Origin of the sequence: Acinetobacter guillouiae, assembly GCF_002370525.2 — a bacterium.
Lineage (GTDB): Bacteria > Pseudomonadota > Gammaproteobacteria > Pseudomonadales > Moraxellaceae > Acinetobacter > Acinetobacter guillouiae.
The window spans coordinates 807,401-1,038,086 of the sequence record NZ_AP014630.1 but is presented as its reverse complement, the minus strand read 5'-3'; the positions used below and the strand labels follow the sequence as shown (position 1 = coordinate 1,038,086).

Sequence of the window (230,686 nt, the reverse complement as noted above, 5' to 3'; positions counted from 1 at the left end):
TCAAAATTATTTCTCATTCAAAACTTAAGTACTTCAAAGTATTCATTTTATTATATTAGGGAAAAATTAAAATGAAATTAAAACATTTATCAATCGCGATAATTGCTGCAAGTTTGCCAATGACTGGTGTTTTTGCCGCAGCAATGGATCGCTCAGGCCAATCTATTTCGGCATTCCTTCAACCTAATAATTATTTTGAAGCTGGTATTTCAGTTTTAGACCCAACTGTTGAAGGTCGAGAAGCGGGAGATACGCCTAAACCATATCGTGAAATCAATGATATGGGAGATGATTATTACTTTCCATCAGCAGCGATTAAATTACAACTAACAGATCAAGTTTCATTTGGTCTTTTATATGACAAACCATTTGGTGCAGATGCTGCATATTCTGGTGAAAATGCTTTCGTTTCATCTGATCACGATACTGTATTACCTCAAGATCGGTTAACTGCACTGCGCAACAGTACGATTGACTCCACATTTAATGCAATGACTGCACAACAACGCGTTGGTGGATTCCTGCAAGCTCAAGGTGTTGACTTAACCACGGCAAATGGTCAACAGGCACTTCGAGACTCATTGACTAGATATGGTACTGACGCTACATATAAAGCAGGTATTGATGCTGCAGTAAAAAATGTTGTTACAGGCAGAATTGATCAAGGTATTGCAGGAGCGAATAGTACACTCGGTAAGGGCAACACCAAAGTTAAAGTAGATACCCAAAATATTTCAATGATTTTTGGTTTTCAACCCATTGCTAACTTAAACTTCTATGGTGGTGGTGTTTACCAAACCATTAAAGGGAATGTTAGTCTGCGTGGTCAAGCATATAGCTTATATAATGGCTATGATGCAAATATCAAAGAAACTGGCGGCGTGGGTTGGTTAGCGGGTGCTGCATATCAGATTCCAGATATTGCATTAAAAGCATCGGTAACTTATCGTTCTGAAATTGATCATGATGTGAATATTAATGAATCGATTCCTACACTTGGTGCATTAGCATTACTTGGTGATACTGGTACTGCTGCGGCAAAAGCAATTGCTGCTGCCAACGGTAAAACGACAATTACAACGCCACAGTCTGTTAACATCGATTTACAAACAGGGATCATGGCAAATACCATTGCTTTTGCAAACCTACGTTGGGTAAATTGGAAAGACTTCTCAATCCAACCGTTAAAATTTGGTAAAGTTTCTCAAGCAATCGGTGGTCTAGTTAACCGTCCAAATGGTTTTAACTTAGTTGAATATTCTGATGATCAATATACAGTGACGGCGGGTGTTGGTCGTAAAATCAATGACCTATGGTCAGGAACTATTGCAGTAGGCTGGGACTCTGGTGCGGGTAACCCTGTTTCAACTTTAGGCCCTACAGAAGGTTATTGGAATGTGGGCTTAGGTGTTCAATATAGCCCTACGCCTGCAACGTTCATCGCTGGTGGTGTTAAATACTTCTGGTTAGGTGATGCAAAAGCACAAACAGGTGCTCAATCAGGTGGCGATACTTATGTTGCAGAGTTTAAAGATAACAATGCAATCGCTTATGGTTTAAAAATTGGTTATAGATTCTAAGAGTCTATACCGATAAAAAAATCCCACTTAAAGTGGGATTTTTTTATGATGACAATTTCAAACATTAAAAATCATAAAAAGAAACTTCGCCCGTTTCCAAAGAATATTCAGCACCAACAACTTTTAATTTACCTTTGGCAATTAAGTTTTCTAATACGGCTGAACCATGGCGTAATTGATTAACTGAAGCAAAAACATTTGATTTTACTGCATGCATTGATAGCTTTTCTAAGTCATCTTTCAACTCAGTTTGCATTAAAATTTCAACTGAAGGACGAACACGGTTTACAATTGACATAAGATTTGCAGAAGGTGGTGTATTCGGGTTCTTCAACGCTTCAATCGTTGAATGAATCGCACCACAATGGCTATGCCCTAAAACGACAACCAAGGGACAGCCAAAACTATCTGCGGCAAATTCCACACTGCCCACTTGCGACGGCGCAACAATATTACCTGCAACACGAATCACAAATAAATCACCGAAACCTTGGTCAAAAACCATTTCTGCTGGAACACGAGAGTCTGAACAACCTAAAATAATGGCAAATGGCTCTTGGCTGTCCATCATTTCAGATCGTTGCTGATGCGTCAAAAATTTAGTCAGATTGGTTTCACCATGTGCAAAACGTTCATTACCCTGTTTTAATCGTTCTAAAGCTTCTTGAGCAGTTAGCATGTCCTTTGTTCCATTGTGTGGAGAGTGTGATTATTTTAATGCCGCAAAATGTGAAAGTCACTGACTAAAAATAAACTCTGTTACAATTTTTGTTATGGAGCGGTTAAGGGCCTAATTTTTAAAAATACATAGATATAATTCACAGTTTAATTAAAATTATTTAACTAAAATACAAAATAATCTCTATATTAGTTGAGTTGAACACTGAAACTATGGCAAAAAACTTACAAATAAGACTTTCTCGGCAAATGTTGAAAAAATTATGATCATGAATAATATTTTTACTTTATATAATGCCTAGTCTTTTACTCGGAACCCTATGCATGTCTGAACTGGCCCATAAAAAAATTCTTCATTTTTTAAACAGCATATTGTTAAGTTTGACTGCGATCGGTGTATTGTTTTTAGGTAGTCACAACAATGCAACTGCTGCCACACCAGAATATGTGGATTATTTAAAAATTGTACAAGAAGAACGTGCTTGGGCAGGATTAACGTCTAAAACATTGCGTGTGGGTGATGTTATTTGGTCTTATAGTGAAGGTGGTTCTAAAGATAAGCCAACTGTTTTACTGATTCATGGTTTAGCCAGCAGCCGTGATACATGGAATGATATCGCGCAGTCATTGACCCCATATTACCATGTGATTATTCCAGACTTGCCTTCAGCAGGAAGCACCCAGGTTCCAGCCAATTTTGATTTATCTGTACCCAATGTAACTGAACAACTTAGACGCTTTATCGAAGCTGCACATATCCAAGATAATTTAAATATTGCAGGGCATTCATTGGGTGGAACCATCGCAATGTTTTATGCCTCACAGTATCCATTTGATACGAAAAGCTTATTTCTGATGAGTACTGGGGGTATTTTTAAATCAACAAATACCAATTATTTAAGAAATCCGATCTATCTCAAACAATTATTAATCACACAAAAAGGTGATTTAGATTTTGTGATGAAAAAGGTGATGTTTAATCCGCCTTTTACTGCCCGTGTGATTAAAGATGAACAAGAAAAATTATTCATTGCAAAATCTCAAGACACAGCCAAAATCATCAATCAAATTGACGCACTCAATCGACTTTATACCCCTTCAACTTTTACCACGATGTTAAAAAACATTGAAGCACCCACCCTGATCCTTTGGGGTGAACAAGATCAGATTGTAAATGCGGATGTTGCAAATGAATTAAAATCGGTATTAAAACGCCCTGAAACACCAATTATTCTACAACGTGTTGGGCACATGCCATTACTTGAAGCACCTGAACGAGTTGCGGATTACTATTTAAGCTTTTTAAACAAAGTACAACCTTTGCAAAACCCATTGTCTGATCAAACACATGGACAAATTGAGTTCAAAAAATGAAAAATCAACTTATTGAACAATTGATCGAAGCCCAACTTGGCTTTTTAGATCAAGAATTTTCACAGGCTGATACGATTAAAATTGAGTTTACTGAATTTTATCACTGGTTTAGAAAACAGCCGTTAAAACAAATTTGGTCTTTTGCACAAATTCATGATTTATTGTCAAAGCAAATTTTAGCAACACCTGCGAACAACTTTCTCATTGAGCAAATTGCTGAACATATTCGTTTTGCTTTAATTCATCCAAGTAATGATGAAACGTTAATTGAAGATATTATTCCAGTCACCACGATTGATAAAATCGCCCAATATGTCGCAAGTAAATCGGGTCATCGTCAAGCTTTGATCAAACGTGTTGTCAATAATCCAGCCTTTTCAAGCATGTTAACCCAATTGATCCATCACTCTATTCAAGACTATATTGATAATTCAGTCATGAATAAAAAAGTCCCCGGTGTGGGCCGTTTTATGAAAATGGGAAAATCAGTTTTAGAATCGGTTACCGACACGAATTTAGATGATACAGTTAAGCATTATCTGCAAAAAAATATTATTAAAATTAGTCAATTGAGTGAACAAGTCATTAACCAACAGTTTGATGACAATAAGCTTTATCATTTTCAAGCCAATTTATGGCATAAAATTAAAAAAATACCGATTGCTGTGTTGCGTAATTATGTTGAAATTAACGACCTACCTAAAACTGTAGCTATGGGTCATGAAATATGGGAACATATTCGCCAAACAGATTATTTAAACAAACAAGTACATGATGGTGTACTGACTTGGTATGTGCGTAATGAAGAACGCCCTTTTGATTTAATTTTAAGTGATATCAATATTGATGAAGCATTGATTCAAAATGAATTACAACAGTTACTTGAACCTGTTATTCAACAAATGGTTGCTTCTCAACACTTAAAAAACCGTGCACGGATTTATCTGGAAAAATTTTATTATTCAGATGACACTTTAAAGATTCTCAATATTGAAAAAGGCGCATAAAGCGCCTTTTTCATGACTAAACAGATTTAATGCAATTTAATTGAGCTTTAGAACTTATAAATTAAGCCCAAATTGTAACGGCGGCCATCCAGTACATAATTATAAGTCGCAGTATCTATGCTTTTATCAAATAAGTTATAAATACCAGCATTGAACTGTAACACATTGGAAGGTTTATAGTTTAGACCAACATCAATCATTGCATACGCTGGTCTACCTTCCCCCATCGATGTACGACTTAAATAGTCAGAAGTTTTACTTCTTACATTTAAACGGCTCCACATCCCAACTTGATCATTTGTTTGCCAATCTAAAGTAGTATTAAACATATGTTTCGGCATTTCATTTAATGGCTTACCTTTAAATGCTCCACTCTTCTGTTCAGTATCCGTAAATGTATAGTTTGTTGCCCAACGAACATCTGGCGTGATTGCCCAACCCAGAGTTGTCTCTATACCACGCATATTTGCTTTATCGACATTGATACGTTGACTGACAAAATCGAATTGTTGACCTAACCAAGGGCAATTATTACTTCCCGCAGCTCCTGGACAGGTACGAATTTCGGTAATTTTATCTTTAAATTCACTATTAAATACGGTAAAACCAGCATCTAAATTGTCATTATTATCCCAGTTAATCGATGCTTCATAATTGATACTTGTTTCTGGTTTTAAATCTGGATTACCGACAATCATACCATTTGACTGGCCACCACCTGTTGCCTGTCCCCACCCTGCAACAGTGGCACGTAATGCTGGAGTTTTATAACCTGTTGATACCCCACCTTTAACAATCCAGTTATCATTCAAGGTCCAAACGCCATAGACTTTCGGGCTAAAATGATCACCAAATTTTTCATCTTTGTCATAGCGTAATGAAGCCGTTACCGTGAATGGCTCTACAATATTCCACGCATCCTCAGCAAATAATGCCCAGCTATAGCGATCTAAATTGGTTAATTTTGAGCCACCAACAACTAACTGATTGCCAAAATCCTCAAGCTCTTCTTTTAAATAACTTCCGCCGAAGCTCAAAGCATGAGAACCCAGATTGATTTGGTTTAAAGTATTAAACGTTGTATTGATTGCTTCCATACTACGTGATGGATTTTCATTTTCCTCACGTTGAATATAAGAATGTGTCTTTAAATCGCCAATTTCACCACGATGAGTCAAACTATATTCGGTACGATAATAATCTGTATATGAGTCTGTTGGGAGCTTACCATTTCGCCCTGGTACATTGGCGATTGTTTTACCTACCGTCTGATCACGGTTTTGAATGGATCGCTGATATTCTAAATCAATGGTATGTTCAGAACTTGGCGTCAAGCTCAGTGTTGCGCCACCTGCACGTATACGTTGCTTATTATAGCCACCAATAATGTCATCTTCATTGCGTTGTGAGAATGTTCCATTCGCCTTTAAGCCAAGTAAATTACGGATTAAAGGACCAGAAACATATAGGTTTGCTTGATGGATATCCCCAGAATCTCTATTTTCTTGTAGTGTCGTATCCAATTTAACCGAGCTTGTCCAAGTATCTGCAACTTTTTTAGTAATAATATTAATCACACCGCCCATGGCATCTGAACCATATAAGCCTGACATCGGACCACGGATCACTTCAATGCGCTCAATACTTTCAATACTTGGCATCCAACCTTGCTCAATACCCGAGTTATCACTATTTGGTCGAACTGAACGTGTATTCACCTTCTTGCCATCAATCAAAAAAACTGTATAAGCACTTCCCATACCACGGATACTAATATCACTTGAACTTCCACCACCTGTGACGACGACCCCAGGAACATCTTTAAGTGCATCCGTTATATCTCTATATGCTTTTTTATTAATGTCTTCTTGCGTTAAAACTGAAATAGATGCTGCTGCTTGTTTCACCTCTTGCTCAAAGCCACTTGCAGTGACAACAATCGTCTCTAATTTGGTTGACTCTGTAGACTGTGGATTGGTTTTATTCGAGTTTTCTGGTGATTCTGCGGCATAGGCAGTTCCCATCATAACGGTGATAATGGAGAGAGATAACGCAGATTGGATGATACGGTTAGTTGACATAAGGTATTCCAAAGAGGCTAAGAATGAATAGACAATGAAGATTTAGATACAATGTGTAATAAAAACACCACAGCATTATAAACAATATTAAGAATTATTCTCATTTTTATTAACCATTCGTTTAATATTTATTCAATTTTAAGTATATCTTTAAGTTTTTATTCTATTTTTTAAGATTCATTTAAGTTTATTAAGATTTAAAATATGAATTTACGTTTAGCTATACGATATCCATAAAAAAAACCTCCGAAATTCGGAGGTTTTAAAGAACAGTCAAATATCTACATTGATATACAGATTATTTGAAGTAAGCACCTTCTGCTTGACTATGGTCAGTCTGATCGACCACGCGTCCGAGTTCAGGAATATGCTCTTTAAGTGTAGTTTCTACACCTTGTTTTAACGTTACATCAATTGCAGAACAGCCTTGACAGCCACCACCGAATTTTAATACTGCAGTTAAACCATGTTCTTCATCTTCGACCACTTCTACCAGTGCACAGTTTCCGCCATGCCCTGCTAATCCAGGGTTGATCTCTGCCTGAAGAATATAAGTAATTCGTTCTTCCATAGACGCATCTGGACCAACACGTGGTACTTTCGAGTTAGGTGCACGGAAAGTAAGCTGTCCACCAAAACGGTCTTTGTTGTAATCAATTACAGCATCTTTCAAATATGGAATCGACGGTGTATCAATAAATGCTGGAAAATCAGGATAATCTTGTTTGTAATCTGTTGGAGCAATTTCATCAGGTGCACTGTATGCCATACAACATTCAGCACGTGGAGTACCTGGATTTTCAACAAATACACGAACGCCAATTCCTGGAGTATTTTGCTTCTCCAAAAGATCTTTTAAATACTCTTGCGCATTGGGAGTAATCAATAAATTTGGAATTTCTTCTGTAACCGCAGTATTGGTGTTCTCAGTCGACATAACTCTATCCTCAAGCTGAAGTCGGTATTTTAACTGAAGATGAGGCTGAATGAGTGAAAATCAACTAAAATTGTCGGAATTAACTTAAAAAGATGTAAAAAATATAATCTACGCAAATTTCAACATAAAATATTCGCATAATAAATGAATATAAATCATACACAAATTGATATTTACTGCATTTTAGCTTATCAACAAATCGCGCTTTAAAACCCACAAAATGATACCAATGAAACTTTTTATAAATGAAATACTAAGCATAATTTAAGACATTTTTAGCACTGATTTATTCAATTTATACGACCAATTTATCTAAATTTTGTCAGAAAATGCCACCCAAATATTGAATATGGCATGGATAATGTATACATCTGTATATTAATGATGAAATAAAACGAGATATTTTGCATGTCCAGTTCAATTGACGGTTTACAGTTTCCAGTTCATCCAAAGACTCAAAAAAGTAGCAGCTCGCAAGTCGGTAAAGAAATCATTGCGGAAGCACTTTCCTTGGTTGATCATCTCAGCGCACAGCAAGCTTTAGATGAAAAAAACTGGCGTAAAAATTATCCAGTTTATTTTAAGGCATTGGTCGAACATGGGATTCGTTCAAGTCATAACGCTATCACTATTGCCAAACAAGGCTTGCACAAAGCCCAACACAGCTTTGATTTCTTTAGAGATGGGCAACGCTATTCTTTAAAAGATATTGGTACAGTTCCAGTACTAGACAAGATTCAAAGTGTTAGTTTTAAAGGTCATTCAAATGATGACGTTGAATGGTTTGTACCCTATCACGGGCAAAAACTACAAGGCGAAGCGCTATATCAGCAAATTCAAAAGTGGCAAGATACTGGCATTATTGAAGCCAGCCATGCAGATGCGCTCAGAGAAGTGATTGCTCATCCCGAATGGTTTGATTTATCGGATCGTACCTTAGTTTTATTTGGCGCAGCTTCAGAGGCAGGCCCATTAACATGGTTATCGAAATGGAAAGCCAATATTGTTGCCGTTGATCTACCCAATGAACGCGTCTGGGAGAGAATTCTTAAAATCATTGAAAATGGCAATGCCACACTGTATGCACCTAGTTTTCAAAAAATCCTCAACACCCATGATATTGACGAATTAAAAAGCAAACTTGGTGCAAATTTACTGACCCAAATTCCAGAAATTACACAATGGCTTTGTGATAATCCACACAAGTTAGATTTGGCCTCAATTGCTTATTTGGATGGTGAAAAACATGTGCGTGTGTCGATGGCAATGGACACGATTATGAGCCATGTCAGTGAACACAAGAATGATTCATCACTGATGTATATGTGTACGCCTACAGATGTTTATGCAGTACCTGAAGAAGTGATTGAAGGTTCAAACAAAAAGTTCAAACATAGATCAAAATTTGAAGCTGTACTCAGCAAAGGGATTGCAACCCTTTCCTTAAAGCAATTCTTTAAGCACCATGATCAACAATTGATTCGCTCTGACAATGGTAAATTCTATGGGATTGCTGATTGTCTGGTGGTTGAACAAGGCCCTAATTATGCATTGGCAAAACGTATCCAACAGTGGCGTGCAACTTTAGCACGACATCAAGGGCAACATGTCAGTATCAATATTGCACCATCCACGACGACACATTCGGTCACCAAGAATCCATTGCTTAAAGCTGCGTTTAACGGTGCAAGTTTATTTGATGTAGAAGCATTCCGCCCTGAAACCACCAATTCAATTATGGCAGCGCTTTGGATTCATGACTTAAGAAATCCGAAGTCTGTTGCAAATCCAGAAACTGAGATGGGTCATCCATTAGAATTAATGATGGAAGGCGCAAATCATGGTGGTTTATGGCGTGTCGCCTATCTTGCTCGCACAGCCTTACCTTTTGCTGCAATTTATGGATATGCCAGTGATAAATTGCCGATGCAAAAGCTTTTAACCAAGTTTAAAAAGTAATTCTTCAGGTTTAAATCTCTTTAAATTAAATGCCCAGTGATAAATTTAGCTGGGCATTTAAGTGTACGAGCACATTTTTAAATCTTATTAAATTCATAATAAAAAGCATAGGCATTCCCCCATGGTGCCAAATAACATACACAATGCAGCGATCCTTTAATGCCTTAAATATGCTATACCAATGTAAACGGTTCAGTCATTCTAAAATGATTGACAGTTTTCTAACGATCGTTTAAAAACTTATAAAACAACCAATGAGAGAACAACAAATGTCAAATCTACAAGGAAAAGTCAGTCGTGAAATTCGTGGTCATATTTTTTTAATTGGCTTAGATCGTGCAGATAAACGCAATGCTTTTGATAGTCATATGATTCACGACCTATCACTGGCTTTAACTGAATATGAAAATAATCCAGAACTACGCTGTGCGGTGGTCTTTGCACATGGCGATCATTTTACCGCAGGATTGGACTTGGTTGAGTTACAACCAAAATTAGCCGATGGTGTTTTTAATTTTAGCGATGATATTGTGAATCCTTGGGGAACTGTTGGGCGTCAAAGAACTAAACCATTGGTAACCGCAGTACAAGGCTATTGTTATACCGCTGGTATTGAATTGATGTTGAATTCTGACATCGTTGTTGCCAATGAAAATACTCAATTTACCCAAATTGAAGTACAGCGCGGTATCTTACCGTTTGGTGGTGCAACAGTACGTTTCGTCCAAGCTGCTGGCTGGGTAAAAGCGATGAAATATGTGTTAACTGGTGATTTATTTTATGCACAAACAGCCTATGAAATGAACTTAGTCACCGAGGTTGTTGAGGATAACCAACAGATAACACGTGCCATAGAGCTGGCTGAACGTATTGCCAATGCTGCACCACTTGCCGTCCAAGCGGCACTGCATTCTGCACATCAAGCCTTTTTACAAAGTCCTGAAGTCGCATTTGCAAACCTACAAAATCTACTTAGCCCTTTACTTGCCTCAGAAGATGCGAAAGAAGGTGTAAGAGCAATGATTGAACGTCGAGCACCACAGTTTAAAGGCAAGTAAACCAATCATAGTGATATACGGCGATAATCAAATAACTGTGGGAACAATCATGCAAAATTTAAAGTACTCAACTGAAGTCCAACACTTGAATGGCAATAGTTTTACCAGCCAAGCCATCAGCTTTAAGGCACTGGATGGTTATGTATTGGCTGGCGTACTTTACACGCCAGTCGATACAATCAAAGCAACTATAGTTGTTTCCAGTGCAACAGGTGTCCCACAAGCATTTTATCGCCGCTTCTCTGAATATGCAGCACAATTGGGTTATCAGGTACTCACTTTTGATTATCGTGGCGTGGCCAAATCTGCGCCACGGCAATTAAAAGGTTTTAAAATGTCATATCTGGATTGGGGAACATTAGATTTAGCAGGTGCAATTGACTACAGTTTTAAACAAGATACGCCCCTATTTTTAGTTGGACATTCTTACGGCGGACAAGCCTTAGGGTTAACACCGAATCACGACAAAGTAAGTGCAATGTATTGTTTTGGCACAGGTGCTGGCTGGCATGGCTATATGCCATTGAAAGAAAAAATTAAAGTTCAGGTGATTTGGAACATTATCTTTCCACCTATGGTGGCGATTACAGGCTACTTACCTTGGAGAAAACTCAATATGGGTGCAGATTTACCTAAAGGGGTTTACCAACAATGGCGTAGATGGTGCAAAAATCCCACTTACTTTTTTGCAGATCCTGAACAACAAAATTTGCATGAACAATATGCCCAAATTAAAACGCCGATTTATGCAGTAGCCGCTTTAGATGATGATTGGGCATTGCCAAATTCTCGTTATGCTTTTATGCAACATTATAAAAATGCGCCCATGCACTTTATCAACATATCCGCAGACGAGTTTGGTTTAAAACAGATTGGACATATGGGCTATTTTCGTCAAGGTTCGGAGCCAATTTGGGATAAAATGTTAAATACTTTCGAAACATTCATCCACGATTAATTTTAACTCCATAAGCAGCAAGGTCATCTATGCGCCCACAAAAACTTAGGCCTGAACATATGTTAAATACCTGTGCTTTACAATTTAAAGCACATGGTTATGCTGGAACAAGTATGGAGATGTTGGCAAAAGCATGTGGACTCAGTAAAGCATCGTTTTATTATTATTATCCCAACAAACAAGCCTTACTGATGCAGATCTTAGCGCACACTCATCTTTATTTAAATCAATCGTTGTTTAAACTCGAAGATTTTGCTGTCGTGGATGCAAGTCAACAATTTCAAATCATCCATGATAAAGCTGTTCATTTTTTTAGTTATGAAATAAAAGGCTGTTTAGTGGGGATACTGTCCTTAGAGGCAAGCCATATTTCTTTAGAAGTCTTGGAAAAAATCCGTGAAATTTTCCAAGATTGGCAAAATGCCTTGTATCAATTATTTCAACAAAAAATGGATCAAGCCGATGCACAAATTTTGGCAAAAATAAGTGTGGCCGATTATGAGGGTGCGATTTTAATGTATCGACTAAATAATGATCTGTTCTATTTAAATCAAGTCAAAGCGCGAATTTCTCAACAACTCTCCCTATAATACTCGACTGATTTGCAACTTCTTGGTGAAAATTAAATGATAAAAAAGATCAAATATAGTTTTTTAGCTTTGCTTTTTATGAGCCTATTCAATACAGCTTATGCACAATGCAATCAACAAGATCAACGACAAGCTTATCAATGTATGCAGCAGCAATTAAAAACAGATAAAGCGAAAATGAATAAGCTATATCAACGCATTTATCTGCAATACGATGATAACAACAAGTTATTACTAGAAGAATCACAAAAAGCTTGGCTCAATTATCGTGATGCTCAATGTAATGAACTCATGGGAAGTCTTACTTATGGTGCTTTGGGATTGGCATCAGGATTTGCACATTTAGATTGTGAAATCAATTCCACAACATTTCGACTAAAAGAATTAAGCAGTCTAATAGAAAATCAATAACGATCTTTAAATTCGGCTTTATGTTCTATGCCGTGATGATCAACATGCGCATAGAACACCCCATAACGTCCGACATAGTATTCAAGTGATTGTTCATGATAGCTCCAAAAAATAGACCATTCGCCAAAATCAAAAGAACCGATCTGACTTTGTGTATTCATCGGCATTTTACTGAGTACTTCATGCTGAATATGCCCTGCTTGAGAAAAATCTTTGGTCTGTAAAGCTTGTTCAAAAAACAATTGCGCCGCTGCATCAAATAACCGTTGGTCTTCATCAGTGATCGGCTTGGCGGGGCTATGTTGCTCCTCAAGTACGGTCGGCTGCTCTACTTGAACTGTAGAATTTAATGGTGCTGTTGCTAGTGCTGAACTCGCCTTTAGTCGCTCTTCTGCAATCATCTGTTTAATCAGCTTGGTTTTTTCGGGCAGTTCATGCTCTTCTTGAGGATTTTGAACCAATTGAGATAACGCTTGTCGTTGTTCTTCAAACGCTGCATTAATTTTTTGTTTAGCAACCCACCGCCATAACACATATAACGTGATCAGAAATAATAGGACAATGATAAATTTCAACATAGCGTAATCTCAAGCATATAATACGCCCCAGTTCAGACTCATGAGCTAAGTTTAAAGCTGAGTATTTTGATTGTTTTTTTAATAGTTTACCCAGTAAATTGTATAACTATCTCACTAGAGATACCCAGCTTAAACGTAACAATTGTTTTCTTTATATAGATCAACCAGATCTCTTATTTTAATTTTGTAATTCTTTTAGATCACCTGAAGCAAATACGATCCCTTTGCCTGGCACCTTTTTGAGTATTACGGGTTTTCCTATATTTTTATATATCGGTTGATCATCTTTAAGCACTTTTAAAGCAATTTTTTGAATAAAAATCTGATCATTTTTACGATACAGCTTTACCCCACCTTCATCTGAGGCCATATAATGAACTTTCACATGATAGATATTTTGTAGATCTGGCATCCACACAATCACTAAATCACCGCCACGTTCATACATATTGTCAAACACAATCGTATCTGCATCCACTTGCTCAGATTTAACACCAACATAACCACTTGCATCCGCCAGTTGATCGACTAAATATAATGATTTTTTAGCACCCAACTGTATCCCATACGCTGAAAAATATTGCTCTCGATCTTGCTTTTTACGGATACAGGAATAGGTTTTTAATACGACTTTTGTCGAGCGTAATTGATAAGTTTGAGGTAAAAATATGTCTTCATCATCTTGATAACATTGTTTTGAAAGCTGCATTTGAATGTTCAATTGTTGAAATTCTTGTGCATATATAGATGACGTGATCACGACACTACAAATGAATAATAACTGTTTGATATATTGTATTTTCATTTCAATTTTCTATATTTTAGGATAAGTCGTTATCTGTTGTATATCATTTAAAAACAAATGATCAGTTTTATCTGAATTATAGCAATATTTAAAATAAAACACGCTATATAACGCATATAGCATGTTTTATTTTAAAGTAATTATTGCAATGTTTTAAACTGCGCTAAGCGTTGTTGCTGCTGTAATTGTTGTTCAAATTCAATTCTCCCCTTCGCTACATAGTTTTGTAAACCCGTCTGATCAATAAATGCTTTTTTATCACCCGCATTCAATTTGGCTAATTTCTGCTTCATATGGAAACGATCCGCTTTATTGGCAAGAAAAATATCTGCATGGATTGCATCCAAAGTTTTAAATGTGTGACGTATGTCTGAAACTAGATTTGGATAATTGTTATTGTTTAACAAATAATAACCGCCCGTAAATAAACTGTCGGCATAGATGACTTTATAATTTTTAAAGTGATAACGGATATCTGTTGTCCAAGAGGTTGCACCTGGTAAATGGCCTGGCGTCGCATGTGCTGTAAAAATTTGACGACCGAGCTTTAACTGTTGCCCATCTTTGATGATGATATCTACAGCTACAGATGGAAAAGGCAATTGCTTACCTAAAGCGAAATCAGTCACGCCGCCATTTTCTAGCATTTCGGCATTGGCAGCACTTGCGACCAATTGAGCACCACTCCATTGTTTTAACTTGGCAAAACCACCAGCTTGATCTAAACGGGCATGACTATTAAGTAGATATTTTACATCTGTGATTTTAAAACCCAATTTTTCAATATTGGCTTTAATCTGTGCCGCCGATTGATCAATCCCACTATCAATTAAAACCAAACCATCACCCGTATCAAACAGCACCGAAGATAAATTTTCAGTACCGACATAATAGACATGATTAAAAATTTTAAAGGGCTCAATGGGTGTATTCCACGATTCAAACAAACTCATTGGCGGTGCATCGGTCAATGCTTGCTGAGCATTTAATGGGGCTGCTTGAGTAAATTGAACGCTCATTGTGATCAATGAAATAACAATGGATTTGAACAGATGCATATAAGCGATCCATGCTAAAAATGAGTCGCCCATACTTGATTAAATCACGATATTTATCAATTTTTTAATGTCTAAAAAACAACTCAATACATCTTAAATTGTAAACAATATTTGCAAATTGTATTCGGGCCTTAAAGTACTAATTTAAAACCTTGTCGGCAATTTTATTACTGACCTTAATAGCCAACTGATCGACATAATCACTATAAAAATTCGCAGCAATCAAAGTGACTGCAATCGCAGTTAACCCTGAGCAGATTACAGCGAGAGAATAACTCCAATGCCAACTTAAAAATAAGTTAAATAGCGGAATACAGATTAAATACAGCATCATTAAATGTAATAGATAAATAGAAAAAGATAACTTTCCTAACCAGACTAAAATCGGGTGATCTAAGCCTTTAGAAAGTAATGGGCTCATCAAAACGCTATAAACAATTAAAATCCCAGCGATGAAATTACTATAATCATAAGTATTCTCCCCTAAAATATGATGAACCCAGCTATAGGCTGCACTGGTATTATGTGCACCCGCCAAATATAGGCCAATCAATAGCATAGGAATAGCTACAACATTTGAGAGTGGTTTGGCATACAGATAAATATAGATACCAATAATAAAACTGGAAATCCCAAAACTAAAGCCTTGCCCTCGCCAAAGAAATGCAAGACAAGGAATTAAAAGGGAGCCTAGCCAAAAAGCAATATGTTTATAATGATACAAATAGAGTAGAAAAAATAATGCAAATGAGCCCATAAGCTCAATCGTCATCGTCCATAACACCCAGTTTATATCACTTTCTGAGAATAAAAATGCGCCTATAGTTCCTTCATATAGTGCATGTTTAAAACTAAAATCTTGTATCGCAAATGCATGTAACCAAGCCCCCACATGACTACTATCAATATGGATGACTTTAAGGACCAACCAAATGATGACACATGAAGTCAGCGCTGGAATCATTAAACGCGGATAGCGTTTAATCATCATATTGTTAATTTTTGCATGAAATTGTTGAGGGCTTTTTAAAATCGCATAACTGAGCACAAAGCCACTTAAAACAAAAAATACAAAAACAGCTGCATCACCTGAGTAGAGAAAACCAAAAGGCAAATGATGTATGGCATACACCCAAGCCAAATCTGTTTTCTCATTAGGATCAAAATGATGTAAAAATGGAAAAAAACTCATTACAAGATGAGAAAATACGACAGCTAAACAAGCTAAACCTCGAATACTTTCTGCCGAGTTTATTTTTGCGGACATCTATGTTTCCCTGTGAAAACAAAAGCCCCAACCTGTGGGACTTTTGCTGACTAAGCCATTAGTCAATATATGTGATGCGACCATCAGCATCATGATGAACTGTAGCGATTTTTTGCTGACGAGAATGTATAAGATCATCCACATTCAGGTTGAAATGCTCGGCATATTCTTGTGTAGATTTAGCTTCTGCTTCCTTTTTGGTCTTCGCTGGAACAAAGTTACTCCATAACCACAAAGAAATCGCACAAGCAATCAACGCAAATAATCCGCTTTCTAAGGCTTTTGCAAAAGCATTAAAGAAATAATGTACCAGTTGTGGTTTCTCAAGTGAAAGATATCCCACTAAGATGACAATAGGTCTCCAAAGCAGTAACCAAAATGCCCACAGCATAGCCGTCATTGTCGTGGAGAAATAACGACGATGCCACGGTAACTGCTTACGTACATCAATAATTAAAGAGTTTGTTTTCATATTCGTATCTCAAAACTTATTCTGACTAAAATGTTAGTCATCATGTCGCATACCACGATCTGGGCTAACCCAACGCGCCCTTTTACTTTCTCCACGTAAAAGAACTTTTGGGAATGCAACAATACTTGCCGTTACTGTAATCAACCAAAATACAAAGGGATACCAAATCATCCAATAGTAGTTTTTCACTAAACTCGATTCGTAACGACTATCCATCCACTTACTGATTGCGAACTGCAATAAACAAGTTGTACCAAGTAAAATACCTGTTCCCATCGGTAATAATGGAGAACTCATTGCAGGGAATCCTGCATACGGTAGCAGCAAATGCAAAATCCAGAAAATCACCATAATCAGCATTAAATATGACCAGACTAAGGTGAGGATCAGCTCAATAATCAAAGGCCATAGAAAATTCAGCTTCGGTTTAAATAATACATCAAAATTCTTAATTAAAACTTGAGCGCCACCCATAGCCCAACGTAAGCGTTGTTTCCATAGACCATCAAAGGTTTCAGGCATTAAAATCCAAACCAAGGCATTCGGTTCAAACTTTACTTCCCAACCCGCGCGATGCAATTTCCAAGTAATATCGATATCTTCTGTCAACATATTTGGTGACCAATAGCCCACCTCATGTACAGCACTTTTACGAAATGCAGTAATCACACCAGAAACTGTAAATAAACGACCAAAAGTACGTTGTGCACGTTTAATCATACCGACAATTGAAGAAAATTCGCCAACTTGAATCCGTCCAAGCAAAGTCGAACGGGTACGAATACGCGGATTTCCTGTCACAGCTGCAACGGTAGGATTATTGAGAAAATGACGAATCATCCACTGTGCAGCATATGGATCAAGTAACGCATCACCGTCAATACCAATTAAAAACTCAGCATCGGTAAGCAAACTACCCGCTTGTAAAGCCATGGCTTTACCTTGGTTTTCAGCCAAATGTACAACGCGAAGCTTGTCATACTTCAATGCCAACGCATTTAAGATTTCTGCAGTATTGTCAGAACTCCCATCATTAATCGCAATGACTTCAAAGTTTGGATAATTCAACTTCAATGCATGACTAATGGTCTCATCCGCATTGTCTTGTTCGTTAAAACACGGCACAAGCACAGCAACTAAAGGATATTCTTCCAATGTTGGCGGTTGAGTATATGGCGGCTCTTTACGTTCTTTCCAATAGAAAATTAAAGCGCCTATCATCCATAGATACGACATAAATAATGGATAATAGAAGATAAAGTTTAATACGGATTGCCACAGGTGTTGAAATGCACTCATATCAGACCTTAAGGAACCAATCGTTGTGGTTTAGAATCAAATACTTTACGCATTTCAGCAGTATTTGGATGATCTTCTATTGGATCATCTGGGTAGTAACCCACATGCATCACACCTTGTTGATACAAAGACTGAATTGTTTGAGCAATTTCCGAGGTTGGAATCTTTTGATTATTACGCCAGTTCACTGCTTGTAATTCAAAAATCGTCTTTTTAATCCCATTGGGTTGTTTCTTCACGTTTTGCACTAAATCTTTATAAAACTTAGTTGCATCTGGTGCCTGTTCCATATACGGCATTGCCATAATTGCAGTAAAGTCATAATTTTTAATCGATTGTTCTAAAGACTGGGCATACCAGTTTTCCGAATATGCTGAAAGTGCAACTTGAGCATATAAGTTACGTGCAGTCAGTAAGAATGGTTGGTAATAACGTGCTTTTTGCGCCAAATCCATTGCAAAATTATCAATGGTCTTGGTTTTAAAATCAGTCCATTTTTGCAATTTTGCATCATCATTACGAATTTCTTCTAAATCGGCTGGTAAACCAATTTTTTGATAGGCTTTAATCGCTTCTGGACTAGCATCTTCATAATCTGAAAGTGTTGCATCATCATGGAACAAGATGCCATCAAACGTCGTCGATTTTGCTAAATCCTGATATAGGCCTTCAATTACTTTACGTGCTTCTGGTGAATATGGGCTTAAACGATGATATCCCATATTTAAATGATCGCTGTCTTTGGCTTGCTGAGTCACCACCACATCTTTAGATGCAGGATTTGAAGCAGGTAAGTCCCAAGCCAACAAAGGCATCCATGCATATAAACGACTCACATGGGTACGCGTTTGAATCTGCCATGCAACACGGTTAAACAAATCTGCACGCATTGGCAGATAACGATTTGGGAAATACACCATATCGGCTGACCCATTCGCATCTGGATCAGCGAACGCCTGTAAGAATACCGTGGTGACATTCATTTCACGAATACGGTCTAACAGATGACCTAAGTTTTTCTCTTGCTGCGCTTCATCTGGATCATAGATATAGTCTAAATCCACATGCATGACTTTTTGTGGGCGGTTATTGTCAGTAAAGTTCATCTGACGGCTTTGAATTTCTTGAGCCAAAGAATCCGTGGTCATATTGCCTTCGACAAGAATACGGTTCAAATGACCTAAGGATTTTTCAATATGGTCTGGACCATCATCTAAGCTAATGGTAATGGGCATACCGACTTTTTTAGCCAAAGCAACCGCTTCCATATTATAACGACCATATGGCCACACCATCACGCGTGGTGCTTTTAAACCATGTGATTGCAATAATTTATTATTTTTTTTCAAATCACTAAAAATACGATCTGCATAGGCTTTGTCAGATTCATAGGTTTTACTTTTTGGATCGTATTCACGTGTGACAGCAGCAGGCTCAGAGTTGCCCTGAGGATTGCCTAAAATACCACGATGTAAATTATAACTGTGGCTACCAATTTCTACATAGCCACTCTTTTGCATGGTTTTAAGTTCATCCCATGTTAAAAGTTTTTTACGTGCTAATTTTTCATCACCAAATTGAACCATTTCATTGGCTTTAGGTTCTAACCATGAGCCAACGACAGCGAGTACAACAGGAATTTTACGTTGTTTAATGACCGGATATGCATATTGATAAAAAGATTGATAACCATCATCTACAGTCAACAATACAGGTTTAGTGGGTAGTTTATATTTACCTTCGTTGGCTTTAATAATTTGGTCTACATTGACAAAATTATAGCCATTTTTTTGTAGCCAATCTAAATGCAGCTCAAACTGTTTCGTGGTCACAGCATAGTCTGGAATCACTGCATCATGGTTCGGCGTAATTTCATGATAACCAATAATCGTCAGCGTATTTAAATCAATTTTAGGTAATTCATGCTCGATTGGAGTTTCAGTAGCAACTTGGTCTACTTCTGCCATTGCACTATTATAAAAGGACGAAAACAATAGTGTTACGCATATCATCGCTGAAGGAGAAAAGTAACGGCTTAGCATATATTTAAATACTCGATCATCATTGTTTTAAATCTGAATCCGTCCGTAGTACATCAATATTGAAATACTAAAATCCTTTTTCAAGACGAATTGAGCCAGAGGTTTTACAACGATGATTTAAAAGAATAAAACTGAAACGAACCTTAAAAAATAACTCTGAGCAGAATTATTTATTTGTGACATTTAAACACTTTTAAGACAAAAGTATTGTAGATGATTGTTAAGTATTGAGCAAATAATAAACAAAAAAATAAAACGATTGTGTTTAAAATCACACTATTAGCCAAATAATACGCGCATAAAGTCGGATTCGAATGATATTTTTATCTGAGTACAATATATAGAAATCAAGAAGACTCTCTCAACATCACTAACATAAGACAGTGGAGTCAATAGATGATTCATTAGACATAAAAAATAGAGATCATTTGATCTCTATTTTTGCGTCCATGTTGAGGGCTAAATTAGCTCAGACATTTCGCAGATTTAATCACGTGTTTTGACATCAAAAAGTTCAATTTCAAAAATCAGATTAGAGTTTGCTGGAATAATTTTGCCCATTTTACGCTCGCCATACGCCAAGTGTGCAGGAACGATCAATTTACGTTTACCGCCCACTTTCATCCCCATAATGCCTTGATCCCAGCCCTTGATTACACGCCCTGTTCCAATCACTGTTTCAAAGTAATTGCCACGATCAATTGAAGAATCGAATTTGGTTCCATCTTCCAACCAGCCAGTATAATGAGTTGTAATCAAAGCACCTTTTACTGCTTCTTTACCTTCACCAACTTTTAAGTCGATAATTTCTAATTCATTTGACATACATTATTCCTATTCATCATTCGGGTTTGTGCAAAGCTTTACTCATCACTGTCTTTTGTTCAGTACGATATTCAGCATAACTTTTACAAAAACTTTGATAATCTTGCTCAACTTGTTGGGCGTAATTATACGTGTATTTCAACAATTGCGTTTTCCAAAGTTCTGCTTGTTCTGCAAAATTGATTAATTCATCTGCTGTTGAAGAACCTTTACGCCCTGCCGAACGCAATTGAGCATAAGCAATTAATCGGGCCATGTTATAGCAGGCATCGGTAAATTTTTTAGGTTTATCTACACACTGTTTAAAATCAATTTTATCTTGTTCGGGTTGTAATGCTTTGACAATATACGCTTGTCCTTGAAAGTCTAGCCGTGATAACTGAGCCGGGATTTGGTACTGCATGAGTGTTTGGATGAATTGAATGCGTTGCGCTTGATCATCCCATTCTGGTTGCTCTATTTTTAGAAATGGAGACAAGCTTAGAGAGGAAGCTTGGGCCTGTTTCATATCGAATAACGTATAGGTTTTATTTTCACGATCATAAACTAAAAATACATAGCGATTTAAACCGATACTTCCTGTTCCCGCAATGCGTACTGCGACATCTAATACTTGAAAATTTGATTGATTTTTCGTATTGAGTTTTTGTAAATTCTCAGAAAATGTTTTTATCAGCGCCGTATATAAGCTTTTTGATTCTATTTTAAAATATTTTTTCTGATCAATCACCAAATAGCGTCGATCACTTGTTTTATCTAAAGAACAACGCGCTTCAATAAATGCCACAGGATCACGTTCAGAAACGGTTGCAATATATTTCTTTAAAATACCATCGACGGTTTCTTTTTCTACTGCATAAGCTTTCCCTATACGAAGTGCATTTAAATACTCATCTAGCAGTTGTGCTGCAATCGTTTTTAAATCATCGTCGCCGATATTCAGCTCTTTGCCAGCTAAAAATATACTACAAATAAAACGCGACACATCCCACGTTGGATGGGCCAAAATCGCCTCGTCAAAATCATTTAAATCAAAATAAACCACCTGATGTCGACTACGATAACTGCCAAAATTTTCGACATGCAAATCACCACAAATCCAAGTGATGGTTTGATCTTTCCATGTTTGTTGGCTTGCCAAATCTTCATAATATAAATGACATGAACCACGGAAAAAACGGAAAGCACTACTCGCCATTAACTTATATTTAATTGCTAGAAATCGCTCATCTCGCGACTGATTAAAATGGATAACACGTTCATAAGGATCTCGCATCGGTTTACTCCAATACTTTATACAATTGCTTAGATTAAATCGCTAAGCTGAAAATTTGATGAATAAAAGATTGAATAAATCAACCACACTTTTTTCTTGTTTTAGAAACTTAACTCTTTAATCTCTTGATCTAAAAGCAAATAGTTTGTGAGTTTTTTATGATTTTGTGCAGATCCAATTAACACCCAGCGCCCAACAATTTGTTTTTCAGTTTTATTTTGTACGCCACGTAAAATTTTCATATTGTATTGCTTAAACAATTCTTCATATTTATCTAAGGTCTCTTGCTGATAATCACATAAAATCCTGTAATTACGCGCTTGATGAATTGCTTCAATTTTTTCTTGAAAATAGACGAGAAATACTAAAACAACCAGTACCAGTAGCGTTCCAACAAATGCTAAATATTCATAACCTGCACCAGCGGCCATACCTAATGCAGCTACCATCCAAATTGTTGTTGCGGTGGTAATCCCTGAAATTCGGTTATCATCTTTAAAAATAACCCCAGCACCTAAAAACCCCAAACCCGTCAGAATATTTGCTGCCAAACGATCAGGATTTTGTACTCCAATTTTAATTGAAAGTATGGTGAATAAGCAGGATGCTAAACTCACCATAATCATGGTACGTAACCCTGCGGACTTACTGCGATACTCACGCTCTGCACCAATAATCGCACCAATCGCCAAAGCCATCAGTAAATGGTAGATGTCATTATTCATTGATTTTCTACATAACTATTTTTATCCCTCTAGGTATACGAAATTTGAGCAAAAAAAAGCAAGCGATTCGCTTGCTTTTCTTGTCAATTTTTATTGAGCAACAATGATTACTGTAACTGAGTCCATTCAATCACAACTTGAGCATCATCACCAATCAAGGTCCACTCACCATCCATAACATTTAATTGCAATTGCATGGTGCGTTGACATAAAGCTTGAATTGCAGTTGTCGTCGCCTCAGACAATTGCCATACCTGAACATTTGACAAGGTTTTGAGTTTAGAACTTCTTTTATACCATTCTGCAACGGCTGAACCATAGGCGATGACAGCCACTTCTTTACAACGCGCTGCCGCTTTTTTAACTTTGTCTTCGTCAGGCAAACCAACTTCAATCCATTTAATCAACTGTCCGGTTAAATCCTTTTCCCATAAAGCAGGTTCATCAGTTTCAAATAAATCTTTGGTAAATTCCAAACGTTCATCTGCAAAACGAGCATATGCCAATACACGCACCATTAAGCGTTCAATCGTTTCAGACGGATGCAATGCCATCGTGAATTGATAATCACCATATTGATGCACATCCATATTGGCAATATTGAGATCAGCCTTATAAATTGTTGCTTTTAATGCCATGAAAGTTCCAAAAAGTTCTTAAATATGGCGCACAGTCTATAAGATTTTCAAAAGGATTACTGCGTTTTTTCCGCCTGATCAATTCGACAATTCAACAAAGCCGTTTCTAAACTTTCCCAATCACGATTGTGCTGGCTAATGAGTTCAATCCGATTATCCAAGCTTTCTTCACCCGATTTATAATTCAAATTTTCGGGATTAAAATTAAATGTCATCCAACCTTGATTGGTATTGAATATCCCTTTGATCCGCAACCAGTCTTTTTGCTCACACAAGACATCTAACAAGTCATAAAAATCGAATTGCCAACGCTTTGAAAATTTCCAACCTGCAACAGTATATCCATTAGACGTTTCAACATAGTGATAAGGCAATTGTTTAACCACAGGCAGTACTTCATCGGGGTTAAATTGCTTTTGCACTTGAATCAGCGGTACAACTTTTCTCTCAACCCCTTGATGGGATAGATCCAGCTGTTGAATATCAAGATTGCCCTGCTCTGCCAATACCCAAGTTTGAATATAAGCAAAGTAATCATTTTTAAACTGGTTTAATACCTCATGATCAGACGCAGACATACTATCTGCATGTGAAACCACAACAATTTGTGCAGCTTTTAACTGATCTTGATAAAGCTCTTGATTCACCCATTCAGAATCATGTAAGCGACTCCCATCAATTACTGTCACCAATGCACGCATATCAATTTGCGCTTGCCATTGTGGTTCAGTCAATTGTGCCAAAAGTTGAGCGGGATGACCTAAGCCTGTGGGTTCTATAAATAGTCGATCGGGTTGTTTATCATAAATCAATCGAGACAAGGCAATTTGCATAGGCAATTGCCCTGCACAGCATAAACAACCACCGAGTAATTCTTTTACTTCATAGCCTGAGTCTTGTGGTAACAATTGCTGATCTACACCAATCTGTCCAAACTCATTCATCAGAACCGCCCACGTTTCATTTTCTGGCTTCTGTTGAAGCAACTGCTGTAATAAGGTGGTCTTTCCAGCCCCTAAAAAACCAGAAATAATATGAGTTTTGACTGTTTTTTGGCTTAAAATCTTCAAAGGATCGACTCAGCAGATTAAATGAAAGAAATTGATGGTTATCGCGACGCTTCTTATTATTACTGAAAATGTGCCAATAGTTTCAGGTTTTAAATCTATTTTTTAAATTAAAATTACAAAAACAATCCAAAACTCCAATACACCATTCATAAAGATTGCATCGTGAATGTTAATTGTAAGTAACAGTGTGGTGTATTTTTTAATCAACTTTTCATATTTACATACATTTTTACCTATTGGTAAAAGTCAATGAGTCACAAAAAAGCAACATAATACAATGATTTGTTTTAAACATGTAAACCTGTCTGTTACGCTTTGTTGCTTAGGTTGCCCATTTTTTCATCTGCACTTAGCATGACACTACTCCCTGTGATCAGCAACGCATTTAACAACTGACGCTCTCACAGGTCTTTATACGATCAATTCAATGAATTAAGGATGCCAAAATGAAACTCGTTAAAACACTTTTAGCTACTACACTTGCTTTCACTGCTTTCTCAACTTTTGCTGCTACTGATACAGCTGCAACTGAAGCTGAACAAGTTGTTGTATCAACTCAAGAACAACCAGCTGCAGCTGAAGATACTCAAGCTGCTGGTCAACCTACAGCTCAACCTGCGACTGAAAGCGCTGCTGAAGCTCCAGCGACTTCTGCTCCTCAAGCAGGTCAATAAGATTTAATACTCCTCCCGAGTTAGCAATTGGGTTGTCTGAAAAGACGATCTGAATAAAAAGACTAGATCATGCTGCGATTTAGTCTTTTTATTTTTTCTAGAACCATTAAAAATTTTTAAAATAGCTTGTGAGATGTATATCTCAATAAAAAATATTCAGCAATTTTTAGCTTATTCATCATACTGATTAAAATGTTCATGTTCTAAATAAGCACTCGAAAAACGACCAATAAATTTTCCAGTTTTTTGTAGATCACTTTTCGGTTTCCAAAAACCATTTTCAATAACCCAATCATACACAGAAATATCAAGCGGATATTGCGTCAAAATACACTTAAGCTGATGATCATAAATGTATTTTTCAGCAGCTACTTTATCTGTAAAACAACCGATAATATTCAAATTGTCACTATTCTGAATCATCCAGATAAATTTAAAATCCATTTTTTAAACCATATTCATCCTTGAACAAACTCCGCTAAACTGCCTGAATCCAAGCGACACCTTTTACGGTATCACGCTGTTGAATCAACTGAATAAACGGCTTAAATTCGTCTAGATATGGCACAATTTTAAAAGAGATGGCGAAGATCAGCCAGTATGCTAAAAACAAATCTGCCGCAGAAATTTGATGCCCCAGCAAATAAGGATTTGCTTGCTTTAGCCCAATTTTAATAAAGTTATATATTGTTTCTTCTGTACCAAAGCCTAGACTTCTTCTTCGTTCCTGAATTTGTTCTGTTGAAATACCTAGGCTTTTAATATCCATAAACTCAGTCAAAGGTCCGTGGCAAAAGAATAACCATTTTAAATATTCTCCACGCTTGGGATCACTCAATGTGGGTGCGAAACCTTTCTCAATATATTTGTCTGCTAAATATGCAAAGATTGCAGGCGTCTCAGAAATGACCGAACCTTGATCCTCTAAAAAAGGAATCTTAGCCATCGGATTCAATGCCAAATATTCAGGCTGATTCAAGTCTTTATAATCCACTTGAATAATTTCGACTTGATCTTCGATATCTAATTCTTTTAATAAAGGCAAAATGGTATTTCCACGAGAATGAGCATTGGTATAAAGTTTCATTGTTTTTAAATCCATTTTTATCGTGCTTTGAGTATAATCAAAATATCGCTAAGAATGATTAATTTATATGCAAAAGCAAAGTGCTTCCTTTCTAAAAAAATAAATTCCATCCTTTCATAAAGGCTCTAAACTACGGAAAAGATTAAATGTAGTTTACCCACAATATCACGATTGATCCAAACCAATAATTTAGAATATTTTTTATATAAATTGTACTTTTAAAAAAATTTAAAATCATCATAACAACATTATTTTTCTGATCTTTAACCTTTAAGATAGCTCGTACATACGCCAATTATGGCCCTCTGAGTGCTTTTCTAATTCGAATTATTGAATAATTCAGCTATACTATTTTGCACTTAAATCAGTTTGTAAAATTGATAAATTTATAACTAAAACCTGACATATCAAGACTAACGAGGAATCTAAAATGTTAAAAAAACTGATCGGTTTAGGCGTCATCAGCACCCTACTTGTTGCATGTAGCAAACCGTTACCGACAGATAAGCAAAACTACTCAGGCACGTGGCAAAGTGAGGATGGCAGTGTAAATTTGATGATTACACCTGAAGGCCGCGTTGAATATAGCAATAAACAACCTAATTCAAGTTCATCTGTATCTGCCCCAATTTCTAAATTTGAAGGCAATAACTTTAGTGCTGGCATTGGACCACTTTCAACTGAGTTTAAAGTTTCTCAAGCACCGCAACAAACTGCCAATGGGACATGGAGCATGACTGTAGATGGACGTGTTCTTAACAAAGTCAATTAAAAGTAATGCTCTGTCTTTATCAAATTTTTATCGTTTGAATTTATGTTTAAGCGTCTATACCTTAAGCTTAGTGCTGTCAAAAAGGTCGTATCACGCTGACTACATTTCATTTAAATTTTGAGACTATCTAATATTAATATCTAAAACGCCCCCTCATTGGCAACGAGGGGGCAATGCAATTAATTAACCATTTGAAGCTTTTTTATAAATACTGCAAGAAGGATGATGATTTTCTTGTAAACGTGCCACTTTACGTTGTTCAGCCGCTTCAAAACGACAGCGTTTCCAATCATTATCCAGATTTAAAGCTGGAATTTGCTGAGGCTTACCATTTTCATCTACAGCCACCATGGTGAAATAGCAACTGTTGGTATGGCGTACTGTACGTTTTTGGATATTTTGTGCTTCAACACGAATCCCGATTTCCATGGAAGTACGACCAACATGGTTGACACTGGCAAGGAAGCTGACCATTTCACCCACATGAATTGGCTCTTTGAAATTCACTTTATCGACTGAAAGTGTCACAACATAGCTACCTGAATAACGACTTGCACATGCATAAGCGACTTGATCAAGCAACTTAAGGATGGTTCCACCGTGTACATTACCTGAAAAGTTGGCCATATCTGGGGTCATCAAAACGGACATGGTTAATTCTGACTGGTCATCTGTAGCTGGGATCATTTGATCTAATGGAGACATCGTATTCTAGACTCTATTTTGGCAGGAGATTTAAGTCTATTATTATATATCTTTTCAGCTAAAAAACATGTTTAATTCGGCAATTGACCATTCTCTCAATTTATGATTATGACTATAGTCATTTATTTGAGGTATATCTTATTGGTTTATCAATCATTTTCTATTTTTTACAATATTCGCGCTGCAATCTTGCCATATCTAAGTCTTTGCTGATCCGATAATTGGTGTTGAATTTGATAACAATGATCAATGTTTACAGGGATGATACCAAGAATAATATGGGATAGTGTCACAATTTTTACTTTTTACCCATAACAAATTTAATCATCATAGATTTAAATAAACAGATGACCGTAATAACACATCATCCTTATTCAAATAATCATACAGTGATAAAAGTATAATATTTTTAAATGGATCTATTACGATTGATCTTAGTTTTGAACTTGATATTGCTGCTGAGCAGTTTCAAGACTTTTCTTACTGGCAATAACCACATCTAGATCATGCATACGTTGATTGGCAGCATCGATTCCGGCTTGCATGGTATCCTGACGGCCTTTTACATCAAAAATATGCGCTTTTTCGCGTAAATCTGGCTGAATCACAATATCTGCATTTTTTAATTCTTCTGCTGCTAATCGATTTTGCATGATATTGATATTTTGGTTAAACAGCCCCCAGACATTCGTGGTTTCAGTATTAACAGGTTGTGCCAATATATCCACTGCAATCACGATATCTGCACCTAATTCTTTGGCGATATTCACGGGTACGGGGCTAACCAAGCCACCATCTACATATTCTTTACCTTTAATTTTTGTGGGAATAAACATACTTGGAATAGATACAGAAGCTCTTACAGCTTGCCCAGTATTGCCATAATTAAAAATTGTTTTTTCACCATTTTGTAATTCTGTAGCAACCACATACATCGGGATCTTCATCTTTTCCAAAGGCATTTGATCGATTTGCTTATTGACATAATCCTCAACTTTTTGCCCGTCAAAAAAACCTTTCATCCCAATTTTAAAATCGCGTACATCACCCACTTTCATATTGAGTGCAATTTGACGTAATTGTTCAGGCGATTTCCCACTGGCATAAATTGAACCAACGATACTTCCCGCACTTGTTCCAACAATAAAATCAGGCTTAATACCATGTTGTTCCAGCACTTCGATTACACCAATGTGGGCATAACCACGCGCGCCCCCACTGCCTAAAACCAAAGCAATCACAGGCTTTTTCTTTGACAATTGTTTGTATTGATAAAAAGTATTGTCCAATCGTGAAGTGGCTTCTAAAACCTGTTGGGTTGCTAAGCTACTGGCTTGAGATTTTTTTTCGGGTGAATGTGCGCATGCAGTTAGCAATAAACCACAAAACAAAGCAGCTAAGGTTTTATTTAACAATGACATATACTCTCAGATCATGACACAATCTAAATTCGCATGTATCTAAGCATAATTTGCAATCATTTGCTGTTGTATTTATTTATTCTGTCATGATTTTCGATTAGATTATAAAAATCAGTGTCTAAAATAATCCTAAAAATATGCCCACACTTTTTGAAATTTTTTGGATTTTTTTAAAATTAGGCTGTAGCAGCTTTGGTGGTCCAGCCGCACATTTAGTGTACTTTAAACAGGCTTTTGTAGAGAAAAAGCATTGGTTAAATGAGCAGCAATATGCTCAACTGCTTGCACTTACCCAACTACTCCCAGGCCCAAGTAGTAGTCAAATGGGTATGGCTATCGGCTATTTACAACATCGACATTTAGGTGCAATTGTGGCTTGGATTGGGTTTACCCTTCCTTCAGCCTTGCTAATGTTTGGCTTAGCACGATTCATTCATCAGCATTCAGCTTTTAATTTAGCCTTATTTTCAACAATCCACTCGATCATCTTGGCAATTATTGTCTTTGCTTTTTTACAGATGTTTAAAAACTATTGTAAAACCAAACTACATTTTGCCTTAATGCTTGTTAGTACTGGGTTGCTCCTGCTGTTTTCCAATGCTTGGATACAACTTGTGATTATTCTCGGTACTGGTTGTTTAGCCGTTTTAATGACGCGATTTGCATATATTCAAAAGGATTCAAATAATCTTGCTATCGAAAAACAACATATAAATTTTAATACATTACCAACCGCTCATCGTCTTCACTCAATCTGGTTGATTGGCTTTATTTTAATCTTTTTCGCCTTGTGCTTGGCAATGCTTTTTTCCAACAAGCTGTTCTTTCAAGCTAGTTTTAGTTTTTATAAAACAGGCGCTTTGGTCTTTGGTGGTGGCCATGTGGTTCTTCCTATGCTGCACCAAGACCTTGTCAATACAGGGCTAATCAGTAAACAAGATTTTGAATTAGGCTACACACTTGCGCAATTTATGCCAGGACCACTGTTTAGCTTTGCCAGTTATCTTGGTGCATATTTGCCCCTTACAGCTTTTCCCATTGTTAATGCGGCCATAACAACACTGTTGATCTTTCTACCTTCTTTTTTCTTTGTTTTTTTAGCTTTGCCTTACTGGTCTAAGCAACTTGAAAACCGTTATATTGAAAATTCTGTAATGCTCATCAATGCCGCAGTTGTTGGATTTATCCTGTCTGTGATCGTCCCCATGCTACAAAAAACCATGGGCAGTCCATTAGATATCCTCACAGCCTGTTTAATGCTATTGAGTTTAAAACTTAAAATTTCAATTTTTATCAGTATTCCTAGTCTTTTATTTATTCATTATGCCTTGCTGAATTTCATTTAAAAAGCCAGTGATATCACTGGCTTTTTAAATCTAAAGATTAAGCGATAAATTTTAGAATTAATTGAATCACTGTTGCATTAATTAAGTCGACAAAAAAAGCACCACAAAGCGGAACAATCAAAAATGCTTTATGTGAAGGACCGTACATATTGGTAATGGCCTGCATATTTGCAACAGCTGTTGGTGTTGCACCCATACCAAAACCACAATGCCCTGCAGCCAATACCGCTGCATCGTAATTTTTCCCCATTACACGGAATGTCACGAAAGCAGCATATAAAGCCATCGTTAATGTTTGTGCACTCAGAATAATCACCAATGGCCCGGCTAAATCTGCTAACTGCCAAAGTTTTAATGAAAGTAAAGCCATCGCTAGATAAAGTGACAGTGCTGCATTACCAAACACATCGATCGCACGATCAAACATTTTAACTCTTAAAATGCCTTCAAGCACATTTCGAAGAATAACACCGCCAGCGAGCGCCCAAACAAATGTTGGCAGCTCAAACCATTGTCCTTTACTGTAACCTGTCATAAATTCAGCAAAAGCCAAACATGCTGCAAAAAGTCCCAATGTAGTAATCGCATTATCTGCAGTAATCAAACGGACTTGATGTGGATATTCAAATGGAACATATTCACCAAGATCGGAAACGGCTTGCTGATTGGTCTCATCCACTTCTTTTTGGGTCTTTGGATTAGATAACTGATAACGGTTAATCAGTAGCTTGGCCAATGGACCACCGATGATTCCACCAATAATTAAACCAAAGGTTGCACTTGCCATACCCAATGCTAATGCACCTTGAATACCATGCTGGGTTTCTAAAATCTCACCCCAAGCACCTGCTGTACCATGTCCACCTGTGAGGGTAATTGAACCCGCAATCAAACCAATCAGCGGGTCTAGACCCATGGCCGTTGCCAACCCAATCCCAACAAAGTCTTGTACGACAATAAATGAGGCAACACAAATTAAAAAAACGACTAAACCAAAACCGCCTTCTTTTAATTTTGCAAAGTTTGCACTTAAACCAATCGAAGCGAAAAATACCAACATGAAACTGGTTTGCAATTCACTACTTGTGGTAATGCTATAGCCCCAGAAATTATGAATGAGTAAAGATAAAATTGCGGCAACAAGTCCCCCAGCAACAGGTTCTGGAATATTATATTTACGGAGAAAATCAATCTTATTGACCAGGAAACGACCCAATAACAATACGATGACCGCTGCAATCAACGTATAGAAGGCATTAAAAGAAAATTCCATAAGTAATTGTCCATTCTTTGGCTAGATTTTTTGTTGTATAGATATAGAAATGCTATTCCATAGTAGCAGACTTAAAATCACTCAGATTTAGTGATTACCTAATTGCCTGATATATACAACAAAAAATTAAAATAAAACGCAGATTTTCAACATTGAAAATCAAAAAGGCTTATCGCGATAAATACATTAGCGATTAGATATAAACAGAATTGCAATGCTGCAAAAATTTAGAAAAGAAAATGGTCATGATGTTACTCCTATTATTGATAAAAGATCATTTCATCAAACAATGAGAAATACAGTCCTCATAAGTCATTCGCTTTACAAGAACAGGCCAAAACAGGTCATTTATCTATACGATAATATGAACATAGAAAAAAAGTGGGTTAATTATGCATTTTTTTAAGCAAATGTCTTATGTTTTTACAATATTATTCATTATTTGAAATGATATTGATTTGATGATTATTTTTGACATGAATACTCAAGCATTAAAAAACCGAGGATCATTCCTCGGCCTTTTGGATCAATAAATTTCTAAGTTGGAATTAGAAATTGTATTTCGCCATTAAACCTACACGGTTATCTTTATAAGATTGACCCGCGAAAGTTTCACGCTTACCGTTGATATACTCGATACCTAAATCAATCGGTTTCGCTGGAGAATAGATCACGTTTAACCAAGCTTGTTGAATTTTTTCATTTGCAGTTTGGTTTGCTTTGGCAAAATCTGTACCGTTGTCAGCAAACAATGCACCATACGCTAAAGTTGAACGTAAGTTAGGTAAGATTTTATATGTCCCACCCACTTGAAGCGCAGTGAATTCATTCTGTTCAATATCACCATTTACCACAGAATATGCATTGTTACTTCCGTATAAGTAGTTGCTATTACCAACCACATAAGATGCATCAGCAAAAAGTTTTAAAGGATCAGCAACTTTAAAGTCTGTACCAACTGCAACACCCCAACCAGTCTTATCTTTGCCAACATTGTTATCTTTATAGTTTTCCACTAAAACACGTGCAGATGCATTACCGTTGCCATCAGCATATGATTGTGTAATTTTACCTGTTAACACAGGAAGACTATATTTAACTGCTGTACCTGTAACTCCAGTACTATTACCCTCTTCAGCAGCAACTAATAATTTTGTAGTCGGTGCCAAATTGTATGCATAACGTACTTGTGGAATACGTGTAGTACCGCCACCTGCGTTAGTTGCAAAGTCAATCATTTCTGGCGCATGGCTAGATAGGAAGTTAGATGTTGTTTGACCAAATAACCAGTTGTTATAGGTTAAATAAGCATGACGAATACGAAGGTTTTCATTTACACCATTACCAGCAAAGTCAACTTCAACTTTACCACCAACTTTAGCATCGCCTACTGGTGTATTAAAATCTAAACCGATACGTGTTGTTTTTGCTGTAGCACGGAGTTTATCTTTCGCTTCGCCATTGGTTGAACTGATTTTGTTGAAGTCGTCATCACCGCCTTCAATGATATAGTTCGCATCACCACGAACAAAACCATAAATATTGATATCTGCACCAGACTTAGACTTTAAGCCAACTGAAGAAGAAGATGGCGCTGCTTGAACTTTAGATTCAACTAATCTTACTTGCTGCTGTTGCTGTTGAAGAAGTGCTTTTAATTCTTGAACTTCATTGCGTAATTGTTGAATCTCTTGACTGTCAGTAGCAGCTTGAGCTGTATTTACCATCAAAGCTGTTACTGTTAATGCTAAACTTTTGACGATCAATGACTTACGATTTGTGAATAGACTCATGAAATACTCCTAGCCTTATTTATGATGTGCATCCGTACAATTTGATCTTTTAACCCCAATACTTTGCTAAAAAATCAATTTTTCTTGTTTTCTTCAGTAGTTTCTCAAACACCACATAAAAAAAACTTTGCACATATATGCTTGCTATTAAATTATGAAAGCGTTGAAACTAAGTTAAAACCCAAAAGTAACAATTTGTGTATAATTCTTACACCTTTGTAATCTAGCGTAACTCAACCCCTTTATTAAATCAGTTTTATCGAATAATACTTTAATTTCAATTCTTTTTTCAGATTAGTATTTCTATAATCATTATATAATCTAGGGCTTAGCTAAAGTTTCAAAAAATGAATATTACGCCTCTACGACTATCGTATATAGTCTATTTGATGAAAAATTAGACCAATAAAGGACTTTTATGTTTTTAGAACAGGTTCAAGTGATAGATCAAGCAATTACAAGCCGTCATTCAGTACGTGCATTTTTGGATAAACCTATCGATTTATCTATTATTAAAGATATTTTAAAAGTTGCTTGTCGTGCGCCATCAGGAGCAAATACCCAACCCTGGAAAGTATATGTCGTCACTGGTAACAAACGGCAAGAAATGATTGACCGTGTATGTGCTGCTCAAATCGAATTATTTACCCGACCAGAACTTGCCGAACAGCATACTGCGAGCTTTTCATACTACCCAACCACTTGGATTTCTCCATTTATTGATCGTCGTCGTGAAAATGGTTGGGGGCTGTATGGACTTTTGGCGATTCAAAAAAGCGAAAAAGAAAAAATGGCGGCACAACATTTAAGAAATTATCAGCTTTTTGATGCACCTGTTGTACTGTATTTTACTGTAAATAAAATCATGGGAACTGGCGCTAAAATGGACATTTCCATGATGGTGCAAAACGTCATGATTGCAGCAAAAGCACGAGGTATAGACAGTTGTCCTCAAGCTGCATGGAATCATTTTCATCGTATTGTCTTAGAGGTACTCAATGCGCCTGATGATGAGGAGTTAGTCTGTGCGGTTGTATTGGGCTATGCCGATCCAGATCATATTGTAAATACATTTATTACCCCGCGTGAACCTGTTGAAAGCTTTACCGTGTTCTTGGATTAGAACGAATTTATTTAACTGCCTTCAATAATTTAAGTCATTTTAAAATATTTTTATTCGGCTTCTTTCAAAAGCCCTTTTTAAAACTGAGTTCAACATAAAAGTTCCTCATTCTAACCTTCTCGAAAGGTGGAGAAGGAACTTTCAATACCAATATGATTTAATCCACAGGAGCATTTTTTGATTTTTAAAAGATCTATTGTTCTGTATCAGTTGGACATGAATATTTCAACGAATGAATCATCCCCCCTGCCTTATTAAAGTACATGTTTTCTTATAGTAAGGGCTTTTTATCGTAGCTGTCTTTTATATAGCTATCGTCTTTTAGCGATCCCCTGCTGTTTCTTACATAATAAATGTCTAGGGATTAAAACTGTTAAATCTCGAATAATAGACAGCATTAAAAAAATCAGCACGCTCTCACGCACTAAATATTACAAAATAAAACAATAACTTAAATAAAAGTCCAATCAAAAAACATCTAAGACTCAGGTTTGTAATCTTTTGTAAAGTAATATTGAGAATTAAATAGGCTTTATGACACTATATATGTATTGGCAATAAGCCACCTTATAGGTATAAGCAACATGTCTATCCAAGTCAAAGATTCAAACAACAATATTATCCCTATTCAAAATATCCAGTTTGCGGGTGGTGAACGACATGTTCAAATTTCAGCAGATACATTAAAAACATTGAAAGGGCAAATTCAGATTCAAGCCAAAATCAGTAACACGCAAGATTTGATGGATTACTTGTTAATTGAAAATGTATTACTCAATCAAGGTTTAGAAATTGATTTGGAAATCCCCTATTTTCCATACGCACGCCAAGATCGAATCTGTGCGATGGGACAGGCATTCTCATTAGAACTGATGACAAAATTATTAAATATCAATACTGAGCAATTTCCACAACAACGTAAATCAATCAAAGTTTGGGATGCACATAGTTGTGTTACTGAAAAACTTTTAAATGAAAACACCCATTTTTTTGAGATTGAGAATGTTCAACCAAGTGAAATCATTCTACAAAATTCAAAGTTACAAGACATTTTAATTGCTCAAGACACCGTTTTAATCTGTCCAGATGCAGGTGCAAAACAACGGACCAAAACGATTGCCAAAGTCATCAATAGCTTAAGAGATCACGAAATCGAAATGGTCTACTGTGAAAAAAAACGTGATGCCATCACAGGAAAAATTCAGAATGCTCAAGTCAATGCAACTGATTTAACGGGCAAAACAGCTGTGATCACGGACGATATTTGTGATGGTGGTGCAACTTTTATTGGTATTGCACAAGAGTTAAAAAAATTAAATTGCCAACATGTGATTTTGTATGTGACTCACGGGATCTTTAGTAAAGGTATGCACGTATTTGAAGGCTTGGTTGACCAAATTTTTACCACGACGAGCTTTCCACAAACTGAACACCCAAATCTAAACGTCATTTCATTTAGTCGTTTCAATTCATTTTAATTATTTTGGAGAATAAGAATGAGCTTAAAAATCAATCCACTGAATGCAATTGACTTTTATAAAGCAGATCACAGACGCCAGTACCCTGTTGGCACAGAATATGTTTATGCCAATTTCACGCCACGTTCTTCTCGTTTAGCAAAAATGTTGCCTGACTTCGACGATAAAATCGTGTTCTTTGGCTTACAAGGCTTTATCAAACACTTTTTGATTGAGACTTGGAATGAAGGTTTTTTCCAACAAGATAAAGCAAAAGTCATTGCTAGATATAAACGTAGAATGGATAACGCATTGGGTGACGGCGCAGTACCAGTCGATCATATCGAAGCTTTATATGACTTAGGCTATTTACCAATCCGAATCAAGGCGCTAGAAGAAGGCAGCCGTGTCAATATCAAAGTACCTGTACTCACTATTGTAAATACCCTGCCTGAGTTCTTTTGGTTAACCAATTACTTAGAAACAGTACTCAGTGCTGAATTATGGAAAAGCTGTACGACAGCAACGATTGCATTTGAATACAAACGCTTACTGACGGCATATGCGATTAAAACAGGTGCACCTTTAGACTTCGTTGCTGTACAAGGCCATGATTTTAGTAGTCGCGGCATGAGTGGGATTTATGATGCCACACAAAATGGTGTAGGACATTTAACCAGTTTTATCGGTACAGACGCAGTTTCAGCAATTGATTATGCAGAAGAATATTACGATGCAGACGGCATTGTAGGTGTTTCGGTTCCAGCAACTGAACATAGTGTGATGTGTATGGGCAGTGAAGACAATGAAATTGAAACTTTTAGACGTTTAATCACTGAGCTTTATCCATCAGGTGTGGTCAGTATCGTATCGGATACTTGGGATTTTTGGCGAGTGATTACAGAATTTACTGTGGAATTAAAAGACGAAATTCTAGCTCGTCAGCCAAATGCTTTAGGTTTGGCGAAATTGGTTTTTCGTCCTGACTCTGGTGATCCTGTAAAAATCATTTGCGGTGACCCTGAAGCTGAAATGGGCAGTCCAGCTTATAAAGGCGCTGTGCAATGTTTATGGGAAATCTTTAGCGGAACCGAAACAGATCAAGGCTATAAAGTTTTAAATGAGCGTGTTGGTTTGATTTATGGTGACTCGATTACTTTGGAACGTGCTTTAAATATTGTTCAAGGGCTGGAAGCGAAGGGCTTTGCTTCAAATAATCTGGTCTTTGGCATCGGTAGTTATACTTATAACTATTTAACGCGTGACACATTTGGTTTTGCAGTTAAAGCCACTTGGGGACAAGTCAACGGTGTTCCACGTGAATTGTTTAAAGATCCGATCACTGATTCTGGTATAAAGAAATCTGCTAAAGGTTTACTTCGTGTAGAAAAAACTGAAGACGGATTTGTGTTATTTGATCAGCAAACCATGGAACAAGAGCAACAAGGTGAGTTAAAAACGGTGTTTGAAAATGGGCAATTGATTCGAGCGTGTCGTTTGAATGAAATTCGGGAACGCTTGGCAAATCAGTTATAACAACCATTTGCAGAAACCTTGCTTTTTATCGCAAGGTTTCTGCGCTTAGACTGCACCATTGCCAATCTCATTCTTGCTAAACATATTTTCTACTTGGCGAATCTCTTCCACCCTGCAATAATCCAACACAATCCGTTACTTTAATAAAATTAAGCGAGCCTTACAGTGACCTTTAACTCTGAACAGGAATTTCTCTCTAACTATAATAAAAAGGACTATGAATCTCCATTACTTACAGTGGATATGGCAATTTTTTCTGTTGATGCAGGTCAGCTACAGGTTTTATTGATTAAACGCTCTAATTTCCCACAAAAAGATAAATGGGCACTCCCAGGTGGTTTTGTCGATTTGTCTAAAGATCAAGATTTGATGGTAACAGCACATCGTAAATTGGTTGAAAAAACTGGACTTCAATCACCGCATTTGGAACAAGTTGCGACGGTTGGCAATGCAACACGTGATCCTCGTGGATGGGCTGTAACAGCTTTATATTTTGCCCTGATTGATTTCAAAGCGTTTCAACAGATTGCCTCTGAACAAAATGAATATAGCGAGTGGGTTTCAATTGCTGAGGCAAAAAAATTAGACTTGGCTTTTGATCATTTAGAGCTTTTAGATATAGCTGTTGACCGTTTAAGTAGTAAAGCACGTTATACAGCCTTACCCGTCAGTTTGATGCCTAAACTGTTTACTTTGACTGAGTTACAGCAGATTTATGAAATTATTTTGGGACAAAGCTTAGAAAAGAAGTCATTTAGACGGCGTATGATTGAAGCTGGCGCAGTTGAGGAAACAGATCAATCTAAGATTGCGGGCAAACGCCCTGCTCAATTATATAAATTTGCACTACAAAGTTATGATTTCCATTTTCCTCGAATTTTAGAGTACCCGAGGGAAACCACTTAAGCGCTTTGTATTATTTGGATAACAGCAAACAATGAAAACTTTAGAACAATTAATCAATATTGAAGATTCAGGCTGGATATTGGTACAAGAATGGATGACTCAAGCCACCAATCATATTGAAGTTTTACCCAAGAACAAATTAAGAGCTGAACAAGAGTTACTGAACATTCAAGTCACAACACATTCACCTATGGGTTCAATTATTTATGAAACAGGTGGAATACTGATTGATCATGGATGGTTGAGAATTTTAGCTTCAGGACATCCAAAATTAGATCGTGGTATTACTGAATGGAATCATCATAAAACGTTTCATCAATCTGATCAGGAGCTAACCTATCTACTGATTGCTGATGATGTTTTAGGGGGTTACTTTGCTATCAATAATGGAAAATTAGGTGAAGCAATTGGAAAGATTTACTATTTTGCCCCAGATACATTGGTATGGGAAAATCTTGATGTGAGCTATTCAGAATTTTTGACTTGGGCATTCAATGGAGATATTGCTCAGTTTTATCAAGTATTCCGTTGGCAAAACTGGCAGACAGATCTTCAAAGTCTCAATGGCAACCAAGTCTTTAGTTTTATGCCCATGTTATTTACCAAAGAAGGTAAGGATATCGAACAAGTGGATAAAAAAATTATTCCTATTTCTGAGAGTTATGATTTTCATTTTGCACCGACTTTAAAATAACTGAGAGCAGCAAATCCGTGAGCAATCATCTAAAGTTAATCCGAGCTTTTCCTAAAGCGCTATTAGATGATGTTTTAGTAATATCAAAATACTTAGAAAGTAAAAAAATAAAAATTCATGAAAGCTCTCAATGCGAAGTGTTGATTCATCACGAACATATCGTTGTACCATCAAGAATCTATATAACTCAGTTACAATGTATTGAGTTTCATAATTTTTCTTTAACACAACGTCAAATTCTATGGTGTATTCTTACTCGCCATCACAATGGTTTTGTTCGGCAAAGAGCGCTCGAAAGACTCATTAAAACTGACCTTACAAGTTTTATGATCCCTTTCATTTTTCAGTTATTGGGTGAATATGTTCAAGAAATTTTAGAGGCCATTGAACCGATTCTAGATGCAAATAATCAAGGACTTTTTGCAGCATTTATGCTGCAAAATCCAAAATATGACCAAACGACTCAAAGTAGAATTGTCAGTTATTGGAATGAGTATTATCGGATTAAATATCCAAATTTTAACGATTTTATTGGTTATAAAATTTTAAATAAGCTTAAAAGCTTTGTCTTAACTTATCGACATCACTAAATCACTTCACATCGACTTCTAATTGCCGTTTCGATTTCATTTATTGATTTCCAAAAATAACGACATAAGTCCCTATTTGTATTTTTTCCTCTAAACAACAAACCAGTTTTTCTAAAAAACTCATCACTTTGCTCTCGTTAAAATGCAGATCTTTAATTTTTAAGATAATGTCTTGTATGGCATTTTGATCAAAATAGTTATCTGAACAAGGATCAAAACTACACTCAAATTCATTTCTCAGTGGGCTAAACAACGGAAATAAAGATCTAAATATTTTAATGACATAAGCAAAATCATCTTGCGGAATAAAATAAGTTCTGTTGCCTTTATTTTGTATCCTCTCTAAGTTTTCATCTTCTGCCCAAATAAAGAAACCCACTTTATCAACATATTTTGGATTTTCATCTATGCTCAATTTGATTGTGCGTTGATTAAATTCATTAATTTTTTGAATGATTTTTTCAAGATTGGGATGATATCTAGGGTCATCATAATATTCTTGTGCAAGCTCCGCCTCACAATCTGTTGCTGCACAAATTTTTTCAATATTCTGCTGATGATAAACTTGTATGCAATGTTCTATCTCATCATATTGTTTTAATAAAGCGCAAGCATCTGCGATTGAAATGGTAATTTTTGCGCGTAATTCATGTAATTTTTCTTTATCCATAACACATCACTTTTAATTGCCTCATTCTTTCATTTTCAATATTTATACATCACAACTTTACAAATTCTATTATCTTAATCAAAACATTTAAAATTGGACAATAACAATGAATGCACTAAGCTACTTTGAAATTCAGTCTTCAAACCCTGAACGTGAAGTTAAATTTTATCATGAAGTTTTCGGTTGGAAATTTAGCAAAGTTGAAGGTCTACCCATTCAATATTTTCAAATTGAAACAGCCAACATACATGGTGGCTTATTGGAGCGTCCAGCTCAAATACCCCCTACCCATTGCGGAACCAATGCTTTTACCTGTTCCTTTGAAGTTGAAGATTTTGATATAACTGCTGAAAAGATTTTAGCTTTGGGTGGGCAAGTAGCAATGGAGAAATTTGCTATTCCCAATAAATGTTGGCAAGGTTATTTTTTAGATGCAGATCATAATACCTTTGGACTTGTCCAAGTTGATCCCAATGCAAAATAAGCTTGATTGATTGAAAATCTAAATGAATGTTTGAGCAAAACCTGTCTATATTGGGCTGCATGAAACAGTTGAGATTAAAAGATAGCGAATATTTTTTAAGAATTTTTATAAAAAATACAGATCATATTAAGTGATTAAGGCCTTACAGCTGATTTAAGCATTCAATTTGTGCTACCTTAATTTTAAATTCTGTAAGGCTTATCCAACTAATGACTGTACGCTTTCTTCATACTTCAGACTGGCATCTGGGACAATTCTTCTATAACCATTCTCGCCAGTATGAACATGAGCAATTTTTAGCGTGGTTATTAGTTCAAATCAAAGAAAAGCAGCCCCATGCCCTATTGATTGCGGGTGATATATTCGATGTCATCAATCCTGCATCTGCTGCGCAAAAACAACTCTATCAATTCCTAGCCAATGCACATAAGCTTGCCCCACATATGCAAACCTTAATGATTGCAGGTAATCATGATTCAGGTTATCGCATTGAACAGGTTGAGCCCTTACTCGAAAAATATCATGCCAAAACCGTTGGTGTGATTCATAAAAACGAGCTGGGTCAAATTGATTTAGAGCGTTTACTGATTCCAATTTATGATGAACAAAAAAATATTATTGCTTGGTGCCTAAGCTTACCGTTTCTGCGCCCAGCTGAAATTACAGGCTTTAATGAACAAACCAATAACAGTCAAAATGCCATTGCCTATTTACATCAACAGGTGATTTCTGAAGCACGAAAAAGAAAGACAGATAATCAAGCACTCATTCTAATGTCACATGCCCATATGCAAGGTGGAGAAACCTCTGATTCTGAACGGCCTATTATCATTGGCAATGAGGAAGCACTGTCTACCACATTGTTTGAAGATAGCATTGATTATGTTGCGCTCGGACATTTACATAAACCACAAAAAGTTGGTCAGGAACATATCCGTTATAGTGGTTCACCTATTCCCTTATCCTTTAGTGAAATCAACTATAAACACCAAATTGTAGAGGTTAATATTGACCCGCTTAAAACAGATGAGTCACGGGTTTCATTTGAAAGTGTATTTATTCCCCGTAGTGTACAACTGCATAAAATTAAAGGGGCATTGAACGAAGTTTTAGCCAAATTAAAGGCCTTAGCAAGCGGTGAAATTGAAAATATTGAGCAGCGTGAATATGTCGATATTGAATACCATACCGATGTTCCACCTCCGCCCAATTTGCGCCAACAATTTGAAGATGCCTTACCCAAAAGCCGTTACCGCTTAGTACGCATCTCAAGACAATACTTCGCATCAGAAAAAAATAGCGATGAAATTACACCAATCAATTTAGAACCACCAACACCAGAAAAACTATTTCAACAACTTTGGGAAAAAAATGGCTATACCAATGATGATGCGGTCTTGAAAGACTTTTTAAGCTTATTACACGAAGCCGAAAAAACGCTTGAAAATGAACATGACGCATAGGAGTTTGCCTTGAAAATTTTATCTATACGACTCAAAAATCTCGCGTCTCTTTCTGGTGAACATTTTATAGATTTTGAATCTGAACCTTTAGCTTCAGCAGGTTTAGTTGCGATTGTTGGAAAAACAGGGGCAGGCAAATCAACCATTTTGGATGCCATGTGCCTTGCTCTGTTTAATAAAATCCCACGTTTAAAAGACAGTGATGGTAAATTACAGGATGTTGATGGCTCTGAACTTTTAACCAACTCCCCACTGACTGTACTACGCCGCGGTACCGCACACGGCTTTGCTGAGTTATGTTTTGTGGCACAAGATCAGAAGCATTATTTGGCGCGCTGGGAACTTAAACGTTCCCGTGAAAAAGCAGATGGAAAACTACAAAGTGTCCAACGCTATTTAAAATGCTTAACCGATGGAACAGTAATAGCAGATAAAGCTAAAGCAGTTGAATCAGCGATTTATAAAATTACCCAACTGAGTTTTGAGCAATTTACCCGTGCAGTTCTTTTGGCGCAGTCCGAAGTTACAGCCTTCTTAAAAGCACGTGACAATGAACGTGGTGAATTACTTGAGTATTTAACCAATTCATCCATTTTTGGAAAAGTCGGCCAATTGGCCTATGAAAAAACCAAATTGGTGGCATCAAAACGTAAGGAATTGGAAAATCTTCTCGGTCATATTGAACTCCTCTCTGAGGAAGATGCCGCTGAATTACACATACAATTCCAACACATCAATCAAGACTATAAAAAACTTGAAGATGAAAAATCGCAACTTGAAAAACAGCAGCAATGGTTTGAGCGTAAACAAAAACTGAATGATGAAATTGTCGTTAAGCAACAGTTGCTTGATACACAGTTACAGACGCAACAAGGCTTAATCCCTGAGCGTGAACGTTTAAATCGTTTAGAAATATTCTCAGAGATTCGCTCTAGTATTTTTCAAAAGCAACAACTGATAAAAACCGAACAGCAGCTCGCACCACAAATTCAAAAACAACAACAGCTTTTTGATACATTACAAGTTCAATTTGACACTGAACAGACCCGTTTTCTCCAAACTGAAAGTGCTTTAACTGTTCAGCAAAATTTTGAAAATACCCATCGTGAGTCTTTGAGTGAAGTACGAAAATGTATTCAGGAGCGGGATTTTATTGGAGTCGAGTTTAAGAAAATTCAGACCAGATTAAATGATTTAGAATCGTCTAAAACCCCACTACTCAATCAACAACAACAACTTGAACATCATATTCAGCAGATTACAGAAAAACGAAATCTTTTAAATCAGCAACTTGCACACACTCAACAGTTTTCAAGTTTGGATAAAGGCTTAACTGCACATGTGCAACAGTTAACTCAATTTATTCAGCACTATCAATCTATTGAAAATCAATTAGGGAATGTATCTCAGGCTGAAACGAAACTAATCGAGCAAAAAACACAATTACAAGACTCAATTCATCAATTTGGAACTGCGGAGCAACTTGAAACTCAGCTTGAACAAACGCGCCAACAACGTGAATTTAAACTGAGCCAACTCAACCAATTGGCGACGTTACAGCAAAAATTAGCCCAGTTTTTTGAATTAAAGATTGAATCTCAGCAGCTTAATGATCGATTGAAACGTTGCTCAGTGCAATTTCAACAACTTGAAAAAACCACAATACAGGCTGAACAAGATTTCCAAACGGCGAAACAAGCCCGCTTAAAACTGCAAGAGGTTTTACAACAACAACGCTTATTACATGCTGAAAATGTAGAACATTTAAGAGCTGAACTAATAGATGGTCAAGCTTGTGTTGTTTGTGGAAGCACAACTCATCCCTATCACCTTGATGATTCTGCTGTATCTAAAGTACTGTTTGAGCTACAACAGCAACAGGAACAACAAGCCACGCTCAAAGAACAAGAAACCTTTAACCTTTGGCAAGCGGCTCAACAAGACTTGACCAAATTGAGTGTCGAACAGCAACAGCTTAAGACCACTCTTCAAAATGTGACTGAAAAAATAACCGTCATACAACAGCTGTGTATTGAACAAGGTCAATCAGCCCAAATCCCGCTGAACTTAACTCAGACACAATCTGAAATTAAGCAACAATTGGAGCAACTTACCCAGCAATATCAGTTTGATATTCAACAATTGGAAGCACAATCTAAGCAATGGATTCAAAGCATCAAAATTCAGCAACAATTAACTCAAAGCATTCAACACACTGAACATTTATTGCAAAATGCCAAGAACCTACACAATCAGGTCCAACATATTGTCAGTTGCTTAGCTGATCGTGAAAAAAATGCATGGCAACAGTACAGTATCACCACAGCACAACATATCTTGAGCCAATTAAATACGCGTACACAACAGCTTGAACAGCTTGAGTCATTGTCGAAACAGCATGATCAATATCTACAGCAACTCAATACTGCTCAACTCAATATAGCGAATGCAGCCAAACAAATTTCTGAAACTGCCCATAGCTTGAACGAGATAAAACTGAAAGGACAACAAAACACAGAATTGGCGAATCGATTGATTCAAAACATGACAGGATTAACCGAAGTTAAACCGAATGAATGGTTAACGCAGTATGACCATGAATATCAGAAAATTCAGACGCTTTACCAACAACAGAAGCAAAGCTTTAATCAATTACGCAATCAATTTGAGCAAGAAAAAAGTCAGCTCGAACAACTCAACGCCCAGCAACAACACAATCAGAATAACCTCATTCAAGTGAATCAGGATATTCAGCAATGGCTCTCTCAGCATCCAGCTTTTCAGCCTGATGATTTAGAGCACTTGGCTCAAATCACGGCGGTACAAGAACAACAGATCCGCCAACAACTGCAACATGCTGAACGAATGTTAAATGAAGCCAACTCAGCACTTAACACCATACAAGAGCAATTAACCGAACATAAGCTTCATCAACCCGAAATTGATTTTGAACAGTTACAACAATTGATTTTGGATAATGCGAATACGCTAAAAACCCAATTTGAAATCCGCGATCAGTTAAAACTTAAACTTGAATTACATCAACAAAATGTTGCTAAGCAAAAGCAATTTGCTGATCAGATTCAACAAGTACAACAGGAAGAACATCGTTGGGGTAAAATTTCAGGCTTGATGGGAGATGCGACCGGTAAGAAATTCCGTGATTATGCACAACAGTATAATCTGGATATTTTACTCGAACACGCCAACCAACAATTGGCGATGTTGTCTCAACGTTATACCTTAAAGCGGTTAGATAACTCACTTAGTCTTGCCATCATTGACCATGATATGGACGGTGAAACCCGTTCTGTTGCCTCACTTTCAGGGGGTGAGTCATTCTTGACTGCCCTTGCCTTGTCTTTGGCAATTGCCAATATGGCATCAGGTTCAATGAAAATTGAATCTCTCTTTATCGATGAAGGTTTTGGAACATTGGATGCATCTTCTTTACATATGGTCATGAATGCATTAGATCAATTGCAGAATCAAGGGCGTAAAGTTGTATTGATTTCACATATACAGGAAATGCATGAACGTATTCCTGTTCAAATTCAGGTACGTCCTTTAGGGGCGGGTGCAAGTATGATTGAAGTGGTGAGTTAAAATAAATGAGGAGGAGCTCCTCCTCTAAAACCTAAATTCAACGCATTTATTTATGTTCTAAATACGCTTGCTTAGCTTGATCACAAATTTCTTTTTTATCACTTAAGCCTTGTGTAGCTTCTGCTAAAGTTTCATCAAATGTCGTATCAAACTGCTTATAGTCACGATCATATTGAGCCTTATATTTTTGATTATTTTTCATAGCAGTGATCGAGCTTTGTATCGCGACACACATAGGATAAAGCTCAGATTTGTCCTGTATTTGAGTTACGCGTTCAGTTATTTCTTCAATTTTACCAAGGATCGTATCAAAGTTTTCTTGAAATTTGGCATAACTGGGCTGAGGCGTAATAAGGGTTTTATATTGATCTTCAATAGGATTTGCAAATACTTGCATAGATACCATGCCCATTAAGATTACAGTGCATATTTTTAGTAATTTCATTGTATTAAAACTCTTTATAGTTTTCATTTAATTTCATTAAGTTTAAAAATAATAGGCATTCTTTATTTTAAGAATGCCTATTCTCATTATAAATGAATAAATTAACGATCTGCGGGAAATGCATTTGGTGGAGGTGCATATTTATTCATGGGCTTAGCCTCATCTTCTGGTGCTTCCAACTCATATAAAACTGTACCAATTACACCCGCGTTCTGAATGGAACCATTCTCTGAGTTCGCAGCATACGCATCTTTAGGCTTACTAAAAGTAAAGGAAGCAACAGCAGATTCACTCTTACGGAAACCTTCAATTTTCAAAGAATCATGTGCATGTAAGACATAACCGGAATTGCTTCGAGACGCCTCACTACCATCAATAACATCTACACCATCAACACTGGCAACCACTTCAAAGGTTCTCGCTGTGTTATTTTCATACTGAAGTTGATAGCTTTGCCCTTCACGCCCTGACAAATAGTAGCTTTGTCCAACACGATACATTGGAATTCGGTTTCCACGATCATCTACAACAGAAAAACTCACTTTTCCTGCGGCAATAGAAATTGAATTGACTGTTTTACCTTTATAGTTCTTATCTGCATATTGCACGATAGTTTCAGCAAGAGGTGAATCAGATTTACGCTTTAACTGCACTTCAGTCACATGGGAATCAATTTCATCACCCCACTTTGTGCCTAACTTTTCGTCAGCTGCAACTTGATTGTTGGCTGCTTCAGCGGCTGCATCTGCACTGGTCGCTTCGGTTTGAGATTGTGATGCGCTTTCATCTGATTTTTTCGAACATGCAGCTAGAAAAATACACAACAAAAGGCAGAGAAATATATTTATATTTTTCATTATAAAACCTATTTTAAAGTTTATAAGTTACGTAGATTATTATCAAAGTCATAATATCGTAGCTGTTTTGACTGCGCTATTTTTAAATTATTGCAATTATGTAACATTATAACATCTCAAAAAACAAGAGGGATAATGTGATCCCTCTCACTTCTTAATATTTTTAATTAATCCGCAGGAAAGGCATTTGGTGCAGGCGCATAAGTATCCTTAGATTTTTTGGGTAGATCGTATTTAGGGGCTTTTAACTCATACACCACTGTACCAATCACCCCAGTATTTTGAATAGAACCACTGGCAGAGTTGGCAGCATAAGCATCATTTGGCTTACTAAAAATAAATGAAGCTACAGATGAATTACTCTTTCTAAAACCTTCAATCGCAAATGAGCTATATGGTCTTAACACATAACCACTATTTGAACGTGAAGCTTTACTTCCATTGAGAACATCTAAACCATCGACACTTGCAACAACTTCAAAGGTTTGGCTACTGGTATTGGCATAACGCAATTGATAGCTTTGTTCATCACGGGCAGAAAGATAATAACGCTCGCCATCGCGATACAGTGGTAAAATTCGCCCACGATCATCCACAACAGAAAAGCTAATTTTTCCAGCGGCTAAAGAAATGCTGTTAATACTGCGTCCTGAAAATTGCTTACTGGCATAACGAATTTGAGTTTCATCAATAGGATGACTACTCAAACGTTTTAAATCAACTTGAGTTACATATGAACTTACGTCATCTCCCCATTTCGTTCCCAAACGCTCTTCTGACTTTACTCGATTTTGGTTGGAAATAGACGTTGGTGCAGCTTTAGCTGTTGCTGAGGTAGGTGATGGTGCAGATTCGATTTCTTGTGAAGTAGCATCCTGCGTTGAAGAATATTTTGCAGTACTACAAGCGCTGATTAAAGCACAAAGACATAACCATAATAATAGTTTGGATTTATACATATTCTATTTCCAGTTTTTAAATTTTATTCAAATCAGTATAGTCAAATTGACAATCATATTACATCTAGAATTGTTGAGTATATTTTAAAAAATTTAACTGAATAGTTTGCCTTAAAGTAAATTCCAAATGCTTAAACGGATATTCAACAGCTTCATTTTACCTGTACATAGAATTGTTTTTTATAGTGATTTATCTTAGCCAATGTGAAAAATATACTTATTTCTTAAAAGGATAAATATCAACACAAATCAAAAACTGTATGTAGAAATACAGTTTTTGATTTCATACCAGCAACTACTCAGCGTGTACAGGTCTTAGAGTTAAAATCTGTTCACTACGTCCGAATGGCCCATAAATATCATGTAAGACGGAACTGGTTAAACCAATACCATCTTCACCATACTGTTGTACGGTTTCTAAACCTAACCATTGACCTTGAGGCAAACGATATAAATGAATTTGTAAATCTAGATTTGGGAAGCCCCAATTAAAAGGGGGTGTTTGTCTCGCCACGACACCATTTGCAGTATCGACCATTCCCATTAACTTCACAAATGCCGATGTCGGTTGACCTTCAACCATATCCAAAGTATTGCTAAGCCATACAATACCAGCTCCCTGTCGACGTTGCTCAGTCCTTGCTTCAATCGAATGAATATATCCACCAGGCCACTGACGTATTTCATGCCAAATCGGTAACTGTTCAGGCGTTCCAATAGATTGATCCTCTAAACCTGCAACACTTTGACTATTGCTGGTCATCATGCGCCAAGTTCTCGCCACAATACTTATTTTACCTTGTGTGACCATTTCGGATTCAATCAGTTCAATGGTCTTGCCAGCTCGAATTACTTTTGTCCGAATATAAAATTCGCCACCCGCAATTAATCCAAGAATATCTAAACTTATGCGACCAATTCGAACATCATTTCGAGGTGAAAAATGCTCTAATTCAGCACAAATAACCCCTGTCGCTGGTGCCATATGTTGCTCATGCGCATTCCAAGCCCCTTGAGCATGATGTGTCGATTGATAATGTGCAGTCACTACACCCTGTTTATCAGTATGACGCTGAATCAATTGATAATATGCAGACATAAACTTCCCTATCACTCTTAAAAATCATTCGCTATACATATAATCCCGCATTATTTTTGTACTCGACTTAAGTAAAGAAGTCTAATACTAATAGGAAAAATGACCCTTAGCGTTCAATATTTTACACAGGATTGAACGCTTAGATTTAAAGTGAGATATTGAAAAGAGTAACATATTGAAAAGTCAGTGTTTGAAAGCCGAGATTTAACCAATGAGTAAAACGACGCCAGAGAAAATCAGACAATAAATACCAAAGAAATGCCAACGACCATGTTCAAGCCAACTCGATAGCCATTTTAAAGCAACAAGACCTGCAATAAAGCTAAACAGCATCCCAAACATACTGGGTAAAAGCAGTTGAGCTAAATGGATATTTTGAAAATTCTCGGCATGTAGCAATCGATAAAGCTCTTTTACAATCACCGCTGGGGTTAACACCACTGCCAAGGCAAAACTAAACTCTTCCGCTTTTTGGCGAGCAACACCTAAAAATAATCCTGTTGAAATTGTTGCACCTGAACGTGAAAAACCACGAAATGGCAAGCATAAAGCCTGAACAGCGCCAATCCATGCCGCACTTTTCACCGTCACATCACCAACCTGTCCACGATCTAATCGAGAGGATAAAATAATCAATACACCAGCAGAAGCTAAAGCAGCAGCCATTAATTTTGAGTTGCTAAACAATTGCTCGATTTCAAAGTGGCTTGCCCCAGCAAAAAAAACATGTTTGATCATCGATTGCAGTACCAATCCGAGTACGCCCGTGATGCCTGTTGCAACAATCACAAACCATGCTTGTTTTTTAAAGCGATCCCATGACGAAAAATAGGTTGTGCGCCAAGACTTCCAAAAATACACAATGACCGCAAACATGGTTCCTGTATGTAGCATCACCAATAAAAACGTCATATCAGGCGCTGATGGGTCAAAACCCATCAATTTTTCAGCCACAATCACATGCGCTGAACTGGATACAGGCAGCAGTTCTGCAAACCCTTGTATGATGGCAAGAATAAGTACATGAAAAATAGTCATCAACAATCTCAATGGATTAGAATTATTGATGTCTTATACGTTTACAGCATTAAATCTAAATTAAATTAAACTTAAACCCAGCGAAAATTAACTCAGCCTTCTCGCCGATTTCGCTACAACCTTTAACGCTGATTTGAATAATCTCGTGCACCAAACAAAGCTGTCCCAATACGTACCATGGTTGACCCTGCGGCAATGGCTTCCACCATATCTCCAGACATCCCCATGCTTAACGTATCCCAATCTTCAGCATGCGCATGATGAACTTTAACCTGATTAAACAATTGCTTTGCATCACTAAATGCTTGCGGATGATCAGGTGCAGGAATCACCATTAAACCACGCAACTTTAAATTCTTTAATTGACTGATTTGTTTCACCAGATCTGCAACTTCATCAGGCTGACAACCGTCTTTACTGTCTTGTGCATCAATATTGACTTGCAAGCAAATATTTAATGGCGTTTGAGTCGCTTCTCGTTGATTTGAGAGACGCTCTGCAATGATAAAACGATCAACACCATGCACCCACGCAAACTTTTCAGCAAGATGCTTGGTTTTATTGCGCTGCACATGACCAATAAAATGCCATTCGATCTCTAAATCTGTTAAATCTTCAATTTTTTCGAGCGCTTCTTGTAAATAATTCTCGCCAAAAGCACGCTGACCCGTAGCATACATTTCTTTTAATAACGTACTTGGATGTGTTTTGGAAACTGCCAACAACTGTACCTGACTCACATCTCGATTTGCAGCCAAACAAGCCTGCTGAATTTGCGCGAGTACATGATTTCGAGCTTGATTTAGATCATTCATTGACAAGGTTCTCATTTCATAAAAATTTCAGCTTCCAAGCAATGAAATTGTTGGTTATGCTGAGTGAAAGGCCTTATTATTCTACAAAATAATTAAGCAAATAGGTTTTTATTCGGGGACATTATGGATATTACAGAATTATTGGCGTTTTCCGTCAAAAACGGTGCATCTGACTTACACCTTTCAGCAGGTATGCCACCGATGATTCGTGTCGATGGTGAGGTCCGTCGTATCAATTTACCAGCATTGGAACATAAAGAAGTTCACAGACTGGTTTATGACATCATGAATGATAAACAACGTCGTGATTTTGAAGAACAATTAGAAACTGACTTCTCATTTGAAGTTCCAGGTATTGCCCGTTTCCGTGTCAACGCATTCAATCAAAACCGTGGTGCGGGTGCTGTATTTCGTACCATTCCTTCTAAAGTATTGACCATGGAAGATTTAGGTTTAGGACAAATCTTTAAAGATCTTTGTGAATTACCCCGTGGTTTGATCCTTGTAACAGGTCCAACAGGTTCCGGTAAATCAACCACATTGGCCTCTATGATTGACTTTATTAATGACAGTCGCTATGACCATATTTTAACGGTCGAAGATCCAATCGAATTTGTACACCAATCTAAAAAGTGTCTCATCAACCAGCGTGAAGTGCATCGTGATACACATGGCTTTAATGAAGCACTGCGTTCTGCGTTACGTGAAGACCCTGACATTATCTTGGTTGGTGAGATGCGTGACCTTGAAACCATTCGCCTTGCTTTAACAGCAGCAGAAACAGGTCACTTGGTTTTCGGTACACTACACACCACATCAGCGGCAAAAACCATTGACCGTGTGATTGACGTATTCCCTGCTGAAGAAAAAGACATGGTCCGTGCCATGTTATCAGAATCATTACAAGCGGTTATTTCACAAACCCTACTGAAAAAGAATGGTGGCGGACGAGTTGCAGCACACGAAATCATGATCGGTATTCCTGCAATTCGTAACTTAATCCGTGAAAACAAAGTTGCACAGATGTATTCAGCAATTCAGACCGGTGCAAACTATGGTATGACCACATTGGATCAGAGTTTAAAAACGCTGGTCGCCAAAGGTGTTATTAGTCCTCAAGTTGCAAGAAATGTAGCAAAACAACCAGAATCATTCTTATAAAATGGATTATTGAGGTTTAAAAAAGATGGACTTTAATGACTTGCTCAATATGATGATTGAGCAAAAAGCATCAGACTTATTTATTACCGCCGATGTTGAACCATCAATGAAAATTAATGGTCAAATTGTTCCTGTGGTAAAAACCAAGTTAAACGGCGAAATTATTATGCAATTGCTTAACTCTATTATGAGTGAAAAGCAGCGTAAAGAATTTGCTGAGACGCGTGAATGTAACTTTGCCATTACCAATCGCGATAAAACTGCGCGTTTCCGTGTCAGCGCTTTTCAACAACGTGATATGCCTGGAATGGTTTTGCGTCGTATTGAAACTCAAATTCCGACTATGGATGAGCTTAAATTACCGCCTATTCTTAAAGATCTCGCAATGACCAAACGTGGGATCATCATCTTTGTTGGTGCAACAGGGACAGGTAAATCAACCTCGCTTGCATCCATCATTGGTTATCGCAATCAAAATTCTAAAGGTCATATCATCACCATTGAAGACCCAATTGAATTTGTACACGAACATGCAGGATGTATTATTACCCAACGTGAAGTGGGAATTGATACAGATTCTTTTGAAATTGCGCTTAAGAATACTTTGCGTCAAGCACCAGATGTGATCTTGATTGGTGAGATCCGTTCTCGTGAAACCATGGACTATGCCATTGCCTTTGCTGAAACAGGTCACTTAGTATTTGCCACACTACATGCCAACAATGCCAACCAAGCAATCGACCGGATTATTCACTTCTTTGAGTCTGACCGTCATAGCCAATTGTTTATGGATTTATCGCTTAACCTCAAAGCCATGGTTGCACAGCAATTGATTCCAACACCAGACGGTAATTCTCGTCGTGCTGCAATTGAAATTCTCATCAACTCACCCTTAGTTTCAGATTTAATCCGTAAAGGTGATGTACATGAAATTAAGGATTTGATGAAGCGCTCTCGTGAATTGGGTATGCAGACATTTGACCAAGCTTTATTTGACCTCTATAAAGCGGGACAAATTACCTATAAAGACGCACTTAAACATGCCGACTCTCCAAATGATTTACGTCTACAAATCAAATTGGATGAAGAAGGTGGTGCACAACTACTCAATTCAAATAGCAAACTCACCTTTGATGGACAGTAGTTCAAAAGTAAAAATGAGCTGATATAAAAAGAGGGGGCTTGGTTAAGCCCCCTCTTCATTTGTTGTATTTATGTGATTCTAGCGCTTACGATAAGCTTCCTGACATGCAGGTTCATCACAATAACCGTACAGATTCAAAGAATGTCCAGTCAATTGAAAGCCGTGTTTCTCAGCTACCGAATGTTGCTCATGCTCGATGGTTTCATTAGTAAATTCAACGACTTTGTTACAATTTTGGCAAACCAAATGATCATGATGATCTTCTTGCATAATTTCAAAAACAGAATGATTGTTTTCGAAATGATGGCGCTGAATGATTCCAGCAGCTTCAAATTGTGTTAACACACGATATACGGTCGCTAGACCGACATCTTCACCTTGTTCGAGTAATGTTTTATAAATGTCTTCCGCGCTCAAGTGGTGTTGTCTTGAATTTTCTAATAATTCCAAAATCTTGATTCGTGGTAGGGTAACTTTAAGTCCAGCTTTGCGTAAATCTTGATTTGAAATAGGCATATAAAAAGGTCTCTCAACAAATTTTAAGTTGGAATATGCAACAGAGTTGAGATGCAGTATGATCTATCCTTGGATCAATTGCATCATAATTAATTTGGGATAGTGTAGCAAAATGCAAAAAATCATGCTGACGTTATTCGTCGCTTCTTTACTTGGTGGTTGTTCTGTATTTGGAGTATACAAAGTCGATATTCCTCAGGGAACACCGTTAACCCAAGCTCAAGCTTCAAAAATTCAAGTCGGTATGACCTACCAACAAGTACAATTCTTGTTGGGTAGCCCAACAGTCTCAGATCCATTGAATCCAGGACGATGGGATTACATTTACAACTATATCCCAGGAACTTACGCGAAAAAAGCGAAAATTCCCGCAGCACATGGCCAACATTTAAAGGTTTATTTTGATCAATCAGGTGTCGTAAACAAAATTGAAGGTTTAGAAACCATTCCTGAGTCTCAACCTGGTTTACCTGCTTCTAAAGAAGCAATATTGAATGCGCCCCCACTATAGACACTTTGCGATAAAAAGAAACCCCTCAATGAGGGGTTTTTCATATGCATTCAATTGTTTAAAGCGATTATTGTAAATAACGCCTTATTTAAATAACAATTGTTGATAGCGATTGCCACGGCAGTAACGTCCGACAGGATTTGCTTTTGCGCGATTGCGACGAATATCTTTTGGATTAATCGTTAAAGCTCTATAAATTTCAACACGATCACCTGCTTGTAGCAAATGCGATTGCGCTTTTATTTTCACTCCAAAAATACCAAAACTAAAATTTTCAGGCAATTCTACTTGTTGCGCCAATCCACTTTGCGCAATAGCATCAGCAATCGTCATGCCTTGAGAAAATTGTAACTCAATGTGAAATTGTTGCTTTTCGGCAGCATATGCCACCCAAATCTTTGCCACGCGATTCACCTTGACCCTTAAATTAACTGTCCAATATAGGATACCAATGCCAACACAATACTCAAAGGTAAAACAATTCGTACCGCAATACGCCAAATATTATAAAACGCTTCTGAACTAAAATTGATTGCTTTACGCAGATGGCTGATTTTCATGATCCAACCCACAAAGATCGAATAAATCAAGCAAATGACCAAGCCCCAAATCATCAGCAATGGATTAAACAGCACTGCAATGTTTGGAATTGCCCAAATGAATAATGCCACCAACAACACTACAAATTGAATAAGTATTGCGACTTGGCGTTGAGCTAACTGTTCTTTGCCGAGTTGTAATAATAACGCGGCTGAAATGACTGTAGTAAATAATAAAGTATAGGCAGGGATTTGTGCTGAAGCTGCAAAAAAACCAAAGGCAATCACAGCAACCAGTTGCGCAATCCAAATCGGTAAAGCTGTTTTAGATGCCTCATTATTCTGTTGGACATTCAACAAGCTGGTTTGCCAATACAAGCCTAAACCGAGACCTGTGGCCACAAGGGCTAAAATCGTTGCATTGCCCCACTCTTTAAACTCTACAGGAGTAACATGCCAAGCGGATAAGTGTGTACCGAAAACCTGTGCAAGGATTAAAGAAAGCAGTACGCCTAGCGTGATCAAACCCACTAAAATTTGACGAGGCGCAAAAGACAAAGCAAAAGCCACTACAGCGGCACCTGCAAATAACAAATGACCTTCTATCGGTAAATTCGCAATCTGCACAGTACTTTGGCTGATATTCGATAAAATCCCGCCCGCTAAGAATGGAATAAAGATAACAGCCAGCCAACCCACAATACGCCACGATTGAGATGCGTCAGCATCACGAGTTAAGCTAGACAAGGCATTGAGTGCAGTTGTTTTAGAACGCTTTGCTAAAGCAACTTCTAAATAAGTAATCGGCAATGCCAACACCAGCATTGACACTAACCACAATATCCAAAAATCAATTTGCCGATCAATTTGAATATCCAGACTTGGAGCTAAGCCTGCGATAATTATAAATGATAAACAAAATGCCATGAGCGGCGATAACCATCGTGACATAGAATAATCCTGCATGAGGTGTTTCGTAAAAAGTTCTGCTATTTTGCCTTTGTCGATGCTGAAAATCAAAGCTTAAAAGAAAAAAGCAAATCACCCCTCGATGATTTGCTGCGCTAGATCTTGTTATAATCTTTGTTATTTCTTTTTATCCCCTCTGAATTTTTTTAGTTAGAGAGCTGGTGATTCCCATAATTTCACAATCATAAAATGCCTGTAAATTATGAAAAAAATCTTGCAAACCAATTTTTGCCTTTTTTCTTTTCGTTTTCTTTAATGATCCCCATCATATTTAATTTTACAGCCCCCACATAATCTGCATCATCATGTTGAATATGATTAATTAACCATTTAGACAACACCTCATGCAATTCTTTTTCTATAGAATGCCCTTCTTCAAAACTGGTACGATAACTTTCGATACGTTTAATAAATAAGTCATGTACACGTTTATGAGGAACACGGTATTTATAACCCGCTTCTTCTTGTAAGCTTTCTTCAAAGGTGAAATGGGATTGTGTATAGTCAATAATATTATCAAGAATTTGCTTAATACGAGCGCGATCCGTTGCCATACCGATTTCATCAATTTCATTGATGTAATCCAAAATCCGTTTATGTTGATCGTCGATCACATCGATACCCGTATTATATTCTGGAATCCATCTCATCTTCATACGATCACCTTAAAATAATGTCTTGACCTTCAGCAACCATATTAACGGCTATCTCTCTAAATAAAAATGAACTGTATTAGTCGGGATTCATTAAAAAAACTATGAAATAAATTAAGTTATTGTTTATACTTGAATATTATTTTAATCCGCACTAAAAGAGTAAGATATTTTTTAACCAATTATTAAGTTTAAATAATTTTATAGATGGTCTATATTTATTATTTAGCATGAATAAATGATTATGCGTGTGTAATCCAGAAATTTAAAACAACCACCTCAAATGATATTTTTATTTGCTCTTTTCCATACGATTACTCGTGATAAAAATACTCAATCATTTTTGCAAAATAAAAAAAATATTCTTTTGTGATTTTGTTATATTTTTAAATACTTTCTTTATTCAAGTGAAAATTATTTTATATGTGCTATTTTTATCCCAATTATTTCATGATCCACTTTTAAAAGAGCTGAAATATAAATTTTATCACGGCAATTTTATATAATAGACTTCTTTCATAAGTCCTTTTTAAAACCATAAATCGACATAAAATCGCCCTCATCCTAGCCTTATCCCAAAGTGAGAAAGAACTTTCAATCCCAATATGATTCACGCCACATCATCATTTTTTGATTTATGAAAGATCTTTAATATTTAAACAATTATAACGATATTATTACTCATTTTTTTCAATAGAATATAATTACACATTATTATTTCATTATCTTCTCTTTGCTTTAACAACATCAAAATATTCCGTTAAGTCTCAAAGATGACCATCCTATACAATTGAATATGGGACTTTGATCATTCAAAATAATGCGATTTACAATAAATAATCCGAAGTAATTTTTACAGGATATCGTGAAAAAGACTGCAAACGAATGATAAGGAAATTGCTATCAATCTAAGATAATTCTTGCATCTATAGTTGGTGCAAAAGCACCTATAAAAACCTGAATGGGCTAGATAAATTGAATTATTTTTTATTTTTACAATGATTTATGTTTTAAAAAAACATGGAGTTAGCGAATAACGACTTCCCCCAATCTCATATGAATTCATTCAGATCAAACTAATATTGATCTGCCTTGGTGACTCTAACCAAACTTGGATCAGCAGCCTCACGAGCAAGTCTTTCGACATGTGTTGTTGCTGTTTTTATCACTTGACCATCTTTAAATAAAATCATCTCACCAGGCTGGTATGCAGTCCAAACTTCATTTTGAGTTAATGGCTCTGTGGTAATCACGGCAACACGATCTTCTTTTGTTGTAAATTGACTAAAATCAATATCAACATCAATATCGACTAAGCGTGCATATGTAAATGGATACTCACGTACAATCCAATGCAGCTTCGTTGTCGCATAACTAAACAATGCTTGTCCATTGGAGAGGCAAAAATTAAAAGTGCCATATTCTGCAATTTTAGGTGAAATTTCTTCAAGCAAGGCAAATACATCATTTAAACTCGGTTCAAAATAACCAAATCTTAAAACCAGCTGTTCAAGCAAATAACAAAATGCCAGCTCACTGTCGGTACTGCCTACAGGGGTAAAACGCCCTGACAAATGTGGATGGAAGTTATGTAAATCACCATTGTGCGCAAAAATCCACTGTCTGCCCCATAACTCACGAATAAAGGGATGGGAATTTTCTAAAGTGATTTTACCTTGAGTTGCTTTACGAATATGTGCAATAACATTCCGCGATTTGATTGGATAGTTACGTACCAGTTCAGCAATCGGTGATAAGACTGCAGATTGATTGTCGACAAATAAACGACATGCTTTATCTTCAAAAAAGGCAATACCAAACCCATCAGAATGATCAGAGGTTATTCCTGCGCGTTGAGAAAACCCACGAAACGAAAAGGTAATATCAGTGGGAGCGGCGCAGTTCATTCCAAGCAATTGGCACATAGTGTATTCATACAACATTTTATTTATAAGAATATTGTGCATGACTACGCATCTGCTTGCAAATCTCAATAACTGAAAATAACTGCAAACAGATGCATATTAGACCAATGACTTAACATAGATCAGCAGAATAATTGGGTACTTATTCGCGGATCAAACTCTAAGTCCCCTTATTTTTCGGACACTCAGCGATTAACCATTTTGTTTAAAACAAAATTTTTGGCAATTTCATTGACATCTAAAAAGACAAAATAATCTAAACAATTAAATGCTTCATCGTGATATGCCTGTTTCGATAAACGCGCATTCATTTTCAGATAGACATCAAACAACTTTGGAATTCGTTCGTCTTGTGGAAAGCTATACTCTGGATGACTTGGTTCAAAAGCGAGATTTGCCTTTATATCAATCGACTGTTTGGCAGTCATTTTCTTCAAATGCTGATGTGTATAGTAAGCACGTGCCTTATTGTCTTCCAAACGAATGCTGACACATCCCATTAAGTGTTTTGCCTTCATTTTCCACAGTACTGTCGGAACCAAATTTAACCACAACATCGACAATGCGCGTCCATTACGATAACGCGGATGTACACAAGTACGGCCTATTTCCACAATATTAGATAGATGTGAAAGTTGAGAAACATCAAATTCTTGTGCGCTATAACTACGTGCAAGCTCATGCCCCTGAATCAACTTCAGACGTGTATAGGCAACAATCTCATTGCTCCATTTATCACGTAATACCGCATGCTCACAATCAAGGTCATATAAATCTTGATCTAATCCATTTTCAAATGTAATGCCAAACTGATCTGCGAATTGTACTGCACGAAATTTTTGTACTTCTTTGAGTTGTTTCAGGTCTTCAACCCATTCAAATTTATATTGTGATTGTGCTTTTTTAGGTTTTGGTAAGGGTAAATTTAAGTTCTGGAAGTTCTGACGATACTGATTTAATTTTGCGAACATATTTTCGACTCCTTGAGCTTTTACTTACACTAGGCAATCCCGATGACACTTATATGACGAAAAAATGACCGTTTAAAAACACGCTATGAATGGTGAATTTGAAATAAAATCGGCAAAATAAAAAAGCCAATGTTTTCACACTGGCATTTTAAAAAAAATAATCTATAGATTAAAAATTATTTCTGAGGCTTGGCACGGTTGGTAATTAAGGTTCCTACACCATGATCGGTAAAGATTTCTAAGAGTGTTGCATGAGGTACCCGCCCATCTACAATGTGCGCACTCACAACCCCACCTTTAACCGCATCTAAGGCACAACCCACTTTAGGAATCATGCCCCCGTAAATCACCCCAGTTTCAATGAGACGATCGACTTCTTGAGTACTAAGACCAGTCAGGAGGTTTTTATTTTCATCTAAAACACCTGATATATTGGTCAATAGAATCAATTTTTCCGCACCTAAAGCTTCTGCCACTTTACCTGCAACCAAATCTGCATTGATATTATAAGTTTGACCATCTTCATCTACACCTAAAGGCGCAATCACAGGAATAAAATCACTTTGGGTAAACATTTCTAAAACGTCAGTTTTAACCCCAGTCACTTCCCCAACTAGACCTAAGTCAATTTGCGTGACTGTACCATCAGCAAGTGTCTTTTCCATCAAGAGCTTTTGAGCACGCAATAAATTACCGTCTTTACCCGTTAAACCAATGGCACGTCCACCATGCTGATTAATCAGATTAACGATAGATTTATTAACGCTGCCGCCTAAAACCATCTCAACCACTTCCATGGTTGCAGCATCTGTTACCCGCATTCCATCAATACGATCAGACTCACGGCCCAACTGTTTAAGCAATGAATCTACTTGTGGACCACCACCATGTACGACAATCGGATTTAAACCTACAGTTTTGAGTAAAACGATATCGCGAGCAAATGAGCTTTCCAACTCTGGATCAGTCATTGCATTGCCACCATATTTTACAACGAGTGTTTTACCTGAAAATCGTTGAATATATGGCAAAGCCTCTGTCAATATTTGCGCTTTGTCGATGCCAGTATGCTGATGTGGCATTCGCCTCTCCTTAGTGAGCTGTAGGAATTAGACTGATGAATATGGATGATGCAAGAAATCAGTGTGCCTGTAGAATATCTTGGGCGATCATAGGATAACGATCACTGAGCATAGACGCAAATGTCTGACGAATTTCATTTAAACAATTTGGACAATCTGCATCAAAACGTACGGTAAAATATTCACCTGTATTTGATGCCCGAATAATGCCAAAACCATGCTCAAAATCAAGGCGAACACCATCAATTTTACTCAGCTCAGCACCAAATTGTTGACTGAGCTGTTCGATCTCATTCAAAACAATTTTCGGATCAGTTCGATGGGTACTGATATAAGTATCTTCAGTATAAAAACGGTCAGGATAACAGGCTAAGATTTCAGACAATGTTGCTTGAGGAAAACAACATAAGTATTCCATCACACGTAAAGCCGCATATAGACCATCGTCATAACCAAGTCCACGCCCATCATTAAATACATAATGACCGGCGTACTCACCACCAAAGACAGCTTGGCCTTTTGATTGCGACATGTATTTGCGTAAAAAACTACTGCCAGTCCGAATCATCTTGGCTTGACCGCCCAAACGTTCAACCACTTGACGTACCATAGATGAACATTTCACATCAAATACAATTTCATGCAGTGGGTGATCTTTTAAACACATTTGGGCAAACAATGCTAAAAGCCGATCCGCTGAAATAATATGGGCATTTTCATCCAATAGAACCACACGATCGCCATCACCATCTAAAGCAATACCAATGTCTGCCTGATGATTAAGTACATTTTGTCGTAATAATTCTAAATGTGTGGCTTGTGAAGGATCTGGTGCATGGTCGGGGAAGTTTCCATCAGCATTACAGCGTAATGCAATCACCTCACAACCCAATTTTTTTAAAACAAGATTGGCACAATAGCCTGCTGAACCATTTAAACCATCAATCACGACTTTGAGTGGTTGGGTTAACTGAATATCTTTTAATAACGCAGACTGATAGGACAGACAAAATTCAGATTTAATTTGATGAGTCGCGGTTTGAATCACAGATTCTGCATCAATCCATGGCAACTGTTCACTTTGCAGATAATTTTTTGCTTGAATGCCTATGTTTTGAATCATTTCAGGAGACGGTGGCTCAAACTGCATAATCCATTTAATACCATTGTCGGTTTTTGGATTATGACTGGCTGTGACCATGATGCCATTGCCCTGCGTATTTCTTGCGGCAAAGTACAATTGTGGTGTAGCACAACAACCTATTTCAGTGACTTCAATGTCTTTATTTTGAAATACCTGTTTGATAATTTGAGCATACGCAGGACTGCTTAATCGAGCATCGTATCCCAAGGTAATTTTTGATTGACCCTTTTCAATCAGTTGATCAACTAAAGCATATGCGATTGCCTGAATCAATTCAGGTGGCATCATTTCAACTTTTCCACGAATATCATAAGCGCGGAAAATCTGAAAAGGAAAATCATTCATCTTTTTCATAAGCAAAACTTCTATTTGCTTAACCCTTTATTTCGTCAGCTTTATCGCTCTAATGATAAGCAAGCAATTCATTTATATGAAAATATTTATATCGGGTCAAATGCAATATACTAAAAAACTCTTGATAATATATTCAATTTTATATACAGCGTTATACATACTTTTTGTTACAATTCAATATAACATTAAAAAAGCCTGATAAATCAGGCTTTAAAAATGATGAGAAAAACTTAGTTCTTCCCAGTGTGACCAAAACCACCAGCACCACGTTCAGTCGCTTCAAATTCACTTACAATATCAAATTGCGCTTGAACTACAGGCACTAAAACATACTGTGCTAAACGCTCACCTGGTTCCAAAGTAAAGGTGGTTTGACCACGATTCCAAACAGAAACCATCAATTCGCCTTGATAATCTGAATCAATTAAGCCAACCAAGTTGCCCAATACGATCCCATGCTTATGGCCCAAGCCCGAACGTGGTAAAACCAGACCAGCAAAATTAGTATCTTCAATATAAATGGCCATACCTGTTTTAATCAACACAGTTTGACCAGGTTCAATTTGAATCGCTTCTTCTACACATGCACGTAAGTCCAAACCCGCTGAACCTGTTGTTGCATATGTTGGCATTGGCCATTCTTGACCTAAACGTTGATCAAGTACTTTTACTTGAACTTTCATATTGAAATCCTTGATTAAATAAAGCTGTTAAAGGTTCTTCTATGTCTTTCGATCTGTTTAAAAGCAAATCGAAAGAAAAATAAAAGAACTGATTTAAAAAATTAACGTTTTAATAACGCTTTTAAGTTTTGTAAATATTGCTGTGCCTGTTGTTTAGGATCAACATTTTCAGCTAATTTTTTCTTACGCCCTAACCAATCCAACTCATCTTGAGGTAATTCATCTAAGAAGCGGCTTGGGGTCATTTGTTTCATTTGCCCACCATTTTTACGCTGCTCAGCCAAAGTTAAGGTTAAACCTTGTTGTGCACGGGTAATACCCACATACATTAAACGGCGTTCTTCTTCGATTGTTTCAGCGGCAATGGAGTTCTTATGTGGCAGAAGCTCTTCTTCTAAGCCCATAATATAAACAAATGGAAATTCCAGACCTTTAGATGCATGTAATGTCAGTAGGTTAACTTTATCGGTGTCTTCATCTTCCTGCTGTTGCTCAAGCATATCCAGCAACACCATTTTACGAATCACACTTTCAATGTTCTTTTCATCTACATCTTCAGCACGGTTGATTAAGCTTTGAATACTGGTATAGAGCATCTCCACATTATCAATCTTGGTTTTTTCTTGTGCAGGCGTTGCAGCAGTTTCACGTAAATAATCGATATAGCCAGCATCATTCATCATTTGACGAATTTTAGGAACAGGTTCATCGTCATCTAACAATTCACGAGTGAAATCATTGATAAAGCCAGCAAACTCAGCCAATTGTGTGGTGGCCTTTTTCGGCATTACCATAGTTAAGCGTTGATCACTTGCCGCAGCCAACAGTGATAAATGATTTTCTTGGGCAAAAAGACCTAACTTTTCAAGTGTTACAGGGCCAATTGCACGTTTAGGCGTATTGATAATACGAAGAAAAGCACTGTCATCTTCAGGGTTGATGATGATACGTAAGTAGCTCATCACATCTTTAATTTCTGCACGACCAAAGAAAGATTGACCACCAGAGAGCTTGTATGGAATCTGCATTTGACGTAGCTGAGTTTCCAATACACGTGCTTGGAAATTTCCGCGATACAACACCGCATAATCTTTCCAGTTTTTGCCATTCATCAATTTATGCGTAAGTAGATCTTTTACTACACGTTCAGATTCATCATCATCATTACGACACGTAATGATTCGAATGACCTCACCATGACCTTTATCACTCCACAACTTTTTATCGAAGATATGTGGGTTATTTTCAATGACATGGTTCGCGGCTTTTAAAATACGACTGGTAGAGCGGTAGTTTTGCTCCAGCTTGATCACTTTTAAATTACGAAAATCTTCTTTGAGCAATGCCATATTTTCAGGCTTTGCACCACGCCACGCATAAATGGATTGGTCATCATCGCCTACAGCGGTGAACTGCCCCATCACACCGACCAATAATTTTACCAAAATATATTGCGCGGTATTGGTATCTTGATACTCATCCACAAGTAGATAGCGAACCCGGTTTTGCCAGCGATCACGAACTTCAGCATTGTCTTGTAAGAGGCGTGTTGGCATCACGATCAGATCATCAAAATCTACGGCATTATAAGCCCGTAAATTTCGTTCATATAATTGATATAAATGGGCAAACTGCACATCTTCTGGTGTTTCACAAGTCGTATGTGCTTGCTCAGGCACAATCAAATCATTTTTCCAATCTGAAATCTTTTTCATGGCTTTAGCAATCAATTCTTTGCTTTCAGCGCCCGATAAATTATCACGATGCATCAAGTCCATAAGGATACGCTTACAGTCATCAGCATCAAGGATTGAGAAATTATTTTTCAGTGGGGTATTTTTCAACTCAATTCTTAATAAATTTAAACCAAAGGTGTGGAAGGTTGAAACTGAAAGCCCTTTCCCTTCTTCTTTACCCAACAACTTACCCACACGTTCTTTCATTTCACGTGCAGCTTTATTGGTAAAGGTCATTGCGGTAATCCGATGCGCAGGAATCCCACACTGCTGGACCAAATACGCAATTTTTCTTGTAATTACTGAGGTTTTACCTGAACCCGCCCCTGCAAGTACTAACAAGGGTCCTTGAGTATATTTCATGGCTTCAAGTTGCTTGTCATTCAGTTGACTTGCTTTCGACATTGTTCATCCTCTAAAAACTTCGAGCTCGATTATAGTCATCTAAAGTAGAGTTGCAAAATGCTTAATTTGAATTTTTCCAATATAAAAACCAGATAAAAATAATTTCAGTTAAATTCTGCTTTAGTTTCAAACCTTATTATTTCAATACTCTATTTTGTTATGAGTTGTTGTTATTCAGTTGGCTAGTGATCAAGTGGCGAAAGCATAACCAAAAGCCATCATAACACCTAGAAAATAGCAGCAAGAAGAGAGACCGTTATAGCATCAACGCTGGTTTTAATGATAAAAAATCTGAACCGCAACCTTAAACAGATTGATGCGGTTTAAATAAAAATTTGGAGCATAAAAAAAGGAATCATAGCGAACCATGACTCCTTTTCAATGCTTTCAACTCAATGCCTTCAACTAAAAAATACGTTACTCTTGTTACGATTTCTTAGTTTGTCAGATATTAGTTTGCTGCATAAATGCTGATTTCTACACGACGGTTCTGTTCACGACCCGCTGCAGTTGAATTATCTGCGATTGGGTTTTGTGAGCCATAACCTTGGGTATCAATACGGCTTTGCACGCCTTTACCTTTAAGGTAGTTTGCAACTGAGTATGCACGGTTTTGAGACAATGGAATATTGATTGAGTCATTACCCGTATTATCTGTATAACCCGTAACAAGAATTACACTCTTGTTATCTTCCATTAAAGTTTGAGCAACTTTATTTAAAGTGCCGTAGAAGTTCGGCTTAATTGTTGATTTGTTGGTATCAAACGTGATGCTACCAGGCATAATTAACGCAACAGAACCATCTGGATTACGGTTAACTTCTACACCAGTACCCTGCATTTGTTGGCGTAATTTCTTTTCTTTATTGTCTAAATAAAGACCAGTACCCGCACCTAAAAGCGCACCAATTGCTGCTGCACGATTGTTTTGTGCAGATGAGTTTGCATTACCACGAGACAAACCATAGCCCGCTGCTGCACCGATCAAACCACCAATAGCAGATTTGTCGTACTCCATACCGCCGATATTATTACCAGTTGATTGACAGCCAGAAAGTACTAAAGCCCCTGCTGTAAGTGTTGTAATTAATAGTGCACGCATTGCATGCCTCCAAGTTGTGTTTTTTGTTAGCTTAATTTTGGTATAAAAAACAAAGCACCACTATAGGCGTTTTGTTAACAATCACGTATTTTTTTACATTTTGTAATATTTACAACAAAATTTACAAAAGTGATCATCATAATTTATACATAGTCATTAAATGTGTCTTTTTTAATTGCATTGTAACGACTATATTTAGAGTCTGTGGACAATTCGTCTATGTTTACAACGATGTATATTTTTGAGCGAATACGAGGCAGCAAACCCGAAATCTAGTTATGCTAAATCAAGACTAACATGATTTTTCAAGGCCGCAACGTGATAGTAAAAAATATCCTAGTCGCTTGAACTGGCACTCACAATAAATCATTAGGACTGTTCTATGTCATCTCAACAGCAGAAGCAACCTATTTTAAAAAAAATTACGAAAGGTTTAACCGTTGGCTCAGTGATTACTGGTAGTACTTTTTTTCACGGCCCGCCTGTTTTAGCTTTAGGCTTGACCAAATTATTTAAAAAGTCAAAAAAGGTGGATGAAACCAATATCAACATCACCAATAGTTGGTTAAGCGTCAATAATTGGTTGATTGATCATGTTCTTCCAGAAACACAATGGGACATTAGCGTTGATGAAAACTTGGATTTAAATATGCAAGGTCGTTATTTGATGACCTGTAATCATCAAAGTTGGGTCGATACCACCGTAAACCAATATTTTGGCTTAACACGCATGCCACTCACCCGTTTTTTCACCAAATGGGAACTGATCTTTATACCGTTTGTCGGGCAAGCCTTTAAAATTCTGGGCTTTCCAATGATGAAACGCCATACAAAAGAGCAGATTGCAAAAAATCCTGAACTGAAAACACGTGATATGGAAGAAGCACGTAAAGCCTGTGAACAGTTATTAAGCCAGCCTTTTACGCTACTCAACTATCTTGAAGGGACACGCTTTACCCCAGAAAAACATGCTCAACAACAATCACCTTTTACCAATTTACTTAAACCTAAGGCTGGTGGACTCGCACTCGCTTTAAGTATCTTAGGTGATAAGATTGACGCACTGGTGGATATGACCATTGTGTATCCAGATGGTGCACCCGGTTATGGCGAGTTTTGGTTAGGCGAAGTGCCTCGAATTGCAGTCAATATGCGTAAAATTGAGATTCCTGAATGGGTACTGGGCGGCAATTATGAAGATGATGCAGAATATCGCGAACGCTTTCAAAACTGGGTTGATGATTTATGGACTGAAAAAGATCAACTGATTAGCACCATAAAACAAAAATATAACCACTAACTTTCAATTGAAGAAAAAACCACAGAATAGGATGGATATGACAGAGCAAGTTCCACCACTCGAAAATAGTACAGAAACGAAAAACGATATGTCACGAGGATGGTGGATCGCTTTTGGTTATGACATCTTTATGATGTTTATTATCATGTTTAACTTATTCTGTTTATGTGCCAATGCTTTTTTAATGAGTAATTTTGGTGACTGGCTTTTCAATGAAATTCATTTACCGCAAGTTTTACAGTATTACAAAACAGATCTGCACCCATGGGTGATTAAAACCGAAAGCTGGTTTATTACCTTTTTGATTGTTGAATTGGGCATTCGCTGGCTCATCGCAATCATCAACAAACACCATGCGCGTTGGTTTTTCTTTCCATTTATTCATTGGTATGAAATTTTAGCGATTATTCCTTATTTACGTTTTTTACGTTTAATTCGGGTCGGTATTATTGCTTATCATTTTCATGAGTTAGGTTATAAGGTCATTCCCGACAACATTCTAAAACGTGTGCTGTTTTATTATCGAGTGGTAATGGAAGAATTGTCTGACCGCGTGGTTATTACAGTCATTGACGGAATCAAACATGAATTAGATACAAGTTCCAGTCATAAGAAAATCATTCATGATTTGATTGACCATCATAGAGAGCGTTTTGCACAAACCTTAGCGGAAGTCTTACAAGAGTCTTTAGCCACTGAATTAAAAGCACAAAGTCATGTGATTAGCCATAATGTTGGACAGATTGTACGTCAAGCCATTGAAGACACTCCGCAATTGACTCAATTATTGCGCATGATCCCAATTGCAGGCAGTATGATTGAAAATCAGATTCAAAATATTGGGCAACAGTTAGGTGAGAATATTACCCAAGGATTGGTGGAACCTTTCACTGAAGGCAATTTATACAATCCAAACGCGACCTATCAACTAATTTCAACCAAATTAAGCCAGTTAAATATTGAAAATCAGAAGCTTGAAGAACTAGTTGAATCTGTAGTCTATGAAAGTTTAGAATCGTTAAGGAAACAAGTGAAAGTAAAACAATGGCAGCTTGAATTAGAAAAAAATGATCAAGTAAAAGATGAGTGATTCAAAGAATAAGCAATTCATTGAAAATATTTGTATCTTTGCTAGAGAAATCATTCAATATGTTCTAGCATTTGCCCTATTTCACAATTTTTGACGCTTAGATAGAAAAATTTAGGTCACACGCCTTTTAAGGAATAATTATGGCTGATATACGGATTACAGGCAGAATGGTTAATTTTACCCGATTAACCTTCGATACTAATGATCATGATGCCATCCGCCAGCAATTAACTTCAATGATGAGTGAAACCTCTTATCAAGGGGCTTTGGTCATTATTGATACTACAGTTGAACAAGAGCTTATTGCCCTGATTCAACTCATTATCAGTCTAGATTTACAGCCTATGGCTGTGATTGATGGTTTATTGGGTGATCAAGCACGTGCAATTCAATTCCCAGTCTTGCCTGCCGATCGTCCATTGCAACGGATTAAACCGACGAAAGAACAAGTGGTTGAAACTCCAGTAAAAGCACCCGCTGTAGCAACACCAAATGCAAGCGTAGATGCGCCTAAAACATTGAGTCATGTAACCTCATATCATGATGAAATTTTAAGAACTGGACAATGTCTGGTTCAAGATCATGGGGACATCATACTGAATGCTGGTATTAACAGTGGTTCGGAAGTGATTGCTTCAGGAAATATACATATCTATGGCAGTGTTCGTGGTAGAGTCATTGCAGGTGCAGGTGGTAACACCATTGCAAGAATTTTTTGTCATTCACTAGAAGCCGAATTGGTTTCTATTGCAGGAACATATTGTGTGGCAGATGACATTCCTCAAGATGTCATTAAAAAGGCTGTACATATTTACTTGAATGACCAGCAAGAGCTAGTGTTTGAAGCTTTGCAATTTTAAGGTATAAATTAACACCATATAAAACTCGTTTAATCGGGTAAAATGACCATAACAGGAGTGGATTCGGTGGCCAAAATTGTTGTCGTTACATCAGGCAAAGGTGGCGTAGGTAAAACTACGACGAGTGCATCTTTTGCAACAGGATTAGCCCTACGTGGTCATAAAACTGTTGTGATTGATTTCGATGTGGGTTTGCGTAATTTAGATTTGATCATGGGCTGTGAACGCCGCGTGGTGTATGATTTTGTTAATGTCATTAATAACGAAGCACGCTTACAACAAGCATTGATTCGTGATAAAGATATTGAAAATCTATATATTTTACCTGCATCACAAACCCGCGATAAAGATGCGTTGAGCGATGATGGTGTTGCTCGTGTAATCGATGAGCTTTCGCAAGAGTTCGATTATATTATTTGTGACTCACCTGCGGGGATTGAGCGTGGCGCGATTTTAGCCATGTATCATGCAGATGAAGCAATTATTGTAACAAACCCAGAAATCTCTTCTGTTCGAGATTCAGACCGTATTATTGGTATGCTCGACAGCAAGACGAAAAAAGTAGAAAACAACGAAGGGCGTGTTCGTAAGCATTTATGTATTACGCGTTTTAACCCTGAACGTGCCGATAAACAAGAAATGTTGACCATTGACGATATCTCAAAAGATATCTTACGTGTACCAACTTTAGGCGTCATTCCAGAGTGCCCTAGCGTACTTCAGGCATCGAATGAAGGTAAACCCGTCATTCTTTACCAAGAAGCATCTGCTGGGCAAGCATATGATGATTTAGTTGCGCGTTTCTTGGGTGAGGAACGTCCTTATCGACATATTACAGTGAAACCTAAGGGTTGGTTAGCACGGTTATTTGGAGCGTAGAAATGGCAGGATTTTGGAGTAAACTTTTTAGCAATGATGACAAACCATCTAGCGCCCAAACTGCTAAAGATCGCTTAAAAGTTATTGTTGCTTCTGAAAACGGTTTGGGCAAACGTTTAAGCCAAGACAAGATTGACCAAATGAAGAAAGAAATCATGCAAGTGGTTAATCGTTATGTCCGTGGTGTGGATGAACAGCATATTCAAATGCAAGTTCGTTCTGAAGCCAACATTGAAATGTTGGAAATGAATATCAATTTACCTGAAGAACGATAATTTCATTATTGATTAGTCAAGTGAATTGATTCAGGGCAAAATATAGGGCAGAGTCAAAAAGCATTGCTTTTACTCATGCAATATATTTTGCCCTTTTTATTTTAGATTTTTTTCAGCTAAATATTGTATTTATCCTTATTAAACAAAAGCTCAATAAGGTTTATATAATGCTGCAAATCAATCATTTGATTTAGAATTATTTTATTTTGAGGAGATGCTGTTATGGCACTTTCACAGCCAGCAACGTTCAATGAAGAATGGTCAGACGAGCGTGTATTTGCCTACTTAGATCAACTTCCTCCTGAAGGTACCAATACAGATTTTCATGTACTTTATCATGCATTTAAACATATGCGCCCGTTTGACTATGAGCGTTTGTTGACCAAGTTTGTTGCTGATGGTCGAGACATCAATGCAACCAATCCTGAAGGTCAACGTATTCATGATGTGATCGCAGAATATCCGCGTCAAAAAGAAGGTTTCTTAGACGTATTGGCTAAGTTTGCTTAACGACTAAAATACGCGAATAACACAATACAACTCAATATTGTTAATCAATAAATGCCTGATGAATTTCATTGGGCATTTTTATTTTATATAGCCCTCTTTTTCTCAATGTATATCTCAAGGCTCTCTAACGTAGAGTCATCACTATTGAATACAATGATTTAAATACTTATACATATCAACATGAATAAACTTTTCTAAAATCCGCTATTTGATACAGTCTTTAACGATGTTTTAACATCATCGATCTCGATTTAATTCAAACAACAATATGCTGTGTAAACTAAATCCTACAGTTAACTTATCATCTGCCATAAAAAAACCCAGCTTACGCTGGGTTTTTCGAATCAAATCAGTGCTTAGTGAGCAGCGAATTGGTTCATTGTGTTTTTAGCATCGTCATGCGCTTTAAGTGCATTGTCACCAGAGAAGATTTCTTTGTGATCATCACCGATGTCAGAACCCGCCATTGCTTGGTGTTTAACACAAGCAATACCACCACGGATTTCTTTACGTTGTACGCCAGCAACATAAGCCAACATACCTTCAGTACCGAAGTAACCTTGTGCAAGCTCATGAGTAGAAAGCGCAGCAGTATGGTAAGTCGGAAGTGTAATCAAGTGATGGAATACACCAGCTTCACGAGAAGCATCTGCTTGGAATGTACGGATTTTCGAGTCAGCATCAGCAGCCAATTCAGAAGCATCGTACTCAGCGCTCATTAATTTAGCACGGTCATAAGCAGAAACGTCTTTACCTTCAGCAACCCAACGATCGTAAGCTTGTTGACGGAAGTTTAAAGTCCAGTTGAATGATGGGCTGTTGTTATAAACAAGCTTCGCATTTGGAACTGTTTCACGTACACGGTTAACCATGTGTGCAATTTCTTCAACGTTTGGAGTCGCAGTTTCGATCCAAAGAAGATCTGCACCGTTTTGTAAGCTAGACACACAGTCAAGTACAACACGGTCAATTTGAGTACCTTCACGGAACTGATACAAGCCAGAAGCTAAACGCTTAGGACGGTGTAATTTACCATCACGTTTAATCAAGATTTCATCTTCTTGAGCATCAGCAATATCAATTTCAGTTGTGTCTAAGTAGCTGATATATTGAGAAGCAATATCACCTGGCTCTTTAACCACTGGGATTTTTTGAGTCAAGTCAGCGCCTTCAGAGTCAGTACGCGCAACGATGATACCGTCATCAAGACCCATTTCTAAGAATGCGTAACGTAATGCATGGATTTTAGAGATAAAGTCTTCATGTGGAACTGTTACTTTACCAGCTTGGTGACCACATTGTTTAGCATCAGATACTTGGTTTTCGATTTGTAGTGCACAAGCACCAGCTTCAATCATCTTACGTGCAAGTAAATAAGTCGCTTCTTCGTTACCGAAACCAGCATCGATGTCCGCAATAATTGGCACAACGTGAGTTTGGAAACCGTCGATTTGAGCAGTGATTTCAGCAGCTTTAGCAGTATCACCAGCTTCGTTTGCTTTTTTAAGTGCACGGAATAAATCGTTAAGTTCTTTCGCATCAGCTTGACGTAAGAATGTATAGATTTCAGCGATTAAAGCAGGTACAGAAGTTTTTTCGTGCATAGATTGGTCAGGAAGTGGACCGAATTCTGAACGAAGAGCAGCAACCATCCAACCAGAAAGGTAGATATAACGTTTGCTTGTAGTACCGAAATATTTTTTGTTTGCAATCATTTTTTGTTGTGCAATGAAACCATGCCAGCAACCTAAAGATTGAGTGTATTTGCTAGAGTCAGCATCATATTCAGCCATATCACGACGCATGATCGCAGCTGTATATTTAGCGATATCTAAACCAGTTTTGAATTGGTTTTGCATTTGCATACGCGCAGCATCTTCTGGGCTAATATCGCGCCATGTGCTTCCGAATTTTGCTTTTAATTCACGGATTGCATCAATCGCTGTTTGGTATGTAGTCATGATATGTTCCTGTAATAATATTAGGATTTCATCAATCGAAGAGCTAAATCCACTCGGTATTTGTTTGTACAGATTTAGAACACTTCGTTGTTATGGTCTTAGCTTAGATTGACTCCTCAAATTAATCCAATATTCTGAGTTAATTTTCAGTATTTATTTAAAAAATATGTAGATCAAAGTCGTATTATAATTATATAAGAAATCTCTAAACCTTTAATTTATAAAATCTTATACAAAATCCACTCATCTATTTTTTGCTTAAATAGCAGACAATTTGCTGATTTTATCGCTATTAGACTTAAGTCTGAGCTTGTAACAAAAAAACCAGAACTGGATTTTTTTGATATAAAAATACCCTGAATGATCAATAATCACACAAAGTATAATCGCCGAATTCAGCCATTGAGAAATAATGCTGTTGCTCAAAAATCTGCTGGTCTTGAGGTATAATGAGGAGATTAGGATTTATTCAAGCATGCATCTCAATTTAAAACCAAGACAATAAATCTTGATCCTTCTATAACAATAAATCGCCTGCTGTTTTTTTATCTACTTTTTACACAAAAGCATTTCCTTATGGCATAATCCCCTGTGATTTCTAAATTTTATTTTCGGTATTTTTTTTATGAATCTGGAGCGGGTCGATCTCAACCTCTTAATTTACCTTGACGTTCTTTTACGTGAAAAAAATGTGACTCGTGCTGCTGAACAGCTTGGTGTTACCCAACCCGCAATGAGTAATATTTTACGTCGTCTTCGTAATTTATTTAATGACCCTCTTTTAATTCGTTCTTCTGAAGGTATGACACCAACAGAACGTGCTTTAGAATTACAACCCCGCATCCGTGACGCACTGTCTGATTTATCGATGATTTTGGAACCTCGTACTGAGTTCCGACCTTATACTTCAAACCGTGTATTCCGTATTATGACCTCTGATTATGCCGAAGCGACACTTGTTCCTCGTCTAGTCAAAGCCTTGCGCTCAGAAGCACCGAATGTTGTACTCGACTTTTTAACACCAAGTGACGTGTCATATCGTGACATGGAACAAGGTAAAGTTGATTTAGCCATTAACCGTTTTAATGAAATCCCACAAAGCTTTCACCAAGTTTTAGTATGGCGTGACAGTTTCTCTTGCCTACTCAATAACAAACATCCTGCCTCGAGTAATTTAAATCTTAAAAGTTATTTAGATGCGCAACATATCTGGGTATCAAAAACAGGTATGGGGGTCGGTTTTGGTGTGAATCCTGAGAAACAAGCAGGATTGGGTTGGATTGATCAAGCTTTAGAGCGAATTGGTCAAAAGCGTAAAATTTCAGTCTTTACTCGTCATTATCAAATGCCAGCATTGTTGGCTTCAAATGTCGATTTGATTGCAACATTACCAACCCGTATCGCCCGTTTACAAGCCAAAAGCCAAAATTTACTCATTAAAGATCCGCCTTTTTATATTCCAGAATTTGAATTAAAAATGGCATGGTGCCCGTTACTTCATCATCATCCTGCACATCGTTGGTTACGCCAATTGATTCTTTATGTTGCACGTCAAATGATTGAAGAAGAAAATCGTGAATTTATGCAAAATAATTCGCATTTTTCTCAATATTAATAGGAATTTTCTTAAATTCTTATCATTTCAAGCTTATACTAATTCCAGATCGGTAGTGTGTTACTCACTACCACCCCCTTTTATGTGTTAAAAATATCTCATAATAATGATGATCCATAGGTGGATTCGTGAGCCTGTTCCAGAATATCCTAATCATCGCTGTCCTCATCGCAGGAGCTGGTTTTTTATCTTTAACTGAAATCGCCCTTGCAGGTGCGCGTAAAGTTAAACTCAAAATTCTTGCCGAATCTGGCGATGAGCGAGCACAAAAAGTCCTCGACTTACAGCAAAACTCTGCCGATTTCTTTGCCGCATCCCAAATTGGTTTAAATGCTGTTGCTATTCTTGGCGGTATTTTAGGTGAAGGTGCCTTTCGCCCTTATTTTCTTGAATTTGTCTCGCGTTTCTATATCGGAAATTGGACGGAAACCATTAGCTTTGTCCTCTCATTTACTTTAGTCACTTCACTGTTTATTCTTTTTGCCGATTTAATGCCAAAACGTATGGCAATGATTGCACCGGAAAAAATTGCGGTTTCAGTCATTAATCCCATCCAAATCTTTATCGTGGTCTGTAAACCCTTAGCGTGGTTTATCAATGCGGTGGCTAATTTGTTGTTCCGCTTGTTTAAAGTCAATACAACACGTGAAGACAACATTACCTTTGATGATATTTCAGCGGTGATGGATGCTGGTGCTCAGGCAGGTGTTTTACAAAAGCAAGAACATCATTTTATTGAAAATGTATTTGAACTTGAAGAACGTAATGTTCCATCTAGTATGACCCCACGTGAAAACGTGGTGTTTTTTACGTTAAAAGAACCAGAAGAAAGTATCCGCCAAAAACTGGCTGAATACCCTTATTCAAAGTTCCTGGTTTGTAATGAAACCATTGACCAAGTGATTGGCTATGTAGATGCCAAAGATATTTTGGTACGTATTCTGAATAACCAGAAAATTAATCAGCTACACGAATCAACTATTCGTACAGTATTAACCATTCCTGACTCATTGACCCTTTCTGAACTTCTTGATCGCTTCCGCTCAAGCAAAGAAAAATTTGCGGTAGTATTTAATGAATATGCACTTGTGGTTGGTGTTATTACCCTGTCAGATATCATGATCACAGTGATGGGCGACTGGGTTACACCAATGGATGAAGAGCTACAAATCATTAAACGAGATAACAACTCATGGTTGATCGATGGGAGTACTCCAATTGAAGACATGAAGCATGCCTTAGCCATTGATGAAATGCCAGATGAAGAAAACTATGAAACACTGGCAGGTTTTATGATGTATCAGTTAAGAAAAATTCCCAAACCAGCTGACACGGTGATTTTTGGTGGTTATAAATTTGAAGTGGTCGATGTAGATCATTTTAAAATTGACCAGCTACTTGTCACTCGATTACTTGAAAAAGCAGAACCATCAGCCTCAGAAAATTCTTCACAGTAAGTTTCTTTAGCGTATTTAAAGCTTAGCAATTACCTTGCTAAGCTTTTTTTATGCAAAGCAGTACTTCAATATTAAAACTTCCAGAGCGTCTTTGATTAGATTATGCGCTTTTGATTTATAAATTTTAAAAATATGAAAATTAACATGAACTCAATTCCTAAAAACCAAAAATATAATAAACATATAAATCAACAATATATAATTTATAACCATTTTGGTGCAAAAATAATATTCATTTTTAAATATCTGTTTTGAATACTCTATTTATTTAAAAAATAGTACTGAATTCAGTATTTCTACAAGGATATTTTAATTTAATCAAATAACTATTAGCATGCTTCTGCTTAAAAAACTAAAAGACTTCTGTTAAAAAAGTCTCATTCAAGGATCGAACTATGCTAACCGTATTAGGTTTGGGCATGATTTTGTGCTTTATGTACTTAATCATGTCTAGACGAATGACTGCGCTTGCAGCACTCACACTTATTCCAATTTTATTTGCATTAATCGCTTACGGTCTTAGCTTCTATTTCGACAGCCTTGGGCATTTAGAAATCAAACAGCTCGGTGAAATGATGCTTGATGGTGTGAAAAAACTTGCACCAACAGGCGTAATGCTACTTTTTGCAATTCTCTATTTTGCCATCATGATTGACACGGGATTATTTGATCCTTCTGTAAAGTTCATCTTAAAGCTGGTCAAAGGTGATCCCCTTAAAGTCGTTATTGGTACCATTACCCTGACACTCATCGTATCTCTTGATGGTGATGGTTCAACCACCTACATGATTTGTGTGGCAGCAATGCTCCCACTCTATAAAAAATTAGGTATGAGCCCGCTGATTATGGCGTGTTTAATGATGCTGGCAAGTGGGATCATGAACCTTACCCCTTGGGGTGGACCAACGGCACGTGCTGCAAGTGCGCTGCATGTAGAGGCCAGTGAAATCTTTGTGCCTATGGTTTTACCAATGCTGGTTGCTATTCTTTGGCTCTATTTTGTCGGTTTTATGTATGGCCGTATGGAACGTAAACGCTTAGGTATTATTGAACTTGATGTTAGTCATGGTGATGACATTCAAATTTCAACGAACCCGGAAGCAAATCGTGCACACTTAAGATGGTTCAATGGCTTATTAACCGTTGTACTGATGATCTGTTTGGTGAAAGGTGTGTTGCCTTTACCGATCTTATTTATGATCGCGCTTTGTATTGCATTGGTGGTGAACTATAAAGATGTCGATATGCAAAAATCTTTGGTTGCCCATCATGCAGGCAGTGCCCTAAACGTTGTAGGTATTATTTTTGCCGCAGGGATTTTTACTGGGATTCTTTCAGGGACAGGTATGGTTGATGCGATGTCGAAAGAATTGGTGGCGATTATTCCACAAAGTATGGGGCCTTTCTTAGCACCAATTACTGCTGTGATTAGTATGCCTTTGACCTTCTTTATGTCGAATGATGCTTTCTATTATGGGGTGTTACCGATCCTTTCAGAAGCAGCAAGTCATTATGGTATTACACCTGTAGAAATGGCACGTGCTTCAATTGTCGGCCAACCTGTGCACTTACTGTCACCATTGGTTCCTTCTACCTATTTGTTATGTGGATTGGCTGGTATCGAATTTGGACAGCATCAGAAGTTCACCATTAAATGGGCGATTCTGACCTGTTTGGTAATGCTGGTTGCAGCCATGCTGCTCGGTGTATTCCCACTCTATTCAACACTTCACTAATAGACAAAAGCCGATATTTATATCGGCTTTTTTTCATTTTAAATAGATTATTTTCATCATCATCTATTTAAAATAATGATTTATTTACAATCAAATCCAATTAAGGATGAATCAAGACATCGAGCAACGCTTGATAATGAATTGAAATGTCATCTTCTAAAATTTTATAGGCACTATCGAACTGCACCATTGGCCAGCCTTCTTTCCAGAAAGGAAAAATATTATGCAGGTCACGCGTCACGGTGGCATCTTCACGAATAATCGCTTGAGCAACTTGCGATAGCACTTGAGCAGTTTCTGCACCATCAATGGCTAAATAATCGATACCTTTAGCTTTTAAAATACGAACACGATCTTTCTTATAACGAATTTTCTTGGCTTGCGCTTCATTTAAATTTAAAGCCAAAGTCACTGCTTCAACAAGTTTGTCTTCAAAGCTTTGATGTAAAGCAACCAATGCCTGTTTATGTGCTTCTTGACGCCCTGCTTTTCCACCATCACGAATGATTTTTTGTGCTTCAACATTCAGTTCATCCGATTTCATCGACTGAAGAATGTCTAAAATTTCAATATCACTTAATGAAGCAGAAGAATCTGTCATGGGAGTCCTAAAACAAAAATAAATAGAAACTCTATTTTCGCACAATTTTAAAATTAAGTCAGAGATAATGTTACTCTACTGCGATGTATCTCGACCTGATCAAATAATAATAAAGGATGATAATTTAATGTCTGTTTTAGCCCTACTCGCTTGTACCAGTTTTTATTCCACCTTGTATCTCATCTATTTTTATTTTGCTCAACAACCACGACCTCTTTTCCTTATATTGGTAGTGAGTTTACTCATATTTGCTTACCTAATTACCCCTGCGGCTGATCAAAAGGGACGACAACCATTTAACCGCACCTTGAATCATGAAAATTGGCTGATTTTGCCGCTTTACACATGCCGGCAATTATTTATCTTGCCTATACGCTTACTACTGTCCAAATTTTTTGATTAAGACCATTCGATAAAATCCTATCAATAAGCATAAACTGACAATTTTTTGCTTTCTTAATTGAGATTTTTTTGCTATTGATTTGATATGCCAATAAAAAGTGAAACCTTATGAAAGCTGTTGCTTATAAAAAACCATTCGCAATTTCAGAAGCCAATGTTTTTTCCGAAATCGAAATCGAACAGCCAGTTGCAACAGGTCATGACTTACTGATTGAGGTCAAAGCCATTTCAATCAATCCAGTCGATATCAAAATGCGACAGCGTACTTCGCCAGACAATGATACTTGGAAAATTTTGGGTCATGATGCGGTTGGGATCGTGAAAGCAATCGGAGAAAAAGTTCAAAATTTTAAAGTGGGTGATGAAGTTTTTTATGCGGGTTCAAACCAAAGACAAGGTTCTTATGCTGAATTTCAATTGGTCGATGAACGTATCGTTGGACTAAAACCTAAATCATTGAGTGATGCAGAAGCCGCAGCCTTACCTTTAACGTCGCTCACCGCATATGAAATGTTATTTGACCGTTTAAAAATCCAAGACACCAAAGTTGAAAAACCTGTGATTTTAGTCATTGGCGCTGCAGGCGGTGTAGGATCTATTACGGTTCAATTGTTAAAAGTACTGACTGAATTTACTGTTATTGCCACAGCTTCCCGCCCTGAATCTAAAGCATGGCTGACTGAAATTGGCGCAGATTATATTGTGGATCATAGCCAACCATTAGAACAGCAAATCCTAGACTTGAATATTGGGCTACCTCATTATATTTTTTCAATTAATGGTACAGGGCGATATACACAAGCCATTGCCAATTTGATTGCACCCCAAGGTCATTTTGGTTTAATTGATGATCCTGAAAACTTTATCATTAACCCGTTTAAAGTTAAGTCTGTTTCTGTTCATTGGGAATCGATGTTTACCCGCTCTACATTCCAAACCAAAGATCTCAGCCGACAAGGTGATATTTTAAATAAAGTTTCAAAATTAGTAGATGATCAAAGAATCAAAACTACTTTGGGACAAAACCTCGGTCAAATCAATGTTGAGCATATAACCCAAGCTCATACACTGATTGAGTCAGGTAAAAGCATTGGTAAGATCGTATTAGCAGGCTTTTAATCGCTGGTTTTTAATGGCGACTTCAATCTGTATGAGTTAGATTGAAGTCGCCTTACACATTCATAAACAATGGCAAATGTTTAAAGCTTTGTATAACAACGCGATCTTAAATCACTTCCACTACAACTTTACCAATATGCTCACCTGTATCCATACATGCATGTGCAGCTTGGATCTGATCAAACTTAAATGTTTTATAAATCATGGGTAAGCATTCACCTTTTGCCCACAATGGAACCACATGTTCCATCAAACCTTTGGCAATTTCAGCTTTTTCAGCAGTTGTACGCGCACGCATAGTTGAACCAGTAATAGTGAGGCGTTTCATCATAATCTGCCCCAATTTTACCTCTTTGGCCTTTGCACCACCCAAAAATGCGATATAAACCAAACGCCCATCTCTACGAAGTAGGTTTAGATTTTGATCTAGATAAGGCGCCCCAACCATATCAAGAATAATATCGACACCCTCATTTTGGGTCTTTTCATGAATGACCTGTTCAAAGTCTTGAGTTTTATAATTAATCGCATCGGTCAAATGATGAATGGCTTGAATCTTCTCATTAGAACCTACAGTTGCAAAGCTTTTCAAACCGAATGATTGCGCTAACATTAATGCGGTTGTACCAATACCACTTGAGCCACCATGTACCAATAGTGTTTCACCTGCTTTGGCATGCGCCATTTGAAAAACATTGGCCCATACGGTAAAGAAGGTTTCAGGTATTGCTGCAGCTTGAACAAAACTTACAGCTTCTGGAATATTAATGGTTTGAGATTCTGGCACGACACAATATTCTGCATAACCACCGCCGTTGGTCAGTCCACAAACCTTATCTCCCACTGTGAATAAAGTGACTTTTTCTCCTACTGCAATCACCTCTCCAGCAACTTCCAAACCAGGGACAGGTGTCACCCCTTTTGGCATAGGATATAAGCCTTGACGCTGTAAAATATCGGGCCGATTAATCCCAAATGCATGGACTTTAACCAAAACTTCATCTGCTTTGGGTTGAGGAATTTCTACCGTTTCATAAGCCAGTTTTTCTATACCACCTGGTTCTGTAATAATGACCTGTTGCATGTTATTTGTAGACATACTTTCTTTCCTATTCCATTCATTGCTTTTCATGTTTTCTGTATTTGAACATAAACCAGTGCACGTGCAAATATTTCGCCACCAATGTCTACAAAATAGCGTGGGTATCCTTACAAAAATATAATTTTCAATTATTTATACAAATGGCTTCAAACAGATAAAGACATAAGAACAAAGATCAAAAACAAACGATGTTGCTGATTTTACAGATAACCATGCGCTCGCTTATGGTTTAAAAATAGGTTATCGCTTTTAACTCATTATATTTTTTGCAAGTAAGCATTTAATTCTTAACGATTTACATGCTTTTTTATTGCCATTTTTAAGCATCAAAAATCATATTGATCATTTTTTGTTTGCTAATTTAATTTTACCCTGATAATATTCAAACACAAATTAGTTTTACCCAGATAAAAATATCTAAAGGTTTTAAAATGAATACTGAAAACACCTACACCGCCTTTATTGGCAATGACCGTTTAATCACTGATTCTTTGTTAAACGTGGCATTAACCATTAAGACTCAACAAAACACCTCCACACCTGTGTTGATTTTTAATGATCAAACGGGCCAAGCCATTGATGTTAATACCATAGGCTCTACAGCCGATATTCAACAACGTTATGCTGAACCTGAAGCGGTTAAAAAAGTTGGACGTCCTAAATTAGGGGTGATTTCTCGTGAAATCACTTTGCAGCAAAAACATTGGGATTGGTTAGATCAACAAAGCTCTAGTGCATCTGCTGTAATTCGAAAATTGATTGACCAAGAGTTAAATAACCCCGATTCAGCAAGTAATAAAATGTTGGCAAAACAGGCAACTGATCGTTTTATGTCAGCAATGTCAGGCAATATGCCAAACTATGAGGAAGCCACTCGTGCTTTATATCAAGGTAATCAAGCGTTGTTTTTAGAATTGATTCACGACTATCCAAAAGATTTACGGGCGTATTTGATTTTAAAAACGCAACATGCTTTTTAACTACAATATTCGTAACTATATAAAAATAAAATGCGCTAAGCCTTTGGGATTAGCGCATTTTTTATAATGATCGGCACACGATTGATCATTAAATTATTTTTGTTGTTCGGACTCATCACAAGCTTGTTTTAAACGTTGCATTGCCATCGGATCCATAGGTGCCGTCATCATTGCATGATAGTTTCGGCATTCTTTGGTCGGCTCCTGTATTTTCGATTGGTTTGAGACACAGGCTGTCAATACACTTGCAATACCAATTAGGAAAAATGTTTTCATTACATGACCTATAATTAAATCTTAACCTGAATTAAAACTAAATTTTATTGCTTGTACTGTTGCAAGTCTGTTTTGATCGGATTCCATAAATGTTAATTCTTCTTATTTTAAAACTTACACAGCCGTACTGTTTATTGAAGTTCTAAATATATTTAGCCGAGCGCTGCAAAAAGTATTACTGGACTTTTGCTTAGAATAGTAATTTAAAAATCTTTTTATTTATAACAAGATACACATTCTAAGTCTTAAATAACACAAAATTAAAAAATGCTTTAATCTATATGATATTGATTAGTTTTATCTTGTATATATTAAATTTTTTGCATAAAAAACCCACTCTGCAGTGGGCTTGTTTCAATCAATCCAATCTGTTAAAGACGAACCAATTCCACAATTTTTTCAGCCAATTCTTCAACTGCTTCTTGAGCAAATGCTACATCAGCACCCTGTTCAACATCCGTTACTACCACAACACCAGTTTGACGAAGCAATGCAACTTGATCGCTTGATAAACCTGCTTTTGCAAACGCAACAACACCTTGTTGAATCAATAAGCTTTCAAGAGATTGTGCATGTTCAAGTGCTAGAGCAGATACAGCAACCACAGCTGGTTTTTGACCTAAACGTGCAGCACGCGCTTCAGCAGTGACAGGTTCATTGTGTGCAGTCCATTCAACTGCAGCTTCAACCATACCCGCACCAACAGTCACATTACTTAAACGGTCAATAAAGATAAAAGAACCTGTATAACGACTGTCATGATAACGGTCAAATACCACTGGTGCATCAAACTCAATCGTTACATCTGCAATCGCATTTAAATCAAGCTGTTCAACTTGCATTTTTTCCAATGTGTTGACATTGGTACGATAGTTAATCTTTGCAACCTTAGCCGGAATGGTTTGTGTACCAAACTTCACATTATAAAGTTTGCCCAACACTAAAGGTTGATCAGTCATCCATACGACTGTTGCACGAGCAGAACGTGAAATGAGCGGTTGCTCACCTGCTTTGACCAAGACATTACCACGCGAAATATCAATTTCATCATTCAAGGTCAAAGTCACTGCTTGACCAGCAATTGCATGTGCTAAATTGCCATCAAAAGTGACTATTTCTTTCACTGTTGATTTCTTACCAGACGGTAAAGCCACAATTTCATCGCCAACTTTCACTTCACCTAAAGCAATCGTACCGCAGAAACCACGGAAATCGAGGTTAGGACGGTTCACATATTGCACAGGGAAGCGGAATTCATGTTTGCTTACATCATGTGTAATTTCAACAGTTTCCAATGTTTCCATCAAGGTTTTACCTTGATACCACGGCGTATTTTCGGATTTATTTACAACGTTATCGCCATTCAATGCAGAAATTGGCGAGAAGATGATATTGGCAGGTTTACGCTCACCCAATTGATTAACAAAATTATTGTACTCAACTTGAATTTCATTGAAACGCGCTTCAGAGAATTCAACTAAGTCCATTTTGTTAATCGCAACTACGATATTACGAATACCCAATAGGCTCGCAATAAAGGTATGACGACGAGTCTGTGTTTGTACGCCATAACGAGCATCAATTAAGATGATTGCAAGATCTGCGGTAGATGCGCCTGTGGCCATGTTACGGGTATATTGCTCATGCCCTGGGGTATCGGCAATGATAAACTTACGCTTTTCAGTAGAAAAATAACGATAAGCCACATCAATGGTAATACCTTGCTCACGTTCAGCTTGTAAACCGTCGACAAGCAAGGCCAAATCAGGTGCATCACCTGTTGTACCCACTTTTTTAGAATCACGGGTTACTGCTTGTAATTGATCTTCATAAATCAATTTTGAATCGTAAAGTAAACGACCAATTAACGTTGATTTACCATCATCAACATTACCGCAAGTCAAAAATCTTAACAGGTCTTTATTTTCGTGCTGTTTTAAATATGCCAAGATATCTTGGCTAATTAATTCTGATTGATGAGACATTGCTCAAAGCTCCACAATATTTTGAAATCGGTTGCTATATCTTTAAATCCTCCTAAGTCCTCCATTTTCTTGCTGGAGTTCCCCCCTCTTTTATAAAGAGGGGTTAGGGGGAGATTCATATAAAAAATACTTAGAAATAGCCTTCTTGCTTTTTCTTTTCCATCGAACCTGCTTCATCATGGTCAATCATACGACCTTGACGTTCAGAGCTTGTGGCTAAAAGCATTTCTTGGATAATTTCAGGCAGTGTTGTTGCTGTTGATTCAACAGCACCTGTCAACGGGTAACAGCCCAAAGTACGGAAACGTACCGATTTCATTTGTGGAACTTCACCTTCTTTTAAACGCATACGTTCATCATCTACCATGATCAACGTACCACTACGTTCAACAACTGGACGTTCAGCTGCTAAATACAAAGGTACCAAAGGAATACTTTCTTGGTAGATATATTGCCAAATGTCTAACTCAGTCCAGTTTGACAATGGAAATACACGGATACTCTCGCCTTTATTGACTTTACCGTTATAAAGATTCCAAAGCTCTGGACGTTGGTTTTTAGGATCCCAACGATGTTTAGCATCACGGAAAGAATAAACACGTTCTTTTGCACGTGACTTTTCTTCATCACGGCGTGCGCCACCAAATGCAGCATCAAACTGATATTTATCCAATGCCTGTTTTAAGCCTTGGGTTTTCATAATATCGGTATATTTTGAGCTACCATAATCAAATGGGTTTACGCCTGCATCTTTACCTTCTTTGTTTTGATGCACGATCAGATCAAAACCGTGTTCTTTTGCCATGTTGTCACGGAATTTAATCATGTCCTTAAACTTCCAACCTGTGTCGACATGCAACAGTGGGAAAGGAAGTTTAGCAGGATAAAATGCTTTTAAAGCAAGATGCAGCATGACAGCTGAGTCTTTCCCGATTGAGTAAAGCATCACTGGATTTTCAAACTCAGCAGCAACTTCACGGATGATATGAATACTCTCAGCTTCAAGCTGTTTTAGATGAGTAAGTCTTTCCTCAGATATAGGCATTGACAGCACCAGCTCACAAAAACGTGTACTTATTACACATATTAAAATTTATATTCATTATAGTGATTTACACCTCAACCCTTTTGCTTGTTTTTTTATATTCATATATAAAAACATCATAAGCAACAACAAGAGATCGGCATGACCACACAAATTATTGCGCTAGAACAGATTGATTTTGAGCAATGGCTTCCACTTTGGCGCGGCTATTTAACATTTTATAAATCACAACTCAGTGACGAACAAATAAGATTATCATGGAAGCGAATCACAAATCCTGAACAAGCTGATATGTTTGGTTTTGCCATCAAAGTAAATGGTCAGGTGGTTGGCTTTGTACATTTGATTGCACATATGAGCATGTGGACAGATTTACCCTATTGTTATCTACAAGATTTATTTGTGGATGAAGCTTTTAGGAATCGAGGTTTAGCACGACAATTAATTGAGCATTGTTATCAGGTCTGCGCAACAAAGTTTGACCGTGTTTATTGGCTCACTCAAGAATCCAATATTAGCGCCCAACACCTTTATGATCGTATTGCGAGTAAAACAGGATTTATCCAATATAAAAAAGCATTAGCATAAAAAAGCTCACCTTTTTCAAGTCAGCCTTTAAAAAAATTGAAGATCTGCATATCAAATAGCTCAACCAACAATTTAAAACTAAAAATCGCTTCTAGAATTTAAAGAAGCGATTTTAGCTTAGTCCCAACTTATCAAACTGTATATGCTTAAAATTAGATATATACAGCCCGACAACTCAGGGCTTAATGGCCGAATAATGCTTTATCTAAAGGAATTTCAATTCCTACAGAAGCACCTGCATCATTGCCATGTACATCAGAATCACTCACCCAGCCATTAATTTTTAATGGCATAGTCGGTTTAATATAATGTGTCCAAGTTAAATCTAATGCTTTAATTTTGTCTTTTTCTGGGAAGGCTAAGTTGATTTGCTTATCACCAAAGAGAGCAGCAGATTGGTTGACTTTGGCATAGATTGCACGACCAGATAAACGATTCATCACATCAAAGCGAATATCACCACCGACAGAAATCATTTCACCATCACCACCCATTGCATGCCCCAATGGGAAACCTTGTTGGTAATAACCATCTTTATAAACATGATGACTATAAGAAACACCTAATGGATCACCATTTGTTTCTGTATTCGCCCATTCAACATAAAGCTGGTACGGCAAATTTTTAAAACTTGAGGAATAGTCAGCACCAGCTAAATACATTTTTTTAGAGGGTAGTAAACCCGCTTCATCTTCCCCAATATATTGCCCATAAAAACTCATCGGAACATTCAGCAAAGATTGAAGATTTAAACGCGCATCAAATCCAGCAAGCTGGTTGGATGGATTACCCACCCCCGTACAGGTGCTATCTGCACACTCATTGTCTTTTCCAATAAAAGCATTCCAATAAGCTTTTGCACTTCCTGGTTGACCTTCCCCATCAATTTGGAAAGCACGTGATGCACCAATTTCTAAATAAGGTAAAGGTTGTGCAGTTAAGCGCAATCCCATTAAACGTGCATCAGGTACAGCCGTATAATCATTTAACTGTCCAGCAAATGCTTGATATTGCCAAGGACCAATCCAAGATAACCATTTAGATTCAAAAGCCTTTTGTTCAGCACGTTGTACAGTAAAACCATAAACTGGACGGCTGGCATCACCACGAATCAAACTACCATCATGTCCTGGCCCCCAATATGTTGGGATTTGACCCGCAATAACCCACTGATTCCATAGTTTTCCTGCAATGTATGAACCTTCCACATTGACATCTTGGCCGTTATCAATTTGCGGATCTTTTTCACCATTAACACGAAGCTTTGCATCCCAGTTTTCACCGCCTGCATTAAATTCTAATGAACCCACATACTGTGCTTTTGCACTATCCCCAAAAGCTTGAGGAATATTTTTTTGATCAGTTTCAGCAAACAAACCTAATTTTGCGGTTTGATTATCTGCTTTTAGTGCATTTTGAATTGAATCAATAACTTTTTGTTGGGTATTGTTTAAAACTTTTGCTTGAGATAAGGCACGTTGAATTTCATCCCCACTCATTGGCCAAGTCGATGTACTGATTTGAATCACACCTTGCTGATTTAACCAGTTCAAATCTGTGCGAAGATCTTCATTATTTAATACGATTCCCTGTGCAAATACAGGTAAAGACATTCCAAGTAATACAGCAGCACAAAGTGATTTTCTTAAATACATGCTCATTTTTCTCAAGTTTGATTTACAACCACACCTTAATTTTTTTATAAGTTTTTTTCAATGGTGAAATTGTGTTATTCATATTTTAAAATTCCATTATCCAAATAAAAAAAAGTGCACCAAAGTGCACTCATTTTCTTTTAAATTCAGATAATAACGATCATTCAGCTTTTAACATAATCGCCATCTCTAGCTTTTAAATTAAAATACTTTTAAAAATAGCCAGAATAAACCACCTGATAAACAAATCGTTGCAGGTAAGGTAAAAATCCATGCAGAAAGAATCGTTTTGACTGTTGCAAAATTCAATCCAGTTTTATTGGCAACCATGGTTCCCGCAACCGCACTGTTGAGTACATGAGTCGTTGAAACGGGTAAACCAAAACCATCTGCAGCAGCGATTGTCGACATTGCCACAAGTTCAGCAGACATCCCTTGACCATAGGTCATATGATGTTTACCAATACGCTCGCCCACAGTAACCACAATACGTTTCCAACCCACCATTGTTCCTAAACCCAGTGCCAATGCCACAGCAACTTTTACCCAGTTTGGAATATATTGAAGGAAAGAATCTAAGTTTTTGCGATATTCTTTTACCACTTTGCCTTGAGCTTCATCCATTTTTGGAAGTTGATCCGCTTTATCTAAGCGTTTAAAAGCCGTGGTGCTTAAGTACATATCATTGCGTAATGAAGATACTTCAGCTTCTGGGATATCTTTGAGATCACCAAATTTACCAACACGCTCGCCTAAATGATCAGTCAAACTGGCCAACGCAGGAACAACTTCGGGATTCATTTCTTTGGTTTGGATAAATTTAGTAATGGTTACACGCGCTTGTTCATCTGGAATATCAGCATGCTGTGCATAAATTGCCGTTGCAGTTTGACCAGACAATTGTGAGAATGACTGTAAATGCTGTTGGTCTAATCCTCTATTCAACGAATAAGCCAAAGGCACAATACCAATCAAAATCAGCATGATTAAACCCATACCTTTTTGCCCGTCATTTGAACCATGTGCAAAGCTTACACCGGTACAGGTGAAAATCAGAATCGCACGAATCAAAGGTGGTGGTGGTTTATTGCCTTCAGGGGGTTGGAACAACTCAAGTTGTTTTTTAAATATTTTTTTAACAATCAAAAAGACAATTGCTGCAAATGCAAAACCAATCAAAGGAGAAAACAGTAATGCTTTACCCACTTTAAGCACTTGATCCATGTCTACACCACTTGCACCCGTTGAAGCGTGCAAAATGTAGTTCATGATGCCTACACCCAAAATTGAGCCAATCAAAGTGTGAGAGCTTGATGCCGGAATACCTAAGAACCAAGTGCCTAAATTCCACAGAATCGCCGCAATCAGCATGGCAAAAACCATAGCAAAACCAGCGCCACTGCCTACATTCATGATCAGTTCAACAGGAAGTAAGGCAATAATTCCATACGCAACTGCGCCACTGGCAACCATTACCCCAAGGAAGTTACAAAAGCCTGCCCACATCACGGCTACAGGTGCAGGCAATGCATTGGTATAGATCACGGTTGCTACAGCATTGGCTGTATCATGAAAACCATTTACAAACTCAAAACCCAAAGCGATAAATAACGCTGTCGCTAAAAGAATCACTGAATAAAGGCTTAACGGTGGAACATGTGCTAAATCTGCACTAACTTGCACCCCAATATAAATCAAGGTAGCAATGATAATCGTCAGAAACACCGGCATAAAAAATTTCGGTGTAGGTACATGTACATTCGTCGATTTAGCAGCTTGAGACGATTGTGCAGAATCTGAGACGGGAGGTAAATTCGAATTCATGCAGAAAGTTAGCGAATATTAGAATGCGCTTATTGTTCAATTAAATTGTGACAATTATATGACAAATAGAGGTCATATGAAGTGAAATTTATAATTATTTCACCTCAGTATTTCGCTACATAAGCGACAAAATTAATATTTTTATTATTTATAATTAGTATCTTACACTGATAAATTCAATATAACTTAAGCAAAATATTATATTTCAGACTGAAATAATATTTGTAATATTTCAGACCAATTTAAGTTATTCATCATTTGGCATTACCATTTTTCATGAAATTTATGACAAATTGATGAAAAAACAAACATGCTTTTAACTTTATTTTTAAATATTTTCCAATAAATCCCGTTTACTGAATCTATGCAAGTTTAACGCCAACAATTTTCCTTTCACTAAAGTACTCTGCCTGATCAAAAAATCGTCTTGAATTGCATGTGTTAGACAAATAATGTGTGAAAAAATAAAGAGATCATCCAAGTAATTTTTCACACACTTTTTAACAGCTTGCTCTAACAGATTAAGCAATCATTCACTTTTCAATTTCTAGTTTGAATAAAAAACTCAGCGTTCTGTAAACACTGAGTTTTTGACTTAAGATCATCTCGAAAGCTAATTCTGAATGTAAATTGAATACTTGTGTCTAATTAAAATTATTTCCACTGATAGCCCATAGATACTGCACCACCAATATTGCTACGACTGTCGGCAGAAGCACCCATTTTCCAGACGATCTTATTACTGTCAGTAATCGCACTCACCCCGATTGCCACTGCAGTTTCACCTCGGTAACCCGAGACACCCGCACTAACCATACTCATACCCGCTTCAGTGGGTTGTGGTAAGTTACCTACCGCCATCGCACCTGCGATACCTGCATAAGTATCGTTACGCAAGTCATCCATGTTTTTATTGGTGTCATAGAAAGCTTGTTCCAGATTACTTACCCGAGTATCTATAGCACCCAAGGCATCCCCTACATTATGGAAAGTTCCCCCAGCGACATTATAGGTAGGTGCGCCAATCGAACCATCTTTGTTCAGTGTTGAACCACCACCTAAATGTTGCGCCACACTGCTATTGGTTTGGTGTAATTGTGAACCGTTAATGGCATCCGTAGAGCTTGAGGTAATTTCACCATTTGCTAAACCACTGACTTTATTTGTTGTCCCATCAATCGTGACTTTACCCACATTGACCTTATTCGCTGTCACTTGCTTTGCTGTGACTTGATTCGCAGTAACAGAATTTAACTGAATATCCTCTGCTAAAGCCACTTGATAGTTATTTGAACCATCTACATTGGTACTACTGTTTACAACAGTGTTCTTACCTGCAGACACGCTGGTTTTAGCACCGGCAACCTGTCCATGTATTGAAGCAATTGCATCATGCACATTGTCTTTACCTGTATTTCCAATATTACTGGTTTTGATCGTTCCATCTGGATTAACTTTTGCATTTCCGCCCAATGCATTTGCGACGCTTTCAGCGGTGTCATGTAATTGACTACCATTAATGGCCTGATCAGAATCGGCACTCACCTTACCGTCAGCCAAACCACTGATGGTATTGTTTTGTGAATCAGCCTTAATATTACCCACCGTGACCGAATCAAAACTGACATCATCTTTGGTTGCAACTTGATAATCAGTTGAGCCATCAGCCTTAGTGGTTTTGGTTACTTCAGTATTTTTACCTGCACTTACAGTTTCTGTAGAACCCTTAGCTTCATTAGCTTTAGACATTGCAGCCTTTAATTGTGCAACATTGACCGCGTCGGTATCTGCAGTACCCGCTGCTACACCAGTAATTTGACGAGTGATCCCCCTTGAGACATCTCCCACAGAAAATGCAGCTGCACTACTTCGCCATGTACTCCCTGTATTGCTAGAACCAAAACCTGTCAATGGATCAAAGCCTGCGATACCCGCCGCAGTATTAGCAACTGAGCCTTTACCAAGAGCAACACTACCTTCCAGCTCGGCACGTGTATCCGTTCCAATCGCAACAGCATCTTTACTCTTGGCAGATGAATTAAGGCCAAGCGCAGTAGCGCCATCTCCTTTTGCACTCGCACCAACGCCTACCGCTACAGCAAGTGCTCCACTTGCACCATCATTGTTATAATTACCCGCTTTGTTACCAGCATCATTGATACTCACATAATGAGTCGTATCCCCTGCACCAGCATAAAGTTTTTCAACCGCTTGGTTTGTGGCATGTAATTGTGAACCGTTAATAGCATCTGTACTGCTTGCACTAATTTCACCTGCAGCTACATTGATGATTTGTCTTTCACCACCGACTTTACCGACACTGACGACACCATTGACTGTTGATCCTACACCAGCAAAGGCATAATCCTCGCCATTAATGCTGACTTTATCTACTACAGTTGCTACACGATCTGTGGATGCGTTACCTAAGACCACACTGTTGGCTTGGGTCGTTGTGACATTATTGCCAAGGACTTGAGTATTATCTTGAGCAACGTTATTACTCGCACCAATCGCTGTAGAGTTTTTACCAGCTACATTATTCAAAAAGCCCACTGCGGTAGAAAAATCGGCTTTTGCAGATGCACCTTCACCAATAGCAACTGAAGATTTACCACCCGCTAAAGCACGACCTACAGCTAAAGCATTTTTCCCAGTTGCACCATCATTGTTATAATTGAGACCTTGAATACCCTCATCATTAACACTGAAATAATGAGTAGAAGCCGCAGCCTGAGCTGCTTTAAGTTGTGATAGGTTTACTGCATCAGTATCTTGGCTTGCCGCTGCAACATTGCTAATACGGCGTTCTTTTCCAACCGTCCCCACTGATACTTCACCACCCGCCGCATTGGCTGCAACAATTGTAGTACCTAGTGGGACATAAGCAACTTCACTGTTTACATCACGGATCGCCTCACTATTTGCACCCAAAGCAACACTGTTACTAACAGCAGCCTTAGCCCCACTGCCTAGACTGGTCGCATCATCTACATTGCTTAGCCCTTGACCCGCTGCTCGACCCAAAGCAACATTACGGTTGCCTGTAACGTTTTCACCAGCCGAATCACCGAGAGCAATATTACTGTCACCCTTGACGTTTTTACCCGCAGAATGACCTTCAGCCGTATTCTTATTACCTACAACTTCCTGACCTGCATAAGGCCCCACTGCACTATTCATATCCCCCTTAGAATATAGACCTGTCATATAGCCTAAAAAATTGTTGTAACTACCTTTTCCGCTACCACCTGTTGCATACCCCACTGAAGTATTATAGCTTCCTGTAATACTTCGGCCTGAGTGTATACCCATGGCTGTGTTCCCCTCACCAATGACATTAGTACCTGACTGCACCCCAAAAGCTGAATTGTTACGCCCTTTGACATTACTACCTGCTTCTTGGCCAGTCGCAGTATTTGCAGTACCAATCACGTTGATACCCGACATTTTACCAAAAGCAGTGTTACCACTTCCCTCCACATTACCACCAGCAGAGTCACCCACAGCAAGGTTACTATCACCAACAACGTTTACACCCGCATTCACCCCCAATCCAGTGTTGTTATTTCCCGTGACATCACGACCTGCATCATCACCTAAAGCTGTATTTTTTTGACCTTTGGTATTTTTCCCACTATTCGATCCAACACTAGTATTCCAGCCACCATCATTGTTGATACCTGCATTTAGACCAATGGCAATCGCGTTCTCACCAGTTGCACTGGCTCCTACGCCTACTGCTACAGCATTTTTACCTGTTGCACCATCATTATTATAATTACCCGCTTTTGTACCACCATCATTGACACTGACATAATGAGTTGTATCTCCTGCACCAGCATAAAGTTTTTCAACTGCTTGGTTTGTCGCATACAACTGTGAACCGTTGACAGCATCTGTACTGCTTGCACTAATTTCACCTGCAGCAACGTTGATAATTTGACGTTCACTACCCACTTTACCCACACTGACGACGCCATTGGCAGCAGAACCCACACCTGCAAAGGCATAATCCTCGCCATTAATCGTCACTTTATCTATAGTAGTTGCAGCACGGTCAGTCGATTCATTCCCCAAGACAACACTGTTGGCTTGAGTTGTTGTAACATTATTACCGAGGACTTGAGTATTCTCTTGAGCAACCGTGTTTTTATTGCCTAATACAGTCGTATTTTTGGCATTATTCAGTGTATTTTCGTTCCCGAGAACATTATTTTTCTCACCACCACTAACCGTATTTCTAAAACCCGCAGTCAAGGACTTCATACTGTCTGTAATTTTATTAAATGCACCAACAGCTGAACTATATTCACTTGCACTTGAAATCTCGTTGGCGACACCCATACCTAAAGCACGACGACCTTGGATTGTATTATTGGCACCTAAAACTGTAGCTCGCTCTCCTTCTGCGATATTCCAAACACCAAATGCAGAAGACCATTGACCTTTAGTTTTATTTTCCGCACCGACTGCAATAGAACGATACCCCTCGGCATTGTTATAACTGCCTACTGCAACACCAGAGAAATCTTTTACAGTATTGTTAGCACCTAAAGCTAAAGCTTCATTACCTGTAACATTATTATTGTGCCCAATTGCAGTACTAGAATTTGCGCTATTACTTAGGGAATTATTGTTACCAATCGCAATACTATTTGCAGCATCGCTGGTGACATTACCAATGGCAATCGCATTCTCACCAGCCGCCTTAGCTCCGATGCCCACAGCTAAAGCATTTTTACCTGTTGCTCCATCATTATTATAATTCCCGCCTTGGGTACCTCCATCGTTGACACTAAAATAATGGGTAGTTGTTGCAGCCTGAACTGCTTTAAGTTGTGATAAGTTTACTGCATCAGTATCTTGGCTCGCCGCTGCAACATTGCTAATACGGCGTTCTTTTCCAACCGTCCCCACTGATACTTCACCACCCGTTGCATTGGCTGCGACAATCGTTCTACCTAACGGTACATAAGCATCTTCACTGTTTACATCACGAACCGCTTCACTATTCGCACCTAAAGCAACACTGTTACTAACAGCTGCCTTTGCCCCACTTCCTAGACTGGTTGCATCATCTACATTGCTTAGTCCTTGACCCGCTGCCCGCCCCAAGGCGACATTACGGTTACCTGTAACGTTATTACCCGCAGTATCACCAATAGCTACATTGCTATCGCCAGTAACACTATGACCAGACATCTGACCATAAGCTGAGTTACTACTTCCCTTAACCCTACGGCCTGACTCTTGTCCAGTCGCAGTATTTGCGCTACCAGTTACTTCAAAACCCGACATCTTACCCAAAGCTGTGTTACTACTTCCTCTTACCTTCGCTCCAGCAAAATCACCCACAGCAAGATTGCTATCACCACGAACAGTTCCACCCGCATCAAAACCCAATCCTGTGTTGTTATTTCCCGTGACATTACCACCAGCGCCAACACCTAAAGCTGTATTTTTTTCGCCTTTAGTATGTTGTCCACTGTTCGATCCAACACTGGTATTCCAGCCACCATCATTGTTAGTGCCTGCATTTAGACCAATAGCAATCGCACTCTCACCAGTTGCACTCGCTCCTACGCCTACAGCTAAAGCATTTTTACCCGTCGCACCATCATTATTGTAATTATTACCTTGAGTACCACCATCATTAACACTGAAATAATGTGTAGTTGTTGCAGCCTGAACTGCTTTAAGTTGGGATAGGTTTACTGCATCAGTATCTTGGCTCGCTGCTGCAACATTGCTAATACGGCGTTCTTTTCCAACCGTCCCCACTGATACTTCACCACCCGCCGCATTGACTGCAGCAATTTTAGTCCCTAGCGGCACGTAGGCAACTTCACTGTTTACATCACGAATCGCTTCACTATTTGCACCTAAAGCAACACTATTACTAACAGTGGCCTTTGCACCACTACCTAAGCTGGTGGCATCATCTACATTGTTTAGTCCCTGACCCGCTGCTCGCCCCAAGGCAACATTACGACTACCCTTAACCTTATTACCCGCTGTATCACCAAGAGCAATATTACTATTACCTTGGACATTACGACCCGCATTGATACCAAAAGCACTGTTATAATTACTATCGTTCGTGTTAGTACCCACGCTAGAGCCAGCTCCTGCACCTACTGCTGTATTTTGGTGACCAAAAATATCTTGGCCCGCCACCCGACCTTGAGCAGTGTTTTGGTTCCCTCTAACTCTTTGTCCTGCTGAATCACCTACTGCACTATTGGAATCACCATTGACTTCGCTACCCGCTGTAAAACCTAAAGCAGTGTTACCACTTCCCACACTGTTGTTACCTGCTCCATAGGCTAATGCAGCATTGTAATTCCCTGAAATATTGCTACCTGAACTTACACCAATAGCCACATTACTATCACCAGTAACACTACGAACAGACAACTGACCATAAGCTGAGTTACTGCTTCCTCTAACCATACTGCCGGAGTCGAGTCCAGTCGCAGTATTTGAGTTACCAATCACATCAACACCTGATGTTCGCCCCAAAGCAGTGTTATGACTTCCCTCTACATCACCGCCAGCCGATGCACCAGCAGCAAGATTAGTTTCACCCGTAACTTTTACACCTGCACTCGCACCCAATCCTATATTGCCATTTCCTGAAACATCACGACCAGCATAGTCACCCAAAGCTGTATTTCTTTGTCCTTTGGTGTTATGCCCACTGTTTGATCCAACACTTGTATTCCAACGACCATCATTGTTTGTACCTGCGTTCATACCAATCAGTACATTGGCATCTCCATCGGAAATATTTCCACTCCCCGCATTGAGGCCGATCACCACGGCACGACCACCCATTGCTTGTGCACCAGAACCGATAGCAATATCATTTTCACCAACCGCCTTAGCGCCTACACCTACAGCGATCGCATTGAGACCTGTTGCTCCATCATTATTATAATTTCCCCCTTGAGTACCTCCATCATTGATACTGACATAATGGGTTTGACTATCAGCAATGGCTTTGTGAGTTGCATATAACTGCGAACCGTTCACTGCATCTGTACTGCTTGCGCTAATTTCACCAGCAGCAACATTGATGATTTGACGCTCACCACCAACTTTACCCACACTCACTACACCATTTACTGCAGAACCAGCACCTGCAACTGTGTAGTTTTCACCGTTAATGGCGACTTGATTTACTGTCGTTGCTACACGATCTGTGGATTCATTACCTAAGACCACACTGTTTGCTTGATTACTTGTGACATTGCTCCCCAAAACTAAAGTATTACTTTGTGTCGCTGTATTTTTATTCCCCAATACAGTCGTATTTTGGGTATTGGGGAGCGTATTATTATTCCCGAAAACATTGTTATTCTGTAGATCCGTCACATTATTACTGAGCCCCACGACTATCGCCCCTGCCATACTCGACATAGTCAATGCTGAAATTGCCAATAACGCACCTGCAACAGTTGTTTTAACTGAAGATCGTTTACCCCGTGTCTTGGATACCTCAGAAATCGCACACCAAGTGCCCAAAGATTCATTCCAAACGATTTTATAGACTTTATTCATGGTTTTATCTCACACTTATAATAAATTATGTGATTAATTTAACACTCACAATTAAGGTTTCAATGTTTTTCTTCGATTGTGCAAAAAGATCATGAATTCCCCTAAATGTATGATTTTTTAGAATGAATTATTTGAATTTTTTTAAATTGTCTCGATCAAAAATCTGTCATCAGGAAGTGTGTCAAGATTGGTACCTTGAAAGTCTACATTCTGATAACATATCGGCTATTTTTAAAATCCGATTTTATTGAGAGTTTTAATGTCCACGCTTACCACGTTAAAAGAGCTTCTTGCCAAACGCATCCTAATTATTGATGGTGCAATGGGAACTATGATCCAACGCCATAAACTGGAAGAAGCTGATTACCGTGGTGAGCGTTTTGCTGACTGGGCATCTGATTTAAAAGGCAACAATGACCTTTTGGTGTTAACTCAGCCACAAATTATTCAAGGCATCCATGAAGCTTACCTAGATGCTGGTGCTGACATTATTGAAACCAATAGCTTTAACGGCACACGCGTTTCAATGTCTGACTATCACATGGAAGATTTAGTCCATGAGATTAACTTTGAAGCTGCCCGTCTTGCCAAAGCTGCTTGTGAAAAATACTCAACCCCTGACAAACCACGTTTTGTCGCCGGTGTATTGGGACCAACATCACGTACCTGCTCTATCTCACCAAATGTGAATGATCCAGCATTTCGTAATATTACCTTTGATGAACTCAAAGAAAATTATATTGAAGCCACACATGCTTTAATTGAAGGTGGCGCAGACATCCTTCTCATTGAAACGGTGTTTGATACCTTAAACTGTAAAGCAGCAATTTTTGCGGTAAAAGAAGTCTTTAAACAGCTTGGCCGTGAATTACCACTGATGATTTCAGGCACAATTACTGATGCTTCTGGCCGTACCTTAACAGGACAAACTGCAGAAGCATTCTGGAACTCTGTGCGTCACGGCGATTTATTGTCGATTGGATTTAACTGCGCCTTGGGTGCAGATGCCATGCGCCCACATGTCAAAACGGTATCAGATGTTGCTGATGTTTTTGTTTCAGCGCATCCAAACGCTGGCTTACCGAACGCATTTGGTGGCTATGATGAAACACCAGAAGAAACAGCAGCCTTCTTAAGAGAGTTTGCTGAAAGTGGTTTGATCAATATTACTGGTGGCTGTTGTGGTACTACGCCTGACCATATTCGTGCCATTTATAATGCGGTCAAAGACATACCACCGCGTAAAATTCCTGACATCAAGCCTGCATGTCGCCTCAGTGGTTTAGAGCCATTTAATATTTATGACGACTCATTGTTCGTCAATGTCGGTGAACGTACCAATGTCACGGGTTCTAAAAAATTCCTCCGTTTAATCCGTGAAGAAAACTTTGCAGAAGCACTTGATGTTGCTTTACAGCAAGTGGTTTCAGGTGCACAAATCATTGACATCAATATGGATGAAGGAATGCTCGATTCGCAAAATGCGATGGTACATTTCTTAAATCTGGTTGCATCTGAGCCTGAAATTTCTAAAGTGCCGATTATGATTGACTCTTCTAAATGGGAAATCATTGAAGCAGGTTTAAAATGTGTACAAGGTAAACCTGTTGTTAACTCGATTTCCTTAAAAGAAGGTTATGACGAGTTTGTCCATAAAGCACGTTTGTGTCGTCAATATGGTGCAGCTGTCATTGTGATGGCATTTGATGAAACCGGTCAGGCAGATACTGCCGCACGTAAACGTGAAATCTGTAAGCGCTCTTATGATGTGCTCGTTAATGAAATTGGTTTTCCTGCGGAAGACATTATTTTTGACCCGAACGTTTTTGCTGTCGCAACAGGGATTGAAGAGCACAATAACTATGCAGTGGACTTTATTGAAGCAACAGGCTGGATTAAACAAAACTTACCACATGCCATGATTTCTGGTGGTGTGTCGAACGTATCATTCTCTTTCCGTGGCAATGAACCTGTCCGTGAAGCCATTCACTCTGTATTCCTTTACTATGCCATCAAACAAGGCATGACCATGGGGATTGTCAATGCGGGGCAGATGGCCATCTATGATGATATTCCTAAAGAGCTGAAAGCCGCTGTTGAAGATGTCATTCTCAACCAGAATCAAGGTGACAGCGGTCAAGATGCAACTGAAAAATTACTTGAAGTTGCTGAACAGTACCGTGGTCAAAGTGCTGCCCAAAAACAAGTTGAAAACCTTGAATGGCGTAATGAACCTGTTGAAAAGCGTCTTGAATATGCACTGGTCAAAGGGATTACCAGCTTTATCGATGAAGATACTGAAGAAGCCCGCTTAAAGTCCAAACGCCCACTTGATGTGATTGAAGGTCCATTGATGGACGGTATGAATGTGGTCGGTGACTTATTCGGCTCAGGTAAAATGTTCTTACCTCAAGTGGTCAAATCTGCACGCGTGATGAAGCAAGCCGTAGCATGGTTAAACCCGTACATTGAGGCTGAAAAAACAGGCAGCCAATCTAAAGGTAAAGTGTTGATGGCGACTGTAAAAGGCGATGTACACGATATTGGTAAAAACATTGTCGGTGTTGTACTGGGGTGTAATGGTTATGACATTGTTGACCTTGGTGTCATGGTGTCTTGCGAGAAAATTTTACAAACTGCGATTGATGAAAAAGTCGATATTATCGGCTTATCAGGTTTGATTACCCCATCGCTTGATGAAATGGTGTTTGTTGCAAAAGAAATGCAACGCAAGGGTTTTAAAATCCCACTGTTGATTGGTGGTGCAACCACATCGAAAGCACATACTGCAGTAAAAATTGATCCGCAATACTCAAATGATGCGGTGATCTATGTTGCAGATGCTTCTCGTGCGGTCGGTGTTGCAACCACCCTACTGTCTCCTGAAATGAAGCCTAAATTTGTCGATGAACATCGTGCTGAATATGAAAAAGTACGTGAACGTATTGCCAACAAGCAACCAAAAGCAGCTAAATTGTCGTATACAGAATCCATTGAAAATGGTCTAAAAATTGACTTTGCCGCCAATCCACCAGTAAAACCAAACTTTATTGGTTTGCAAACATTGACCCATTATCCTCTTGATACATTGGTGGAATATTTTGACTGGACCCCATTCTTTATCTCTTGGAGTTTGGCGGGTAAATTCCCGAAAATTTTACAAGATGAGATTGTCGGTGAAGCTGCAACTGATTTATATAATCAGGCTCAGGCAATGTTAAAAGACATTATTGATAATAAACGTTTCGATGCGCGTGCCGTTTTTGGGATTTATCCTGCAAACCGTTCAGCAGCAGACTCCGTTGAAGTCTTTAATGAAGATGGTCAATCTGTAACCCATACCTTCCATCATATTCGTCAGCAATCAGATAAAGTCACAGGTAAACCGAATTTGTCTTTGGCTGATTTTGTTGCAACCAAAGCACAAGCCAAAGACTACTTGGGCGGTTTTACCGTTTCAATTTTTGGTGCGGAAGAAATGGCACATGAGTATAAAGCCAAAGGGGATGATTACTCCGCCATTCTTGCTCAGTCTTTGGGTGATCGTTTTGCTGAAGCGTTTGCAGAACATTTACATGAACGTATTCGTAAAGAGTTCTGGGGATATCAGGCAGATGAACAACTCTCTAATGAAGAATTAATTAAGGAGAAGTATGTCGGTATTCGTCCTGCACCGGGCTACCCAGCTTGTCCTGAGCATTCTGAAAAGGCGTCTTTGTTTGATTGGTTAGGCACCACGGATAAGATTGGTACCCAATTGACCAGCAGTTTTGCAATGTGGCCACCATCAAGTGTTAGTGGTTTCTACTATGCCAACCCACAGTCTGAATACTTTAACGTGGGTAAAATTGCGTTAGATCAGCTAGAAGATTATGCAAAGCGTAAGAATTGGACTTTGGATGAAGCCAAACGTTGGTTAGCTCCGAATTTGGATGATTCGGTTTCTTAATTCGAAACCCTTTTATAAAATAAGAGCAAGTCCCTTTTTATTAAAGAGGGACTTGTACATAAATTGGGAGGCTTGATAGATGCCTCCTTTCAGTAAAAAGTTGATTTTAAATCCTTAACACTTTATTAAAAATAAATTTTAAATAATTGAATTTTATAATGATTAAACAACCCAAAGCATACTTTAATTAACGACTCTAATGCCTACAATAGCTCTCCTCGCCATACAGCGAATGATAGAGGTAGCGGTTAGATTTTATTGCAATCATTTTTTCATGTATGATCATTTTATTTCGTCTGTAGAGATAAAACATGTTTGAGATCATTGATGATTTAAAAGCTAAATTAGATCAGCATCGACCTCTTTCATCTACAATTGTCAAAAATCTACACGAAGACCTCATATTACGTTGGACTTATCACTCCAATGCCATTGAAGGCAATACTTTAACCTTGTTAGAAACTAAGGTTGTCCTTGAAGGAATTACGATAGGTGGTAAAGCATTAAGAGAGCATTTTGAAGCGATCAATCATCGTGATGCAATTTTGTATGTTGAAGATATTATCAAAAGGCAAGAACCCTTTTCAGAATGGCAAATTCGTAATATTCATCAATTCATCTTAAAAAATATTGATGATGAAAATGCTGGGCGATACCGTCAACAAAATGTCTTAATCTCAGGTGCTACGACTACCCCACCAGACCACACATTGCTCAATGACAAAATGGCTCAGTTTATTGATTGGTATAATCGTGATGCTCATAAATTACACCCAGTTGAACGAGCAGCCAAAGTTCATGCAGATTTTGTAGCGATCCATCCCTTTGTTGATGGAAATGGGCGCACATCTCGCTTATTGATGAACCTTGAATTACTTAAAGCGGGTTATCCACCAAGTGTTATTACTGTAGAAAATCGATTAGCTTACTATGAAGCGTTAGATCAATGGATGGCGAATGATAATACTGGACCATTTATTGATTTGATTGCTAATGTCGTATTGGATGGGTTTAAACCTTATCAGATAATTTTAGGAATTTAAGGGGAATCCCTATCCACAATAATCCCTAGGATCATTCAAGATGGGATGGCCCAATAATTTACTCTGATCCTGTTCATACACAAAAGCCAATAGATAGCTGGCAAAACATTAAATTTAATTGGTCTTTTAGAGATACAAGGCATTTAAATCAAATGCCCTTGAAACCAAATATCTATTAACCTGAGTTCGATATAAAACTCTTGATGAAATATGATACTCGGAAACGTCATCCGCAACTGTCTGAGGCAGGACTTCATTGATAAAGTATTGTTTCTGCGATTCATTGAATCCGTTGCTGGTGGTCGACGAGTTTTGCGGTGAGCAGCGATGTAGCTGCGCAAGATGGTTACCCTTGAGGAGCTTAGCTCCTCATGTCGAAACAAAAGTAGGGCGAGCAGCAGGCTGATCCTGAAATTGAATGAGAATTCAGTAAGACTCCGCCAAGATCATTTTTTTTCAGTAAGTTAAAGGTGTAATAAGGTCGAGCCCAAGTTATTACTTTCTAAAATTAGACAACAAATTATTGGTAATCGACTTATTATTCTCAACAATTCTAGTCTTTTTGGCTTTTGCTGATTGATCTTCAACACGCTCAATTTTCGTTGCTTTTAACTTGCCGTTATTTTCAACAACGATAAATTTAACTCTTTCATTTCGCTTTGGCTCACCCTCTGCAAGCGGAAAATCCGAAATATGAAAGAAAATATCTTGTTCAAGTCCACCAATAAAGCCAAATCCTCTATCGGCATCGTATTGTTTAATTTTTCCTTGCTGGAATTCAGGCTTCATACACATTACTCATCGCGGTACACAATCGCTGTATTATACCCTGATCTTGATCAATAGATAAAATAGCAAAAAATAGTCTTGCTTCATCCCAATTACAGCGATAAAAAAGCCCACTTTTCAGTAGGCTTCTATACAACTTAAATTCTAATGTGCATGCCCTGCGCCGACATTCCCTTTCGGTTTTGGACATAACCAAATAATCAATCCTGCGAAAATAAAGATCATCGCAAAAATCAAAAACACATGATTAACCGAAAGCGTTAAAGCCTCTTTATCCACCAAGTTGGAAATAGTACCCAACGCCATTTCAGGACTAAAGCCACTGTTGACCAAGTTACGCTGAGTTTCCTCAACATGCATGGTCGACACGATTTCACTGCGTGCCAGCTTGGTATGATCATCCCAAATGGTCACAGCAATAGATGCACCAATTGCCCCTGCCATGGTTCGCATAAAGTTCATCAAACCCGCAGCAGAAGCCACTTCATCTGGACGTACCACACCTAAAGCGATATTAGACAGTGGGATAAAGAAGAACGGTACAGCAAAACCTTGAATAATCTGTGGTAACGCCAGCGCCATAAAGTCAGCATCACTGGTCCAAAATGAACGCATTAATGTGACGCCACCCAAAATCATCAGCCCAAAACTGGACAAGGCTCTCGGATCATATTTAGTCGCAAGTTTGGCAACCACAGGTGACATCATCAAGCTACCAAAGCCCATTGTCGCAGTCAGATAACCTGCCCAAGATGCGGTATAGCCCAAGTTAATCTGTAACCATTGTGGAATAAGTACAATACTGCCAAAGAATGCCGCAAAGGCAAAAGCCAATGAGATTGTTGCGATGGTAAAGCCACGGTATCGGAAAATTTGTATATTGACGATGGGATGTTTTTCATAATATTCCCAGATGAAAAAGGCAATAAATCCAACCACCAAAATCACAGCCAAAATACAAATAAAGCTATTATTAAACCAATCCCGCTCATGCCCCAAATCGAGCATTAACTGTAATGCGCCAATCCAAACAATCAGCAGCGTTAAGCCAATGGTATCAATCGGGAGTTTAGCAATCGGTGTTTCAGCAACTTTTAATAGACGCATCACCCCAACAGCACAGATCACACCCACTGGAATATTGATAAAGAAAATCCAATGCCATGACCAATTATCACTGATTGTACCGCCTAAAATAGGGCCTAGAATCGGTCCAACAACGGTCGTCATTGCCCACATCCCCATTGCTTGGGAATGTTTTTCGGGTGGGAAAATACGCATCAACAAAGTTTGACTAAGTGGCATGATTGGACCACCAAATAAACCTTGTCCGATACGACAGATCACTAACATCGCCAAACTATTGGATAAACCACAAAGAATTGAAAATGTAGTAAAACCAATCAAACTGATGGTAAATACCCGAACAGCACCAAAACGTCCTGCAAGCCAACCAGTTAAAGGTACACAGATGGCTTCAGCAACGGCATAGGAGGTAATCACCCAAGTCCCTTGAGAACTTGATACTGCTAAACTTCCGGTAATATGGGGCACAGAAACATTGGCGATGGTCATATCCAGTACGACCATAAAATTGGCAAGTGCTAAAAAGAAGGCGGCAAGAAGTAATCGCCCACCTTTAAGCTCACTTTGAAACGTTGCTGTATTCATAAGTGATTACTTCGCTGAAGAGGTATCAACCTCAGCATTCATGGATAAACCCACACGTAATGGATGCTCAGCCAACTCTTTAGGATCGAGTTTGATACGTACAGGTAGACGTTGAACCACTTTAATCCAGTTACCTGTCGCATTTTGTGCAGGAATCAACGCAAATGCTGAACCTGTACCACCAGAAAAGCCGATCACCGTACCGTGATACTCTACTTTCTTGCCATAGAGGTCTGAAGTGAGGGTTGCCTTCTGACCAACTTTCACGTTTTGCAACTGACTTTCTTTAAAGTTTGCATCCACATAAAGTTCAGCCAAAGGCACCACTTTCATCAAACTTGTCCCAGGTGCAATACGTTGCCCCACTTGAATACTACGACGGGCAATCACACCATCTAACGGCGCTTTAATTTCTGTACGTTGTAAATCTAAAAGTGCTTGATCAAGTTTGGCTTGAGCCACCAATACGTCAGGGGTTGAACTTTGTGAGGTCCCCCGAATTAAAGCTTCATTGGCATCTAAATTACTTTGTGCAGCTTTACGTTTAGATTCTGTTTGCGCCAATGCTGCTTTTGCCACATCGACATTTGCTTTAGCATTGTTTAAAGCACTTTGTGCTTTGCTAAATTCTTCTTTAGAGATTGCACCTGTCGCGCTTAACTGCTGACGGCGGGCAAACTCTTGCTGTGCTTGTTGATACGCCACATCGGCTTGCGCCACTTGTGCTTTGGCACTGTTAATATCATCTGCACTGACTAAAATCTGTGAGGACAATGAACTGCTATTTGCCGAGCTTTGTGTATATTGACGCTTGGCTTTGGTCAACGCCGCTTCAGCTTCTGCAACAGCGATTTTTGCATCACGATTATCAATAATCGCAAGTACATCGCCTTTTCTCACTTGTTGAGTATCACTGACCAAAACCTCAGCAACTTGTCCGCTGACCATTGAGGTGATTTCAGCAGTTTCAGCACCGACATAGGCATTGTCCGTTTCAACAATGTTGCCAAAAATAAAAGCCCAAATTGCATATAGAATTGCAGCTACAACAACAATAATGGCAAAAATCTTCAGCATTTTTTTACGTTTTTGTTTGGCTTCCAAATCCGCTTGCGCTTGATTTTCATCATTTGGAGAGGCATTCGTCGTTTGCGCGTCAGTCATCGCATGTTCCTAGCTTACTTGGACTTGTCAAAACATCTTTGCATTTTGGAGATATAAACTGAAAAACTGCTTAATCATATCTATATGACGTTGCTTGATGGTTGAATAAGTCAACTTCTTAAAATTGTGGTGCCCAATTTTACAGGTAAAAATCATATTATGAGAATAAAAATATTACTCTATAGTTTATCTTTATAAAAGAGGTCAATCTTATTGATATTCATATTTTTTTAAGAAAAAATAAGCCAGTAAAATATGTATTTTACTGGCTTATATTGACACAATGAATACAAAAGTGTACTGATTAGTACACTTAGTCAGCTTGATCAATAGGCATAAGAAGCAATGGCTGTTGCAATCGCCTTACCTTCATTGTTGAACATGGTCATACGCATTGTGCAACCTTTACGCCCCATTCTCAAGGTTTCAGCTTTGGCAATAAAGTATTCACCGCGTCCAGGTGCAAGATAATCCACACGCATATCGACTGTTGCTAAACGAGAAACTTTCTTTAATGTGTCTGGCAATTGATCTGGCTCTGCACGTTTATACAGCTCCCCCATTGCCACAATTCCACCAATACTATCCAACAATGTCGCGGCCACACCACCATGTAAAATTTGAAATGCGACATTGCCAATCAAATACGGTTTCATTTCGATATAGCCTTCAATCTCATCATTAACAACACGCATTTGCATATTGTTATGTGAAAAATAAGGCGAACCATTAAACGCTTTAGTGAGTTGGTTAAGCACCACATTTAGATCTGCTTTCGCGCCTAAATGTAAATTACCAGTCCACTTTTTTTGCGATTCGCTAGGCGCAGAATCAGTTTTAGAAGAATCACTCATCATCATTTCGAAACCAATATTGAGAAAAATTTTCAGCTTTTTCCCAAAAAATATATGAAAGGGCTACAATATATGCCTAGTTTAATACTGAACATCGAGATTGTTATGACTTATACGTTCAATCGTCCTGCTTTTCCAGCTACTCGTATGCGCCGTATCCGTAAAAACGATAAGCTTCGAGCAATGGTAAGAGAGACTCAACTCACAGCAGATCATCTCATTTATCCAGTATTTGTACTTCCGGGACAAAACCAAAGCCAAGATGTACCAAGTATGCCAAATGTTCAACGATTGTCAGCAGACTTATTGTTGAAAAAAGCAGAAACCCTATTAGAACTTGGTGTATCAAAACTTGCCTTATTCCCCGTTACACCACAACAAGACAAAAGTTTAACAGCTGAAGCTGCGTGGCATGAAGACGGTTTAGTTCAAAATACTTTACGTTTGTTAAAAAAAGAACTGCCTGAGATGGTACTCATCACGGATGGTGCATTAGATCCTTATACCACACATGGTCAGGACGGCATTATTGACGATACAGGTTATGTATTAAATGATGAAACGGTTCAATGCCTGATCAAACAAGCCTTAAGCCATGCTGAAGCAGGTGCAGATGTGATCGCGCCAAGTGACATGATGGACGGCCGTATTGGTGCAATCCGCCAAGCTTTAGAAAGTAACGATTTTATTTATACCAGCATCATGGCGTACTCTGCAAAATATGCGTCTAGTTTCTACGGTCCTTTCCGCGATGCAGTTGGCTCATCATCCAACCTAAAAGGTGGTAATAAGTATAACTACCAAATGGATGTCGGTAATCGTGCTGAAGCACTGCATGAAATCGCCCTTGATATTCAAGAAGGTGCGGATATGGTGATTGTCAAACCCGGTATGCCGTATTTGGATGTGGTACGTGAAGTTAAAGATACCTTTGGTGTCCCGACCTTTGTTTATCAAGTCAGTGGTGAATATGCCATGCTTGCAGCAGCCATCCAAAATGGCTGGTTATCTGAAAGCGTGATTATGGAATCCTTGATGTGCTTCCGTCGTGCAGGTGCAGATGGTATTTGGACCTATTATGCAGAAGATGCAGCACGTCAATTAAAAGAGATGAAGTAAATCATCCCTCCCTTACTGAGCTCATAGTTCCTCACCTTTTAAAAAGGGAGCTGCCTATGACTGATTCAGTCGTGAATGGAAAATCCTCTCTTTCAAAAGATAAGCAGTATTGCTTTTGCAGGTGGGGATTAAAAATCTAAATTGGTACAGAATACACAATGCATATCGCCATTATTGGTGCTGGAGTAAGTGGCTTACTCAGCGCGCTTGAGCTTGTTGAACAAGGCTGCAGCATCACTCTGTTCGATCAACAACATGCTGGACATGCTGCTTCATGGGCGGGTGGCGGTATTCTGTCACCCATGTATCCGTGGAGATATCCCAATGAAGTCAATCATCTGGCACAACACGGCAAACAACTTTACCAACAATGGAATGAGAAACTACAACCTAAAACAGGGATAGACTTTCAAATCCATGACACAGGAATGTTAATTTTTGACGAAGCAGATTTTGAGCTTGGACTGAATTATAAAGACCAACATCAAGAACCGATGCAGCATTGTGAATACCTGCAAAGAGAGCAGCTTGAAACCGTCAACCCCCATATTTCAGCACAGTTTCAACATGCAATTTATTTTCCACATTTAGCCAATATTAGAAATCCACGACTTCTTAAATCACTGATTAGCTACCTCAAACAACACCCTCAAGTTGAAGTGTATGAAAATACATGGATCGAAAAATTTAATATTCAAAATCAAAAAATTCAGTCTGTTGAAAGTGCCAATGGACAACGTTTTGTCGCAGACCAATTTGTGATTGCGACGGGTGCATGGTCACATTGCTGGGCGGAACAATTACAGCTTTCGATCCCAGTAGAGCCTGTTCAGGGACAAATGATGTTATTTAAAACCCCGGAAAACTGGTTACCCACCATGTGTATGAACAATGTGATGTATTTGATCCCACGCCGAGATGGTCATATCGTATGCGGTTCAAGCATGGACCATATCGGATTTGATAAGCGTCCAAATGTACAAACACAACAAAATATTTATAAAGCCTGTATCGAAATGGTGCCTGAATTGGCAAACTTCCCCATCGTCAAGCAATGGGCAGGATTACGTCCAAGTTCACCAACAGGCATTCCATATATTGGAAAAATGCCTGAACTGAATAATTTATGGGCAAATTTTGGACATTACCGTAATGGCTTATGTATGGGACCTGCTTCAGCACAGTTATTAAGACAATTGATGCTCAATCAAGATACATGTGTTGATGCAAAAGCTTATTCAACCGAGCGATTAACAGCATACGCACCACTCACTCAGCAATCATCTTTAAGCTAAAAAGTGTTTGGTTCTGACATTAAAGAATTTAAGAGAAGACGCTTATCCGCTTCTCTCATCTAAAATGATTGATAAAATTGCTGATGCCTATCCAGTGATTTACCAATAATTCTCTACAGCAATATTGCCTTCACCGCGACGATTCATCGTTAAACCACGGGCTTTTAATGCGGCTTTGGTGTCATCTACCATTTGTGGATTCCCACATAGCATGACATGGGTAGTATCTGCATTGAATTTTAAATCAGCGGCTTTTTCCAATTCACCATTTTCAATCAAAATCGGTAAACGATCATGTAAGGCTGCATTGGGATCACGCGTAACAATCGGGATAAATTTAAAGCCAGTATGCCCCTCACCAAAAAGCTGGGCAATCTCTTGGATCCGATCGACATAAGCCAATTCAGATTCAGTTCTTACGCTATACACCAAGTTGATTTTTTCGTACTTTGACCAAGTTTCAAAATCTTGTAGCATCGAAATAAAAGGTGCTAGGCCTGTGCCAGTTGCCAATAACCACAAATCTTTAGGCAATGGCAATTGATAACGTGCTAAGGTTAAGAATCCATAGGGGATTTTTTCCAAATAAAGCGCATCACCAACTTGTAAATGCTGTAAATTGGAGGTAAATGCACCATCAGGAACAACGATTGAAAAAAATTCGAGTGTTTCATCAAATGGGGATGAAACCACGGAATATGCCCTTACCACCAAATCATCACCCACTTTTAAACCAATACGAGCAAATTGCCCTGCGGTAAACTTAAAATGGGCAGGTCGAGTCATGGTGAAACTGAAAAGTGTATTGGTCCAACGCTGAACAGACAAAACCTTTTCTATGCTAAATTTTTCAATTGACATGATTTCTTCGTGGCATGAAACATAGTCCTCATGGTAGCATGACTATATAATCTATGAATATTAAAATGTTAAGGCTCTACTTATGCGAATGACTTTACGCCAGTTGGCGGTTTTTGTTGCTGTCGCTCAAGAAGGTACCGTGACCAAAGCAAGTGATGCGGTTCGGTTGACTCAAAGTGCGGCAAGTATGGCTTTGGCAGATTTAGAAGATGGACTGGGTGCTCCGCTTTTCGATCGTCTTGGTAAGCGCTTACAGCTTAATGATCTTGGTCGTTTCTTACTTCCTCAAGCTTTAGAAATCTTAGGTCGCTGTGAAGCCTTTGAACAAGCAGCCAAAGGTGAACTACAAAGTATTGATTTACGGATTGGTGCAACACTGACCATCAGTGATTATTTAATGCCCGACTTAATGGCAAACTTTTTACAAGTTCAACCTCAAGCACATTTACAGCTTCAAGTTGGTAATACCCGCCAAATGATTGAAGCGGTCAACCAATTCCAACTCGATTTGGCATTGATTGAAGGTTCATGCTTCCTACCACAACTTCAATGCATTCACTGGCGCGATGACGAACTCGCGGTATGTTGTTCGCCTAATCATCCACTGGCAAATTTACATCGTGAATTAAAGCAGTCTGACTTCCAGCATGTTGAATGGATTTTACGTGAAGAAGGTTCTGGAACACGTGAAGTCTTTGACAATGCCATTCTAAAAGATCTTGAAGATGCCAATATCCGCTTAACCCTAGGTCATAATGAAGCGATTTTAAAAATCGTTGCTGGAGGTCTAGGAATGTCATGTATTTCTAAATTGGCAATTCAGCCTTTGCTCGACAAAGGACAATTGGTGATTTTAAATACCCCATTCTGGCAACTTGCTCGCCCACTATATATGCTGGTTCATCGTCAAAAGTACCAAGGACCGGGCTTAAGAGCCTTCTTAAAATTTTGTGAAAATGGTTAAAACCAAAGCTCCTCTTGGAGCTTTTTTTATAATTATTCGATTAGCACAACTACTTACCAAATTGCCGTTCACATGGTCGACCATCATGGTTACCATCCATTTGTGTATTGGGGCAATTTGTAATAAAAAATACTGCTTCATCATAAGATGTCATTTGGCTGCAATGGGTACGACCATCGCATTGATAAGGTGATTTTGCCGTTGATGCTGTTGTCGATACAGTGGTGTTGCTTTGTACAGATTCTACTTCATTCTGTTTTTGCACTGAATGATGATAACTATTTAAAGCATTTTGGGATTTTTCACTAAACTTTACTGGTTTGACATAACCAATCTCTTTGCGCTGTTGCTCAACGATTTGCTTCTGTTGTTGTTCTAACAATGCAAATTTAGCATGTTGTTCTTCCTGATAGGTTTGGTATTGATTCCATGTGGCAAAACTAAAATAAACGAAGCCAAAAACAATCACCAAAATCACCACAGACATAAAACCGAATTTCTGCCCTTCATTTTTGCCTCGTCTTAAAATATTTTTTTGCTTATCAATATTGATCTTTTTATTTTTTAAGTCATTACTCATCGCAACATCTAAACGAATCATTTGATGTGCTTTCAATGTTCCATGTGCATTGATGATTACATATTTTATGGTTTCCCCTTTTTTCGGCTGACCACCTTCTTTTGGAAAATCAGCGATGTAAAATATTACAGATTGCGCTGAATTATGATCCAATAAAAGTCCGTAACCTTTATCATGATGATATTCAATGATTTGCCCCAAATAAAACATATAACTTCTCTTTTAAAATAAGTATGAATCGTAAAATATATTCAACTCGTTTCAGATGTTTAGTGTGAATATGCCTTTCGTTTCTGCTGTTTAATCTTGTCCTTTTGTTCTTGTTGATATTGTTGAAGTCTCATTTCAGCCTCAACTTTGTACTGCTTATAACGATCCATTGCATACATCACAGAACTTACCGCAATGAATATCACCACCGCGACGATCACCACCCAAGGGTTCAACGTTTTGCGTTTTTCAGATCGAATTTTTTTGACAGCTTGTTTGCGTTTGGAATATAAAAATTTAACTTTCAACTTTTGAATTAAACGTTGAAATGCAGTTAAATCCATATGCTTTTCAAGCAACTGCCGATCAATTTGGCTGTTAAAATATAAATCATCCCCTTTAAAATTTTGACCATCTTCTATCACCTCTAAGGGGCTAAGCAACACTGCGCTCTGATTACCCTCAGTGATTTCAATGTTTTGATTCTCTTTACCCACATCAACAACAGTAATCGCATGAATTTCTTCAATGGGTTTAATGTTATCAACTGTATGAGTTTGGTCTTGCAATTCAGTATTCTGGATAACTTTAGTGGAAAGGTCAACTTGTGTTTGCGCTACAGGTTCAATCTCTTTGGCTTGATTTAAATCTCCGCCCGATTCTTCAAGTACTGGGTCATTGATTGTTGTTTGAATGGGCTCGACAAAGGTGTCTTGTTGTTGTGCAACCAAGTCAATATCTGGAATAGCGTCAGGTAAAATGCCTTGTTCGGTGTGAATTTTCATTTGAGGGTTCTGTAAGCCTTCATCAGTCAGCACCCTCCTCTTTTTCAGCGCTTTGCGAACATTTCTAATATGTTCATAGGCATTTTCTGAATAAAGATGTGGAACAGAGACCTTGTTTTGATCATTCACATAATTTTTATGATCTAAACGTACGATAAATTTGGCAAATAAACCATCACTCTGCTCTAAAACGACACACTTAATCCGCTCACCAATTTGAGGAAGAAGCAACTGATTTGAAAAATCTTCTAATTTAAAAACAACTTGTTGATGATCATTTAATTCAATTAGACCTTGTCCTAAATCATTATCGAAAAAGGTAACAGTCCCTTTTCTAAACATTTTTTATTCTCTTATCATTAAAAAGGAGGCCCCCTATAGCCTCCTTCGATGATACTAAATTTTAATCTTTTTGCACACTACCAAAAATTTTATCTCCAGCATCACCTAAACCTGGTACGATATAACCTTGTTCATTTAAACCTTGATCAATTGAAGCGGTGAAAATCGTCACATCAGGATGTGCGGCTTCAACACGTTTAATCCCTTCAGGTGCTGCAACCAAAACCATAACACGGATATCTTTACAGCCACTTGCTTTCAAAACGTCAATCGCAGCAACCAAAGATGAACCTGTCGCCAACATCGGATCAATAATCATAGCTAAACGATTTTGTACATCTGGAACCAATTTTTTATAATAAGTACGTGCTTCCAAAGTTTCTTCATCACGTTCTAAACCGAGAACTGAAACTTTAGCACTTGGGATAAGATTTAAAAAACCTTCTAACATGCCAATACCAGCACGTAAAATCGGCACTACAGTGATTTTTTTACCCGCAATTCTGTCTACTGTGACTTTACCATTCCAGCCATCAATCTCATGATCACACACAGGTAAATCTTTGGTTGCTTCATAAGTTAAAAGCATGGTTACTTCTTGAGCGAGTTCACGAAAATTCTTAGTACTAATGTCAGCACGGCGTAATAAACCTAATTTATGACGAATAAGTGGATGACGAATTTCTTGAATAGACACGGGAGGACACCTAAAAGGATAAAAGTAAATTTCCATTATTATAAATGTTTTTTATATCAGAGATAAGAAAAGCCCTCAATGAATGAGGGCTTTTTTTGTTAATAGCAGGATTTTATTGCGATTAGTGTTGTTGGCTCATCAAGAAATGTAAAGGAGATAAAATTTCTGATTTTAACGCCAAGTTGATGATTGGATCTGGATAAACACCAATGATCAATACCAAAGCAGCAGCGCCGAGCACCATCAAACCACCCACTTTTTGTCCCCAATGATCAACCGCATCAATACGAGGATTATCTGGTGGAGTCATATACATCACGATCATCACACGTAAGTAGTAATACAAACCAATACCACTACCCACCACAACCATAGCAGCTAAAAACCAATGTTCTGTGGTTACAGCAGCAATCACCACCATAAACTTACCGATGAAACCAGCGGTCAATGGAATCCCTGCAAGAGAAAGCATCATCACTGTTAAGGTGGCAGTCAGTACTGGACGACGCCAGAATAAACCACGGTAATCCGCAAGCGACTCAGCTTCATCAACATTGTTATATGGGCTCGACATTAACGCGACAGCACCAAAAGCACCAATCGTAGTTAAGGTATAAGTCACCACGTAGACACTTACACTGCCTAAACTTGCATAACCTAAACTAATCAAAGCAATCAATAAATAACCGAAATGGGCAATCGATGAATAACCCAAAATTCGTTTTAAGTTGACTTGACGTAATGCAAGGAAGTTCCCGACTAAAATCGAAAGTACAGCGATCACAGTTAATACAGTCACGATAGACGGTACAAGAATGAAACCTGAACTTAAAATAAAGCGGACTAATAAACCAATGGTTGCAACTTTAGCAACAGTTGCAAGATAGGTCGCGATTGGCGCAGGCGCACCTTGATAAACATCTGGTGTCCATTTATGAAATGGCGCCAACGATAATTTAAACGCAATCGCAATCACGATTAATCCTGAACCCAACAAAATCATTGGTTGAGCAAGGAAACCTTTTAACTGTTCAATAAAGTCAGCCAAAGACGCAATTTGTTGCACTTGTGCTAACTGATTTCCATACAAACCTGGGAAGTCAGTAAATGACAATGTACCGGTATAAGCATAAACGTATGCCATACCCATCAACAAGATTGCTGAAGCGGTTGCAGAAAGTACCAAATACTTTACGCCTGCTTCTAGCGATTTTCCACGCTGATGCGTATATGCCAATAAGCCATACACAGGAATTGACAAAAGCTCTAAGCTAATAAAGAACGACGCATAATGAGAACTTGCCACCATTAACATTGCCCCTGTTACAGAGATCAACATCAAGATATAAAGCTCTTCACGATTATCTTTATAGGTTTCAATATAAGCGTGAGATAACGTACAGCATGCGAGTGCTGCAACTACTGCAATAAATTGATAAAACAATGTAAATGGATCAACCACAAACATGTTCATCACATTTGATGGTGCAAATGAACCACCAAACATCATGAATAAAATATCAATTGCAGCAAGGTTTAAACCCACCACCGATGCAGTCGCAATCAAATTATGATTACGCTTGATCGAGGTTAGGATCATCACCACTACAGCGGTTAAAGCAACAATAAAAACTGGTGCTAAAGGCATGAGACCCGAAAATGACATAGTGAAGTTCATGACTATTGGATCTCCACATTTTGTTGAGATACGACTTGTTGTGCCGCATCAACAACTTCTTGAACTGGAATATAGCTATTTGATAACCACGCCATACTTGAGTGAGAAATATCAAGGAAGCTTTGTGGATACACACCTAACCATAATAAGCCAAATGCACAGATCAATAGAATTACTGTTTCACGTACATTCAAGTCTTTTAATGGACTTTCATAATGCTTTTTCTGTTCTTCATTTGGCGTACCAAATAAAGCTTTGTGGATCAGAATCAAACCATAAAGACCAGCAAAGACCAAGCTAATTGCCGCAATAATGGTAAATGTTGGGAACTTAGCGAATGAACCCATCAAAATCAGGAATTCACCAATAAAGTTACCTAGACCTGGAATACCCACAAGCGCAGAGACAAAGAACATCAAGAAGAATGGTAAATACTGGAATTGACCACGAATACCACCCATCAAACGTAAGTCACGGGTATGTAAGCGTTCATACACTTGACCACACATAATGAACAATGCAGCAGATGACAAGCCATGTGCCAACATCATGATCATTAAGCCTTGGAATGTCAGAATATTACCGGCATAAAGTGCAAGTAATACGAAACCCATATGCGAAATAGAAGTATAAGCAAGCAGGCGTTTCATATCTGTTTGCTGGAAAGCACACCAAGCGCCGTAGAAAATACCAATCAAACCTAAAATAATCGCAATATCGGCAAATTGTGCAGATGCTGCTGGGAAGAATGGCAATACAAAGCGCAGTAAACCGTACGCAGCAGTTTTAATCAAGATACCCGCTAAGTCTACAGAACCTGCTGTAGGTGCTTGCGCATGCGCATCTGGTAACCAACCGTGTAATGGGAATACTGGAAGCTTGACCGCAAAACCAATAAAGAAACAGATCATCAATGCATAGGCAATATGTGGTGCCTGAGCATCTAAAGTGTTTGCAACAGCAAGTAAGTAGTTATAGTCGAAGCTAATCGTACCTGACATCTGAGAACCGTAGACCACTAAGCCTAAGATCCCAATGAGCATGATCAAGCCAGCGACTTGGGTATAGATAAAGAACTTGGTTGCAGCATAAACACGTGATTTACCATCTGCACCTTTATGACCCCAAAGAGCGATCAAGAAGTAGATAGGGACTAGCATCATCTCCCAGAAGAAGAAGAACAAGAACATATCAATTGCAAGGAAAACCCCGATTACCCCACCCAAAGACCATAATAGGTTTAAGTGGAAGAAGCCGACATTCTTTTGAATTTCACCCCATGAACAGCCAACTGCAAGTACACCCAGTAATGCAGTCAAGCCCACCATCAGCAATGAAAGACCATCTACAGCCAAATGAATGTTAATACCGAGTGTTTTAATCCAAGGTAAATAAAATTCTGCTGCCCAAGTTGGAGTCTTCGCCCCCAACTCATAGCTAAAGCCACCTTGTTTCCACAAAATCAGTGTTAAGCCCAATGTAACGAGCATACCGACTAATGCGATATAACGTGGCAAATGTTTATCAAGTTTATCGACCAACCAACACGCGAAACCTGCAATAAAAGGTACAAGAATCAGTGCGGGTAAAATCCAATTGTTTGTGATTTCCATCTTATTTCCCCACTACCTGAATCACGATCAAGATCATCAGCAATACCACTACACCGAGTGACATACTTGATGCATATTCACGTAATGAACCTGTTTGACGGGTACTTGTAAATTTATTCCCACTATTTACGATTGCAGGTAATACCAGCCATAAACCATCAATTGGGTCACGACCTAAAATTTTCGCAATGAGTAAATAAGGTTGAACAAATACAAGGTTGTATAAAGAATCGAAACCAAATGCATTACGGCAGATATTTGCAAGTCCAGCACCAAATGAAGTGGCTGCAAAACCTTGCACCGCTTTATAAGCGAAAGCAAATAACACCACGCCTACAGCTAAACCGACCAATGCGATACCGACTGCAAGGTGTTCTGCACCATGCATTCCTTCTTCAATCGCTTGAGAAACTTCAAATGCAGGGATATGTGCTGCATTTAAAATGTTCATCACTGGCGCTTTTAAGAAGTAAGCCAAACCTGTTGAAAGAACAGCCAAGATACCTAAAGGCGCCCAATACGTTGCACCTTTGATTTCGTGATAATGTGTTTTTTCTTCACCGAAGAATACAACCCAAATTAAACGGAATGTATAAATCGAAGTTAAGAATGCACCCGCAACACCAACCCAATACAATGAGTTATACAATGCGACAGATTGACCTTGCGCCCAAACAGCACCCAAGATTGCATCTTTTGAGAAGAAGCCGATCGTGATAAATGGGATTGCAGCAAGTGCACCACCACCAATCGCGAAGCAAGCAAATAAGAATTTGTTTTTGTAGAACAAACCACCCATTTTAAAGATGTTTTGTTCATGATGGTAAGCCAAGATCACCGCACCAGAAGACAAGAACAATAATGCCTTAAAGAATGCATGTGCAAGCATATGGAACAGACCTGCTTGATACGCTTCTGCACCCACAGCCATAAACATATAACCGAGCTGACTCATGGTAGAGTAAGCCAGAATACGTTTGATATCTGTTTGAACCAAAGCCGCAAAGCCAGCAACCAACAATGTTACAGCACCCGTAATCGAAATGAACTGCATCACTTCTGGTGTCATTTCAAACACAGAGAACATACGGCAACATAAGTAGATACCCGCGGTAACCATTGTTGCAGCATGAATCAATGCAGATACTGGTGTCGGACCAGCCATTGCATCTGCCAACCATGTTTGTAATGGGATTTGCGCAGATTTACCTGCTGCACCCAAGAACAACATCAATGATGTGATCAATGCCAAGTTATGATCAAGTGCGAGAACTTGTGAAGCATTGGCAACAATCGTGCCGATGTGTAAAGTACCAAATTGTTGGTAAAGCAAGAACAATGCGATCAGTAAGAATACATCACCAACACGCGTTACTGTAAATGCTTTAATTGCCGCAAAACCATTTGCAGGGTTTTGGTAGTAATAACCAATCAACAGGTAAGAACACAGACCAACGCCTTCCCAACCTAAGAATAACAACGCTAAGTTGTCACCCAATACAAGCACCAACATGCTTGCAACGAATAAGTTGAAGTATGAGAAGAAACGTGCGAAGTCTTCTTCACCACGCATGTACCAAGTTGCAAAGATGTGAATCAGGAAACCTACACCTGTCACCATGCCCATCATTAACAATGACAAGCCGTCAAGATGCAAACTTACACCCGGTGCAAAACCGCCTACATTGAACCAAGTCCATAAATGCTGTGCTTGCGCAACTGAACCCTGCTTAACAAAGTCCATGCCTGCAATCAATGCAAATAAAGCAGAGAGGCCAACAGAACCCGCACCAATAATTGCTGCTACATTTTCAGGAAGTTTATTACGTCCTGCCGCTAAAAGTACAAAGCCAATCAGCGGAAATAAAATCGTTAAATATAAATAACTCATCCGCGCATCTCACTAGCAGCATCTACATCCAGATGATGGAAGCGATGATAGAACTGGAGGACGATCGCTAGACCGATACAAGCCTCTGCCGCAGCAAGTGTGAGGATCAAAATAAACATAATTTGACCATCAGGTTGTGCCCATGCACTTCCTGCCACAACGAATGCCAATGCTGCTGCATTCATCATGATCTCAAGGCTCATTAACATAAATAATAGGTTGCGTCGCACCATTACACCGTAAAAACCCAGTGCAAAAAGGATAGTTGCGACGATCAAACCATGTTCTAAAGGAATGTTGCCCATTACTGTTTATCCTCTGCTGCACTCGGTTCACGTTTGCCTAAGTGGAATGCTGCAACCAATGCTGCAAGCAATAACATTGCGGCAACTTCAACCAATAATAAATAGTGGGTAAAGAGTGCTTGACCAATTGCTTTAGGTCCAATCACTTGAGTTCCAAGTACTGCACCATGTTGGGTATAGTCTGAACCTAATACCCAAACCAAACATAAGCCAACTAAGAAGCTCATGAGTGCTGGATAAGCCCAAGCATCTGAAGTCAACCATTTACGTTCTTGATCAACTGTATGTTGACCAAGGTTGAGCATCATGACCACGAATACGAACAACACCATGATCGCACCCGCATAAACAATCACTTCAAGCGCAGCTGCAAATGGTGCACCAATGATCAAGAAGATCCCTGCAACAGCAAGTAGAGAAACGATCAAACTTAATAAAGCATGTACTGGATTGGTGTTGGTCACAACACGAATCGTCGAAACAATGGCCACGAGAGCCATTAAATAAAATGGCCACATCATGGTAATAAGCTCCGTACATCTACAGGCGCACTTTCACGCTGCGCTTGACCTTTTTCTTTACCATCAATTGCCATACCACTTACACGGTAGAAATTGTAGTCTGGGTATTTACCTGGTCCTGAAATGAGTAAGTTTTCTTTCTCATAAACAAGATCCTGACGGACATATTCGCCTAACTCAAAATCTGGTGTTAACTGAATAGCAGTTGTTGGACATGCTTCTTCACACATACCGCAGAAAATGCAGCGTGAGAAGTTAATGCGGAAAAATTCTGGATACCAACGTCCATCATCTTTTTCAGCTTTCTGCAATGAAATACAACCAACAGGACATGCAACCGCACATAAGTTACACGCAACACAACGCTCTTCACCGTCTGGGTCACGTGTTAATACGATACGACCACGGTAGCGTGGAGGTACGATTTGTTCGGCTGGCACTTCTGGATATAAAATCGTATCGCGTTTGCGTGTGACATGGCTAAACACCATCCACAACGAACGAACAATTGATCCTACGCCAGCTAGAATTTTATACATTTTGTACTCCCTGCTGTCCTAGGCCTGATTCATCAGAATCACAGCACCAGTCACCAAAAGGTTGACCAATGCAAGTGGTAAACACACTTTCCAACCAAAATTCATCACTTGGTCATAACGTGGACGCATTAAAGAACCACGTGCCAAGACAAACATCATTACAAAGAATGCTGTTTTCGCAATGAACCAGAACGCATCTGGAATGAATGGAATATTTAAATTAAATGGTGCTAACCAACCGCCAAAGAATAAAGTCACGATCAGTGCTGAAATTAAAATGATGTTGACGTATTCAGCAACGAAGAACATCCCCCATTTCATACCACCATATTCGACATGGTAACCTTCTGCCAATTCTTGTTCAGCTTCTGGTTGGTCAAATGGATGACGATGCGTTACCGCAACACCTGCAACCACGAAGATCATGAAACCAATGAATTGCGGAATCACAAACCATACATCACGTTGTGCTTCTACGATGTCACGCAAGTTAAATGAACCTGCAATTGCCACCACACCCATCAATGAAATCCCTAAAAAGACTTCATAAGAAATGGTTTGTGCTGCTGAACGTAGACCACCTAGTAACGCATATTTGTTGTTGGATGCCCAACCACCAAATAACACCGCATATACTGCGATACCTGCCATTGCCATAAAGAACAATAGCCCGATACTCATGTCTGAAACACCTAAGTAAGGTGAAACAGGAATAACCATGAATGACAGTACTGCAGTCGCCATTGCCACTGCTGGTGCTAAACGGAAGGTTAACTTATCTACAAACTTTGGTGTCCAGTCTTCTTTGAACATGATTTTCAACATGTCGGCAACGATCTGGAACATCCCGCCAGGACCAACACGGTTTGGTCCATAACGGTCTTGCCATAAGCCCAGCAAACGACGTTCAATAAATGACATCAAAGCGGCCAGTAAAACAACAACCAACAAAATTACGATGGCTTGAATCACAGAATAAGCGATTGGCCAGTCTTGTGCCCATGTCGGTAGTGCGCGTAAAGATTCATTCATGATTACACTCCTACCGTTACAGATACAGGTTCAGCAAGTGAAACTGTTGGTGCTTGGCCGACTGGATAACCGATATAACCTGTTGGTAAATATTCAATCACATGCACAGGAAGACTAATCGTCGTTTCGCCTGCTTTCACTGTCAGTTGTTGACCATCTTGAACATTTAAACGTGCTGCATCTTGCTCGCCTACGGCAAAAGTCGCTTCTGGAATACGCGATTCCATCACCGGCGTTTTAATCGTAAATTCACCTGAAGCGAAAATATGATGCATTGGAACCAGACGGAAACTCTCTGGATTTGCCACAACCGCAGTTGGCGCCACATAGCTACGTGCAGGACGTTTTACTAAGCGATCAAACAAACGAACGCCTGAATCACCACCTTTAAGGTGACCACCCACTTCATCTTGGTATTTGTTCCAAGCTTGTGGTGAGTTCCAACCCGGTGCCCATGCAAATGGAACCAATGACGATGCATTTTGCGGTCCAACATAACCTTCCATAGAGAATGTTAATGCGGAATCGACATCGACAGGTTGTTTCGGCTCATGTACGTTTAATGGTGCACGCATTGCAGTACGACCTGAGTAACGACGTGGTTCACGGGCAATTTTCAAGCCATGAACACGGTAGCCCGCATCAGGTGCAACATCTTGAATTGCTTCAAGAACTGGAACATTTTTGACCACAGACTCAATTACGTCATCCAGCAATGTCCACGAGATCACTTTACCTTTCACACCCGTTTCAATGGCATGTAACCAGCGCCAAGATTCTTTGATGGCATATTCTGGTTTGTAATAGCTTGGGTCATAAACTTGATAGAAGCGTTGCGCACGACCTTCTTGGCTGACCACTGTCCCATCGCCTTCTGCAAAGCTTGCAGCAGACAAGACAACATCCGCCGCTTTTACGGTTTCAGTTTCAGAATGATCAAGCACAATCACGCTTTGCGCTTTGTCTAGAGCAGCCTGTACTTGTACAGCAGGTAGACGGCGGAACAAATCATTTTCAACGATAATGATTGACTCATAATCTTGAGCAAATGCTTGTTCTAGGCTTAAACCACCAAACAAAGCCATACCCATTGAGTTCACTTCTGGAACTGTCAATGTTAAGCCTGCATTTCCACCTAGGTTTTGTGCAACTTGTGCAGCAGCTTCCATGATGGCAGCATCTTGTAAGCTAGTACCCGAGATGATTAATGGTTTTTTCGCAGCTTTTAACGTATCCGCAATGGTTTGTGCAAATGCTTTAGCATCATCATCTAAACCAAGAATCGCATCACCGTTTACACCCGCAGCAATCGCAAAACCTAAACGTGCAATATCGTTTGGAGAAGCAACAACTTCACCCTCAGCAATATCAGCTAAACGTGTTTGTGTTGCAGCCAAGATATAGATTGGAGAATTTGCATCCTGACCAATACGTTTTACAGGTTCAGCTAACCAATCTTGGGTACGGCGGTCTGCAGCCATTTGTTTGGCTTTGTTTTTCGCAGCTTGGCGAACAGACAGTGCCATACGTGGTGCAGTTTGCGTTAAATCTTCACCCAAGATCAAGACTGCATCATAGCTTTCGATTTCGCGCATACTTGGGTTATAAACACCCTCAGCTTGCATAATCGATGCAGCAAGTTCAACCAAGTTCTGTTCTTTTTGAGAAAGACCTGTTGAATAATTTTCTTGGCCAACCAACTCACGCAACGCATAGTTTGATTCTAATGATGCACGTGGAGAACCAATACCCAAGACTTTTTTGCCTTGAACATTTTCAATCACTGAATCCAGCGCCACATCAACAGAAACAGTTTTAACTTCTGTTGCAGCACGGAATTGCGGCTGACGTGGACGATCTTCACGGTTCACATAACCCGTACCAAAACGACCTTTATCGCAAAGGAAATATTGGTTAACGTCACCATTGAAACGGTTTTCTACACGACGTAATTCGCCATAACGCTCACCCGGAGAGATGTTACAACCAGAAGAACAGCCTTGGCATACGCTAGGCGCATACTGCATGTCCCACTTACGGTTATAACGTGCCGAATGGGTTTTATCGGTAAATACACCTGTTGGGCACACTTCAGTCAAGTTACCAGAGAACTCAGACTCTAAAGTGCCTGATTCTGGACGACCGAAGTAGACACGTGATGCATTGGCATAAACACCAAAGTCTGTACCACCTGCATAATCGTTGTAGTAACGAACACAACGGTAACATGCGATACAACGGTTCATCTCATGTGCAATGAAAGAACCCAACTCTTGGTTGTGATGCGTACGTTTGGTAAAACGATAACGACGACGATCATGTTGCGTCATTACCGTCATATCTTGTAAATGACAGTGACCACCCTCTTCACAGACTGGACAGTCGTGTGGGTGGTTGGTCATTAAGAATTCCACAATCGATTCACGGAAATCTTTTGCTTCTTTGTCTTCAATCGAAATAAAGGTATTGTCAGATGCAGGAGTCATACATGACATTACTAAGCGACCACGAGTATCTTCTGGATTCGCATATTGAGTAACAGCACATTGACGGCAAGAACCGACAGAACCTAAAGCTGGATGCCAACAAAAATATGGGATGTCGATGCCAAGACTCAAACATGCTTGTAGCAAGTTTTCCGAGCCATTGACTTCATACGATTTTCCATCGACATGAATTGTAGCCATAGTCGAATTCCTTAAACTTGTTCTACGTGGCTGGCTTGGGCTACAGGACGATCTGTCACTTTAGCTTCAAACTCGCTACGGAAATATTTGAGTGCACCCATCAATGGTTCCATCGCACCTGGTGCGTGAGCACAGAATGTTTTACCAATCCACAACTTGCGAGTCAGTTCTTGAAGATGTTGAATGTCTTCCATCTTCCCTTCACCTTTCTCAATTGCGACAAGTGCTTTGACCGCCCAAGGTAAACCATCACGGCATGGCGTACAGAATCCACATGATTCACGTGCAAAGAATTCTTCTAAGTTACGCGTTGCAGAAACCATACACTGGGTTTCATCAACGACCATTAACAAACATGTACCTAGACGAGAACCTGCTTTCATAATGCTTTCTGAATCCATTGGAAGATCAATGTGTTCAGCAGCCAAGAAGTCAGTCGATGCCCCACCCGGTAACCATGCTTTCAGTTTAAGACCATCGCGCATACCGCCAGCATAGTCTTCAATCACTTCACGTGCAGTCGTACCAAACGGTAATTCCCAAAGACCAGGGAAAGTCACTTTACCTGATGCACCATAAATTTTAGTGCCTGGATCTTTAGATTTACCCGCAGACAAACCGATATACCACTCAGGCCCACGCAACATAATTGCTGGTAAGTTGTTATAGGTTTCTACGTTGTTTACGATGGTCGGACGGCCCCATGCACCTGCAACTTGCGGGAATGGAGGCTTAGTACGTGGGTTTGCACGACGACCTTCGAGTGAGTTAATCAATGCAGTTTCTTCACCACAGATATAACGCCCCGCGCCGGTATGCACATGCAGGTCAAAATTCCAACCTGTATCTAAGATGTTGTCACCCAAATAACCTTTAGCACGCACTTGTTCTAAAGCTTCATTTAAGTATTGTGCAGCTTCAATGTATTCACCGCGAATGAAGATATAACCCTGAGTCGCTTCGAGGGTATAACCTGCAATCAACATCCCTTCGATCAATTGATGTGGAAGTTTTTCCATCAACAAACGGTCTTTGAATGTTCCCGGTTCCATTTCATCGGCATTACAGATTAGGTAACGAGGACCACCATCATTGGGTGCCATCAATGACCATTTAATCCCTGCTGGGAAACCTGCACCACCACGACCTTTTACAGTCGCTGCTTTGATGACTTCAAGAACATCTTTAGGTGGCATTGAAAGCGCTTTTTTAAAGCCTGCATAGCCTTCTAAAGCTTCATAGTCATCAGCACTACGAACAAATTCCTGCTTACTCAAACGCCATGTTAATGGGTGAGTTTCAGGGTTTCCTTCGCCATAAATTGGTCTTGGTTCGGTATTCATACATACTTCTCCAATAACTGTTTCACAGAAGTCACTTCTACCAAACCGTGTGTATCTTCATCAATCATCAGGGTTGGACCTTTGTCACAGTTCCCTAAACAGCAGATCGGCAATAAAGTAAAACGACCATCAGCTGTCGTTTGACCAAATTGGATACCCAGTTCACGTTGGAAAGCTTCTGCTAAAGTTTCCGCACCCATCAAGAAACATGCAATCGAATCACATAATAAAATTACGTGACGACCTACAGGCTGACGGTATATACGGTTATAGAATGTTGCAACACCCTCTAAATCCGCAGTTGTAATTGTCAATAATTGAGCAATTGCATGTAACTGCGCGTCATCCACCCAACCATTACGGCGTTGTACACACTTTAAAGCATCCAAAGACGCTGCGCGTGGGTATGGGTAGTGACCCATGTGATGTTCAATTTCATGGATTTCTTCGCTGGTCAGAATCCCTTCAACATTCACACGTGGCTTTTTATCAGTCAAAATCATCATAATGCGTTTACCCCTTAGCGATCCACGTCAGCCATAACGACGTCAATTGTCGCTAAATAAATGATCAAGTCAGATACAAGACTGCCGTTAATCACGGAAGGAATTTGCTGCAAGTGGGTGAAAGTAGGCGTACGAATACGGGTACGGTAACTCATGGTTGACTTATCTGAAGTCAAGTAATAGTTAGACGCACCTTTCACCACTTCTGCCATTACAGAGGCTTCACCAGCTGGCATTACAGGACCCCATGACACGCTCAAGAAGTGCGTAATCAAAGTTTCAATATCTTGTAAAGTCTTATCTTTTGGTGGTGGAACTGCCAATGGATGATCCGCTTTATAAGGACCAGAAGGCATATTATCCAAACACTGTTTGACGATTTTTAACGACTCTTCGATTTCGCGATAGTGAACCATCACACGCGCGTAAGCATCGCCTTCATACTCTAACGGCACTTCAAAGTCGTAATTTTCATAACCACTGTATGGACGATATTTACGAACATCAAAATCAATACCTGTCGCGCGTAAACCAGTACCTGTTACACCCCAAGCCAATGCTGATTTAGCATCGTATTGCGCAACATTACGGGTACGACCCACAAATACTGAGTTTTTCAATGCAGCAGTATGATATTCCTTCAAACGTTTTGGCATCCATTCGAGAATTTCACGAATCAGTTTTTGCCAGTTGTTTGGAAGGTCATGTGCTGTCCCGCCGATACGGAACCATGCTGGGTGCATACGGAAACCAGTGATCGCTTCAATTGCGTCATAGATTTTTTGACGATCCGCAAACATATAGAATACTGGTGTCATACCACCGGCATCCTGAATCGCAGTACCGATATACAACAAGTGGTTATTGATACGGAATAATTCAGACATCATGACACGGATACATTGTGCACGATCAGGAACGGTAATCCCTGCAAGTTGCTCCACACCCATGACATAAGGCATGTTTTGCGCACAACCACCTAAGTAGTCAACACGGTCTGTATATGGAATAAATGAATGCCAAGTTTGACGTTCAGCCATCTTTTCCACACCACGGTGGTGATAGCCAATATCAGGCACACAATCTTTCACTTCTTCGCCATCAAGCTGCAAAATTACACGGAATGCACCATGCGCAGATGGATGGTTAGGTCCTAAGTTCAAGAACATAAAGTCTTCATCGGCGTTACCGCGTGTTAGACCCCAATCTTCTGGAACAAAACGAAGATGTTCTTGTTCGAAATCTTGTTTAGCCTTGTCTTGCATGTACGGTGTATATTCAGTCGCACGTGCAGAATATTCTTTACGTAGTGGATGACCTTCCCAATAAGTTGGCAACAAGATACGACGAAGCATTGGATGCCCTTCGAAATTGATCCCAAACATATCGTAAGCTTCACGTTCGTACCAATTGGCATTTGGCCAAATATTGGTCGCTGTTGGAACATTAACATCGTTCTCACTCAGCGCCACTTTGATACGAATATCACTATTACGTTCTAATGAAAGCAAGTGATAGAACACTGTGAAATCAGATGCAGGTAAACCATCACGGTTGTTACGCAAACGTTCATCGACCGCAGATAAGTCAAACAGCATCACATAAGGACGTGGTACTGTACGCAAGTACATTAAAACTTCTTGTACACGTGCGCGCTCAACCCAGACCGTCGGAAAATCTTCAAACGTTGGTTGCACGTAAAAGTTCTCGCCAAATTTGGCTTTGAGATCTTCTACAATTGCAAATGCTGGGCGGGAATCAACTGGAGTCGATTCTGGCATAGCAATTTCAGTTTCAGCCATTGGCTTGGCTTCCTATTTAATACAAATTCTGTCAAATTCCCTGATGACCATATCCATCAGATATGTCAAATACTCATCAGAAAAAATTACTCAATTTCATCCATAGAGCGTAAGTTTTTCACTGCAATACGTTCAGCGTTCTTACGGTCGCGTTCTGGCATCATCTTTGGCTTATACACTGGCTGAAGATCATCACCGATTACCGCAGAGAGCGGACGACGTTCTAATTGAATTTGGTCTTGCAATAACATCAAGGCTTGAATCAATGCTTCTGGACGTGGTGGGCAACCTGGAACGTACACGTCAACAGGAATGATTTTATCCACACCTTGTACAACAGAATAGATGTCGTACATACCACCAGAGTTTGCACAAGCACCCATTGAAATCACCCATTTAGGCTCAAGCATTTGTTCATACAAACGTTGAATTACAGGTGCCATTTTAACAAAGCAAGTCCCTGCAACGATCATCAAATCTGCCTGACGTGGCGAAGCACGAATAACCTCGGCACCAAAGCGCGACAAGTCATGCACACCGGTTAACGTGGTTGCATATTCAACGTAGCAGCAAGATGTACCAAAGTTAAAAGGCCATATTGAGTTTTTACGGCCCCAGTTTACAGCTGTGTGTACCACATCCTCTAAGCGAGTCATGAACACATTTTTATTCACTTCTTCTTCAAGTGGATCTGTCACAATTTGACGATCTTGAAGCGGATATTGTTCAGCTTCTGGATTCGCACGGGTTAAAGTATATTTCATTCCCGAGTTACTCCTTGTTCAGAGACATGGTCGGTGTTTTATCTTTCACACGACCAGAAGATTGAGCTGGAATAGTTCCAGTAGGATCCATCACCAACTCTTCAATTGAATTGAAGCGAGTAATTTCTGCAAGGTCCATATTTGGTGAACCAATTTTAGGTTTAATCCCTGCGATTTTACGTTTATCTGAAGGTGACCAGTTCAATGCACCTGTAGATAATTCATAAATCAAACCAACGAGTAAAACTAAAATAAATACAGCTGCAGCTGAAAAACCAACCCAACCTACTTCACGTACAGATGTCGCCCATGCATATAAATAGAGGGCTTCCAAATCGAATACAACAAAGAAGATTGCAACAAGGTAGAACTTCGCAGACAAGCGGATACGTGCACCACCAGCACTAACCACACCTGATTCAAATTGCTCTTGCTTCGCACGTCCCCATGATTTACCCCCAAGGAGCAAAGGAACGGTGAGCATAAAGACACATAAAAATGTCACGCCGATCACGAAGGCAATGATTGCCCAATCGTATGGAGTAATGGCACTCATGCGGGGATAACTCCTGGCAGGCCTATTATTTAACAAAGAATGTATGTATTGGCCTTGCAAATACACCAAACACAAAATAAATCTGGTCAATTGTACCCGATTGATGTCATCTGTTGCTAGTTAATAGCTCTAAGTCTTTCGGATGATTTTTTAGACAAAAGCCATAATTTTTCCTGATTCACAGCGATACAGCGCTGACTTATCGTTTTATCAAATTTCCATCCCTATTCTTATTAGTTTTTCCGAAGTTTATTTTTTAATCATGAATTAAAAATGACAAATCAGTAGCTTAATCCGATTCAGTCCAAGTAAAAGCTTCGATTTATCCATGCTTTTCTGCGATTTAATTGGCTAATTTCTACAAATATAAGGATTTACCATCTAAAATATTTTGTTACATTCTATGTGGTAAAATAGTCACATTAGATCAATCAAGTGATAAAAATTATCTTATTGTGATAATTTTTAAATATTACAAAGTTATTTATAATTTTTTATACTTTACTATTATCAAAATCAACTTATTTCAATGAAATAACCCGCTTTAAACCATCCAGCGCCAAATGCTCAATGCCTACTTTTGACCTACCTTGTGCCCTCTTATGATTTTCTGGGTTAAATTTTCAAAATAGTCAGCACTGTCAATCATGTCATTTTTCGCACATCCCACAACCAAGCTCATCTAAACTGGCCCAAACTAAAGCCGTTTGAAAGATGAGTAACTTATCGCCACTTAAATCAGCAAATTGTATATTTAACACCCAATTGCAGTAAAAGGTGTTCGTTGTCGCAAACTTAGACGAATTGTCTACAGAGCCTATACACATTGAACGACTTTTATGTATATGCTATTCAATATGAACAACTTTAAATCAATAATTTAGGGGTAAAACAAGATGGAATTCAGCAGCAAGCCAAACTATTTTTTATTTGCACAATTACTGATTCGTCATATTGAAAATTACGTCAAAAAACACGCTGATGCACAAAATGCAATTTTTGATCTAAGAGATGTTTATGAGCTTTTCCGCCAAGATCTTGCCGCAACCACGACAAATCTAGAAGGGATTTTAAATATCGCGGATGAATATCGTATTGATACCATTCAAGGTGACCAAAAAATCATTAGCAGTTATAAAATTGACGCTGAACAAAATAGCTTATTGATTGACTTTAATCATGATGCATTACAAGCATTGCGAGACAGCAAGCCAATCATTGCGCCTGATGCAACGCTTCAACAATAAGATCTAGACTGGACAACATCCAGACATAAAAAACCACCGAAATTTTTTGGTGGTTTTTTTATTTGAAACCAAGCCTTCAGTCCACAATAGCATTCTTCTTATTCATCCAGTATTCCACACTACACGAAACCCAACAGGATCGCTGTCCTATGGCGTCGTGCTCGAAGCTGATGACTTTGTCGAACCCAGTATCGCATGCTAGGTTGATGGCATGGATCAGTTCACTGGCGGCAGTATAGACCAATACTACCAATGGCCTTTGAAACTGAAGACGCAGAAATAAACCTTGATCATTCGTAGTGACGTCAAAATCTTCTAAAAAACTCAATTTTATACAAGATCAGTAATACCTGTGATAATTTCTGCAATTAAATCAATGCTGATGGTTAATACAATATCCCAAGATTCACAATCCTCCCCGATCAAAATATAAATCTCGCCATCATCAGCTTTTTTCCAATGAACTGTGCTGTTGGCAGATTCTCCTGCCTGTATATAAGTAACAGAATCTGTTGTTATTTTTTTCAACTCTTCCACTTGGTCAATTGAAATATAAATATTAATTTCAATAAATTGGTTGGCAATTTTTATTATAAATGCAGGATGCCCATTTCCATTAAATGCATGATCAATAGTAATATCAAAATTAGCGTTCACCATTCAAATTTCCTTAATGAATATTATCATTATCAATATCAACATCAATGCTCAAGCTATTCAGTTTGGTCTGCGTAATTATGCTTAGAAAGGTCTGACAAAGAGTACGTTTTGATGTTCCGATAGATATCGTTATTTTTACATAACGCGAATATCATACAAATGTAATAGTTTACCTGCATTTATTGGCGCACAAAAAACAGCATATAAATCTGATTCAAAATCATCAAACCATAATTGGACCTCAATTGTATTTTTATTAACACGATCTCCTTTGAAAGAAAAAACCTCTGTATCCTCCAATACATCGTCAGGAATTTGTGTCATTTTCACAAATCCGCTTAAATGCGCAAATTCATTTACAGCAACTCTATATTCATTTGCCGTTGATGGATAGGCCATTTTATTTTTTACCAATTCTTCATAGTCATCAGAAATCATAAGATTCAATATTTTTAACACTGATTCTTTATATATTGGAAATTCTCTTAGAAAAATATTTTCATTTGTCATTTTCTGTTCCCAACTTTTTGCATTGCCGTGGATGGAGTAATTCCAATCTTCTGAAAATATAGATCAAAAGGCATCCAACATTTTTGAGTGAATTTTTGTATTGAACGCCCCTTCTCCCGTTGGGAGAAGGTTAGGATGAGGGGTGTTTTATCTTAAATAATGACTTTAAAGCTGACTGATAAACCAAGTCAAATAGCGCTTAATTGATAATATTTAACAGCATGATTTAACAGTTAAGCTTTTTTCTTTTTAAAACGCTCTACAGGCCAAGACATGGTAAATCTTGCACCACCCAAATCTGAGCTTTGATCGACTTCAATCGTCCCGCCAAACCAATACGCAATACGACTAACAATTGAAAGTCCTAAACCATAACCACCTGAAGCACGGGTACGGCTATCATCTAAACGTGCAAATGCCTCAAATACACGTTTACGGTCTTCTTCTGGAATTCCGGGGCCATCATCTTCCACACAGACATAGGCCATGTTGGTCTGGTGATTGACGCCACCACTAATATTGACCTGATGATCACAGTAACGTATCGCATTTCCCACCAAGTTTTGTACAACTCGATGTAAATAACGACGTTCTGCATCAACAATGACATCAGATGAAAGTGGGTTGAGATGGATAATCTTTTGCGTTTTTAATGCTTCGGTTTCTACCGCAACTTGCTTTAATACATCAATCAATACAATTTTTTCAAAATCTAATGATGGTGTACCTTGCTCTAATTTCGCATAGGTCATGATTTCATCAATCAGCGTATTTAACGCTTCGATGTCTTTATCAATCATCTCGACTTGTTGCAAACGATATTCATGGTCATCTTCATCTGCCAGCATTTCCATACCAAAACGGATTCGCGCCACAGGTGTACGTAACTCATGTGATACCGCACGCATTAACTCACGCTGTGCTTCAATCAAACGCTGTATATGGTCAGACATGCTGTTATAACTGGTGGCTAGACTGGCCATTTCGTCATAACCCTCAACAGGTACACGTTGCGACATATCCCCTGTTCTCATCACATCTAAAGCTTCATTCACCTGTTTCAACTTGCGTTGCATTGGCACAATCAAGCCATACACCCCCAAACAGAGTAAGAACATACTCAGCAATGTAATTCCAGCTGCCAATTTGACGGGCATCCAGTTAAACATTGGAACGGGGCCAAGCACCAACACATCTGTAGGTGAGTTTGGTAAAGGTGAAACAATCGAAATGGTGGTACCACGTACAGTTGCACTGTCACGCCATAAAATCACACTTTGATCTGATCTTAAACGACCAATTTGCTCGGAATCGAGATTGAGCTGAGAAATTTTTTCCACACCAACATGATAAGAGAAATGTTGTTGAATTTTCTTAAGATATTCTTGTTCTTGACCGGGATAATAGACCAAATAATCCAGAATAAATACCGGAAGTGCCTTCATTTGGCGTTCGCCAATTTGATCGACTTTGATATATAAATAGTGTTTAGGGTCATTTCTGATCCCTATAACCAGATAAGCTATCCCTTGTTCTGCATCATAACGCACTACCGCTTTTTGACTTTCTATACGTTTTTCTTCAGTACGAGATAAGTCAACTTTGCGTGCTTCGAGATAATAAATGGGAAGTTCTAATAGATCAGACGCATCTGAAATCCAATCTAGGCGCTGCTGTTCAGTTTGCTGACGTGCCACACCTTCACTGATCACAAATGAAATTCCATCTGTGAGAGACTCACGATATTCCTGCGCACGTTGATAATTAATTATTTGGACAAGTAAATATCCAAACAAGGCAACCAACACAACAAGAATGACTAATCCTGCATAGATGCGCAAAAATATACTGTGTTTAGACACGCAAACTAACCTTCTTTATGCCTGTCCTGTGATGGACAAGCATCTTAGATGACTGACCCATCGTTTATAGACCAGTCTCTTTAACAAACAAATAACCTTTACTACGTACAGTTTTAATACGTTTCGGATTTTCAGGATCATCACCAATTTTTGGACGAATACGTGAAATACGTACGTCAATCGAACGGTCTTGACCGTCATATTCAATACCACGGAGACGTTCAAAGATGTCTTCACGCGATAAGATACGGCCTGCATTCGATGCCAATAACCAGAGTAGATCATATTCAGCACTGGTGAAATCAACCAACTCACCATTAAGTGTCACTGAACGACCGCCATTGTCGATCACAAGATCGTCAAATTCAATACGTTGTGCAACTTCATCTTCAGGCGCTTTGTCTGTACGACGTAATAATGCACGAATACGTGCAAGCAAGACACGCGGTTGAACAGGTTTAGCAACATAGTCGTCTGCACCCATTTCTAAACCAAGAACTTGGTCCATATCTTCAGTACGTGCAGTCAACATCAAAATCGGTTGATGATAATGTGGACGAACTTCACGACAAACGGTTAAACCATCTGCACCCGGCAACATCACATCCAACACAACCAAGTCTGGTTGTTCAGCAATGATGCGGCGAATCGCACGGTTACCATCTGGCTCTACCCCAACTTCCAATCCATTGCGAATTAAGTATTCCTGAGTTAAGCGAGCTAGGCGCTCGTCATCTTCAACAATCAGAATCTTTGGTAACTTTTCTTCTTGGCTCATCTATTTGCCCCTATATTTGATTTTGGAGTCTGCTACAAATCTCGCAGATTCAACACACTATGTTTTGCAATATACACACGTTTACAATGTAAACAAGACCTCATTCACCAAACTGATACATGAGCGTATCAATTTGTTATATTTTTATTAACTATTGAATTGTAGGCAGTTTTATAAAATCAATACACATCATTTTTAAATTTCTTCAAGACAATCAATAGCTGGACTAATTTTTATACAAAATATTTCATTGTTCATATTCTGTCTCATCAGTTTATCGTTTTTTGAGTTATCCACACACTTATCTATAAGCACTCTGCGGAGTCTTTGCTATGCTATGTGCTTGTCTCATAAGGCATATAACAAAAATGACGCTTTGAGGTAAAAAGATGCAAATAAAAATTTACTTTTCAGGGATAAAATATTCTTGAAATGTCAATATTGATCTACCCTTAAAATTACCGTATCTTGTGTTCTAAATTAAATTAAACCACTAAGTATTGTGTTTAGTCCTCAAACATCGTGACAACAAATTTTGCAGTTTGTCCGATTCAAATGGTCCATAAACATAACAATGATGACAATGGAGCTACGCTGACAATGAACGCCATTACAACCCCTGGTCAACTACAAGTGATTAAACGCACTGGTGATGTTGCCGCTTTTGATGCAGATAAAATCTCTGTAGCAATTGGTAAAGCTTTTTTGGCTGTAGAAGGTCAACAAAGTGCAGATTCAAGCCGTATTCATGATCGCATCACTCAGCTCACAGAGATGGTGATGAATACTTTTAATCGTCGTTTACCTTCTGGCGGAACAATTCACATTGAAGAAATTCAAGACCAAGTTGAATTGGCGCTTATGCGTACAGGCGAACAAAAAGTTGCACGTGCATATGTGATCTATCGTGAACAACGTTCTGATGCACGTAAACAAACTGGTGCTCATCATCACCCAACCTTACAAATCACAGATGCGAACGGTCAGCTTCAGCCTCTAGATTTGGGCAAACTTCAAGCCACGATTGAAAAAGCAAGTGAAGGCTTAGAAGGCATCAATGTTCAAGCCATTGTCGATGAAACAGTTAAAAACTTATATAACGGCGTAAAACAGTCAGACATCTCAACCACGATGATGATGGCAACACGTACCCGTATCGAACAAGAACCAAACTATACTTATGTAACTGCACGCCTATTACGTGATGACTTGGTTGCGACCGGTTTAAAATTCTTAGGTTTAGCCACAGATACCATCGAAGGCGATGCACTCGAAACTTATTTAAACAAAGGTATCGAGCTTGAGCTTCTCTCTCCTGAGCTTTTAAACTTTGACCTTGCGAAATTGGCAGCAGCGATCAAACCAGAACGTTCAAACCAATTTACCTATTTAGGTTTACAGACGTTATTTGACCGTTACTTCATTCATTCAAATGATGTACGTTTCGAACTTCCGCAATTGTTCTTTATGCGTGTTTCAATGGGACTTGCATTAAATGAAGAACAGCGTGAAGACCGTGCAATCGAATTCTATGACTTATTGTCTAGCTTCGATTATATGGCGTCTACACCGACACTGTTTAACTCAGGTACTTTACGTCCACAATTGTCGAGCTGTTACTTAACCACCATTCAAGATGATCTATATGACATCTATGGTGCGATGCGTGACAATGCCCTACTTTCTAAATGGGCAGGTGGTTTAGGCAATGACTGGACACCAGTGCGTGCCTTGAACTCATATATCAAAGGTACCAATGGTAAGTCACAAGGTGTTGTACCTTTCCTTAAAGTTGCCAACGATACTGCTGTTGCAGTAAACCAAGGTGGTAAACGTAAAGGTGCAGTATGTGCATACCTAGAAACTTGGCACTTGGACATTGAAGAATTCTTAGAGCTTCGTAAAAACACTGGTGATGACCGTCGTCGTACTCACGACATGAACACGGCTAACTGGGTTCCAGATTTGTTTATGCAACGTGTGATTGAAGATGCTGAATGGACACTGTTCACACCATCTGAAACGCCTGATTTGCATGATTTAACTGGCGGTGAATTTGCTGAGCGCTATGCTTACTACGAAGGCATTGCAAAAGAAAACAACATGCTACATAAGAAAATCCGTGCGAAAGACTTATGGCGCAAAATGTTATCGATGTTGTTTGAAACAGGTCATCCTTGGATCACATTCAAAGACGTATGTAACTTACGTTCACCACAACAACACGTAGGTGTAGTGCATTCATCTAACTTATGTACTGAAATCACTTTAAATACCAATAAAGATGAAATCGCAGTATGTAACTTAGGTTCGATCAACCTTGTACAACATGTTCAAGGTGGTGCTTTAGACCGTGAAAAATTAGCGCGCACAGTTAAAACTGCTGTTCGTATGCTCGACAACGTGATTGACATCAACTACTACGCAGTTGAACAAGCACGTAATTCAAATATGAAACACCGCCCTGTCGGTATGGGTATCATGGGCTTCCAAGATGCTTTATATGAATTGGGTATGGGTTATGGTTCTGATGCAGCGGTAGATTTTGCTGATGAATCAATGGAAGTAATCAGCTACTACGCGATTCAAACATCAAGCGACCTTGCTGTTGAACGTGGTGTGTATTCAACATTTAAAGGTTCATTGTGGGATCAAGGTATCCTGCCAATCGACTCTTTAGATATCGTTGCAAAATCACGTCCAGAGCGTATGTTTGAAGTTGACCGTACTCAACGTTTGGACTGGGATACATTACGTACTAAAGTTCAAAAAGACGGTATGCGTAACTCAAATGTGATGGCGATTGCACCTACAGCAACCATTTCAAACATTTGTGGCGTTTCACAGTCTATCGAACCGACGTTCCAGAACCTTTATGTAAAATCTAACCTTTCTGGTGAATTTACAGTGATCAACCCGTACTTGGTACGTGCGTTAAAAGATCGTGGTCTTTGGGACTCTGTGATGGTTAACGACTTGAAACACTTCGAGGGTTCAGTACAAAAAATTGCACGTATCCCTGAAGAGTTAAAAGCAATTTTTGCGACAGCATTTGAAGTCGATACACGTTGGATCGTAGATGCTGCATCACGTCGTCAAAAATGGATCGACCAAGCACAGTCATTGAACCTTTATATCGCTGGTGCAAATGGTAAGAAACTAGACATCACTTATAAGATGGCTTGGTTACGTGGTCTTAAAACCACTTATTACCTCCGTGCATTAGGTGCAACCTCTGCGGAAAAATCAACCATTAACACGGGTGCTTTAAACGCAGTAAAAGCAACAACTGTTGCTGCACCAGTGGCTGCGGTTGCTCAAGAAACTAAACCTGAAGCGCCTGCTGAAGAAGATGGTTTCGCTCAAGCAGCACCAGTACCACAAGCATGTTCAATCGACAATCCAGATTGTGAAGCTTGTCAGTAAGTAATCCTCCCCAATCCTCAAGGGGAATAAAGTCCCCCCTTTAAAAAAAAGGGGGGGTTTAGGGGGATTCAAAAAATCTGAAATTATAAAAGGCGAAGAAATGTTCCATTTAAGTCATAACTATGAGTTAGGCGTAATCGTGCTGATCTTAGCCTTTTTAGTTTTTTACGTGCCTGCGGTCTATGCATTCTTTGCGATCCGTAAGCAGCAAAAGCGTAAGCAAAATAAGTAGTGTGGGTATCTGTTCTTTCGAACAAGAACAAAACAACTATCGGCAAAACTTAATTTTGCTTGCACAGAATAAGCGTATAGTAGTGACATCTTCCATTGTGAGATGTCGAACATAGATATTAACAACGAAGAGAGAACAACGATGTCTATCCTAAGTTGGGACGATTTTGAAGATGATGAACAGAAACAAGCTGCACAAGCTCACCAGCCTGCGCCCGTCGAACAGAAAAAAACGACTGATTCGCAAGTGGTATCTGATACAAAGCAGTCATCGCAGAATGTGGCAACTACACAATCCGCTGGAACCTATACAGCAAGATCAACAAATCCAACCGATTCGTTGGCAAGAGCATCTCACGCCTTAGAAAAGTTAGATGTTGCACCTGGCTTAGAAGAGCTTGAAATGGGTGCGCAACGTGTACAAGTTGATGATAAAGCCATGATCAACTGTCGCGCTGACTTAAACCAACTTGTACCGTTCAAATACGAGTGGGCTTGGCAAAAGTATCTAGACGGGTGTGCAAACCACTGGATGCCACAAGAAGTTAACATGAACCACGATATCGCACTTTGGAAGTCTGAAAATGGCTTAACCGAAGATGAGCGTACCATCGTGATGCGTTCATTAGGTTTCTTCTCTACTGCGGATTCTTTGGTTGCAAACAACTTGGTGTTGGCGATTTACCGTCACATCACCAATCCTGAATGCCGTCAATACATCTTGCGTCAAGCATTTGAAGAAGCAATTCATACGCATGCTTACCAATACTGTATCGAATCTTTAGGTATGGATGAAGGCGAAGTCTTCAACATGTACCGTGAAGTTCCGTCAGTTGCTCGTAAAGCGGCTTGGGGCTTGAAATATACTCAGTCTTTATGTGATCCAACGTTCCAAACAGGTACACCTGAAAACGATCAAATCTTACTGCGTAACTTGATCGCATTCTATTGCGTACTTGAAGGGATCTTCTTCTACTGTGGTTTCAGCCAGATCTTGTCAATGGGTCGTCGTAACAAGATGAATGGTGTTGCTGAGCAATTCCAGTACATCTTACGTGATGAGTCTATGCACTTGAACTTTGGTATCGACATGATTAACCAAATCAAGATCGAAAATCCAAACTTGTGGACTGCTGAATTCCAAGAAGAAATCATTCAGATGATTCTTGAAGGTACTATGCTTGAAATCGAATATGCGCGTGACACAATGCCACGTGGTGTATTGGGTATGAACGCAGCGATGATGGAAGAATATTTGAAATTCATCTGTAACCGTCGTTTGGCACAGTTAGGTTTACCTGAACAGTTTGCGGGTGTAAATAACCCATTCCAGTGGATGTCTGAAATGATGGACTTGCGTAAAGAGAAGAACTTCTTTGAAACGCGTGTAACTGATTATCAAACTGGTGGTGCGTTGAGCTGGTAAGCTCGACCGTCACGCGACACATAAGTTGTCATTTGCGACACATAAAATGTCATTGAACGACACATAAGTTGACATTGATAAAAAACCGCCATAAATTGGCGGTTTTTTTCTAAAAAGAAATAATTTTTGAAAAAAGTTGCATAACCATATTATTATGTTTTGGTTGCATAAAATTAATACCATCTAAATTTTCTAAGTTATGTTTAGAGTAAAATTCATTAAATATACGAATTAAGTCCACATCTAACCTATCTTTTTCTTTTAATAATTCAATAGATAAAGAAATTAAATGATAATTTTTAGAAACTACCCATTTTTTAAGAACAGTTTTCATGAGATCCCCACCGGCTAACTCTATAAAAATTTCTCTTAAAAAATCATAATATTTATAGTCCACATGGATAAAATCCACAAAATTTAAAATGACTTCCTCAAGATATTTAGGTTCATTTAGAACTTCAGCAAAAAAAACTCTATTTGTGAGTGAGTATTTGTTTAAGTTTTCTGTAGATTGAGCTCTTACCCAATTTGCAAATGGTGAGTCATTCCAGCCATACGCGAACCAGCCTAATACACCAGACTCAAAAGAAAGCATTATTTCATTTGGTTCTCCTAAGTATTCAACGAAAATTTCAGAAACCTCACTCCATCTATAGTTTAAAATTAATAACTTAGCCAATTCATTTTGTTCATTGAGAGAAAATAAACTATGAACGGGTGATAATTTTAAACTCTGAATAATTAACACTAATACAGAATTATTAAATCCATATATTTTTATTGCTTTACGTATTTTAAGTAATGGATTTAACTTATTCGAGTTTAAATAAAAATTATCCAAAATTTCCTTACCATTTTTTGTTCTTTCCAAATACCCTTCATATCCCTGATTAATAAATTCATTAATATTAATCTGATCTTTTCGAAAAAGTAGATCAAAATTATCAAAATTTTTCAAAAAAATAGATGAAGCTAATTTATCTCTCTGTAAATAATCAATCATGAAGAAATTATCAGCATACATTCCTTTTGCTTTATCACTCTTAAAATAATTCTCTATCTCATTAAATTCTTCCAACTCAATTAGACCTATTATCCCTGACCTTACTTTTTGCTCATAATTAGTGCCAATAGAAACTAATTCTTTTAAACAAATAGATTTCCAATACTGACTACTTATTGAAGAAAATTTTGCGCTTTTTGAATAAGCCATTATTTTTCTTGTACGTATTGTTCCATCATACTCCAATAGAGGGTTAGGAATAATTTCCTTAATAAAATCAAAGTCATTTACTCGTTCGTAAATTACAGAGTTTATAATTTCTCTAACATCTGAATAAGAAGAGTTGACTAATTCTAACAATTGACCAGAAACTACTTCATTATCTCCTAAGCATTCAGTAATTATTTCCAAATTAGAATTGGCACTCTCAAAAATTTCTGGTAAAAAATTTAATACCTCTTTACATTCAGGGAAATTAATTATTAAATGACCTATTAAATTAGCTCTTAAATCAGGCCTAATTTTCAAATTTTGTATAAAACCAATAATTATATCTTTTACTTCATTATCTTTAAAATTATCAATTAAGCTAAATACTGGACGTAAATAATCATTCCCAATCATTTCATTAGAAATATTAATCAACCATTTTTTTCTTTCATTCATATCAGCAATATAATCTGAGATATATTCAGAAAGAGGAGCTGCTAAATCTTTATTATTACTATAAATCCATTCATCTATTTTATTTTTAACAACTTCATCATCCTTCCAACTTCCCAATAAAGCAGTAACTACCCAATATTTATCATGTAAACCCCCTTCATTTTCATAACTTGAAATTAAAACATTTTTAAAATTCACATCATCAATTAAATTTAAAATATTTCTGTTGGAATAGGCTTGATAACAAACCTTATATTCTTTCATTTCATCATATATTGATATTAATAATGCATTCTTAATTAAAACATTGTTTTTAAAATTTATAGCTAATAATTCATCCAATATAGAATCAAACATTGTAAAAGAAAACAATTTATTGTTTTCTAAATCTGAACAAACTATTTCAGCAACAGTATCATCATTAGGGAACTGACTAACCAAATACTCTAAATGAAATTGATGTTCATTAAATTCTGTTTTTTTACAATAACTTATAAACTCTTCTTTTAAACTAACATCATTAGGCCATCCCTCTTTGATGATATTTATTAAAGAATGCTCTTCTCTAAATAAATTTTGATCTTGAAGTAAATTCAATAAAATTGATAAATCTTTACTACTTTGAATACAATTTTTTATCTTCGCTATAATAACAGCCTTAATTACTTGTAAATTATTTGAGCTAGAATTAAGATCTATTACTTCTAAAACTACTTTATCACCTATATTCTGAGTAGCTAATGCTAATATAGCAGCAGCTCTTACTTCTGGGTTAGGGTATTTTTTTGCCAAATAACTTAAAATTTCTATACATCGTTCATCATTTTTGAATACTGTAGCAAAGCTCAGAGCTGCGTCACATGAACAATACCAATCTTCATCAAAAATTGCCTTATATAGTGCATTAAATAATTGCTCATCTGGATTCCAGTGCTTTAATCCTTTTAGAATCATTCTTCTTAAAGATGGTGAATAAATATTATTCCACTTGATTATAATATCGCGACACTCTTGCGATATTTTAGAATATAAAGAACCCTTTACTATACTTTCAGCTAAATTTACTCGATATTCTGAGAAGGGGCTGATTTCAATTTCATTAATAGCAATTTTCAAAATATCACGCGATCTTCGTATTTTTACTCCCAAATCTGAAGTAATCAATTCAGTCTGTAGCATTATTGATTTTAAACGTTGCCACTCTCCATTTTGACCATGTTCGTCTAAAATATCGAGAGTAATAGAAACTAAATCTTTTTTTCCTTGAGAATCTAGTAGACCAAACCAACTTAAAATACTTTCATGCCAGTTTTTTAATATCCAATGGTTCTTAAACCAATTTAATTGATCCGCTTCACTAAGCCTTATAACATGCTCAGCCGCTAAATATTCTTGAATACTCAAATGTACAAAATTATATTGTTTCGGGCTTCTCTCGACCAATATTGCATACTGATCGACTAAGAAATCTAATATTGTATTTGAACGATTTTTTGCAGTATTTAGGTCTTCACCCATCCCTTCATCATCATCAATTAAATAGTCCTCTATAATTTTTTTGCATTCACTTCTGGATAATGTAGAAGCATGTAAATCTGCCGTTTGTAATTTCCATGCAAGCTTTATCAATAAATTTTGAATGTCATCTTGCCTAATATGCATGACATCTTTATTCAATAACCCACCAGCATGAGCTCTAGCTTTAGGATGTTTAGTTAAAAGTAATTCAATAATTTGTTGATATACTTTTACCCTTACTTCAGGAAGCGCATGCCTATGGTGAAATAACTCTATTAAAGCTTGACAAAGTAGTGGGGTTTTAGCCAATTCAAATGTTTTATGATTAGACTTAACTACATTCAAAAAAAGACTCGATCTAGCATTGAGCTGCAACTCAAACTCTTCACCCTCTTCATATTGATAAAACTCAATATGACGAAACCAAGTACTCGCCAACTTTAAAACTTTATTTTCATCTAAATATTGAAGGGTACCTACTTTCCAATTAGTAGGTAATGAATATTGTTTATACCCCTGCGGTCTGCTTGTACAAATAATTCTAGCATTATGAGATTCTAAAAAAGTTATAACACGATCTATTGCTTGCTGTCCTAAATATTCATTTCCAGACTCATCAAGCCCATCTAGAAGTATTAGTAAATTACCAGTTTTTATAGCTTTTTTAAATAATGGATAAACATCATTGTAACCAAACTGGTGTAACCAATCTTTTAAATAATCATCTATATTAAGCATCTCTTTTTTTTCTATTGCAGATGTAAATCCAGAAAATGAGATCCATATTGGAACACAAGTATTAAAAAAATTATTATTTAGTTTTTGATTATCAGTAATAGGTTCTAAAATTGTTAAAGTTAAATATCTTAAAAAAGCACTTTTACCTAAACCCGGTTCACCAATAATAATGCCATTTTCCTGAAGTAGAATCCACTCTAATATAGGAGATATATTTTCATAACCAATATTACTATTCTTATATTTATTTTCTTCATTTGAATAAATATAGATATCCTCTTTGGGCTGATCATTTCCTATAGGGAGATTTATATAACTTCTTTGAATATACTCACTAATATCAGAAGGAATATATCTTTCTCTTAAGTCAATAGAGCGATTTGTATGTGTACTATTTAATCCAGGATCATGCCTAGCAAATAAAGTTGAATAAAACTTAAACAACCGATCGCGTAAATGATTTATCTCATACCCATTCGCCCTATCTCCAAGTAATTCAGTTTTTTCTGATCCATTGAATCGTTTAACCCATTCCCTACCAAAAAAATCATCAACTATCTCTGGTAAGTTTTTCAATTTCTGGGATAATTGACCTGTTTCAGTAGCATCCCATACTCTGAAATCTATGCCTAGTTGTCTTAGAATTTTCTTTTGATTTTCAATTTCATCAACTTGTTGGATATGGTTCATTGAGATCGTTATACACAAAACGAATATTTGTGTTTGTTCAGCCCATTTACCTTTTAGAAATTTATTTACAGCAGTTTTGATATCTAAAGCATTAAAAGTTTTAACTCTTTTACATTGGAAGCATGCTTTTTTTTCTGTTGCCTTTATATTTGCTAAGATGTCTAGACCACTTTGGTCTTGTCCCCTTACTCCGTAAAGATAAGTATCTGTAATAGCAAACTCTTTACTCACTATCCTAGCAATTAATTTCTCAAAATTTTCCCATTCTAATTTATCAAATGGTAATGTTTGTTCTAAAGTATCTATTGGAGGTAAAGGTGGTTCACCTTGAGGGAGACAAAATAATTCTTGATCTAAATTCATGCTTTATTAGATATAATGAAAAATTGTATTAATTATATACCAATAAAACATTAACTTATTAATTTAAAAAATATTTCCTATGAACGTAATAAAGTTTTTTAGTTAATTATTATCTATAATTTCATTTAGAAATTTTATTAAATCCTTATCTATAGCTTCTAGCCAATCCATTAACTCAATTACATCTAAACGTCTTTCCAAAATTTCAACTTTAGAAACATAAGACTGCGGCTTGTCCAAACGACATGCAAGCTCAACCTGAGTCACATTTTTGGACTCACGAAGTTCTATCAGTTTCATAATTAGGTCTTGATACCTAGGATTGTGTATTGAGCGCATGGCTCAATATCAGTTACAATTTAAAATATCCCAAAATAGGATATTTTAGAGAACTACAACTATGCCAATTACTAAAAAATTACTTATATTTTCATCCACCATATTTTTAGCATCTTGTGCGACAAAATTCCAAGATACTGGTACGTCTACCACTATTAATCAAATGCTAACCAATGAATGGAATATAAAACGCTCTAATTTATCAAAACCAATTTCGGTTGAAAGTGAATTTGAAATGAGGGTATCCACCTATTCCTCGCCCATTTTTATTCATCAACAATGGGTAAAGCAACTAGCTTCACCATATAAAAAATTGCAAGGTTTGTGTAATAGACAAAATGGAAATTTCAACTATCTAGGCGATAACAATTCAGTAATGATGCATGCTCGTTTTTTGAATAGTAGAGATACACTACCACCTCCAGATCGTTTAACCACAGAAGTATTGGCACAAATCAGAAATTCTAAATGGATTGGTGATTATTCTTGTGCAAATTCAAAAGAAAACTGGAAAGCTTCAATAAAAGCTACAAAATGGAGAGCTGAAAATGAAGGGACAAATGCTTATCGCTACATCACTATCACAACAAATATTGAAATTCTGAATTAATTACTGATGTTTAAAATCTTGTATTGAGCTAGCCGTGGAATATCAGTTACAATTTAAATATCCTAAATTAGGATATTTAAATTTAACCCTATCTGTTTCTAAAAAGTTTTCGATCAATCCGACGATGGATAAACTTCAGAACAATAGTTTAGGAATTCGATGTGAAGCAAAAATTTTCTGTAGCTCAAATCAATAGCATTGTTAAAAAGAATTTAGCTGGTGCAAGTGTTGAACAAATTTGCCAAGAATATCAAATTAGTATTGCAACTTTTTATCGTTGGAAAGCAAACTATTTAGATTTAAGCGAGCAAATTCTTACTCGTTTAGATAAGTTAGAACAGGAAAATTTAGCTTTAAAACAGATGTATGCTGAAGTTGCTTTAGCACAAAGGCTTGAAATATGAATAGATATTTCTTACTTATCTCTACTCATTAAAAAAAGCTAAATTGTAGTTTCTAGCTTTAGTTTGTAAAAATCAACTCCGAACTAATACATATTATTTTTACACATCAGCAGTCGGAGGTGAAAACTTTAAGATTAAATCTAATCCAAATTTACCCTCTAAAATATCTGATTTGACACGAAGTGAATTTTTCTTTCTAAAATCGTACAAAAGCGCATCTTCAAAAGTTAAAAAAAGTTCTGATAAAAAAATAATATTCTTAGAGAACTCCTGTACGTATTGAAATTTAATCCTCTTGTTACCATTAGAAGTCATTGGAAATATATGCATTTCCATCAATAAAATTAGAACAGTACTCATCTTTCGAAATGGTATTTCCGTACATAGTATCAAAAGTGTCTGGTAAATTGATCTACCTAGATGAAATGCATCTTCCTTCTTATCTTTACTATACGCATCTTTTAGAAAGAGGACTTGTGCTGCTAACGAATCAAGTCCTGCTTTTCTCTGTAGGCTTAAAATATCTTTATAAGTCAAACGTTCTTTCAACTTTGGCACTTCTAAATTATACCTATATTTATAAAGTATTTTCTGTATATCCCAAGACAATTCCTTAACTGAATTGGTATTTAAAACGCCTATTATTTGTTTACTTTCTATTATTTTCCAAATGACATGATTGAGAATTTTTGTACTTTCTGGGGCAAATGGTTCTACTAAATCAATGATTTTTTGAGTAGGGGTATGCAATCCACGATAATACTTACCCCATCTGTTATTTCGAATAGTATCCCCATTACCATTTTTCCTAAATGAATTAGGTTCAATAATCTTTTCAACACCATAGGGAGTATTTTGTCTCAGCTTATGTTCAATGAATAAATACCAAAGACGAACTCTTACTATATCAACTTGACTTCGAGCCATTCTATCTCCTTGTGCGGAGATATTTCCGAACAAGCTTTATTTTAAAAAATTGAATTATAAATTAATACATTACAAAAAAAACACTCTAAAACTAGAGGAAAGTTTAACCTGTTTTTTTCCATTATTTATCTTATATTTAAAATAGTCTATGCTTTTATAGTGTGACAGGTTAGGACAAACTGATATGCAAAATGCTATTTCTGTAAATGCTGAGATGATCGAAAAAATATTATTTGATCGTCATGGTCCTCTTATAATGGATGATGATTTGAGAATAGCTTTAGGCTACAAATCTACTGAAGCATTTCGGCAAGCCTTAACACGTAAAACTGTACCAATTCCAATTTTTACTTTTGAAAACCGGCGTGGGAAATATGCATTAGTTAAAGATGTTGCTCATTTACTCGCAACTTTACGCAATGATGCCTTAACTAAATAAAAAAGCTTTAAAAGCTACAGGAGAAAAAATGTCATAAAAATAAATTGACAAATAAAAAACGGACTCTAGAAAGAATCCGTTGGTGACTTTATACAAAAAGTACAAAGACGTGGTACTCAAAGTATCTTCTGTATTCAGTCACCAGTCAACCCTTGTTGTCAATTTTTAAGCAACAAGAAATTTCATTCACCCTAAATTTAGGGTGTTCAGAAACACTGGAGATACTTTATGTACCCTAATTTGAGCACTGAACAAAATAATCTACATCGCTATATTTTTGACCAAATTAAAATGGCTTTTGCAACTGAGCCAAATATTGCAGCAACCATTCACGGTCAGCGCAAAATTTTCCAAGGCTGTTATGGTCGCAGAACTGCCCTATTTCCAAGCAAAAAATGCGGTGGCGTCATTCCTACAGAAAGTCGTCTTGAGCTAGCCCATGCTGTTTGTCTTGAGCGAAATTCCACTATAATCAACTACAGATCTCAAGCTTTAAAAATCACACTCTCTCAAAACAATTATTGTTATCCAGACTTTCTAATACAGACAATTGATGGCTCTTATGAAGTGCATGAGGTAAAACCGTCTGTTGCATCCTTAGCTTTAGACGAATATATCCGTTTCGATCGATTGGCAACATTACTCAGCTCGGTTGGAATTACATTCAAACTTATCGATCAAACTGAACTTCCTAAAGAGAATCAGCTCCAGCAACTGCTTTACTGGTATCAAAGAGGACATCGTTTCGATTGGAGTAAATTTGAAATTGAACAAGCCTTGAATCTTTTAAAAATAAAGCAACTTGAAAATCCGATTCAAGTTTATCAAGAGCTTGAATCAATCGGCCTCAAACAAGAACTTGGTGATTATCTTTTTTTCCACCAAAAGTTGGACACGCTCCCATCTCAATATAATAATCAAGGAAAATTTTAATATGGAAAATGCACTTTTTCTCCCTCAACCAGGGTATCGCTTTTATTTTGCAGAACATCCAGATTATATTTTTGAAATAGCCTCAATTGCATTAAATACAATTCGTTATGCTGCAACGATAGGAGGTAAAATATGTACATTAGATCTCAATGAATTTGAGAGTCGATATAAGTCTGGTGAAATCATATGTAGCTTTGCACCCGAAAAGTTAGTTCTAAATCCTCAATGTAGTCAGGACATCCATCGAAAAGAACGTTATGTTTTATCTGCACTTCAACAGTTAGAATACCCTACAAGCCTTAACCAACTCTCACCATTAATTCAAGAAATTGCGACTTCGATAGATGATAAATCTCCTCCTTCACCTAGAACAGTTGCAAGATGGATTTTTAAATACAAAAGTTATTCTCACAACAAACTCTTCTTAAAAAATGAGCGTAAGGGAAATCATTCATTACGTTTTTCACCTGAAATTTATCAGATTCTCAATGAAACCATAGAGGAAGTTTATCTCAAGCCAGAATTTCGAACGAGCAAAGATATTCATGCAACTATGTTAGGTAAATTAGTAGAGCGAGGAATTTCTTTAAATCATTTACCTAGCCTTAGATCCATACAAAGGTATATTAAAAAGCTTGATCCATACCGAATTTTAAAAGCTAAAAAAGGAGGCCGTATAGCCAAAAAGTCATTTCAAGCTTCAGGTAGAAGTTTGCTCAGCCCTTTTGCTTTATATATGGTCGAAATTGATACCCACTATCTCGATGTTATTGTGATAGATCCGAAAACAAACATCGCGCTTGGTCGTCCTTTTTTAGCATGTGCAATTGATACACATACTCGTGCGATTGTAGGCACTTATATCAGCATGTATCCACCAAGTGCAGGAACAACTCTCGCTGTCATAAAAGATATGGTTACCCGACCAAATCAAGAATTACCAGGAGGTATTCCTAGCATTATTATTCCAGATAACGGAGTCGAGTTTAAAAATAATTCGCTTGCTAGAGTCTGCGATCAATTAAAAATCACTTTAACACCTTCTCAAATTGGCACGCCGAATAATAAGCCACACATTGAAAGATTTTTTAGCACTCTTACTCACGGTATTATTCAAAAAATGCCAGGAACAACCTTTTCAAGCCCATCAGACAGAGGAACCTACAATTCAAAAAAAAGCGTTCAATTTACAATAGAACAGCTAAAAAAATATACCGATATGTGGATCAACGATGTCTATCACTGCTCAATTCATAGCATGACTGGTCGCTCACCATTGGTCATGTGGAAAGATGCTATTACAGACATCAAACCGAGTCATATTTCTGAAGTTGATGCAAAAATTTTATGTCGAAGACCAATTGAACGTACAATTCATCATGGGCAAGTTCAAGTTGATGGATTAAGTTATTTTTCTCACGCATTAACTACTTTACAAGCAAAAGGTATTAAGAAAGTCACAGTACTCATTGATGATCTTGACCTAAATGAAGTTTATATCATTGATCCAAAAGATATGAATGTTGTCATACAAGCAGAATCTACCAACCAAGACTACACCTCTGGATTATCAAGGACAATTCATCTAGAGGTCCAAAAAAGAAAAAAACAACTGTCTCAATTAGATCAAAAAAAACTAGGAAAGTTTTCAGAATTATTTGGCCTCTATAAACTTTTACATGAAATTCAATCAGATATAATTAAGATTAGACCAAAGTTAAAACCGATAAAACTTGAACTTCCTCTCATGCTTCAAAATATAGAAAATAATTTATCATCTATTGCAATAACTCAGGATGATCCAAATATTGAGACATTACATGATAACAAAAAAAACAATCTAAGCTTTGGATCAATAGAGGTAATAAAAAATGGAAAAATTTGATAACTATTTTGAACAAATTAGCTCAATTAATAATATTGTGGTCACTTCAGATGAATTTATGAATGCCTTTAAAGGAATACAGGACTGTGTAAAAAGAAGCATAGCTTATAAAGAACCAATAGGAAGTATGCTTTTGGCAAAAGGAGGCTTAGGAAAAACGACGTTGTGTAAAGCGCTTGTCAGCCAAATGCCTAAATCTACTAAAATAGAAGAAGACCACAAAAAAACGATCATTCCAGCATTTTATGTTGAAGTTCCTTCACCAGCCACTATTAAATCGCTGGCAATAACTATGCTACACGAATTAGGTGATCCAACTTATAATAATGGGACTACGTCCTACTTAACAGATAGATTAAGTTATTTACTCAGAATGTGTGAAACTAAGCTCGTATTTCTAGATGAGTTTCATCATTTATTTGAACGTAAACAGTCATATACACGAATGAATGCAACCATAGGAAATTGGCTAAAAACGCTCGTTAATCAAACAGGAATTAGCTTTTGCTTAGTCGGTCTTCCTGAGTTTGCAGAACTATTACAAGTTGATAGCCAAATAGCCCGTAGATTTCCATTTATATATACCTTAAATCCTCTTTACATTGAATCCCCTCAAGGTCATGGCACAATTTACGCATTTCTAAGTGAAATCGCGCGTAAAATGGCACAGCAAAATATTACATTTTCACCACCTCTCGACAATCCACTCATGGGTATGCAAATTTACACTGCTACTCTAGGTTATCACTCCTACACCATTAGTCTGATCAGAGAAAGTATTGTTAATGCATTAAATGAAGGAAGGCTAATTATCAATAAAAGTGATTTTAGTACCGCTTGGCAATTAGGAATTACTGACTATATTTCTAAGCTAAACTCTGATCCTTTTAAAATGTCACTATCACAATTAGCAGTGAAGGTAAGAGGTCAAATATGAATAAGAACATAAGACTTCTTATTGAAGCAACGCCTTATCCAGACGAATCAGCTACAAGTTACTTGCTTCGAACTGCTGAATTAAACGGTCACACTTCAGTCTATCAATTATTTGGGAAAGAAAAATTTAGCTTTTTGAGTAAGTCATCCCCGAATTACACATTCATTGACATAAACCGATTTAGACTTGCATTACAGGCTTTAAGCCTCAACCCCCATTATATTGATCTTGCTTTTGAGCGTGATAAATCAACGAGCCGAGCTCCCAAAAAATATAGAAATGTGAACATTGATCGTAATTTATTTAAATCCAAAAGCTATTCATATTGCCCACAATGCCTAAAAGAACAGCCTTATTTCAGGAAAATATGGCTGTTAAGACCCATTTACTCTTGTCCCATTCATTCTATTTTACTCTTAGATAATTGTTACAAATGTGGACATGCTATTAAGCTACAGTCAGGATCTATCGTAAAATGCTCAAAATGCTTTTCTGATTTAAGAGAAGCTCAACAAACGCACTATGCAGAAAACTTTCTGATTCATTGGTTTATCTATATTTTGAATCAAAACTCTAATGACTTATTTCAAGAATTTTCATCTTTTTGGTTTGCGTTAGAAAAGTTTTCAGCATTAGACGAACCCCAATCAGATGAACGTTACTTAAAAATTGTACACGAATATTTTGTAAATAATGCCAACTCCGTTATCACCATGAGCAACTGGATTAACAGTAGAATACAATTAGCTCACCCAAAAATTCAGTTATTACCATTTTACAAAGAAGCTAAAACCGTTAGGTTTAATGAGAATTATCTTGTAAATATTGAGAAAACTTGTATTCCATATAGACTTAATCCTAAAAGTAAAAAAATCTACTTAACATTAGAGGAGTCAAGACTATTACTTGATATTGGACGATTTAAACTAAAACACCTCTTAATTAAAAATTTGCTAAAATTTGCTGAGAATGTTCATGACAAATCACTTATCTATAGTACTGATATTGAATTGTTTTTAATTGGAGAAAGACGTTTAAATGCAGAATATCACCCTATTCCTATCCCTACTAATCAAAACGAATTACTCACAGTAACGGTAAAATTGGCTGCTGAAATTCTAGAGACAAATCTTGATACAATAAGAAGATTAGCTAAATCTCATTGGCTCAATGACGATAATAAGAAAAATGCAACACCTATACTCATTCCTTTCTATAAATTGGAAAATTTTCATGAAAAGTATGTAATCGCAACAACTCTTGCGAAAACATTAAATGTCAATCCAGTAAATTTTGTAGAAAAATTGAGAAGTATTGGAGTTGAACCCATTAGTGGTCCTCATATCGATATGCTACCTATAAATATTTTTTCTAGAGACTCTATTCAACATATTACTAAAGCACACATAGGTCAGATTAAAAAATATCCAACAAAAACTGGGAGAAAAAATAAAGGATCAAAGACAACAATCCATAATGATTTTTTCACATTGAAAGAAGCAGCTCTACAATTAAATATCAGTTCAAATCAAGTCGCCAATCTGACTCACTCGGGGATTCTTCAACGTTATAATGATTACCAGTCTCCAATCAAAATTAATCGTATTTCGATAAACTCACTAAAGAATCTACTTGAAAACAAAGAGTATGTGTCGATTCAAATCGCTTCTGAGCAACTCAATTGCACAAAAAACTGGATCCATCAATATTGGTGTAAAACAGGCTTTTTAGAAATTAAAGATTTAGTTTATTGGAAACTTGTTAAAAAAAGCCAACTGAAAGAAATTATTAAATTGAAAGAAGAATATCTAACAGGAGCTGAAGCTAGCTCACTGTTAGGAATGCATCACTCTCATATCACTAACTTACAGAGCCAAGGCCTTATAGCACCCTATTATTTTGGCAAAGCAGATAAAAAAATTAGAATGTTTAAAAAAACAGATGTATACCAAATAAGAAATTATTATTTTAGAAGTAAATAGCCCATTTAAAAAAATTGGGCTGTTTAGTTATAGCCCTATTTTAAATAGAGACTTAAAATCCAACTCTGACAGGGGCTGAAGCTAGCACCATCTTCGAGATGAGGCACTCGCATATAACCAATCTACATACACAAGGCCTGATCAAAGACTATTATATGAGCAAAACTGATATAAAAATTAGACTATTTAAGCTAGATGATGTATTGAGACTAAAGGACTCAAACTATTTTAAAGCTTGGCTCACTCGTATCTTCACTAAGAGAATAAACATTTAACTCATATACAAAGAATAGGTTATAATAATTTTGTAGCCTATCAGAGCTCGCAGTTGTTACAACTGTAAACTTACCACCCAAGTGCGTGTTAAGTGGTATCTGTTAGCAATGTATGATAATAGCTATCTCACATAGATGGCTATTTTCATTTAAGATTTTACTATTAGATATCCTGTTAATTTTGAAAAAATGGTCGATTAAAATGATGTTAAATATAGACTACGCCATAGAAACAGTATAAAAAGATCAGGTAAAACAATGAAAGCTGTTGAGTTTGAATAGCCACTAAAATTCTAGATACACTTAACCATCTTTTGATGGGCCGAGCCTGTAAATTATTTTGTGTAAGTTCCATTTTTTATAAATGATCTTTTAATCGATCATCGAAGTGAATCGTAAACCAATTCATCTCCAAACGCCAATTTTGAATTGGCATTGTCCATTTCTTAGCAGCATTGGTTGTTGCTAAGTAAATGACTTTTTTGACTGAATCATCTGACGAGAAGATCTTTCGCTTCTTGGTTGAATGGCGGATCACGCTATTCAACGATTCAATTGCATTGGTTGTATAAATCGCATGACGTATTTCAGCTGGATAGCTAATTATTGTACGGATATTCTCCCAATTAGCTCGCCAGGATTCTCCAATTTTTGGATATTAATGATTCCACTGATCACAGAAGATATCTAGAGATTTTAATGCATTTTACTCTGTACTTGCCTGATAGATCACTTTAAGACCAGCTGTAACAGCCTTGTAGTCTTTCCAGCTTACAAATCGCAGGCTATTGCGTACAACATGCACGATACACAGCTGAATGTCCGTATAAGGATAAACAGAGGCTATGGCATCAGGAAAGCCTTTTAACCCATTTACACAGGCAACAAGAATATCCTGTACCCCTCGATTTTTGAGTTCTTTCATGACGGATAGCCAGAATTTGGCACCTTCTGTCTGAGCGATCCACATTCACAGCAATTCTTTCTAACCATCCATATTAATGCCTAAAGCAAGGTATACAGATTTGTTAATCACATTGGAATGTTGACGGAATTTTACAACAATACATTCGAGATAGACGACAGGATACAGACTATCCAATGCTCTATTTTGCCACTTAGTCCTTGCTCAATCACAGCATCGGTAACTTTGCTTATGAGTGATGCTGAGACATCTGCATCGTACATTTCTTTGAAGAATGCGACAATTTCTCTATTGGTCATTCCTTTTGCATACAGTGAAAGGATTTGGTCATCCATATTGGTAATGCGCGTTTGATGCTTCTTGATAATTTGTGGCTCAAATGAACCGTCTCGATCACGGGGAATATCTAAAGCCAGTTGCCCATCTTGAGTTGAAACGGTTTTAGAACTAAAACCATTACGGCTATTTGAGCCTTTCTTAGGCTGATGCTTTTCATAACCAAGATGATCTGAAAGCTCTGTATTGAGTGCAGTTTCAATCATGAACTTTTTAAATATGGCTGTCATTTGGTTTAGGTCTTCTGGTGTTTTTAGACCTTTAGCCAATTCAGCAGCCATACTTTTGATTGGTGCTTCATGCATGTGAAGTACCTTTTGTAATTATCCTTTTCAGGATAAATGAAAATTAAGTACTTACACAAAATTTAGAACAGTCCCTAATCAATTGCTTGCTGTTTAAATTCTGGACTAAAGCGTTTAGCTATTTTTACATCTCCAAAGTTAACCTTACGTTATCTTTAGAGGGACTATGTGTCCATTATTTTTTCTAGGATCACTCGTTAATTAGCCATTTTATCTAACTAAAGAGTGTCTACAAAATCTGTGGCTGTTCAACGCTCTTTTTGATTTTTCTCATACACAATCTTAAATTGAAGCTCAGCCTCATCAGGAAGGTCTTCATAAGACAGCAGGTTAACTTTCTTATAATAAAACTCTCCGAGCTTCTTCATGAGAAAGTAAAGACCGAGCTAAGAGCTTAACTCGATCCTAAATAGAATATTCTCAATCTTTTTCAAGGTGAGACTTAGTCGAATAAATGAGTGATAACTCATTTAATCTTTAATATCAATACAAAATTTCCGACTTAATCAACATATCTTCTAAATAAGAATCTTTAGGTTTGACATGAATAAGTTCATTCCAATTTTTGTGATTCAATATATTTATATCCTTTTCTGTGGATAATTCCCGACTGAAATCATTTACTAGCTGATGTCCAATATTACTTTCAATTTCATTCGAATTTTCAATGTCACCAATCAATTTAGATAAATCAATTGCCGATGATTTTGAACCATTCAATAAATTGGAAAGTTTTCCAATATTAGGTTGGTTATGAACACTACTAGAAATTGAATATTCAACTTGATTCGATTGGTTTGTTTGTGCCAGCACAGCAGGAAGTGCATCGATAATATTTCCATTAATCGCTATATTTTGAACATTAAATAATGATAATAACTCGTTAGCAGCTTGTTCATCACTTACCAATTTTGATTCTTCCGATTGGTTCAATGTATTTTCTGCTGCAACATCCATATTAGCACCTTCAGTTAAACTCATTGGCGATGCAATACGGCTAGAGGATGCTGTTGTTGGCATTGTTAAACCAAATGCTCCAAAGATTTGACCAGCAGTCAATGAACCACCTGTTTCAAACTCAAAGGTTTCAACAACTTTAGCACCACCTAAAAAGAAGTCTTTTACTGTCACTTTATTGGCATTACTACCATCCAGTTTAAGAATCAGATCATTTCCAGACTTGTTAAGATATTGTCCAATTTGATTGAAGGTGATTCCATTTTTGAAAACCACTTTATCTGTTCCAGACACTTCAGTAATGGTTAAAACACCAGTCGTATAGTTATAGGTTGTATCTCCTACCGCATTAGTATTTGGTGTTTCACCACCAGTACTTGGTAATGTTAATCCAAATGCAGTGAAAATTTGACTTGCAGTTAGCTGTTCGCCTGTTGCCAGTTGGAATGTTTCAACCAATTTATCACCTGCAAGGAAGAAATCTTTCACAGTCACTTTGTTGGTTGCACTTCCATTCACTTTAATAATTAAATCATTACCTGATTTAGTGAGATTGCTACCCACTTGGCTAAATGTAATGCCACTCGCAAATACAACTTTATCCGTACCAGACACTTCAGTAATGGTTAGATCGCCTGAAGTATAATTATAGATCGTATCTCCAGCTGCATTCGTTGTGCCGCCAGTCCCAGGCATAGTTAATCCAAATGCAGTGAAAATTTGGTTCGCAGTGAGTTGTTCACCTGTAGCTAATTGGAATATTTCTACCAATTTATCACCACCAAGGAAGAAGTCTTTTACCGTGACTTTGTTGGTCGCACTTCCATTTACTTTGATAATTAAATCATTACCTGATTTAGTAAGATTGTTACCCACTTGGCTATAAGTAATACCATTTGCAAATACAACTTTGTCATTACCTGAAATTTCAGTAATGGTTAAATCACCTGAATTGTAATTATAGGTCGTATCTCCAGCTGCATTCGTTGTGCCGCCAGTCCCTGGCATAGTTAATCCAAATGCAGTGAAAATTTGGTTCGCAGTGAGTTGTTCACCTGTAGCTAATTGGAATACTTCTACCAATTTATCACCACCAAGGAAGAAGTCTTTTACCGTGACTTTGTTGGTCGCACTTCCATTTACTTTGATAATTAAATCATTACCTGATTTAGTAAGATTGTTACCCACTTGGCTATAAGTAATACCACTTGCAAATACAACTTTGTCGTTACCTGAAACTTCAGTAATAGTTAAATCACCTGACTTGTAATTATAGGTCGTATCTCCAGTTGCATTGGTTGTGCCACCAGTCTCTGGCATAGTTAATCCAAATGCTGTAAAGATTTGGCTAGCTGTAAGTTGTTCACCTGCCGCTGTTTGGAATGTTTCAACTAAATAATTACCAGCAAGGAAGAAGTTTTTAACTGTCACAACATTTGTTGTGCTTCCATTTACTTTAATCAGTAGATCGTTGCTTGATTTGGTTAAATTAGAGCTGATTTGGCTCATCGTAATTCCACTAGCAAACACCACTTTATCTGTACCAGAAACTTCAGTAATGGTTAATGCACCACTGCTATAGTTATATGTCGTGTCTCCAGCAGGATTCGGCATTTCTGTACCACTTCCAGAACCGTTTACTTTTGTGGCGATTTGCGCAGCAGTAATTGTGTATCCACCATTTGGTTGTACTGATGAAATTGCTTTTTCACCACCTAAGAAATGATCTTTCACTCGAATCGATTGGTTTGCATTATTATCAATTGTAATCAGTAGGTCATTATTTTCTTTTGTGAATTTAATGCGATCTTCTGTAATACCTTGATCCATCAACCAAATCACATCTGTACCACCACCAGTCTGGTCAATCGTATCAACGCCATCTGTGAGATAATAATAATATTTATCATCACCTGCACCACCATCTAATATATCTGCTCCAGCACCACCGATGAGTGTGTCATTTCCAATTCCACCATAAATAGAATCATCACCTGCACCACCATCAAGATAGTCATTACCAGCACCACCTTCCAATCGATCATTTCCAGCTTGTGCCCAAATGGTGTCATTGCCATCTAATCCTTGAATTAAATCTTTGCCTGACGTTCCATTGATTGTTTCTGAAGCACTTGTGCCTTCAAGAACTGTATCGTATAAACCACCATAAGCTTGTGCTTTAATAATTCCATCTATGTCTTTGGCTGTGATTGGTGATTGCCCATTGGCTTGAACTGAGGAAATTGCTTTCTCTCCACCTAAGAAATGGTCAACAATCCGAACGGTTTGATTGGCATTTTGGTCAATTGTAACAACTAGATCATTGCCAATTTTACTAAAACTAATGCGATCACGAGTGATACCATTATCCATCAACCATAATACATCTGTACCACCACCTGTTTGGTTAATGATATCAGCACCATCTGTGAGATAATAATAATATTTATCATCACCTGCACCGCCATCTAATGTATCTAAACCATTACCACCTCTTAAGATGTCATTTCCTTGACCACCATAGAGGGTATCATTTCCGTCACCACCATAAAGGGTATCATTGTCCTCATCTCCGAAGAGTGTGTCATCCCCTTCATTCCCTTCTAAATAGTCAGCACCTGCGCCACCATAAAGAGTGTCATTCCCTGCTTGCCCCCACAGAGTATCGTTGCCTACTCGACCATAGATAATGTCGTTACCAGCACCAGCGTATACTTTGTCATCGCCAGCATCCATTTCAAAGATTTCATTACTATCTCGATACCCCCAAACTTCATCTGTTCCTGCAGTTCCATGATAAGTAACATGATTTTCAATATAACTATTATTCCAGACAGTTTGGTCAGCAAACTGTATTTCATTAATTTTATAGTGACCACCATTGAAATAATTTTGAATAGTAACCTGATCCAAATTATTGCTGTGCTTTATAACTAAATCTGCACCATGACGATGTAAGCTAATATTCGTAGCGTTAATATCTGAACCAAATCTCAGCACATCAAAAGATACAGCGACATTATTATAATTTTGTCCAGCTTGGCGTTCGATAATCGTATCTTGGCCATCACCCAGATTAAATAGATAGACTTCATCACCAAATGATCCATTGATGATATCATTACCTTTTCCACCTTCAATATAAACAGCGCGTTGTGCTTCTGTTAGTTCATCATCGATTGGAATATGGTAGCCATCAGCATCTTGAACGAACTCACTGCGATTATAATCATCCACAAAAACCCTCCGATTTACATCGACTGTCAATGTGTCGTTTCCATCACCACCTGAAAGGTAACCAGCATCATTACCTAGTTCTGTCAATGTAAGTTGATCATCTCCATTACCACCAAATAAGCGTCCTTGACCAGAAAGAATATCATCTCCATTTTGCCCTTCCAGTATTCCATTACCTGTAATGACGTCATTTCCATCACCACCGAGTAAATGTCCTCGGCCTGTGATTTCATCATCACCAATACCGCCGTCTAAATAACCAGAACCGTTAATGATGTCATTACCTGCTTCACCATAAACAAAATATTGTAATTCAGGGTTTTCACTCCATACTTGGCTACCATTTACAATATCATTACCTTCACCAGCATGAATAACATCATGATCGGTAGTCCCTTCAATAACATCGTCTAACTCAGTACCTTTCACCGCCTGCACATTTAGATCATCTAGATTCCATTTTGTTCCATCATCGAAATGAATAAATTGTATTGGCTTGTTATAACCATATTGCTCAAATTGAGATTGAATAATCAGCTGATCACCAGTTGTTCGGTGAGTGATCACCATATCTTGACCAACTTTTCGAATCACCAAATCCATTGGGTTTATACCAATGAATTCAACTATATCGACTTCATTATTATTTTTATATTCATTTTGGATTTGATCATTTCCCCATCCTAGATTAAAACGGTAAATATCATTCCCAGCACCTCCACTGAGTAAATCATCACCTTGATCACCATTTAGGATATCATCACCAATTCCACCAATAAGAGTGTCATCTCCTTCACCACCATTGAGGGTATCATTTCCATTTCCACCAAATAATTCATCATTATCTAAACCGCCATAGAGTTGATCATTACCATCACCACCTTCTAGTCGATCTGTGCCTGAACCACCTTTAAGCTGATCATCACCTGATCCACCGTAAATTTCATCAGCATCTGCCCCACCTTCTAAGTAGTCATTTCCTGCATCGCCATACAATTTATCCTGACCATCCCCTCCATAGAAAGTATCGTTTCCGAATTTACCATACAAGATGTCATCACCTGCACCTGCTGATATTTCACTACCTGTCTCATAGGCTTGTAATATTTCTGAAGCATCTGTACCTATAAGTACCAAAGCTTTTATAGCTTCTACATTTAAAACTGTATTGTCTGAGAACTTAATTAAATCAATTTTATAATTACCTGCCGCATCATTAATAAAATAATTTTGAACAGTAATACTATTCTGACCATCAAGTGTTTTTATGATGAGATCATCACTTTCTCGACGATAGGTGAAATTACTTTGAACTAAACCATTGGTAAATTGAATAATATCTTGGCGATTTTCTAAATAATCATAATTTAAAATGATGTCATGACCAAAATTAGGGGCAAAAATATAAGTATCATTACCAAAACCACCCTCTAAATTGTCGTTTCCTTCCCCACCATTCAGAATATCATTTCCATTTCCACCAAATAATTCATCATTATCTAAACCGCCATAGAGTTGATCATTACCATCACCACCTTCTAGTCGATCTGTGCCTGAACCACCTTTAAGCTGATCATCACCTGATCCACCGTAAATTTCATCAGCATCTGCCCCACCTTCTAAGTAGTCATTTCCTGCATCGCCATACAATTTATCCTGACCATCCCCTCCATAGAAAGTATCGTTTCCGAATTTACCATACAAGATGTCATCACCTGCACCTGCTGATATTTCACTACCTGTCTCATAGGCTTGTAATATTTCTGAAGCATCTGTACCTATAAGTACCAAAGCTTTTATAGCTTCTACATTTAAAACTGTATTGTCTGAGAATTTAATTGAATCAATCTGATAATTTCCTGCTGCATCATTACTAAAGTAATAACGAACAGTAATACTATTCTGACCATCAAGTGTTTTTATAATGAGATCATCACTCTCTCGACGGTAGGTGAAATTGCTTTGAACTAAACCATCTGTAAATTGAATGACATCTTGGCGATTTGATGAATTATCATAATTATAGATAATGTCATGACCAAAATTAGGGGCAAAGATATAGGTGTCATTTCCTGATCCACCTTCTAAATAATCATTTCCAATTCCACCTTTAAGCTGATCATCACCTGATCCACCATAAATTTCATCAGCATCTGCCCCACCTTCTAAGTAGTCATTTCCTGCATCGCCATACAATTTATCCTGACCATCCCCTCCATAGAAAGTATCGTTTCCGAATTTACCATACAAGATGTCATCACCTGCACCTGCTGATATTTCACTACCTGTCTTATAGGCTTGTAATATTTCTGAAGCATCTGTACCTATAAGTACCAAAGCTTTTATAGCTTCTACATTTAAAACTGTATTATCTGAGAATTTAATTAAATCAATCTGATAATTTCCTGCTGCATCATTACTAAAGTAATAACGAACAGTAATACTATTCTGACCATCAAGTGTTTTTATAATGAGATCATCACTCTCTCGACGGTAGGTGAAATTGCTTTGAACTAAGCCATCTGTAAATTGAATGACATCTTGGCGATTTGATGAATTATCATAATTATAGATAATGTCATGACCAAAATTAGGGGCAAAGATATAGGTGTCATTTCCTGATCCACCTTCTAAATAATCATTTCCAATTCCACCTTTAAGCTGATCATCACCTGATCCACCATAAATTTCATCAGCATCTGCCCCACCTTCTAAGTAGTCATTTCCTGCATCGCCATACAATTTATCCTGACCATCCCCTCCATAGAAAGTATCGTTTCCGAATTTACCATACAAGATGTCATCACCTGCACCTGCTGATATTTCACTACCTGTAGCATAAGCTTGTAATATTTCTGAAGCATCTGTGCCTATGAGCACTAGAGCTTTAATAGCTTCTACATTTAAAACTGTATTGTCTGAGAATTTAATTAAATCAATCTGATAATTTCCTGCTGCATCATTACTAAAGTAATAACGAACAGTAATACTATTCTGACCATCAAGTGTTTTTATAATGAGATTATCACTCTCTCGACGGTAGGTGAAATTACTTTGAACTAAGCCATCTGTAAATTGAATGACATCTTGGCGATTTGATGAATTATCATAATTATAGATAATGTCATGACCAAAATTAGGGGCAAAGATATAGGTGTCATTTCCTGATCCACCTTCTAAATAATCATTTCCAATTCCACCAATTAAAGTATCATTTCCAGCATTACCATATATTTGATCATCGCCCGCTAATCCAGAGAGCTGATCATTGCTGCTATAGCCCTGAATGACATCGTTATCTTCTGTCGCGCCAAGAACTTTATCTTTAATTACATCAATATCCCAAATTGATCCATTTGAAAAAACTATTTGATCTATACGATATGCTTTAGGACCATTTGCATCAAAATAACCTTCGACTTTGATTTGATCACTTTCAGAATATTTAATGATTAAATCATTGCCAACACGTTTTAAGCTTACACTTTCAGGTGCAATACCTTCATTAAATGTAACTTGGTCTAATTTATTACTGGTATTATCATAACTACGAATAGTATCTACACCATCACCCAGACTAAAGATATATGTATCATTACCTGATCCACCATCTAAATAGTCATTACCCGTTCCACCTATTAAAGTATCATTACCAGCATTTCCATATAGTTGGTCATTCCCAGCTAATCCAGAGAGCTGATCATTGCTACTATAGCCCTGAATTATATCTACAGAATCACTTGGAACTAAAACTTGATTTTTAATGTAATCTACATTCCAATTAGTTCCATTTGAAAAAACTATTTGATCTATACGATATGCTGTAGGACCATTTGCATCAAAATAACCTTCGACTTTGATTTGATCACTTTCAGAATATTTAATGATTAAATCATTGCCAACACGTTTTAAGCTTACACTTTCAGGTGCAATACCTTCATTAAATGTAACTTGGTCTAATTTATTACTGGTATTATCATAACTACGAATAGTATCTACACCATCACCCAGACTAAAGATATATGTATCATTACCTGATCCACCATCTAAATAGTCATTACCCATTCCACCTATTAAAGTATCATTACCAGCATTTCCATATAGTTGGTCATTCCCAGCTAATCCAGAGAGCTGATCATTGCTATTATAGCCCTGAATTATATCTACAGAATCACTTGGAACTAAAACTTGATTTTTAATGTAATCTACATTCCAATTAGTTCCATTTGAAAAAACTATTTGATCTATACGATATGCTGTAGGACCATTTGCATCAAAATAACCTTCGACTTTGATTTGATCACTTTCAGAATATTTAATGATTAAATCATTGCCAACACGTTTTAAGCTTACACTTTCAGGTGCAATACCTTCATTAAATGTAACTTGGTCTAATTTATTACTGGTATTATCATAACTACGAATAGTATCTACACCATCACCCAGACTAAAGATATATGTATCATTACCTGATCCACCATCTAAATAGTCATTACCCGTTCCACCTATTAAAGTATCATTACCAGCATTTCCATATAGTTGGTCATTACCAGCTAATCCGAAGAGCTGATCATTGCTACTATAGCCCTGAATTATATCTACAGAATCACTTGGAACTAAAACTTGATTTTTAATGTAATCTACATTCCAATTAGTTCCATTTGAAAAAACTATTTGATCTATACGATATGCTGTAGGACCATTTGCATCAAAATAACCTTCGACTTTGATTTGATCACTTTCAGAATATTTAATGATTAAATCATTGCCAACACGTTTTAAGCTTACACTTTCAGGTGCAATACCTTCATTAAATGTAACTTGGTCTAATTTATTACTGGTATTATCATAACTACGAATAGTATCTACACCATCACCCAGGCTAAAGATATATGTATCATTACCTGATCCACCATCTAAATAATCATTTCCAACTCCTCCGATAAGAGTGTCATTTCCTTCACCACCATATAAAGTGTCATTCCCTAAATCTCCATTTAAAAGGTCATTACCATTTTCACCTGATAATCTATCATTATCATCCCCTCCATAAACAATATCTTCACCATCTCCTGCATTAACAATATCATCACCCATTCCAGCATAAATAATATCATCCCCCCCCAAACTATTTATATTATCATCGCCAGCCCATGACTTAATTTTATCATTACCATTAGTACCAGTGATTGAATCATCTAATACAAACACAGATTCCAATAATAAATCTCGTATATTCTCATCTAAAATAGATTGGGCACTTAAAGTAAACTGTTCTATTAGTTCCTTATACAATACTGGTGAATTAGGATCTAAACCTTGTACAATAAATTGAAATTGTTCAATTTCAATTTTACCAACCTCATAATCCATAAAGAATAAATTCATCAACCCTTTAATTGCTAAACTAAAGTCACCATGCCAAGTCGTATTAACTAGAGTCCAACTCACTTCCCTAACCTGTGTAGGATTTAGAACATTTTCAACATATTTATTAGGCTTTAGGCTATCCCATGTAGTTGCGTATATTTTATTAGGTATATAGACGCTTCCACTTGACGAACCAGACCCACCAGCTGGTGGTTGAATCAAAGGTGGAAAAGGATCATATGATTCATATAATCTTTCTTCTTGAAATGCGACTAAATCAATCCAGTCCTGTTTAACTGTTTGACTTAATAACTGGACATAAGCACTAGATAATATTTTTTGGAAATAACCATCTAAATCATTAACATTTCCTGGATTCCAATTTTTCCATTCAAGCTCTTTACCATAAATCACTTTAACTATTTCAAATTTTTCAATACTCGAAATATTTTTTACTTCAGTTGCCGTTGAAAGTTTTTTATTTGTCCAAAAATACAAAATTTGATGAGTTAATAATACTTGCTGATCAGAAGGTGTCTCGCTAAATGCACTAACAAGTTCTTTAAGTTTTCCTGTCAAATCTAATTGCATTGCATCGTGTAACGATGTAGCAGAACCATAACCAGGAAAATCAGGAAGCTCTGAAATATCTGTATCAATACTTTCAACTGTTTCATTTGGGTTTTGCCAAACTGTTTCTGAAGTATTTACCTCAAAAAGTAAAGTTTCAGCTAAACCACTTTTTATTTGAGTAATACCATTTTCAACTACTGTCTGTGTAAAACTTCCTTTATTTGTGTGAATAACATTATTTTCATCTAATGAATTAATTAATTGATTACTTAATGAAATTGAAGTTATACCTAAACTAGATAATGTAAATAATTCATTACTTTGTGAAATTCCATCTTGATTAATATCTTTCCATATCTTTAATTTCTGAAAAATTAAATCACTACCATTAATTAGACCATCTTTGTTTGAATCATATTGTTCTAATGCTTTGAAACCATCACTTGCTTTACTGCCATCAGGTAAAATCGTATCTGTTCCAAATAATTCTTTTCCATTATCAATTTTACCATTTTCATTTAAGTCTAGAACAACAAAACCATCTGTTGCTTGAACCCAAGATGTTTTTTCAGCGAAACTATTTCCATCCATGTCAAAATAAACATCAGTCCCAAGTGGAGTGGTACTAATTTTTCCATCATGATTTAAATCTAATACTAATGGATCGTATTTTGTAGGAGGAATAGGAGGTGGAGCTAATGGAGGTTTAGGTTTTGGATATTCTGGAGGTGGTGGTTCTGATCCATCTTTATAAACAGTTACATAAAATCTTACACCTAAATCTGTATCATCCTTACTTCTTGTATCTAAAGCTTCTGTAGTTAGTTCTTTATATTTAAAATTGATATCACCTAAAACAATGTATCTTACCCAGTCTTTCCCACTAGATATTACGGATAGTCTTCCACCACCAGTTGATTTATCATTTATATCATAACCTTTCGAAATGAAATCAAGAGCTGGAGGAGGCGATAAGCTATCAGATTTATAACGCATTTCTGCGCCCAATAAATTTTTATTATTATAATAAAGTATTCCTTTTCCATCCTCATCATTAACTAAAGTTTTATAATAAGCCTTATAAGTATCAAATCCCTCACCACCTTTTAAAGTATCATTACCTTTACCTCCATAAAGTATATCGTCCCCTTTACCACCGTATAAATAGTTATCTTCAGTATCTAAAGGATCATCTTTTTGTCTACCAGCATATAGCTCATCATTACCTTCACCACCATATAAAGTATCTCCATTTTTCCCGCCATAAAGCTTATCATCTCCATTTCCACCTAATAGTGTATCTACATCATCCCCACCATAGAGAAAATCTTTACCATCCCCACCACGGATATAGTCTTCTCCTTTATATCCCCAAGCATAGTTTATTGTGCCTTTATCAATGGCATCATCATTAATATCGGATGTAAAAATTGAATCATCCCCATCACTACCATGAATGGTGTCATTACCGGCTCCTCCTTCTGCATAATTTTTACTGATATCTAATGCAATTTTAGCTGGATCACTATCACTGGCTAAATAAAGTGAATCATTACCATCTCCTCCACTCAGCCGATCTGATCCTAATCCCCCATAAAGATAATCATTACCTGCACCACCATATAAGTAATCATCACCTCCACCACCATATAATTTGTTTATAGTCCCTGCATCATTAGGGTCATTGTCTTTATCACCAGCATAAAGTTCATCTGAGCCATTTCCCCCATAAATGTTATCGCTACCACTTCCACCATATGCTTTATTGCCAACTTGATCTAATTTAGCTGCATTTTCAGCACTAGTTAAACTAGTATCGATTTCACTGACAACTAGGACATCATCCCCAGCACCGCCATAAAGTTCATCACTACCAGAGCCACCTATTAATACATCATTTCCCTCACCTCCATAAAGAAAATCATTATCAGCTCCACCATCAAGATAATCATTTAACTTATTACCTATTAAGATATCATTACCGTCATTTCCAAAAATTGTATATTTTCTATTGTAAATTCCTTTTATATCATTACCACCAGTTTTATCATCTATTAAAACAACAACATCTCCAGCCCAGGGGTTTAATCCATCTGGTATATAGTTTTCAACAGTTGATATTATCGGTTGAAGTAATTCTACAGAACTATCTAAAACAAAACTAACCCCATCTAAAAATAGTTTTAAAATTTCATCTTTATGTATTAATTGTTTATCATTCCATTCAGGTGCTAAATTCATTCCATTGCTTATAGCTGCAAAAAGCATTGAAAACACATTAACTACAACACCTAAAGGACTCGCTCTAGTAAATTTCGATAACTCTGAAAATATAGCCGTCGCATCCGAAAATATATCCAAAACTAATGTTTTTTTTACAAATCCATTGTTATATTTAGATGACCCTATTGTAACCGTATCAATATAATCATTAACATTTAAAGCCAATCTATCTGAAAGTGTTACAACCCTAACTAAATTATTAGCTATATTTAAATTATTACTATTCGGAAATAAATCAATAACATCTTGAACTAATAACAAAAAAGACCTAAAAGCCTCTCTATTATTACCAGAATTCGCATTATTAAGTTCAGAGTAAATATTATTTATTGCACTTATTGTTGAAGATAAATCTCCACCAGCATTATTAGCTTCAAACATTTTCTCTCTATTGTTTAAAAAACTACCAATTCTACTCATATCTCACCTTTATATTTTTAAATAAAATCATAAATATATTTTTTTTTGATAAAAAAATAATTTATTTCAACATAATTTACATCAATACATTTTTGACTATTATTTTCTATTTTTTTAAAAAACTCTCCTCTCTTATATAAAAATGGGAATCTAACTTTTAGGCCTGAAAAACTTGTCATACCTGTATTATCTACAACATACTCATAAACATAATTACCACTTCTAGTTTTATATTTACCCTTATAGCAAGCATATCCTTTTTTAATATTTTTAATATTTTTAGCCTTATATTCAAGATAATTTGGTAAAATAAAAAATTCATTAACTGGCAATACTACTATTTTTACCAAAATAATAATAAATAAAAATAAAAATAAAAAATGTTTAATATTATCCATAAAATAAGAATGCCTTTTTAAATTGTGTGAATATATAAATTATTAATCCCATTTCATAGTAATTAATTTTTCTGGTCTCACTTTATCCATCTCACTAAACAGCGAAAAAGTCTGATTCATATAATTCACCACCCCTGAAATCTGTTCCATATACTGCATTAATTCAGATGTCTTTTCCGCTTGAACTAATTTCACTGTTCGTGATGGATCAAAACCATCAAACTGACAATAAAACAAAGGCTCACCCCGTTTTAAAATTAAATCTTTAGAAGTATCATGCCACTCAAAAGCCCACATTAATGGTCTAGGCCATATATGAATTGGAAAACGCCCACCAAAAATCGTCCCAGGTAAAGAATGTTTTCTGTAATGCCCAAAAGCATCTAACTGGGTGATATACACCACCTCATCCGCTACAAAACAATAAGGGAGTTTTAGTTGAAGAATCGGAACATTAGGCGTACGCCATTCATTTTCATTTACAAGCGCCAACAACTCTCGTAATTTGTTAGCGCGCACAGGTGAAGCATCACCCAATACATTTACCAATGCTGGTTTTCCTGTTTTATCTCGTTCAAAACGTAAGTGAAAATCAAATGGGCAATTGATCACAAAATAACGACTTTCTAGTTGAAGTACAGCTGGACAACGACTTGCAGATTTTGCATGCTTTTGTTGGGATTGTGATCGCATACGATATGGTGGTTTAAAAAGAATTGAAGCCTTATCATCCGTTAAAAACCACCCCACCTGAATAGGGCCTGTCTCTGTATGCTTTTGATCATCAGTTATAGTAAAATTAATTTGCATTTTTGTAATAAATATTAAGTTTTTAAGATAAATTTAATATATCAGTATCTTTTAAACAAAAAAAATACATTTTTATTACAACTAATAAATAAATCTACATATTGTGATCAAATTCACATTATTTTATTCTACAAAAGTTACACTTATAACAAGGATCATACCTATTCAATTTTAGTGGTTTAAATTCATATCATAAGTTGTTCACTGCCCATCACATGATGAACTTAAACTAAACCATTAAAGCGTCTTAAAGTCAGAATTATTTTTAATATCTATGTATTATAAAATGACAATAGATGTGTCGTTTTTCTCGTAAAATGTCATAGGTTGTGTCGCATTCCAATGCCATTATGTGTCACAAGAATTTATAAGTTTTTGAATTTATGTATTCGATAATGACATGGGATGTGTCGCATGACGTCGACATATCCGTCACGCGACACATATGTTGTCATTGATAAAAAATAGAGCCTCATGGCTCTATTTTTTATTCTTGAATTTTTAATTGCAGCTAGCTTGATACCTAGTTACAATTTTTTCTTTTAGTAGTATATGGAATGCATTGCAATTTGTTCCGAGGGTCGGACTCAAAATATTAACATTTAACATTGTTTTTTAACATTTTTATTTAAAATAAATTAAATAAGGTACTTATACAGGTGTTCATTATTTACAATAAAGGGGCTTTATTAACAATGAATTCTTAAAAAATATTTCAAATTTTCCTATATTAGATCTCTGCTCACACCCCTTTTGATATATTTACCAATGATAATTTTATTCGATTCAGGAAAATTTTAGCGCTTCATATATAGATTTTTATATGTTATAAAACATAAGTTTATAAATAAAAAAGCTACTAATCGTAAGTTGGAAATAAGATGCGTTTTACTAAAAGTGGTCCAAATATTCCTAATGAATTAATTGAAGCACAAAAAAAAGGCGAACTTTTATTTTTCTGTGGGGCAGGAGTATCAGTTCCAGCTGGGTTACCTACTTTTTATAGCCTAACTAAACAAGTAGCTGAAAGATTACATGCATTGGATGATGATAACAATGAAGTTTCACAATTACTCCTTAATAATCAATTTGATAGAACATTTACAGCATTAAAAAGAACATATGGTGATAAGATTGTTGATACTATTTTATTAAATACACTAAAAGTTACAAAAACCCCTTTACTAACGAATCATGAGAATCTGTTAAAACTTTCGATAAATGAAGAAAAGAAACCTTTTCTAATAACAACAAACTTTGATCTACTTTTTGAAAAAGTAGATAGGAAAATAAAATCATTTGTTCCACCATATCTACCCGACCTGCAATCTAAAGATGCTTTATCAGGCATTGTTTACTTACATGGCAAATGGATAGACCCAAAGAAAAATGAACCTAACAATCTTATTATCTCATCTCAAGATTTTGGTAGTGCCTATTTATCTCATGGTTGGGCTACACGTTTTTTATCAAATCTATTGACACGCCGTACAGTCGTATTAATTGGGTATTCAGGTGATGATACTCTAGTTCGATATTTGCTTGAGGGACTAAACTCAGAAAATTCGGAGAATAAAAATCAAATATATGCATTTGAAAGAGGTGAGCAAAGTCAGATTGATAAAAAATGGGCACAACTTGGTGCAATAGGTATTTCATATCCCAATCATGATGATCTATGGAATACCATTACAGAATGGTCAAAATATTCACATGATGAAGATCACTGGAATAAGCATATTTTTGAACTGAGTCAAAAAAGTCCTAAAGATCTAGAAGCATTTGAAAGAGGACAAGTTACTAATTTTATTTCCACTCTCAAAGGTGCAAATAAATTTCAGTTCTATGATCCCCCTGCACGTGCAGAATGGATTTATGTGTTTGATAAATACGTAAGACTGGGAGAACCAAAAAACTTAAAAGATGAAGCTGGCAATGAATATCTACTTGATCCAATTGATCTATATGGCATTGATACTGATCCCAATCGGACAGAGATAGAGTTAGCGCCTAGTCATTTAAAAAATGATATAGGAGAAGATTTCATTGATAATTTAACTATTGATCATTCAAGCAATTTAAGGGAAAGAATATCAAATCTAGAATACAGAAAACTGTTCAGCGTTAACTCAAGGGTTACTAGCTTAATTAGGTGGTTTATAAAAGTTATTGAACAACCAGAGAGCATATGGTGGATAGCCAACCAAAACCACTTACACCCATTAATAATTAGTGAAATTGAAAAAGAATTTAGTAAAACAACTCACCCCCTATCTAAATATAAAATAGATTTTTTTGAAAAATTAATATTCAGCCATAAATTATTGGAACGACAACCAACAATAACTTGGTATGAGCTAAAATTTTTAGTAGAAAAAAATAATAATTTATTTACCAACTCTAATTTACATGATCTAGAGTCTTTACTAGAACCAACTCTAAAAATAAACCACACCTTCTCATATACATCATATTTAGCAACTGAAGATGAAAATAATCAAAAAATTATTTTTAAACCTAAATTCATTGGTTTTAATCACGATGCAATAGATGTCCATGAGAACTCTCTCATAGATGTTATAGACATTCTTGCAAGGTCATTAACTAAGTATTTAAATTTACTTAAAATTACTTCAGCGAGTATTAGTTCATTTTTACATTTAGATTACCCAACTATAAAACTCAATGATTTCAATGAAGATATGTATGAAACATATGATAATATTGGTAAAATAATTGTTTGGATAAGTCACTTAATTAACAGACAAATCAAAATAGATGAAAATGAAATTCACAAACTTTCTGAAAAATGGCCAAAAAATGATTCCTTCATTTTCAATCGCTTGAAGCTATTTATTTGGACTTATTCTCAAGATATTCAAAAATATCATATCGGAAAACATATAAAAAACTTCGCTGATGAACTTTTTTGGAGTTCAGTTTTAGAAGCTGATTTATTTAAACTTATATCCAACCAATGGAATAATATTCAAGAAAAAGATCGTACAATAATTGAGAAAAGGATAATAAAATATTATCCAAATACTGAATATTTTGATAAGAAAAGATTTGAACAAAGTAAAATTTATCATATTGGTAGATTTTTGAGTAAAATTGAAAGTACAAAAATAGGACTATCTGAATCTTCTAGTGGTTATTTGTTAAAAATTAAATCATCAGATAAATGGAGAGATAGTTTTTTAGATAATGATCCATTCACTTCCAATGTTATTTCAGGTTTCGTAAAAACCAATACATCCATAGAAACGCTAGATTTAACTCTATTAATTGACTCAACAAAACTACTTGATAAGATAGAAGAAGTTGAGAAGGACAGAAATATAGTTTTTGAGCAAAACAGACCATTTATTGGCCTAATACAGAAAGATATACCATATGTTCTGAAGTTGCTTTCAAATGAGCTTAATTTGAATAATTTACGAGAAAGTTTTTGGCAGCAGTTATTTTATAACATTCCTGATAATGCGACTCTAGAAGAAAAATTATTAATTGCTAATACGATATTAATTTTACCATCAGAATTAATTTCAAGTTGTCGATTTTGTTTACCGCAATGGATTAACGGAAAACTTGTAAATACATGTAGGTCAAATCAGCCCCTGTTTTGGCAAGTTTGGGATTATGTATTTATTGCCTTAAATACTATGGGAGTAGATGCAACTAAAAGCTCATTTGGGGATATTAGAAGAGGAGGAAAAGTTATCAAAAGATCTCGAAAAACATTAGATTATGCCCTGAACTCACCTATAGGTCAGTTAGTTGATGCAGTATTTTCAACCTTTAATGCTTGGGAATTAGATCCAATGATTTGCAAAAAAGACTACCTTCCGAGATTGGAATTAGCACTAAATAGTGTGGGTGAAGGAGCTGATCATGCGGCAGTAATGATAGCTTATCGTTTTAATTTTATCTATTACAATTATAAAAAATGGGCTGAATCTCATTTAATCCCACTTTTAGATATTGAAAATCCATTAAGTGAGCCTGTTTGGAATGGGATAACACTTAATATACCAAACAAAGAATCATCTTTAAAAATAAAACCTTATCTTGAATCATTAATAAAAAGTAAACCAGAATGGTTTACTAATGAAAAACTAAAAAATAATTTAGCAGTATATATTGTTGCATTGAGCTTTTGGTCACATTCTTACCCTAAACACTATTCAGATATTGAATTAAGAAATTTATTGCGTAAATGCGATATTGATATGCTTTCTCATTCATTATGGATGTTGAATCAAATAATCATTAAAGAAAAAAACTGGTTGAGTTTTGGTCAACACTTTGTCAAAAACATTTGGCCTAAAGAGCTTGCTTTCCAAAATTCGAGACTTTCAGAAAGATGGCTAAATTTAATTTTAGAAACATCTAATGACTTTATAGATGCTACCAAGCATATAATGCCTTATTTAGGAAAAATAGAATCGGGCTCTTTATTCCTATTTAGATTAGTTAAAGATGATAAAGTTTTTCTTTTAGAACAGCACCCTGAAGAAATTCTCATGTTACTAGATCAAGTAATAGGTTCAAGAATTGAATCTTATGATTTTTATCTAAAAGATATATTAGATAGACTAATCTTAGTTAAACCCACTATTAAAAATAACTCTTCATGGAGAAGATTAAAAGAAATCTCAAGATAATTTTATTTATCTTGAGGTAACACGCCTTGACAGGTTATATATTTTATCAATTCCTTGAAATATTAAGTATTTTAAGAACAAATGAAATCAACAACATCTTCACTACTACCTCCTTCGGTAACATCCACCCACTTACTTTTTTCTGAATACATTGTTAAGTCATCTAGACTATTAGATCCCTCACCTAAACTTCTATATTTTCTAGTATTGCAATCAATCTCATCTTTAGAAAAAACAGTTTCATCTGTCCAGACACTACGATAAATGACTATATGTTTTTGATTTTTCTTTTCATCACTTATTAAAAAATACTTCCCATCATAACCACTTTTATGCATGGGTATTGCTATTTCATTATTGGTTGATAAATTCTGAGAACCTTGTGCAATATTCTGTATACTTGACTCATCATTCTTAATATCACTATCAATAGAGTCAGAACTCCCACATGCAGATAAAAGAAAGAAACTATATAATGATACATATTTTAAAATTTTCATAACTTTCTAATCTGATTAAAAACCTAGTTTATAACTTTATTATTTAATTTTCTATAGAGTGCTCTAATAAACCACCTGACAATTATCTTTTCTCATAAGACTATACATGAAAAATAATAAAATTAAAAAAGAATTTATTTATCAATAGTCTATAAAATTAAACCAAATGATAGTATTATCATAATAATTAAAAAATAGAGTTAAATGAAAATTAATAATTATGTAAGTATCAGTTCTAAAATTAATAAGTAGAAAGAGCATTAGGTGAGTTGAAAATTTCTAAATCGATTAAAGTTAAGGTTAAAGAGTATATAGGAGAATCAACCAACTACGAAGATAGATAGATCTGCTTTATCTTATAATGAATCTATTATTAGTTGAATAAGATAAACTCTTTATTAAAAGGACCGATATTACTTTTCCATATCAGCCTTTCTATTGAAAAAATATCTTTATAAGCCCCAAACAACACTACCCTAACCCATCCAAAAAACACCCCACCAACCTCTCCCGATCATCCACACTGTTTTCACCCTGAAGTTGAACCATTGCTCCATCAATCACAAACAAGAACATATGTGCATCTTGTTTTGAGGCATTCACATTGCTGGTTAAAAGCAGTTTATAAATTTCATCAATCAGCCAGCTTCGGTATTCAACCACGATTTGATAAGCATTGGGATAGCGTTTTTCAATTTCAAAAATAGCCTTAAACGGTAGATGATAAAACCCTTCCAGATTGGCATGTAAAAAGAAAATATGCTTAAGCTTTTCATAAACAGTAAAGTCTTTCTTTTTATAAATCATCGTAAATACTTCTTCTTTCAGTGCATCTTTTTGAAAGGTTAAACTCATTTCAATCAAACGCTCTTTAGAATAGAAGTATTTATAAAACGAGGCTTTGGGAATTTTAGCAGACTCAATAATACGGTTTACCCCAACATGATGAAATCCGTATAGGTTAAAGAGTCTTCGAGAGGTATCGAGTACCCTTAAAGCTCGAAATGAAATATCTAAATTTGACATATATCTTCCCTATAAATATTTTTTTGTTTTAATGAGATAAAACCACTCTCAATCTTGTTATAAGCAAAGAAGCATCAAAGGCTTCAAAAGGTAACCAGAGTGGATCTCAAGTTTTATTGTTGATATTTTTTAGGTATAACCAGCCAATGCCTAAAAGCCCAAAGGCTGTTAAACCGTGCTAAACACTAATCTGAAGGTGTACGAATAAAATACATGGCCAACTCCTGAACAATTCAAAATTCTGCCAATGTATAAAAATTATGGTGGCAGAACGAAAGAGGGTTGACAGACTGAACCTAAGAATCAGCACGCCCGAAGGCGTCCCCCTCCCGTCCTACCGCAACAAAAAGAGGGACGAACGAGTCTACATTAAAAAAACAAGTTTTTTCAATGCACTTAGGCAACGGTCTGTCAAAACCGACTGGCAATGTAGGCCAGCCAGCAAAGAATAATCGGAGATTTTTCGGGTGTCAATGCTGTATTTTTCTTAAAACATTAAAATTATTATTATTTTTCAAGCAATTAAATAATTGATTATGATTGTATTAACCAAGCGTATTTGATCAATTCAACCGATCAACACGCCTTATTATTTTTAGCTCTGGCATAAGGCGTAAACCAAAAAGCAAACTGGCTTTAAGCAAACAGGCTTTAAGCAACCTCGGTCTGCCCGACATGATGATAAGAACGATTAAAATAAACCAAGCTTTGATCATGTTCACTTTGTTGAATTGCCACAATACGACAAATAAAAATCGTATGTGTTCCAACTTCTTGAATTTGCTCAATCTCGCAATCAAAATTCACCAAAGCATCATCTAAAACCGGTGCACCAGTTTCTAATTCCGTCCAAACACCATGTTTAAATCGTTCTTCTGGGCTTAATTTAGACGAAAACGCTTTAGAAATATGCTGATGATGTGCACTTAAAACATTTACAGTTAAAATTTTATTTTCAACAAAATGCACATGCGAACTCGCCGCTTTATTCATACAGACCAATAATGTCGGAGGCGAATCCGTAACACTACATACGGCAGACGCAGTAAATCCGTAACGACCAGACAAACCTGTCGTGGTAATGACACTGACTGCACTAGTCAACAAAGACATTGCATTTCTAAAGTCTGTTGCTTCAATCATTTCATTGTTCCTAAATTGAACCGTACTTTTTTAGATTTAGCATTACCCTGCTATTCCGTCATGTAGGCACTGCATCTGGATGAGTTTCTCAGTAGAACTGGGGTTCTCTAAATTGTGATCAGGGTTTCCCGTTGGGTCTTGGATATCCATTCACCCAAACAGGTCACCCTTTTTACACCACAATATCGTTGAATACTAGCGGCTAAGTTCTTTACGAATGATTTCTGCACCAGCACTTAAGGCATTAAGTTTGCCTCTTGCAACTTCACGAGATAAAGGAGCCATACCACAGTTGGTCGATGGATAAAGCTTATCTGCATCTACAAACTGAAGTGCTTTTCGTAATGTGTTGGCAACTTCTTCTGCTGTCTCAATGGTGTTGGTTGCCACATCAATAGCACCAACCATTACTTTCTTACCACGGATCAATTCAATCAGATCCATTGGCACACGAGAGTTTTGGCATTCTAAAGAAACGATATCAATTTTAGATTGTTGAAGTTTAGGGAATGCTTCTTCATATTGGCGCCATTCTGAACCTAAAGTCTTTTTCCAATCTGTATTGGCTTTGATGCCATAGCCATAACAAATATGCACGGCAGTTTCACATTTAAGCCCTTCAAGCGCTCTTTCTAAAGTCGCAACACCCCAGTCGTTGACTTCATCAAAAAACACATTAAATGCAGGCTCATCAAATTGGATAATATCCACACCTGCAGCTTCTAACTCTTTGGCTTCTTCATTGAGGATTTTGGCAAATTCCCAAGCAAGTTTTTCACGGCTTTTATAATGCGCATCATACAGCGTATCAATCATCGTCATTGGACCAGGCAACGCCCATTTAATCGGTTGATTGGTTTGTTGACGTAAAAACTTGGCATCATCAACAAAAACAGGCTTTTGACGAGACACCGCACCGACAACAGTTGGTACGCTTGCATCATAGCGATTACGAATGCGTACAGTCTCACGCTTCTCAAAATCAACACCATTCAGATGTTCAATAAACGTGGTGACAAAATGTTGGCGCGTTTGTTCACCATCACTAACAATATCGATCCCTGCGTGTTGTTGCTCTTGCAATGACAAGCGTAAAGCATCTTGTTTGCCTTCAATTAATTGCTCATCTTGTAATTTCCAAGGTGACCAAAGTTTTTCAGGCTCGGCAAGCCAAGAAGGTTTTGGTAAGCTGCCAGCAGTTGAAGTCGGTAATAATATTTTCATAATCAATAATCTTGTCTATCTAGGTAAATTAAGCAACGTAATTTGCAGACCACTGCTCAAGGATATGTTTGTATGGCTTGATGAACTGCTCTTCAGTAAATTTGCCTTGCTTAATCGCCAACTGGCCACGCTCTTCTCGGTCATACACAATACGAGTAAGTGAATAATCCTGATGCTTTAAACTTGGTTGGTAAGATTTACCTGCCACAGAATTCGCGTTGTAAATCTCAGGTCGGTAAATCTTTTGGAAGGTTTCCATGGTGCTGATGGTACCGATCAACTCAAGGTTAGTGTAATCACTCAACAAATCACCACGGAAGTAAAATGCCAAAGGCGCAACACTATTTGGCGGCATAAAATAGCGAACCTGCAAACCCATTTTTCCAAAGTATTCATCTGTTAATGAATATTCATCTTGCAGATATTCAACACCCAATACTGGATGCACATTTGCAGTACGGTGATACACCTTGCTACTTGAAACACTAAGACAAATCACTGGTGATTTTTTAAAGTTTTCTTTATACGCATTTGAATTTACAAATGCGTTGAAAATCTTCCCATGAAGCTCACCATAGTTTTCTGGCAGGCTAAATTGAGCTTTATTTTTATTATGTTCTAACAGCAATACACTAAAATCATAATCACGCACATAAGAAGAAAAATTGTTTCCCACAATACCTTCGATACGTTGATTATTTTTGTGATCGACAATATTGGTTTTCAATATTTCAATCGTAGGGAAAGTCTCACCGTTGCCTTCGATATCAATATCAACTGAAATGATTTCTAGCTCAACAGAATAACGATCTGCTTCAGGATTATCCCAATGCGCTAAGGCATTAAAACGATTGTCAATCATCGTTAGGGTATTGCGCAAATTGTCATGGCGACTCTCACCTCTTGCTAAATTGGCAAAGTTGGTTGTGATACGCGTATTATTAGAGGGATGATAGTTTTCGTCGAAACTAATGCTCTTAATCGTAAATGTAAAATCTTTACTCATGATGATCTGATACCCTAATTTCTGAAATAAACCTGAATTTTTTTCATGCTCTTTCTGAACCATCCAATTTCTCTTTGGATCTATCCAGCCAATAGTATTTCCCGTATTTTCTGACTTGTACTTGGTCGCTCAATTCAGAATCAACGATAATCTTATCTATCGTGAAGCGCTTGGTGTAATTTATACCGCAATCCGTACATGAATAAAAATGATATAATTTCACAAAAAAGTGAACCAAATTCATGTTTAGGGATGAGTAACATGAATAAATGGATTGTGAGGCTGGGATGTTTGATCAAAACTCAATAGATGAGTAACCAAAAATGCTGTTAAAAGCGTATATAAACAAACTGATGTGATTGCTAATGTGTTGCTCCGTATTGTGTTGATTGCTATTTGGCTTTTTTCTTGGATTAGGAAATTGAGAAGGAATGAAGATCAAAAATATTATTTAGATTGACCATTTAAGTTTTTCTATTGTGGAGCTGTTGGGTAACTGCCGTCATCAAAAAATCATCATCTACTAATGACTTATACTCATCATTTAATAGCCTCTTTATAAATATTAAATTTGCTAAAAGCAGCCAGCTCGATAAATATCAATTAAAATTATATGGTTATGGCAAATATTTTTTGATGATGAATCTCAAACGTAATTATGACTAAACTCCTAAAAAATATCAGATAATTTAATATATCCTTCTGTTGTCTTAGTTTTTCCATAATATTCAACATGAAGGTATAATGAGTCACTGTTTTTAATAATATTCTTTATTGTTACTTTATCATTTTTTACAATGTAAGTCTTTGTTTTTATATAATTTTTATCAAGAATAAATACTTTAGGTAAATTTATTTTTATATTTTTTACTGTTTGATTTGAATTGTCTTTTAGAGAGTAAATAGTTGATTTATTATAATAAATAACACTTAGGTTAAGATTATCACTTAATGTTTTTAATTCTTCTTGCAAAGAATATCTATCATTTTTCAACTTGTATATACGTGTGTAACTTATAGGGCCATCTTTAAACCTTTCAATAATTTGTTTTTTATCATTTATAACTTCTGGATCGTATAATGGACTCAAATAAAACTTATGAGCTTTATTATTTGATATATCGAATATTTGATACTTTCCACTAGGATTGCAATCATCTGTATAGTTTACAAACAAATATTTCCTTTTATCATTCGTTAAACTCTCCACTGAAAAAGCATCTTTATCAAAACAATAATTAACATCATCAAATAGGAAAATTTTCAGGGAACCCTGTTTAAAATAAACTTTATGATTATCCTTTACTAGGCTATCACTATCAGCAAAAGTTAGTGGTGAGCATAAAAGAGCTACTGTTAAAAAGATTTTTTTACTTAAACCCATTTCTTTTCTCAACTTCTACAAAATCATATATTTCACCAGAAATCCAACACGTTCTCTCAGTTGCAAGCCTTAAAGCAATAAAACTCACTACAGTTCCTAGCCCTAGCAAATTTAAAACTTTCCACGACTGTTGTTTTACCTTTTCCTCTAATTTTGCAGTGGCAATTGCATCGTTCCTTAAAAAAAGAAATCATAGTAATTTCATTTTTTCCAAGTTTAATTTAAAGGGATTAATCATATATATGCAACGAGCTCTGACTACGCATAATTTAAAATTTTATATAAAAAAAGTTACATAAATAAGCGTATACACTATAAAAACAATAGCTACAATATTTAATGTAATATTCAACAAGAGCCACGTATAATTTCTCTTTTTAAATAAAAGCAAATTTTCTTTATATAAGTTCGGGAAAAACCCTAAAGGCTTGTTATTTAAATCATTTACAGAGGGAATCACATCCACTCCGCCAAAAAAATTTTTAAGAAAACTTAAAACATAAACAGTTAAAAATGGATAAACCCATAAATACATATTATTCTTTAATTTAATTATCTCACCCCCACATAAATCACCATAAAATAAATCTACAAAGTCTTGTGTGAATTTATTAATATAAAATTTATTATAGATAATAAGAAATAAATTTATAAGTGCAGAAGAAATTGCAAATAAAGCACATAAAATTAAATGATAATCATCTGTTATAATAACATTATTCAACATAATACCTTCTTATTTACAAACCCCAGTAATTTCTCTTCCTAATTTTGTTCCAGCATATCCTCCCCAGAATCCAGCTGCAACCCCTCCAACTACACCACCAATAGCAGCTCCAATTGCAACAGAAGCACCACCTGTTGGTATACCAAGAACCAGTCCAACTTGAGAGCCGGCCAATGCTCCTGCAGCTGCACCACCGGCTAGACTACCCAACCATGTTCCAGCCATACCTGCTGCATACCCAGTTCCTAGATATAAAACTTCAACAGTAGTTACTTTCATTGTATACTCACTATCACCAGTATTATATGCACCATATACTTTGGTAGCTGACTCGGCAATGTAAAAATAAAGTACTAGTTTCATACCAAGTTTTAAACTGATAGTTGCTCGACCAATTTGCTCCATTAAAGATACATTAAACTTTAATCCTCCCATAAAATCTGGAGCCCTTACGCCCGATGTATCTTTTACAAGATTTTTTAATGTTTTCGAAAACTCTTTATTATCCTTCATTACAATAAAGTTATTAGACACAGTTTGTTCAATTTTTAAAAACATTTCATAATATTTTTTTCTGAACTCTGCATGATGCTTATTGTTCCCATATTTAGTATTATTTTTTAATTCACTTTGATATGCTGCTTGCAACTTCATAACATCTTTATTTAATTGTTCAACTAAAATCTCTCGAGCTCTTCCAACCATTTTTTCATTATATTTACTATTTCTTTCATTAAACTTATCTGAATAAATACCAACAGCATTTAAAGCTTCTGCATTTTTATTGAGTGTAATATCTCCACAATAACTTTCCTTATGCCCATCCACGGTTTTTAAATACTCAAATTTAGCAATTTGCACTTGCTTTGCTAAATTTAAATAATCAACTAGAAGTTCAAAATTATTTGCATAAAATTCAGGATCGAATCCCTCTTGAGTACACAAAAATTGAATAATTCTTTCAGCCTCTAATGCTAGTTTTTTATACTCACTTAACTGTTTTGAATGCTTTTTATTCGTTATTAAGATGATCTGCCCTGGCATTACCTTCTTATTAAAATTTAAATCCTGTAAATCACTAATATGTGCATTTGCATGCCTAAAAACGTCCAATTCAGATCTTGTCGGGACTTTCTTATAAATTTCCTTTAGCAAAGAATCATAGGTTTGTTCTTTCTTTACTAATAACCAACCAACCTCAGCATCTTGTGATAATTTCAACTCTTTGATATGTCCTGTATTTTCTGAGTTTAATGATTGTATTGATTTCAAACTCGCTTTATCAAATTTAATTTCTGCATCTGATTTATAGTGTTTTAAAATATAACCTTTAAACCATTTATCATTTAGATAAACATCTGCTTGTACTTTTTCAGAATCATCATCAACCTTGATTAAAAAGGTTCTATTTCTATTAAATGACATAAATTTTGAAGTATAAATGACTTTATTACCGATCTTTTTAGTGACCTTATATTTAAATTTCACTATAGATAAATTATGTGGTACTTCTTCAATATATAATTGGGATATTCTAGGAGAATCGTATTTAGCCATTTCCCTCGTCCTCTTCTAAAAAACTTTCAACTTGTTTCTTTAAAACGTGCAAACTATAATTTTCCTCTTTATTAGAATAAATAGTCTGCGTGAATCCCTTGTCATCAGTTATCCCATAAAAAGTATGACCTAACTCATTTATTAAAACATATTCTGTATTTGGCAAAGCTTCTTGAGTCTCTTTATCCTTGACTTCAAATGTTAAGTTATACATTCCAAGTTTTGGTATTAATGGAATAGTTGGGCTAATCATCTCCCCATCCAAAAACTTCTGCTGCCCCGACTTCACCTCAAACAATCCTGGTGTCGTCGCAAATACACCTGAACCATTGATCCTTACCTCAGAAGTGTCCCCAACCAATCGAATCTCTTTAGGGCTAATGATATAAACTGTATCCTCTGTAGAAATGATTTGAATGCCTTTACGTGCAATGACATCAGCACCATCTCCCTGCGCTTGAATTTCAATTTTACCTTTACCTGCAAATAACCTTGCCCCTTCTTGTGCTGCAAACAAACTAATCTTGTTTTGTGCATGTGCTAAGAAGCTCTTTTGGGTGCTTAGGTTAATACTATTGTCTGCTGTATGACTGATTTGCCCATCTGCTGAAAGATGAATATCTTCATTACTGGTAAGCGCAATTGAGTTTGGTGAAGCCAATATCATTAACGCCTGTTTAAACGCATCGGCTTGGTTCTTAGCTTCATCTGAGTCATCTTTTTCCAAAGCAGAAATAAACGATTTCAAATGATCTAAGTTTTCTAAAGGATCAGTCTGTTGATTCTTGGCAACTTCACTCAATGCTTTAGAGTTATTCAGACTACTTTCTAATTGATTTTTGCCTGCTGTCACATCAAGGTGACTGCCCGAAGCAGAATCCTGAGCATAAGTACTCAGTAGTAAACCTTGTCCTGCTCTTACTGCACCCCACTGGTCAGTTCTCAGCTCAAAGCCTTCACCTCGTCCTTTGCTGATGTCTGTCTCTTTGGGATGACTTAAATTACCGAGGTTGAGTTGACTCATCCCATGACTGCTCTGTAACTGACTGCTGAGTTGACCTGTGGTATCGTCAAATCTGAGTTGATTATAGCCACTGCCTTTATACTCTCGACTTTTTATTCCTGCTAGTTTTTTGGTATCAGGCAGTTTACCTTTGTTATCAAACTTGCTTGGATGACGATGCGCTTCATGAATACGCCCCACCACAAACGGCCTATCAATGTTGCCATCAAAGAAATCAATCACGACGACCTCTCCGATTCTCGGTAAGAATCGTGCACCATAGCCTTCACCAGCCCACGGCGTCAGTACATCCACCCAAGCTGAATCGGTGTCGTTGTCATTGGAACCAGCACCACCATCGTGGATATGATCTTGATTACGGGTAAACAAAAAACGTACTTTGATCCGTCCCCATTCATCGACATGGATTTCTTCTCCACTTGGTCCAACCACTCTGGCACGTTGGGGTGATGCAATCGGACGATGCTTCAGTGGATTGTATTCTGGAGCAGTGGTGATATTACGACGTTGTAGCACCAACTGATTGGCTTGGCGTTCATCACTATTGTTTGTTGTGATATTGGTCATTTGCCAATTACTTTGCTTGATTAAAGCATCCACCTGATTGGTCAGGTCTTTAGGTAGGTTGTTTTGGTTATAAAAGCGCTTTGATGTGATCAGGAATTGTTTATCAGAAAAATCGTGTTGATCAATTTCGGGATGTCCATTCAATTCAAAGACATAACCCACATGTGCATCACGTACTGTAGATATTGCGGTAAATTGTTTGGCTTGAGAATCATGGTAGTTACTCAAATTTTCATTAAAACGTTCAATTTGACTGTTGCCTGATGCTGTTGCGCCATCTTCTCCATTGAGATCTTGGATCCATGCTGGGCTAAAGTGCCAAACTTGCTCTAGTCCTAGACTAGCATTGTCATAGTTTTCACTATGTTGATGCTTACTTTGTACATTGCCTGCACCTTCATCTATATCTAATACATCGGCTTGCCAACGTTGAATATGTACTGATGTAGGCTGAATAGAACGCTGTCCAATAAATGAGATAATGCTGTCTTGTCTTTCGGTGGGACTGCTACGATGAAAGCGGATGCTTTTGCGTTCTAGGCTGGTGTATTGAGTATTGTTGTCAATCAAACGAAGCTTTTGTGATTGAATTTGTTCACTGAAACTCGATACTTTAAGTTGGGCTTCATCGATCAACCAGTTAATGCCTTCACTTCTCATCAAACGGGTCAGGAAGTCAAAGTCACTTTCAGAAGCCTGCATAATGAATGGGCGTACATCATAGTCTTTGCTCAGTCCACTCTTATCTAAACTCAGACTTGAGGCAAATAGTGGGCTGCGTTGTGCCCATTCTTGGAACACGGTCTGGATCACATCCACAACCGACTTATTCATAAATACTCGAGAGTTTCTACGGTGTTTCCAAAGTGCTGTTGGGTCTTCTACAGTCAAACGATAGATGGTAAGAGAACCATCAGATGCGCCAATATCCGCTTGAGTCACAATTCCTGAAATACGGGTTAATTCAGATTTATCTGTGACGAGATCGATTGCAGCTTGAGTTCCAATAAAGCTTTTTAAAGGGATTATTGCTGACGTCGCAAGACAGATGAGCTGAAGCAGAACACCCTCATTGATTGCATGTGCCCCATCAATACGTTGTAGAAACACCTGATCATTTAAGACAGAATTTGAGAAATGCGCATGAATAACACGTTTTTGTACAGGCAACCCAAGTTTTTCAAGGGCAAAATGAATATTATTAAACATATTTTTATGTAGTATTTCTTAACAATAAATAAATACTATCAAAATAATCGCTATTTAATCTACTTTACTTTATTTTTTAATTAATTTTTACTAAATAATATTTTTAAATTCCTTTTGGCTTTTTTTAATTACTTGCTCCATTCTGTATTGATATCCTGATTTAAACAGCTATGAAAGCTACTGTATTAATAAAGAATATTTTCTTTATTAATACAGCTTAAATTTTAAATACAGTTTTATTTATTGAAAAATTATATTTCTGTATCAACCTTTATAGACAGTTTGATGTAACAAAGCCGATTAGAATTCAAACCCACCCAGTATATAAAGTTGATCTACTTCACATTATGCGATTAAAATATGGATAAATTTTTTCTTGAAAATATATAAAAATTTACAATAAAAATGAGTAGCTTAGTCGAATTCAATCATCACAAAACGGAATATTCCCTATTTATTTTCAGGTTTTTTTATGGTTTTTATAATTAAACAATGTATTCCTCTTAACTTTTCCATTAAAATAAGCCAAATATCTTTTTGTAATTCGTCACCACCCTCTCCTATTGTACCTATTGAGTGGTAACACGAATAAAACATGCCTTTGAAAATTCGCGTGGCTAATAAACTGTAATGACTCAAGCAACTCAGCATCCTATGGAATCCATTTCCAACATCCGTGTATTGGATGAATGGCAAGAAGAAATTCCAGAGGATTTATATATTCCTCCTGCTGCATTCGAAATTCTGCTTGAACATTTCGAAGGACCACTCGACTTTTTAATTTATCTGATTCAAAAAAATGGTTTCGATCTTTTACAGTTAGATATTGCCCCGATTGCAACACAATACTTGTCTTATATGGACGGTATGAAATCGTTAAATATCGAGTTAACCGCTGACTATATGGTGATGGCAGCATTATTGGCAGATTTAAAATCTCGCTTGTTATTGCCAAAACCAAAAGCCATTCATATTGAAAAAGATCCAAAACAGGAATTAATCGATCGCTTAGAAACCTATTTACGGATTAAAAAAGCAGCTGAACGTTTAGGGCAGATGCCTGTTTTAGACCGAGATACTTTTGCGACCCATGTTGCGATTGGTCATATTCCAAAAGTGTATGAAGGTTATGAGGTTGAGATGCTAAAAGATGCCTTGTATTGCATTTTTAACCGCCCTGAACCCATAACCCATAAGATTGAACAAGAACCTGTATTACTTGAAGAACGCATTGCTTATATCGAATATATGATTGAATCTGGAGAAGTTCTCAGTTTCCAAGAATTACTCAAGCCAAACCAAGGTCGAATGGGCATGGTGGTTACATTTATGGCAATCTTGGAGCTGACCCGTCAGCAAAAAGTCCAAATTATTTCTTCTGGTGTTGAGGCCCCGCTTGCAATTCAAGGAGCAACGGCATGACCATTGATCAAAATAATGCCTTTAATGTTGATGAATTACATCACGAAGTTCTGATGCAACTTGAAGCGATTATTTTTGCAAGTGATGCCCCTGTATCGCTTGCTCGCTTAAAAGAAGCATTTCAAAATCAGTATTCTAAACAACAGTTGCAACAGTATTTACAGCAATTGTCTGTGTTACAACATGGTCGTTCAATCGAACTTGTCGAAACAGCTCAAGGTTATCGTTTTCAAGTGCGGGCAAAATACCGCAACGTGATTGCGCAAGTTTGGCCAGATCGACCAACTCGATTATCGCCGTCACTGTTAGAAACAGTTGCAGTGATCGCTTATCATCAGCCAGTAACCCGTGCTGATATTGAGCAAATACGAGGGGTTACAAATAATAGTCAAATACTCAGGACTTTGTTTGATTGGAACTGGATTAAAGAATCTGGTTACCGAGAACTCCCAGGTAGACCCGCGTTGTTAGTGACAACGCCACAATTTTTAAATGCTTTTGGTCTAGTGTCTTTAGATCAATTGCCTCCCCTACAGGATGCCAAGGAAGCTTTTATGATTTTGGATGCGCAAGCTGCCAAGTCTTAAATAGGTGCACTGTTGATGATTATTTCTAAGGTTATGCTGTCATGAGTGAAAAATTGCAAAAGGTACTCGCACGAGTGGGTTTGGGCTCTCGCCGTTATATGGAAGAGGTCATTGCCGCTGGTCGTGTAAGTGTCAATGGGCAGGTTGCTCAAGTGGGCGAACGTATTGAACCAGGTGATGAGCTTCGCATCGATGGTCGTAAAGTTCAGTTCCAAATTGAAGACGAAATTCGTCGTCGTGTATTGATTTACTACAAACCTGAAGGTGAAATCTGTTCTCGTAATGATCCAGAATCTCGCCCGACTGTGTTTGATCACTTACCCCCGATTTCCAATGACCGTTGGGTGATGGTGGGTCGTCTAGATATCAACTCAACAGGTTTATTACTTTTTACAAATGATGGTGAACTTGCCAATCGTTTAATGCATCCCTCAAATGAAATCGAACGTGAATATGCAGTTCGAGTCATGGGTGAAGTAACGCCTCAACTCAAAAACAACATGACAAATGGCGTTGTTTTAGATGATGGTCCAGCAAAATTTGAATCTTTCTCTGAAATTGGTGGTGAAGGGATCAATCGCTGGTACCAAGTCGTTGTAAAAGAAGGTCGTAACCGTGAGGTTCGCCGTATTTTTGAATCACAAGGTCTAAAAGTAAGTCGCTTGCTCCGTACCCGTTACGGCACTGTGATTTTGCCTCGTGAACTTCGTACAGGTCGTTGGATGGAACTTGATAAAACTGATATCGATAATTTAACCAAAGCTGTTGAACTTAAACCACGTCAAGGTACAGGTTTATTTGGTATGGCAAAACGTCGTACCGAACGTATGCAAGACAAACCTATGGCTGCGCGTCGTGGTGGATTCCTGCGTCAACAACGTCGTGATAGCGAAGGTGAAGAAACTCACAACCATCAAAATGATCGTCGTGATGCTCAGCCAAGTGCAAACCAATATGGTCAAAACCGCACTGAAAATCGCAATGAACGCTCTGAAAACCGCTTTAATAAAGCACGTTCTGGTGGCAACAGCTACAACAATGAGCGTGCGGACAACCGTGGTAATAGTTTTAATAGCAACCGTTCTGAAAACCGTTATGGCAATCAACAAAACCGTAATCGTTCAGAAGGCCGTTATAATCCAAACGAGCGTCTAGATCGTTCAGATCGCCAAGAACGTAGTGAACAACCTGAAAAGAAAAAACCGTTTGTTGTGACAAAAGGTTTTAAAAAGTTCTAAGTTCTGAATAGACTTAAAGAGCAAAAGCCACTATTTTTAAATAGTGGCTTTTTTTCGTTTAAACTATGCGCTACATCATGCATTAAGGTTTAAATATATTACTGTAGGCTATGCCTCAGCTTGTGCTGTAAACAAAACAGTGCAAAATCCTTTAAGCAATATGATCTTAATATGGTAATAACAGGATGAATAAAAAATACCTGATCCTCATTCCCTTATTTCTTATCTGGTTTATTGCGTCTATATCGATAGCATATCAAGGGCTGTTTTATTCAGAGTATCTGATCAATTTTCTTAGAAAGAAACCACAGGATTATGGTTATCCACTTTTTCAGGTTGTCATTTTATGCTCAATTTATGGCCTATGGATGTGGAGCTATGCCTATTTACTTTGCTCAGAAACAGCCATTCGCAGACCATTTCTTAGCTATACAGTCTGTTCAATCTTACCGATTGTTATTCCAGTCTATGGCGTAATAATACTGATTTACTCACCACCTGATATAATCACTTTTATTCTAATCAGTTGTGCAACCAGCCTATTTCATTTTTTATTATTGCCTATTCTTATGCCTATCTATCGCAAGTATATTTATCCTAAACAAAACGCATCAGTTTAATCTTGTTATATATCAATAAAAATACTCCTTACGCTACTACAACAGTAGCTCTCCCACTTAGAAAAAAAAGGGAGAGCTAGCTGAGACTAAATTAATTAACTTTAGTAAAACTCCTCCTTTTTCAAAGGTGAGAAGTATCAACTTCGCAAAGAGCAAGATTTAAAATCCTTCACTGACTGGCAGCAACTGAATCCAGCAGCTCTCACATAACAAAAATCTAAATCACCTGTCTGCTTCCTTGTGGAATTGAACTCAATAAGCGTTTGGTATAGTCATGCTGTGGTGACTGGTACAACTCATCCGAATTGGCAATTTCAACGATATCACCGTGGTTCATCACCATAATTTGATCCGAAATATATTTCACCACAGACAAATCATGTGAGATAAAAATATAACTTAAGCCAAATTCATCTTGCAGATCTTGAAGTAAGTTCAGGACTTGTGCTTGAACCGATACATCGAGTGCTGAGACGGATTCATCACAGATTAAAATTTCAGGTTTTAAAGTTAAACAGCGTGCGATTGCAATACGTTGACGTTGTCCCCCAGAAAACTCATGCGGATAACGATCAAAGGCTTGCGCAGGTAAGCTCACTCTTTCCAGTAATTCCAAAGCCATCTTTTTACGTTCAGTATTATTTGCACCAATTTTATGAACTTGCATCGGCTCCATCAAAATCTGCCCTACGGTAAAACGCGGATTAAGTGAGGCATAGGGATTCTGAAAGATAATCTGAATCTTACGTTGATACTGGGCAAACTCTTTTTCAGACATTGCCAAAATATCTTTACCTTGAAATAAAGCTTGGCCGCCAGAAGCTTGTTGCAAACGCATCAACAATAAACCAATAGTGGTTTTACCTGAGCCGGACTCCCCAACGAGCCCCAAAGTTTTACCTTTCGCCAGTTGGAAAGATGCCCCTTTGACTGCCTGAAATTCATCTTTGCCAAATAGCCCTTTACGGCTAAAAAATGATTTTTTTAAATCACGCACCTCTAAAATAATTTCTTCACCGCCAACAAGGCCGCGCTTACGCTCCGCAAAATCCACCTTAGGCAAACTCACTGCCTCAGTCACGGGTACATCTTGGGCTTGCATAAAATCACTAATGACCGGTAAGCGATATGGACGATACGAAAGTTGCGGACGGCATAATAATAATGCTTTGGTATAGGCATCTTGTGGCTGTTCTAAAACAGCTTTTGCTAAACCTTGTTCACGAATTTCACCATGACGCATCACAATCACTTCATCGGCAATTTCACTCACCAATGCCAAGTCATGAGTAATAAACAACATCGACATTTGACGGCGCTTACGTAAAGTCTCCAACAAATCTAATATTTGTTTTTGGATGGTGACATCTAATGCGGTGGTCGGTTCATCAGCAATCAGTAATTTGGGTTCACAGGCAATTGCCATGGCAATCATGACCCGTTGCTGTTGACCACCAGACAGTTGACTGGGGTAAGCATCAATCTTGCTTTCAGGGGATGGAATCCCCACTTCAGTGAGTAATTCTAAAGTGCGTAGTCGTGCTTGTTTACGCCCCATATTTAAATGGATACGCATAATTTCAGCGATTTGATCACCCACCGTAAATACAGGATTAAGTGATGACATCGGTTCCTGAAAAATCATAGCAATGTCTTTACCACACATTGCACGCATTTGTTTACTGCTTAAACTGAGTAAGTCTTTGCCTTCAAAAATAATTTTACTGTTTTCAGCAATACGAGATTGACCTTTGGGTAATAAACCCATGGTTGCCAATGAAGTTACTGATTTGCCACTGCCAGATTCACCAACCAAAGCCACGGTAGTATTGGCAGGAATCTGAAATGAAATACCTTTTACGGTTTCAATAAATTGCTTATTTTCACCCTTAAAACTCACACTCAGATTTTCAACACTGAGTAGCACAGGAGGTGTCGCTTGTTGTTCTGACATCTTTAAGCTCCTTATTTTAGTTTAGGGTCTAATGCATCTCGTAATGCATCTGTAAACATTGAAAATGCGGTCACAAGCACGGCCATGGCTACTGAGGCTGCCACCAATTGCCACCATTTACCTAAAATCAGCTCACTTTGCGCTTCATTCAACATACTGCCCCATGACACCACCCCCACAGGTACACCAAAGCCCAAGAAGCTTAAAATCACTTCAGACTTAATAAATGCAACCACCAAGATCGACATCTGAACCAAAGCAATATGACTTACATTAGGAAAAATATGCACGAACATCCGTCGGGTATTACTGACACCAATCGCTTTGGCTGCCAGCACATACTCGCGTGAATTATGTTTCATATATTCAGCACGAATTAAACGGAATACCCCAGTCCAACCTGTTAATCCAAGAATTAAAACAATGGAAAGAATGCCCTTTTGTTGCAGTACAGCGGCAATCGCCAATACCAACAATAGATAAGGTATCGAGGTAAAAATGTTATAAAACCAGTTTAGAACATCATCCACCCAACCACCAAAGTAACCAGCAATTGCCCCTAAGAATGTGCCGATTACCACGGCCAATAATGCCGAGACCAAGCCCACAATAATTGAGGTTTCTGCGCCTTTAATGGTTTTGAGTACAACATCCTGTCCCCATTTATCCGCACCAAAAGGCAAGGTTTGTTTGAGTTCACTTTGCTGATCAAGTAAATGCCCACCCAATTGCTGATCAATGGCTTTCATATCTTCTGCAAGTGGATCTTGAATACCGTAGTAGTCAATCGCACCACCTGAAGCTTGTTCTGTTGCAATTTCAGTATTTAACTCCTTGATCACATCTTTTAAAGGATCAACAGGATTTTCAGGTAAGGCCTCTACAGTTGCGGCTTTTTTTGCAGAATCTTGCGTGTTTTGATCTGCCCCGATAAATGTAGGTGGCGCATAACTCACGGCTACTTCTTTATTCCAATTTGATGCAATCACACCCGTCATGGAGAGTACCAATATGATGAAATAACACAGCAACACCAATAACGACAGCATAGCGATACGATCTGCTTTTAAACGTCGCATCGCCAATCGCCATAAACCGGGAGAAGTCTGTTGTTCTTGGGCGTCTACTTTTTTCGATAAAATTCCGAGCATCATCCCACCTACTTCAACTGTACGCGTGGATCAACCACTTTATAAATCAAATCAGCGATCAGGTTAAAAATCATGGTCGCAGCGGCAACATAGACCGTGATAGCTTTAATCACTGGAAAGTCGCTTCGTTCTACTGCAATAATGACTTCTCGCCCAATCCCCGGAATACCAAAAAATCGCTCAATTAAAAATGCCCCAATCAACAACGCTGGCAGGCTCGACATCACGTCAGTAATAATCGGAATAGATGCATTACGCAGTACATGTACACCTAAGATACGTCCCTCACCGACCCCTTTTGCCCGTGCAGTACGGACATAGTCCTGATTGACTTCATCTAAGACAAAGCTACGGTATAGACGTAAAGTCGGTGCAATACTCACCACCAACATGATTAAGATTGGCAATAGTGCGTATTGCAATAGATTTTCACTGAGACTATCGCTCCAACCTTGTACAGGAAACCATCCCAGCTTATAGGCAAGACCGTATTGAAATACGATGATATACACCAAAATACTGATCGACATCCCAATGGTACATAACAACATCACCATACGATCCGTCAATGAACCACGTACAGAAGCAACAGCCAAAGCCAGAATGATTGAAATTACAGTTTGTAAAATTGTCAGTGGAATAATGATGGTCAGTGATGGACCTAAGCGGGTCAGGATAATGTTTGAAACTGATTCCCCCGTACTCCAGCTATTGCCATAATCAAAAGTCAGGATTTGCTTAATAAAAATCCACAATTGAACGTAATATGGTTGATCTACCCCAAGTTGCTGACGAATATTTTCAATCTGTTCAGGGTTTGCCATTTTTCCAGCAAGGATATAAGCAGGATCTCCGCCAACCCAATTAAATAGAAAGAAAATCAGCAACACGACTCCCAACATGGTCGGAATCATTTGCCATATACGGCGCGTGATATATGCCAGCATAGTTCTAATTCCTTTTAATCACGTTGACCGGTAATTTCTTGAAAGAATGCCTTGTTATCCGGTTCTCTGCCCAAAAAATCAACCACCAGCTGCTCTGCTTTCTTTTGTCCACCTTGTGACAAAATCGCTTTACGATAACGTGCTCCAACCTCTGGATTATTTAAGTTATCGCCAAAAGCAGAAAGCATGTCTAAGGCCATCACTTCAGACCACATATAGCCATAATAGCCAACTTGATATCCGCCCATAATATGACCAAATTGTCCTGGGAATTCTGTGGTTGGTACATACCCTAAGGCGGTTTGGTTTTCGAGTTTTTTCCATACGTCTAAAGGCTGAGTTTTTAAAGCATCTGCGGTATGCAGTGCCATATCGTATTGTGCGTATAAGGTTTGACGAGAATAGAACAAGCCACGACCATAGTTTTTAACGGCTTTTAATTTGCCAATCAATTCATCATCGACACGTGGACAGGCTGGTTTGCAATAATCGGCTAAAGTCGACAGCGTTTCTTTACGGCGTGCCCATTCTTCATACATCTGTGACGGTGCTTCAACAAAATCTCGCTCGACAGAGGTACCAGATTGCGAGGCGTAACGGGTGTTTGACAAAATTCCATGTAAGGCATGTCCAAACTCATGCACAAAAGTTTCCAGTTCATCACTGTTTAAACCTTTACGGTTAAAGTTGGTGACTAAGGCTGAGATCGGTTTACGCTGGGTCAGGGTACTGCCACCCTTAACCCCCCACACCGCTGCATGACCATACTTTCCTTCACGTGGAAATTTATCGATATATAAACCACCTAAAAGCTGACCTGTTTTCCGATCTGTGACATCGTAATATTCAACTTCATCTTGCCAGACATCAACCTTGGCAGGCTTAAATTCAATCCCGTATAGATTTGATGAAATTGCAAATAACCAATCTTGTGATGCTTGAGTCGGGAAATATTCACGCATTTTTTCTTGGTCAATTTTGTACTTTTCTTGACGTAATTTTTCGCTCCAATAGCCCTCACTCCAACGGTTAATTTCCGCTTTTTCCACTGGAATATTTAAGGTCTTGGCTTTAAATTCACGCAGTGTTTGCACTTCTTTTTTCTCTAATGGCGCAACCGTACTATGTACCTCATTGAGGAATTTATTGACCGTTTCAGGATTCTTGGCCATACGGTTTTTCAATGCCCAATCGGCATAACTGGCTTTACCGAATAATTGTGCAAGTTCATGCCGTAAATCAATCGCTTGTTTAAGCAACACTAAATTCTTTTCAGTACCACGGCGGGTATAAGCAATTTGATAACGTTTACGCGCATCATCACTGTCTGCCAATTCCATAAAAGGACGGTATTCTGGGTAGTCAAAACCCAACAGGTAATTGCCTTTTTCATTTTTCTTTAGATTGGCAATATAGCTTTCTGGTAAGCCCTTTAGCTCGGCTGGGGTAAATTCTAATTTTTCAGGATTGTCTCGAATGTTGCGGGCATATTCTTGTTGAATCTTGGTCAATTCATCTAAAATCACTTTTAAACGTGCTTGTTTTTCTGCGGGAAGTTGTACCCCTGTATCTTCAAAACCATCTAAAATATCTTGGCGATATTTACGGTCAATCTCATCACTGGCTTTGGTTTTTTTAATTTGCTGATAAAGTTTTCCATCTTGATAGACTTCAGTTTGAAACTGACTGATTTTAACTTCACAATCCTCTGCGGCTTTACGTAAATCTGCGCTTGGGTCAACATTACTGGCTAAATTAATTGGCCCATAAAAATCTTCAAACTCTGCAAAAATTTGATCCCACTTTGCCAATACTGCTCCAGCAGGCGCATTATTTTTGAGTTTAACTTTGGCAAATTCAGCCAACTTGGTTTTAACGTCTGCAATTTTTGCATCACATTGGGCAGGGATATCTTTGGCCTGAAACTTGGGTAAAGTACTGCGTTCAGTTTCTGCAAAGGCCCATTGCCCCATACCCATTGACAACATACAGAGTGTGGTTAATTTAAATCGCTTCATTTTCATTTTCTCCAATCTTTCATTTATTCATTTTCAAATTTCAATCTGTTTATTTTTAAGCTTTTGATAGAGGTTATTTTTTCATATCAAAATACATCCATTCCGATGGAATAATCGGATGCTTTTTAAAGCCGATGACACGCGGTTGCGCCAAAGCATTGCGATAACGCGTCGATGCCATTTGTACCGGCATATACACTTCTAATATCCGCGCCATCTTATGATATAAAGCATCACGTTCAGGACCCGGTTTCAATTTTTGGGTTTGTTCATATAAGCGATCATATTCAGGAATTTTCATACATGCACTATTGGTTGCATGGATATTCTTTCCATAAAACAGCTGCATAAAATTATCTGCATCGGGATAGTCGGCAATCCAAGCTGATCCCTTAAACATGGTTTTACATTGTTTTTCAGCTTTTAAGCCTTCCGCAAAAGGTAAGGATTTGGTAGTCATTTTGACCTTGATATTGTCTAAAGTCTTTTTCCAAAATTCAGCACTTTGCTGACTACGTGTACTATTTCCATAAACAGTTAATTCGATCAGCAAGGGTTTGCCATTCGGCAAGGTACGCCAGCCATCGGCAGCAACCTTATAGTGATAACGATCTAACAGTAAATTGGCCGCTTTAACGGAATAAGGAATACTGGTTTTATAGTTTGGATCATGCCCAATCACCCCATAAGGAATGGGGTATTGTAAGCGTTGTGCATCACCCTTCATCAAAATCTTAATTTGATTATCAGGTGAAAAGGCCATTGCCATGGCACGGCGTAAAGCAATTTTTTCTTTACTCAAACCACCAACAACAGGGTTTTGCATATTCCAGTAATAATAATCAATTGAAGGATCGGCAATACGGGAAAGTTGAATACCTTTTTTAGCAAGTTCGGGTTTAAGCTGACCATCTTGGATGGCTTGAACACTGAGATCACCATCCAACACAAATAAGTCAGTTTCATCTTTACTAAATGATAACCAGCGTGATTGTGATTCTTCCATCACTTGAATATCGACCACACCGATTTGCGGCATTTTTTTGCCTTTCATCGCATCGACAATTTTTTGATCTTCTGGCGTAGATGCTTTGAAATCCCAAACATAACCACGATAATCTGGATTGGCTTTCAGGATAATCCGTGAGCCAGGTGTCCATTTTGCCAAGACATAGGGACCTGTTCCCACAGGATGGGCCATGGCAAAGCCAGACCGATCTCGATAGTGTTCAATCACTTCTCGTGCCACTGCACCAGCTGGTTGATGTGCCAACAGCATTGGGAAGTTTTGATCAACTTGTTTTAGTTTAATCACCAAGGTATAACGATCTGTGGCCTGAAGCCCTGCAACAGGTAGATCATAATTAAACTTGCCTGTTTTTTTAGCTTGCTCAAGCACTTTGTCCATGCCTAGAATTTTGTCATCAAACAACCAACTATTGGGCGAATGCAAACTTGGGTCTAACAACCGTTTATAAGAATAAACATAGTCTTGCGCGGTTAATTCACGGGCTTTGCCTTTAAATACAGGATCTTTGGCAAAATAAATTCCTTTTTGAATTTTAAAAGTATAGATTAAACCATCAGCACTGACTTCAGGCAGGCTCACCGCGGTACGGGGGACTAATTTGGCCGGTGTTGCTAAATAATCGTAGGTATATAAGCCTTCAAATATTGAATTATGCACATGCGCAGAATAAAGATCTTGGGTGCCTGCTGGATCAAAACCCGTTTCTGCAACGGGGAAAACATAACGTAAAACTTTATTTGGATCCGCTGGGCTTTTGGCAAATACATTCATCGTGCCTGTCAGGAGCATACCGCCCAAGAATGCACTGACCCCAATCTGCTTTAACTTTTGCTTTAAATCATCCTTCATCATTTTATTCAACTTCATCTGGTTATTTTTTAACTGGCTGAACATCAAGGTATTGCCAAACGGTATTGATCATTGGATGTGCTTTATAGCCTTGAACTTGTGGTTGCAACAGCCAATTGCGAATACGGGTACTATGAATAATCCAAGGGTTATCTGCCTCTATCTGCCGACTGATTTTTTCATAAAATGGCGTTCGTTGTTGTGGCGGTAAAGTTAACGCTTGCTGATACAGTGCATCATAAGCTTTGGATTGATAGCAACTTAAATTTCCTTTGCCTGAGTTTGGACCATAAAGCAATTGGGCAAAATTTTCGCCTTCAGGAAAATCAGCAATCCATGCCCCACCCCAAATCATATGTTTACACTGCATGGCCTCTTTTAAATTATCGGCAAAATTACTGACCTTAAACTCAACACGTACCCCAATAGCATCTAAGTTTTTCTTCCATAACTCAGAATGAATGACTGAGCTTGAGCTATTTTCAGTATTATATTTCAGCGTAAATGGCTGCCCGTTGGGTAAAGTTCGATAACCATCTTTACCTTTCTTATAACCAAATCGATCCAGTAATTTATTGGCCAATAACGGGTTATAGGCAACACTACTTCTATATTGAGCATTGTGCCCTTGTACCCCATCTGGTACCAACATTTCAGCTCTAACCGCTTGACCTTTATAAAGTTGCTTAATCGCTTCCTGTTGGTTATATGCCAAGGTAATGGCACGGCGTAGCGCTATTTTGTCTAGACTATACCCCCCCACAATCGGATCTTTCATATTGAACATGGTATAGGTGATTTCAGGGTCTTTATTGGGAAAATGCTGAATGCCCTGCTGTTTAAGTTCTGGTTTTAATTGTGTGCCGTTTAAAGCCTGTGGAACCGCATTTGAGGTTAATTTGTCAAAATCCAATTGGCCTGATTTAAATGCCAACCACCTTGACTGTTCTTCCTCAATAATACTCACGACAACCTTACCGACTTGGGGCATTTTTTTACCCGACATCTCTTTGACAAGTTGGTTATCCCATGCTGTACCTGTCGATTTATAATTCCAAATAAAGCCACGATAGTCAGGATTTGCCACCAGCTCAATTTTACTGCGTGGTACGTATTTACTCAGTTGATAAGCGCCTGTACCTACAGGATGCTGCCCGATACGATCACCATAAAAATCAACAACTTCACGCGCTGTTCCGCTAAAAGTGACATAGGCCAAAATATAAGGAAAATTATAATCTGCACGGGTTAAGGTAAATTGTAGGGTGTATTTGTCTAAAGCTTTAAGCCCTGTAATGGGCGCATCATAATTAAACTTGCCTGTCTTTTTCGCATTGGCAACCACTTGCTCTAAGCCTTGGATTTTGCCATCAATAAAAGAATAGGTAGGCGAATGATTTTTCGGATCACTCACACGTTGAATCGAATAAATGTAATCTTGGGCAGTCAGCTCACGTCGTTTGCCTTTGAACGCAGGATCATCGGTAAAATAAATACCGGGTTGTATTTTAAAAGTATAGACCTTGCCCTCTTGTTCTATTTTTGGCAATGCTTGTGCCGTATTGGGTACCAGTACCACGGGACGAGCCAGATAATCATATTTGAGTAAGGGTTCAAATATCGCCTCTGCAATATTTCCACTGTAGAAATTATAGGTTTTCACCATATCAAAACCATCATCTGGTGCTTCAAAAGCCAAATTCAGGATTTTATTCGGTTGTGCAGGCGTTTTCGCAATCGCCATTTCCCCACAACCCATTGCACCGACCAACAACGCAAATTGTAAAAGCTTGGATTCCAAATTCACACCTATGTATTTTTATTCATCAAATTATTTAAACAGAATACTGGCAGCACCATCATCCTGTCGATTGCTGCTTTGGTGCCGAACCAGAACGTTAAATTAACAATAGTGAAAAATTGAACGATATAACAGTATTAAATACAAAGCGAATATCATGCCACTACACTTACCCCTTCTAAATTTTGTTTATTTTTACCGTAATAAAATCACATTTATTCAATGATTATCTGTGACTGACATCCTATCGTCATCTTCAGCACCAATCTAAATATTAAATTCAGATATCATTTATCAGAACTACTCATAATGCACAATTTAAGTACACACACGTTCCAAAATTGATCACTTATTTTATCAAACACTATAAATAATCATTTAATCTTTTGATTTAAAATAATTAATAGCAAAAATAAAGCCATAATTAATAGTTATACCACTCATTAAATATAGTTAAACTCTTTAATTAACAACCCAATATAAAGAAAAACTAAAGTCTATTGAGTATTTTTTAATCAAATCTTCATATTGTATTAACATTAATCAGGGCGACTTCCAAACTTATTTTTCTACTATCAAGTCACGGATGAATAAGGAGATTAAACACTAGTCACGTAAATTCTTATCATTTTTTTGTATATTTTTAAAACATATAATTAGATAGTTGGCACTTGAATTGCTAGAAAGCAATGCAGCAATATCGCTAAGTACAAAAAAAAAACGGATGTCTGAAAATATGAAAGTAAACAAAAATGTTTGCACTTTGGGATCGCCAACGATGGGGAAAACGTTACTAAAATTAAGTACGCTTAGTCTAAGTATGATGTGCCTATCGCTAGCGCATGCAGCAGAAACTGAAGAAACAACACAGCCAATAAAAGTAGCCAAAGTCACCGTTACAGGGTCTTCAATTAAAGGGGTTGCAGCTCAAAGTGCTTCACCCATTACGATTATTAAAGGTGAAGATCTAGCCAAACAAGGGGTAACCACTGTCGAAGAAGCACTGACCAAAGTCAGTTCCAACCAAGCTGGTTTTTCTACCTCTCAAAATGTCGGTGCAAGTAATACCGAGGGTTCATCAGCCAATTTACGTGGATTAGGCACAGATAAAACCCTGGTCCTATTGAATGGACGTCGTCTGGCTTATAGTCCGTTTAGTACATCAACCACCAACCTTAATATTATTCCAATGGCAATGGTTGAACGTATCGAAGTTCTCCGTGATGGTGCATCTGCGGTTTATGGCGCCGATGCAATTGGTGGTGTGGTCAATTTTATAACCAAAAAATCTTTTGAAGGTCTCAACATCAGTGTGGGGGCAACTCAGCCCGAAGCCAGTGGTGGTGATAAACAAGATATTTCCATCTTTGGGGGTTATGGCAATCTAGATGAACAAGGCTTTAACATTTACGGTGTAGTCGATTATCGCAAAACCAACAATATCATGGCAAAAGACCGCAAGATCAGTCGCCGTGGTGGTGTAATTCCTGAACTCGGTTTAGATGCCAGCTCAGCAAATGCCTTCCCAGCAAATATTTTTGATCCCAAAAACAATATCTTAGCAAATCCATATGGCAATACAAATTGTAATAACACACCAAATGTCGCTGCCGATGGTGGGTTATGTTATCTCAATACCCAAGCACTGATTGGGATTACCCCAGAAGTTGAAACAATTTCAGCACTTGGCCGCGGAACCTTTAAACTTTCAGATAAATTTAATCTGATTGGAGAATATATCTTCTCACGTAACGAAGTTACCACTTCGATTGCGCCTGATGTATATAGCCGTTCAGTCACCTTACCCTCGACAAGTCAATATTATCCTGGCAAAGGCATTGTTCCTGCAGTGACTGGACTCAGCGATGGAGATTTACAACTCTATCTGCGTTCACAAGGTGGTAACCGTTCAGGCAAAACAACCAATGACTCACATCGTGCATTTGCAGGAATTGAGGGTGAAGCTTATGGTTGGGATATCAATGCAGGTTTAACCTATGCAAAAAGTGAAGCAACCGATAGCTTTAATGCGGGTTACCTCAATCAAAGTAAAGTTCAAGCTGCTTTAAATGACGGTTCACTCAATCCATTTGGCCCTTCAGCCGATGCTAATATTTGGAAATCTTTTGAAGTCAATGGGGATACCAATAAAGCCAGCTTAGACTCAACCTCTTTTGATGTCACTGTATCTCGTCCAATCTATACACTACCTGCGGGTGAAGTTGGATTTGCCTTAGGTGGTAGTTTTACCAAACAAAATTGGGATCAAAAAATTAATGCTGAGATCGTCAGACAAGTACCTGGTAGCGGTATAGATCCAGATAAACCTGTGAGTAAGGGTGATCGAGATATCTCTGCGGTATTCACTGAATTACATATCCCGATTTTAGCCAATTTAGAAGCGCAGCTTGCAGCACGTTATGATGACTATAGTGATTTTGGCGATACCTTCAATCCAAAAGTTGCTTTACGTTGGGAACCGTTAAAGCAATTAATGTTCCGTACCTCATACAGCACAGGTTTCCGTGCACCTAGCTTATATGACATCAACTCACCTCAAAGCCAGACCTTTACAGGTTCAAAATACAATGACCCTGTGCTCTGCCCCGGTGGTGCTGCAACTTCACCTCAATATCAAACTGAATGTAATGTTCAATTTAAACGTATGCAAGGTGGAAATCCCGACTTAAAAGCTGAAGAGTCAACATCTTATACTGCTGGACTTGTGTTTGAGCCAATCAAAAATCTGGTATTTACAGCAGATTACTACAACATCAAAGTAGACAATCTGATTGATACGATTACCGATTCAATTATTTTTGCTGACCCAAGTAAATATTCAAGCTTATTTGTCCGAGATGCAGACGGACGAATCAAATATGTGAGTACCACTTTGATCAATATGGGTGGGATTAAAACTCAAGGGGTTGATTTAAGTTTGAACTATCTTACGCCTGTGACTAAAACAGGGCGTTTTGGTTTTGGTATTGATGGGACCTATGTCATTAAATATGACAAACAAGAAGAGAAAGGCGGTGAATGGATCAGTCGTGCAGGTAGCTATTATAACCAACAAGTCTATTCCCGCTGGAAACATGTTGCCAATGTCAATTGGAGTTACGACAACTGGAAAATGATCTTTGAACAACAGTTTAGCCGTGGTTATAAAGACTCAAATTCTATTGGTGAAGCCAAATATGATAACCATCGAGTTAGCGACTACATCCTGTATAACATTGCGGGCACTTATAGTGGATTCAAGAACTTAGAACTCACTGGTGGGATCAAAAATATCTTTGACCAAGATCCGCCTGCGTCCAACGTGACTGATAACTTCCAATACGGTTATGACTCTAGTTATGCAGACCCAACCGGTCGAGCATATTACGTCAGAGCAACTTATAAATTCTAATTGGGCATTTCGCAAACATTGTCTAGGCCTAATCAAGTCATGGTGTTTGCGAAATTGATTCATTCACTTAGCCAAACAAAAGAATTGAACAGAATTTTTTTATCGTCTCTCTTTTACTATTTATTGTTTGTCTCTCATTTCAGGAGTAGCAATGGGCAAGAATTTTTCAGAATTAGAAAATAATTCTTCCAAACGCCTGATCGGGATTGGAGCAGTCATCTTACTGCATCTAATCATTCTCTATGGCTTGATTACGGGCTTATCCAAGACAGTTGAAAAACCAGCGGATAAACCTGTTGAATTACTGATTATTCAGGACAAAAAACCTGAACCAGAAAAACCAAAACCCATTGAAAAGCCACCAGAACTGCCAAAGTTGGTGGAGAAAGTGTTGAAAACACCAGAGCCAAAGCCGACTGAAAAACCAATGGAAAAACCTACAGCAACACCAAAGCAGACGGCTAAACCTACACCAACGCCAAAAACCTCAGAAAGTCTTGAGCCGACACCGACGGCAAAGCCAGAAACGACGTCAAAAACTGAACCTGCAAAACCCAAACCAGCAGGTGAAACTCGAGGTGTATCGAGTGGAGAAGCGGGTTGTAAAACACCCGAGTACACGCGTGAAGCTTTACAAAATGAAGAGCAAGGTGACGTTCTTATTTCGGTATTTGTGGGTAGTGATGGAAAAGTTAAAGAGGCCAAAGTTAAAAAATCGAGTGGGAGTAAAAGCTTAGATAAAGCAGCTGCGAAAGCTTATAGCTTATGTACGTTTAAACCTGCGTTAAAGAATGGTGAACCTCAAGATTCTTGGTATGACATACCTTATGAATTTGTATTGCAGTAATCAATTAAATAAAAATTTGGAGATAAATGATGAATAAAACGCTGAAATCTGTACGACTATTTGCTTCTGTTGGGATTTTAACTGCAAGCACCCTAATGCCTGTATCTAGTGTATTTGCAGAAGAAACCGCTGCAACGCCTGCGACTGTAACGACGACCAGTGAAACACATACACCACCACCTAAACCAGCAACAACACAAGCTGTTCACAACCCTTACGGTTTAGAAGCACTATGGCGCGAAGGTGATATTGTGGCTAAATCAACCTTATTTATCTTGGTGCTGATGTCGATTGGAACGTGGTACATCATGGTGACCAAGTTTATTCAGCAGGCAAAAATTAAGCGTCAAGGTAAAGAAGTTGAAGCCAAATTTTGGGATGCTGCATCAATTGACGGCGCTGCGGGAACGCTAGGCGAAGCAAGTGCTTATCGTTTTATTGCTGAAAAAGGCATTAACTCAACCAAAAAACATGGCGGAAACCTACTTGAGCGTATCGACTTTAATACTTGGGTCACAATGTCGATTCAACGTGCAATTGATAAAATTCAAAGTCATTTAAGTGGTGGTTTAGCATTTCTTGCAACTGTCGGTTCTACCGCACCATTCGTTGGTTTGTTCGGTACAGTTTGGGGAATCTATCATGCACTTACTGCAATTGGCATTTCGGGTCAGGCCTCTATTGATAAAGTTGCTGGACCTGTCGGCGAAGCACTGATCATGACTGCAATCGGTCTTGCTGTAGCCGTGCCTGCGGTACTTGGTTATAACTGGCTCACCCGCCGTAATAAAGCAGTATTGGATAATGTACGTACTTTTGGTTCTGACTTACATACTGTTTTACTCAGTGGTGAGATCAAAAACAGTGGTGATGCGAAATAAATGAGGTATCTATTATGAGCATGACAGTCAATTCAGGCAGTGACGAAGATGATGTAATTTCAGCGATTAACACCACACCTTTGGTGGATATTATGCTGGTTCTGCTGATTATATTTTTAATCACCGTCCCCGTTGCCATTCACACGGTTCCAGTCAAGTTGCCTGAGGAAAAAAATACACCATATGTCACCAAGCCGATTAATGTACAAATCGCGGTCAATAAAGCGGGGGATATTTTTTGGAACGAAAAGTATATCGCAGATAAAAATACACTGATCAATCGTTTACAGGCTGAGGCAGCAAAACGCCCACAGCCAGAGGTACATATTCGTGGTGATCAAGTGACAAAATTTGAAGCGATTGATGAAGTCATTAGTGCTACTAAGCAAGCAGGTATCGGCAAAATCGCGTTTGTCACGACACCTGTTGCCGCACCATAATCGGGAGAAGGAACAGTTTATGGGTATGAATGTAGGTGCCAATAAAGACGATGATGATGTGATGTTAGATGTCAATATGACACCACTTATTGATGTGATGTTGGTGTTGCTGATTATGTTTATTATCACCATCCCAATTCCAAATAATGCGATCAATATTGACTTGCCCAATGGCGCACCACCACCGACCAATGAGAAGCCACCTGAGCCAGTCACCTTACGTATTGACCCTCAAGGTAAAATCTTTTGGAATGATCAAGCTGTTGAAAATAAACAAGCGCTAGAAGTTTTATTTGCGGGTGTTGCACAGAAATCAGATCAAGATCCGATTAAAGTGCAGCCCGATAAACTGACTGAATATAAGGATGTGGCAATGGTGATGGCAGCCGCGCAACGATTAAATGTTAAAAAAATCGGAATTGCAGCAAGCCAATAATATTTAAGGGATGAACAAAGCTGCACAGTGCAATCGACTTGCAGCTTTGAGGCCTTGATCTATGCAATGTTTCTAAATTGTTTATTCATAGCGCAACATTATAAAGAACACAACACTCAATATATCTCACTTTCACTCACAGCTAAAAAAGCCAGCATCTGCTGGCTGATCATCGACATGGAATCAATTAGGTGATTTTAAATGCCAAAGAAATGGCTTGATCTTGTTGTTCAGGATCAGGCCATTTTTGTGAAACAGATTTTAACTTGGTATAGAAACGAGCGGCATCTGGACCATATAAATGCGACTCACCAAATTTTGAACGTCGCAAACCACCAAAGTTAAAATAACTCACTGGAAGTGGTACAGGCACATTAACACCAATCATGCCCGACTCAACCTCCATAAAGAAGCGGTGTGCTGACTTTCCATCACGGGTAAAAATCACCGAACCATTGCCATATTCATGGCTATTGGTCACAGCAATTGCCTCATCTAAACTATTGACGCGTAAAATTCCTCGCGCTGGACCAAAAACTTCTTGTTGATAAAAATCCATATCCATAGAGAGATAATCAAATAAAGTCGGGCCAATATAATAGCCGTTGGCATACTCTGGATGTTTAAAATCACGACCATCCACCACCAACTCAGCACCATCTGCAATACATTGATCAATTGCCTTTAAAACAGATTGTTGCGATTGCGCACTAATCACCGCACCAAAATCTGCAGTCGGATCATTGTATGCGCCAACTTTCAATGCTTTGATTTTTTCTACGATACGTTGGCGTAAGTGATCTGCCGTTTCAGCACCTACGGGAATCAATAGTGATACCGCCATACAACGCTGGCTGGCTGAACCAAACCCTGCTGAAACAAAGGCATTTGCAGCCGCTTCAAGATCGGCATCAGGCATCACCACCATGTGATTTTTCCCGCCAGTAAATGCTGCAACACGTTTGTTATGTGAGGTGCCTTTTTGGTAAACATATTCCCCAATCTGTGTAGAACCCACAAAGCTCACAGCTGCGATTTTAGGATGTTCAAGTAATGCATCGACTGCTGTTTTATCCCCTTGTACAACATTAAATACATCGTCTGGGAGACCGGCTTCTTTCCATAACTCTGCAAAAAATAATGCAGCCGAAGGCACTTTTTCAGACGGTTTCCAAACGATTGAATTCCCCACAGAAACAGCCATTGCTATCATGACAGCAGGAATCATGATGGGAAAATTAAACGGGGTAATACAGCCCACCACACCCACAGGAACCCGTACAGAAAACACATCGATGTCGCCTGCAACATTACGTGCATATTCACCCTTTGTAATCTGCGGTGCATTACAGGCAAATTCAATTCCTTCAATCGCACGGCCAATTTCACCGATTGCATCGGCAATGGTTTTGCCATGTTCACGACCAATGATTTCTGCCAATTCAGCTGTTTTGGCAATCATTAATTCACGTAATTTAAACAGAACTTGCAAGCGTGTGGCATGTGAAGCTTTTGCCCATTTTTTTGCGTTTGCTGATGTCGCAGCTTTTACCGCAGTATCAATCACGGTTGCATCGCCATAAGCACAACGCGCAATTTCTTCACCTGTAGAGGGATTAAATACTGGGCCTGAATGTTGAGTTTCTGTGATATGACGGCCTGAAATATAATGTCCGATCAAAGTATTCATCCTGATTTTCCTTCACGTTGCGACTGAAACTAAATTTAAAATGCTACTGAAGTCGGTCTTTCCATGACCGCTTTGGCGAGGAAGCCCCATATTCCCAAGACCGATAAAGGAAATAATCATATTCATTCCTGAAAATTAAGCGTGGTAAATTGAATGATTGATTGCAGTGCTTTGAATCACTACTTTGCATTAAACAGACAATTTGCTTTTCACTGATTTACGCTGTCTCGCTGGGCTAAGATCATCACGCTTCATAAAGAAGCTACAGAAGATTGCGAAAATCGCCATACTCATGATGTAGGTAATAATCAAATGAGGACTACCATTACCAATACTTAATAATTTGGTGGCGATCAATGGTGCAAGTCCACCGCCTAATACACCTGCGAATTGAACTGAAATCGAGATGCCACTGTAGCGAATTTCGGCAGGAAACTGTCGAGCAAATAACTGAGACTGTGGCGCATACATGATCGGAAACACCACGCCGATTGCTAAAACAATTGCGGTCCATACCAAGACTGGGTCCTTGGTATCCAACATGCTAAAGAACGGATAGCAATACAATGCAAGGACCACTAGACCAAACATAAACATATTACGCTGCCCAACTTTGTCGGATAGATGTCCACACAATGGCGTCATCACCATGATTAAGCCTGCACCACAAATCGTTGCAAACAAAATGTCTTGGCGAGGAATACCCAACTTGGTTGTGGTGTAGGCTAAGGCAAAAGTAGAGGCAATATAGAACCATGCATTTTCAGCAGCACGGGCAAAGATAATCGTGAGTAATTCGCGTGGATGATTTTTAAAGACCTGCATTGCTGGAACTTTAACTTCTTGTGCTTGTTGTTTTACTTTTTCAAAATCTGGTGACTCAGGCACTTTGACACGGATATACCAACCCACACCTAATAATAAAATGCTGGCAAGGAAAGGCAGACGCCAGCCCCAACTAAATAAACTTGCTTCGGGTAAAAGTGAAACCAAACCCAATGCGATAGAGGCCAACATTAAACCACCACCAGCACTTGCTTGAGGTAAACTTCCCCAAAAGCCTTTACCGCCTTCAGGAGCATGCTCCACAGCCATCAACACGGCACCACCCCACTCGCCGCCCATTGCCATACCTTGAACAAAACGCAAAATTACCAGAAAAAATGTCGCCCAATATCCAATACTTTCATAGGTTGGCAATAGACCAATTAAAACGGTAGGAATCCCCATCATAATCAGTGTGGTTAGCAGCATGGTTTTTCGACCAATTTTGTCCCCAAAATGACCAAAGATAATACCTCCCAACGGACGTCCAATAAAGCCAACGGCGTATGTGGCAAATGCAGCCAAGACACCGGTTAATGGATCAAGATTGGGGAAAAACAGTTTATTGAAAATTAATGCTGCGGCTGCACCGTAAATAAAAAAGTCGTACCACTCGATTGTCGTTCCAACCATGCTGGAAATACCCGCCAGACGGTGTGAAGACTTTTTCGGTTGTTGAGGACCTGATCCTTGTATATGCTCCATCGCTACCTCGCCCAATTCTTAGTATTGTCATCCATTCATCACCTTAGAGATAATCCATCCTGATTATATTTATTAAGGTGATCTAATTCTTTTTACATAAACAACTTAAAATAAGAAGCCAAGATTAATATTGATTTATCCTGATAAAAAATTCTAAATAACCTCAGTGCTTCTCATCATCAATGTGAATCAATTGCTTTTTTCAGTCAACACCCTTAATTACTTAAGTAGTTTTTAAAATTTAATAAATAAATTAAATACAATAACTTATACAAAAACATGCCAATATAGACTAAAGTTAAATATAAAAAATGTGATCCATTACAAACTATTCAAAATACTAAATTTATATGTATAACAACACAAAAATAATCTATTTAGTTTTCATCATATTATAAAAAATCAACGATCGAATACTTGTTATTTCTCGCTATCGCGTTATATTCATTATTATACTAAGTAAGGATGCTTATTATGAACTATAATAAAATCGCATTTGATTTTAGCCCTGCACCAATTGTTGTATTAAGCTATCGCCACATGATGGAAATGAATGCTGCATTTGCCAATCTGTTTGGCTATGAGCGTGGCGAATTAATTGAGCAATCCATAGTCAAAATTTTTCCTAGCCTTGAGGATTATGAAAAGGTCGGGAATGATGCATTACAAAGCTTATTGTTAAAAAAAAGCCATTATTATTCTGATCAGCGCTTTATGCAGCACAAAAATGGCGAAATCTTTTGGACACATACCCATGGGCAAACCTTAACACCTGAAGATCCCTTTAAATTGATGGTCTGGCATTTTGAACGTAAAGATCAGGTGTTGTCTTCTAAGCAAAAATTGACTAAACGTGAATCAGAAATTACTCAATTGATTGTCAATGGATTTACTTGTAAAGAAATTGCACGAAAATTAGAGCTGTCACATCGGACCATAGAAGTGCATAAAGCAAATTTAATGAAAAAGTTGGGCGTTCGCTCCAAAGCAGAACTGACCTCAAAAATTATTATTCGAGAAAAATGATATAGACAAAAAAATGATCACAGTTGAATTGCTGTGATCATTGATGAACCTCAAAAAAATTAAGCTTTTTTCACAAATTCTGACTTTAATTTCATGGGACCAATGCCATCAATTTTACAATCAATATCATGCCCATCATTACTGTCTACCAGCAAACGAATACTTTTGACTTTGGTTCCTACCTTAACCACTGCAGAAGAACCTTTAATTTTTAAGTCTTTAATCACTGTCACTGAATCACCATCTGCCAAGATATTGCCAACAGCATCTTTAATCGTCACGCTGTCATCTGCTGTTACTTGCTCGCCATCTTTCCATTCATAGCTACATTCTGGGCAAATCAATAAATCGCTATCTTGGTAGGTATATTCTGAATTACATTTTGGACAATGTGGCAAAGACATAATAAGCTCAACTTCGGTTCAAATCACAATCATAGCATTTTAAGATTTTTCATCAACTTAAAAACCATAATAAATATAAGGAATAATTTAAAATCAACCGTGATCATTAAAACTAGGCTTTATGATTTAACACATCCAGCAAAACACTGACATGATTTCGCCCTTGATTTTTGGCTGCCGTTAATAAGGTTATAGGACCGTGTGCTATCAGTTTCCGCAACTCTTCTAACTGTACTGTAACCTGTGATAATTCAATGCGATAACGTTGTTGAAACTCATCCCAACGGTTTTCGCTATCCTCGTGATACCATTTTCTGAGTTCATTGGACGGGGTAATTTCTTTCGGCCATAAGTCAATCTTAGCATCGTCTTTTTTAATACCACGTGGCCACAAGCGATCAACCAGAATTCGTTGACCATCTGTTTCTGAGATCGCATCATAAATTCGTTTGCTATAAATCGTCATTGTTATTCCGAACCGAAGTTATTCTAAAATTATTCCAAATGATGAAAAATATGGTTGTGTAAAGTGACAATGGGGTCATAAAAACACCTTGTCCCCCCATCACAGCTTAGCCTGCAAACATAGGCGAGGCTTGGTGCTTACTCAGGCAATCAATGATTGAATTGTATTGCCCGTTTAATGGATGATAGATGAATGATATAAATACCAAAGCAGATCTATAGCGATAGTTTATAGGTCACTCACGCGAGTTTATTGATCTGGAATTGTTGGATTGACCAAGAGACCAAGTAATTGCAAAGACTCTTGCCATCCCAAATAACAAGCCTCAACAGGAATCACTTTAGGAATACCTGACTGGGTAATATTGACTTCCGTTCCGACAAGCACACCTTTTATTTCAATGATTACTTCAATTTCGCCAGCGAGTTCAGGATTATCAAATCGATCAAAATATCGTATGCGTTGGTTGGGAATCAGCTCCGCATAAGTTCCACCAAATGAATGGATTGTACCTGTAGAGAAATTGGTAAATGACATTCGATAAGAACCACCAACCGTAGCATCCATTTGATGAAGTTTTGCTGTAAAACCATGCGGAGGCATCCACTTTACAATTGCATCTGGGTCTAAGAAAGCTTTATAGACTCGCTCTGGTGGTGCACTAAAAACGCGATGTAACTTTACCGTATTACTCATACTCATTTCCTTGACTATTATTGTTGTTGAAAATCAAGTTTAGCGCTGTACAAAGCTTTCATTTGTATGGTTTGAGTAGTCTGAAACTTAAAAAAAAGCATATCAACAAGGATATGCTTTTAAAACAATATGCGTCATCTAAAGACCATTATTCTTCATCGTCTTCATCATCAAATATATAGGTTGTACATCCCCAACCATCATATTCACCTTCAAACTGCTCAGCAATTTTACTAAACCATTGCTCTAAATCAACAACATCTTCGTAGTCTGGAATCAGATGAACATAAACTGTAATCACCCATTCATTGGGTTGCACTTCTTCATCCAAATACAGTGAAATTTTTTGCTCTTCGTGTAAAAGATAGATTGCACATTTTTCAGCGAGTTCTTGTGTTTTAAAATACACAGAAAACTCGATTTCATGTACCTCTTCTAAATCATCACCATCTTCGTGCATTTGCCAAAGTAGATTACCGTTATCATCTTCTGGGAATTTTTCAAAATCACGAGTCATGGCCAAGCCCTCTTTTAAGGTTATAAATATTATGACTTTTACAATAGCAAAGTTTTATGACAGTTTTAAAATATTGCTTATTCGCACACAAATTACTACTTTTATTTGGCATCAATTTGTAATAAAAATTGAATTAATTCTATGATTAATAAAAATTCATATCTATTGTTGATCTATATTCATTGATGATTAAACCAATAATGAAAGGTGCATGATGCCAAACTTTAACCCACAACAACGACAAGAAATTCTGTTACTGATTCAACAAGGTCGTAAAGTTGAAGCAGTTAAATGGGTCAAAGACCATTCAGATTTAGGCTTGAAAGAAGCCAAGGATTATGTAGAAAATCTGACAGAAAACGCATACAACTTCGCATTTGCAGATACAGCTCAAAGTGATAGTTCCCGTGATATACACTTGCAAATTCCTCAACTAGACATTCTTGCCCTGATCCAACAAAATCGTAAAATTGAAGCGATTAAACTGGTCATGGAACGTTCAAACCTTGGGCTAAAAGATGCCAAAGACTTTGTAGAACAGCTCACTGAAAATCCCAATTTAGCCATCAATCAGTTTCAGTTCGATGATGATTTTTATGACAGTCAGCATCCTCGCTATAAAGCAATTCAGTCGAATTTTGAAACTGGTGAAATCTATGTGTTATATCAAGATCATCAAAAAGTGTTGATTGATGAACATCATCCTGACTGGGATGAAATTATGCGTCATTTTTCGCAAGGTGAAACATATGATTCGGCTGCTGCCTACATTGCTGCAATGAAAGCCAAAGCACATGATAGTGCTGTCAATTCGACACATAATGTTCAGTCAATTCCCCGCCCATCCAGCGTGACAACGCAACCTGTCGGTATTGAAGATCAAACCAAGAAAAAAGGCTTACCTATTGTTATGCTTGTTGTGATTGCGATTGTTGCTGTGATTGCCTATCAATTTTTTATCAAGCAATGAGATGCAACACCGCGATAAAATTTAAGATGGCAATAAGATTGAATATGCAATGCAAGATGACGAATAAAGTTTAAAACAGTTAAAAGAAAGCCATTCAACTAAACGCTATTGTTCTCATCATTTAAATTATTCGAGGTGCGTATGTACCAATTGAATCAAACACAATTACAAACATTGCTTGATCTGCTTGAACACCATCAAACAGAACAAGCTGAGCAATTTCTTATTGCACAACTTCAACTAGATCCAACCGCAGCAAAAAATTTAGTCCTCATCCTACATGAATCCCCAGATGCGCTTCAGGCTTTTAAAGCAAACCCTCAAATTTTATCAGGCGAAATGCCGAATATAAAAAATGAAAGCAAGGCTTTTGAATTCAACTTTTCATCAAGTACGGTGAAAATGACCAATCAGGATGGTAAGACCATTGAAATCAATGATCAACATCCCGACTGGCAAGAGATCAAAAAACAATTCCAAATCGATTTGACTCAACCAGATGCTTTATCCAAATTTGCCGAAAATTTTATGCAAGGACAGACGCAAAACACCTCATCACAAGCAAAGTCTTCATCTTATGATTCAACAAGCCCTACTCACGCTTCGGTTCAAACCTCAGGGGTGGAAGACTTGAGTCATCAGAATAAATCCAGCAGCATGCTGCTATTGATTGGGTTTCTTGTTTTGATTGGGATTGCAGCATTTTACTATTTTAAAACATGATTGATCAGTACGAAAATTAACTCAGCTCAATAATATCAATGGTTGGTGGTACTCTAAACCGAAAAGGCACACCCACCATACCGGTACCGACACTGACAAATACATCGGCATTTTCATGCTGATACAAGCCTCGTTTATGACCGAGGATAGAAACTTTTTTCATCACATAACTGGTCAACCACGGCAATTCAACTTGCCCACCATGAGTATGTCCAGACAGCATCAACGGACGTGTAGGCAACTGTGGCACCATATCTACCGTATCGGGGTTATGTGACAAAATTAACCACGGTTTGTCTTGAGGTAAATCGGGCATATAACGCATATCCGCCTTGCCTGCCCATAAGTCCCCGACACCGATTAAGCGAAAATCATCAAATTCAACAATTTTACCTTCAATATCCATCACGTTATTGGCCTCTAAGGCACTGGCCAATAAGGCTTGAATCGGTGGTCCCGGATACTGCTCATCATGATTACCATTTACTGAATAAACCGGAGCTTCGATCTGTTTTAAAATCGCCAGTTCTTCAACCAATTTATTTTCAGGTTCATAGGTCCAATCCCCTGCAACCACGACAAAATCGGGTTGAGCCAAATTAATTTTTTTGACAATTGTTTTAAGCTGACGCTCATGTCCAGAAAACAGACCAATGTGTAAATCTGCAAGCAACGCAACTTTAATCGGTTGAGTAAAGCTTTTCTCCTGCCCCAACGAATATTGTATATGCTGAACATGAACCCGATGTGGTTCAATAAAACGTGCATAAATCAGCAATGCACTGAGCAAGAAAATAAAAATACTTTCATGTAATGAGAATTTTCCGATATATCCTGCATAAATGCTAAAAAATAACAACGGAATTAATAAATAAGACAGGTAGAATGCCAGTAAATGGACGAAAGACTTAAAAGGATGGATCGTTTCAGTTCTAGATTGACTTAACCAGGCTTGGCTTACTCCCCATACCGCAAGCACAATGAAGCAGAGATAAAAAATTGATGTAACAGTTAGGGTTGGAAACATATTCAATCTCGCAAGTCGCGTGTACTTGTCATCTCTTTATTTATCTTTTGAAAAGGCTACATTGGCATTTCATAAATGGATTGCATTTCGGCAAACATCGACGAATTGTCAATATATCCTCAGGCAATTATACTCTAGCTCTGAGAAATCTTAGAAAATATTATGCAAAGAACGATCAATCGTAATACCCAATTACAGCAAAAAGCTCACAATCACCATGCTTCAAAATTTTGGGTGATGATCGGTTCTTGCCTATTACTCAGCCTTTCTGCCTGTTCAACTCTGCCTCGACAAGAAAATATTAAACCCGAATATGCCTATGATATAGAAACCAAAGACACTCCTTTGGCGCAAATTATTTCCCCGTTAAAAGCGCAAAACCCAGAGTTAACCGGTTATCACGTGCTGTATGATCCACTGGAAGCGATCGCAGCACGCATCAATTTGATTGAAAAAGCACAAAAAACGTTAGATTTGCAATATTACATTTGGGACAATGACAAAATTGGCTCACTGGCTTTATACAAAATTATTGAAGCCGCAGATCGCGGTGTTAAAGTTCGTTTACTGATTGATGATAATAATGCCAAACAAATGGAAGGGGTTTATCTCGCCTTAGATCAACACCCAAACATTGAAGTAAAACTATTTAACCCTTACCGTTTTAGAAGTATTCGCCCCATAGACATGGTGCTGGATTTAAAACGTATCAATCGTCGCATGCATAACAAAACCTTTACTGCTGACAATCAAATTTCATTAATTGGCGGACGTAATATGAGTAATCAATATTATAACGTTAGTGACAATTACCAATTTTCAGATGTAGATGTGATGTTGGTGGGGCAAGCGGTAGATGATATTACCCACTCCTTTGATGAATACTGGAATCATAGCTACGCTTATCCGGTGAGAAATATTGTCAATCACAGTACCTACACCTTACGTTATGACAGTCTAAAAGAACAATTGACCCACCATTACCAAGAAATTACCGTTCAAAATTATTTAAATTTAAGTAATCGCACCCATGCTTTTGATCAATGGCTCAATCATAATATTCAACTGGATTGGGTCAAAGCAGAAGTGGTCAAAGATGCCCCAGATAAAATTCAGGCCAAGGCCAAAAAAGAACAACATCTTAACTTTCAAATGGTGAAACGCTTAGATATCCCGACTCAAAATGTCGACCTGATTTCTGCTTATTTTGTTCCGCAAAAAAAAGGCGCAAAGAAACTGGTTGAGTTGGCAGATGAGGGCGTTAAAGTACGTGTCCTGACCAACTCATTTAAAGCCAATGATGTCGCATTGGTGCATGCATTTTATGCAAAATATCGAGATAATTTATTAAAAAATGGGGTCGAGCTTTATGAGTTTCTGCCTGCCGTTTCTGAAGAGAATCTCTATGCCAATTCAGAAGAAATCTCAAAGAAAGCCAAAGTTAGCTTAAAAGGCTTAAGCCGTTCTAGCTTGCATGCCAAACTGATGGCTGTGGATAATAAACAAGTGTTTATTGGCTCATTTAATTTCGACCCACGTTCAGCCAACTTAAATACTGAGATTGGGGTCATTATCAACAGTCCACCGTTGGCGATTGCCGTACATAAAACTATGGATGATAATTTAAAAAAATATGCTTATAAGCTGGTTTTAGATTCACAGAATAAAATCAATTGGCTCAAAGAAACGCCTCAAGGCATTGTCACTTTAAGAAAAGAGCCAAAAATGAAGTGGTGGCAAAAAGCAGGAATTAAGGTGATTTCTTGGTTGCCGATTGAGGGCTTTATGTAAGCTGATCATTTTGCCTTAAATGATCATCATCTCATGTGGTAAATGATGCACGCTTAAAAGATCATACTCATTTACCATAGAGACATAACTAGTTTCGCTTCTACTTAAACCAATCTAAAAACTTTTGATCCTTAGCAAAGCTTAGCCCTGCAAGACTTCTTTCTGTAGATCTTCCAAACCTTTTTGCATCATCACTTGCACTTGTTGCGTCAGGCTTTCAACCGTATGCCCTTCTGTTGCAATCGCAGGAAAGGTTTTGAGGTGCGCCACAACCTTTGGCATTTCCAGCACAGCTTGGACATGTTCGACAAATGTGGTTTCGCCAATAAAAGGCACTACGGTATCTAATTGCCCATGTTGATTTACATAGCAAATCACACATACTTGTACGGGTTTCTTGGCTTCGATTGCCGCACCTAAGATCCGACCATGTACTTTTTTGACTTTTGAACCATCAGTGGTGGTTGCTTCAGGGAAAAACAACACTGGAATATCTTTACTTAAGAACTCAGCGATTTGCTCTCGAATACGTACCGAATCCCCTGAACCACGTTTAATAAATAAAGTTCCACCACCTTTAGCCAAATTGCCAAAAACTGGCCATTTTTCAATTTCAGCCTTCGCTAAAAAGAATACCCGTGCCCCTGAACCTAAAACAGCAATATCCAACCATGAAATATGATTACTCACCCACAATGCTGGTTCACGCGGAATATCGCCATGTACACGCACGTCGACATTAAATACTTCACTTAAACGGCGACAAAAATACTGAACATAACGGGTATTTTTAGGATTATTCGGATCTTTATAGAGTTGATGGCGGTAAACCAGATAAAAGCCTTCTGCAACAGCAGATGTTCCTGATACCAGTTTTTTACTGTACAAAAAGACTTTAGATAAAGCACTTAATTTCGATGATTTTGACTTTTTGATTGCTTGTTGTTGAGTCATAGATATTCACTAAACAAAATGTATGTCATATTAAACTGACACTATTGTATACATATCTAAATCAACTTGCATTCATCATTAAAGACAACAACATTGATTTACTGTGCGAAATGAATAGCCAAATCAGCTCAACGCTAAATTGTGGCAAAAATTACGCGCCATCAAGCAGCTATGGATTTTTACTAAATTTTAACTCCCCGTTAAAACAACAGGAAAACCCAAATTAAGATTTCACTATCAATTCATATATTTATAATTTTATTGCAATACTTTGCATACAGCTTAGGATTTAACACAGAATATCCTTTAGAATGATTTTTCTAATCTAATGTCTGAGTTTTACAATCTGTGGAATACTTTGATCAAAATCAAGGTGGTGAAAAAACCATTTTAGTCAGTGTGAATGTTCAAATCTTAGAAGATCTTGATGCAGAAGAATTTCGATTACTGGCTAAATCTGCGGGCGCGGATATATTAGAGCATTTAAGCGTACAACGGATTAAACCCGATCCTAAATTCTTTATTGGTTCAGGTAAAGCAGAAGAAATTGCTGAACAAGTTGAGGCAGATGAAGTGGAGTTGGTTATTTTCGACCAAGCACTGTCACCCGCTCAGGAACGTAATTTAGAACGTATTTTAAAATGTCGTGTGATTGACCGTACGGGTTTGATTCTGGATATTTTTGCGCAACGTGCCCGTACCCATGAAGGTAAGCTGCAAGTTGAATTGGCTCAGTTAGATCATCTTTCATCACGTTTAGTCCGCAGTCGTAGCAATCTAGACAGTCAGAAAGGCGGTATTGGTCTACGTGGACCAGGTGAAACATTACTTGAAACAGATCGACGTCTATTACGCATCCGTATGGAACAGCTCAAAGATCGCCTAGAAAAAGTCCGAAAAACCCGTATTCAAGGCCGTGCTGCGCGCCAAAAAGCCAATATTCCAACTGTGTCTTTGGTCGGTTATACCAACGCAGGCAAATCAACACTTTTTAATATTTTGGCAAATAGTGATGTTTATGCAGCGGATCAATTATTTGCCACACTCGACCCAACCTTACGCCGTTTAGATTGGGATGGTATTGGCACGCTTGTTCTTGCAGACACTGTTGGTTTTGTGCGCAATCTCGCTCATTCTTTAGTCGAATCCTTTAAGGCAACTTTGGAAGAAACTTTAGAAGCCTCTTTACTGTTACATATCATCGATTCGAGTAGTCCAGATGTCATGGAACAGATTGATGCTGTAGAAACGGTGTTAAATGAAATTGGCGCAGATGTTCCGATATTAAGAGTCTATAACAAGATCGATCAAAGCGGAGAAGAAGCCAAAATCGTTTATGCCAAACCTCACCAACCTGAGCGTGTTTATGTTTCAGCCCATACACAACAAGGTTTAGACCTGTTACGTAAAGCGGTCCATGAATGTTTGATGGGGCAAATTCAACGTTTTGAACTACAATTAAAACCCGCTTATGGCAAGTTAAAAAATCAACTTTACGATCTTAATGTCATCGAATCTGAACATTATGATGATGAAGGCAACTTACAATTGGTGGTTGCCATGGCACCACAAAAACTGGAACAGCTCATCAATCAGGCACATTTACCCCTCGTTGAAATCCTTGGAAATAAGGCAGAACAATTTAAAAGGCCGTTAGAAGAGTTTGAAATAAAGCGCTAAATCGGTTAAAACGTGAAAGATCAATTTTTATAAATAAACACACATGGATCAGTTAAAAGGTATCGATTGGCAAGCATGGATCTTCACAATAGGACTTATCATCTTCTTTCGTGAAGCTTCTGTGTTGGTGATGTCACAATTTAATCATCCTGAATTGGGCAATTTAACAGGTCTACTCAGCTTACTGTTTGTGCTGGTTATATGGCGTAGATTCAAAAAAATCCCTGCCCGTCTGGTCGATACCAATAATAAATTAATGAGAGAAAGTGGCTTTGCTTTCCTCCCGATATGTGCGGGTTCATTAATTATGCTGGTCAGTATGGGAAAAGAGATCCCCTTATTTCTGGTTGTGATGTTTGTCAGCACACTAATTCCACTCTGGATTTATGCAAAAATGGCGAAGAAGTGGCTATAGGAGGCTGATATGTTAAGTGTACTCACTGGGTTTTTAATCACGCTAATTGCCTACTTGGCAGCGAAACCAATTAATAAACGCTTTCCTCAAATTCCGCTTCTGGTCATTGGCATGTTTTTTGTGATTGGAATTTTAATGATCTTTAAAATTCCTTATGAAAAATACAATACTGATATGAATGGTCTATTTAGCCATCTACTCGGTTATGTCACTGTGGCCTTGGCTATTCCATTAGCGGCAATGCGTTATGATGATTTACCACTGAAATCTGTTGTGGGGATCTTGGTGTTTGCCAGTATCAGTGCTGTCGCATTACCCATGAGCTTGGCTTATTTACTGCATATGTCAGAACCGACCATCATGGCCTTTGCCACGCGCGCTGTAACTACCCCAATTGCAATCAATATTGCAACTTTATTGCACTCACCAGTCACATTGGTGATTTTGATCGTCATTTTATCGGGCGTGATTGGAGCCGCATTTTCATCGATTATTTTACGCAATATTAATGATGAACGCGCGTCTGGCTTGGCTTTAGGACTGGCTGCTCATGCCATCGGAACGGCCCAAGCTTGGCAACGTGGCGCGGTTGCAGGCCGTTATGCAGCCTTTGGAATGGCAGTAAATGCGGTGTTCACAGCCATCTGGTTGCCAACCTTCATACTTTTTATAAAATAAATGTGATTTAGTTTACTTTTCACATGATTGCCTAGAGTAATTATTCAGCTTAAGATGAACTATTCTTTCCCCCATTTTGATAAGGAATCAATAAATGAGGTTTAATAAGTTCATCTTAGGGACATTATTTTCAGTTTTAAGCTGTAGCAGTATGGCAAAAGATATCACTGGTATTTGGAAAAATATCGATGATAAAACTGGCTCATCTAAAGCTGTGCTTGAAATACGTAAAGAAGCCAATGGCACATATACCGGTAAAATCATCAAAATTACCCCACGCCCTGGTTATACCCCAAAAGAAACCTGTATAGACTGTCCAGCACCTTATACCAATAAACCGATTTTAGGCATGGATGTTCTTAAAAATCTCAAACAAACCAGTGAAGAAGATTATGTCGGTGGAAAAATTATTGACCCACTTACAGGTAAAATTTACTCCATGAAAGCCAAACTCAACTCAAACGGTAATCGCTTAATGTTAAGAGGTTATGTGGGAGTGTCTGCACTCGGTCGTAGTCAAACTTGGATTCGTGAATAAGGTCTTATTCACTGATCACACCATTTAAACTTAAAAGAAAATAGGTATGCTTATGAAAAAAGGAATTTTCAGTTGTATGCTACTGGGAATGATCAGCTGGGCACATGCAGCTGACATCACTGGCACATGGCGCACTGTTGATGATAAAACAGGTTATGTTCGTGCACATATTCAAATCGAGAAACAAAAAGATGATACTTATGTCGGGAAAATCATTAAAGATTTTCCTGCACCCGGTGAAGCGGCTTTAACACAATGTCGCAATTGCCCTGCACCCTTTACCAATAAACCGATTATTGGCCTAACCATTTTACAAAAGTTAAAAGCTGATCCAAACAACCCGAATAACTATATTGGTGGCGAAGTCCTTGACCCTCGCGGAGGAAAAATTTATCACGGTAAAGCCCGCTTAAATGCAAGTGGAAACCGTCTGACCTTGCGTGGCTATCTTGGTATCTCGCTGATTGGTCGAAGTCAAACATGGATTCGACAAGAATAATTTGCTTTTCAATTGATAGATAAATCCGCAATTTTAAAGATTAAAATCATTGAAAATTGCGCATCTACAATGTGATCGAATCTGGTGACATTGCCCAAAATAAAAGCCACATGTTGTGGCTTTTATTCATATCAAAAAACGGGATTATCGACACTAAAAAGTTGTTGATCTTCTAGTCGATACGCCAACAGTTGATGTCCCCAGACACAGCCACCATCGACATTTTGGATTTGCGCATTGATACGCTCACCTTGCAACGCTGCCCAGTGTCCAAAAATGATCTGATGTGTTTGTGCTGTCTGCGATTCAAATTTAAACCATGGCTGAAAACCTGCTGGCATCGGCTCATCCAAAGCATCTTTAAAGCTAAACTCTAAACGACCTTGTGCATCAGTCAGGCGCATACGGGTTAGATAATTGGTAATACAGCGTAAGCGAGCATGACCTTGTAAATCATCTGCCCATAAATCTGGCTCAGTGCCATACATCTCTTTTAGAAATGAATCCAGCACAGCAAAGTCTTCATGTGCTAAGACGGCTTCTACTTCTTTGGCCAACGCGGCAGTCTTTTCCGCATCCCAAATATTCGGAATACCCGCATGGGTCAAAATCGTCTTTTCATTGGGAAATAAACACAACGGTTGTTTACGCAACCAATCAATCAACTCATCACTTTCTAAAGCATGAATAACATCATCAATATGGTCTTTTTCTTTGAGTTTTTTGATCCCACGTGCAACCGCCAGCAGATTTAAATCATGATTGCCAAGGACTGTCGCAGCATTGCCTTGTTCGCATAATTTTTTGATAAAGCGTAATGCACCCACTGAATTTTCACCACGCGCGATTAAATCGCCCGCAAACCAAATAAAATCTTGATCAGCATCAAACTGGATTTCTTTGAGTAGTGCTTTCAGTGCTTCAAAACACCCTTGTACATCACCAATCACATAATTATATCTGACTTTTTCCAGCGCCATTTAAGCCACCATCTGGTCTGATAATGCAACAAACTGAGCCAATGTTAAGGTTTCTGGACGTGCCATCGGATCTACACCAGCATTTTCAAAACCGTCTTCAACCAACATGCCTTTTAAGCTATTGCGTAATGTTTTTCGGCGTTGGGTAAATACATGTGACACCAAACGAGCTAAGGCTTTTTCACTTTTAGCAACAATCGGCTTAGTCGCATAAGGCTCTAAACGGAATACCGCAGATGTTACTTTTGGTGGTGGATTGAATGATCCCGGTGGTACTTCAAACAAGAAAGTAGGTTTGCAGAAGTATTGGATCATCACCGACAAACGCCCATATTCTTTGGTGTTTGGCGATGCGGTAATACGATCAACCACTTCTTTTTGCAACATAAAATGCATGTCTTTGACTTTATCACCAAATTCCAAGAGATGAAAAAGCAAAGGCGTTGAAATATTATAAGGTAGGTTCCCGACTACACGTAAAGGACGACCTTCCTGAAATAATTCAGTAAAATCATATTTTAACGCATCAGTTTCAATGATGGTGAGACGTTCAGGATGTGGTACTCGACCCGGCAAGCCTGCTGCCAAGTCACGATCCAGTTCTAGCACTGTCAAAGCATCACATTCACCATTTAGCGGTGAAGTTAAAGCAGCTAAACCCGGTCCGATTTCAACAATATTTTCCCCTGATCGTGGGGCAACAGAACGAACAATTTTGGCAATCACACGTTGGTCATGTAAGAAGTTTTGTCCAAAACGCTTACGCGTATGATGCCCTTCATCTTTAGGGTTTAAGGCATTAATTTGATACATAAAAAAAATCCAACGTGATAAATAAGGTTGTTTACAAATTAATTCGAACGAGCGAGATCAAGCGCCAAATCGACAGCAACATGCAAACTTGAACTTTTTGCAAGGCCTGTACCTGCAAGGGAGAGCGCAGTACCGTGATCAACTGAGGTCCGAATAAAAGGTAAACCTAAAGTAATATTAATGGCTTCGCCAAATCCCTGCGATTTTAACACAGGCAAACCCTGATCGTGATACATCGCTAAAACTGCATCCGCAACTTTTAAATTATCCACAGTAAATAGAGTATCAGCAGGCATACTTAAGCTCATGTCTATGCCTTGCGCTCGATAGCTTTCAAGCACTGGGTTAATCGTATCGATTTCTTCATGACCTAAGTAGCCACCCTCTCCAGCATGCGGGTTTAAGCCACACACCAAAATACGTGGATGATTAATTTTAAATTTTGTTTTTAAATCATGAACAAGAATATCAATCACCTGATGTAGACGCTCTTTGGTAATGGCATCTGCAACATCACGCAACGGTAAATGCGTGGTCACTAAAGCGACTCTTAACGTTTTGGTTGCAAGCATCATAACCACTCGTTCCACGCCTGCAAACTCTTGGTAGTATTCTGTATGACCGCTAAAGTAGATCCCTGCATCATTGATGATTGACTTTTGGACAGGTCCTGTCGCAACCCCAACACTCAGTCCTTGCATGGCATAGTATGCAGTTCGGCGTAATTGTTCGATCACATATGCAGAGTTTTGCGGGTTTAACTCACCTAAAACAGCATCTACGGCTAAAGGAACATGCTCTACATAGAGCTGCCCTTGAGCCAAACACTCCGTCTGTCCTTGATACTCAATGAGTTGAACAGTTTTGTTTAAAATTTTGGCACGATCCCTCAACATATTGATATCTGCCAATACAACAACTGGACGATCATCAACACGATCTGCCAAATCTAAACAAATATCTGGACCAATGCCAGCAGGCTCACCACTGGTTATATATAAAGGAAGCATCTAGAACTCTTTTAACAGACGTTGCATGGACAGTATACATCGGTTCTAAATTATCATTTCCAATTCAAGTTAATTTTTATATCGAATATAACGAAAACATGTAAAAAATTAACCGAAAACAATTTCTCAAGCCACCTATGCTACTCAATTGCAAACAATTTTCGCATTTCAGTATCAGATGCTTGAAATTTAGAATGAAAAATATATAAAAAAATACACCACTTATGCTGTAAATCAGCAACAAAATTAGATTGATTACAAATCAAACTTAAAGTCTAAAAGAATTACCCTTTCTAAGACAATAGCATCCGACATATATTCATCATTGTAATCTAAGTCAAAATTAGCCATTCGATGACTATTTTTTTAACAATTCATTCTATAAAAATTAACGGATTGAATATCACATCGTAAACATAAGGCTTAGAGCTGACTTTTAGACGCTGGCCGAGTTTCTGGTTGAGCTTGCTGTTGATCAATTTCAGAGAAATCAAACATCGATTCAACGTCTTTTCCACACTGCGCAGGGTCAATATGTTGGTCAAAGATTATTCTGACCCGCTGGTCTGGTTCAACTTTTCCATAGACTGTGTATTCGCCACTTCGACTTTTATCATCATCATCCTCCCATTGCACGACCGCATCAACTTCTTCGCCAATAGGGATATGTTGCGTTTGAATAAGCAATCCAACCGCTTGACAAGGATATGCAGATTGAATTTCTTCACTAAAATCGACAGTCATCCATTTTGCATCCAAGATCGTATCTAGTTCTCCTCGCTGTCGTTTTCTTGCTGCTTTTTCCTTGGTTTGTTGTGTTTGCTTTACTTGTTTATTTTTCCGTATTTTTTCATTTTCTCGTATGTTGTTTGAATTCATTTGATTGAACTGGGCTTTCTTTAATTGACTTGGTTTTAACTTGTTTGGCTTTAAAGAAAAGGGGATCTGTATTTGATTCTTTTGAGTTTGATTTTTTTGAACAAGTTTGCTTTCAACAGTTTTAGACGGTATCTTTTCATTTGGCGTTGTAGAAAAATCATGAAATGCTTCTGGCTCACACATATCAAAAACCACTCTTGCGATACCATCTGCACCAACAGTTCCTCTTAACTTATATTCGTCTCCATTGTCATTTTCTGGATCATATAGCGTAAGTGGAATCGTTGAGCCTGCAACAATATCTTTTGTTGTCACTTGAATACCTAAAGGCTGGCAAGTGACAGCCACATTGCCTTTTAATTCTGTAGAAAAATCTTCCGTCATCCATTGAACTGAGATAAGTCGATCTCCAAGATCAGCTTGATTTTGATAATCTACAGCAGCACGTGGATGAAGTTTCGGTAAAGATGATGCCTTATCCAGCAAATCCACTTGAGCAAAACTGAGGTTTAAGTTGCCTACCGCGACTAGGAGTAGAACGAATTTTATTGAATTTATTATTTTCATTTTTGCCTGACTTATTTTCTTTATCTCATTTTTAATTATTCATGAATCCCGTCACAATTCCAATATAAATCAGAAAACCTTACAACATTTTATCCAAACTAAGCTTTGCTTTTGGGTACGTTTATCCATATAATGATGCGCTTGAAATTCAATATTTCAATTGCGACTCTAACTCTTTTAAGATAGAATTCGCACTCCTTTTTGTTTGGACAGATTCCATAGTCCAAACCAACTATAATAGGTAGTGGTTTAATGAAAACTCTCAGCGCTAAGCCAGCTGAAGTTCAACACGACTGGTATGTTGTTGATGCTTCTGGCAAAACTTTAGGTCGCCTTGCGACTGAAATCGCTCGTCGTTTACGCGGTAAACACAAAACTTCTTATACACCTCACGTTGACACTGGTGACTACATCGTTGTGATCAATGCTGAACAAGTACAAGTGACTGGTAAAAAATCACTTGATAAGAAATACTATCGCCACACTGGTTTCCCTGGTGGTATTCGTGAAACTAATTTCGAAAAATTAGTTGCTCACAAACCAGAAGAAATCTTCGAACGTGCTGTAAAAGGCATGTTGCCAAAAGGTCCTCTTGGTTACGCGATGATCAAGAAAATGAAAGTGTACGCTGGTACTGAGCATCCTCATACTGCTCAACAGCCACAAGTTTTGGACATCTAAGGGATACAGCACATGGCTACTAACTATGGTACAGGTCGCCGTAAGACCGCAACTGCACGTGTTTTCCTATCAGCTGGTACTGGTAAACTCGTAATCAACAACCGCACTCTTGAACAGTATTTCGGTCGTGAAACTGCTCGTATGGTTGTTCGTCAACCACTTGAGCTTTTAGAAGTTACTGAAAAATTTGACCTTTACATCACTGTTGCTGGTGGTGGTATCGGTGGTCAAGCAGGCGCTATCCGTCACGGTATTACTCGTGCATTGATCGCTTCTGATGAGACTTTAAAACCTGCTCTTCGTCAAGCTGGTTTCGTTACTCGTGATGCTCGTGAAGTTGAACGTAAGAAACTTGGTTTACGTAAAGCTCGTAAACGTCCTCAATTCTCTAAACGTTAATTCGTTTACCGAATCGGACAAAAAACCTCGGCATTTGCCGAGGTTTTTTTATGGTTTAACTATTCAAAGTTACTTTGTTTTATCTCGTTTAGAACAGTCCATGACAGCGTCAGTAATCCCATCTGCAGCTTTTGATTCTGTAATCGTACAGCCATTTTCCTGATAAGTCCGAGTTTCCTTAGAAAACTTATGATCTTTCGGAAGCGGTGCATTACATGGCTTATCAGTCTTTACATTGACCATTTTCACAGGTCCATCATTATAGATCGTCACCTTACAACCTTTTACGACATATTCTTGTTTGATCCCACCATACATTTCATCTTCAGAAGCAGCAGACGCAACATCACAGGCCTCATCTGCACTACATAAGGCCCCTGCTCCAGCCACTTCCGCTCCAGCGGCTTCAATTGCTTCAGCAGCAGCCTCTTGTACTTGAGCATCTACAGATTGCTTCTTTGCATATGTATTTGAAATACTCATCATCAACAGCAATGCCAAAGCTAATTTACTGTGCTTATTTATTAAATTCATAGGTTTATCCTTGTTTTCTATCTACTTGATAGCAATACCCACCATAAGCTTATTAAAGTTAAGATGATTTTATTGTCTATTTTTAGTATTCTACTCTATTCACTTCACTTAGTTTTTGGAATATGCCTGTCGAAAATGCACCTCAACAAGGGATTACGTTGTATAGCCACGAGGATGACTTTCGTTCACATTGGATTAGATTTCTTCTTGCAGAAAAACAAATTAAACACAGCTTAATCATTGTCGAAGAAGATGATGAAGATTTGGCCAGTTTAAATCCATATAATCAACTACCTATGCTGATTGAAAATGATTTAAAGCTGTTTAATACCAGTATTATTTCTGAATACTTGGATGACCGTTATCGACAAAATAAACTCTATGCGGATGCTCCAGCACCACGCGCAGAGCAAAGACAGTATATTTGGCGCTTTGAACAAGATTGGCTTAAACTTGCAGATATTATGCTACGCCACCCAGATACACTCAATGAAGCGGCAAAAAAGAATGCACAAAAACAATTAAAAGATACTTTGGTATCCCTTACCCCACTTTTTCAACATTATCCTTATTTTATGTCTGAAAACTTTACAATTTTAGATTGCATGTTAGCGCCAATTTTCATACGGTTAAAACATATGGGAATTGAATTACCGAAACAGCAATCTCGTCCAATTTTATTATATTGCCAACGGATTTTTAGCCGCCCAGCTTTTTTAAAGTCGATGACTTTTAAAGAGAAAAACAGATATAGTGAATTTTTGGCAAAATTCTAGATCGCAAATCAATAGAGTATTTTTTAATGTCTGAACAAGAATTGAACTTAACCCCAACTCGACCATACCTTGCACGCGCAATATATGAATGGATTTGCGACAACAATTTAACGCCATACTTACTTGTTGACGCAACCAAACCCTATACCGATGTACCACAACAATTTGTACAAGACGGGCAAATTGTGCTGAACATCGCGCCACATTCTGTGCATATGTTAAATATGACCAATGATGCAATTACCTTCTCTGCTCGTTTTAGTGGTGCATCTAAAGATATCTATGTGCCTATAAATGCGGTATTAGGCTTGTATGCGCGCGAAAATGGACAAGGATTATTCTTTGATCCAGATGAATATGCCAATGTGCAAATAGATGAAGATGTTTTAGAATCAAATACTAGTGAAGAAGTAGAAACTAAAACTGAGGCACCAAAGAAAAAACCAAGTTTAAGAATTTTAGAATAGAACAAGGAGAACTGAATGGCTTTTGATCTCGTACAATACTTTGCTGAGCAGATAAAGATTCAAAAGCCTCAGCTATTATCTCAATTAGAGCCTGCTCAACGTATAGCACATATTGAAGAACTCAATGCTTTAACCTTGGGTAAACTCATTACGCTATGGCGTAAAGATGATGATGCGTTGTATCAAGAAATTCTTTCGCAAGATCAGTTGTACAGCCAAGAAATTTCTCGACACCTCACCACCTCTACTCAGAATAAATCCAGTTTAGATAAATCTATACTTGAACCAGCAACAACGGAAATTCTTGAACTACAGCTTGCTGAATTAAAGCAACTTGAAACAGCGGGAAGTTTAGGTAAGCGAGGTCTTCGAGAATTGGTGATTGGGCAAATTGAGCACCTATCAGGTCAGGCGAAAGATTGGGTTTGGTCAACAAACGAACTAACCGAACTGATTGGCTCTCAACCTATACCCGAAGAAGAGATATCATTAGATGAAACGATGAAGGAGTTTAATCAAATGGTCAATGTTCAAAAAGCAGATCTTCATACAGATCATCAAGACGTCGTAGTAACCGAAACGGCAAACCCAACTTGGGCTAAAATTGCAGAACCTGTGGTGGCACTTGTGGTTTTGTATATTCTTTTTGAAGCAGCGACGAAGCTTTTTGCTTAATTTAGTTTGATAATTAAAAATTATAAAAAGCGATCGAAATGATCGCTTTTTTTCATGTAAAAAATACTTAAGTAATTTTAATCATTTCACGTGATTAAAATCACAGTAATAATATGATAAATGATAAAATATGCACAATCATAATAAATATTCAAATCACTATTAAGTTAAGCTTTTATTGATAAAAATAACTAAGCAATTTATTTAACTTTGAGATAGATTTTTTATAATAACTAATGTTAATTTAAAGCAATGAAACTCTCTAAACTTTAAGAAAAATTAACAGTTTACACAGGAGGATAATAATGCAAGAAATATACTGATTAAATGCCAATCAATTAAACATTAAAAAAATTATTTTACTGGAAAAAGAACAAATCTAGCGTTAACTTAAACTAACTACGACCGTTAAAAAGCAGTTTACACTTTAATTTTTTAATATTAGATAAGTGATATTATGAACAATCAATGTATCAATATCGCAATTTCAGGCTTAGGTTTAACCACCTCTGACGATCTTAAAATAAGACTTAGAAAAATTTTACCAACCAATATTGGTATAAATTGGACAAGTGTTTCAGATCAAAATATAAATTGTATTTTGATTAATGAGCAGTTTTTTGAAAATAATAATATCCAGAATATTATCCAAAATAAAAATATTCCTTATTTAAAAATTTCAAAACATAGTGAGCATAAAGAAAGTGCAGAAGATAATTTACTCTGCATCCCGATTTATGACGAATTCACGTTGAAAAACTGGGTCAATATCAAATTACTGCATAAGACCGAAACAGAACAGTTAGAACTTAGCCAAGTTCCAGATGATGAAGCTGAGGATCAACTTGAAATCAAAGAAATTGATTTTTTTGCAGCGCTTTTCCATCACGACAGTCGCAAAGTTATATTAAATGATCATCTCGGTACGATTGCGATTATCGACCATCATGCGCATCTGGCATGGCTAGAAGCTACCCGTGAAGAATACCAAACAGATCGCTCGATACACTACACCGCGGCAGTCACTGCGGACTTTATAAAAGTCTCTCGTAAACGACAATTCAATTTAGAAAATTGGTTATTTAACCTAATTTGGAAAAACCCTAATTTAATCACCGTACCTGCAGCTGATAAATATTATCGTCTCAAATTCTGGATTCAGCCCAATGAGTTGGATAAGAAATTACTGTTACAACTAAGTGCATGCTTTATTTCTGGGGCTGAAATCCAACATGTCTCAGACAAACTCAACATTCCAGTCGCAACCGTGCAGCACTTTGTTGCTGCGAATTTAGCCATCCATAACGCTGAACTAATTTCAGCCAAAGAAAGCCTATTTGATAAAACACCAAATAATACTGAGCAAACGGAAGAAAAAGGGATTTTAAAAAGCTTTTTTAACAAATTAAAAAGTCGATTTAAATTTTAAGGGATAAATACACGATGATTATTCAGAAATATAAAATTGTTTTTGCAGGTTCAATGGGGGCAGGTAAAACTGAAGCAATTAAATCATTATCAGAAGTACCAGTATTAGCAACTGAAGCATTTAACACCGATGATCGTAGCCATAAAAAACTAAACACAACCGTGGGAATCGATTATGGCGAAGTAACGCTAGATGATGGCAGTAAAGTTGGGCTGTATGGTACACCAGGACAAGGTCGCTTTGACTTTATGTGGGGCGTGATATGCAAAGGCGCGATTGGTACGATTCTGTTGATTGATCATAGCTTAGCAACCCCCTTAGATGAACTGGAATATTACCTCAATATTTTTAAACAGTATGGTGAAAACATTGTGATTGGAGTCACCCATATCGATGATGATATGAATAAGCCAACGCACCAATACCGTCAATGGTTGATGGAACGCAATCTAAATTTACCTGTATTTTTTATTGATGCACGCAAGAAAGCCGATGTGTTATTGCTCTTAGAAACCTTGATCACCACATTAGAAGTAAAATATTTATAGACTATTGAGATGTATCCGCTTACTGGAAGTGTATTCGGATACTCAAAAGTCGCTATTTAAAGCCGTCATTTAAGTAATGGAGAAATAAAACCGAATCCACTTGATAGCATAAACCAATAAAATCTTTAGCCTTATTACTGTTTGTAAGGCTACTGTTTATAAGATTGCATGAATTGTTGTTTGTGACTTACCTTGCGCTTTAGACTGATACATCAATAAATCTGCCTGATGCGTTGCATCATCGACATTGTCAGGTAATTCATTATAAATACGGATTCCCATACTAAAATCGATACCGAATTTTTGCTTTAAGCCACTAAATAAGAAACTATTTCTAAGTCGATTTGCATAGTCTTCAATTCCTTTTAAATCAGTATCTTGTAAGATCACTACAAATTCATCACCGCCCATACGAGCAACGACATCAGAATGGCGCGTCGCAGCTTTCAGTACATGGGCGAACTCAACCAAAACATCATCACCTTTGCTATGTCCATAGGTATCATTTACAGCTTTAAAGCCATCTAAATCTATAATAGCGACGGCTAAAGTTTGTTCTTTTTTGCAATATCGCTTTTTTAATGCCTGATACTCTAAGTTAAAAGCGCGAGTATTATTCAGTGATGTCAAAGAATCTTTCATTGCCATTAAGGTCATTTCATTTAAATTATTTTTTATTCTCAGCAATAAAAAAGCCACCACACTAAAGAAGCCTAGCCTTACACAAGCATTCCAGAATGGGATAATCGAGTTTGTATACTGGTGCCCTGCACTATAGTCAGCATATAACCAAGTAATCCCCGATAAAATAACTGCAATCATCGCGATATGCTTATTGTCGTACCATGCAGCAATAGAAACAGGAATCAGATAAAACACAGCAAATGAGTATTCATAGCCTGTCGCCAGATCAATTACACCTAAAATAATGATAATTAAAAGTAAACTAATACGACGCACAACCATCGAACTCATCAACAGATAGGTCTCCAATTGTTTAATCATTTAGACATCATCCCTAGTCCAATAGCAGTAAGCATTTACAACAGCTTGAATATAAAAAAACCCAAAAAAGCAACACTTCGAAAACAAACTAAAGCTATGTTTTAATTAATTTTAATAATTTAATTCAGACTTTATTCAGTCACTTATAGTTAAAATATTCAATAAAGTAAAGTTTTGAGTATGATGATTTTGAACTTCTTATGGATAATTTCTTAATTGCTTTGTAGCTAAGTTAATTAGATCAAATAAAAGGAATTGTACAGTATAATTTTTATCGAATTTTTCAGGATGAGCGGGAAAACAACTCTGGTTTACTTCAACTATTAAAACTTTGTAAGTTTTAATCCTATTGCCTATAAACTTTTGATTTATAGCGTCCTAAGCCGAATCGAGACCTTGTGGGTAAG

Annotated in this window: 182 protein-coding genes and 3 pseudogenes; 76 read left to right on the top strand and 109 right to left on the bottom strand. The window is 37.6% G+C overall.

The features are described 5' to 3' along the window. Positions 1-71 precede the first annotated feature (71 nt). Entirely contained in the window at positions 72-1,580 is a 1,509-nt protein-coding gene (locus AS4_RS04800; protein ID WP_096733380.1) for a long-chain fatty acid transporter, read from the top strand. Positions 1,581-1,644: 64 nt separating this feature from the next. Here AS4_RS04800 and AS4_RS04795 read toward each other — a convergent pair whose 3' ends face one another. Continuing rightward, on the bottom strand, positions 1,645-2,259 hold the full coding sequence (locus AS4_RS04795; RefSeq protein ID WP_004722639.1) for a carbonic anhydrase: 615 nt from the start codon (positions 2,257-2,259) through the stop codon (positions 1,645-1,647). A gap of 323 nt (positions 2,260-2,582) precedes the next feature. Here AS4_RS04795 and AS4_RS04790 point away from each other — a divergent pair, with 323 nt between their 5' ends. Then, the gene (locus AS4_RS04790) at positions 2,583-3,632 is read left to right on the top strand and encodes an alpha/beta fold hydrolase (RefSeq protein ID WP_096733379.1); all 1,050 of its coding nucleotides are present in this window, start codon (positions 2,583-2,585) and stop codon (positions 3,630-3,632) included. After that, complete coding sequence (locus AS4_RS04785) at positions 3,629-4,639, top strand: hypothetical protein (RefSeq protein ID WP_096733378.1); 1,011 nt, start codon at positions 3,629-3,631, stop codon at positions 4,637-4,639. The genes AS4_RS04790 and AS4_RS04785 overlap by 4 nt, the downstream gene beginning before the upstream one ends. Before the next feature lie 47 nt (positions 4,640-4,686). On the opposite strand, the gene AS4_RS04780 is transcribed toward AS4_RS04785, so the two are convergent. Both AS4_RS04780 and nfuA read right to left on the bottom strand, forming a co-directional pair. Then, positions 4,687-6,720, bottom strand: coding sequence for a ligand-gated channel protein (locus AS4_RS04780; protein ID WP_034616116.1), 2,034 nt, complete (start codon positions 6,718-6,720; stop codon positions 4,687-4,689). 298 nt (positions 6,721-7,018) lie between these two features. Next, positions 7,019-7,657: a Fe-S biogenesis protein NfuA gene (gene nfuA / locus AS4_RS04775; RefSeq protein WP_096733377.1), complete on the bottom strand. Its 639-nt coding sequence runs from the start codon at positions 7,655-7,657 to the stop codon at positions 7,019-7,021. Between the two features lie 408 nt (positions 7,658-8,065). Between nfuA and AS4_RS04770 the strand changes: the two genes are divergently transcribed. The 5 genes from AS4_RS04770 (at position 8,066) to AS4_RS04750 (ending at position 12,633) form a co-directional block, all read left to right on the top strand. Next, complete coding sequence (locus AS4_RS04770) at positions 8,066-9,616, top strand: hypothetical protein (RefSeq protein WP_096733376.1); 1,551 nt, start codon at positions 8,066-8,068, stop codon at positions 9,614-9,616. A gap of 269 nt (positions 9,617-9,885) precedes the next feature. Continuing rightward, positions 9,886-10,674: a crotonase/enoyl-CoA hydratase family protein gene (locus AS4_RS04765; protein WP_096733375.1), complete on the top strand. Its 789-nt coding sequence runs from the start codon at positions 9,886-9,888 to the stop codon at positions 10,672-10,674. A gap of 49 nt (positions 10,675-10,723) precedes the next feature. Further along, complete coding sequence (locus AS4_RS04760) at positions 10,724-11,632, top strand: alpha/beta hydrolase family protein (protein WP_096733374.1); 909 nt, start codon at positions 10,724-10,726, stop codon at positions 11,630-11,632. 29 nt (positions 11,633-11,661) lie between these two features. Next, complete coding sequence (locus AS4_RS04755) at positions 11,662-12,222, top strand: TetR/AcrR family transcriptional regulator (RefSeq protein ID WP_096733373.1); 561 nt, start codon at positions 11,662-11,664, stop codon at positions 12,220-12,222. Positions 12,223-12,300: 78 nt separating this feature from the next. Next, positions 12,301-12,633 carry a lysozyme inhibitor LprI family protein gene (locus AS4_RS04750; RefSeq protein WP_227548127.1) on the top strand — a complete coding sequence of 111 codons (333 nt, stop codon included), beginning with the start codon at positions 12,301-12,303 and terminating at the stop codon, positions 12,631-12,633. Here the strand turns inward: AS4_RS04750 and AS4_RS04745 are convergent. The 12 genes from AS4_RS04745 to AS4_RS04690 all read right to left on the bottom strand — a co-directional run bounded on the left by AS4_RS04745 (position 12,627) and on the right by AS4_RS04690 (position 24,688). Next, on the bottom strand, positions 12,627-13,211 hold the full coding sequence (locus AS4_RS04745) for a hypothetical protein (protein WP_126606906.1): 585 nt from the start codon (positions 13,209-13,211) through the stop codon (positions 12,627-12,629). The genes AS4_RS04750 and AS4_RS04745 overlap by 7 nt on opposite strands. 178 nt (positions 13,212-13,389) lie before the next feature. Then, entirely contained in the window at positions 13,390-14,016 is a 627-nt protein-coding gene (locus AS4_RS04740) for a hypothetical protein (protein ID WP_096733371.1), read from the bottom strand. Between the two features lie 140 nt (positions 14,017-14,156). After that, complete coding sequence (locus AS4_RS04735) at positions 14,157-15,074, bottom strand: HARLDQ motif MBL-fold protein (RefSeq protein ID WP_096735482.1); 918 nt, start codon at positions 15,072-15,074, stop codon at positions 14,157-14,159. Positions 15,075-15,213: 139 nt separating this feature from the next. Continuing rightward, positions 15,214-16,341, bottom strand: coding sequence for an acyltransferase family protein (locus AS4_RS04730; RefSeq protein ID WP_096733370.1), 1,128 nt, complete (start codon positions 16,339-16,341; stop codon positions 15,214-15,216). A 58-nt stretch (positions 16,342-16,399) separates the two neighbouring features. Continuing rightward, positions 16,400-16,813, bottom strand: a complete 414-nt coding sequence (gene pgaD, locus AS4_RS04725; RefSeq protein WP_004819458.1) for a poly-beta-1,6-N-acetyl-D-glucosamine biosynthesis protein PgaD — start codon at positions 16,811-16,813, stop codon at positions 16,400-16,402. 33 nt (positions 16,814-16,846) lie between these two features. Continuing rightward, positions 16,847-18,112, bottom strand: coding sequence for a poly-beta-1,6-N-acetyl-D-glucosamine synthase (pgaC, locus tag AS4_RS04720; protein WP_004819456.1), 1,266 nt, complete (start codon positions 18,110-18,112; stop codon positions 16,847-16,849). Positions 18,113-18,120: 8 nt separating this feature from the next. Continuing rightward, entirely contained in the window at positions 18,121-20,154 is a 2,034-nt protein-coding gene (pgaB, locus tag AS4_RS04715; protein ID WP_096733369.1) for a poly-beta-1,6-N-acetyl-D-glucosamine N-deacetylase PgaB, read from the bottom strand. Between the two features lie 486 nt (positions 20,155-20,640). Beyond that, a complete protein-coding gene (locus AS4_RS04710; protein ID WP_004722677.1) occupies positions 20,641-20,979 on the bottom strand; it encodes an FKBP-type peptidyl-prolyl cis-trans isomerase in 339 nt (112 codons plus the stop codon). 16 nt (positions 20,980-20,995) lie between these two features. After that, the gene (locus AS4_RS04705) at positions 20,996-22,255 is read right to left on the bottom strand and encodes a DUF2252 domain-containing protein (RefSeq protein ID WP_096733368.1); all 1,260 of its coding nucleotides are present in this window, start codon (positions 22,253-22,255) and stop codon (positions 20,996-20,998) included. A 101-nt stretch (positions 22,256-22,356) separates the two neighbouring features. Continuing rightward, the gene (locus AS4_RS04700; protein WP_004819450.1) at positions 22,357-22,980 is read right to left on the bottom strand and encodes an MgtC/SapB family protein; all 624 of its coding nucleotides are present in this window, start codon (positions 22,978-22,980) and stop codon (positions 22,357-22,359) included. A 107-nt stretch (positions 22,981-23,087) separates the two neighbouring features. Further along, positions 23,088-23,618, bottom strand: a complete 531-nt coding sequence (locus AS4_RS04695; RefSeq protein ID WP_096733367.1) for a YaeQ family protein — start codon at positions 23,616-23,618, stop codon at positions 23,088-23,090. Between the two features lie 56 nt (positions 23,619-23,674). Further along, on the bottom strand, positions 23,675-24,688 hold the full coding sequence (locus AS4_RS04690; RefSeq protein WP_096733366.1) for a CobW family GTP-binding protein: 1,014 nt from the start codon (positions 24,686-24,688) through the stop codon (positions 23,675-23,677). Positions 24,689-25,134: 446 nt separating this feature from the next. On the opposite strand from AS4_RS04690, the gene AS4_RS04680 reads away from it, so the two are divergent. Beyond that, entirely contained in the window at positions 25,135-25,362 is a 228-nt protein-coding gene (locus AS4_RS04680; protein WP_004722685.1) for a hypothetical protein, read from the top strand. Positions 25,363-25,533: 171 nt separating this feature from the next. Here the strand turns inward: AS4_RS04680 and AS4_RS04675 are convergent, their stop codons facing one another. Together AS4_RS04675 and AS4_RS04670 are read right to left on the bottom strand one after the other, a co-directional pair. Next, the gene (locus tag AS4_RS04675) at positions 25,534-25,806 is read right to left on the bottom strand and encodes a DUF7710 domain-containing protein (RefSeq protein WP_096733365.1); all 273 of its coding nucleotides are present in this window, start codon (positions 25,804-25,806) and stop codon (positions 25,534-25,536) included. A gap of 34 nt (positions 25,807-25,840) precedes the next feature. Next, positions 25,841-26,449 carry a glutathione S-transferase family protein gene (locus AS4_RS04670; protein ID WP_096733364.1) on the bottom strand — a complete coding sequence of 203 codons (609 nt, stop codon included), beginning with the start codon at positions 26,447-26,449 and terminating at the stop codon, positions 25,841-25,843. 430 nt (positions 26,450-26,879) lie between these two features. Here AS4_RS04670 and AS4_RS04665 point away from each other — a divergent pair, with 430 nt between their 5' ends. Next, positions 26,880-27,221 (top strand): hypothetical protein, encoded by a 342-nt coding sequence (locus tag AS4_RS04665; protein ID WP_004819444.1) that lies wholly within the window; start codon positions 26,880-26,882, stop codon positions 27,219-27,221. Between the two features lie 183 nt (positions 27,222-27,404). On the opposite strand, the gene AS4_RS04660 is transcribed toward AS4_RS04665, so the two are convergent. Together AS4_RS04660 and AS4_RS04655 are read right to left on the bottom strand one after the other, a co-directional pair. Continuing rightward, a complete protein-coding gene (locus AS4_RS04660; protein ID WP_004722691.1) occupies positions 27,405-27,926 on the bottom strand; it encodes an acyl-CoA thioesterase in 522 nt (173 codons plus the stop codon). 434 nt (positions 27,927-28,360) lie between these two features. Continuing rightward, positions 28,361-29,347: a patatin-like phospholipase family protein gene (locus AS4_RS04655; protein ID WP_004819441.1), complete on the bottom strand. Its 987-nt coding sequence runs from the start codon at positions 29,345-29,347 to the stop codon at positions 28,361-28,363. A 137-nt stretch (positions 29,348-29,484) separates the two neighbouring features. Here AS4_RS04655 and chrA point away from each other — a divergent pair, with 137 nt between their 5' ends. Continuing rightward, positions 29,485-30,693: a chromate efflux transporter gene (gene chrA / locus AS4_RS04650; RefSeq protein WP_096733363.1), complete on the top strand. Its 1,209-nt coding sequence runs from the start codon at positions 29,485-29,487 to the stop codon at positions 30,691-30,693. Positions 30,694-30,730: 37 nt separating this feature from the next. Here the strand turns inward: chrA and gltS are convergent, their stop codons facing one another. Further along, positions 30,731-31,966: a sodium/glutamate symporter gene (gene gltS, locus AS4_RS04645; protein WP_004819437.1), complete on the bottom strand. Its 1,236-nt coding sequence runs from the start codon at positions 31,964-31,966 to the stop codon at positions 30,731-30,733. Between the two features lie 548 nt (positions 31,967-32,514). Continuing rightward, positions 32,515-33,759 (bottom strand): DcaP family trimeric outer membrane transporter, encoded by a 1,245-nt coding sequence (locus AS4_RS04640; protein ID WP_034610928.1) that lies wholly within the window; start codon positions 33,757-33,759, stop codon positions 32,515-32,517. A gap of 418 nt (positions 33,760-34,177) precedes the next feature. Between AS4_RS04640 and AS4_RS04635 the strand changes: the two genes are divergently transcribed. The 6 genes from AS4_RS04635 to AS4_RS04610 all read left to right on the top strand — a co-directional run bounded on the left by AS4_RS04635 (position 34,178) and on the right by AS4_RS04610 (position 40,065). Then, on the top strand, positions 34,178-34,882 hold the full coding sequence (locus AS4_RS04635; protein WP_004819434.1) for a nitroreductase: 705 nt from the start codon (positions 34,178-34,180) through the stop codon (positions 34,880-34,882). Between the two features lie 584 nt (positions 34,883-35,466). Further along, positions 35,467-36,360, top strand: a complete 894-nt coding sequence (locus AS4_RS04630) for a phosphoribosyltransferase family protein (protein ID WP_096733362.1) — start codon at positions 35,467-35,469, stop codon at positions 36,358-36,360. Between the two features lie 18 nt (positions 36,361-36,378). Continuing rightward, complete coding sequence (locus AS4_RS04625) at positions 36,379-37,875, top strand: nicotinate phosphoribosyltransferase (protein WP_096733361.1); 1,497 nt, start codon at positions 36,379-36,381, stop codon at positions 37,873-37,875. A gap of 165 nt (positions 37,876-38,040) precedes the next feature. Continuing rightward, positions 38,041-38,781 carry an ADPR responsive transcriptional repressor NtrR gene (gene ntrR, locus AS4_RS04620; protein ID WP_096733360.1) on the top strand — a complete coding sequence of 247 codons (741 nt, stop codon included), beginning with the start codon at positions 38,041-38,043 and terminating at the stop codon, positions 38,779-38,781. Between the two features lie 31 nt (positions 38,782-38,812). Continuing rightward, positions 38,813-39,475: a DUF2625 domain-containing protein gene (locus AS4_RS04615; protein ID WP_096733359.1), complete on the top strand. Its 663-nt coding sequence runs from the start codon at positions 38,813-38,815 to the stop codon at positions 39,473-39,475. Positions 39,476-39,492: 17 nt separating this feature from the next. Beyond that, positions 39,493-40,065, top strand: coding sequence for a hypothetical protein (locus AS4_RS04610; RefSeq protein ID WP_096733358.1), 573 nt, complete (start codon positions 39,493-39,495; stop codon positions 40,063-40,065). A gap of 40 nt (positions 40,066-40,105) precedes the next feature. Here AS4_RS04610 and AS4_RS04605 read toward each other — a convergent pair whose 3' ends face one another. After that, a complete protein-coding gene (locus AS4_RS04605) occupies positions 40,106-40,735 on the bottom strand; it encodes a hypothetical protein (protein ID WP_096733357.1) in 630 nt (209 codons plus the stop codon). Positions 40,736-40,841: 106 nt separating this feature from the next. Here AS4_RS04605 and AS4_RS04600 point away from each other — a divergent pair, with 106 nt between their 5' ends. The 3 genes from AS4_RS04600 to AS4_RS04590 all read left to right on the top strand — a co-directional run bounded on the left by AS4_RS04600 (position 40,842) and on the right by AS4_RS04590 (position 46,288). Then, complete coding sequence (locus AS4_RS04600) at positions 40,842-41,219, top strand: VOC family protein (RefSeq protein ID WP_096733356.1); 378 nt, start codon at positions 40,842-40,844, stop codon at positions 41,217-41,219. Positions 41,220-41,428: 209 nt separating this feature from the next. Next, positions 41,429-42,682, top strand: a complete 1,254-nt coding sequence (locus AS4_RS04595; RefSeq protein WP_096733355.1) for an exonuclease SbcCD subunit D — start codon at positions 41,429-41,431, stop codon at positions 42,680-42,682. A gap of 9 nt (positions 42,683-42,691) precedes the next feature. Then, the gene (locus AS4_RS04590) at positions 42,692-46,288 is read left to right on the top strand and encodes an AAA family ATPase (protein WP_096733354.1); all 3,597 of its coding nucleotides are present in this window, start codon (positions 42,692-42,694) and stop codon (positions 46,286-46,288) included. Between the two features lie 46 nt (positions 46,289-46,334). Here the strand turns inward: AS4_RS04590 and AS4_RS04585 are convergent, their stop codons facing one another. The 6 genes from AS4_RS04585 to AS4_RS04560 form a co-directional block, all read right to left on the bottom strand. Continuing rightward, positions 46,335-46,760, bottom strand: a complete 426-nt coding sequence (locus AS4_RS04585; protein ID WP_227548125.1) for a hypothetical protein — start codon at positions 46,758-46,760, stop codon at positions 46,335-46,337. A gap of 74 nt (positions 46,761-46,834) precedes the next feature. Then, positions 46,835-47,590 carry a hypothetical protein gene (locus AS4_RS04580; protein WP_096733353.1) on the bottom strand — a complete coding sequence of 252 codons (756 nt, stop codon included), beginning with the start codon at positions 47,588-47,590 and terminating at the stop codon, positions 46,835-46,837. A 167-nt stretch (positions 47,591-47,757) separates the two neighbouring features. Then, positions 47,758-48,549: a hypothetical protein gene (locus AS4_RS04575; protein WP_096733352.1), complete on the bottom strand. Its 792-nt coding sequence runs from the start codon at positions 48,547-48,549 to the stop codon at positions 47,758-47,760. A 295-nt stretch (positions 48,550-48,844) separates the two neighbouring features. Beyond that, on the bottom strand, positions 48,845-49,648 hold the full coding sequence (locus AS4_RS04570) for a thioesterase family protein (RefSeq protein ID WP_096733351.1): 804 nt from the start codon (positions 49,646-49,648) through the stop codon (positions 48,845-48,847). Between the two features lie 204 nt (positions 49,649-49,852). Further along, positions 49,853-50,686, bottom strand: a complete 834-nt coding sequence (locus tag AS4_RS04565) for an undecaprenyl-diphosphate phosphatase (protein WP_096733350.1) — start codon at positions 50,684-50,686, stop codon at positions 49,853-49,855. A 122-nt stretch (positions 50,687-50,808) separates the two neighbouring features. Beyond that, complete coding sequence (locus AS4_RS04560) at positions 50,809-51,501, bottom strand: YggS family pyridoxal phosphate-dependent enzyme (RefSeq protein WP_096733349.1); 693 nt, start codon at positions 51,499-51,501, stop codon at positions 50,809-50,811. 123 nt (positions 51,502-51,624) lie between these two features. Here AS4_RS04560 and AS4_RS04555 point away from each other — a divergent pair, with 123 nt between their 5' ends. Further along, positions 51,625-52,662 carry a type IV pilus twitching motility protein PilT gene (locus AS4_RS04555; RefSeq protein ID WP_004722735.1) on the top strand — a complete coding sequence of 346 codons (1,038 nt, stop codon included), beginning with the start codon at positions 51,625-51,627 and terminating at the stop codon, positions 52,660-52,662. A 25-nt stretch (positions 52,663-52,687) separates the two neighbouring features. Then, the gene (locus AS4_RS04550) at positions 52,688-53,806 is read left to right on the top strand and encodes a PilT/PilU family type 4a pilus ATPase (protein ID WP_004722736.1); all 1,119 of its coding nucleotides are present in this window, start codon (positions 52,688-52,690) and stop codon (positions 53,804-53,806) included. A 78-nt stretch (positions 53,807-53,884) separates the two neighbouring features. Here the strand turns inward: AS4_RS04550 and fur are convergent, their stop codons facing one another. Next, complete coding sequence (fur, locus tag AS4_RS04545; RefSeq protein ID WP_004722737.1) at positions 53,885-54,322, bottom strand: ferric iron uptake transcriptional regulator; 438 nt, start codon at positions 54,320-54,322, stop codon at positions 53,885-53,887. Positions 54,323-54,434: 112 nt separating this feature from the next. On the opposite strand from fur, the gene AS4_RS04540 reads away from it, so the two are divergent. Next, positions 54,435-54,833: an outer membrane protein assembly factor BamE gene (locus AS4_RS04540; RefSeq protein ID WP_004722739.1), complete on the top strand. Its 399-nt coding sequence runs from the start codon at positions 54,435-54,437 to the stop codon at positions 54,831-54,833. 84 nt (positions 54,834-54,917) lie between these two features. Here AS4_RS04540 and AS4_RS04535 read toward each other — a convergent pair whose 3' ends face one another. From AS4_RS04535 to AS4_RS04490, 10 genes are all read right to left on the bottom strand, one after another. Continuing rightward, complete coding sequence (locus tag AS4_RS04535; RefSeq protein WP_167468929.1) at positions 54,918-55,247, bottom strand: RnfH family protein; 330 nt, start codon at positions 55,245-55,247, stop codon at positions 54,918-54,920. Between the two features lie 8 nt (positions 55,248-55,255). Then, positions 55,256-56,338 (bottom strand): hypothetical protein, encoded by a 1,083-nt coding sequence (locus AS4_RS04530; RefSeq protein ID WP_227548124.1) that lies wholly within the window; start codon positions 56,336-56,338, stop codon positions 55,256-55,258. A 203-nt stretch (positions 56,339-56,541) separates the two neighbouring features. Next, positions 56,542-56,997 (bottom strand): bacteriohemerythrin, encoded by a 456-nt coding sequence (locus tag AS4_RS04525; protein ID WP_004819397.1) that lies wholly within the window; start codon positions 56,995-56,997, stop codon positions 56,542-56,544. A gap of 1,073 nt (positions 56,998-58,070) precedes the next feature. Then, the gene (locus AS4_RS04520) at positions 58,071-58,919 is read right to left on the bottom strand and encodes a class II glutamine amidotransferase (protein WP_016539214.1); all 849 of its coding nucleotides are present in this window, start codon (positions 58,917-58,919) and stop codon (positions 58,071-58,073) included. A 185-nt stretch (positions 58,920-59,104) separates the two neighbouring features. Further along, complete coding sequence (locus tag AS4_RS04515) at positions 59,105-59,890, bottom strand: GNAT family N-acetyltransferase (protein ID WP_004819394.1); 786 nt, start codon at positions 59,888-59,890, stop codon at positions 59,105-59,107. A gap of 176 nt (positions 59,891-60,066) precedes the next feature. After that, positions 60,067-60,972, bottom strand: coding sequence for an acetylglutamate kinase (gene argB / locus AS4_RS04510; RefSeq protein WP_096733347.1), 906 nt, complete (start codon positions 60,970-60,972; stop codon positions 60,067-60,069). 58 nt (positions 60,973-61,030) lie between these two features. Continuing rightward, entirely contained in the window at positions 61,031-62,470 is a 1,440-nt protein-coding gene (locus AS4_RS04505; protein ID WP_096733346.1) for a phosphomannomutase/phosphoglucomutase, read from the bottom strand. Positions 62,471-62,700: 230 nt separating this feature from the next. Beyond that, on the bottom strand, positions 62,701-63,153 hold the full coding sequence (gene dut / locus AS4_RS04500) for a dUTP diphosphatase (protein WP_096733345.1): 453 nt from the start codon (positions 63,151-63,153) through the stop codon (positions 62,701-62,703). Positions 63,154-63,254: 101 nt separating this feature from the next. After that, positions 63,255-65,294 (bottom strand): UvrD-helicase domain-containing protein, encoded by a 2,040-nt coding sequence (locus AS4_RS04495; protein ID WP_004722749.1) that lies wholly within the window; start codon positions 65,292-65,294, stop codon positions 63,255-63,257. Positions 65,295-65,745: 451 nt separating this feature from the next. Further along, entirely contained in the window at positions 65,746-66,396 is a 651-nt protein-coding gene (locus tag AS4_RS04490) for an OmpA family protein (RefSeq protein WP_096733344.1), read from the bottom strand. A gap of 382 nt (positions 66,397-66,778) precedes the next feature. On the opposite strand from AS4_RS04490, the gene AS4_RS04485 reads away from it, so the two are divergent. The 6 genes from AS4_RS04485 (at position 66,779) to AS4_RS04460 (ending at position 71,310) form a co-directional block, all read left to right on the top strand. Then, entirely contained in the window at positions 66,779-67,696 is a 918-nt protein-coding gene (locus tag AS4_RS04485; protein WP_096733343.1) for an acyltransferase, read from the top strand. A gap of 37 nt (positions 67,697-67,733) precedes the next feature. Further along, the gene (locus AS4_RS04480) at positions 67,734-68,786 is read left to right on the top strand and encodes a hypothetical protein (RefSeq protein ID WP_096733342.1); all 1,053 of its coding nucleotides are present in this window, start codon (positions 67,734-67,736) and stop codon (positions 68,784-68,786) included. Between the two features lie 140 nt (positions 68,787-68,926). Beyond that, on the top strand, positions 68,927-69,646 hold the full coding sequence (minC, locus tag AS4_RS04475) for a septum site-determining protein MinC (RefSeq protein WP_004819387.1): 720 nt from the start codon (positions 68,927-68,929) through the stop codon (positions 69,644-69,646). Positions 69,647-69,712: 66 nt separating this feature from the next. After that, positions 69,713-70,525 carry a septum site-determining protein MinD gene (gene minD / locus AS4_RS04470; RefSeq protein WP_004722761.1) on the top strand — a complete coding sequence of 271 codons (813 nt, stop codon included), beginning with the start codon at positions 69,713-69,715 and terminating at the stop codon, positions 70,523-70,525. Positions 70,526-70,527: 2 nt separating this feature from the next. Next, positions 70,528-70,800 (top strand): cell division topological specificity factor MinE, encoded by a 273-nt coding sequence (minE, locus tag AS4_RS04465; protein WP_004722763.1) that lies wholly within the window; start codon positions 70,528-70,530, stop codon positions 70,798-70,800. Between the two features lie 222 nt (positions 70,801-71,022). Further along, positions 71,023-71,310 (top strand): PA4642 family protein, encoded by a 288-nt coding sequence (locus AS4_RS04460; RefSeq protein WP_004722766.1) that lies wholly within the window; start codon positions 71,023-71,025, stop codon positions 71,308-71,310. A gap of 356 nt (positions 71,311-71,666) precedes the next feature. Here AS4_RS04460 and AS4_RS04455 read toward each other — a convergent pair whose 3' ends face one another. Continuing rightward, positions 71,667-73,271 carry an isocitrate lyase gene (locus AS4_RS04455; RefSeq protein ID WP_004722767.1) on the bottom strand — a complete coding sequence of 535 codons (1,605 nt, stop codon included), beginning with the start codon at positions 73,269-73,271 and terminating at the stop codon, positions 71,667-71,669. 625 nt (positions 73,272-73,896) lie between these two features. Here AS4_RS04455 and AS4_RS04450 point away from each other — a divergent pair. The 3 genes from AS4_RS04450 (at position 73,897) to AS4_RS04440 (ending at position 78,079) form a co-directional block, all read left to right on the top strand. After that, the gene (locus AS4_RS04450) at positions 73,897-74,886 is read left to right on the top strand and encodes a LysR family transcriptional regulator (protein ID WP_004722769.1); all 990 of its coding nucleotides are present in this window, start codon (positions 73,897-73,899) and stop codon (positions 74,884-74,886) included. A gap of 128 nt (positions 74,887-75,014) precedes the next feature. Continuing rightward, complete coding sequence (locus AS4_RS04445; RefSeq protein WP_096733341.1) at positions 75,015-76,343, top strand: hemolysin family protein; 1,329 nt, start codon at positions 75,015-75,017, stop codon at positions 76,341-76,343. 395 nt (positions 76,344-76,738) lie between these two features. After that, positions 76,739-78,079: a CitMHS family transporter gene (locus tag AS4_RS04440; protein ID WP_034611001.1), complete on the top strand. Its 1,341-nt coding sequence runs from the start codon at positions 76,739-76,741 to the stop codon at positions 78,077-78,079. A gap of 100 nt (positions 78,080-78,179) precedes the next feature. Here the strand turns inward: AS4_RS04440 and AS4_RS04435 are convergent, their stop codons facing one another. After that, complete coding sequence (locus tag AS4_RS04435) at positions 78,180-78,680, bottom strand: hypothetical protein (RefSeq protein WP_004819381.1); 501 nt, start codon at positions 78,678-78,680, stop codon at positions 78,180-78,182. 510 nt (positions 78,681-79,190) lie between these two features. Between AS4_RS04435 and AS4_RS04425 the strand changes: the two genes are divergently transcribed. Continuing rightward, entirely contained in the window at positions 79,191-80,201 is a 1,011-nt protein-coding gene (locus AS4_RS04425; RefSeq protein WP_096733339.1) for a zinc-binding alcohol dehydrogenase family protein, read from the top strand. A 106-nt stretch (positions 80,202-80,307) separates the two neighbouring features. Here AS4_RS04425 and AS4_RS04420 read toward each other — a convergent pair whose 3' ends face one another. After that, positions 80,308-81,300: an NAD(P)H-quinone oxidoreductase gene (locus AS4_RS04420; protein WP_096733338.1), complete on the bottom strand. Its 993-nt coding sequence runs from the start codon at positions 81,298-81,300 to the stop codon at positions 80,308-80,310. Between the two features lie 434 nt (positions 81,301-81,734). Here AS4_RS04420 and AS4_RS04415 point away from each other — a divergent pair, with 434 nt between their 5' ends. Then, a complete protein-coding gene (locus AS4_RS04415; RefSeq protein WP_096733337.1) occupies positions 81,735-82,283 on the top strand; it encodes a DUF2239 family protein in 549 nt (182 codons plus the stop codon). Between the two features lie 93 nt (positions 82,284-82,376). On the opposite strand, the gene AS4_RS04410 is transcribed toward AS4_RS04415, so the two are convergent. The 3 genes from AS4_RS04410 to cysD all read right to left on the bottom strand — a co-directional run bounded on the left by AS4_RS04410 (position 82,377) and on the right by cysD (position 85,583). Then, on the bottom strand, positions 82,377-82,559 hold the full coding sequence (locus AS4_RS04410; protein WP_096733336.1) for a hypothetical protein: 183 nt from the start codon (positions 82,557-82,559) through the stop codon (positions 82,377-82,379). A 371-nt stretch (positions 82,560-82,930) separates the two neighbouring features. Next, positions 82,931-84,544 carry a sulfate adenylyltransferase subunit CysN gene (gene cysN, locus AS4_RS04405; protein WP_096733335.1) on the bottom strand — a complete coding sequence of 538 codons (1,614 nt, stop codon included), beginning with the start codon at positions 84,542-84,544 and terminating at the stop codon, positions 82,931-82,933. Between the two features lie 130 nt (positions 84,545-84,674). Then, positions 84,675-85,583 carry a sulfate adenylyltransferase subunit CysD gene (cysD, locus tag AS4_RS04400; RefSeq protein ID WP_171066897.1) on the bottom strand — a complete coding sequence of 303 codons (909 nt, stop codon included), beginning with the start codon at positions 85,581-85,583 and terminating at the stop codon, positions 84,675-84,677. Between the two features lie 147 nt (positions 85,584-85,730). Between cysD and AS4_RS04395 the strand changes: the two genes are divergently transcribed. Beyond that, positions 85,731-86,177 (top strand): GNAT family N-acetyltransferase, encoded by a 447-nt coding sequence (locus AS4_RS04395; protein ID WP_096733334.1) that lies wholly within the window; start codon positions 85,731-85,733, stop codon positions 86,175-86,177. Between the two features lie 182 nt (positions 86,178-86,359). Here AS4_RS04395 and AS4_RS04390 read toward each other — a convergent pair whose 3' ends face one another. From AS4_RS04390 to AS4_RS04380, 3 genes are all read right to left on the bottom strand, one after another. Continuing rightward, complete coding sequence (locus AS4_RS04390) at positions 86,360-87,832, bottom strand: capsule assembly Wzi family protein (RefSeq protein ID WP_096733333.1); 1,473 nt, start codon at positions 87,830-87,832, stop codon at positions 86,360-86,362. Positions 87,833-88,033: 201 nt separating this feature from the next. Then, positions 88,034-89,656: an inorganic phosphate transporter gene (locus tag AS4_RS04385; RefSeq protein ID WP_096733332.1), complete on the bottom strand. Its 1,623-nt coding sequence runs from the start codon at positions 89,654-89,656 to the stop codon at positions 88,034-88,036. Between the two features lie 654 nt (positions 89,657-90,310). Continuing rightward, positions 90,311-97,222 (bottom strand): YadA-like family protein, encoded by a 6,912-nt coding sequence (locus AS4_RS04380; protein ID WP_096733331.1) that lies wholly within the window; start codon positions 97,220-97,222, stop codon positions 90,311-90,313. A 259-nt stretch (positions 97,223-97,481) separates the two neighbouring features. Between AS4_RS04380 and metH the strand changes: the two genes are divergently transcribed. After that, the gene (gene metH, locus AS4_RS04375) at positions 97,482-101,171 is read left to right on the top strand and encodes a methionine synthase (RefSeq protein ID WP_096733330.1); all 3,690 of its coding nucleotides are present in this window, start codon (positions 97,482-97,484) and stop codon (positions 101,169-101,171) included. 311 nt (positions 101,172-101,482) lie between these two features. Then, on the top strand, positions 101,483-102,214 hold the full coding sequence (locus tag AS4_RS04370; protein WP_096733329.1) for a Fic family protein: 732 nt from the start codon (positions 101,483-101,485) through the stop codon (positions 102,212-102,214). Positions 102,215-102,709: 495 nt separating this feature from the next. Here the strand turns inward: AS4_RS04370 and AS4_RS04365 are convergent, their stop codons facing one another. From AS4_RS04365 to AS4_RS04350, 4 genes are all read right to left on the bottom strand, one after another. Then, entirely contained in the window at positions 102,710-103,003 is a 294-nt protein-coding gene (locus tag AS4_RS04365; RefSeq protein ID WP_004819352.1) for a cold-shock protein, read from the bottom strand. 144 nt (positions 103,004-103,147) lie between these two features. Further along, positions 103,148-104,674, bottom strand: a complete 1,527-nt coding sequence (locus AS4_RS04360; RefSeq protein ID WP_004819350.1) for a DHA2 family efflux MFS transporter permease subunit — start codon at positions 104,672-104,674, stop codon at positions 103,148-103,150. Between the two features lie 6 nt (positions 104,675-104,680). Continuing rightward, complete coding sequence (locus tag AS4_RS04355; RefSeq protein ID WP_004722805.1) at positions 104,681-105,838, bottom strand: HlyD family secretion protein; 1,158 nt, start codon at positions 105,836-105,838, stop codon at positions 104,681-104,683. Between the two features lie 326 nt (positions 105,839-106,164). Beyond that, positions 106,165-106,698 (bottom strand): thioesterase family protein, encoded by a 534-nt coding sequence (locus tag AS4_RS04350; RefSeq protein WP_004722808.1) that lies wholly within the window; start codon positions 106,696-106,698, stop codon positions 106,165-106,167. A 99-nt stretch (positions 106,699-106,797) separates the two neighbouring features. On the opposite strand from AS4_RS04350, the gene hemB reads away from it, so the two are divergent. Together hemB and thiO are read left to right on the top strand one after the other, a co-directional pair. Next, complete coding sequence (gene hemB, locus AS4_RS04345; protein WP_016539219.1) at positions 106,798-107,811, top strand: porphobilinogen synthase; 1,014 nt, start codon at positions 106,798-106,800, stop codon at positions 107,809-107,811. 158 nt (positions 107,812-107,969) lie between these two features. Then, on the top strand, positions 107,970-109,106 hold the full coding sequence (thiO, locus tag AS4_RS04340; RefSeq protein ID WP_096733328.1) for a glycine oxidase ThiO: 1,137 nt from the start codon (positions 107,970-107,972) through the stop codon (positions 109,104-109,106). Positions 109,107-109,205: 99 nt separating this feature from the next. Here thiO and AS4_RS04335 read toward each other — a convergent pair whose 3' ends face one another. Then, on the bottom strand, positions 109,206-109,967 hold the full coding sequence (locus AS4_RS04335) for a ferredoxin--NADP reductase (protein WP_034611069.1): 762 nt from the start codon (positions 109,965-109,967) through the stop codon (positions 109,206-109,208). Between the two features lie 82 nt (positions 109,968-110,049). Here AS4_RS04335 and gigC point away from each other — a divergent pair, with 82 nt between their 5' ends. Further along, entirely contained in the window at positions 110,050-110,931 is an 882-nt protein-coding gene (gigC, locus tag AS4_RS04330; protein WP_004722815.1) for a LysR family transcriptional regulator GigC, read from the top strand. A gap of 49 nt (positions 110,932-110,980) precedes the next feature. Here gigC and AS4_RS04325 read toward each other — a convergent pair whose 3' ends face one another. From AS4_RS04325 to AS4_RS04250, 16 genes are all read right to left on the bottom strand, one after another. Next, entirely contained in the window at positions 110,981-111,721 is a 741-nt protein-coding gene (locus AS4_RS04325; RefSeq protein WP_096733327.1) for an excalibur calcium-binding domain-containing protein, read from the bottom strand. A gap of 59 nt (positions 111,722-111,780) precedes the next feature. After that, entirely contained in the window at positions 111,781-112,848 is a 1,068-nt protein-coding gene (locus AS4_RS04320) for a hypothetical protein (protein WP_096733326.1), read from the bottom strand. A gap of 61 nt (positions 112,849-112,909) precedes the next feature. Next, entirely contained in the window at positions 112,910-113,545 is a 636-nt protein-coding gene (upp, locus tag AS4_RS04315; protein ID WP_004722821.1) for a uracil phosphoribosyltransferase, read from the bottom strand. Positions 113,546-113,666: 121 nt separating this feature from the next. Further along, positions 113,667-115,223, bottom strand: a complete 1,557-nt coding sequence (nuoN, locus tag AS4_RS04310) for an NADH-quinone oxidoreductase subunit NuoN (RefSeq protein ID WP_004819337.1) — start codon at positions 115,221-115,223, stop codon at positions 113,667-113,669. A 2-nt stretch (positions 115,224-115,225) separates the two neighbouring features. Beyond that, on the bottom strand, positions 115,226-116,830 hold the full coding sequence (gene nuoM, locus AS4_RS04305) for an NADH-quinone oxidoreductase subunit M (protein ID WP_171066895.1): 1,605 nt from the start codon (positions 116,828-116,830) through the stop codon (positions 115,226-115,228). Positions 116,831-116,837: 7 nt separating this feature from the next. Then, positions 116,838-118,727 carry an NADH-quinone oxidoreductase subunit L gene (nuoL, locus tag AS4_RS04300; protein WP_004722828.1) on the bottom strand — a complete coding sequence of 630 codons (1,890 nt, stop codon included), beginning with the start codon at positions 118,725-118,727 and terminating at the stop codon, positions 116,838-116,840. Then, the gene (gene nuoK / locus AS4_RS04295; RefSeq protein ID WP_004722831.1) at positions 118,724-119,032 is read right to left on the bottom strand and encodes an NADH-quinone oxidoreductase subunit NuoK; all 309 of its coding nucleotides are present in this window, start codon (positions 119,030-119,032) and stop codon (positions 118,724-118,726) included. The genes nuoL and nuoK overlap by 4 nt, the downstream gene beginning before the upstream one ends. Further along, complete coding sequence (nuoJ, locus tag AS4_RS04290) at positions 119,032-119,550, bottom strand: NADH-quinone oxidoreductase subunit J (protein ID WP_171066894.1); 519 nt, start codon at positions 119,548-119,550, stop codon at positions 119,032-119,034. The genes nuoK and nuoJ overlap by 1 nt, the downstream gene beginning before the upstream one ends. Beyond that, positions 119,550-120,092, bottom strand: a complete 543-nt coding sequence (gene nuoI, locus AS4_RS04285; RefSeq protein ID WP_004722835.1) for an NADH-quinone oxidoreductase subunit NuoI — start codon at positions 120,090-120,092, stop codon at positions 119,550-119,552. Before nuoI ends, nuoJ begins: the two co-directional genes overlap by 1 nt. A gap of 18 nt (positions 120,093-120,110) precedes the next feature. Next, a complete protein-coding gene (nuoH, locus tag AS4_RS04280) occupies positions 120,111-121,124 on the bottom strand; it encodes an NADH-quinone oxidoreductase subunit NuoH (protein WP_004819331.1) in 1,014 nt (337 codons plus the stop codon). A gap of 2 nt (positions 121,125-121,126) precedes the next feature. Further along, positions 121,127-123,811 carry an NADH-quinone oxidoreductase subunit NuoG gene (gene nuoG / locus AS4_RS04275; protein WP_096733325.1) on the bottom strand — a complete coding sequence of 895 codons (2,685 nt, stop codon included), beginning with the start codon at positions 123,809-123,811 and terminating at the stop codon, positions 121,127-121,129. Positions 123,812-123,822: 11 nt separating this feature from the next. After that, the gene (nuoF, locus tag AS4_RS04270; RefSeq protein ID WP_034611088.1) at positions 123,823-125,154 is read right to left on the bottom strand and encodes an NADH-quinone oxidoreductase subunit NuoF; all 1,332 of its coding nucleotides are present in this window, start codon (positions 125,152-125,154) and stop codon (positions 123,823-123,825) included. Further along, entirely contained in the window at positions 125,151-125,660 is a 510-nt protein-coding gene (gene nuoE, locus AS4_RS04265; RefSeq protein ID WP_004722839.1) for an NADH-quinone oxidoreductase subunit NuoE, read from the bottom strand. The genes nuoF and nuoE overlap by 4 nt, the downstream gene beginning before the upstream one ends. A 14-nt stretch (positions 125,661-125,674) precedes the next feature. After that, positions 125,675-127,462 (bottom strand): NADH-quinone oxidoreductase subunit C/D, encoded by a 1,788-nt coding sequence (gene nuoC, locus AS4_RS04260; RefSeq protein ID WP_096733324.1) that lies wholly within the window; start codon positions 127,460-127,462, stop codon positions 125,675-125,677. Positions 127,463-127,548: 86 nt separating this feature from the next. Next, positions 127,549-128,226: a NuoB/complex I 20 kDa subunit family protein gene (locus tag AS4_RS04255; RefSeq protein ID WP_004722842.1), complete on the bottom strand. Its 678-nt coding sequence runs from the start codon at positions 128,224-128,226 to the stop codon at positions 127,549-127,551. Positions 128,227-128,233: 7 nt separating this feature from the next. Continuing rightward, positions 128,234-128,782, bottom strand: a complete 549-nt coding sequence (locus tag AS4_RS04250; protein WP_004722844.1) for an NADH-quinone oxidoreductase subunit A — start codon at positions 128,780-128,782, stop codon at positions 128,234-128,236. 896 nt (positions 128,783-129,678) lie between these two features. Here AS4_RS04250 and AS4_RS04245 point away from each other — a divergent pair. Then, on the top strand, positions 129,679-130,029 hold the full coding sequence (locus AS4_RS04245; protein ID WP_004722847.1) for a hypothetical protein: 351 nt from the start codon (positions 129,679-129,681) through the stop codon (positions 130,027-130,029). 330 nt (positions 130,030-130,359) lie between these two features. Here the strand turns inward: AS4_RS04245 and AS4_RS04240 are convergent, their stop codons facing one another. The 4 genes from AS4_RS04240 to bfmR form a co-directional block, all read right to left on the bottom strand. Next, positions 130,360-130,689, bottom strand: coding sequence for a hypothetical protein (locus AS4_RS04240; RefSeq protein ID WP_096733322.1), 330 nt, complete (start codon positions 130,687-130,689; stop codon positions 130,360-130,362). 135 nt (positions 130,690-130,824) lie between these two features. After that, complete coding sequence (locus AS4_RS04235; RefSeq protein ID WP_096733321.1) at positions 130,825-131,199, bottom strand: DUF7668 domain-containing protein; 375 nt, start codon at positions 131,197-131,199, stop codon at positions 130,825-130,827. Between the two features lie 233 nt (positions 131,200-131,432). After that, positions 131,433-133,061 carry a sensor histidine kinase BfmS gene (gene bfmS / locus AS4_RS04230; protein WP_004722852.1) on the bottom strand — a complete coding sequence of 543 codons (1,629 nt, stop codon included), beginning with the start codon at positions 133,059-133,061 and terminating at the stop codon, positions 131,433-131,435. Positions 133,062-133,125: 64 nt separating this feature from the next. Beyond that, a complete protein-coding gene (gene bfmR / locus AS4_RS04225; protein ID WP_004722855.1) occupies positions 133,126-133,839 on the bottom strand; it encodes a response regulator transcription factor BfmR in 714 nt (237 codons plus the stop codon). Positions 133,840-134,394: 555 nt separating this feature from the next. On the opposite strand from bfmR, the gene AS4_RS04220 reads away from it, so the two are divergent. The 3 genes from AS4_RS04220 (at position 134,395) to AS4_RS04210 (ending at position 138,922) form a co-directional block, all read left to right on the top strand. Next, positions 134,395-137,265: a ribonucleoside-diphosphate reductase subunit alpha gene (locus AS4_RS04220; RefSeq protein ID WP_081407422.1), complete on the top strand. Its 2,871-nt coding sequence runs from the start codon at positions 134,395-134,397 to the stop codon at positions 137,263-137,265. A 100-nt stretch (positions 137,266-137,365) separates the two neighbouring features. Beyond that, positions 137,366-137,497 carry a preprotein translocase subunit YajC gene (locus AS4_RS04215; RefSeq protein WP_004722859.1) on the top strand — a complete coding sequence of 44 codons (132 nt, stop codon included), beginning with the start codon at positions 137,366-137,368 and terminating at the stop codon, positions 137,495-137,497. Positions 137,498-137,638: 141 nt separating this feature from the next. Beyond that, on the top strand, positions 137,639-138,922 hold the full coding sequence (locus AS4_RS04210) for a ribonucleotide-diphosphate reductase subunit beta (protein WP_004722861.1): 1,284 nt from the start codon (positions 137,639-137,641) through the stop codon (positions 138,920-138,922). A gap of 109 nt (positions 138,923-139,031) precedes the next feature. Here AS4_RS04210 and AS4_RS04205 read toward each other — a convergent pair whose 3' ends face one another. Beyond that, a complete protein-coding gene (locus tag AS4_RS04205) occupies positions 139,032-143,900 on the bottom strand; it encodes an NACHT domain-containing protein (protein ID WP_096733320.1) in 4,869 nt (1,622 codons plus the stop codon). A 102-nt stretch (positions 143,901-144,002) separates the two neighbouring features. Further along, the gene (locus AS4_RS04200) at positions 144,003-144,239 is read right to left on the bottom strand and encodes a helix-turn-helix domain-containing protein (protein ID WP_096733319.1); all 237 of its coding nucleotides are present in this window, start codon (positions 144,237-144,239) and stop codon (positions 144,003-144,005) included. 61 nt (positions 144,240-144,300) lie between these two features. On the opposite strand from AS4_RS04200, the gene AS4_RS04195 reads away from it, so the two are divergent. After that, positions 144,301-144,849, top strand: coding sequence for a hypothetical protein (locus tag AS4_RS04195; RefSeq protein ID WP_096733318.1), 549 nt, complete (start codon positions 144,301-144,303; stop codon positions 144,847-144,849). Positions 144,850-145,010: 161 nt separating this feature from the next. Continuing rightward, positions 145,011-145,253: a transposase gene (locus tag AS4_RS04190; RefSeq protein ID WP_096733317.1), complete on the top strand. Its 243-nt coding sequence runs from the start codon at positions 145,011-145,013 to the stop codon at positions 145,251-145,253. Between the two features lie 99 nt (positions 145,254-145,352). Here the strand turns inward: AS4_RS04190 and AS4_RS04185 are convergent, their stop codons facing one another. Continuing rightward, positions 145,353-146,180, bottom strand: coding sequence for a hypothetical protein (locus tag AS4_RS04185; protein ID WP_096733316.1), 828 nt, complete (start codon positions 146,178-146,180; stop codon positions 145,353-145,355). A gap of 184 nt (positions 146,181-146,364) precedes the next feature. Between AS4_RS04185 and AS4_RS04180 the strand changes: the two genes are divergently transcribed. The 5 genes from AS4_RS04180 to AS4_RS04160 all read left to right on the top strand — a co-directional run bounded on the left by AS4_RS04180 (position 146,365) and on the right by AS4_RS04160 (position 152,356). Then, positions 146,365-146,619: a hypothetical protein gene (locus AS4_RS04180; RefSeq protein WP_096733315.1), complete on the top strand. Its 255-nt coding sequence runs from the start codon at positions 146,365-146,367 to the stop codon at positions 146,617-146,619. 228 nt (positions 146,620-146,847) lie between these two features. After that, positions 146,848-147,552: a hypothetical protein gene (locus AS4_RS04175; RefSeq protein ID WP_096733314.1), complete on the top strand. Its 705-nt coding sequence runs from the start codon at positions 146,848-146,850 to the stop codon at positions 147,550-147,552. A gap of 1 nt (position 147,553) precedes the next feature. Next, a complete protein-coding gene (locus AS4_RS04170; protein WP_096733312.1) occupies positions 147,554-149,437 on the top strand; it encodes a Mu transposase C-terminal domain-containing protein in 1,884 nt (627 codons plus the stop codon). Next, positions 149,424-150,374 carry a TniB family NTP-binding protein gene (locus tag AS4_RS04165; protein WP_004819300.1) on the top strand — a complete coding sequence of 317 codons (951 nt, stop codon included), beginning with the start codon at positions 149,424-149,426 and terminating at the stop codon, positions 150,372-150,374. The genes AS4_RS04170 and AS4_RS04165 overlap by 14 nt, the downstream gene beginning before the upstream one ends. Then, positions 150,371-152,356 (top strand): TniQ family protein, encoded by a 1,986-nt coding sequence (locus AS4_RS04160; RefSeq protein WP_096733310.1) that lies wholly within the window; start codon positions 150,371-150,373, stop codon positions 152,354-152,356. Before AS4_RS04165 ends, AS4_RS04160 begins: the two co-directional genes overlap by 4 nt. A gap of 633 nt (positions 152,357-152,989) precedes the next feature. Here the strand turns inward: AS4_RS04160 and AS4_RS04155 are convergent. The 4 genes and pseudogenes from AS4_RS04155 to AS4_RS04140 form a co-directional block, all read right to left on the bottom strand. After that, positions 152,990-154,197 (bottom strand): annotated as a pseudogene (locus AS4_RS04155) (IS256 family transposase). Between the two features lie 483 nt (positions 154,198-154,680). Further along, complete coding sequence (locus AS4_RS04150) at positions 154,681-167,037, bottom strand: calcium-binding protein (protein ID WP_096733308.1); 12,357 nt, start codon at positions 167,035-167,037, stop codon at positions 154,681-154,683. A 17-nt stretch (positions 167,038-167,054) separates the two neighbouring features. Continuing rightward, positions 167,055-167,435: a hypothetical protein gene (locus AS4_RS04145; RefSeq protein WP_096733306.1), complete on the bottom strand. Its 381-nt coding sequence runs from the start codon at positions 167,433-167,435 to the stop codon at positions 167,055-167,057. A gap of 42 nt (positions 167,436-167,477) precedes the next feature. Next, entirely contained in the window at positions 167,478-168,245 is a 768-nt protein-coding gene (locus tag AS4_RS04140) for a hypothetical protein (RefSeq protein WP_004819286.1), read from the bottom strand. An 881-nt stretch (positions 168,246-169,126) separates the two neighbouring features. On the opposite strand from AS4_RS04140, the gene AS4_RS04135 reads away from it, so the two are divergent. Then, the gene (locus AS4_RS04135) at positions 169,127-172,912 is read left to right on the top strand and encodes an SIR2 family protein (protein ID WP_096733304.1); all 3,786 of its coding nucleotides are present in this window, start codon (positions 169,127-169,129) and stop codon (positions 172,910-172,912) included. Positions 172,913-172,983: 71 nt separating this feature from the next. Here AS4_RS04135 and AS4_RS04130 read toward each other — a convergent pair whose 3' ends face one another. The 9 genes from AS4_RS04130 to AS4_RS04085 all read right to left on the bottom strand — a co-directional run bounded on the left by AS4_RS04130 (position 172,984) and on the right by AS4_RS04085 (position 184,279). Next, on the bottom strand, positions 172,984-173,412 hold the full coding sequence (locus AS4_RS04130) for a hypothetical protein (protein WP_096733301.1): 429 nt from the start codon (positions 173,410-173,412) through the stop codon (positions 172,984-172,986). Positions 173,413-173,883: 471 nt separating this feature from the next. Next, positions 173,884-174,438, bottom strand: coding sequence for a TetR/AcrR family transcriptional regulator (locus AS4_RS04125; RefSeq protein ID WP_096733299.1), 555 nt, complete (start codon positions 174,436-174,438; stop codon positions 173,884-173,886). A gap of 651 nt (positions 174,439-175,089) precedes the next feature. Next, on the bottom strand, positions 175,090-175,581 hold the full coding sequence (locus tag AS4_RS04115) for a flavin reductase (protein WP_004722874.1): 492 nt from the start codon (positions 175,579-175,581) through the stop codon (positions 175,090-175,092). A gap of 195 nt (positions 175,582-175,776) precedes the next feature. Next, positions 175,777-176,805 (bottom strand): methionine synthase, encoded by a 1,029-nt coding sequence (locus AS4_RS04110; protein ID WP_096733297.1) that lies wholly within the window; start codon positions 176,803-176,805, stop codon positions 175,777-175,779. A gap of 28 nt (positions 176,806-176,833) precedes the next feature. Beyond that, positions 176,834-177,811, bottom strand: a complete 978-nt coding sequence (locus AS4_RS04105; RefSeq protein WP_096735481.1) for a DUF1852 domain-containing protein — start codon at positions 177,809-177,811, stop codon at positions 176,834-176,836. Between the two features lie 670 nt (positions 177,812-178,481). Then, entirely contained in the window at positions 178,482-179,195 is a 714-nt protein-coding gene (locus tag AS4_RS04100) for a hypothetical protein (protein ID WP_096733295.1), read from the bottom strand. Between the two features lie 277 nt (positions 179,196-179,472). Next, positions 179,473-179,922: a hypothetical protein gene (locus AS4_RS04095; protein WP_096733293.1), complete on the bottom strand. Its 450-nt coding sequence runs from the start codon at positions 179,920-179,922 to the stop codon at positions 179,473-179,475. A gap of 9 nt (positions 179,923-179,931) precedes the next feature. Next, a complete protein-coding gene (locus AS4_RS04090) occupies positions 179,932-181,479 on the bottom strand; it encodes a hypothetical protein (protein ID WP_096733291.1) in 1,548 nt (515 codons plus the stop codon). After that, the gene (locus AS4_RS04085; protein ID WP_096733288.1) at positions 181,472-184,279 is read right to left on the bottom strand and encodes a type VI secretion system Vgr family protein; all 2,808 of its coding nucleotides are present in this window, start codon (positions 184,277-184,279) and stop codon (positions 181,472-181,474) included. Before AS4_RS04085 ends, AS4_RS04090 begins: the two co-directional genes overlap by 8 nt. Before the next feature lie 630 nt (positions 184,280-184,909). On the opposite strand from AS4_RS04085, the gene AS4_RS04080 reads away from it, so the two are divergent. The 3 genes and pseudogenes from AS4_RS04080 to rluB form a co-directional block, all read left to right on the top strand. Next, positions 184,910-185,701 (top strand): segregation and condensation protein A, encoded by a 792-nt coding sequence (locus AS4_RS04080; protein ID WP_096733286.1) that lies wholly within the window; start codon positions 184,910-184,912, stop codon positions 185,699-185,701. Beyond that, positions 185,698-186,288 carry an SMC-Scp complex subunit ScpB gene (gene scpB, locus AS4_RS04075; protein WP_004722881.1) on the top strand — a complete coding sequence of 197 codons (591 nt, stop codon included), beginning with the start codon at positions 185,698-185,700 and terminating at the stop codon, positions 186,286-186,288. Before AS4_RS04080 ends, scpB begins: the two co-directional genes overlap by 4 nt. 41 nt (positions 186,289-186,329) lie before the next feature. Then, a pseudogene (rluB, locus tag AS4_RS04070) lies at positions 186,330-187,217 on the top strand (23S rRNA pseudouridine(2605) synthase RluB); the annotation flags it as partial. Between the two features lie 1,146 nt (positions 187,218-188,363). Here rluB and AS4_RS04060 read toward each other — a convergent pair. From AS4_RS04060 to AS4_RS04035, 6 genes are all read right to left on the bottom strand, one after another. Continuing rightward, the gene (locus tag AS4_RS04060) at positions 188,364-190,100 is read right to left on the bottom strand and encodes an ABC transporter ATP-binding protein (RefSeq protein WP_096733282.1); all 1,737 of its coding nucleotides are present in this window, start codon (positions 190,098-190,100) and stop codon (positions 188,364-188,366) included. 11 nt (positions 190,101-190,111) lie between these two features. Then, positions 190,112-191,251, bottom strand: a complete 1,140-nt coding sequence (locus AS4_RS04055) for an ABC transporter permease (protein WP_096733280.1) — start codon at positions 191,249-191,251, stop codon at positions 190,112-190,114. Between the two features lie 8 nt (positions 191,252-191,259). Beyond that, on the bottom strand, positions 191,260-192,198 hold the full coding sequence (locus tag AS4_RS04050; protein WP_004722891.1) for an ABC transporter permease: 939 nt from the start codon (positions 192,196-192,198) through the stop codon (positions 191,260-191,262). A 14-nt stretch (positions 192,199-192,212) separates the two neighbouring features. After that, positions 192,213-194,222 carry a M3 family metallopeptidase gene (locus AS4_RS04045; protein ID WP_034610087.1) on the bottom strand — a complete coding sequence of 670 codons (2,010 nt, stop codon included), beginning with the start codon at positions 194,220-194,222 and terminating at the stop codon, positions 192,213-192,215. 67 nt (positions 194,223-194,289) lie between these two features. Beyond that, positions 194,290-196,098, bottom strand: coding sequence for an ABC transporter substrate-binding protein (locus tag AS4_RS04040; protein ID WP_406565190.1), 1,809 nt, complete (start codon positions 196,096-196,098; stop codon positions 194,290-194,292). Positions 196,099-196,117: 19 nt separating this feature from the next. Next, entirely contained in the window at positions 196,118-197,908 is a 1,791-nt protein-coding gene (locus AS4_RS04035) for an ABC transporter substrate-binding protein (protein WP_167468970.1), read from the bottom strand. Between the two features lie 724 nt (positions 197,909-198,632). Here AS4_RS04035 and AS4_RS04030 point away from each other — a divergent pair. From AS4_RS04030 to AS4_RS04010, 5 genes are all read left to right on the top strand, one after another. Further along, positions 198,633-201,308 (top strand): TonB-dependent receptor, encoded by a 2,676-nt coding sequence (locus AS4_RS04030; RefSeq protein ID WP_197724424.1) that lies wholly within the window; start codon positions 198,633-198,635, stop codon positions 201,306-201,308. Positions 201,309-201,459: 151 nt separating this feature from the next. Beyond that, entirely contained in the window at positions 201,460-202,155 is a 696-nt protein-coding gene (locus AS4_RS04025) for an energy transducer TonB (protein WP_096733276.1), read from the top strand. 26 nt (positions 202,156-202,181) lie between these two features. Continuing rightward, on the top strand, positions 202,182-203,036 hold the full coding sequence (locus AS4_RS04020) for a MotA/TolQ/ExbB proton channel family protein (RefSeq protein ID WP_096733274.1): 855 nt from the start codon (positions 202,182-202,184) through the stop codon (positions 203,034-203,036). A gap of 14 nt (positions 203,037-203,050) precedes the next feature. Next, the gene (locus tag AS4_RS04015; RefSeq protein WP_034610077.1) at positions 203,051-203,476 is read left to right on the top strand and encodes an ExbD/TolR family protein; all 426 of its coding nucleotides are present in this window, start codon (positions 203,051-203,053) and stop codon (positions 203,474-203,476) included. A 19-nt stretch (positions 203,477-203,495) separates the two neighbouring features. Then, entirely contained in the window at positions 203,496-203,912 is a 417-nt protein-coding gene (locus tag AS4_RS04010) for an ExbD/TolR family protein (protein ID WP_004722903.1), read from the top strand. Between the two features lie 187 nt (positions 203,913-204,099). On the opposite strand, the gene AS4_RS04005 is transcribed toward AS4_RS04010, so the two are convergent. Both AS4_RS04005 and AS4_RS04000 read right to left on the bottom strand, forming a co-directional pair. After that, on the bottom strand, positions 204,100-205,602 hold the full coding sequence (locus AS4_RS04005) for a CoA-acylating methylmalonate-semialdehyde dehydrogenase (RefSeq protein ID WP_096733272.1): 1,503 nt from the start codon (positions 205,600-205,602) through the stop codon (positions 204,100-204,102). Positions 205,603-205,791: 189 nt separating this feature from the next. After that, positions 205,792-207,132 carry an MFS transporter gene (locus tag AS4_RS04000; protein ID WP_034610073.1) on the bottom strand — a complete coding sequence of 447 codons (1,341 nt, stop codon included), beginning with the start codon at positions 207,130-207,132 and terminating at the stop codon, positions 205,792-205,794. A 474-nt stretch (positions 207,133-207,606) separates the two neighbouring features. On the opposite strand from AS4_RS04000, the gene AS4_RS03995 reads away from it, so the two are divergent. After that, positions 207,607-208,158: a LuxR C-terminal-related transcriptional regulator gene (locus tag AS4_RS03995; RefSeq protein ID WP_004722910.1), complete on the top strand. Its 552-nt coding sequence runs from the start codon at positions 207,607-207,609 to the stop codon at positions 208,156-208,158. Between the two features lie 59 nt (positions 208,159-208,217). Here AS4_RS03995 and AS4_RS03990 read toward each other — a convergent pair whose 3' ends face one another. The 4 genes from AS4_RS03990 to AS4_RS03975 form a co-directional block, all read right to left on the bottom strand. After that, a complete protein-coding gene (locus AS4_RS03990) occupies positions 208,218-208,562 on the bottom strand; it encodes a zinc ribbon domain-containing protein YjdM (RefSeq protein WP_034610071.1) in 345 nt (114 codons plus the stop codon). Positions 208,563-208,674: 112 nt separating this feature from the next. Then, positions 208,675-209,028, bottom strand: a complete 354-nt coding sequence (locus AS4_RS03985; protein ID WP_096733270.1) for a DUF488 domain-containing protein — start codon at positions 209,026-209,028, stop codon at positions 208,675-208,677. Positions 209,029-209,277: 249 nt separating this feature from the next. Further along, on the bottom strand, positions 209,278-209,724 hold the full coding sequence (locus tag AS4_RS03980; protein ID WP_004722915.1) for an SRPBCC family protein: 447 nt from the start codon (positions 209,722-209,724) through the stop codon (positions 209,278-209,280). A 148-nt stretch (positions 209,725-209,872) separates the two neighbouring features. Further along, positions 209,873-210,241, bottom strand: a complete 369-nt coding sequence (locus AS4_RS03975) for a ribonuclease E inhibitor RraB (protein WP_004722917.1) — start codon at positions 210,239-210,241, stop codon at positions 209,873-209,875. 211 nt (positions 210,242-210,452) lie between these two features. On the opposite strand from AS4_RS03975, the gene AS4_RS03970 reads away from it, so the two are divergent. Beyond that, entirely contained in the window at positions 210,453-211,211 is a 759-nt protein-coding gene (locus AS4_RS03970; protein WP_227548123.1) for a ribosomal protein L7/L12, read from the top strand. Between the two features lie 141 nt (positions 211,212-211,352). Continuing rightward, complete coding sequence (locus AS4_RS03965) at positions 211,353-211,934, top strand: hypothetical protein (protein WP_096733268.1); 582 nt, start codon at positions 211,353-211,355, stop codon at positions 211,932-211,934. A gap of 16 nt (positions 211,935-211,950) precedes the next feature. On the opposite strand, the gene AS4_RS03960 is transcribed toward AS4_RS03965, so the two are convergent. Further along, positions 211,951-212,961: a metallophosphoesterase gene (locus tag AS4_RS03960; protein ID WP_096733266.1), complete on the bottom strand. Its 1,011-nt coding sequence runs from the start codon at positions 212,959-212,961 to the stop codon at positions 211,951-211,953. A gap of 162 nt (positions 212,962-213,123) precedes the next feature. On the opposite strand from AS4_RS03960, the gene AS4_RS03955 reads away from it, so the two are divergent. Then, positions 213,124-214,752 (top strand): phospholipase D family protein, encoded by a 1,629-nt coding sequence (locus AS4_RS03955; RefSeq protein ID WP_096733264.1) that lies wholly within the window; start codon positions 213,124-213,126, stop codon positions 214,750-214,752. 141 nt (positions 214,753-214,893) lie between these two features. Here the strand turns inward: AS4_RS03955 and AS4_RS03950 are convergent, their stop codons facing one another. After that, positions 214,894-215,706, bottom strand: a complete 813-nt coding sequence (locus tag AS4_RS03950; RefSeq protein WP_096733262.1) for a lysophospholipid acyltransferase family protein — start codon at positions 215,704-215,706, stop codon at positions 214,894-214,896. Positions 215,707-216,054: 348 nt separating this feature from the next. Here AS4_RS03950 and hflX point away from each other — a divergent pair, with 348 nt between their 5' ends. The 5 genes from hflX (at position 216,055) to AS4_RS03925 (ending at position 219,516) form a co-directional block, all read left to right on the top strand. Next, complete coding sequence (hflX, locus tag AS4_RS03945; protein ID WP_004722930.1) at positions 216,055-217,386, top strand: ribosome rescue GTPase HflX; 1,332 nt, start codon at positions 216,055-216,057, stop codon at positions 217,384-217,386. A 43-nt stretch (positions 217,387-217,429) separates the two neighbouring features. Then, on the top strand, positions 217,430-217,801 hold the full coding sequence (locus tag AS4_RS03940; protein WP_004722931.1) for a hypothetical protein: 372 nt from the start codon (positions 217,430-217,432) through the stop codon (positions 217,799-217,801). 9 nt (positions 217,802-217,810) lie between these two features. Beyond that, positions 217,811-218,479, top strand: a complete 669-nt coding sequence (locus tag AS4_RS03935) for an LrgB family protein (RefSeq protein WP_004722933.1) — start codon at positions 217,811-217,813, stop codon at positions 218,477-218,479. A 94-nt stretch (positions 218,480-218,573) separates the two neighbouring features. Next, positions 218,574-219,017, top strand: coding sequence for a DUF2147 domain-containing protein (locus AS4_RS03930; RefSeq protein WP_004722935.1), 444 nt, complete (start codon positions 218,574-218,576; stop codon positions 219,015-219,017). A gap of 52 nt (positions 219,018-219,069) precedes the next feature. Further along, a complete protein-coding gene (locus AS4_RS03925) occupies positions 219,070-219,516 on the top strand; it encodes a DUF2147 domain-containing protein (protein WP_096735477.1) in 447 nt (148 codons plus the stop codon). Between the two features lie 131 nt (positions 219,517-219,647). On the opposite strand, the gene AS4_RS03920 is transcribed toward AS4_RS03925, so the two are convergent. The 4 genes from AS4_RS03920 to AS4_RS21935 form a co-directional block, all read right to left on the bottom strand. Beyond that, positions 219,648-220,496 carry a symmetrical bis(5'-nucleosyl)-tetraphosphatase gene (locus tag AS4_RS03920; protein WP_096733260.1) on the bottom strand — a complete coding sequence of 283 codons (849 nt, stop codon included), beginning with the start codon at positions 220,494-220,496 and terminating at the stop codon, positions 219,648-219,650. After that, positions 220,497-221,309 carry a 16S rRNA (adenine(1518)-N(6)/adenine(1519)-N(6))-dimethyltransferase RsmA gene (gene rsmA / locus AS4_RS03915; RefSeq protein WP_004722938.1) on the bottom strand — a complete coding sequence of 271 codons (813 nt, stop codon included), beginning with the start codon at positions 221,307-221,309 and terminating at the stop codon, positions 220,497-220,499. It lies immediately after the preceding gene. 38 nt (positions 221,310-221,347) lie between these two features. Then, a complete protein-coding gene (pdxA, locus tag AS4_RS03910) occupies positions 221,348-222,319 on the bottom strand; it encodes a 4-hydroxythreonine-4-phosphate dehydrogenase PdxA (protein ID WP_096733258.1) in 972 nt (323 codons plus the stop codon). Between the two features lie 423 nt (positions 222,320-222,742). Then, the gene (locus AS4_RS21935) at positions 222,743-223,765 is read right to left on the bottom strand and encodes a hypothetical protein (protein ID WP_227548122.1); all 1,023 of its coding nucleotides are present in this window, start codon (positions 223,763-223,765) and stop codon (positions 222,743-222,745) included. A 252-nt stretch (positions 223,766-224,017) separates the two neighbouring features. On the opposite strand from AS4_RS21935, the gene rplM reads away from it, so the two are divergent. Together rplM and rpsI are read left to right on the top strand one after the other, a co-directional pair. Further along, positions 224,018-224,446 (top strand): 50S ribosomal protein L13, encoded by a 429-nt coding sequence (gene rplM, locus AS4_RS03900; protein ID WP_004722943.1) that lies wholly within the window; start codon positions 224,018-224,020, stop codon positions 224,444-224,446. A gap of 12 nt (positions 224,447-224,458) precedes the next feature. After that, entirely contained in the window at positions 224,459-224,845 is a 387-nt protein-coding gene (gene rpsI / locus AS4_RS03895; RefSeq protein ID WP_004647927.1) for a 30S ribosomal protein S9, read from the top strand. Between the two features lie 177 nt (positions 224,846-225,022). Here rpsI and AS4_RS03890 read toward each other — a convergent pair. Further along, positions 225,023-225,331 (bottom strand): annotated as a pseudogene (locus tag AS4_RS03890) (hypothetical protein); the annotation flags it as partial. Between the two features lie 170 nt (positions 225,332-225,501). On the opposite strand from AS4_RS03890, the gene AS4_RS03885 reads away from it, so the two are divergent. The 5 genes from AS4_RS03885 to AS4_RS03865 all read left to right on the top strand — a co-directional run bounded on the left by AS4_RS03885 (position 225,502) and on the right by AS4_RS03865 (position 229,274). Beyond that, positions 225,502-226,155 (top strand): glutathione S-transferase N-terminal domain-containing protein, encoded by a 654-nt coding sequence (locus AS4_RS03885; RefSeq protein ID WP_096733256.1) that lies wholly within the window; start codon positions 225,502-225,504, stop codon positions 226,153-226,155. Positions 226,156-226,181: 26 nt separating this feature from the next. Further along, positions 226,182-226,622, top strand: coding sequence for a ClpXP protease specificity-enhancing factor (locus tag AS4_RS03880; protein WP_096733254.1), 441 nt, complete (start codon positions 226,182-226,184; stop codon positions 226,620-226,622). Between the two features lie 15 nt (positions 226,623-226,637). After that, a complete protein-coding gene (locus AS4_RS03875) occupies positions 226,638-227,297 on the top strand; it encodes a hypothetical protein (protein ID WP_034610038.1) in 660 nt (219 codons plus the stop codon). Positions 227,298-227,754: 457 nt separating this feature from the next. After that, complete coding sequence (locus tag AS4_RS03870; RefSeq protein ID WP_096733252.1) at positions 227,755-228,726, top strand: hypothetical protein; 972 nt, start codon at positions 227,755-227,757, stop codon at positions 228,724-228,726. A 14-nt stretch (positions 228,727-228,740) separates the two neighbouring features. Then, positions 228,741-229,274: a GTP-binding protein gene (locus AS4_RS03865; protein ID WP_004722957.1), complete on the top strand. Its 534-nt coding sequence runs from the start codon at positions 228,741-228,743 to the stop codon at positions 229,272-229,274. A 156-nt stretch (positions 229,275-229,430) separates the two neighbouring features. On the opposite strand, the gene AS4_RS03860 is transcribed toward AS4_RS03865, so the two are convergent. Further along, positions 229,431-230,279: a GGDEF domain-containing protein gene (locus AS4_RS03860; RefSeq protein ID WP_096733250.1), complete on the bottom strand. Its 849-nt coding sequence runs from the start codon at positions 230,277-230,279 to the stop codon at positions 229,431-229,433. Positions 230,280-230,686: the final 407 nt, after the last annotated feature.

What these genes read in the sequence shown, in the direction of transcription:
- AS4_RS04635 (WP_004819434.1), top strand. Translation starts at nt 34,178, where the DNA reads ATGTTTTTAGAACAGGTTCAAGTGATAGATCAAGCAATTACAAGCCGT.
- AS4_RS04240 (WP_096733322.1), bottom strand. Translation starts at nt 130,689, where the DNA reads ATGGTGAACGCTAATTTTGATATTACTATTGATCATGCATTTAATGGA.
- cysN (WP_096733335.1), bottom strand. Translation starts at nt 84,544, where the DNA reads ATGTCTCATCAATCAGAATTAATTAGCCAAGATATCTTGGCATATTTA.
- AS4_RS03870 (WP_096733252.1), top strand. Translation starts at nt 227,755, where the DNA reads ATGAACAATCAATGTATCAATATCGCAATTTCAGGCTTAGGTTTAACC.
- AS4_RS04565 (WP_096733350.1), bottom strand. Translation starts at nt 50,686, where the DNA reads ATGACTATTTTTCATGTACTTATTCTTGCCATCATACAAGGGTTTGCA.
- AS4_RS03965 (WP_096733268.1), top strand. Translation starts at nt 211,353, where the DNA reads ATGTACCAATTGAATCAAACACAATTACAAACATTGCTTGATCTGCTT.
- AS4_RS04680 (WP_004722685.1), top strand. Translation starts at nt 25,135, where the DNA reads ATGAAACTCGTTAAAACACTTTTAGCTACTACACTTGCTTTCACTGCT.
- AS4_RS04395 (WP_096733334.1), top strand. Translation starts at nt 85,731, where the DNA reads ATGACCACACAAATTATTGCGCTAGAACAGATTGATTTTGAGCAATGG.
- AS4_RS04360 (WP_004819350.1), bottom strand. Translation starts at nt 104,674, where the DNA reads ATGAATACAGCAACGTTTCAAAGTGAGCTTAAAGGTGGGCGATTACTT.
- AS4_RS04145 (WP_096733306.1), bottom strand. Translation starts at nt 167,435, where the DNA reads ATGGATAATATTAAACATTTTTTATTTTTATTTTTATTTATTATTATT.
- AS4_RS04770 (WP_096733376.1), top strand. Translation starts at nt 8,066, where the DNA reads ATGTCCAGTTCAATTGACGGTTTACAGTTTCCAGTTCATCCAAAGACT.
- AS4_RS04370 (WP_096733329.1), top strand. Translation starts at nt 101,483, where the DNA reads ATGTTTGAGATCATTGATGATTTAAAAGCTAAATTAGATCAGCATCGA.
- pgaD (WP_004819458.1), bottom strand. Translation starts at nt 16,813, where the DNA reads ATGAAAACAAACTCTTTAATTATTGATGTACGTAAGCAGTTACCGTGG.
- AS4_RS04350 (WP_004722808.1), bottom strand. Translation starts at nt 106,698, where the DNA reads ATGATGATGAGTGATTCTTCTAAAACTGATTCTGCGCCTAGCGAATCG.
- AS4_RS04665 (WP_004819444.1), top strand. Translation starts at nt 26,880, where the DNA reads ATGTTAAAAAAACTGATCGGTTTAGGCGTCATCAGCACCCTACTTGTT.
- AS4_RS04010 (WP_004722903.1), top strand. Translation starts at nt 203,496, where the DNA reads ATGGGTATGAATGTAGGTGCCAATAAAGACGATGATGATGTGATGTTA.
- AS4_RS04655 (WP_004819441.1), bottom strand. Translation starts at nt 29,347, where the DNA reads ATGTCATTGTTAAATAAAACCTTAGCTGCTTTGTTTTGTGGTTTATTG.
- AS4_RS04180 (WP_096733315.1), top strand. Translation starts at nt 146,365, where the DNA reads ATGCAAAATGCTATTTCTGTAAATGCTGAGATGATCGAAAAAATATTA.
- AS4_RS04530 (WP_227548124.1), bottom strand. Translation starts at nt 56,338, where the DNA reads ATGCAGGATTATTCTATGTCACGATGGTTATCGCCGCTCATGGCATTT.
- bfmR (WP_004722855.1), bottom strand. Translation starts at nt 133,839, where the DNA reads ATGAGCCAAGAAGAAAAGTTACCAAAGATTCTGATTGTTGAAGATGAC.
- gigC (WP_004722815.1), top strand. Translation starts at nt 110,050, where the DNA reads ATGCGAATGACTTTACGCCAGTTGGCGGTTTTTGTTGCTGTCGCTCAA.
- AS4_RS04045 (WP_034610087.1), bottom strand. Translation starts at nt 194,222, where the DNA reads ATGAAAATGAAGCGATTTAAATTAACCACACTCTGTATGTTGTCAATG.
- nuoL (WP_004722828.1), bottom strand. Translation starts at nt 118,727, where the DNA reads ATGAGTTATTTATATTTAACGATTTTATTTCCGCTGATTGGCTTTGTA.
- AS4_RS04080 (WP_096733286.1), top strand. Translation starts at nt 184,910, where the DNA reads ATGACTCAAGCAACTCAGCATCCTATGGAATCCATTTCCAACATCCGT.
- AS4_RS04560 (WP_096733349.1), bottom strand. Translation starts at nt 51,501, where the DNA reads ATGAATGATCTAAATCAAGCTCGAAATCATGTACTCGCGCAAATTCAG.
- nuoE (WP_004722839.1), bottom strand. Translation starts at nt 125,660, where the DNA reads ATGATGATTTTGACTGATAAAAAGCCACGTGTGAATGTTGAAGGGATT.
- nuoN (WP_004819337.1), bottom strand. Translation starts at nt 115,223, where the DNA reads ATGAACTTCACTATGTCATTTTCGGGTCTCATGCCTTTAGCACCAGTT.
- AS4_RS04250 (WP_004722844.1), bottom strand. Translation starts at nt 128,782, where the DNA reads ATGAGTGCCATTACTCCATACGATTGGGCAATCATTGCCTTCGTGATC.
- AS4_RS04100 (WP_096733295.1), bottom strand. Translation starts at nt 179,195, where the DNA reads ATGGGTTTAAGTAAAAAAATCTTTTTAACAGTAGCTCTTTTATGCTCA.
- AS4_RS04380 (WP_096733331.1), bottom strand. Translation starts at nt 97,222, where the DNA reads ATGAATAAAGTCTATAAAATCGTTTGGAATGAATCTTTGGGCACTTGG.
- AS4_RS04355 (WP_004722805.1), bottom strand. Translation starts at nt 105,838, where the DNA reads ATGACTGACGCGCAAACGACGAATGCCTCTCCAAATGATGAAAATCAA.
- AS4_RS04435 (WP_004819381.1), bottom strand. Translation starts at nt 78,680, where the DNA reads ATGACAGATTCTTCTGCTTCATTAAGTGATATTGAAATTTTAGACATT.
- AS4_RS04550 (WP_004722736.1), top strand. Translation starts at nt 52,688, where the DNA reads ATGGACTTTAATGACTTGCTCAATATGATGATTGAGCAAAAAGCATCA.
- AS4_RS04095 (WP_096733293.1), bottom strand. Translation starts at nt 179,922, where the DNA reads ATGTTGAATAATGTTATTATAACAGATGATTATCATTTAATTTTATGT.
- AS4_RS03865 (WP_004722957.1), top strand. Translation starts at nt 228,741, where the DNA reads ATGATTATTCAGAAATATAAAATTGTTTTTGCAGGTTCAATGGGGGCA.
- nuoJ (WP_171066894.1), bottom strand. Translation starts at nt 119,550, where the DNA reads ATGTGGCCATTTTATTTAATGGCTCTCGTGGCCATTGTTTCGACGATT.
- AS4_RS04450 (WP_004722769.1), top strand. Translation starts at nt 73,897, where the DNA reads ATGAATCTGGAGCGGGTCGATCTCAACCTCTTAATTTACCTTGACGTT.
- AS4_RS04040 (WP_406565190.1), bottom strand. Translation starts at nt 196,098, where the DNA reads ATGATGAAGGATGATTTAAAGCAAAAGTTAAAGCAGATTGGGGTCAGT.
- minC (WP_004819387.1), top strand. Translation starts at nt 68,927, where the DNA reads ATGGCTGATATACGGATTACAGGCAGAATGGTTAATTTTACCCGATTA.
- dut (WP_096733345.1), bottom strand. Translation starts at nt 63,153, where the DNA reads ATGAAAGTTCAAGTAAAAGTACTTGATCAACGTTTAGGTCAAGAATGG.
- nuoF (WP_034611088.1), bottom strand. Translation starts at nt 125,154, where the DNA reads ATGAATACCGAACCAAGACCAATTTATGGCGAAGGAAACCCTGAAACT.
- metH (WP_096733330.1), top strand. Translation starts at nt 97,482, where the DNA reads ATGTCCACGCTTACCACGTTAAAAGAGCTTCTTGCCAAACGCATCCTA.
- AS4_RS04005 (WP_096733272.1), bottom strand. Translation starts at nt 205,602, where the DNA reads ATGAATACTTTGATCGGACATTATATTTCAGGCCGTCATATCACAGAA.
- nuoG (WP_096733325.1), bottom strand. Translation starts at nt 123,811, where the DNA reads ATGGCTACAATTCATGTCGATGGAAAATCGTATGAAGTCAATGGCTCG.
- AS4_RS04245 (WP_004722847.1), top strand. Translation starts at nt 129,679, where the DNA reads ATGGAATTCAGCAGCAAGCCAAACTATTTTTTATTTGCACAATTACTG.
- AS4_RS04605 (WP_096733357.1), bottom strand. Translation starts at nt 40,735, where the DNA reads ATGGATAAAGAAAAATTACATGAATTACGCGCAAAAATTACCATTTCA.
- AS4_RS04505 (WP_096733346.1), bottom strand. Translation starts at nt 62,470, where the DNA reads ATGAAAAAGATGAATGATTTTCCTTTTCAGATTTTCCGCGCTTATGAT.
- AS4_RS04595 (WP_096733355.1), top strand. Translation starts at nt 41,429, where the DNA reads ATGACTGTACGCTTTCTTCATACTTCAGACTGGCATCTGGGACAATTC.
- nuoH (WP_004819331.1), bottom strand. Translation starts at nt 121,124, where the DNA reads ATGAATGAATCTTTACGCGCACTACCGACATGGGCACAAGACTGGCCA.
- AS4_RS04575 (WP_096733352.1), bottom strand. Translation starts at nt 48,549, where the DNA reads ATGTATAAATCCAAACTATTATTATGGTTATGTCTTTGTGCTTTAATC.
- AS4_RS04165 (WP_004819300.1), top strand. Translation starts at nt 149,424, where the DNA reads ATGGAAAAATTTGATAACTATTTTGAACAAATTAGCTCAATTAATAAT.
- nuoK (WP_004722831.1), bottom strand. Translation starts at nt 119,032, where the DNA reads ATGGGCAACATTCCTTTAGAACATGGTTTGATCGTCGCAACTATCCTT.
- rsmA (WP_004722938.1), bottom strand. Translation starts at nt 221,309, where the DNA reads ATGTATCAAATTAATGCCTTAAACCCTAAAGATGAAGGGCATCATACG.
- AS4_RS04625 (WP_096733361.1), top strand. Translation starts at nt 36,379, where the DNA reads ATGAGCTTAAAAATCAATCCACTGAATGCAATTGACTTTTATAAAGCA.
- AS4_RS04410 (WP_096733336.1), bottom strand. Translation starts at nt 82,559, where the DNA reads ATGAAAACATTTTTCCTAATTGGTATTGCAAGTGTATTGACAGCCTGT.
- AS4_RS03935 (WP_004722933.1), top strand. Translation starts at nt 217,811, where the DNA reads ATGTTAAGTGTACTCACTGGGTTTTTAATCACGCTAATTGCCTACTTG.
- AS4_RS04335 (WP_034611069.1), bottom strand. Translation starts at nt 109,967, where the DNA reads ATGTCAATTGAAAAATTTAGCATAGAAAAGGTTTTGTCTGTTCAGCGT.
- rpsI (WP_004647927.1), top strand. Translation starts at nt 224,459, where the DNA reads ATGGCTACTAACTATGGTACAGGTCGCCGTAAGACCGCAACTGCACGT.
- AS4_RS04025 (WP_096733276.1), top strand. Translation starts at nt 201,460, where the DNA reads ATGGGCAAGAATTTTTCAGAATTAGAAAATAATTCTTCCAAACGCCTG.
- AS4_RS04660 (WP_004722691.1), bottom strand. Translation starts at nt 27,926, where the DNA reads ATGTCTCCATTAGATCAAATGATCCCAGCTACAGATGACCAGTCAGAA.
- pgaB (WP_096733369.1), bottom strand. Translation starts at nt 20,154, where the DNA reads ATGCTAAGCCGTTACTTTTCTCCTTCAGCGATGATATGCGTAACACTA.
- AS4_RS04760 (WP_096733374.1), top strand. Translation starts at nt 10,724, where the DNA reads ATGCAAAATTTAAAGTACTCAACTGAAGTCCAACACTTGAATGGCAAT.
- AS4_RS04365 (WP_004819352.1), bottom strand. Translation starts at nt 103,003, where the DNA reads ATGAAGCCTGAATTCCAGCAAGGAAAAATTAAACAATACGATGCCGAT.
- AS4_RS03880 (WP_096733254.1), top strand. Translation starts at nt 226,182, where the DNA reads ATGTCTGAACAAGAATTGAACTTAACCCCAACTCGACCATACCTTGCA.
- AS4_RS04695 (WP_096733367.1), bottom strand. Translation starts at nt 23,618, where the DNA reads ATGGCATTAAAAGCAACAATTTATAAGGCTGATCTCAATATTGCCAAT.
- AS4_RS03960 (WP_096733266.1), bottom strand. Translation starts at nt 212,961, where the DNA reads ATGTTTCCAACCCTAACTGTTACATCAATTTTTTATCTCTGCTTCATT.
- AS4_RS04580 (WP_096733353.1), bottom strand. Translation starts at nt 47,590, where the DNA reads ATGAAAAATATAAATATATTTCTCTGCCTTTTGTTGTGTATTTTTCTA.
- AS4_RS04480 (WP_096733342.1), top strand. Translation starts at nt 67,734, where the DNA reads ATGACAGAGCAAGTTCCACCACTCGAAAATAGTACAGAAACGAAAAAC.
- AS4_RS04785 (WP_096733378.1), top strand. Translation starts at nt 3,629, where the DNA reads ATGAAAAATCAACTTATTGAACAATTGATCGAAGCCCAACTTGGCTTT.
- AS4_RS04615 (WP_096733359.1), top strand. Translation starts at nt 38,813, where the DNA reads ATGAAAACTTTAGAACAATTAATCAATATTGAAGATTCAGGCTGGATA.
- AS4_RS04125 (WP_096733299.1), bottom strand. Translation starts at nt 174,438, where the DNA reads ATGTCAAATTTAGATATTTCATTTCGAGCTTTAAGGGTACTCGATACC.
- AS4_RS04195 (WP_096733318.1), top strand. Translation starts at nt 144,301, where the DNA reads ATGCCAATTACTAAAAAATTACTTATATTTTCATCCACCATATTTTTA.
- AS4_RS04415 (WP_096733337.1), top strand. Translation starts at nt 81,735, where the DNA reads ATGAATACTGAAAACACCTACACCGCCTTTATTGGCAATGACCGTTTA.
- AS4_RS03940 (WP_004722931.1), top strand. Translation starts at nt 217,430, where the DNA reads ATGGATCAGTTAAAAGGTATCGATTGGCAAGCATGGATCTTCACAATA.
- AS4_RS04175 (WP_096733314.1), top strand. Translation starts at nt 146,848, where the DNA reads ATGTACCCTAATTTGAGCACTGAACAAAATAATCTACATCGCTATATT.
- AS4_RS04800 (WP_096733380.1), top strand. Translation starts at nt 72, where the DNA reads ATGAAATTAAAACATTTATCAATCGCGATAATTGCTGCAAGTTTGCCA.
- AS4_RS04105 (WP_096735481.1), bottom strand. Translation starts at nt 177,811, where the DNA reads ATGAGTAAAGATTTTACATTTACGATTAAGAGCATTAGTTTCGACGAA.
- AS4_RS04540 (WP_004722739.1), top strand. Translation starts at nt 54,435, where the DNA reads ATGCAAAAAATCATGCTGACGTTATTCGTCGCTTCTTTACTTGGTGGT.
- AS4_RS04055 (WP_096733280.1), bottom strand. Translation starts at nt 191,251, where the DNA reads ATGCTCGGAATTTTATCGAAAAAAGTAGACGCCCAAGAACAACAGACT.
- AS4_RS04485 (WP_096733343.1), top strand. Translation starts at nt 66,779, where the DNA reads ATGTCATCTCAACAGCAGAAGCAACCTATTTTAAAAAAAATTACGAAA.
- pgaC (WP_004819456.1), bottom strand. Translation starts at nt 18,112, where the DNA reads ATGAGTGCATTTCAACACCTGTGGCAATCCGTATTAAACTTTATCTTC.
- AS4_RS04525 (WP_004819397.1), bottom strand. Translation starts at nt 56,997, where the DNA reads ATGAAGATGAGATGGATTCCAGAATATAATACGGGTATCGATGTGATC.
- argB (WP_096733347.1), bottom strand. Translation starts at nt 60,972, where the DNA reads ATGCCACATCAGCATACTGGCATCGACAAAGCGCAAATATTGACAGAG.
- AS4_RS04440 (WP_034611001.1), top strand. Translation starts at nt 76,739, where the DNA reads ATGCTAACCGTATTAGGTTTGGGCATGATTTTGTGCTTTATGTACTTA.
- AS4_RS04320 (WP_096733326.1), bottom strand. Translation starts at nt 112,848, where the DNA reads ATGTTTAGAAAAGGGACTGTTACCTTTTTCGATAATGATTTAGGACAA.
- AS4_RS04460 (WP_004722766.1), top strand. Translation starts at nt 71,023, where the DNA reads ATGGCACTTTCACAGCCAGCAACGTTCAATGAAGAATGGTCAGACGAG.
- AS4_RS04730 (WP_096733370.1), bottom strand. Translation starts at nt 16,341, where the DNA reads ATGTCCGCAAAAATAAACTCGGCAGAAAGTATTCGAGGTTTAGCTTGT.
- AS4_RS04325 (WP_096733327.1), bottom strand. Translation starts at nt 111,721, where the DNA reads ATGTTTTATTTGGGGCAAATCATTGAATATCATCATGATAAAGGTTAC.
- AS4_RS03930 (WP_004722935.1), top strand. Translation starts at nt 218,574, where the DNA reads ATGAGGTTTAATAAGTTCATCTTAGGGACATTATTTTCAGTTTTAAGC.
- AS4_RS04060 (WP_096733282.1), bottom strand. Translation starts at nt 190,100, where the DNA reads ATGTCAGAACAACAAGCGACACCTCCTGTGCTACTCAGTGTTGAAAAT.
- AS4_RS04115 (WP_004722874.1), bottom strand. Translation starts at nt 175,581, where the DNA reads ATGATTGAAGCAACAGACTTTAGAAATGCAATGTCTTTGTTGACTAGT.
- AS4_RS04215 (WP_004722859.1), top strand. Translation starts at nt 137,366, where the DNA reads ATGTTCCATTTAAGTCATAACTATGAGTTAGGCGTAATCGTGCTGATC.
- AS4_RS21935 (WP_227548122.1), bottom strand. Translation starts at nt 223,765, where the DNA reads ATGAAAATAATAAATTCAATAAAATTCGTTCTACTCCTAGTCGCGGTA.
- AS4_RS04200 (WP_096733319.1), bottom strand. Translation starts at nt 144,239, where the DNA reads ATGCGCTCAATACACAATCCTAGGTATCAAGACCTAATTATGAAACTG.
- AS4_RS04490 (WP_096733344.1), bottom strand. Translation starts at nt 66,396, where the DNA reads ATGCGTGCACTATTAATTACAACACTTACAGCAGGGGCTTTAGTACTT.
- AS4_RS04630 (WP_096733362.1), top strand. Translation starts at nt 35,467, where the DNA reads ATGTCTATCCAAGTCAAAGATTCAAACAACAATATTATCCCTATTCAA.
- AS4_RS04795 (WP_004722639.1), bottom strand. Translation starts at nt 2,259, where the DNA reads ATGCTAACTGCTCAAGAAGCTTTAGAACGATTAAAACAGGGTAATGAA.
- AS4_RS04555 (WP_004722735.1), top strand. Translation starts at nt 51,625, where the DNA reads ATGGATATTACAGAATTATTGGCGTTTTCCGTCAAAAACGGTGCATCT.
- AS4_RS04020 (WP_096733274.1), top strand. Translation starts at nt 202,182, where the DNA reads ATGATGAATAAAACGCTGAAATCTGTACGACTATTTGCTTCTGTTGGG.
- AS4_RS04600 (WP_096733356.1), top strand. Translation starts at nt 40,842, where the DNA reads ATGAATGCACTAAGCTACTTTGAAATTCAGTCTTCAAACCCTGAACGT.
- rplM (WP_004722943.1), top strand. Translation starts at nt 224,018, where the DNA reads ATGAAAACTCTCAGCGCTAAGCCAGCTGAAGTTCAACACGACTGGTAT.
- chrA (WP_096733363.1), top strand. Translation starts at nt 29,485, where the DNA reads ATGCCCACACTTTTTGAAATTTTTTGGATTTTTTTAAAATTAGGCTGT.
- AS4_RS04135 (WP_096733304.1), top strand. Translation starts at nt 169,127, where the DNA reads ATGCGTTTTACTAAAAGTGGTCCAAATATTCCTAATGAATTAATTGAA.
- pdxA (WP_096733258.1), bottom strand. Translation starts at nt 222,319, where the DNA reads ATGCTTCCTTTATATATAACCAGTGGTGAGCCTGCTGGCATTGGTCCA.
- thiO (WP_096733328.1), top strand. Translation starts at nt 107,970, where the DNA reads ATGCATATCGCCATTATTGGTGCTGGAGTAAGTGGCTTACTCAGCGCG.
- AS4_RS04515 (WP_004819394.1), bottom strand. Translation starts at nt 59,890, where the DNA reads ATGTTCGCAAAATTAAATCAGTATCGTCAGAACTTCCAGAACTTAAAT.
- AS4_RS04735 (WP_096735482.1), bottom strand. Translation starts at nt 15,074, where the DNA reads ATGCATCTGTTCAAATCCATTGTTATTTCATTGATCACAATGAGCGTT.
- AS4_RS04210 (WP_004722861.1), top strand. Translation starts at nt 137,639, where the DNA reads ATGTCTATCCTAAGTTGGGACGATTTTGAAGATGATGAACAGAAACAA.
- AS4_RS04235 (WP_096733321.1), bottom strand. Translation starts at nt 131,199, where the DNA reads ATGACAAATGAAAATATTTTTCTAAGAGAATTTCCAATATATAAAGAA.
- AS4_RS03920 (WP_096733260.1), bottom strand. Translation starts at nt 220,496, where the DNA reads ATGGCGCTGGAAAAAGTCAGATATAATTATGTGATTGGTGATGTACAA.
- AS4_RS04780 (WP_034616116.1), bottom strand. Translation starts at nt 6,720, where the DNA reads ATGTCAACTAACCGTATCATCCAATCTGCGTTATCTCTCTCCATTATC.
- AS4_RS03985 (WP_096733270.1), bottom strand. Translation starts at nt 209,028, where the DNA reads ATGACGATTTATAGCAAACGAATTTATGATGCGATCTCAGAAACAGAT.
- AS4_RS04220 (WP_081407422.1), top strand. Translation starts at nt 134,395, where the DNA reads ATGGTCCATAAACATAACAATGATGACAATGGAGCTACGCTGACAATG.
- minE (WP_004722763.1), top strand. Translation starts at nt 70,528, where the DNA reads ATGGCAGGATTTTGGAGTAAACTTTTTAGCAATGATGACAAACCATCT.
- AS4_RS03950 (WP_096733262.1), bottom strand. Translation starts at nt 215,706, where the DNA reads ATGACTCAACAACAAGCAATCAAAAAGTCAAAATCATCGAAATTAAGT.
- AS4_RS04130 (WP_096733301.1), bottom strand. Translation starts at nt 173,412, where the DNA reads ATGAAAATTTTAAAATATGTATCATTATATAGTTTCTTTCTTTTATCT.
- AS4_RS04570 (WP_096733351.1), bottom strand. Translation starts at nt 49,648, where the DNA reads ATGTCTGCATATTATCAATTGATTCAGCGTCATACTGATAAACAGGGT.
- AS4_RS04700 (WP_004819450.1), bottom strand. Translation starts at nt 22,980, where the DNA reads ATGAATAATGACATCTACCATTTACTGATGGCTTTGGCGATTGGTGCG.
- AS4_RS03970 (WP_227548123.1), top strand. Translation starts at nt 210,453, where the DNA reads ATGATGCCAAACTTTAACCCACAACAACGACAAGAAATTCTGTTACTG.
- AS4_RS04740 (WP_096733371.1), bottom strand. Translation starts at nt 14,016, where the DNA reads ATGAAAATACAATATATCAAACAGTTATTATTCATTTGTAGTGTCGTG.
- AS4_RS04090 (WP_096733291.1), bottom strand. Translation starts at nt 181,479, where the DNA reads ATGGCTAAATACGATTCTCCTAGAATATCCCAATTATATATTGAAGAA.
- AS4_RS03925 (WP_096735477.1), top strand. Translation starts at nt 219,070, where the DNA reads ATGAAAAAAGGAATTTTCAGTTGTATGCTACTGGGAATGATCAGCTGG.
- AS4_RS04755 (WP_096733373.1), top strand. Translation starts at nt 11,662, where the DNA reads ATGCGCCCACAAAAACTTAGGCCTGAACATATGTTAAATACCTGTGCT.
- AS4_RS04455 (WP_004722767.1), bottom strand. Translation starts at nt 73,271, where the DNA reads ATGACTACATACCAAACAGCGATTGATGCAATCCGTGAATTAAAAGCA.
- AS4_RS04000 (WP_034610073.1), bottom strand. Translation starts at nt 207,132, where the DNA reads ATGGAGCATATACAAGGATCAGGTCCTCAACAACCGAAAAAGTCTTCA.
- AS4_RS04255 (WP_004722842.1), bottom strand. Translation starts at nt 128,226, where the DNA reads ATGAAATATACTTTAACCCGTGCGAATCCAGAAGCTGAACAATATCCG.
- hemB (WP_016539219.1), top strand. Translation starts at nt 106,798, where the DNA reads ATGACTTATACGTTCAATCGTCCTGCTTTTCCAGCTACTCGTATGCGC.
- AS4_RS04390 (WP_096733333.1), bottom strand. Translation starts at nt 87,832, where the DNA reads ATGTATTTAAGAAAATCACTTTGTGCTGCTGTATTACTTGGAATGTCT.
- AS4_RS04710 (WP_004722677.1), bottom strand. Translation starts at nt 20,979, where the DNA reads ATGTCAAATGAATTAGAAATTATCGACTTAAAAGTTGGTGAAGGTAAA.
- AS4_RS04015 (WP_034610077.1), top strand. Translation starts at nt 203,051, where the DNA reads ATGAGCATGACAGTCAATTCAGGCAGTGACGAAGATGATGTAATTTCA.
- AS4_RS03990 (WP_034610071.1), bottom strand. Translation starts at nt 208,562, where the DNA reads ATGTCTTTGCCACATTGTCCAAAATGTAATTCAGAATATACCTACCAA.
- nfuA (WP_096733377.1), bottom strand. Translation starts at nt 7,657, where the DNA reads ATGTCGACTGAGAACACCAATACTGCGGTTACAGAAGAAATTCCAAAT.
- AS4_RS03980 (WP_004722915.1), bottom strand. Translation starts at nt 209,724, where the DNA reads ATGAGTAATACGGTAAAGTTACATCGCGTTTTTAGTGCACCACCAGAG.
- AS4_RS04670 (WP_096733364.1), bottom strand. Translation starts at nt 26,449, where the DNA reads ATGAAACTTTATACCAATGCTCATTCTCGTGGAAATACCATTTTGCCT.
- AS4_RS04495 (WP_004722749.1), bottom strand. Translation starts at nt 65,294, where the DNA reads ATGTCGAAAGCAAGTCAACTGAATGACAAGCAACTTGAAGCCATGAAA.
- AS4_RS03875 (WP_034610038.1), top strand. Translation starts at nt 226,638, where the DNA reads ATGGCTTTTGATCTCGTACAATACTTTGCTGAGCAGATAAAGATTCAA.
- AS4_RS04585 (WP_227548125.1), bottom strand. Translation starts at nt 46,760, where the DNA reads ATGAAAACTATAAAGAGTTTTAATACAATGAAATTACTAAAAATATGC.
- AS4_RS04705 (WP_096733368.1), bottom strand. Translation starts at nt 22,255, where the DNA reads ATGCGAGATCCTTATGAACGTGTTATCCATTTTAATCAGTCGCGAGAT.
- AS4_RS03955 (WP_096733264.1), top strand. Translation starts at nt 213,124, where the DNA reads ATGCAAAGAACGATCAATCGTAATACCCAATTACAGCAAAAAGCTCAC.
- AS4_RS04765 (WP_096733375.1), top strand. Translation starts at nt 9,886, where the DNA reads ATGTCAAATCTACAAGGAAAAGTCAGTCGTGAAATTCGTGGTCATATT.
- AS4_RS04170 (WP_096733312.1), top strand. Translation starts at nt 147,554, where the DNA reads ATGGAAAATGCACTTTTTCTCCCTCAACCAGGGTATCGCTTTTATTTT.
- AS4_RS04085 (WP_096733288.1), bottom strand. Translation starts at nt 184,279, where the DNA reads ATGTTTAATAATATTCATTTTGCCCTTGAAAAACTTGGGTTGCCTGTA.
- AS4_RS04050 (WP_004722891.1), bottom strand. Translation starts at nt 192,198, where the DNA reads ATGCTGGCATATATCACGCGCCGTATATGGCAAATGATTCCGACCATG.
- AS4_RS03975 (WP_004722917.1), bottom strand. Translation starts at nt 210,241, where the DNA reads ATGACTCGTGATTTTGAAAAATTCCCAGAAGATGATAACGGTAATCTA.
- AS4_RS04750 (WP_227548127.1), top strand. Translation starts at nt 12,301, where the DNA reads ATGAGCCTATTCAATACAGCTTATGCACAATGCAATCAACAAGATCAA.
- AS4_RS04745 (WP_126606906.1), bottom strand. Translation starts at nt 13,211, where the DNA reads ATGTTGAAATTTATCATTGTCCTATTATTTCTGATCACGTTATATGTG.
- nuoI (WP_004722835.1), bottom strand. Translation starts at nt 120,092, where the DNA reads ATGTATAAAATTCTAGCTGGCGTAGGATCAATTGTTCGTTCGTTGTGG.
- AS4_RS03885 (WP_096733256.1), top strand. Translation starts at nt 225,502, where the DNA reads ATGCCTGTCGAAAATGCACCTCAACAAGGGATTACGTTGTATAGCCAC.
- AS4_RS04185 (WP_096733316.1), bottom strand. Translation starts at nt 146,180, where the DNA reads ATGGCTCGAAGTCAAGTTGATATAGTAAGAGTTCGTCTTTGGTATTTA.
- AS4_RS04140 (WP_004819286.1), bottom strand. Translation starts at nt 168,245, where the DNA reads ATGCAAATTAATTTTACTATAACTGATGATCAAAAGCATACAGAGACA.
- AS4_RS04030 (WP_197724424.1), top strand. Translation starts at nt 198,633, where the DNA reads ATGAAAGTAAACAAAAATGTTTGCACTTTGGGATCGCCAACGATGGGG.
- AS4_RS04385 (WP_096733332.1), bottom strand. Translation starts at nt 89,656, where the DNA reads ATGAATTCGAATTTACCTCCCGTCTCAGATTCTGCACAATCGTCTCAA.
- AS4_RS04160 (WP_096733310.1), top strand. Translation starts at nt 150,371, where the DNA reads ATGAATAAGAACATAAGACTTCTTATTGAAGCAACGCCTTATCCAGAC.
- AS4_RS04420 (WP_096733338.1), bottom strand. Translation starts at nt 81,300, where the DNA reads ATGTCTACAAATAACATGCAACAGGTCATTATTACAGAACCAGGTGGT.
- AS4_RS04205 (WP_096733320.1), bottom strand. Translation starts at nt 143,900, where the DNA reads ATGAATTTAGATCAAGAATTATTTTGTCTCCCTCAAGGTGAACCACCT.
- AS4_RS04425 (WP_096733339.1), top strand. Translation starts at nt 79,191, where the DNA reads ATGAAAGCTGTTGCTTATAAAAAACCATTCGCAATTTCAGAAGCCAAT.
- AS4_RS04110 (WP_096733297.1), bottom strand. Translation starts at nt 176,805, where the DNA reads ATGAAAATATTATTACCGACTTCAACTGCTGGCAGCTTACCAAAACCT.
- AS4_RS04675 (WP_096733365.1), bottom strand. Translation starts at nt 25,806, where the DNA reads ATGGATTTTAAATTTATCTGGATGATTCAGAATAGTGACAATTTGAAT.
- AS4_RS04150 (WP_096733308.1), bottom strand. Translation starts at nt 167,037, where the DNA reads ATGAGTAGAATTGGTAGTTTTTTAAACAATAGAGAGAAAATGTTTGAA.
- AS4_RS04640 (WP_034610928.1), bottom strand. Translation starts at nt 33,759, where the DNA reads ATGAGTCTATTCACAAATCGTAAGTCATTGATCGTCAAAAGTTTAGCA.
- AS4_RS04790 (WP_096733379.1), top strand. Translation starts at nt 2,583, where the DNA reads ATGTCTGAACTGGCCCATAAAAAAATTCTTCATTTTTTAAACAGCATA.
- fur (WP_004722737.1), bottom strand. Translation starts at nt 54,322, where the DNA reads ATGCCTATTTCAAATCAAGATTTACGCAAAGCTGGACTTAAAGTTACC.
- AS4_RS03860 (WP_096733250.1), bottom strand. Translation starts at nt 230,279, where the DNA reads ATGATTAAACAATTGGAGACCTATCTGTTGATGAGTTCGATGGTTGTG.
- scpB (WP_004722881.1), top strand. Translation starts at nt 185,698, where the DNA reads ATGACCATTGATCAAAATAATGCCTTTAATGTTGATGAATTACATCAC.
- nuoC (WP_096733324.1), bottom strand. Translation starts at nt 127,462, where the DNA reads ATGGCTGAAACTGAAATTGCTATGCCAGAATCGACTCCAGTTGATTCC.
- AS4_RS04520 (WP_016539214.1), bottom strand. Translation starts at nt 58,919, where the DNA reads ATGTGCCAATTGCTTGGAATGAACTGCGCCGCTCCCACTGATATTACC.
- gltS (WP_004819437.1), bottom strand. Translation starts at nt 31,966, where the DNA reads ATGGAATTTTCTTTTAATGCCTTCTATACGTTGATTGCAGCGGTCATC.
- AS4_RS03995 (WP_004722910.1), top strand. Translation starts at nt 207,607, where the DNA reads ATGAACTATAATAAAATCGCATTTGATTTTAGCCCTGCACCAATTGTT.